This window comes from Dethiosulfatarculus sandiegensis (assembly GCF_000931935.2).
GTDB classification, from domain to species: Bacteria; Desulfobacterota; Desulfarculia; order Desulfarculales; family Desulfarculaceae; genus Dethiosulfatarculus; species Dethiosulfatarculus sandiegensis.
Genome location: NZ_AZAC01000008.1, coordinates 57672 through 248211, shown reverse-complemented (window position 1 = coordinate 248211; position 190540 = coordinate 57672). Strand labels below are relative to the sequence as shown.

Sequence of the window (190540 nt, the reverse complement as noted above, 5' to 3'; positions counted from 1 at the left end):
AAAGATTATTGACACTACCAATGGATGAAATTTGCCGCGCAGTCAGAAAACCGGTGCCCATAGAACTCAAACTTTGAGAAATTATTACTTTTTCTTTTTTGTGTTTCCCTGATGGACCTGGACTGAACTTTTTCGTTTATGTTGTTTTCCAGCAGCTGCCGTATTGCGCAGATACAGTGGTTCCCTCTCGTGCGGCTATAATAATTTTCTGAGAAGCTGTTTGTGAAAGCTTTGAGTTTGGCCTACAGGTCAGAGTAGAAGGCTGTATAAATCACCGGGCAGCCGGAACGCCAATCTTAACCTCAATGAGGCTTAGGAACTGGCGACGCCGACCCCACTCCCCCCTGGGTTTCATCGAGCACTTCCCTGACCTTGTACAGTAAATTGTTCATATTGAAAGGCTTGGCTATATAACCGGACGCACCTGCGGCAAGGGTTTCGGATAGTTCGCTGCCGAGAGAATAGCCGGTGGCGATCAGCACCTTGACTTTGGGGTCGAACTTGATAAGTTCCTTGAGGCATTTATCGCCGCCCATGCCGGGCATGCTCACATCCAGGATAACCAGATCCAATTCGGCCTGGTTTTCACAATAAATTTCCAAAGCTTCTTCACCGTTGCAGGCAGTGACAACCTGGTACCCGCCGATGCTTAACACCTCTTTACCGATTTCCCTTAAGGCCTGTTCATCATCTACAAATAATATGTATTCCTTGCCTCCCCTGGCCTGGCAATCTTCGCTTTTTACAGGCTTAACCGGCTCAACATCGCCTGCCAGGGCGGGAAAATATATTTTAAATACGGAGCCCTCACCCTCTTCACTTTCACAGGTTATATGGCCCTGATGATTCATGACAATGCCGTAAACCGAAGCAAGGCCCAGACCTGTGCCCTTGCCCACATCCTTGCGGGTGAAAAAGGGATCAAAAATGTGTTCAAGGGTTTTTTCATCTATCCCCACGCCTGTATCCGAAACAGACAAGAGAACATAGTCCCCTCTGAGGTCTTCAGAATAAAGATCCTCTCCTCCCTGGTCATAGGTGACATTCTCCACCTTAATGGTCAGCTCGCCGCCCTCCGGCATGGCGTCTTTGGCATTAGAGGCCAAATTGAGCACAATTTGGCCAATCTGGTTGGGATCCGCATTAACAGGCTTAATCTCATTCTCAAAATGTAGTCCTATGGAGATCATCTTAGGAATGGTCCGCTCTATTATGGGCACGGTCTCGGAAACCACCTCCGCCAGATTTGTGGGGCAGAGTTCACTTTCCGTTTTACGGCTAAAGGCAAGTATCTGTTGGACAAGCCCTGTGGCGTGCTTGGCTGCGGCTAATATTCCTTCAAGCATTTTGGGATTGACCCGGTCGTTTTTCAAATGAGAGAGCCCGACTTCGGCATAGCCCATTATCGCGGCGATTATGTTATTAAAATCATGGGCTATGCCCCCTGCAAAGGTGCCAAGCGCCTCCATTTTTTGAGCCTGGCGCAGTTGGGATTCCAATTTCTTGCTTTCGGTAATATCCCGCAAGCTGACCGCAGCACCTGTAATAATGTTGTCTTTGTCTCTCAAAACGGAAGCACTTACCAATACATCGACCAGCTCACCGTTTTTAGTTCGTCTCTGGCTTTCAAAAACTCCAACTTTGGCATCCTTGAGAACCGCTATATAAGATTTCCGGTTCTCCTTCCTGCAAGCATCCGGCACAAATGGAGTATCCTCATCAGACAATTCAGCATGACTCCAGCCGAATAAATCCTGAAAAGCCGGATTGGTATAGTTTGCCCTGCCTTTATCGTCATAAACCACTATGGGATCAACACTATCTTCCAATATGGAGCGAAAGCGTTCTTCACTTTCCTTCAGCGCCGCTTCGGCCTTTTCGCGCTCGGCGTTTTCCTTTAGCAACTGCTTGTTTGCCTTGGCCAAGGCCTCGGTCCGTTTGGCAACCAGCTCTTCAAGATGATTGCGATATATTTGAACCTCCTTTTCAGCCTCTATTCGCTTGGTGTTATCTGTCATAAAACCTTCGAGCCGCAGCATTCGGCCATTTTTATCCCTGATAGCCTGTACGTTCACCAGACAATAAACCTGGCTTCCGTTTTTATGATAAAACCGTGTCTCAAAACCGGTGGCCATATCATCGGTTTCAAGTTTAGTCATCAGTAATTTCCGTCTATCCGAATCCACATATAAAGCGGTGGAAACGTCCTTTACGGTTGTCATCAAGTCTTCGGGGCTGTCATAGCCCAAAATCTTGGCCATGGCCGGATTGGCGCTTATAATATTCCCATCCGGCGATGTCTGAAAAATACCTTCCACAGAATTTTCAAAAATGCCCCGATATTTTAACTCAGCCTGCCTAAGGTCCTTTAACTGACTGTTTATCTTGTTGCCCATCTCGCTTAAGACCTTGACAAACTGTTCCAGTTCCTGAACCCTGAGCCGGGCCGAATTTTCATTGTAATTGCCGGCTGCGAATTCGCTGACCACCTGGCTGAGCTGATCCAAAGGCCTTCTCAGGTACATGCGCAAAAGAAGCCCGGTGAGACTTGTAATCACTGCCAATACAGCAATAATACTTAAAAAACTGGACCACAAAAGGTCATTGAGGCGCATATTAAGCTGTCTGGTGGTAATGCCGATCTCTACTTGTCCTATCAACTCCAAATTGTAGAAGATGGCGCTGCGCCTAAGCATCAACTCCTGCTCACCAGGTTTTCTGGCCTTAAAAAATAATTCGCCGCGGGCGTCTTTAATCTCCAAAAAATCAATCAAATCGTTTTGAATATAAAATTCACCCACATTTTGAATGTGTTCCCGGTCAATCTCCCAAAGGGGATTCTCCAGACTCCCCACTAAAACCGACAGGTATTCATCGGCCTTCTTTTGAAGCAATTCTTTTTCCCTGTTGGATGCACCCCAATAATTAAACAGAACCACGAGTGTTGAGACCGCCATAATGGACAGGACCAAACTGACAGTAAGGCCCTTGGCAATGGAACGACGTTTTGGGATGTAGTTGTTTTTTTGTGAGAACATATCTGAAAGGATCATCTATTTGCTACAAAGGAATCTTTACAACCGCCACGGGCGCGGCAGCGTTTTAAGGCGCTATTGAATTCACGTAATAATATCTTTGCTTCAGGAAATTTCTTGGACACAATCAAACGGAGCGCTTTCTTTGAATAGGGCTTATCAAGGGTTTTGAAATTATGCGCCTTGGCCGGAAAATGGGTTTTTATAAGATGCCGGGCAACCAGCTCATTTAGTGGAACAAAATCTACCCGGCCCAACATAAGTTTCTCCACTGCATTGATCTCTTTGGGGGAGTAATCCACCTTAAGACCGGCTTTTCTCAGGTTTTCCTCGTAAAAATAACCCGTCACCCCACCTAACCGATAGGGCTTCAAATCAGTTAAGGTATCGTATCTGATGTTTTTGGTTTCACCTGTCCGTTCATAATAAAACCATTTGGTAACACTAAATGAAATCTGATCTGAAAAAAAAACTTCGCCCTCCCTCTGTGGGGTTTTGGAATAGGGAAAAGCGGCCCATACCTTTCCGATCAGAACGGAGTTGTAGCACCTCATCCATGGATAAAAGATATACTTTGGGCTATGCCCCATTTCTGCAAAAACTTCTGAAACTACTTTGGTGAAATAACCGTAATTTTCCATTTTAGCCGAGGTATAGGGGTTCCACTCGCCGGTGGCCAGCTTGATGTCCTTTGCCAGGGCCGGCAAGCATCCGAGAAACAGAAACACCGCCACGGTTAAGGCAAACGCTCTTTTCATATTTTTCCTATAGATTGAAAACAAATATTACATCCAAACCATAAAAGTGCCCCCCTGGGTAACAGCACTTGACATAAGACTTATTAAGGTTAGGAAATGCTTTGATTGACAGGGCTCAGGGCAAGGGCTCTTGCAACAAAAACAACCAGACGCGGCGTCTGATTAGTCATAGTCTTAATTTGAAACTACTATTTTGCTTTATGCCTGTCCAAAAATCACGAAACCTGTTGCGCCTTGCGAAGACCTGACCCCTTTTACAGCCCCGTTGTCTCGGGCGTTTTAGCTCCTAAGACAGGAAAATTTAATCTCCTCCTTTATCTATTATATTACTGTAACAGACTTTTTTTGGTAAATAGCATCCCTTGGTAAGTTATTTTCAACCAGATTACGACGACTGAAGTAAAGAAAGTTCCCCATTATTGGAGGATTCTTCAGGGGCTGATTAAGAATAAAACGGCCAGTCATGTTTAGACCGCCTTATTACCACTCAGAAAGAAAGTCCCAACCGGGGTGCGGTTATCCGGTGAGTTGTGGCCCATATGAGAACCATAGAAGTCGATCCAATACCCAAAGTCTTGGAGCAGGTTTGTCCCAGTCTCCAAAAGGAAAGCGGCATTTCATTTTCATTTGAGACGCCGCTTTCCATATTACTTGTAATTTAAATATGTTCCCGGATAGCCATAAACTCACTTTCCTCGGCCCTTGATCAAGCCAAATCAAACCTGTCCAGGTTCATCACCTTATTCCAGGCCGCCACAAAATCGTTAACAAACTTATCTTGGGAATCCTCACAGGCATAGACTTCGGCCAAGGCCCTTAGTTGAGAGTTGGATCCAAAGACAAGATCCACTCTTGTGCCGGTCCATTTGAGTTCGCCGGTTTTGCGGTCACGGCCTTCGAAGATATCCGGGTCGTCGTCGGTCGGTTTCCACTCTGTACCCATATCGAGCAGGTTTACAAAGAAGTCATGGGTCAGGGTTTCCGGTTGACTGGTGAAAACACCATGCCCGGATCCGCCGTAATTAGCGTTCAGAGCGCGCATTCCGCCGATAAGGACAGTCATTTCAGGTGCGGTGAGGGTAAGAAGCTGGGCGCGGTCAAGCAGAAGCTCCTCTGCGGTTACCGAATATTTTGCCTTTTGAAAATTACGGAATCCGTCCGCAGCCGGCTCAAGTACCTTAAAGGCAATCACATCGGTTTGTTCCTGCGAGGAGTCTGTACGCCCCGGTGTAAAGGGGACCTTGACTTTATGCCCGGCCTTTTCTGCGGCCTTTTCCACGGCAGCGCATCCGCCGAGCACAATCAAATCAGCCAGGGATACCTTTTTTCCACCCGATTGAGAGGAGTTAAAGTCATTTTGGATCTTTTCATAAACCTCAAGCACGGGTTGCAGCTCCAAAGGCTGGTTAGCCTCCCAATCCTTTTGCGGGGCAAGCCGGATGCGCGCCCCGTTGGCGCCGCCGCGCTTGTCAGAGCCGCGGAAGGTGGAGGCAGAGGCCCAAGCGGTTTTCACCAATTTGGGCACTGACAGGCCTGAAGCAAGGATCTTGGCCTTAAGTTCAGCTATATCCTGGTCATTGATCAGTTCATGATCCAGCGCAGGCACCGGGTCTTGCCAGATCAATTCCTCTTCCGGAACCTCGGGACCCAGATAGCGGGAGCGAGGCCCCATGTCGCGGTGAGTCAACTTAAACCAGGCCCGGGCAAAGGCATCTGCCAACTCATCGGGATTTTCCATAAAGTGCTTGGCAATCGGACCATAAATTGGGTCCATGCGCAGGGACAAGTCCGCAGTGGTCATCATCGGCGGATGTTTTTTTGTGGGATCATGGGCATCGGGCACAGTATTGTGTGCCGCGGGATCAGCCGGGTGCCACTGCCAGGCCCCGGCCGGGCTTTTCACCAGGTTCCAGTCATAGCCGAACAGGGTCTTGAGATAAGTATTGTCCCACTTTATTGGAGTTGGATTCCAGGCTCCTTCAATGCCGCTGCCTATTGTGTCAACGCCCTTGCCGCCGCCAAAGCTGCTCTTCCATCCCAACCCCTGCTCTTCGATAGGCGCGGCCTCGGGCTCCGGCCCCACATGGGCCGCGTCACCGGCGCCATGGCACTTGCCAAAGGTATGCCCACCGGCCACCAGGGCCACGGTCTCATAGTCGTTCATGGCCATGCGAGCGAAAGTCTCCCTCACGTCGATCCCCGAGGCAACTGCATTGGGCACGCCGTTGGGCCCTTCGGGGTTCACATAGATCAGGCCCATCTGTACGGCAGCCAGGGGGTTCTCCAGGTCTCGTTCACCGGAATACCGCTTATCACCAAGCCACTCGCTTTCAGCACCCCAGTAAATATCTTCTTCCGGCTCCCAAACGTCTTCGCGGCCGCCCCCGAAACCAAAGGTTTTAAAGCCCATGGACTCCAAGGCGCAATTGCCCGCCAGGATCATCAAATCAGCCCAGGAAATCTTTTTGCCGTATTTTTGTTTGATTGGCCAGAGCAGTCGGCGCGCCTTGTCCAGGTTTACATTGTCCGGCCAGCTATTGAGCGGGGCAAATCGCTGGGTGCCGGACCCGGCCCCTCCCCTGCCGTCACCCATGCGGTAGGTGCCTGCGCTGTGCCAAGCCATGCGAATAAAAAAGGGACCATAGTGACCATAATCGGCAGGCCACCAGTCCTGGGAATCGGTCATCAGGGCATAAAGGTCCTCCTTAATCGCCTTCAAATCAAGTTTTTTAAATTCTTCTGCATAGTTAAACCCATCATCCATGGGATTGCCCTTGGCCGGATTTTGATGCAGAACTTTCAAGTTCAATTGGTTGGGCCACCAATCACGGTTGGAGGTGCCGCCACCGGCAATGGGTATATCAACTCCGCCGGGACGCATTTTTTTTCTTTCCTCACTCATAGGGCTCCCTCCTTTTATGGCCTGGGCACTCGCACTGTCAAAGATAGTGCTTAAAATCCATATTTAATTATTCAGGGGACTTATCGATTAAAACTGGTGGTTGGGGAGAACTCCGGGATAGGAAAAAGGGAGATCCACCACTTTTGAGCTTAAAAACCGGAACTGCGACCATCTTTTATCTTGCTCTAATTCCAGGCTACCTCCAAGCTTTGCTTCACATTTTCCTTAAAAATTTTTAACAGACCAAGTACACCTAAAATTTCTATTCAACTTGAACGGCACTTGGGGCAGAGGCCAAAAAAATCCAGGCGGTGGTGGGTAATCTCAAAACCTGTCTCCTGCGTCATCTCCCTTGCCAGTTCTTTCATTTGAGAAAATTGAGAATCAACAATTGAGCCACATTTGGTGCAGATAACGTGGGGATGAGGTGAGGGCCTGTTGCCGTCATATCGGGAGCCCTGATCCGCGAATCCCAATTCCAGCACTTCTTGGAGTTCTCTGAGCAAAGTAACGGTTTTGTAGACCGTGGCCAGACTGGTTGTGGGGAAATCCTTTTTAACCTGCCGGTAAATCATCTCCACGCCGGGATGATCCTTGCTCGCGGCTAATATCTTCAGCACAGCCAGGCGCTGAGGTGTAATCCGCCGCCCAGATCCCCGCAGAGACTTAATCATCTGCCCCAGCCGCCGGTAAGAATCAGGCAAAACAAAAACTTCTCCCAGAAATGAACAAAAAGCTGATTATCAATAGTCTAAATTAATTAATAATGATTATCCATAAAATAATATTAAAATATGAGCCATTAAAATAGTGGGGTTGTTACTGAGGATATCATCCGAGAAAAGCCATCCGCCAGGCAAGACCTCGGCCTAACCTAAGGAAAGTATGAAACACCCATGTGATTGCCCAGACCCCAAAAGAAGATCTCTGCCGCTGGCCAGGGAACAAGCGGTCTATAACCCGCATCCAATTTTCCACCTTTTTGATAAGCCCACGAACTAAGCCCCCAACATCTGTTCATTTCTGTATTTAAGAAATGAATTTTCCACTTGGGCCAGGAGCTGTCCAAGGATGAAGTCTGAATTTAAGGCTTAAAGACAGATATGATTACTTAAGAAAGGGAGATAAATTATTTATAGGAATTTCTCTGATTTTACACCTGGGTAAGCGCCATATTTATCCATGTCAAACAATGAAAATACCTAGTAAAAACTGCCTTTATTTACTGGGCATCTCCAAACCGGGATAAAGTTTGGCTGTGCATCTGGGGCAGATGGTATGGGTGAAGGTTGCCTCTGAATGCTCGGAAATATAGGTTTCAAGGTCATGCCAGACACCGTCTTTATCCCTGATTCTTTTGCACTCGGCGCAGATGGGCAACAGTCCCCTTAGAATCCTGTTTTCCCTTAGCAGTCTCTTTTTCTCCTGCAGAGCCTCTTCCAGTTCGGCTATCAGTTTTTCCTGCTCCTTTTCCAGGAGCTTACGGTCACTGATATCCCTGGAGATACCAAGAACCATAAGCGGCTCATCACCATACCTGAAGAATCGGGCATTAAATTCAACCCACACCGGAGAGCCGCTTTTGTGGACAACTTCAACTTCCATTCTCACCTTGGGGTCTCCCCCTTCTTCATATTCTTTAAACTTTTGCTTGAATACCTTCAAGCCATATGCATATGAATCAGGAGTAAGAACTTCTTCCAGGCTCTTACCGAGAACTTCCTTGGAGTCAAATCCCCTTAATTCGCTAACCGACGGGCTCACATAATAGTAAGTAAGTGTATCCACCTCCAGCACCCAAATGACATCACTGAAATTGTTGGCAATTTCCTGGTACTTCTGGTGGCTTTCGTTAAGCATGTCGCGCAGGTTTTTTTTCATGGAAGCCTTTCAGCTGGTTTGAAATATTTTTAAAAAGTGGCAATAAAAAACCTTTGTCAAATTTTATAATAACCTTTCCGCCACTTCCAGAGTGGAGACCAAACAAAGGTATTATTTTTAGGGGTTGATAATACTATTAAATTATTAGATAAAACAAAGTTGTTTTAGTTATGTCTTATTTTTCCAGATCACTTTCAATAAACCTTCAGCCCGGTCCACGTGGGTGCCCGGCCAAAAAACCCGGCCGCAGCCAGGGCATTGACTAAAGCTCTCAGCAGTGTGCAGAATATATTCCGGCACCAGGCCCTGCACTTCACTGGGTGAAACCGACTGAACCGTAAGATTGCATTCAAGGCAGCGGGTAAATAATTTTTGGGGTTGGTAGTTCAGGCCAAGAGTTTTAGTCACCTGGGCCAATTGATCTTCCAGCCGGTCATGGAGCACGAAAACCACGCCGACCTTATTTTGCCAGGCCTTTCTCCTGGTGAGAAAAACCTGGTCTTTTTTGATTTGCAAGGGGGGTTTTTCAAGCAGAGGCGCGTCATACCCCAACAGCCTTAGCCATCTGGCCAGACGTCCCATCATGCTATCTACCAATATCTGCCTCACGGCAGTCTGGTCACCTCCACCTCGGGGGGAATATCAAAGGAAAAGACATCCTCCCCTAATTTGGGATTCAACAAAACCTCTTGATTGATCAGAATAACCTCTCGGCCGAAAGAATCGGAAACCATAAGACGCTTGGGAACCAGCTTCCCCTGGATCGTGGCGAATTCTTCAAACCGACATTTAATTTTAGCCCCTTTTTCGCCTATTTCTCCACCCAAAACCCGCAAATCCGGAAGTCCCAGAAGAAAGGATGCCATTTTTTTGCCGGAAGGAGTGAAACAATAAAGCCTGGCCCTGTCAGGTTCGGTTGTGTGGGTAAGTGTCTGGTTTGCACAGGCTGAAACAGGCATTGAACCCGCTAAAAAGGTATAAATTTCCCTGGGAGAGAGATAAAGGCCCAAAAACCGGGCCATATTTTCCCTGGTCGCTTTTCCCCTGAAGGCCCGATTGGCCCTGTAATCCAAGACCATGAGCCTGTCGTAATCAACCGAAAGCCTCATCACCGGGCGGCCAAAAGGCCCCATGATCTCCGCCCTTATACGGTCAGGCCCCATGGCCTCTATATGGTGATCGCCATAGAGTTCTTCGGTGGGAGTAAGCACCTCCACTTCGCCCTGCATGGAAAACGAAACCACGGAAGCCTGGCGGGCCTTTATGTGGGCCAAAGCATTTTGCGCATCCGGCATTTCAGTCAAGGGTGCTGGGGTTTTTCCTGCACACCCCACCAGGAAAAGCAAAGCCGCCAAGACAAAGAAACAACCGGAAAAAGCAGCTTTTCTATCAGCAAGCATCAGTTTCCAATGTTCTTTTTCATTAAGTTGCGGGCTTTCTTCAACTTGGGCATCAACTTGCTCTTTTGGGACGCATCTTGTTTCAGGGCATGTTCATAAGCCTGGACAGCCTTTTTGTATTGCTTCAATTTCATGGCTGTATCCCCCAGATGCTCGAAAATGACAGAGTCTTCTTCACCAGACAAAGCAGCCCTCTCCAGGTAGACCAGGGCCTTGTCATATTGCCCGCGCTTGTAATATATCCAGCCCAGGCTATCCAGAATAAACCCGCTGTAAGGCTCCACTGCCAGGGCCCTTCGGATCAAAAGTTCGGCCTCGTCCAGATCCTCGCCTTTTTCCGCCAGGGTATAACCCACATAGTTCAGCGCCCTGGCATGGTGGTCATCAAGTTCAATGGCTTTGCGCAGGCTTTTCATTGCCTCTTCCTTGCGCGAAAGCTTATCCAGCACCACCCCCAGCCGAAAATGGATCTCGGCATTGCCGGACTCCTGCTCACTGGCCCTGAGCAACAGCTTTTCAGCCTGTTTCAAATCGCCGTCAACCTCCAGAAGAGCGGCCAGGCCCACCATGAGGTCTGGCTCATCCGGTTTTAAGCTTAGATTTTTTTCCAATAAGGCCCTTGCCTTGTCCCGGTTATCCGTACGATCCATAATCTCGGCCAGGTGCAGGATTCCATCCACAAAAAATTCGGATTCGGGCTTGATCTCCGCTAAAACCTTGGTTGCCTCTTCAGTATCGCCCGCCTCTTGCAGGCTGACGCCAAGATAATAACGGGCTCTTTGGTTATCCGGCTCCAAACGCAAAATAGAGCTGAATTCCTCGGCCGCCTCGGCAAAGCGTTCCTGTTCAAAATGAACCAGACCGATTTTGATGCGGACGTCCGTATCTGATTTGGAAAGGCCCTTGACCACGGCAAACTGGTTCAGGGCCTGATCTGTGCGTCCTGTTCGTAAATAAAGACGGCCCAAAAGGTCGTGAGCCCTGGCCGACTCGGGATTCTGTTTCAGAATCTCCAGATAGACATTCTCGGCCATTGTGTTTTTATTTTGCAATTCATAGGCTTTGGCCAGATCAAACCGTGCGGTGGCAAAACGCGGAGAAAGCCTTGAGGCCCTTAAAAAGTTCTGCGCGGCCTGGTTGTAGCGCTTTTGGGCCATATAAACCTTGCCCAGATAATAATATGGCAAAGCTGAATCCGGGGATTTGTTTACCAGCACAGTCAGTAAAGAGGCGGCCCTTTCGATCTGCCCGTCTTCCCAGTAAAGCATGCCCAGAAGCAGCTGGGTCTCCTGACTGTCCGGGTCCAGGCTAAGCGCCTTTTCATAGGCTTGCATGGCTCTTGTGACATCTTTTTTCTGGGAATAAAGCCCACCCAAAAGAATCCACCCATGGATTAGGTCGGGACTCTTTTCCACTGCCTTTTTAGTGGCTAAAAGGGCCTTTTCAGATTCTCCGCGGGTAACCAAAATCCTGGCGGCTTCAAGCTGCAACAAGCCTGAATCCGGATCCAGTTGACGGGCCTTTTCCAGATACCTGGCGGCTTCGATATTTTTACCTTGCCGGAACAACCATTCCGCCGTGGCAAAAAGAGCCAGGGAATCTTGTTTAATTAAAGTTTTAGGCTTAGCTGGAGGGGTTGCGGCTTCTTTGCCGATACAGCCCGAGCATAAGGCAAAAGCAAGGCATACTATTGCAGTTAATATTTTTTGGCCTGTTTTTATCATATTGTACCGGGCCAACTCCTTAATCCGTGTTCAACATTTTCTTAAGGGCGTCCAAGGCGCGGGCTGTCAGTCTCCTGCCACCAGTCCGGAGAACTGCCCTTCGAAATCAGGGATTTTTTCGGTCAGAAACGCCCGCAATTTTTTCATCAGCCTGACTTGGATCTGCCTGACCCTCTCCCTGCTGATACCATGCTTTTCGCCCAAGTCGTTCAAGGTTATGGGATTTTCCGCCAGCAACCGCAAATCCAGGATGTCTTTTTCCTTTTCATCCAGGGTTTTGCGAAAGGCCATGAGCTGATCATGGAACAAACGCCTGAGCTCATCACTGGCCAGATCATCTTCCGCGCTTGAGGACTCATCAGGCATAAAACTTTGGTGATCATCTTCTGAATCAGGCCTTACCGGCGCATCCAGGCTAAGCTCCCAGGAGCTGAGCCTCTGATCCATCTCTATGACATCCTTTTCGGCAACTCCCAATTTATCACTTAGAAGCTTGGGACCGGGGGTTATGCCCTTGGCCCTTAATTTTTCTTTTTCGCGTCTGAGGTTATAAAACAGCTTACGCTGGGCCTGGGTTGTACCCAGCCGCACCAGGCGCCAGTTATCCATTATAAATTTCAATATATAGGCTTTAATCCAGAAAGAAGCGTAATAGGAAAATTTAATTCCCCTGAAAGGGTCGAACTTCTGAACTGCCTGCATCAAGCCCACGTTGCCTTCTTGGATTAGATCCAAAAGGTTTTTCATCCAATAACGCTGGTGGTCCATGGCTATTTTAACCACCAGACGAAGATTGGAAGTCACCAGCTTGGCGGCGGCGTCCTTGTCGCCGGATTCGTAAAAAGCCTTGGTGAGCTTTTCCTCCTCCTCCCTGTTTAAAAGAGGATACTGACGCACTTCGGCCAGGTAACGCTGCAGGTTGTCCGCAGGCACAGGCATACCAGCACCAAAGGAGCGGACCGGCAATTGGGGCGAATCGGAAACACCGTCAACAACGTCAGTCTCGATATCGCCAAGGTCTTCCTCTCCCTCCGGAGGGCCTAACACCTCAGGGTCAACCGACTCGATCTTCTCGTCCTTTTGGGATTTGTCTTTTCTGGAATAGTTCTTTTTTTTCATATGCTCCCGGGCCAATCTCACCAGTGGCCTCTTCTTCCGCCCATTTTCGGCAAAACTAAATTCTACCGTTTTTGTCAAAGCCTATAGAGGAAACATATCAGGCAAGGTTTTTTAAAGCGATTTATAAAACAAAATAAAAACCTTTGAATCACCCGGCCTAAGATGGGTTACTATCTCATAAGACAAGCTAAAGACAGATGGTTATTTACCCAGGTGCAAGACAAAAAGCCCCCAATCTCCTGAAGAATAAGGGCCGCACTATTTTTGCCCTTTTGCCCATCCTATGTTATGGGTAAAGCATACTAACCCCAAACCGTTGCGGCAAGGGAAAACCAATGATCTCAAAACAGCCTTCCAAAAGCCTGCAAGCCATGATGGGGCCAGGGAGAGGAAAACGCCGTTTCCTACCTTCCCGGGCAAGTCATTCCTATTAATTGTCTTCTCTCCGGCGTTGACTGCAAAGCCTGTCAACGTTATATGTCTACAGACCAAAAACTCTTATCTGCTTTAACAAACGGCTGCTGCTCGTTAACACCTGATCACATGATCAGCCGGCCGCTTCTCAAATCGCCTCTCCTTGGGGGCATGTGGGTTAATCTATGCAAAATCTCCTGAACACCATCAAAGACCAGCTTGAAACAGGCAAATTGAACGAACTGAGTGCCATGGCGGCTGATATGCACCCTGCCGACCTGGCCCATGCCATGGAGTCTTTGACGGATCAGGAGAAAAGAGACGTTTTTCAGGCCCTGGACCCCAAAACCGCCACCGAGGTTGTGGTGGAATTGAGCGAATACTCCAGGGATCAGGTACTGGAAGGTCTTCATCCCAATAAGCTGGCCGAAATTGTTGATGAGTTGCCGAGTGATGAAGCCACGGACATCATTGCCGAATTACCTACGGATCAGGCCAGGGAGGTTCTTTCCCGGCTGGACGAGGAAGATTCGGATGAAGTCCGGGCGCTTCTGATTTACGACGAGGACAGCGCCGGCGGCATCATGCAGTTGGAGCTGGTATCAATCCTGGAAAGCCAGACCGCCAGCGAAGCCATTGAAGCCATCAGGATAAAGAGGGAAGAAGTTGAAGACATTCACAACCTTTTTGTTCTGGACAATCAGTCCCGGGTGGTGGGAATGTTGCCTTTGAGCAAACTGATTCTGGCCGACCCCTTAACCCGCATTCGAGACATCATGGAGCCCTGCCCCCTCTTTATTCAGGCCGATGAAGACCAGGAGGCGGTGGCCCATAAATTCAGGCGTTACGATGTGGTCAGCGCGCCGGTGGTGGATGCCAAAGGCAGGCTCATGGGCCGGATCACCATTGACGATGTCATGGAAATTATGCAGGACGAGGCTCAGGAAGATATTGCCCGCATGGCAGGCATCAGTGGCGAAGACGAGATGTTTCTGAGCAGGGATTCCTTTAAGATGAGCCGTATGCGTCTGCCCTGGCTTTTAGTGAACCTGGGTGGAGGCCTGGTCAGCGGCTGGCTTTTATGGCACTTTAAAATGCGTTTGGCGGACGCGCTCTTTTTACTGGCCTTTATCCCGGTGATCATGGCCATGGCCGGTAATGTAGGGGTTCAATCAGCCACTATAGTGGTAAGGGGTTTTGCCGTGGGGCAAATCAACATGGATAACATTCGCGCCATCCTCTTTAAAGAGATAAGGGTGGCGCTTATCATGGGGGTTGTCTGCGGCCTGACCGCAGGCACTGTGGCCTTTTTCTGGCACCACAACCCGTATCTGGGCCTTGTGGTTGGCCTGGCCATGACCTCTGCCATTTCGGCGGCTTCGATATTGGGGACCCTGGCTCCTGCCCTTTTCAAACTTTTGAACGTGGACCCTGCCATCAGTTCCGGCCCTGTGGTCGCCACCTTGAACGACATCATGGGGCTTTTGATTTATTTCGGTATTTCGACCATTTTCTACACCCTTCTGGTCCAATGAAGGCAGAGCCCCAAAATGCAGTCGGACTGGTGCTGAGGCTTTCGCAGCTGGCTGAAAGCGACATGCTGGTTGACCTGTTCACCAGTGAAAAGGGAAGGATCACCGCTCTGGCCAAGGGCGGTAAACGATCCCGCAAAAGATTCTTCGGCCTTCTCCTGACCGGCCATCTGCTTGAAATAGAGCTACTACCCAGTAAAAAAGGCGGCAGTCTCTGGTTGCTGGCCGGGGCGCGAATAATGCAAAACCACCTGGGCCTCAGGGAAGATTTCCGCCGGTTCATGGCAAGCGGCCCGGTTCTGGAGATCCTGTTGAGGGGGACTCCGGCCATGGACCCCATGCCCCAGGTCCTGGAGCTGGCCAAGGCAACCCTCGCAAGACTCTCCCTGGCCAAGGGAAAGGCGCAGACCGGCTCCGCCCTGGTGGTCTTTCTCACCCGCCTGCTGGCCCTGTTGGGTTACCGGCTCCACCTATCCTCTTGCCTGGTCTGCGGCAGGCCAATTAAACATAACAGGGAATGCAGGCTTTCCCTGGCCGGCGGCCATGTATGCCCCCATTGCCGGGACAACCGATTTGGAGTGATCGTTCCGGCCGGCCTGGCCAAGGGGCTGGAAACTGCGGCCAACCTGGAAGTAAACGCCTTGAACCGGCTTTCTTTTTCCAAAGCTCACCTGAACCCGGCCATGACCTTTTTAACCAGGTTCTGGCAGGAAACCCTGGGACACGACCTGCCGAGCCTGGGACTGGCCTTAAGGCTCTTGACCAGAGAAACCTGGGATTAATAAAGAGACACGCTTCCTTTTTGTGAAGAACAAAAAGCTTTCTTCGGCTTTGAACAGCTTTCCATAATAATCTTCATCAAAAAAAGATGACTGTCGCCCACCACTTTGATAGCATATTATTTGATTTAATAATTAAAATACAGTTATTTTGAGTTCTATTATAAAAGCTTCAGTGTGCATAATAAACGGCAAAAAATCATTCACCTGCAAAAAAACCGTTCTTCCTTACCCCCGCCGATAATCTCCTTTTAAGCAATCTCACCTTATGCAAAAAATCAGCCTATCAAAAAGAGGGGCGCAAACTGTTTAGCATCGCATCAACATCTAAACCGCAACCTTGCCCTATACTTGGAGTAGGGGGTAAATTATAAACTTAAAAATGTCTGCTCCTTGAAATGATAGGGAACGAGTTAACTGCTCAACTTGGTTATCATGCTAAATAAAGCATTATTTTAACTTACCCATTCGATCAATTTGACTGAAAATATTAAGCTTTTTTGGTAACGAACAATTCTTTCCAAAACTTGATTTGTCGGCTTTATCATTCAAAAATAACGAATTTAAATGGACAATTGCGGAGTTAAGTCAGCACTACAACTTACTGCTTGAGGAGATAAAGATGCACTGAAATCCGACCTATTTTTCACTTTTTACCGCGCTTTTCATGATTTTCCTGTTTCCTTCCTTCAGATGGTACATGCCGCACCTGTTGACTCTGTGAGTGCAAAATTGCCGGGCGGTGTCCCCCATAGGCTGAAAAAAATCATCAAGGATTTGGAGAAAGATGAAGAGGCTTTATTAAAAGGGATTGGCTTCAATCAGGAGAAAGCCAAAAGGTCTGAACGTTATATCAAAACAACCCAACGCTATCGTTCCGAAATTGAGAAAAGCTACAAAGAAAATTTTTTACCGGATCACATTGAGGTAAAGGCCGTCCATGAAAGGCTGCTTGACAGGAAGCCGAAAAAAAGGCAGAGCCGGAAAAAGCCGCCAAGGAAGAACATCCCAATCAGTGGATAGCCAGGCTGCAACCGTTTATCAAGGCAGGCATCCCAAGGTGCCTAAACTTCACTCTTCTGATGACCAGGGCCGGGTCGAAAACTGGAAGAGCCTGTATGAGGAGCTCAAACCTATTTTGGGAAGAATTCCCAAAAGCTGCTTTTCCCCAGGGCAAAACTCCCGACTTGACTACCGTTGAAAACGACGTGATCCTCACGATGGATCAAGGCCTGCTCGAATCCCGATGTGGTATACGGTAAGTCCACCCCCACCGTGCAGCAGGGGCCCATGGAGCTTACCCATCATTTGGCGGAAATGGCCTCCGGCAAGCATTGTGGTTCCTTGCAGAATTATGGAAAGGCCTGGGCCTAGGGCGAGTTCACAATAGAAGGAAGCGGCTTTGGTTATTATGCCGGACTGAACAAAAAAGTCGCTGACGCCATTTTAAAGGCCCGCAGACAAGTAAACAGATAAAATAGCCGGGGCTTTTGCCCCGGCCATCGGCATTTTCACCAAATATAACCGGATAAGGCTTTTGCGGTCCGCCTACCTGTCAGCGATTCATCAAGGGTTTTAAATCGCTCTTGTCATATGGGCAGTAAAGGTATTCCCCGGGAAAGGTCCTGCCGCAGAGCGGGCATTTTTTCAAATCCGTGGCCTTGCGGCCAAAGACCACCGACTCCACCAGCATGGGATCAATCCTGGCATCCAGACTTTCGCCTGTAACAGTATTTATAGTTCTGTATTCCAAATAATCGTCCAGGCAGATCATCATGCTGCCGAGCACATTGTAGGTCATGCCGTTTGTGGTGGTCACGGCCATGCCGCTACCCTGCAATTTGAGCCTTTTTATACGCTTCATGGGGATGGTCAGCGGGGCGCCATCGTATTTACATGTGTAGGTCTCTAAAAGATTGACAAACTCATCCACCACGATCTGTTTACCTTCAGCCGTTATCAGATACCCCCCGACATTTTCAAAGGCCGACGCCTGGCCCAGGGAAAGAAAAACAGCCAGGAGCGCTACAGGCAAAACCAACAAGAAACCCCTTTTCATTAATCAACTCCTTGCCCGGCAAAAACAAAAACCCATAATAGGTCGTTAAAACCAATTCATTCCGGCGGCGGTTCAACGCGAGTACACAAAGCACTTCCCCAAATGATCAGGGGAGCTTCATTTTTACATAGAAACCGGTTTTTAGGTTCAACTCGGACTTTACAGGTGGAATTCTTATGGGCTGAAATAAATAATTAAAGTATCTGATCACAAAAGACCAGACACTATTGATCACCCTTAGCGGTTATTCTATCACACAACTGTCATACAAGGCTTTATAAAAGCCTTGCATGAGTTTTTTGGCGGTTATAGGTTATGCAAATCCTGAAAAAAGCGCTTCAGCATAACACTTGTTCCCCAAAAGCATTTGATTAAGGGAGCCCGATAAAATGAAAGTCCATATACCGTGCGGCAAAAAAAACATTGAACTGAAATTGCCGGCTTCGGCCCAGTTGATAGAGCCTAAACCGCAGAAGCCCCTTCAAGATCCCGAGGGCTCGGTTATAAACGCCCTGAAAAACCCTTTGGGCGCCAAGCCCTTGGCGGAGATTGCCCGAACCAGGAAAAACGCCTGCATCGTGGTGAGCGACATTACCAGGCCCGTGCCCAACCGGATCATTTTGCCCCCTATAATCAAGGCCCTGAATCAGGCGGGCATGCAAAATAAAGACATTACCATACTCATTGCCACAGGCATGCACAGACCCAACTTGGGTGATGAGCTGATAGAACTTTTGGGTCCTGAAACAGCAGGCCTTTGCCGGGTGGTTAATCATGATTGTCATGACCATGGTCAGATGCGGGAAGTGGATCGCCTTGAAGGATATCCCATTGAACTGAATAAAATCTTTTTGGAAGCAGACCTAAAAATCTTAACCGGCCTTATAGAACCTCATTCCTTTGCCGGATACTCAGGGGGAGGCAAATCCGTTCTGCCCGGAGTGGCCAGTTTTGAGAGCATGAAATTCATGCATTCATTTGCCATGATCGCAGACCCGGCCCTGAACAATGGGCGCGTAAAGAAAAACCCTTTTCAAAAACATGTCCGTCATATTGCCGAAAAGGCGGGGGTTGATTTTATTGTCAATGTAATCATCGACAAACAAAAAAATCTGTCCCAGGGAATCTTTGCGGGCGAACTTTGCACGGCGCATGACGCAGGATGCCGGGCCGCGGCCTCCTCAAGCCTGGCTGTAGTGCCGCAGGCTTTTGACCTGGTTGTCTCCTGTGGTGGCGGTTATCCCTTGGACACCACCTTTTACCAGGCCAGCAAAGGGTTGATGAGCGTCTCCGAGATTGTAAAGCCCGGAGGCAAAATGCTCTTTTTGGCGGGCTGCCAAATGGGGATCGGCAGCCCGGAGCTGATAGAGATGTTCAAGGCGCACAAGACCCCCGAAAGCTTTTATAATCACTTTAAGAATCCGAAAAACTTCACCATCGACCAATGGGGCGCCCAGCGTTTTTACCAATGCCGCGAACGCATGGCTGAAATGCATATATATGCTCCCGGCTTCAAGGCCGCGGACTATGAAATACTGGGAGCGCACCAGGTGGAGGATCCTCAACAGGCCCTGGACAAACTGGCTACGAGTTGTAATTCCATTGCGGTTACCCCGGAAGGTCCCTATATGGTGGCCACAACCGAAACCTGTCTTGCCTGAACCGGGCAAAACCGTTTGCTAATTTAAGATTTTGCCTGAAATGATTGACCATGGGGCAAACACCGTTTTATAATGCCGCGTTATTATCAATATAGTAAATTTAATCGGTTTACTTTGCAGGGGAGGTACTAATGCGCAAAGTATTGATCACCATGGTGGCATTGGCCATTGCCCTATGTGGCCTGTCAGCAGCAGCTCAAGCCAAAATGACATTTAAATTTGGTCATATAGCCCCGCCATTCCATGGTCAGAGCAAGGGTGTTGACGCCTTTGCCAAGTATGTGGAAGAAAAAACCGGCGGCAAGATCAAAATAAAAACCTTCCCCTTTGGTCAGTTGGGATCTGAGCGCTCCCTGGCCGAACAGGTCCAGGCCGGAACCCTGGAGATAGCCTCGGTCACCACAGCGGTGCTCTCAAACTATGTGCCCCAGGTGGCGGTTACGGACCTCCCTTTTGTCTTCCCGAATCGTAAAATTGCCTACAAGGTGGTCGACGACCCTGAATTCCAGGAAAAGATCTTTGGCTTTTTGCCTGCCAAGGGTTTTGTGGGTATTGGCTGGACAGAAAACGAATTCCGCGATCTTAATAACACCAAAAGAGACATCAGGACGCCGGAAGACGTTAAAGGCCTTAAAATCAGGGTGATGAACAGCCCGGTCTACATGGACACCTTTAAACAGCTCGGCGCTTCACCGGTGGGCATCCCCTTCCCCGAGCTGTACAACGCGCTGCAGCAGGGTGTTATCGACGCCCAGGAAAACCCCCTTTACACCTCTATACTGATCAAGGCCACGGAAGTGGCCAAGCATGTCACCAATACGGACCACATCCTCACCGAGTGCGTGATCATAGTCAGCCCGGACACCTGGGACATGCTCAGTGAAAAGCAGAAAAAAATCTTCAAGGAAGCAGCCAAGGTCTGCATCAAGACCAACCGCGAAGAGACAGCGAAGCAGGCTAAAAAGATGTTCAAGCTGAACATGTCCATTGAAGAATACTGCAAAAAGAACGGTGTCAAGGTTATTGATCTTTCCCCAGCAGAACGTCAGGCCTTTGCCGACGCCATGAAACCCGTCTGGTCCAAGTACCGTGAAATCGTGGGACCCGAATTCTACGACTATTTCCAGGCCAAAATCAAAGAGCACAGCAAGTAATATATTCTTTTCGCAGGGCGGGCTTTTCCGCCCTGCGAAAACCTGATTTTGCAAACTTAAGCAGACTGATTATCAGTCACGCAACAACTGGGCGCTTTTTATGAAAAAAATACTTTCAGTCCTGAACAGACTGGAAGAAGGGACCCTCGTCGTTGGCCTTTTGGGTCTTGCCTTCATGTCATTTATTGAGGTTATAAGCCGCTACCTGTTCAATCACAGCTTCACCTGGTTTGAAGAATTCGCTCGTTACTTCGGTGTATTTCTCACTTTTTTAGGGGCCAGCCTGGGCGTCAAGTACGGCATGCATTTTTCCATGGATTACGTGGTCACAAGGGTGGGCCCCACCGTGGGAAGAATCATGCGCATTGTGGGCAGCCTGTTGGCAGCAGCGCTGTTTTTTTATGTATCCTATCTGGCGTTTAGGCATTGTTCGAAGATGTTCCGCTATGGTGTAACCTCGGCGGCCATGAAACTGCCCATGTATCTGGCCTATGCGCCGATTACGCTTTTCGGCTTCACCATGAGCGTAAGGCTGGTTGGAGAAGCCTGGCGGCATTTCAAGGCCATTAAAAGTCAAGAAGCCCTGTTTCCCTCTGAGAAGATTGAAGATCAGGGAGAGGAGGCAGGCTCATGATCCCCACACTGGTAATCTGCTTTGTCCTGCTTTTACTTTTGGGCATGCCTATCAGCATGCTCCTGGCTGTGACCACGGCGGTCACTCTTCTTTTGCACACCTCCACGCCGCTCACCATTTTGGTGCAACAGCTCTTTAACGCCCTTGACAACTCGGTGCTTTTGGCCATTCCCTTTTTTATTCTGGCCGGGGGCATAATGACCGAGGGCGCCATAGCCAAAAGGCTGATCGACATCATGAACCTTCTGGTGGGGCGTTTCCGGGGCGGCGCGGCCATGGCATCCGTGGTTGCCTGCGTATTTTTCGCCGCTCTTTCTGGCTCTTCGCCCGCCACAGTGGTGGCGATTGGCTCCATAATGATGCCTGCCTTGATCAAGGCGGGCTATGGCAAAAAATTCACTACAGGCCTCATCACCTCAGCCGGTTCTCTGGGAATCGTCATACCGCCTTCCATTCCCATGATCCTTTACTGTCTGGTGATGAACGTGAGTGTGGCCGAACTTTTCATGGCCGGAATCCTGCCGGGCATACTGATCGGCAGCGTGTTTCTGGGCTACACCTATGTACTGGCCCGCAAGCACAACTGGCGCACAGTGCAGAGCTACAGCATGAAAGACGCCGGGCGCATAATCAAAGACGGCCTTTGGGGGCTGATGCTGCCCGTTATTGTTTTGGGTGGGATATACACGGGCGCTTTCACCCCCACCGAAGCCGCGGCGGTAAGCGTGGTTTATGCGATCTTTGTGGAATTTTTAATCTACAAGGACATGACCCTGAAAGGCCTGTACAAGGTCACCAAGGATTCGGCCGTATTGAGCGCCTGCCTTTTGTTTATCCTGTCCTGCGCCATGACCTTTGTCTGGCTCCTGACAGCCGAGGAGCTGCCGATTCAGGTGGCCGATTTTGTGATCGGCATGGTGGACAGTTGGTGGATGTTCATGCTTTTGGTGGCGGTTCTGTTCCTGCTTATGGGAACGGTTATGGATGACGTCTCGGCCATGATCATCCTTTCGCCTCTGTTTGTGGACACCCTGGATAGGTTCGGCATTGACCTGGTGCACTACGGCATTGTTATGGTCCTGGTAATTGAGTTCGGGTTCCTGACTCCACCCTTTGGCTTGAACCTGTTTGTAACCATGGGGCTCACCAAAGACCCGCTTACGGATATTGCCAAAGCGGTCACCCCGTTTTTACTGCTCTTGGTGGCCTGTGTGCTCCTGGTTACCTTTATTCCCCAAATATCGCTGTTTTTGCCGGAGCTTTTCCTGCGCTGACAAAGGAGACGGATCCATTACCTGAAACATGAATCACCATTCAGCTTGACAGGGGCATGGTAATAATGAAATAGTAGGCATTCGAGCGCGTGCGGAATCAGGCCCATGACAGTAGTCCCGGACGCACGCACGAGGGAAGCCACACACGGAAGGCAGGAACCTGCGCCCTGGCCTTATCCGGCCTTTGAAACGGCGGTTTTGATCTCAATACGCTTTGAGGGGAGGGGATTGAGATCAAAGATTGAACTTTTTGCCGTTTAGGTCATTTGGAAAAGGCCCGGCAGGCGCGGGACTCTGTGGGAGGATATCCCGCCAGGAGGACCGCCTTAGATTCTGTGCGCGCTCGAATTTCTTTCAAAAGTCACCCGTCTATTCCCGCCAACAGCGAGGGTTTAATGCGTAAGTTCTTTCACCCCAAATCTCTGACCATTGTGGGAGTCTCAGCCTCGCCCGGCAACCTCGGTCGCAACATCTACCATAACATGATGACCTTCGGCTACCGGGGTCCTTTATACCTGGTTTCGCCCAAGGGTGGAGAATATAAAGGAAACCACATCTACACCAGCATAGAGGAGCTGCCCGAGACCCCTGAATTGGCCGTTGTCCTGACCCCTGCGGCCACTGTGCCCGGACTGGTCACGGCCTGTGGTGAAAAAGGCATTAAAAACCTGGTTATTGAATCGGGCGGGTTTACCGAACTGGATCGCTCCAAGGCCGATCTGGAGAAACAAATCCTCGAGGCCGCCCAACGCTACGGCATACGGTTCATCGGCCCCAACTGCATTGGCGTAATCTGCACCCAGTCCGGGGTGGCGGCCCCCTTTCCCGTGCTGGCCAGGCCCGCCCCGCCGGGCGGGGTCTCCATTGTGGCCCAAAGCGGCGGAGTTGGGCTCACCTATCTGCACAATTGCGCCCAGGCGGGGATCGGCATCTCCAAATTCGCCAGTGTGGGCAACAAATTGAATATCAATGAGCAGGATCTCCTGGCTTACCTCATAGAAGACCCGGAAACCAAGGTCATTCTGCTCTACCTGGAATCCGTTGTGGCCGGTCGTGAGATAGCGGATCTCATAGCCTCTTCACCCAAACCGGTTGTGGTGCACAAATCAAATATAAGCCCCCAGAGCAACGCCATTGCCCAGAGCCACACCGCCGCACTGGCCAACGATGACTCCGTGGTCGAAGCGGCCCTGAAACAGGCCGGAGCTATCAGAGCCCATACGGTCACTGAATGTCTGGATATTTTAAGAGGACTCACCTTGCCCAGGGCTAAAGGTAAACGCCTGGTGGTGATAAGCCGTTCCGGCGGCCACGCAGTGGTGGCGGCAGACGCGGTCTCCAGAAGAGGCCTGGAGCTGCCTCCCCTGCCCAGGGAATTCTTGGATAAAGTCAAAAAACATGTACGCGCCTCGGTAATCAGGCTGCAAAATCCCTTGGATTTGGGAGATCTTTTTGATTTCAAGGTAAACATCACCATATTGGAAGAGGCCTTGGCCCTGAAGACAACCGATGCAGTGGTTGTGATACATGGCTATCGGGGCAAGGCGGAAGCCGAGGACAGCAGAAATTTTATAAAAAAAGCCGGAGAACTTTGCCAAAAATACAACAAACCGGTGGGGCTTTGCCTTTTGGTGGAGCCTGAGGAACTGGCCAAGGTCAAGGAGATCACCACCCTGCCCTTGTTTGCTGCGGCGGAAGAAGCAGTCAACGCCCTGGCCCGTTGCAGGCTGCCTGATCCCCTGCCCCAACTTGAGCTGCCGCCCCAGGCTGAAACACCTGACTGGGGCCGGATAAGAAGGACCCTGGGGGCCGCCCAGCCGGACGGCAATCTGGAGTTGCCGGAATCCTTGATCCTGGCTGCCTCGGCGGGCATCCCGGTGGCCCCCTTTATGGTGGCCCTTAACCCGGATGAGGCCGGTTTTATTGCCAGGGAGCTGGGTTTCCCGGTGGTGATCAAGGCGGTGGGCATAAGCCATAAAACCGAGCATAAGGGAGTGGCCCTGAACCTGAGAACTCAGGAAGAGGTAGTTGAAGCGGCAAGCCTTATGTTCGACAACCTCGGGCTGAAGCGCATGGTGGTCATGAGCCAGATTCCCGGTGACACCGAGGTTATAGTGGGTTGTAAAAACGACCCCTCTTTTGGCCCCATAGCCCTCCTGGGCCTGGGCGGCGTTACCGCCGAAGCACTGAAAGACGTAAGCCTGGGGCTGGCTCCGGTGAGCCCCGGTCAGGCCGGATATATGATGGACTCACTCAAGGGCTCTGTCCTGCTAAAGGGGTTCAGGGGTAAACCGGCTATAAACAGACCGGCCCTGGCTCACGTGGTCTGCCGGGTCTCGGAATTGGCAGCCAGGCTGCCGGAGGTGGCGGAACTTGACCTGAACCCGGTAATAACCGGCCCCGGAGGCTCCGTGGCCGTGGATGCCAGGGTGGTGGTTAAAAAGTGGAACTGACCTATTTTTAGGATAAAACCAAAACAACAGCCCATGGGCGTTTTCACGTCCATGGGCTGTTTTAGGATTGGACAAGGCAAAATCAGCGGCTGGTGGGCTTTCCCTTGGCCAGCCCCAAAAACTTGGGCCAGTCTTGGGGGCGCATGCTCCAGTCCTGCCAGTTATGCTCCTCGTAGAGCCTGGTCATGGCATTGGCTATCTGATCCAGGGGAAGATCCTCCAGGGCTTTTTCAGCCAGGGACAAGGCCCCTTCCGGCTGCCCGCCTGAAGATCCCCGTAAACTGACCTCTTTGAGCAGGCCGTCATCCTCCCGGTACACAGCCTCCAACCCGCCGGGTGCGGCATCCACCTTGTAATGCAGATAAACCCCCGCCCTGACCTTGACCAGACGTCCGGGCCTGACCTTTCTGGCAAAATGCACCCATTGGTCAGTGAGCATTTCTCCGGCCAGATCGTCCATGGCCGCCTTCAGCTCATCGTCCAGGCGCCCCGGTTCAAGGGGGCCCAAAAGATCACTGAAACGCTTAGTCAAAACAGGGGCCAGGGCCTTGTGATCCCACTTTTCATAAGCCTCGAGCCCCAACTCGCTTAAGATGCTGCCTAGATTTTTCCGCATGCTCAACAAAAAGCGTTCTCTAAAGGCGTCATCGGGCATTTTCAGAACCCTGGCCATGGTTGAGCAGTCAAAATCCCGGATCAGATTACCCACAAAAACCACACAATCGCCTATCTCACCCGCACCGGTGCCGGAAACCTTGCGCTGATTTACGATAATGTCATTTACCGGTTTAAACCGGGCAGGCATGCCCAGATCCTGATAAGCCTTAACCACGGGCTCCAAAAAACGCTGGTAAAACAAATCCCTGCGCAGAGGGACCAGGGGGTGGTTCCTTTTCAGAACCACTTGCCAGAAGAGCTGATCGGAATTGAGGTAAACCGCCCCCCCGCCAACTTCGCGACGAAAAACAGGCAAGGACCTGGACCGGCAAAAGTCCAGGTCCAGCTCCTTTTTCATATCCTGGTGAAAGCCAAGGCAGACATAGGGTTCCGCCGGTGAAACCAGGATCAGAGCCTCCCTGCCCAGATAGGCCATGGCATGGTAAACCAGTTGAGTCTGGGCCCAGGGCAGGCGCCCCAAATCATAAACCTTCATCAATGCACCCTTGATCAGTCGTCGTCTTCGTCGGCCTCAACCAGCGCCATTTCGACCAACTGGGTCAGGTCCATGACCTTTAAGTCTACTTTATTGCGCCTGACAAAGGTGGCCATGGAACGCACGCACTGCTGACAGCCGGTGACCACGGCCTCGGCGCCGGTGGCCAGGGCCTGGTCTATCTTGCGTTTGGCAATGCCTGCGGAGAGGTCCTTGTCTATCATCTCCAGGTTACCGCCGCCGCCGCAGCACAGGCAGTTTTCCCGGTTATCGGCCATCTCCACCAGGTCCACGCCGGGGAGGGCATTGATCACCTGCCTGGGGGCCTCAAACTCCCGAGCGCCGCGGCCCAGGTCGCAGGGGTCGTGGTAGGTGACCTTCATTTTAAGCTCTTCCAAGGGCAGGCGTTTCTCATTGATGAGCTTATTCATATATTGGCTGGCATGATAAAGCCTGAATTCCTTGGGATAATGCTCCAGCCACATCACATAGCAGGAGGGGCAGGCGAAGACCACTTCCTTGGCCCCTTTTTCCTTTACCGCCTCCACGTTGTGCTCAATTATCTCTTTGGCCTTTTCAAAGAGGCCGCCGCCCAGAAGCGGAAAACCACAGCACCACTCTTCTTCCCCCAAAAGGGTGAAATCCACCTGGGCCCGGTCCAAGACCTGGCTAAGGGCAAGAGGCACTTTCTGGGCCAAAGGAAAGAAAGAGGCTACGCAGCCGGTGAAATAAACCGTCTCGGCGTTCTCTTTCTGGTATTCATGATCCGGGGGATCATCCAAGTCATCGACCCATTCGGTGCGTTCTTCGTTATCCTCGCCAAAAACATTGTGCTCATCACCTAAATTTTCAGCGATGGCATCGAGCTTGGCAGGGTAATGATCTGCATGGTAAAGCTCAGAACGCAGTGTGAGCCAAAGTTCTTTCAAATGAATGCCTGAGGGACAGACCTCCTGACAATTACCGCACAAAGTGCAGCGATATACTGTCTCGGAAAACTTTTCCCATTCCTCCTGGCTGGGAGTGCGGCCCAAGAGTCGGCTCAAAAAACCGCCTCTTGATTTAAGCGCCCCGCGCAGCCATTTTAGGCGATGCACACCGGACAATTCCCCGTCCAGCGAAGCCTGAACCGCCGGGCAAATATCTGCACAGGCCCGGCAACTTGTACAGGCGTCCAGTTCCATCAACTGCCTGATTGTGAAGTCCTGGTTAGCCACCTTCACGGCTTTCCTTTGCAGACGCTCGGCGATTACACACCGCTCGCCCGCCTTAGCACACCCTTTTTAAAGATGCGGTTTTCTATTAAATCAGCCTCATGGCCCGGAGCCTTGGCAGCAAGGGCAAAAGCTCCGGGCAACCGGTCCCTATGAAAAAGGCCGGGCGGGCATCGCTACTCTTTGTATTTTTCCACGTCGGCCAGAACCCATTTTTCAATGGCGTCGGCGCCCTTGATCAGGTCTTCCAGCTCGGCAACATCGTTGGCCTTGACCTTGTACATCCAGCCTTCGCCATAGCAATCCTGGTTAATCAGGCCGGGATTGATCTCCAGGTCGTCGTTAACGTCTTCCAACACGCCGTTGACCGGGCTGATGAGTTTCCCCAGCCACTTGCCGCTCTCGACTTTCGCCAGTTTTTTGCCTTTTTTCAACTTTTTGCCAGGATCAGGCAGCTGCACGTAAACAATGTCACCGGCCAGCTTCTGGGCAAAATCATCCATACCGATAGTCAGCATATCGCCGTCCACCTTCACCCAGAAATGGTTTTCGTCATAGTAAAGGTCTTCCGGGACGTTGTATCCTTGAATCTCCATCTTTTAAATCCTTTCCATGGGGGATCTTGCTAATCCTGCCAGGAGCGGCTCCTTGGCATGTATTTAATCCCCGGGATATGGCACAGCTTCCTCTTGCTGTTGTTTTAGCCGGGCCCGTCCCCAAAAGACGGGCCCATTGCCCTATCTAAATACCGTTACTTTTCCTGGTGGTCGTGATGTCCCTTGTCAGCCGCTCCCATGGCCAGAATCACTGGAGCCAAGATGATGTGGAACATGCGACTAAAGGGCAAATATGCCACAAAAGCACCGGTAAGAATCACATGGCCATACCAAAGCCAGCCATAAAAATCATTTAGCCACTGCCCCTGGCCAAAGAGTTTACTCAACAAATAAGCCACAAAGGCATAGGGAGCGCCCTGGGTCAAAGCCGGAGTCATGGCCAAACGCACACCCTCCAGCACAAAGCCCAGAACCACAATCCCCAAGAGAAGCCCCATGGCCCACCAGTCCGGAGCGGGCAGCTTTTCAGGACCAGGAGCGTCTTTTTGTTTAAACCGCCTGATCAGGGCGGCTGCCACGCCTGTCAACACCATCACCCCGGTCAAATCAAAGACAAAGGCGGTAATGGGATGGTCGTTGTGAATCAAAACCCAGCTGAATTCAGCCTCGGGCAACTGAGTGGTTCCGAACAAGGCGAAAAGGCCCCAGATAAAGCGCACCACAAAAGGCAGGAATATCAGGCAATGAATCAAACCACGGGCAGGTGAAACCTTCCAAAGCCTGCGTTGGCAAAGGCCGTCTAAGAAAAATGCCTTGAGAATGCTTCCGAGCCTGGCGCTGAACAAGCCGCCCAAAACAGCTTTGATGCCGCCTGCCAACTTGGCGCCCGCACCTTGAGCCGATGTACCGGGCAGGGAACCGCCGAGCCAGAAGGAAACCGCACCCAAAAGCCCCACACAGAAGATAATCAGGGCCACTATGGTGGTGGCGTCTCCCACGCCCAAGGTGGCGGCGTGACAAGGCATGCACATGATGCTCTTGGCAGGCAAGAGGGCGGCCGAGGCTCCCACCCGGTTGCCCGACTGATGGCAGCGGCGGCAGGATTCAGTACCCTCGCGGCTCACCATCTGGTGAGCGCCGGCCCCTTTATCAGGCCCGGGGGCTATTTCCCAGATAATCACAGCTTTTTCTTTGTCAAAGCCGGGCACAGCCCCCTTTAAATGGCAGGCCTGACAGGGAACCCCCACATGAGCGTCCCTGGCCAAGCCGGGCTCATGCCGGGTGTGACACTCGAGACAATCGGTGACTTCCTGGCCGGAATGGGGATAAGAAGCAGCCTTGGGGTGACAGGTCATACAGCCAAAGTCCGCATGGGGATGGCCGCCAAACAGGGCGGGCTCCATAACGCTCACGCCTTTGGCTGCCTTTTCCTTGGCATGACATGCCTGGCACATATTACTGAACCGCTCATCAGCCAGCTCTTCCCCTTTTTGGGGAGTTGAGTGACAGGCCAAGCACTCCTGGTCCTCTTCCAGAAGAGCAGGCAGCTTATCTTTGGACTCGTGGCACAAAGAACAGTCCCTTGCCTTGGCCGCGTCCGGGCGCTCGCCCAGGCTTTCAGCCACCACCTGCTGGTGATGAGGATCGTGACAGGCCGCGCAGTCCTGATATTCAGCCGGGGTGATCTGCTCACCCGCATGTGAACCTTCGGCAATCTCAGCCAGGACCTCGTCGTGACACTCGGCGCATTTCTGGGCCAAGACCTTGGGATCGTGGGCCTTGTTCACCCGTGCGGGATCAGGGTGTTCCCCCATGTCGGAGTGACAGTCGCTACAACCCATGGAGTTGTGAATAGAGGAATGGTACAGGCCGGGATCAATGAACCAGGACCGTTCTCCAGCCTGGGCCAGACCAGCCGCAAACAGGAGGGCCAAAAGGACAAAAAAACAGCGTTTCAATACCTTAGCTGGCAAGGCCAGTCTCCCTTTTCATCCGGGCCAGGGACCAGGCCCGCCCGGTAGGAACTACGCACAAACAAGGCAGTGAGAAGATTTTTCCCTTTATTTGCCGTTGTTTGCCAGGTCAATGAAAAATCAAAGGCCAGAGACTTTCGACTTATAATTCAAGCTGTTAAAGCCTTGATAAAGCCTCCGGCACCCCCTATTTTTACTTTTCCTCGGGCCGGACGACATTTTGTCCCGGCCTTTTTTCGTTCCAGTATGCCTTTGACTAACCTCGGGCCGGAGGCTTTCCGCCTTTTTCTTCCCTATCTCGAAAGTATAACTTTTAAGGCCAAGCATCCGCACCTTGCGGCTATTTTTTATATGCAATATCAGCCCCGGTTTTTATGGCCTGAGCCCAAAAATTCAAACCGTCACCCTGAACCGGGCTGTTTAACACCAATATCCAGTGCTCAGAGTTCCTCAGTTCCCGCCCAGTCCTCGGCCTGCTCAAGGGTCCAGGGTTCAGTCTCAAGATCAAACAATTTTTCCAGATGACCCTGCATGCACTCCCTTACCTCGGGTCCATTTACAGACTTGCCCAGGATCTGAGCCATGGAGGTCATGCGAATACCCGTGAAGCCGCAAGGATTGATCAGGTCGAAATGAGTCAGGTCGGGCTCGACATTCAGGGCCAGGCCGTGAAAGGAAACCCCCCTGCGCACGGCCACTCCGATAGAGGCGATCTTTTGGTCCTGGCCGATCCATACGCCCGGCCTTCCCTTGATCCGCTCGGAATCTATACCGAAATCTGACAATACCGAGATGATCGCCGATTCAAGGCCATGAACCAGACGGCTGGGTGAAAGTCCCATGCGGTTTACATTGAACACAGGATAGGCCAAAAGCTGGCCCGGGCCGTGATAGGTGATGAGCCCGCCCCGCTCCACTTTACGCACGAGAATCCCTTTTGCCTGCAAAAGGGTCTGGGGGACCAGGATATCTGTTTCTTCGGCCCTGCGGCCCAGGGTGAAAACAGGCTCGCTTTCAGTAAGGATCAAGATGTCGTCTAAGTCATTACCCCTTTTTTTGGGGACCAGCCGCCGCATAAGCGCCCAGGACCGATCATAGTCTATGTGATCGCGGCTTATCACTTTTGTGTGATATTTCTGATTATTGGTTAGGGCGGCCTGGTTTGACTGAGGTTTTGACATGGTTTAAATCGATCCTTTTAATTTGCCCAGATGAAAAAGGAGCCAGAAAGAAAGATACCTTTCTCAAGCTCCTTATGCACCACAAATAGTTGCTTCTGTCAATAATCTACCTTGTTTTTCCCTTTAAGCCCCAGTATTTTTCTGGCTTGATCGGGAGTTGCGATCTCTCTTCCCGCGTCCTGGGCGAGCCTTTTTATCCTCTCCACCAGCTCCTTGTTCGATTTTGCCAAAACACCGTCGGAAATATGGACATTGTCTTCCAGGCCAATGCGAATATGACCGCCAAGTTCAACAGCCATCGGGAACAATCCAAAATAGCCGAATCCCACCATGCCGCTTAACGACCAAGTGTAATTATTGGGGCCAAAGAGTTTATCAGCTTTCCTGATCAAAAAGACCAGGTCTTCGGCTTCGGCCCTGAGTCCTCCCAGCAGGCCCATGACAAACTCCAGGTGCAGGGGAAGTTCTATGTTGCCCTGCTCGACCAAGAGGGCCAGGTTGTAGAGGTGAGTGGCTCCAAACAACTCGACTTCCGGCCTTATGTCATGGCTATTTAACACTCTACAGATATGCTCGCAATCTCCGAATGTATTCTGATAGATGAAATTCTTGGAATCAGCAAGAAACTTGGGTTCCCAGTCGTATTTCCACTCATCAGCCAGCTTCAGGCGATTATGAAAAGCGTAGTTGCTGCTGCCCGACACAAACGCCGCCATTTCCGGGCTGTATTTTTCCACATTGGAGCAACGCTCAGCCACCGGCACCTCGGGCATGCCGGGCATGGTCATGGAGACCACCGCATCTGTGCGTTTACCGACCTTTTTCAATACAGCACCGAAATGCTCGGGATCGTTACTGGGACGGCCGTCCTTGGGATCACGGGCGTGCAGGTGAAGGATAGCGGCTCCGGCTTCGGCCGCCTCCACCGCGGAATCCGCAATTTCGTCGGGAGTGAGGGGTAAATAAGGGCTCATGGTGGGTACATTGCACCCGCCGGTAACACAACAAGTAATGATTAGAGGCTGCATGGCAGGTCTCCTATGCATGGATTGGAGCAGAATATAGAGAGCAAACAATGCCCAATGCCGGGTCTTCAGGCCGGGCGGGAAGGGATGGGCACGTCTGCCCTTGAATTACCGGTACAGGACCCGGACCAGGCCCGGCAAAACCAAGGCCTGGTCCAGGCTGAGCTTGTTATTTAGGTTGATAAATCGCCCAACCCAGGGCATCCCTGGCCGCATCGGCCAGTGATTCCGCTATGGTGGGATGGGCAAAGCACGCCCTGGCCAGATCTTCCAGGGTTGCCTCCATCTGAATGGCAAGCACCGCAGCGCCGATGATCTCAGTAGCCATGGGGGCCAGAATATGAACTCCCAGCACCTCGCCGTATTTTTCCTCGGCCACCACCTTGAAGACACCGTTTGACTGGCCCTGGATCATGGCCATGGGGCTGACGCCCATGGGGGCCTCGCCCGTTATCACATCGTAATCCAGATCTTCGGCCTGTTCTTCGGTAAGTCCCACACTTGCAGCCTGGGGCCTGGTGAAGCACATCCTGGGTATGGCATTGGGGTTAAGCTTCATGGAACCGCCCATGACGTTTTCCCCGGCCACGATTCCCTGGGCTGAAGAAAGATGACTCCAGCCGTCCACCCCGGTCACGTCGCCCACGGCAAAGACGCCGGAGGCTTTGGTTTTCTGGCACTCATCCACTGTGAGATCGCTTAAGCCCACAGTATCCAGGCCCAGGCCCTCAAGGGCCGGTTCCCGGCTCAGATAAACCACTTGATCGCAATCCAGGATCTGGGTCTCGCCCTTTACCTCAAGTTTGGCCTCTAGACCGGCTCCCTTGGCAGCCAGGGAAACCACCTTGGCCTGATTAAGTATCTGCAAGGGACCCTGATTGATTATGGAGCGCAGGCGCTGGCTGATATCGCTGTCCTCGCCGGGAAGTACATTCCTGGCTTCTTCAACAACAAACGCCTCGCCGCCTGTGGCCACGAAAAACTGGGCCAGTTCCAACTGCCAGGGGCCGCCGCCCAAAAAGAGAACCTTTTGGGGAAGCTTGTCCTGGGCCAAAAATTCGGTGGTGTTCAGGACCTTGTCCAGGTCTCCACCTTCGATATCCGGTCTCACCCATTTATTGCCGGATGATATAAGAATGGAGTCGCCCTCCAGGACTTCATTGCCGACCGCGACCCTGCCGGGTCCGGCCAGGCGGCCTTCACCAGCAACCATCGTGATGCCGTTGCTGGCTAAAAGGCCCTGGGTGCCCATGGAGAAATATTCGGTGAGCTCGGACTTCTGAGTCCAGAGTGAAGCCTGGTCAAAACTGCCCTGGCTGTCTGCTTTAAAGCCCTGGTTCGGCGCGGCCTTGAACTCGGCCATGCGCTCCTGGGCAGTGCTCAGGTACTTGGTTGGTATGCAGGCGCGGTTAAGGCACAAGCCGCCCCATTTGTCCGGCTCCACCACAGCCACCTTGCCCCCCAACTGGGAGGCCCTGATAGCCGCGGCCACACCGCCGGGTCCTGCACCGACTACTATAAGATCATACTCCGCCATAGGGTGCTCACTCCAGCATAAGCAGGGGGTTTTGCAAGAATTCCTTGAGGGTTTTCAAGAAAGCAGCCCCTGGTGCGCCGTCTATAACCCTATGATCGATGGTGAGGCTCAAGCCCAGCATGGGCTCGACCACCACTTCACCGTCTTTGACCACCGGTTTTTCGGTGATCCTGCCTATACCCAAGATTGCACTCTCGGGGGGGTTCACAATGGGGGTGAAATGATCGATGTCCCAGGCCCCCAGGTTGGTGATGGTAAAGGTTCCGCCTTGCAGGTCGTCCGGCATAAGCCCGCCTGATTTGGCTTTTTCCACCATCTCGTCAAAGGCAAGGCTGATGGCCTTCACACCCTTGATGTCGGCGCGCCGCACCTTGGGAACCACCAGGCCGTCACCCAGATCCATGGCCACGCCCACATGCACCTGAGCCCATTGTTTGATAACATCCCCCACCACACTTGCATTCACAATGGGATGGGCTTTCAAGGCCTGGGCAACGGCCTTGATGATTATTGCATTGTAGGAAACCTTGATGCCTTCTTTGGCGTAACGATCGTTAAAGAACTTGCGCAGTTCCATAAGGCCGGTGGCCGAAAGTTCGGTATGCAAGGTGAGCTGGGCCTGTTCCTGCAAGCTTGCGTGCATGTTGTTGAAGATAACCTTGCGCACGCCGGAGATGGGAATCTCCTCTTTGCAGGTAAGGGCCATTTCGTCGTCCGGAAGGGCTGCGGCCGCGGCGGGAGCCGGGGCGCTGACGCCTTTTTCCAGGGCGTTCAGAATATCTGCCTTGACGATTCTGCCCCCGGGACCGGTTCCGGGAATCAAGGAAAGATCCAGATCATGCTCCTTGGCCATGGCCTTGGCCAGGGGCGAAGCCTTGATGCGTCCGTCAGCCGGAGCTGCGGCTGCCGCAGCTGCCGGAGCGGCTGCCTTGGCTTCTTCTTTTTTCTCTTCCGCCGGAGCGGCTTCAGCCGCTGCGCCTGCCGCAGCCGGAGCCTCTGATTTAAGTTTTTCCAGCTCGGCTTCGTCTGCGGCCAGATAACCAACCACCTGGCTCACCAGAATCTTGGAGCCGGCCTCCACTATGGGGTGCAAAAGACCTGCCCCCGGAGCAGGCATCTCATAGGTGACCTTGTCGGTCTCAAGCACCAGAACAATATCTTCTTCCGCCACCTTGGCGCCGGCGTCCACGCTCCAGCTCACCAAAACGGCCTCTTCCATGGTAAGCCCCAGTTTAGGGACAGTCAGTTCGATAGCCATGGGCCCTCCTCACTTACCGATAGGTCACGGCGCGGGCCGCTTCAATTACGTCTTCCACCTTGGGCAGCACAAAGTCTTCCAGCACAGGCGAGAAGGGAAGCGGAACATCCTTGGTCCCCACTCGTCCCACAGGGGCGTCCAGGTAGTCGAACAATTCACTTTGAATCCTGGCAGTGAGCTCAGCGCCAAAGCCACCGGTCACGCAGGCCTCATGCACGATAACCGCGCGGTTGGTCTTTTGCACGCTCTTGGCCACGGTATCCATATCCAGTGGTTTCAAGGTGCGCAGATCCACCACCTCGGCCGAGATATCCATCTTGGCCAGCTCGTCGGCCGCCTGTTTGCAAAGGTAGTAGCCGCTGCCATAGCAGAACAGGGTCACGTCGGTGCCCTCGCGCTTTACGCCGGCCTTGCCCAGGGGAATTATGTATTCGGAGTCCTCGGGTACATGACCTTCCTTGGCAAAAAGCCTTTTGTGCTGGAAAAACATCACCGGGTCATCGTCTCGGATGGCGGCCTTGATCAGGCCCTTTACATCTCCGGCCTCTGAAGGCACCACCACCTTGAGGCCCGGGGTGTGCACAAACCAGGATTCCAGGGACTGGGAATGCTGGGCCGCGGCCCTGAGTCCGGCACCGTCCGGGCACCAGCAGACCATGGGTAATTTCACCTGGCCGCCGAACATATAGCGGATCTTGGCGGCCTGGTTGACCAGCTCGTCCATACCGCAGGTCACAAAGTCGGAAAAATGGAAGTCCACAATGGGCCTCATGCCGGTCAAGGCAGCGCCCACACCGCAACCCGCAATGCAGGACTCGCTGATGGGAGTGTCTAAAATCCTGCCCGGAAAAGCCTCGGGCAGACCTTTGAATTGACCAAAAATGCCGGCATGAGCTGTCAAATCCTCACCAAGGATGAAGATGGTCTCATCACGGCTCATCTCTTCGTGCAAAGCCTCGGCCAAGGCGGCCGAGCTGCTCATGATCCTCTCGGACATGGTTATTCTCTCCAGGAAGCTAGGGATTTACGTAAAGGTCTTCCAAGGCCTCTTCAGGCTTGGGATAGGGGCTTTGCTCGGCGAATTCCAAGGCCGCGTCCAGCTTGGATTTAACCTCGTCCCATATCTCGCCGGAGATTTTCTTGGTGAGAATCTTTTTCTTGGTCAGAAGCTTCTCAAAACGATCGATGGGATCGTTTTCGCCAAAGCGCTTTTCCACTTCTTCCTGGGTGCGGTATTTCTGGGGGTCGCCCTCAAAGTGTCCCCTGATGCGATAGGTCTTATTCTCCAGGAAAGTGGGGCCTTCCCCTGCCCTGGCCCGGGCAACCGCCTCGGCAGCGGCCTCGCGCACGGCCAGAACATCGTTGCCATCCACAGTCACGCCGGGCATGCCGTAGCCTTTGGCCCTTACGGCCAGCTCAGGCACACTGCAGGAATAGGTGGAAGGTGTGGTGGAGGCCCAGCAGTTGCTCTCCACGCAGAAAATAATCGGCAGTTTCCAGATGGAAGCCATGTTCATGGCCTCGTGCACCGGGCCCCTGTTGCTGGCTCCGTCACCAAAGAAGCAAACCGCCACTTGGTCGGTTTTGCGGTACTTGATGGAAAGCCCGGCCCCGCAGATAATCGGCGGGCCACCGGCCACAACGCCATTGGCTCCCAAGATGCCCAGGGAGAAATCCGCGATATGCATGGAGCCGCCTTTGCCCTTGCAATAACCGTCTTTCTTGCCGAAAAGCTCGGCCACCATGCGGTTTAAGTCGGCTCCCTTGGCTATCATGTGGCCATGGCCACGGTGGGTTGTAGTAAGATAATCATCCGGCCTCAAGGTGGAGCACACCCCTGTGGATGACCCTTCCTGTCCGATAGAGAGATGGATGAATCCGGGAATTTCACCGGCTGCGAAATGCTCTCCGGCCAGGGTCTCAAACTGCCTTACAGTCACCATGGTCCGGTAGAGGTCCAACAAGGTCTTTTTGTCTTCAGGCATAAATGCCTCCGTCAGCCTTTTTGTTCCTTGATTAGGAGCCGTTTGCGGCCCTTACCGCCCGGCTCGTTATTGCCTCCTAAAGAAAAAGGCCGGATCAACCGGCCTTTTTTTATTGCTAAACCATCAAGGCCCCGCCATTGGAATCAAGGCAGGCGCCAGTCATAAAGGAAGAGGCGTCGCTCACCAAAAAGGCGATAACACTGGCCTGTTCCTCGGGCTTGGCCCAGCGGCGCAAGGGAGTAGCCGCGCTGGCGCGGTCCCTTTCTTCTTTCTGGGCCGAGGTTTCAGTCATGGGGGTGATGGTGGCCCCGGGGCAAAAGGCGTTGACCCTGATGCCGTTCGGACCCAGTTCGCGAGCCGCATGACGGGAAAGTCCCACCACGCCGTGTTTGACGGTTGTGTAATGGGCTCCGCCTAAAATAGAGGTGGAGCGCCCGGCAAGGGAGGAAACATTAACAATAGAGCCGCTTTTCTGCTCAACCATGACCTTGGCGGCCTCCTGGCAGCAGTAAAAAACGCCTGTCAGGTTAACGGCGAGCATAAGATCCCATTCCTCGGCCGGAATCTCGGTGAAGCCGGTTCTCCTTAAGATGCCCGCACTGTTCACCATGAAATCCACAGAACCAAAGGATTCTTTTGCCTTGAGCACCATGTCCCGGACCTGGCCTTGGTCGCTGACATCCACTTTTAAGGTCACGGGTTCTTTGCCGCCCGCCTCTTTTATCTCGGCGGCCAGTTCCTGCAAAGGCTCAAGCGCCATATCCGCCAACAACAGACCTGCTCCGGCCGCGGCAAGATTTAACGCGGTGGCACGACCTATGCCGCTGGCTGCACCGGTGATGATCCCGGCCTTGGCCGCCAGATCTTCTTTTTGTGTATTTGCTGACAATTCTTCCTCCTGCGTAAATAATATATTATTTAATATATTATTTTTAAAAACCAGGCAACAAAAATCCTTTACTTGCCTGAAAAGTTTTTTTCCCACCATAAAAAAGCCGACATTTCTCAATAAGCGATAAAAGATATCGAGATCTGTCTATCTTCTTGATTAAAAGTTTTTGTGAATCTATAAATATAAATATCAACTCATATATTTTTTCGTATATAATACATCCAACCACACTGATTTGAGGTCCAGAAAAAGAGTCTTCTTGGATTCGAGAAAAACCAGGGAGAAAATCAGTTTGATTTGTGCCAGTGTCCCCGTTTGGCTGCCTAGCAATGAATGTCAAGTGCGCCAAATCAACCATACTCAGAGAACGAAGTGAGCGAGCCTTGAAAAAGCCATCCTTAACTGAGCGTGCATACGAAGAGATAAAAAAACGCATAATACATTTCCAATTAAAGCCGGGGACCAGGTTGAAACTGGATGAATTGGCCCAGGCGCTGGGTATGAGCCAAACTCCCATACGGGAAGCGCTTAACAAACTGGAACAGGAGCAACTGGTCGAGCGCCCCGCCAAAAAAGGTTTCACTGTAAAGGCCCTCACGATTCAGGAAATTGAAGATATTTACGACTTTCGCATCGCCCTGGAAGTGCTGGCCGCAGAACAGGCTGCCCGGCGTATAACGTCAAAAGACCTTGATAAACTGGAGACCATCCAAAGGCGAATTCCCCAAAAACAGGCTCAAGGAGAAAAAAACGAGGTGCTTCGCCTTAGCCAGGAATTTCATGCCGTGATCATGAACGCCAGCGGCAACCAACTCCTGGCCGAAACCGGCCAACGCCTTTTGGAACGCATCTGGATGCTGCAAAACATAAATCTGCTCACCAGCGACCATCTCACCGACGCTCATCGCGAGCACTCAACGATTGTGGAGGCCTTGCGCAAAAGAGATCCGGAAAAGGTTTCCACATTGATGAGGCAGCATCTGATTCTGGCCAAAAAATTTATTGTGGCCAGACTTAACAACCAGGACGATTTCCTTTCCACCTTTATCTACGGTTCCGACTTCGGCACAATCTAAGATCCCTAAGCCCAGAACCTTTTTTTAAAAGATCCGGCTTGAGCCGGCCCCGAAACAATTTATCCGGGTCCGGCTCAAGTTTTTGACAACTTAAACTCTCAGGTAAAGATTAAATTCTTCACCCGAAATTCCAGCTTGGTCCGTTTAGGCGCCAAGGGTAACCCTGGGAAGCCAGAGCACCAGCTCCGGAAAAACGATGCACAAAAGCACTGCCAAAGCCTGCAGGAGCACAAAGGGAATAACTCCCCAGTAAATATCCGTGGTCTTCACCTCCGGCGGAGCCGCTCCCTTGACAAAGAAGATGGCATAGGCAAACGGAGGAGTAAGGAAAGACATCTGCAGGTTCAAGCAGACCAAGAGGCCGAACCACAGGGGATCGAATCCCAGGGATATGGCCACCGGCAGGAAGATCGGCACGATGACATACAAAAGGCCCTGCCAGGAAATGAAAAAGCCCAGTATGAACAAGATGCCCATCATCACGGACAGTACAAACCACTTACCAAAAGGCATGGCCATCAATATGCTTTTGATCAAGGCGCCGCCGCCCAGGAACAAAAACACGGAGTTGAAAATACCCGCGCCGATGATGATGAAAAACACCATGGCCGTAACGATCAGGGTGGTATAGGCAGCGTCCCTCACCTTGACGTAGGTAAGCTTTTTGTAAGCTGCGGCAACCAAAAGAGCGCCAAAAGCGCCCACGCCCGAGGCCTCTGTGGGAGAAGCCACACCGCCGATAATGGAACCCAAAACGGCGATGATCAAAAACAGGGCGGGAAGCATCTGCTTGGCCGCTTTTTTGTAAAGCGCAGGGCCTCTTTCAACCGCCTCTTCATCGGGAATTGCCGGCGCTAATTCAGGACGCAGCCAGCAGCCGACGGCAATGTAAACCAGGTACAAAAACGCCAATAAAAGGCCAGGGAAAAGGGCCGCCGCAAAAAGCTGGGCCACGGAAAGGTTGGCCATGGGGCCATACATAACCAGCATCACGCTGGGCGGAATCAGAATTCCCAGGCTTCCCCCGGCGCAGACCACACCGGTGGCCAGCCCCTTGTTGTAATTCCTCTTTAACATGGGAGGAACAGCCAACAAGGTCATGGTGGTGACCGTGGCGGCGATAACGCCTGTGCAGGAGGCAAAGATGGTGCAGGTTACGACTGTGGCTATGGCCAGGCCGCCCCTGATTTTTCCGAACAGCTCATAAAGGCTTTGGAAAACACCTTCGGCAACCTCGCTTTTCTCCAGGATTGTACCCATGAATACGAAGAGCGGAACAGCGATTAGTATCTCGCTTTCCATTACTCCGTTAAACTTCAACATGGCCATGGGGATGATCATATCCCCCTGGAAAATCAGGCCAAAGACCACGGACAAGAATAACAAGGCAAAGGCCAGGTGAACGCCTCCTATAACCATGACAAGGAGGATGCCCATCATGACCACGGCGGCCAGCTGATCGGGGCTCATTGCTGATTGCCTTTCTTCAAGGTATGGATATTTCTGATAATGTCAGCGACGCACTGCAAACCCAAAAGGAAGAAACCAATCGGAATCAGGCTCTTGGAAGGTCCGGCCGGAAACATCCAGTTGGTGGTGGAAAGGTTTTCACCGCTGATCCAGGCTTCAGCCGCATAGATGACTCCGCCATAGGTGAAGAGGATCATCGGCGGCAGTATGATCACCAGCGAAATAATGGTGTCATAAATCAGTTTGCCCCGCTCGCTTAAGGTGTGATAGAAAATGTCGATCCTGATATGCCCATTGCGGTAAAGGGTGTAGGCCCCTCCGATCAAAAACTGGGCGGCAAAAATCATCCAGCAGGTGTCGTAACCCCAGCCGGTGGGGTTATTCATGACATGACGGGCCCAAACCTCATGCATGACAACCAGCATGAGGGGTATCACCAGCCAGGCGGCGATAGCGCCGGTCCATTCGCTGATTTTGTCAATAATACGCACAAGTCCCATTTAGTGTCTCCAAGACCGGACCCTTGCACAAGACAAAGGGTCCGGTCCTAAATTTTAGGTCAAGTTGATAAGCCTTAGTCGAACTTGGTCAGGTCGTAATAGGGCTTGAAGTCCGCGATGAATTTTTTCTGGGATTCCCAGACTTTCTTGAAGAAAGGATCCTGGGCGGATTTTTCTTCCAGAATCTCAAAGGCGAGCTTCCTGGTCTTGGCCTGGTCTTCCTTGGAGAGCTTGGTGGTTATGATGCCGTATTTTTCGATTTTCTTGTTGAATTTGATGGTGTCCTGCCAGAAGTCGGCGTAACCCTGGAAGGTGGCGACCATGGCGGCCTTTTCCACGATAATTTTCAGGTCGTCGGGCAGGGCTTTCCAGGACTTGGGTTTGATAAGAAGCTGGAAGATATTGTTGGACATATGCACCGGAGGACCAAAGCGATATTTGCAGACCTCGTGCAGACCCAGGGTGTAGTCATAGGAAGCTTCCAACATCTCGGTGGCGTCGATCAACCCCCTCTGCAGGGAGGGTAGCACCTCGCCGCCGGGCAGAAGCACCACGGAAGCACCGAGTTTTTCCCACAGGTCCATGGAAAGGCCGGCGGCCCTGATCTTGAGGCCCTTGAAGTCAGCCAGGGTTTTAATGGGCTTTTTGGACCAGATCTCTTCTGGAGGAGTAAGACCGCAGGGGAAGACGATAACCTTGTCGCCGTACATTTCCTGCTCCAGCTCCTTGCCGCCGCCGGCATAGAGCCACAGGATCAAGTCGTCAAACTGCAATACGCCGCCCGGCAGGGTGTAGAAAAGGTCGCCGGCGGGGTATTGACCCTTTTGATAGGCAGGGGTGTTGGCTCCGAAGTCCAGAATTCCGCCGCGCACGGCATCAAAAATCTTGGTTCCGGGCACAACTTCACCGACATCGTGCAGTACGATCTCCATACGGCCGCCGCTCATCTCTTCCACGTACTTCTTCCACAGGACAATGGTGTACTTGCCCAGGGGAGAGGAAATGCCAAAAACGCTTTGACCTTTCCAACGTATCTTGTCAGCGGCGAGAGCCCCACCGGCCAGCATGGTGATAGCAATCATCGCAGCCAGTACTACGACGAGCGGCTTGAAGCTTTTGAACTTCATGGGTCTACTCCTTTTGTGTATTCGTTACCTGACATTTTGTGAGACATCGTCTCGGTTGGTAGCCAATATGCGGCCTGTAGCGCCAACCTGGAACCCAGGCCTATCTAACCGCTTGATTTATTTAATTTTTCTTGTCAAAGATGAGTCGTGTTACAAAAATATTAAAAAATATATTTTTTAATACATGGTAAGACTTTGCCAAACTGAGAAGAAGCATGTCAAGCCCTTTTTCTGCAAAAAGCCAAGATCATAAATGTACAAATGGCTCCCGAATAGAGTCTCGCAGCTTAAATACCCTTTGAAATAGACTTTTCTTGTTTTTAAAAACGATTCTAAATTTCATTGAGAAAAAGCCTGACCAGCCTTAGAAATATTTCGTACATGTTACAGGGTAACAAAAAAAAGGCATCACAGATAAAGAAAAAAGGCAACCTACTGAAAAATCAAAAAAATTTTGAACACACAAAAAGAGAAAGAAAGGCTGGTTTAGGGTCAAATACTTGATATATCAACTCTTACTGAGCAAAAACAGGAGGGAATTTTTTCAAGGGATTAAGTGAAGTGGAAAAATTAAGCGAATGGTTATGTGAATTTTTTCTTTTGTTTAATCGAGGAATAAGGATAAATCCAGGCAACTTTCTGATATTACATATTTTTCAACAGGCCATCGTAAGATTTAGCCGGTCCTTGGCCGGTGCAGGCAAGCAGCTTTTCGGTATAGGAATCAGTCGGATGGGCAAGAACTTGGCCGGTGGGGCCCATCTCCCTAATCCTTCCCTCCTTGAGAACCGCAAGGTCGGAACAAAGCCAGGCCACCTGCCTTAAATCATGGGAAATGAAGAGATAGGAAAATTCCTTTTCCTGCTTGAGCCTTTTCAAGAGATCCAAAATCCGCGCTTGCAGGTCCGCGTCCAGACCGGAAAGCGCCTCATCCAGGATGACCAGGGTGGGCCCGCAGATGATGGCCCTGGCCATTGCCACCCTTTGGCACTGCCCGCCGCTTAATTCATGGGGGCGTTTTTCCAAAAGGCCCTTATCCAGCTCCACCAGGTCCAGGTAGTGAAGCACTTTTTGCCTGCGCTCAGGCTCAGGCCACCCGCCAAAACAGATAAGGGGCTCTTCCATAAGCTGGCTCACCTTTAAGAACGGATTCAGATACATCATCGGGTCTTGCCAGATAACCTGAATCTCCTTGTGTAAAAGATGCCTTTCTACTTTGGAAAACAAATTGACGTCCTGGCCCCTAAACAGTATTTGGCCTTGATCGGGTTTTTCCAGCCCTAAAATAAGATTCGCCAGGGTGGTTTTTCCCGCGCCGGACCCTCCGACCAACCCCCAGGAAGACCCCGCATAGATCTTCAGGCTTATTTGGTCCAATACCTGTTTACCGGTTTCAGCCGATCCAAAACCTTTACATATCCCTTTAAATTCAAGAAGAGGCATTGTCATAAATCTGATCCAGCCTGTCCAGCCCGGCCAGCAAACGCCTGGTCTTGGCATGTTGCGGATTTCCAAAAAGGCTTTTGGTATTATTGAGTTCACACAAAGCGCCCTGATCCATCACCCCGATTTCATCTGCGATTTCACTCACAGCTCTCAAATCATGGGATATGAAAATCAGGGCGGTGCCCACAGTGCGGTTAAGTTCCTTTAAAAGCCCTATCACCTTTTCTCGATTAACGGCATCCAGGCCGGATGTAGGCTCATCGGCGATCAAAAGCCCGGGTTTCAAGGCCAGGGCCAGGGCCAAAAGCACCCTTTGGCGCATGCCCCCGCTGAGCTGCCAAGGGTAATGCTTCAGGCAATCTAAAGGTATATCGACCTGTTTCAGAAGCGCAACAGCCATGAGCCCGGCCTTTTGAGCCGACAGGCCAATCACCTTGATCAAAACCTCCCTTATCTGGCTGCCGATTCTGAGGTTGGGGTTTAAGGCGGAACCGGGGCTCTGAAAAACCAAAAAAATCTCTCTACCCCTTAATCTGCGCCAGGCCTTGGGATTATCAAGCAGAACTTCCCTGCCCCGCCAGAAGACCTCTCCCCGGCTTATTTGGACAGGCCTTGGCAATAAGCCGCTCAAGGCGCAGGATAAGATACTTTTTCCGGCCCCGCTGGCCCCCACCAGGCCCAGGGAGCCGCCGTTTTCAAGGGTAAGGTCGATCCCCCTTAACAGCCGCCTGCCGCGGGGCGGCCGGTCCGAGTCAACCGACAGCCCGCAAACCTTTAGCAAGGGTTCATTACAACTCACCTGCCTGCCTCACTTCCAGGGCATCCCTTAAACCTTCGGCCAAAAAGTTAAAACCCAAAACAGCCAATGTCACCATTGTGCCCGGAGCCAGCATGAGCCAAGGGGCGCGGGTGAGGTAAAGCCGGGATTCCTGCAACATGGCTCCCCATTCCGGAATCGGCGGTTGAGCGCCCAAGCCCAGATAGCTGAGCCCCGAGATTCCCAGAATCATCCATCCGGTTTTAAAGGAAGCAGCCACCAGTGTCGAGGGAAGAACCTGGGGCAACAGGTAATATCTGAGAAGCCTGCCTCCCCTGACTCCGCAGACAATTCCACCTTTTACATAAGGCTTTTCCCTGGCTGTCACGGCAAGGCCCCGCACAAAGCGGCCCCACCAGGCCCAGCCCGCTCCGGCCAGGGCCAGGGCCAGACTGAAAAGGCTTGGCCCCATAACCCCTGTCAGGGCCAGGGCCAGAACCAGGCCGGGAAAGGCCAGAACCACATCCATAAAAATATTCATTACCCCTCTCAGGCCGGGTTTGGCAAGGCCGGCGGTTAGCCCGGCCAGGGCTCCCAGGAACAAGGCCCCCATTGAAGCGAGCAGCCCTGCGCAAAGGGTGTAGCGGGCTCCCAGCAGAAGCCTGGAAAACACGCACCTGCCCAGGTGATCCGTGCCCAAGGGATATGAAAAGCTGGGCGGCTTAAGGCGGTTTAACAGGTTGGCGCCAAGGGGGTCATGGGGCATGATAAAAGGCGCCAACACCGCAGCCAGGCCCAGCATACCCAGGATCAAAAGCCCTGCCGTGATGAGACTGTTCATTTTAGGCCGCATGGTCATGCCCGGCCTTTAACCTGACCCTGGAATCCAATAAGCCGTGTAGCAAATCAACTGTCTGATTGGCCAACACGTAAACCAGGGCCATGACCAGAACCACGCCCTGGACCACAGGCAGGTCCCGGGACAATATGGCCTCCATGGCCAGCTTGCCAAGGCCCGGCCAGGCAAAAACGTTTTCCACGATAACCGCTCCACCCAAAAGGCTGCCCAGGGTTACTCCCCACAGCCCCAGAACCGCAGGTATGGCATTGATCAAAAGGTGTTTAAACACAACAACCCTGCCGGGCAGGCCGGTGGCAAAGGCAAAGCGAATGTAATCCTGCCCCATAACCTCCAGCACAGTAGCGCGCAACACCCTGCCCTGGCCGGCTGCCAGGCCCAGGCCCAGGGTGATAACCGGCAGAACCAAATGAGCCGCCGTGCCTCTTCCCATTACAGGTAAAAGCCCAGCCTTTAAGGAGATAAACCAGATTAAAAGCAACCCCAGCCAATAGTTGGGCAGAGAAACGCTTAACACCGCCCAGATCCGGCTGATCCGGTCCCAGTTGCTTCGGCTGTGCCAGGCGGAAAAAACCCCGCTTACGGTGGAAAGAAAAACCACAAAAATAAAGGTGCAAAGGGCCAGCTCCAGGGTGGCGGGCAAACGGGAAAGGATCTTTTCAAGGACCGGCTCACCGGTGAGCCAGGAATCACCCAGATCCAGAGTCAGAAGTTTTTGCAGCCAGCGCAGGTATCTCACCGGCAAAGGGTCGCCAAGCCCCAGGCTCTTGCGCAACTTTTCTATCTGCTGAATATCCGGGCTTTGATTGCGCTCCTGTAATATGATCTCAGCCGGATCTCCGGGAGCCAGCTCGGCCAGGCTGAAGGTTAAAAGGGAGACACCCAAAAGGACAGCCAAAAGCCGTAAGAAATGCCTGAGCCATGAGGATTTGAACCGGATTTTTTGCAAAGCGCCTGTCTCCCTTACGCGCCGGGCTTCTGCCAAACTAATAGCGCGGCCTCCACCCTGCCCCGTGACTTTATACGGCCATCAGTGGTTTTCGGAGCCGCCCAATCCTGCAAAATCCGGTCAACCTCCAGGCCTGACTTACCAAAAATCTTAAAATAAGAGGAGAAATACTTAAGAACCCTATCCTTGTCCAGATCAAGCTCAACCGGCAGGGAAAAATGCCTTAAATCCGGCATGCGGCCGCTGGTAAGGAGATAATTAAGAGCACAGGTCAAATGCAAATTGGAGAATTCAAGGGGCTTATCCATGATCCGAGACCAAAGCTCCCTGCGCCAGGGAACAGTCTCGCTGCCTGTGCCTATAACCAGGGCCACTGCGCCCTTGCTCAAACTTTCCAAGCTGCCCAATCCGTCAGGCCCCATGGCTGGAGGAAAAAAGCCCGCAATCACCAGACCATACAGGTCCAAAGGTTTATAATCCCGCCAATCCCCCCACCAGGTTTCAAGGTTTGACAAACCGTGTTTCTTTGCGTTCACCTGCGCTGTCCTGAGCATTCCCCGGGAGTTATCCAGAGCGGTTACCTGTTTGGCCAGACCTGCCAGGGGAACAGCCAGGGCTCCGGGACCCGAGCCCACATCCAAGACCCTGGTGTTTTGATCCAAGTCTCCCTTTTGGCAGAGGGCATGGCCCACAGCCCGGCCCAAAACCCAGGGATTGCCCCACATCTCAAGCCATATATCCGACACCCGATCATAAAAATCCAGCCATTTCTCAGGGTTGGCCTTTTGGGTGGTTTTGAGCAGAGAGCTTTGCCGCACCTGTTGCCAGGCGTCACACCAAAAATCCACAGAACCGGGAGACTTATCACCTATCATTGGCGAATCACCGTTTTGTTTCATTTCTCTAAGGCCTTGGCCTGGCCATGGAAAGGCAGGGCCTGAAGTTGTGGTCCATCTCAAACAAAGCCACCTTGGGGCCATGCCCGTAAAGGGAGATCTCATGATACAAGGGCAACAGGGGCAAAAGCTTGTTGAATCTTTCTTCTATCTGTTCATAAAGGCTTTGCCTCTTTTTAAAATCCGTCTCAATTCTGGCCCGGGCCAGGAGCCCGTCGGTCAACGGATCCTTGAGGCCCGTATTTCTGGCTCCATTGGAAGCAAAGTAATAGGTGTAAAAAAAGTCCGGATCACCGGTCATCAGGGTATTGGGTTGCAGGGCCAGGTCAAAGCCGCCTTTGTTCAGGGCGCGATAGTATCCCCCTGCCTCCAGCACCTTTATCTTGCTTTTAACTCCCTCTTGGCTAAGCCGTTGCTGTAGGACCTGGGCCATGGAAAGATAGGGCCACCTTTGCAGGGTTCCTCCGTGCAAAAGGATTACCAAGGGCCTTTTTACAGCAGGCTTAAGCTTTTTGCCTTCCTGGGGATTGATCTTTTTGAAAACCCAATCCGCGGCCAAGGGGGTGAAAGGGCTTTGGGCCACATAACCTGTGCCTTGGGCCAGAATCTCCACCAATTCTTTTCTATTCAGCAATCCCGCCAGCCAGTGACGGCATTCCCCTTTACTGAAAGGCTTTTTACCGCAGTTAAATAATAGATAATGGGTGGTGGCCACCTGCTTTTGCTTTAGGTTTATACCAGGCGCGGCCTTAAGCTCCCCTGCCTGCTCCGGCAAAATCGCCCCCACGTCGGCTACGGCGTCCACTTCGCCCGCCATCAGGGCCATAAGCCTGGTCTGGGCGTCAATTACGGATTTGAAGACAACTCTTTGATAGACCGGTTTTTTACCCCAATAGTCTTCAAATGCCTCCAGCTCAACCCGCTGGCCGGGTTTTATGTTTGCGACTTTAAAGGGCCCTGTGGCGATCAATCGGCTGATCCTGCCTTTCGAATCATAGGTGCCGGTTTTAAGTATAGGGCTGGAGTAATAAGCCAAGAGATTTGGCAAATTGGGGCAGGGTTCTTTGGTGCGCACAATAAGAGTGTGGTCGTCCGGGGCTAAAATATCAGAAACCTGACGATAATTCCCCGTGGGGTCGTATTTGGGATTTTTCCAGATCCGCTCAAGGCTTTTTTTGACATCGGCGGCCGAGAGCGGGGTTTTGTCATGGAAAAACACCTTGGGCCGCAGCTTAAAGATCCAGGTCTTTTGGTTGTCCCTGGCCTGCCACGATTCAGCCAGCCAGGGCACGGCCCTCAAATTCTCATCCAGATAAGTCAATCCCTCCCAGGTATTGGTGGAGCCGTGCAGAAAACTCCTGCTGTCAGGTCCGTCGTAAAAATCCCGCCCCACCCCAATGGTAAGCAGGGGGGCTTCCTTTTGGGCCTTGGCCGGAACAAAAGAACCCGGAACCAGGACCAATGCAATAAACAGGCAGGCAAACCATTTGTGCAATAATAATTTTTTGGGCAAGGCAAAAACCTCAGAATCACCGAACAAGGGCCGTTGTCCCGATAAACGGCAGGACAACGGCCCTTAATCAAATTAGAACAAATACTTGAATCCTACGGTGGCTTCCAGGAAACGACCGGGGTTCACATATACGATCTCAGTGGCATATTCCTTGTCAAATATGTTCACTGCCGAGAACTGGGTGGTGAGGATAAGATCTTCACTCAACTTCCAGTCCCTCCAGATCTTGGCATCCACGGTTTCGTAGGAATCCATGTGGAAATAAGGCAGATCCGTGTTGTCATCGTCATAGTAACGACTGTCCGAGAAACGGACCAAAGCCTCTGCGTTAAAGAGTTCGGGGTTAAGATAGCGCAGTCCCACACTGCCCCAGTAATCAGGGGCGTTTCTGAGCTGGTTGCCATCGTTTTTGGGATCATCCGCTATGCGGGAATGGTTCAGGGTGAAAGCGGCAAAGAGGCTCAACTCATCTGTGATGCGCTGGTCCGCCTTGAGCTCCAGGCCGTAGATCTCGGCCTTGCCCAGGTTTTTGGTGCGGATAATGGAGCCGCCCGGCACATAGGGGTTCTCATCATAGCTGTAGGAGACCATATCCTTGATCTCCCCGTAATAAACCGTGGCTCCCAGATAGGTGCCGGTGCCAGGGAAGTTCACATCCAGGCCCATGTCGCTCATCCAGGTCTTTTCAGGCTCCAGATCCGGATTGGCCTCGCGCCAGGCAGTGCCGGTTTTAACGGTCTGGAAGAACCAAAGGGCGGTGCCGGGCCAGAATGCCGTGCCCACGGATGCCCTCAGGGCGTAGTTGTCGTTGATCTTGTATTTCACGCCGCCCCGGTAGGTGGTGGTGTGTTTCTTCACCTCGTCCGGACGCTGGGGATCACAGGACTGGATAAAGACATCATGGTAACGCCAGTGGTCATAGCGCACACCGGCCATGAGGGTCAGCCTGTCGTCCAGCAACATATGCTGATCCTGCAGGTAGACCGCAGTCTGGTCGGTGGTCCACTCAGAGGTGCTGCTGGTGCCGGAAAGGACGTAATGGTCTGTGCGCTTTTCCTTTTCTCTTGACCAGAATACACCGGTGGTGAGGATATTGTTCTTGCCCAGGTAAAAGTCTGTCTGCACCTCAAAGGGGGTGTGTTCCCTGGTCCAGTCACGACGGCGATTCACTGTCGGGTCCAGCACCACACGACCGTTTTGCATGGAAAGGCCGTTGGTGTATTGCTGGGGATGATCATCGTGCTGATATCCGAAAGTGGCCTTGAACTTTCCAATCGAGGACAAGGGGGTTTCGAACTTAAGAGAAGAAACCAGAATCTGGCCGTCGTCATTAAGAATCAGGTTCTTCTGACCGCCATAAAGATAACGCTGGTTAAAGTTGAGCGAAAGTGTAAGGCTGGTTCCCCTTTCGGATTCCCAGCCGAATTTACCGGCCAGCCAGGAGTTCTGATACTCATTGTCCTCGTAACTGGCTTCCCGTAAATACTGCTTTTTACCCCGCTGATAAAGCTCAATCATGCCGTCCAGGGGCTTCATCTGGTAGCCGTCCGAGTAATCACCGGAATAGGAAAGATAGTAGTTGAAGTTACCGACCTGGTCTCCGACCCTGGCGTGGGGCCTTATGGTGTTGTTTGAGCCATAGGCTATGCGGCCCAGGGCTCCCATGCCCTTTTCACCTCTTCTGGTGATGTAGTTCACCGCGCCGCCGGAGGCATTGGGACCGTAAAGCGCTGAAGATGGACCTAAAAGCACATCCACCTTTTCAACGTCATTGGGATTCACCGCCACAGACAAAAAGGGATTCAGGGGCATGCCGTCGACCAGATAAATGGTGCGGCCGATAAAGTAACCGGTTCCGCGCAGGTGGATCCAGGGAGGTCCCCAGGGGTAGTACTGGGCAACATGCACACCGGGAACATCCCTGATAAATTCACCAAGGTTGTTCATAAAAGGCGTGGGTTGAGAATCAATATCCTCCCTGTCCACAGTATGCATGGTAAAAGGCACGGTGCTCGGGTCCACCTCTGTTTTGGTGGCCGTAACCGTCATTTTATCCATTACCTGTTTGGAATCATCCGCCAAGGCCCAGGCCTGGGAGCTTAAACCTCCCAACAAAAACCCCAGGCAAAGCACCCACCTAAGACACTTCTTTGCAAACACACACTTTCTTTTCACAAAATTCCCCTTAACTCAGGCGTAAAACACAAAAGGCCGACTCCCTTTCGAGGGAGTTGGCCTTCTTGCACCAGTAACGCCCATCACCGCTTGAGATTCCGGTTCTTTGCTTGGAGCCTTGCCGGAAACCGCGGTGAAAATGTTCACCACCGGACGATTCGTTCAAATCCAGCTCAGATAATCAGCTTCCATAAATAGGAGTTTAGAGAAAAAATGAGGCCCCCTAAATGAAAACGCCCCGTTATCAGGTTAAAAAACCTTTTCTCTCACACTCCTTGAGCCGTCTTCTAAACAGCCTTGAATTCTCCACCTTAGCTTCACACTTCTGTGTGTATTTGTTGCCTGTGTTTAAAACAGTGTTTGAGGCATGTCAAGTAAAAAGCAAACATTAATACTGTCAAAGAAAACCCCTATTCTTAACAGTAAAAAAATGACTTTAGGGCTTTCAGGGAAAACCTTGCAAGTGAAAACCACTGGCGGGATATAGGCGCATCCCATCTAAAAGCAATATTCATAAGGTATTGGCGATGATCAGGCGGAATTATCTAAGAAGCCGGGGTTTAAAAAAAACGATGGTAACTTGCTCATATAGCCAAATTTTCTAAAGGCGCACAGTGGGCTTTTGGGAAACGCTCCACCGGGTTGAAAATCTATCCGGCAAGCAAATCCCGGCCTTGTTCCGTTTGGGCCAAAAAATCCCTGGCCACCATTACAAGGGCCTTGCCGGAGAGCATTACCTGATGCATTAAAATACTTAAGGCTGTCTTTTCATCAACCTTCTCCCGGTCCATCAAGACCCCTTGGGCTCTGCTGATTATCTTTCGTTCTTCAAGAGATTTGTAATTACCCTTGATTTTCTTTTCCAGTTTTTGCAGTCTCTGCGCAGTATTAATCGCCTGGTAAATAGTCAAGCCCAACACATTCTTATCCACAGGGCAGACAAGACAAGCCAGGGCGCGAGCCTCATCGGCCAAACATAAAAAGGCTTGATCCGTTCTTCTGGTCAGTACAATCAAGGGGTGGAATATCTTTTTTTGCATCAGAGCCACTCTTTTCAAACCGCCATGTCCTATTTCATCGCTTAAAAAACAAATCACTTGCGGTTTTATGTTCAGCCAGGTTCTTTGAAAAGCACCGGAAAGAAGCATTACCTCTTGGCATTGATGACCGGAGTCCTTGACAATAGCGCTGTATTTTTTGAGCCGAACGGAATTTCCCCCCAAGAGGCAGACAGAAAAGTTCATAACCAGGCTTCCTTATTCAAGGATAAAAATTCTTCTCTAGGCACCAAGAGGATCACAGACAACCCTTTGGCTGAAGATTCATATTCCACCCTGCCCCTAAGGTCGTTTATGCTGATGGCCTTTATAATCCGCATACCCAGTCCAACCGGATTCTGCGGGTCCAGCCCTTTGGGCAAGCCCGGGCCGTTGTCCTGAACCCTTAAGACGAAATTTTCCTCGCTTGATTGGGCCATGACCGCCAGGTGCATTTCAAAAGAACCGTGTGCGGCATGAATGAAGCAGTTTGATATAACCTCATGCAGCCAAAGGCTTAAGGGAGAGCAGATCCTGAGGCTTAACTCCAGATCAAGAGCAGTCAAAGACAGTGAAAGCGGTTTGCTTGAACGCCAGCTTATTCGGTTGACCACCTCCTTTACCAGCCCCTTGACTGTGGGCAAAGCACCACGGTCAGCCAAAAGGGTGTAGGGAGTGCTAAGAGCGCTTATCCTGCTTTCCATACCGCGCACCAGAAGGGAAGATTCTACTTTTTCCGAGGCTGCCAAAGCCAAAAGGTTTGAAATGGTTTGAAAATCGTTTTTAACTCTATGGCAGATCCCGCCAATTGAGTTATGCCTTGTATTGCCGTTTGTATTTTTCAGGCTGTTTATATTTTCTTTTTCCACGGACCAAAGCCTCCATTACTTAAGGGAAACAGGCTTCATCCATATGGTTCAAATAAAAGCCCAAAGTGAATAGCCGCAAAAAACAGCTCAACATGAATAAGTTATTTTCCCGCCTTGGCTATTTGCAACATACCACCCCGGGTCATTACCCGCGGCCGTTATCGGTCTGTCTGCTTGCTAAGTTTCAGATTACTAAAGTTTTAAAGTTATAAGCATTATTTATCAGTAAAAAGCAAGTAATAGGTAAGCCCTTCGGGGATTCTTTACAATAAATTTGTAAAGGTTAAGTGTAAAAACCGACCACCAAGAAGCAGCATCATCTTTCATTTAACTTCACTAATAAAATCAGCATATACCCATATTTCGTTTTTTATGACATTCGGCTCCATTTCAAGGTCAATGTAAGTTAAGACAAGTCAATTTCATAATAAAATGCAATTTCGAATTGAACGAAACACTTATAACACCCGCAACATAGTAGAATTATAATTATTTATTTCCACTAAAAAAGCAAGGTATTTTACACCTTCCGCCCGGCAAAAAAAACGGGCTGCATTTAAGCAGCCCGCTATATCTAAATTTCATCAAGCCTGTAGAAATCACATGAAAAATGTTTACTTTCAGATTAATGAAATTAATTTATTGTCATTATTTAGACCGATTCCACACTTTTTATACCCGGAACCTCTTGCTTGACCACCTTTTCAATGCCCATCTTAAGAGTCATCTGGCTCATGGGGCAGCCTCCGCAGGCTCCTTGCAACTGAACCTTGACCACACCGTCCGGGGTTACGTCCACCAGGCTTACATCCCCGCCGTCACGCTGCAGAGCGGGACGAATTTTAGCCAATGCCGCTTCAACCTGTTCTTTCATGCTTTTTTCTCCTTAAGCAAATGGTTGCGTTCTTTAAAGATAATATCCCGCCTGCGGCAATCAAGGTTGCCCATGGGAAAAAAAATTTTTACCTTCAAATAATTAATCCAGGCCCTTGCCGGAAAGCATCTGCAAGGCTTCCACATAGCGCTTGCGAGTGCCGAGAATCACCTCTTCCGGCAGTCTGGGTGCGGGCGGCTTTTTATCAAAGCCTATCTCAAGCAGGTAGTCACGCACATACTGTTTGTCAAAACTACGCTGCCCGCGGCCGGGCTCATACTCGTCGGCAGGCCAAAAACGACTGGAATCCGGAGTCAGCACCTCATCGATCAAAAACAGTTCATCCCCCAGGGTGCCAAATTCAAATTTGGTGTCGGCAATAATGATCCCCACCTCTTTGGCCATTTCCCTGGCTCGGGAATAAATGGCCAGGGCGCGTCGGGCCACCTCATCGGTAAGCTCCCGCCCCATCAGTTCACCGGCCTTGGCCAGATCGATATTTTCGTCATGCTCTCCGATTTCAGCCTTGGTGCTTGGGGTGAAAATGGGTTCTTCAAGACGGCTGCTCTCCATCATACCCCCGGGCAATTCGTGACCGCAGACCTTGCCGTCCTTTTGGTAATCATTCCAACCTGTTCCAGAGAGGTAACCTCTCACGATGACTTCAATGGGCAGAGGTTTGCATTTTTTGACCAGCATGGAACGGCCGGCGAGCAAATCGCGATGCGGCTTAAGCACCTCGTCAAACTCCTCCACCTGTGCGGTAATCAGATGGTTTTTGGTAATGTCGGCCATCTGGTCGTACCAATAGAGGGAGATCTGGGTCAGGACCTTGCCCTTGTCCGGGATGGGATCGGGCAAGATAACGTCAAAGGCGCTCAATCTGTCGGTGGCTACGATCAAAAGTCTGTCGCCAAGATCGTAGATATCGCGCACCTTGCCCCGGCTGATAAGGGGTATCTCTTTGATATCAGTTTGTATTACCGCGTCTGTGCTCATTTATTCCTCTCTCCCTTTAAAAAACGCGCACCCTGTGATTGACATGGGTTGACGTAGAATAGTAATCTTTTTTCACCTGCTTTACCAGGTGGTTGCTTAAAAAGGATTTGCCAGACTGTTTAAAACAGTCGGCCGGTTTGGCCCCGCAAGCTGCGTCAAATTGAGCTGACCTGAAAAGTTATGTAATTTAAATAACCTGGCAAGGTTGAAATGCATGCCAAGTTTGGACTCCAAAAGGCCGGAACAGCCTCAAAAGACGTCCTGACAACGGCCCCCGACCGGTAAAAAGTGCGTGGCTGCTCTCCGGCTGCTTAAAAGGCATCAATTGCGCTTTAAGTTGGCGGGTCACCCAAATCCCGCCCGGCGGGCAACGGAAGGCAACTTAACGGCGCTTCCGGCAAAAGTAATTGCTTAAGGTTTATTTCAGGTAATAATTCTACTTGGCTTTTTGGGCCAACACAAATAACAGGGGGCTTTTTTTACCCCCTTGTACGGCAGGTAAAAATTTTTTTTCGCCTGCATATCACAAGAACCATAAGGAGATACACTCATGGTCAACAAAATCACGGTGATCGGAGCCGGTAATGTGGGCGCAACCTGCGCTCAGAGGGCTGCGGAAAAAGAATTGGCTGACGTGGTGCTGGTGGATGTGGTTGAAGGCATGCCTCAGGGCAAGTCCCTGGATTTGTGTGAAGCCTCACCCGTTGAAAAGCACGACAGCCGGGTCACCGGATCAAATGATTACGCCCAGACAGCCGATTCCGACATCATCATCGTCACAGCCGGTATTGCCAGAAAGCCGGGAATGAGCCGCGACGACCTGATTAAAACCAACGCCGGTATTGTACAGTCTGTGGTGGGCGAAGCGGCCAAGCTCTCCCCCAATGCGGTCATTATTATCGTATCCAACCCCTTGGATGCCATGTGCCATGTAGCCTTAAAGGCTTCCGGTTTCCCCAAAGAGCGGGTTATAGGCATGGCGGGTGTGCTGGACTCCGCCAGGTTCCGTTATTTCATCGCAGAGGCCCTGGATGTCTCGGTCGAAAACACCCATGCCTTTGTGCTCGGCGGCCATGGCGACACCATGGTGCCCCTGCCCCGCTACTCCACAGTGGCAGGCATTCCCATCACCGAGCTGATGGAAAAGGACAAGATCGAAGAACTATGCAAACGCACCGCCACCGGAGGCGCCGAGATAGTAAGCCTGCTCAAGACCGGCAGCGCCTATTACGCCCCTGCTTCCGCAGCAGTAGAAATGGCCGAGGCCATTTTGAAGAACAAGAAAAAAATCCTGCCCTGCGCCGTGATGCTGGACGGTGAGTACGGCTACAAAGATCTCTACATCGGCGTACCGGTGAAACTGGGAATCGGTGGTGTACAGGAAATAGTGGAGATTTCCCTTACTGACGAGGAAAAAACCGCCCTGGACAATAGCGCCGACGCAGTCCGCGGTCTGGTGGGCACTCTGGCGGAATTGGGCTACTGATAAATATGCCCATCTTGCCCCTTATTGCCCTGGTGCGATTTAAGGAAGGCCGTTAAAACAGCCTTGCAGGCTTTGGCAAATGGTCTACCCTTAAGAGTATGGGCGATGGATGCGGCAAAGCCGGGCTGACAGGAGCCGTTTAAACGCCGCAAGACCAAGCGGTCCCTTTAGCTTGGCAAAACAACCGGATCAAAACCACGGCCCTTGGCAGTTTAATGCTGCCAAGGGCTTCTTAAACCAGGTTAAGGGGTGTTATTGTGCTGCCGGTAATAGTGGGAATAACAGGCGCCAGCGGGGTGATATACGGGGTGGAGGCGCTCAAGGCCCTTAAAGAGCTGTCCATCCCCACCCACCTGATCTTGAGCAGGGCCGGAGCCGAAAATCTGAAGATTGAAACGGATTTCAACGCCGAACAGGTGAAAAGCCTGGCCCGAACAAGCCATGACCCGGAAAACCTGGCCGCTGCCCCGGCCAGCGGCTCCTTTTTAACCAAGGGAATGCTGGTTGCTCCTTGCAGCATTAAAACCCTTTCGGCCATTGCCAATTCTTATACAGACAACCTTCTGACCAGGGCGGCCGATGTCACGCTCAAGGAAAAAAGAACCCTGGTGCTCATGGTGCGGGAAACACCTTTGCACCAGGGTCATCTGGAACTCATGGCCAGGGCGGCCCAAATGGGAGCCGTTATTCTGCCGCCCATGCCCGCCTTTTACCACAATCCCCGCACCATTGAAGACCTTATCAAACAAAGCGTGGGCAAGGCCCTGGACAGCCTGGGCATAGCCAACCAGCTTTTCAAGCGCTGGTCAGGGCCGTCTTGAAAACCGGTTACCGGTTTATTCCCGGACTTAATCGGCCGGTTTCCAAAGGGCCCAGTAACTGTCGGCCGGTGCATTCAGAAAATCCCTCAGGGGTTTGCACTTGACCTTGAACAGGAAAAAGACCGGCACAGACAGGCTGCGCGGAAAAATTGTCTCCCAATTGGCCATGCCCTTGGCCACCACCACATCCGAACTGTTAAGGAGTTCCATAAATTCAGGCGAGACATGCTCCCAGTCCACTCCGGCTCCGTCTGCCCCGGTATCGGCCACATGGGGTATGTATTTTTCCAGGCCGCTTTTTTTGAGCTCCTTTCTGGTGAGATCGTTAAGGGCCGGGCCGCCCTTTACCACCAGGGTCATATTCTCCGCCTTTTGGCTCAGATAGCGGACCAAGGGCAGGTCAAAGAAAATCTCTCCTGAATTATCAGTCAAAAAAATCAGCTGTTTGGGTTTCCTGGCCAGGGCCGCTTCCAGCTTATCCACCTGATCCTGGTAAAAGGAAATCCCTTGCTGCATACGCTCCTTGACATCACCCAGCACCTGACTTGCATCCTGGAAGAAATCCAGGCTGTTGCCCAGGGCGGAAAAGGAAACCAAAGAATGCAGATCCTGGTTTACCCAATCCATGGCGTCACTTGCCATGGACTGGGCATTTTTCATCTCATTTTCCTTGAACTCAAGGTAGGGGTCTTCTATTCCCGAGGTCTGCCTTATGGCCCGCATCACCCGGTTGGCCAATTCAGGGGAGGTGTATCCCCTGCCCTGGGACTCATCCAAGGCGGCCAGGGCCTTGGTGTGATATTTTTCCATCAGGCCCGAGTCTCCCTTGGCGCTCAGTTCCGAGGCTGTTCTGGCCAGATTGGTTATACAGTCCGTACATTCGGGAAAAGACTTGAAGGTCTCCATTTAGTTCTCCCTGATCAGTATGTTAAAGATCAGCATTAAAAGCCGCATCATAGGTTTATACTCCCTGTCTAAGGATATGTTTTCCCAAACCACTGTCAAGCCATGCCGTGTTTTTGAAAGCCGTTTTAAGAAGCCTGTAAAAAACCATGTTCCCCCGGCCAAGACCATGGTAAATAACAGATCATGAAAGACTTCGTATTGGACTTGGGTTGTGGTGGAAACAAAAGGGAATCCGCCATAGGGCTGGACCTCCACCCTAAAAAAGGGGTTGATGTGGTTGCAGACCTTAAGAATCCTTTGCCCTTTAAGCCAAGCACCTTTGATCTGGTTCGCGCCTCCCATGTAGTGGAACACCTGCCGGATATCTGCGGTTTTATGGCGGAGGTGCACCGGGTGCTGAAACCCGGGGGCCGGATATATATCCTGACCCCTCATTATTCAGCGGCAGGGTCTTATCGCGACCCCACCCATATTCACCACCTGGCCCTGAAAAGCTTTGACTACTTTTGCGGGTTGACGGATGAAGATTTTCTGCCGGTGCAGTATCGTTTTGAAATGCTTAAAAGACGCATCCTTTTCGGCCGCAAGGCTCGCCTGGGCATTGAGGCCTGGGCCAACCGACATCCGGACCTATACGAGCAGCACCTTGCCATGCTGCTGCCCGCCCTGGAGATAGAGATCTGGATGAGGGCCTTGAAATAAACCGGACTAACAGACCAAAGGCAACCAGCCCGGGCTTATATTGGTGCAAACCGATTGGCCAAATAATTTTGAACCCAATGGCAAATGAGCGTGAAAAATCATGAGCGCACCACGTATGGTATACGCCGATTCCCAGGGCAACATCCTGGATCATCCTGAACTTAAAATAGCCGGTTCGGCCGCAGGAAGCTGGGAGGCCCTGGACGAAAGAGACTGCATTCCCCTTCCAGAGGGCAGTGAACTCTTTCTTTTACCCAATCGCCTGCCGGTGGGTGTAAATGCAGAGAACAAATTCGAGGTATTGACTGAAGATCCCTTGAAGCCCGGGGACCCGGTTTCGGCCGTGGCCGCTTTCATGGCCCCGGCCTACACCGCCAACCACTCCGCCTGTTACAAAACCCTGCCCGGCGCGGAAAACCTGCCCTTGTTCGCCTACACGGCCGTGGGCTTTTCCAGGGGCCAGTTTGTGGTGTCCGGCCTGCGTACAGACCAGTCTCCGCGACAGGACCCTTCGCGTTTTCCGCCCAGGCAGCGCATTGAAGCCGCCGCCCGCAGACTTCTGCGCACCTACGGTAAAAACCGGCTTTGGCAGCAACTTGGCATCTGTGCATTGAACTACGGCTGCCCCGCCGCCCTCAACCTGGTTTTGGGCCGCTGGGAAGCTCCCTTGCCAACCAGCCCGGTCTGCAACGCCAACTGTATCGGCTGTATTTCCTATCAACCCGACGGCCTTTTTCCCTGCACCCAGGACAGGATAACCTTCACCCCCAGCGCCCAGGAGGTGGCCGAAGTGGCCAACCATCACCTGGCCAAGGGCCGGGATCCCCTGGTCAGCTTTGGTCAGGGCTGCGAGGGTGAACCCCTGATGCAGGCGGACCTTTTAACCGAATCCATTCATTTGATCAGGGCCGAACATCCCACAGCCACGGTTAACTTAAACACCAACGGCTCCCGCCCTGAGGTGGTGACCAGGCTCATGAGGGCCGGACTCAGCTCTATCAGGGTTTCGCTCAACAGTTTGATAAAAGAACGCCACCAGGCCTATTACCGCCCCAAGGGTTGGAGCCTGGACGAAGCGGTGCTCTCTCTCAAGGAAGTCAAGAGGGCAAACGGCCATGCCTCCATCAACCTGCTCACCATGCCCGGATTGACCGACAGCCCTGAAGAGGCGGACGCCCTTTTCAAACTGGTGGAAGAAGTAAACCTGGATCTTATTCAGTGGCGCAATCTGAATATAGACCCGGAGGTTTATCTCAAGATGCTTGATATCAAGCCTCCGAAAGAACGGTTGGGAATCCACGCCCTGATCGAAAAGCTGAAACGGCAATTCCCCAATTTAAAGCACGGTTACTTTAATCCCAAGCTCTTCTAAGTCGATTAGAGCCGGTTTTCAAAAGGCGTACGTCTTTTGGAAACCGGCTCTTAAACCTTGCTTGTCATTTATAATTCTTTTTGATATCATACTAGTTACCAACTTTATCATTCCCATGGAAGGCAAGTCACAGTCCAAGGAGGGCTCCGACAAGGAGGAGCTTTATGGCGGTCACGTTCGGCAACATGGCCAAGATTAGTGCACAGTCGTCCATGGCGATTGGCAATGCCCAGGCCTCGTCCATGGGATTGGGGCAGCAAAGCGCCAATGCCCTGGCTATTACCGACCTTATGGGCGGCAAGGATGATCAGAAAGGCATGATCGGAACTCTGTTGAGCTCCGGCACTGAAAACAGAATGAAAGGTGATGCCTTTAAAAACGACCTTATGGCCATTGGCCAGGCAGCCGTGGTTACCGGTCCCGGCCGGGGCGTTGGCCTGAGCGCTTCTTCAAGCATGCTTGGGAGCAACATCAATAAGGTTGTTTGAGAGCCTGTTCTGCAATTAAAAAAGCCCGGTCCGCTTGTTAGGCGGATCGGGCTTTTTTAATTTATTTTTAAGATCTTATCAGGCCTTGAACCCGGGGGTGATCAGCTTTTGCCGATGCCTGGTGAGGATCATGGCCTCCAGGCCGGGGCGGCTCTTGATAAGGGCCATGGCCTGTTTAGGGGTAAGAACAAAGCAGGCAGTGGAAAAGGCGTCTGCCACCGCAGCGGAGCCGGCCTTGACACTGGTGCTTACGTCGGTTCTGGGTGAGCGGCCGGTGTCCGGGTTGATGATATGGTGGTACAGACGCTCCTGGTCAAAGAAGACCTCGTAGTTGCCGCTGGTGGCAATGGCGCCCTTGGTCATATTCACAACCATCTTGGCTTTTTGAGGCTGATCGGGATCACTGATGGCCACTCTCCAGGGCTGCCCCGGAGATCTCTCGCCCATCACAGCCACGTCGCCGCCGGCATTGATCAGGGCGTGCTTGATCCCGACCTTGTTCAGGGTTTCAATACCCTGGTCGGCAATAAAGCCCTTGGCCACACCGTCCAAGGTCAGGGCCGCGCCCTCTGCGGTAAGGGAAAGCCCCTTGCCCTGACGGCGCAGGGAGCCCATGGAGGCAAGCGCCTCATTGATCTCCTTGGTTGTGGGCAGGCCGCCTTTTTTATAGGCCCTTGTATAGGCGTCCAGCACAGGGGCCACTGTGATGTCAAAGGCTCCGTTGCTCAACTGGTGCACTGCGCCGGAGAGCATGAGCACTTTATTCATCACGGGCGGTATCTCAGACAGGTTTCCCTGTTTATTCAACTGGGCCAGGAGGCCGTTTGCCTGGTGCCGGTCAAACACCGCGGCCAGGGCCTGCATATCCTCAAAACAACGGGCCACGCCCTTTTGGGCCAGGGAAGATGAAGGATCGACCACGGTCACGGAGACCAGGGTTCCCATCATCATTTTAGTCTCCTGGGCCACCTTGAATCTCTTGTTCAGGCTGGCCAGCCCAAGCGCAGGCGAGACCAAAGGCAGGGTGGCTCCGGCAGAGGCCGCACCGGCCAGTTTCAAAAACGACCTTCGGTCAAAGCGGTCTTTGAATTTCATTAGTTACTCTCCCTCACTTTGGCCGAGCAGCCTTGGCAGTCTGAGCTACATTGGCCGGGTTCGTGACGGTAGCAGATCAAACCGCAACTTAAGCAACGTTGGGTCTCCTTGCGCGCCGCCTCCTCGGTAAGGCCAAGCTCCACCTCGGTAAAGCTCATGGCACGCTCAGGCACATCCAGCTCTTTCATCTTGGCCCTGTCGCCGCCTTGGACTGCACCGGGAATCTCTGCCCTGGTGCGGACTTCCTTGACATCCTTGATCCAGTTTTCAGGGGCGTTCACATCTTCTTCGGTTAGATACATGTGAATGGCCCTGGCGGCCCTGCGGCCCGTGCCTATGGCCTCCACCACCGTGGCTGCGCCCAATACCGCGTCACCCGCGGCAAATACGCCCTCCACATTGGTGTTCATGACCTGGTCGTCAGTGTCGATGCTGTTCCACCTGGTAAGTTCCAGCTCGGCCGCGGTGGCGTCGGACTCGCGGAAATTAAGGTCGGGGAACTGGCCGATGGCGGCGATGACGTTGTCCACTTCCATGGTCGTCTCAGAGCCCTCGATGGCTTCCGGACGGCGACGGCCGGAAGCATCCGGTTCGCCCAATTCCATGGTTATATATTCCAGGGCCGTCAACTTGCCGTTTTCACCGATCAGTTTGGTCGGCGCGGCCAAGAATTTAAATTTGATGCCCTCGTGTTCGGCCTCTTCCACCTCAATATCGTTGGCAGGCATTTCAGCCCTGGAGCGGCGGTAGAGTACGGTGACTTCCTTGGCTCCGAGCCTCCAGCTGGTGCGGGCGCAGTCAATGGCTGTGTTGCCGCCGCCCACGATCACCACCTTGTCGCCGACCGGAGTCTCGTGCAAAAGCCCCCGCTCGATCAACATGCTGGTGCCGGGAAGCACGCCTTCCAGGTCCTCGCCCTCAAGCCTCATATTGCGGCTTCCCCAGGCTCCGACACCCACGAAGATGGCCTCGAAGCCCTCTTCCTTAAGCTCTGCCAGGGTGAAATCCTTACCCAAGCGCTGTTCCATGCGGGTCTCGACCCCCAGGTCCAGGATACCCTGAATCTCCCAATCCAGGGTCTTTTTGGGCAGGCGATACTCGGGGATGCCAAAGCGCAACATACCGCCGAGGAATGGCTGGGCCTCGAAAATTGTGGGCGCATAGCCCATGCGGGCCAAATAGTAGCTCACCGTGAGGCCAGCCGGGCCACCGCCGACCACAGCCACCTTGCGCCCGTTTTTAGGCAGGCAGAAGGGATCGATGCGTTTGCCTGAATGATACTCGTAATCCGCGGCAAAACGCTTCAAGTGGTTGATGTTCACCGGCTCTTCGTTCAAGCCCCTTCTGCAGGCGGACTCGCAGACATGAGGGCAGACCCTGCCGCAGACCAGGGGCAGAGGGTTGTGCTCCTTGATGATGCTTACCGCATCCTCATAGCGTCCTTCGCCAATGGCCTTGATATAACCGGGAATATCGATCTGGGCCGGGCAAGTGGCCTGGCAGGGGGCCAGGCAGTTGTCCGAGGCATTGAAACCCAAGATGCGGCGGGTAACGCTGGTTAAGTGCATGATGTGCTTGGGGCACACCCGCACGCAGGTGCCGCATCCGGTGCATTTATCAGGATCAACCTTGGGCAGGTGATCCTCGCCCATGGTTATGGCGTCAAAGGGGCAGGCTGCAGCGCAGCTGCCCAGGCCCAGGCAGCCGATCTCGCATTCCTTGGACCCTTCATACAGGGTCATGGCCGCCCGGCAGTCGTTCACACCAACATATTTAAATTTAAGGTCAGCCTTGTCAGTGCCGTAGGTGCAGTCCACCTTGGCCAGGTCAGGCTCGCGGTAAACCAGTTCCACACCCATAATTTCGGCGATAATCGCGCCGATCTCAGGGCCTCCGGCAACGCAGACCCCGGGGTCCGCCTTGCCGCCGGCAATGGCCACGGCGCAGGAAGCGCATCCCGCAAATCCACAGCCACCGCAGTTCGCGCCGGGCAGGGCCTCTTCCACCGCCTCGACCATGGGGTCCACCTCAACCGCGAATATGCGGGCGGCGACTCCCAGGCCGGCGGCGGCGACTACGCCCAATCCCCCGATCGCTAGGGCTTCAACCAACATTTGTTACAGTCTCCCTAAAAACACGCATTAGGCCGCGTTTTTCAGTCTTTTCTTGCAATCAACACCATTAACCGGTTTTTAAAACCTCTTTTTTTTGCAACCGACTATTTTACACCAACCCGGCGAAACCGCTGAAGGCCAGAGCCAGGAAACCGGCAGTGACCAGGGCAATAGCCGTGCCTTCAAAAATCTTAGGCACATTGGCCAGGGCCATGCGCTCCCTGATGCCCGCAAAGAGGACCAGGGCCAGGGAATAACCCAGGGCAGAGGCAAAGGAGAAGACCAGGGTGTCGAAAAAGTCGTAGCCTTCATTGATGTTGATGATGGCAACACCAAGCACGGCGCAGTTGGTGGTGATCAGGGGCAAAAAGATACCCAGGGCCCGGTAAAGGGCGGGCAGGGTCTTTTGCATGACAATCTCGACCAACTGCACCAAGGAGGCGATAACCAGGATAAAGGAAATGGTCTGCAGGTATTCCAGCTCTAAAGGCACCAGAAGGTAGTACTGCACCATCCAGGTGATGGCGCCTGCCATGGTCATAACAAAGATGACCGCCATGGACATACCGGTGGCGGTATCCATTTTTTTGCTGACACCCAGGAAGGGGCAGTTACCCAAGAACTTGGCCAACAGGATGTTGTTGACCAGGATTGCTCCCACAATGAAGAGCATGTAGTCACCAAAACCCATGGCTAGCTCCTCCGTTTACGCGCATCCAAGCGCATGCTGATCAGGTTGATAAGGGCCAACATCACACCCAGGGTGACAAAGGCTCCGGCGGGCTTGACCATGAACTCAAAGGGTTGGTATCCAATACTTTTGAGAAACGGTTGCCCCCATATAGCGCCCGAGCCGATGATCTCGCGCACCGCTCCCAGGGCTCCCAGGCTCATGGTAAAGCCCAGGCCGATACCCAGACCGTCTGCAATGCTTGCGATGGGTCCGTTCTTGCTGGCAAAAGCCTCGGCCCTGCCCAGGATGATGCAGTTAACCACGATCAAGGGGATGAAGATGCCCAGAACCTGGTAAAGGCCATAGGCGTAGGCCTGCATCATAAGCTCGACGATGACCACAAAGCTGGCGATGATAACAATAAAGGCGGCGATACGCACCTTTTTGGGGATAACATTCCTTAAAAGCGAGACCAACAGGTTGGAACAGACCAGCACAAAGGTGGTGGCCAGGCCCATACCGACTCCGTTTTCAGCCGCTGTGGTCACGGCCAGAACCGGGCAGAGCCCCAGAACCAGCCGGAAAGGCGGCAGAACATCCCATAATCCTTTGGTAAATTCCTTAGCAATCGATGCCATCTGAACCACCTCCCCTATTTGGCCATCTCGGCGCCGTATTTTTCATATAAAACACGGGCCTTGTTCACGGCGGCCACGACGCCGTTGGTGGAAAGCGTGGCTCCACTCAAGGCGTTGATGTCACCTTTAGTGAGTTCCTTATCAACCGGCTTGCCCTTAAAGGAATCGGTAAATTCAGGGTTTAATATGCGAGCGCCCAGACCCGGGGTCTCGGACTGCTCCACAATCTGGATGCCGGTAATATCTTTTTTAGCCAGATCCACGCCCACCATGACCGCGATTTCGCCATGATAGCCTGTGGCCGAGGTCTCATAGGCCACGGCAAAGGTCTTGCCTGCCTTTTTGGCCGGGAAAACCAACAGATCAAGCGGCTTTCCTTTTTTGTCCTTGCCCACGGGAATCTTGATCAGGTCCTTCATGGGGTCGTTATCAAAGCCCTGCAGCACCTTCATGACTGCCGGGGCCTTAACCTTCTGCAGCTTGGTCATATAAATCGGTTCTTTGGTCACGTCATATACAAATGACAGGGCCAGCCCACTGGCAGCGCAGATCAAGCCCAGCACCACGACCAGTTTCAGTATTTCACGCACCTTCAACATCCCTCCCCGGCCTTTAAAGGCCGGACGGCTCCCCGGCAAGGGCTGCCGGGGCCCGGAGATTTAGTACAGAGGTCTGGGTTTGCCCAGCACCTTCGGCCTTAAGCGGTCGAAGAGCGGGGTGGCCGCGCTCATGACCAGAACACCATAATAGGCGCCTGAACCGGCGCTGCCCCAATGCCTTACGATAACGGTCATAACACCGATCAAAAGGCCGTACCAGAGCATGCCCTTGGGTGTGACCGGGCTGGAGACCGGCTCTGTGGCCAGGAAAACAGCCGCCATCATAAGCCCTCCCGCCCCCATATGGAACCAGGCCAGGTTCAGATGCGCGCCAAAGCCCTCCCAACCCAACTCAATGATCCTGGGATCGGTGTAAGAAGCCAGAAGAGACATCAAAAGGGTGCCGACCAGGACCGCAACCGGGATGTGCCAGCGGATTATCTTTCTGACCACCAGGTAGACGCCTCCGGCCAAAAGGGCCCAGGTGCAGGTGGTTCCAATGGCTCCGGGCAAAAGCCCCTTCCATATCTCCCCCATCCCATACATCTCAAGGACTGCCACATCGTCTTTGAACTCCATCAGGAGGGTCATGCTTATTTCAGGATCACCCTCGGCCAAAGGAGTGTAAAAGGCCTTCATGTGTTCGGGCCAGGAAAGGGCCAAAGCCGCCCAGGCGATAAGGGCCGGGTTCATGGGGTAAGCGCCCAGGCCGCCGAAAAGCATTTTGCCGAGTACAATGGCCACAAAGCCGCCCACAATGGGGAGCCAGAAAGGCACGCCCGCAGGCAGAAGCATGCCCAGGACAACACCGGTCAAAAGGGCGTGCAGATCGCCTAGGTTTTGAGTTTTTTTGGCGATTACATTACAAAGGGCCTCCGTGGCCACGCAGCTGGCGGCTGCCAGACAGACCACCATGACGGCCGGTGCGCCAAAGTAATAGAAGCCCACCAAAAGGGCCGGGGCCAGGGCGATGAGGAACTCCAGGTTGAAGGAGCGGACCGAAGCCCCGCCCAGCACATGGGGCGAACTGGATACTGTCAAGAGCTGGTTGTTCATTGTTCCATCCTCTCGGCCTGGATTTCCGCCTTACCGTACTGGAAGAGCTGCACCAGGGGCCTTCTGGCGGGGCAGACATAGGCGCAGGCTCCGCACTCGATACACTGGAACAGGTCCTTATCGGCAGCCTCTTCAAACTGGTTGTACTCACACAGCTTGCCCAATTCACCCGGAATCAGGTTCACGGGGCAGACCTGCACGCAACGGCCACAGTGAATACAGGGATGATCGCTGAACTTGGCCATTTTTTCGGCGGATTGGACGAACAATCCGTCCATATCCTTGGTGACCGGCATATCCAGGTCGAAAAGGGCCTGGCCCTTCATGGGACCGCCCAGAATAACCTTGCCCTGATCTCCGCTCACTCCACCGCAAGCCTCGAGCAGATCCTTGACCGGGGTTCCGCAAGGCGCCTTCAGCACCTTGGGCTGGTTCACGTCTCCGCTCACGGCCAGGGTGCAGGTGGTGGCGGGTTTTCCGGTCATGAGGCAGCGGGCCAGCTCAAGCACCTTGGGCAGCGGCACCACAACCGCGCCCCAATCCCTGGAATCTCCTTCCGGGAAGAAAACCTCCCGGCCGGTGAGCTGATTGATAAGCAGGTTGTCCCAGGCAAAGGGATACTGACCGGCCGCCACAGAAGCCATTTCCCAGTTCAGGTCATAAGCCAGCTTCTCCAGATCTTTGGAGACGCCGCCCTTGGGAATGGCCAGTTTAACTTTTTTAGCTCCGGAGACATGGACCAAGGCACTTATGCCCAAGACCAGTTCTTCCTGCGCGATATCAGCCAAAGAGGCCTGGTTGGGGGCTACCGGCGGATCGTAGTCAACCGCAGATATGATCAGATAATCGATCTTGCGTATCTGCTTCACGCCGTTCATGGAGATATAAGGCTTGGGCCCCACTGTGGCGGAAATATCAAACCCGGCCTGATCCAACCTCCCGGCCAGTTCAAGGGGTTTGTGGGAGACCAGGGTCTCAGGCTCCCTGATGGCCAACGCCGCATCCTCAGCCGGCGCCATGGTGTTTTTGCCATCATTTATAATGGCCACCGCATTCACCGGCTGACCGGCGACACCGGTCACCATCTCCACACCTGCCACTGTCCCGCTCACCGAGGCGTGCACATTCTGAGCCGGCGAGTCTTCAGAAGCCCCCACCAACTGACCGATGGCTACTTCCTGCCCGGCTTCCACCAAGGCCTTTACGCCCGGCTGAAGCGGCAGAAACACCCGCTGCACCGATTCTATTTCAGCGGGAGGTGAGACGTTGGGAGGGCGGCGGCGGACGCCCTTGAACAAATGTTCGATCTTCATGCGCTAACACTCCCAGATCTGGGGCTTTTGGCGAACCTGTCTGCCTGACGCTGTGAATACTTACACAAACGTCTTCTAAAAAAAATCCGGCTGGATTCTCAAATTGCAAACAGTCTGCTTCCTGCCCTTTGCTAAACAATCATTAGTTCTTGGTCTGTATTCCCGGGTCAAGTTCGGGGCACCTTAATACGTCAAACGGACCAACACCCTTACAGTTAAGGATAATCGGCTGAAATCACGTTGCAAAAATGAAAAACACCCTCCGCGCCCTCCCTTTCGGCAAAACTTGGCTAACCATGCCGCCGTCAGGGAACCCGGATTTACGGTTTCCAATATATAAAACCGCAAGAGCCCTCTTGTCAACTTGATGTTCCTGTTTCGCGGCAAAGAGCGGCCCCTTTTATCCCTATCGAGTTTAAAAACCGCGTTTGTCCACTATAGGGATATGCATTTTACTGTTTATCTCAAACAACGGACTTTACAAGTTTTTTTTAATACATACCAACAACATATATTTCCCAGGCTTATTATAGAGCCGCTAATAGTCTGTTTTTGTGAATAAGTGAACGTATATCTCCTAGTAAAATCGAAGGCCTTTTAAAATCCATCCACACGCTTGCCAAAAAAAAGCCGTCTAAAACAATTTTCAATTACATATAAAATTCTTTTCATATTTTATTTTTCGTAGATTATTTGAACCCATTATTCTTATTAAACACTGTATCTTTTTGGGTTTTAAAATCTATTAAAAAAGTCTACACGAAAGAATGGAGCCCACCCCATGGGATAAATGGGATTTTGCTTGACACTGAGGCCGCGATGAATATACAGTCACCATAGTTACTTTATAGCTAACATGTAACTGCAATCCACAAGGCAAAAAGGCAGCCGCGACACGGCCTTGCCTTACCCGGAAAGCATATCTCGCCCCGGTTGGATGCAGTCTGGAAATGATCGGGGAAAAGCCCCGGTTCGTCCAACAGGGGGAGGAGGAAAGCCGCCTTCCGCCTGCTGGGCAGGCTGTCTGAGGGCAGCCGCTTAACCCTGAAATCTAAAGCCCGCATCTAATTTTAGATACGGGCCTTTCACCCCAAGGCTTGATGCCTTTTGGCAGCGCACAGACAAACGGCAGCCGGAATATCGGCCCTGACCGCCCCGGCAGACCGCAATTCGTCATCTTTTTCAGGTGGAGGAATTCCATATGGATAAGCTGTTGACCCAATCAGGCGGCGCAACTCATCTGCTTCTGGGCAACGAGGCAATCGTGCGAGGCGCGCTGGAAGCTGGGATGGCCTTTGCCACCTGTTACCCGGGCACGCCGTCATCGGAGGTGCCGGACACCTTGTACCGCCTCAGAAAGCAAAACCCTGATCAGGTCAAGTATTACTTTGAATACTCGACCAATGAGAAGGTGGCTTTGGAATGCGCCGCCGGTGCGGCCGTTGCCGGTCTGCGCACCCTTTGCACCATGAAGCACGTGGGGTTGAACGTGGCCGCAGACCCGCTTATGACCCTGGCCTACACCGGCGTCAACGCGGGACTGGTGGTTCTGACCGCGGACGACCCCTCCATGTTCTCCAGCCAGAACGAACAGGACAACCGCTACTACGCCCGGTTGAGCGGCCTGCCCATGCTCGAGGCCAAGGGGCCTGCCGAGTTGAAGGAAATGACCAAGTACGCCTTTGACTTGAGCGAAGAATTGAAATCCCCCGTCCTTTTGCGCACCACCACCAGGGTCAACCATGCCAGGGAAGGCGTGACCTATGCTAAACTGCCGAAGGTCAAGCAAACCTCGGTCTTCAAAAAAAGCCCCATGGATTTCGTGACCGTACCGGCGGTGAGCCGCAAAAAGCACTTGCGCCTCTTGGAGATTTACGACAAATCCCAAGCCATCAGTGAGGCCTCCGAATACAACAAGGTAACCGGCCGGGGCTCCTACGGCATCATCACCACCGCGGTCTGTAAAAATTATGTCCGGGACGCGCTGAAGGATTTGGGAGCATTGAACCAGATCAAGGTGTTGAACCTGGGCTTTACCTGGCCCTTGCCCGAAAAGAAAATGGCCCGTTTCCTCAAATCCGTGGAAAAGGTCCTGGTGGTGGAAGAGCTTGAGCCGCTTCTGGAAGACGCGGTCCGCTCCATTTGCCAGAAAAAAGGCATCGCCACCGAGATCGCAGGCAAATCGGCCAAATTCCCGGAGGTCACCGTGGATGTGGCCCCGCCCAAATTCTTCAGCCGCGCCTTTGAATACAATCCCCGCCTGGTGCGCCAGGTCGTAGGCAAGACCTTTGGCCTTAAAGCCAAATTCACAACTCCCCTTAAATTGGACGACCTGCCTGTCCTGCCCGGCCGTCCCCCGAACCTCTGCGCAGGCTGCCCCCACCGGGCCACCTATTATGCGGTTAAGGAAGTTGTGGGCAAGGACGGAATCCACCCAACGGATATCGGCTGTTACACCCTGGGACTTCTGCCTCCCATCCAGATGGCCGATTTCCTGGTCTGCATGGGCTCTTCGGTCTCCAGCGCGGGAGGCTTTGCCAGGGCAACCGACAAAAAGGTGGTTAGCTTTATCGGCGACTCCACCTTTTTCCATTCCGGCATGACAGGCCTGGTCAACGCAGTGCATAACAACCTGAACTTCACCCTGGTGATTTTGGACAACGGCACCACCGCCATGACCGGACACCAGCCCCACCCGGGCGTGGACACCGAGGCCATAGGCGATGCCACCACCCATATTGATATAGAACAGGTGGTCAGGGGTCTGGGGGTGGAGCATGTCACCACCATAAAACCTCTGAAGACCAAAGCCGCGATCAAGGCGATTGAAGAAGCGGTGAACCACGAGGGCGTGAGCGTCGTAATCAGCAAGGAGCTTTGCCCCTTGTTTGCCAAGCGGGTTGTCCCCAGGACCAGAAAGCCCTTTGAAGTCAAGGTTGATAAATGCAAGGGCCATATGGACTGTATCAACAAAATCGCCTGTCCGGCCATGTATGTGGAAAAAGGCCAAGCCAAAATCAATGCCGGACAATGTGTGGGCTGCGCTCTTTGCGCCCAGATCTGTCCCGAAAATGCCATACTGCCGGTGAAGGAGGCCTAAGCTATGGATATCCTGCGCATAGTTAATGTAGGTGTGGGTGGCCAGGGCAACCTCCTGGCAAGCAACCTCTTGGGAATGGCGGCCCTGGACTCCAAGGTGCCGGTGGTGGTCAGTGAGATCCACGGCATGGCCCAACGCGGCGGCGTGGTTGAGAGCGCCGTTATTCTGGGCGGCGCGGAGAGCCCCATTGTGAGCCAGGCGGAGGCCGATATTCTGGTTTCATTTGAGCCAATCGAGGCTTTACGCACCTTGAACAAGGCCAACAAAAACACTTTGGTTATCACCAACACCAGGCCCATGCCTCCATTCACCGTGGCCATTGGCCAGGCCGAATACCCGGACCCCGAGGTGTCGGTGGCGGCGCTTGCCAAAAAGGTGAAGAACCTGATGGCCTTTGACGGTCAGGCCCTGGCTGAAGAAGCCAAGAACCCCCTGGCCCTGAACATGGTGATGTTGGGCGCCTTGTTCGGCAAGGCCACGCTTCCGATCGGGGTTCCTTCCATCAAAAAAATGATCAAACAAAACACCAAGGAACGTTTTGTAGATTCAAACCTTTTGGCTTTTGACCTTGGCTTTAAGGCAGCCAAAGGCTGACACGAATATTAGGCGGCTCCCGCGGTCCAGGCCGCCTTGCTGAAAAAACCAAAGTGACCGTACAGCCCGCCCGGGGATCATTGCGGCAGATCCCCGGGCGGGCATTTTTTTGGTGCGCTTGTTCAAAAAAAACAGGCCGCCCAAAAAAGCTGCCAAATCCCGCAGACGGCCTCAGGCTTAACAGGTCGAAAGCCAATGCCGGCGCCGGTGATCAGGTCTGGTCAGTCAGCCCCGTTTTCAGGAAGCCGGGCAACATCTTTGCACGATAAGGGAAACAATCATGCCGAGTGCGCCAACCAGGCAGCTTCCCTGCAAGACCAGCTTCATTGCCTGATTAAAAGAGGTGAAGGAGTCCGCATCCAGCACTTGATCGCCGACGATAAAGGATATGGCCATGGAGATGGCCACCATGCTGGCGGTCATGCCCACGGTGCGCACTTGGCCGGTCACTGCCGTGGCCACGCCGTATTGCTTGGGAGATATTGCTTGCATGATGGTTTTCATGTTCGGGGAGGCAAAAGAGGCAACCCCAACCCCAAGCACGCTCAACATTCCCACAATGGAAACCAGCGAAGTGGAGCCGTCAAAGGTCGAAGCCCAGCCCACTCCGGCCACACAGAAAAGCATCCCCGCGGCAACCAGCATCTCCGAGTCAATGCGGTCTGCCAGGCGGCCGCAGACCGGTGACAGAATAGTCTGGGTGAGGGGCTGGACAAGCAAAACGGTTCCAGCCTCAGCCGGGGACATGCCGCGGCCCAATTGCAGGTAAAGGCTCATAAGAAAGCCGACCCCAAAGGTTGTGGCAAAATTGATGAACTGCAGCAGGTTGCCGATACTGAATTTTGCATTCCCGGCAAACATATCAAGCTCGAGCATGGGGTTTGAACAGCGTGATTCATGCCATATAAACAAGGCCATGGTTGCCAGAAATCCAAACAAGGCGATAAGCCCGCCTGTGGTGTCCGCATTGGCGCCTCCGAAAAGCAAAAGGCCAATGCTGACCATGCTGATAAACGCGCCCGCATAATCAAAGGCGACATCGGGCCTGAAGTAATCCCATTTCAAGGCCCTTAAGGCCAAGGCAAGCGCCAGTAAACAGGGAATCCCGCCTATGAAAAACAATCCGCGCCAACCAAGGACCTCTGCAATATAGCCCCCCAGAAAAGGACCGGCCGAAACCCCCATGTAGATAAAGGCCATGGCGATGCCCAGCACCTTGCCCCGCTCATTGGATGAAAAGGCTTCCAACAGAATAGCCAGGCCGGTGGAGACCTGCATGGCCCCTCCAAAGGCCTGTATGGCCCTGATGGCGATCAGGGTTTGGATGTCCTGGGCAAGCCCCAGGGCAATGGTGGCCAAGGTGAAGATGCCGAGCCCAAGGGTGAAGATCCAATTGCGCCCCATCAGGTCCGAAGCCCGGCCAAAAGAAAGCAGGCACATGGCGTTGACCCCTAGGAAAACCGATTCCACCAGGCTCAAGGCAACCCCGTCCGCCTGGAACTCCAAACCTATGGAGGGCAAAACAACCCCGACAGAGGAGAGCATAAAGGGGGCGGCGAATTGACTGGAAGCCACAGCGAAAAGCACGCTCCACTTGCGGGCAAACGATGCCTTCATGCCTTATCTCCCAGGGCGGCCTTCTTGAGATTCTCAACCAACCGGTCCAGCATATTTAAGAACTGGTCTTCCTCCGCAGGGGAAAGACCGGTAAACAACACCTCATTATGCCAGGCCAAAATTTCCAGCAACCTGGGATGCAATGCGCGTGATTTGGCGGTTAAGTACACTCTTTTTTTGCGGCGGTCTTCCGGGTCCGGCTTCCTGGTGACCAGCCCGTCCTGCTCCATGTCCAACAGGGCCCTGGCCGTGGCTGCCCGATCAATGCACAGGTGATTGCTCAACTCTTCCTGAACAATTCCGTCAAACCTCAAGAGAACCATCAGAAAACCGACTTTTCCCCGAGATATCCCCAACTCCTTGAGCGGGCCCGCCATGCAGGACATGCTTAAACGGTGTAGCATGCCCAGCCTCCTGCCCGGAGATCTTTGCTCAAACTTATCTATATGATCTGACTTCATCAGCCTCAAACTCCTTGACTTATCAATCATTGACTTGTCAAGTATATTGAAAAAACACTGACCTTCAACCCAAAAATATTGAATTACTGTGTTTTTTCGATTTACAGGATTGTTTCACTCAGAAATGAGAAGTTAAGAGGAATCCAACCCAAAGGCAAGCGACCAAGAGCCTTGCCTTTGGGTTGGATAAACTTATTAATCAGGTTTGCATCTGAAACGGGACCACAAAGAAGGCCCCAGCAGTATGGCCAGGTTTACCAAAATAAGGAAAAGGCTGATGGGCCTGGTGACAAAGGTGGACCAGTCTCCGTTGCTCATGATCAAAGAGCGCCGGAAATTATCCTCTAAAATGGGGCCGAGCACAAAACCCAGGATGATCGGCGCGGGCATTATGCTTATCTTCTGCAGCAGATACCCCAAAAGGCCGCACCCCAAAAGCACCCACACGTCAAACATGGTGTTTCTGATGGCATAGGCCCCCACTATGCAGGCCAGCAATATGGCGGGCAAAAGAAAGTGGCTGGGCACTTTTATCAGGCGGGCGAAATACCTGGCCCCGAAAAGACCCACCAGGGCAAAGGTGACAACACTGAACACATTTCCCAGATATATGGTGGAAATAATATCCGGCCTGGTGGCAAACAAAAGCGGCCCCGGGGCCAACCCGTTTATCATAAGCGCGCCGATAAGGATTGCAGTCTGGGGATCACCGGGAATTCCCAAGGAAAGCATCGGCACAAATGCGCCGCCCACCGCGGCGTTATTGGCAGCCTCGGCAGCAACCACACCCTCGGGAATACCGGTGCCGTATTTTTCACTGTCTTTGGAAAAGCGCTTTTGCAGGCCATAGGCGGCCATGGATGCGATGGCCCCTCCGGCAGCCGGAATAGCGCCGATAAAGGTGCCTATTATTGAAGAAAAGGCCATCTTGGGGCCAAACCTGAAGAGCTCGGAGAACTTCGGCAGCACCTTGCTGATCTTGGCGGTGACCTGTTGCACCCGCGTCTCGGACTCCAGCTTCACCAGCACCTCGGTCACCCCAAAGAACCCCACCATCACCGGTATCATCTGAAGCCCCGCCTGGAGATCTTTGGAGCCAAAGACAAACCTGGGATAGGCGGAGATAACATCCTGGCCCACTGTGGCCAAGAGAAGACCTATCAGCCCTCCGATAAGCCCCTTTATGGTGGAGCCAAAGGAAATATAAGAAACAATGCTGATCCCCAAAAGGGCTATGCCGGTATATTCCTGGGCGCTGAACTCAAGCGCCAGGCTTGCCAAGACCGGTGCGGCAAAAACCAGAATCAAAACCCCGAACAACCCGCCCAGGGCGCTTGCCAGGGTGGCATAGCCAATTGCCTGGCCGGCCTTGCCTTTTTTGGCCATGGTGTGGCCGTCAAAACCAGTGGCAATTGCAGAAGGAGTGCCGGGGATATTAACCAGAATTGAAGACAAGGAGCCTGAATAACAGGCGCCTACGTAAATACCAACCAAAAACACCATGCCGTGCACATCGCTCATGGCAAAGGTCATGGGCATGAATATGGCCATACCCATAGTGGCGGTAAGGCCGGGTATGGCCCCAAAAAAGATTCCCAAAACAGAACCGGCCACCACCAGAAAAAGGGTGAATGGTTCGCTGAAAGACCCGAGACCGGCAGTTAACAATTCAAAGACACCCATTAAAGCGTCCTTTCACGCCCAAACTGAGGAACAGGGAAGCTGAATTCCCACAAACAACTCGAAGACCAGATACACAACCAATAAAAGCCCGGCTGTGTAGACCAGGTAAGCCAAAATTCTTGCCGGGCTTTTGGGCGGAGTGACGGCCCAGGCCATGGCCAGTACCAGAATTGCGGCGGCGGGGAAAAACCCCAGCAAATCCTGGATAAAGATATAGGCCACACTCAGGCCGAGTATCAAGGCCACCAGACCGTATCTGGGCCTGGCCGGTTTTTTTTGAGCCGGGGCGCAATCATCTGCCTGGCCGGGCTTTGCCCTCAGGCTTAAAAGGCCGAGGCCCATGAGCAACCAGGCCAGCACCTCCGGATAAAAGGCCGGGCCCGATCCGAACCCCTGCCCCGAAGTCTCGGGGAATCCGTGGCATTGCTGCAATATAACCCCTCCAATTGCCAGGCAAAAGCCACAGGTGACTATGGAATCACGGGAAAACATGGTCATGATAATTGTCCCACCAGGTGATGAAAGGCAAAAGCCCTTACGAATACGCGCACGCAGACCAGGGCTTACAGAGAAACCGGGCAAAAAATGGATCCCAAACGCCCTGCCCTGTTTTCTTGCCTGCTTAACAAATAAACCGGCATGGCCTGAAAAAAGCCCTGCCGGTTTATAGCGGCTATCTTTTGTTAAGCCCCAGGGCGGTTACCATTTCTTCAACTTTTTTATCCGAGGCCTGGCGGAACTTGACGATCTCAGCGGTGGCCATGTAGCTTACGTCCAACCCGGAATTTTTAATCTTCTTTTTGGTGGACGGATCGTCAAAGGCTGCCTTGAGGGCCTTATCCAGGGCAGCCACCACCTTGGCAGGAGTGCCCTTGGGAACCACGATGGATTCCCAGAACGGCATGGTGATATCCACCCCCATTTCCTTCATGGTGGGCAGATCCGGGTAGGCGGGATAGCGCTTTTCGGCCGCAATGGCCAAAGCCTTTATCTTACCGGCCTTGATCAGGGCCTTGGCCGGGCCCATGGCCACAAACATGGAGTCCACATGTCCTCCGGCCAGGGCGGCCAGAGAAGGGCCCCAGCCCTTATAAGGCACCTGGGTGAATTTGATCCCGGCCACCTTGCCGAACTCGCTGGAATAAAGGTGATCGATAACCCCTGCACCGGCATTGGCGTTTTTAATCTTGCCCGGATTTTTCTTGCCAAAGGCCACAAAGTCTTTGAAGGTCTTGAACTTGGATTTGGTGTTCACCAGGCAGACCAGAGGCGGATTGATAACCCCGCTCACAGCCTGATATTGATCCATCATCACAGGCGAGACGCTTGTGTACTGGGCGATAACCGCGGATATGCCCAGGAAACCCAGGGTGTAGCCGTCCGGTTTGGCATCGGCCAGGGCCTTGGCGCCGACCATGGAGCCTGCGCCGGGCATATTCTTCACCACCACAGGCTTGCCCAGGGTTTTCTTCATATGCGCAGCCAGGATGCGGCAGGTCATGTCACCGGAGCCGCCGGGAGACCAGGGCACGATCAGGGTGATTGATCTCTCGGGAAATTGAGCAAGGGCCGGGCCCGGAAGGGCCAAGGCGAAGACAGTGACCAAAAGTGCGACCAAAGTCAACCATTTCCCGGCTTTTTTGTGCATTGCTGGACCTCCTTGACGAAAAGGAAATAGAAACCAAAGCCTGATGCCTCTAAATCCCATCTTTATTAGGCATCAGCAGGTTGTTTAGAAGCAGCCTGCCAGGCGTTGAACTGCCCCAGCCTACAAAACCAATTTGACTTTGGTCAATACCTATATTGATAGGGATATTATTTTCATCTGATTTACTAGGGGGTTACCTTGTATCACTATAAGACACAAAGTTTCAAACTCTTTTATTTCCACATGGTTACAAACCGAAGATCATCAGCAAGTTAAATTTGGACAGCAAAAAAAGCCGGGGTGATCCATCTGGGACAGATCCACCCGCCGGCCAGATAAGCGTTAAAAGAAAGATGCGAAGATTTTTACTGTGCGATTCACAGAGATCGTTTCAGTTTTGACAATTGAAGATCAAGGAAGTAGTTTGCTTCCCTAAGGCGTTCCTTTGCCGGATCGTACATAGCTTGGACCTCTTCGGTGAAAGGAGTTTTGGAACTTCGTTCGGTTATTCGGTCTATAGGAGCCTTCCCCCTCGAACTCCCGTGACCACGGAGCCAATTGTAGTGAAATACCCATTCATCAAGGCGGTCCTGTAATTATGGGTCATCCAAATCGTACAAAGCGTAAAATTCTTGGATTACAGTCTGTTGAACTCGCTCCACTTTACCGTTTGGGCGAAAAACTCTCCCCCTCGATCGGTTTGGATCCGCCGCACCGGGAATGACATTTATTTCATGACTTTTTCTTAAAAATGCAGATTATTGGCTGCTGTGCGTCTGGGATATAGAGCAGCAACCAGAAAGAGCGAACACCCATCAAGCGCGGTGTATTGATACAGGCCTGGTTTCAACTTCATGTATCCATCTTGCACCCTATCGCCGGGATAGGACGCTCATAGGGTTCGAAATGATATTTTCGTCGCGGTCGGATCAGCAAAGGCGCCTGATTACGTCTTAGGACGGATAGTTGCCAGAGACAATTTCAGTCCATGACGCCATATGAGCCCGCTTTGAATCCTTCCGCCTCCTGGGTGGAACTTGCGGAAGCCAATAATCCACTGCTCATGCTGTGTTGTGAGCTTACGATCCTGATCGTTATCTCAGATGAAGTATATGACCGCATTATTTTCGGCGAAGCCAGCCACGACAGCATCTACACCAGAAAAGGCATGGCAGAGTGGACTTCGGTTCTGGGTTCTTTTTCCAAGGCCTACGCCATGACCGGCTGGCGCCTGGGCTGGCTCTTTGGGTCGGAAGACCTTATCAAGGGTGTGCTCAAGGTGGTGACCTTTAACACCGCCAGCGCCTCCACCATATCCCAGCGAGGCGCTTTGGCCGCGCTTAAGAGCGGCGACGCCGTGGTGGAAAAAATGGCCTCTGAATTTGGCAAACGCTGCGAATATGTGTATGAGAGATTAAAAGGCATGCCTGGTGTGGATGTGCACAAGCCCCAGGGTTCTTTTTACATCTTCCCCAGGATAAAGGGACTTCCCCAAGAAGGTCTTGATTTTGCCTTGGAATTACTGGACAAAAAACAATTGGCCGTGGTGCCGGGAGATGCCTTTGGCCCCTCGGGTGCGGGTTGCCTGCGCCTGGCCTGCACCCTGAAGCGGGAAAAGCTTGCCAAGGCCATGGATCGTTTGGAAGAATTCTTAAATGAAAAGAAAATCCGACCATAACTCAACCAAAAGTTAATTCAAAGCCTCAGTCCCTTAGGGACGGAGGCTTTTTTTAACCTGCACCTGCCCGCCGGAAAGGGACAGGCAAAAAAGGAGACTTGATCATGGAATACGGTTTTGACCACCTTCACCTGCGCTGTCAGGATCTGGAAGGCGCGGTTGACTTTTACGTAAAAATGCTTGGCGGCGAGGTTGTAAAACGGTTTGAGGTCAATGGCATGCCCATTGTCAGGGTGGTGGTGGGCGGCACCAACATCGCCTTTTCCCCCATAACAAAAAATTTGAGCATAACTGTCCCGGCCGATGAACCCCGCTGGGGAGCCTATCAGATCGGCTTTACCGTGGCAGACCTGGAACAGGCCATGGCTGAACTAAAGGCCAAGGGCGGCAAATTCAAAAACGAGCCCTTTGACGCGGCCCCCGGAGTGCGGGCGGTGTTTATGGAAGGCCCCGACGGAATTGAGATCGAACTGATGCAGGTCGGCAACTGAAAACAGCATAAAAAAAGCGGCCTTTTTCAAGAGACTGCCTGATCAGAAAACGGCCCGGGCCTTAAACCTGGCCCGGGCCGGATCATTTGGCAAAAGACGTTACAAGCTTTTAAGCATCCGAAGCATCTGCGCCTGCCGGACAAGAGGCGGCTACGTCCTTGGGGCGAAGCACCTGCACCAGCCTGACCTTGAACTCTTTTTTCCTGCCCAGCGCCTTTGAGACCTTGCGGAGTATCAGCCAGGTAATGGTCAGGGAGGCAAATCCAAGTAAAACCGCTGCGTTCTGCTCATCCCATCCCCACTGGGGGCCATAGATTTTCCCCAGGCTGGAGCCCAATATCAGGGCTAAAACCGGCACCATGTAGACCAGAAAGCCAGCGCCAAGCACCCCGCGTCTGGGCAAGGCCAGAAGCACCCTGTCCCCTTCCTTGGCCTTGGCTTCATTAATGGCCCATATCATGCGTTTTTTCACGCCGCCCATGGTCTGGCAAGAGGTCTTGGCCACGCAATGGGAGCAGGCCTCGGTCTGCACGGTCTCCACCTGGGCCAGGCCGCCTTGTACGGCTAAAACCCTGCCCTCTTCGTGCATGTCGCTTTGTTGTTTAATCTGTTGCATATTATTAATCATACCATTTTAATAAACTTTAAACACGCCACCCTGATCCAATCAAAGTGTTGTGCGGTTCTCTTTCATCCACCAGCCCAGGGGCCTGCCGGAAACCTGCCTACCCAAGACCCTGGTCAAAAGATTTTGCAGCCTTTGTTCATGCCCGGGCATGGCAGGTATGCCGGGCAAATCTTCACAATCAAGCAAAAAGCTTGGCGAGCCTTTGGTCACAAATCCGAAAACATCGGCCATAAGCCCGAACTTGCCTCTAAAATCAAGGTGTTCGACCAACTGAAAAAAGGTTGTATTAACCGTGACCCACCAGGGGTCATCCAGTGCCTGGCCGCCTTTTTGGCACTTACTTTTGGAGGCCATGGTGCGACATGCCATTGGACGATAGTGGTAAACCGAGCAAAGGCCGTTTTCAAGCCAAGGGCAAACTCCCCGGGGTTTGGGAGGATCAGGCTCGGGCGGCGGCTCATTTTTCGTCAGACACATCCTGGCCAGTGCGTTTACTGTGTTTGCCGGTCTGGCCGCCGGGTCCGCACGCCCAGGCAAAGGAACCGAAAGCGCGCCTTCCAACATATAGCGCGCCTCCAAAGTTGTCAGGGCCACCTGATCTGTGCAGCACACAAAACACCCTGGGGCACAAGCCAAATCCGTCCTTTCCGCGGCCTGCTCCCCATAGGCCAGGTAAAGGGCCTCAAGCAGCGTAAAAACCATATCCCGGGCATCGGTTATGCCCCCGTCTGAGGTAAACATAATCCCCCACAACGATTTTAACAGATAAGATTTCCACTCATCTCCAGATTGACACTCACTTGCTACGAATCTATACTTTTTTTAACCCGTAAGCAATACTGCTTGGGCAAAGGATCAGGCAGAGGCCCCTTGCAAAGGCCGGGAGTTTGCATATCTCCCCAGGCAAGGCCTTTTGAGGTCAACTACCTTGACAATAAGATCATCTCTTAACTACAATTTTGAGTGGGCCTGTCACGACCCCAGGGCGGATAAGCTAACTCCGCTTTTTAAGGTAGAAAAATGACGAAACTTAAACAGCCTCGCCAACGCGAGATCACCTGCCAAAAGTGTAAACGCACTTTTATGTCCAGTCTTTTGGGAATTGCCTATTGCCCCTATTGTCGCCATCCCAACAAACTGGAGCCCGGATTCAGCCCCAACAGCTAAAAATTCATTTCCGAAACAAGCCTGTGTCCGCACAGGCTTGTTTCATTGACCAAGACACGGTCGGGAGTCGCTGGAATCACAATCAAACCCATCAAGGAGAAGGTATTAATGAAAAGATGTTTTGGGCAAGTGATCCTCGTATTTGCGTTGTTTGGCCTGCTGGCCGCCACTCCTGCATTTGCAGACGACATAACCGACCAGATCAAGGCCGGCATGGAGCTTTATGAACAGGGCAAGGTGACGGAAGCCATTAATGAGCTTGAATTTGCCCTGGCCCAGATGCGCCAAAAAAAGGCCGATGCCTTGGGTGATGTGTTTCCAGACGCGCCTGACGGTTGGAAGGCGGAAAAGCCCCAGTCAGAGGCAGCCAGCCGGGCCATGCTCGGCGGCGGCATCTCCGCCACCAGGGCCTACACCCAGAAAAACGGCAAGGGCCGGGCTGAAATCCAGATCATGACAGACTCGCCCATGATTCAATCGCTCTCCATGTTGTTCAACAATCCCATGTTCTTACAGGGAAGCGGTAAAGGCAAGTTGATCAAGGTGCAGGGCCAAAAAGCGCTTTTAAAATCCCGCAGTGACAAAAGAGCCGAGCTGCAGGCCATGATCGACAACAAGGTTCTGCTTGAAGTCAAGGTCAACAGATATGAGGGAGCCGCTGATTTTGCCAAACAATTGGCGGAATCCATTGACCTGGACAAAATCCGCAAGCTGAACAAATAGCAGACGCTCGCAGCATGTCGCCCTCTCAAAGGGCGGCATGCTTTTTTAAATTTGCCCGCCCACAAAGCCTTAAATGAAACTCCCGCCCTTGCTTGCCATTGACACGGTCCTTGTTAAAGCCTCATTCTGGAAATAAGGGGGGAGCAAAAAAGGCCTGGCATTTCCCCAGGCAGTAATGGCGTCATTTAAGCCTTTTGCCTGAAGTGACGCGTCTTTTCCTCAAAAAAAGGAGGTGAGGCAATGAAGGCAGGCATCATTTTTACGGGAACCGGGCCTATTTTGGTGCTGACTTCTTACGACTCCTTTGACGACCCCAAATTCGTTGAAAAACTGGCCCGCAAAGGAATCATGAAATTCGTGGCCCATGAACTTGAAGTAGACATGGTTGCCAAGCGCTATGGCCAGCAATACAAAATCATCATGAACGATGTAAAACAAGAGGAAGACCTGCGCGTGCTGGACTATAACGGGCACAATGTTTTTTATAACTTTTCCTTTTCCGAGATGGGCCCCGCTATTCGTCACGAATGAATTAAACCCACCAGGCTTGCCCGTCCGGTAAAAGGCTTTACCGGACGGGCGGCTTTTTTTGCACCCTGCCGGTTTTTATGGCATAAACAGCGCGCATTATTTTCTTAGAGGCAGCCCGGCCGTGGCCAAAGCCCGGCCTTGACCCCTACTCTGCCTGGTGGTATGGTGCGTTATTCAAGAGGAGGTCTGCGAACATGGGTGCAAGGCGATTTACCAGCTATTATTATTGGTATTTGCCCCAAGGGTCTGCCCGCACCCCCTGAACTTCTCTGAAAAATTCAGACAAGCTTCAAAAGCCGCGGACAGCCCAGCAGTTCGCGGCTTCTTTTTGTATGGGTTTTAAATAGGCACCAAAAAAGCCAAAGGAGAAACGACTCATGCCTATCGCAAACAAAATGGCGGAGTTCATCGAGCGTTCCAGTTGGATCAGGGCCATGTTCGAGACCGGGGCCAAGCTAAAGGCGGAAAAAGGCGCGGAAAACGTCTATGACTTTTCCCTGGGCAACCCCATGTTGGAGCCGCCGGAATCTTTTTATCAAGTGCTTGCCCAGACCACGGCCCAGCGGGGACCGGGCACCCATGGCTATATGCCGAACTCGGGCTATCCCCAGGTGCGCCAAAAGGTTGCCGACTATCTCAACCAAAGGGATGGGCTTGGTTTTACACCGGACGATATCTTGATGACCGTGGGCGCGGCCGGAGCGGCCAATGTGGTCTTCAAGGCCCTGGCGAACCCCGGTGAAGAGGTGGTGGTGCCCACCCCTTATTTTGTGGAATATGATTTCTACGCGGACAACCATGGGGCAAGCATCAAAAGGGTCGCCACCAACGACGATTTCAGCCTGAACCTGGAGGCCATGGCCGAGGCGATCACCGAAAAGACCGCGGCTGTGATGATCAACACCCCCAACAACCCCACGGGCCAGGTTTACTCCGCCGAAGAGCTGGCAGCTCTGGCCGATATCCTCACCCAGGCCGGAAAAAGGCTCGGCAGGCCCATATATCTGATCAGTGACGAGCCCTACAAAAAAATCATCTTTGATGGTTGCGAAGTGCCCAGTATATTCAAATCCTATGCGAACAGCATTGTGCTCACCTCCTTTTCCAAGGACTTGAGCCTGGCAGGCGAGCGCATAGGATATATCGCCCTTAATCCCAAGATCGAGGACAAAACCCAGATGATCGCGGCCATGAACCTGGCCAACCGGATCCTGGGCTTTGTGAATGCCCCCGCGCTTATGCAGAAAGTGGTGGCCGAACTTTTGGATGACTCGGCTGATATGAACGAATACGCCCGCAAAAGAGACCTGTTCTGCGATGTGCTGGACCAGGCGGGCTATGAATATGTCAAACCCAAGGGAGCTTTTTACATCTTCCCCAAATGCCCCATCCCAGATGATGTGGCCTTTGTAAAAGCCGCAGTGGAAGAATGCCTCTTACTGGTGCCTGGTTCCGGATTCATGGGACCCGGGCATTTCCGCATTGCCTTCTGCTGCGAAGACGCTGTGATTGAGCGATCTTTAAATGCATTCAAAAAAGTCCGTGAACGATTCTAAATCCTTTGATCAGGCCCGGGCCGGGAGGCTCTTTCACCTCGCCAGCCTGGGCTGCAAAGTAAACCAGGCTGAGCTGGCATATCTCGCCTCCGAACTGGAGAAAAAGGGATGGGCCAGGGCAGAGGACCCGGCCCAGGCCGACCTGGCCATCCTGATGACCTGCTCGGTGACCGCAGGGGCGGCCAGGCAATCCAGGCAAATGACCAGGCGTCTGGCCAAGGCCTGCCCCAAGGCGGTTATTCTGGCCACGGGCTGTGATGTGCAGGCCGAACCCCGGGCCTATACCAAAGAAAATGCGATAATCCTGGGGCGAAGCCGTCTGGTGGAGCTGCCCTTGATGGCTGCCGGGGAAAAACCCTGGCCCGACCAGTCCCAGGCCCCGGATGCCCCGGACCAGGGGCTGTTTTGCCCCGGGGTGAGAGAGCCCGGCAACGGCCGCAGCCGCGCTTTGTTAAAGGTTCAGGACGGATGCAATGCCTTTTGCGCCTATTGCATTGTGCCCTACACCAGAGGCAGGCCAAGGAGCCTTCCCCTGGACCAGGCTCTAGCCGCTTTCAGAAAGCTTGACCAGGCTCGCACCGCAGAAGTTGTCCTGACCGGCGTGCACCTGGGGCGCTATGGCCTGGACCTTGAACCCAAATCCAGCCTCACCGAACTGGTGGAGGCCCTTTTGGGGCAAAATGCCTATACCAGGCTGCGCATCTCCTCCCTGGAGGTGAACGAGATATCGGATCGCCTGGTTGATTTGACCACCAGCCACGCCAAGTTATGCAGGCATCTGCACATCCCCCTGCAATCAGGCTGTGACCTGGTCCTCAAAAAAATGGGCAGGCCCTATAAAACCGCTGAATTTGCCCGTACGGTTCTTGAGTTGCATGAAAAAAGCCCTGACATCTGCCTGGGGGCGGATGTGTTGGTGGGGCTCCCCCATGAGGACGAGGAATCATTCAAACGCACCCATGACCTTTTGGCCGGTCTGCCTTTATCATATTTCCACGTGTTCCCCTATTCTCCCAGGCAGGGCACCAGGGCAAGCGCCATGAAAAACAGGACCCGGGGACCGGAAGTCAAGCAACGGGCCGCTATTTTACGCGAACTGGGTAAAGAAAAGTTCAAGTCCTTTTTACAAACTCAGGAAAACAGAGAATTTGAGGCTGTGGTTGAAGCGGACAACAAGGCCCGCACAGACAACTATTGCCTGGTGAAGCTCGATGAACCGGCCCGGCCCGGAGATTTGGTGAAAATAAAAACCCAAACCCTGCTGGAGCATCAGGGCCAGTATATGCTCGGCGGCAAGATACTTTCCCAACGGCCTTTTATTTGCCTGTAATCATGTCATTCCGATAAATTCCGGCCGGACCCGGTTTATTTGCCGGGTACGGCTTTGACTTCGGGCCCTTGCTTGGGTATTGTCATATTGTTTGGGGTAAGGTTTTCAAAAGGATGCTTTCCCCCGACCTGGGCCAAGCATGATAAAGCCGGACCATGGCCGCTGTTTTTCACCTGAGCCGTTATTATGCACTCAGGCGCCGCATGGTCTTTGGTATTCAACCCCTTTAGCGGAGATCATAGCAAGTTGAGGCACCGCCTGTTTTTGTTGTGCGCAGTGATCTTTTGCCTGGCTCTGACCGGCCTTTGCGGCGCGGCCCAAGGCCGGGATGCATCGCTCATGCTGGCGGCCCAAGACGCCCCCAGACTGAAATGGGTGGAGCTGTCAATCGGCGGCAGACCCGTCAGCATCAAGGCGGGCGGAGTTCTGGCCCTGCACCCGGACGCGCCCTTTATGGTGATTAAAGCGGCGAGTGATTCCTGGCTGAATTTGGGGCTTTCCTACCACTTGGCCGACCGGCCCATGATTGACCTGAACCAATACCACACTCTGGCTGAAATCTATGGGGACAAGATCTTTGATCTTGAATCCATCACTTTAAAAGTTTTCAAGGACGGTCAATCCCTGGGCCAGGTGAGACTGGTTCCCAGGCTTTTGCCGATTGACTGGCTGCGCAGGGCGGAAAACACCACCAGCCTGGCCGACAAAATCCGCTATACCAAAAAGGCCGCCGGGCTCACCCCGGATAACCGGCTTTTGATGATGCGCCTGCTGGATCTTTTGCTGGAGGCCAAACAATTCAAAGAAGCCGCCGAGATCCTGGAACCCCTGACCAGGGCCAATGACGATCGCGAACTGTTGCTGCGCCTGGCCGGTCTCTACCATGACATGGGCCGGGACGTGAAAGAAGCCGACACCCTTACCAGGCTCATGAATGCGGGCCAGGGTTCTCCGGAGATCATCGACAGGCTGACAACCCTTTATGAAAAACTGGGGCGCTGGCAAGAGGCTGCGGCCCTGATGCCGCAGCTTCTAAAAGATAAAAAAGGCAGGGAAAGGGCAAAGTCCTACCGCAGGCTGGCCGAGGCCCTGCAAAGGGCGGGCAGGGAAAAAGAAGCCCTTTCCGCCTGGCAGGAGGCAGCCAAACTGAACCCGGACGATCCTGACCTTTGGCGTCGCCTGGCCAGGATGAAAGCCAAGGAAGGTGATAAAGCAGGCCTTTTGGACGCCCTTAAAAAGGCCTCGGACCTGAACCCCAAGGACAAATCCCTGCACCTGGAACTGGCTGAAGCCCTGTTGCAAAAAGGGGACAAAACCCAGGCCGCCCTGGCCCTGGAAAAGGCCTTGGAGCTGACTCCCCAAGATGTGGGGATTATGCTTCGCCTGGCCGGACTTTATCAGGAGCAGGAAGACAGGGAAGCCTTGGCTTCGGTTTATGAAAGACTTACACAGGTAAAAAAAGACGATCCGGATCTACACTACAACCTAGCCGTTTTGACCATGGAGATGGGCGACTATCAGCAGGCATTGGTCAGCCTGGAGGCAGCCAGCCGCTTAAAACCCAAGGACGGGGAAATAGGCTTTTTGCTTTTGGAGACCCTTTTACAGCTCAAGCGCTGGGACCGGGCGTCCAAGCTGGCCGACCAGATGCTCAAACAAAAGGTGGACCCCATAAAGCTGGTCAACCAGGTGCATGATCCTCTTCTGGAGCACCGTCCGGAAAAGCTGGCGAATATCCTGGACCTGGCCCTGAAGGCCAGCCCCAAGACCAAAAACCTCTACAAGCTGCGCGCCTCCCTGGCCCTGGATCTCAAAGATTCCAAGACTGCCATAAAGGTGCTCGCCAAGGCGTTCAAGGCCCTGCCCAAGGAGTTGGACCTGGCCTGGGACCTGGCCAACCTGTATGAAGCTCAAGACCAGGACTCAGAGGCCCTTGATGTGCTGGGCCACATCTTGGACAAGGACCCTGATTACCAGGGAGCCCAGGAACGGTATCTGCAGATCAAGACCAGGCTCATGGCCCAAAAAAACCATAAGAAGACCAGGTAAACCACCTTGCCCGACAAAACAGATTCCCATATTGAACTTGAGGTGACCTGCGCCTGGATCACGCAAAAGGGCCGGATTCTCCTGGCTCAAAGGCCGGAAAACCGCCTGTGGGAGATGCCCGGCGGCAAACTGGAGCCCGATGAGGAGCTGAGTGACTGCCTTTTGCGGGAACTGAACGAGGAGCTGGGTTTAAAGGCCCGGATAAAGGCCTACCTGGGGCGGATAAGCCACGCCCAAAAAAACCGCACCATTAACCTGCATTGTTTCCACTGCCTGCCGGGGCATATTCCTCCCCGGGCCAGGGAGCACTTGCAGATCGCCTGGTTCGGTCCGGATGAAATAAAAGCCCTTAACCTTTGCCCGGCAGACAGGAAGATGCTCAAGGCCCTGGCCCCGCTGCCGCTGCGGTGAAAGGTATGTCCGGAAGAGATTTTCACTTGCACGATCCCGGGCTCAAAATCTTCCGGACCACCCGGCGCATGCCCTATTCCAAGACTTCATCCAGCCAATCAAAGAGCACCTGTCCCACCAGGTCACGGTTTTCCATTACGCAATGGTTTGTGGCCCCTTCGGCAGTGGGGGTGACAACCATTTTCTTTTTGGGGTTGGGGAAATTATCCAAAGCGTATTTTTGCTGTTCCTGGACTGCCTTGCTCTGGTATTCCCCCTGTCCCACTATGATCAGGGCGGGTGCGTCTATCTTTTCAGGGTCAAAGGTGTTGCCCTGGTTGGCCTTGGCCAGGTCTGCGGGCTTTTCCACGCCATAACGCAGGCAAATGGCCTCTACGATTCCCCTATGAAAAGAAGTCCAGGAATTCATCTCCTTTTCATCGGCAGTTACAGCGGGCATGGTCTTAAAAAGGGTATAGGCGTCTGTCACAGCCGAATTCATGGCTATGGCCTTGATGCGCTTGTCATGCATGGCCGCCTGGGGCACAAACAATCCCCCGCCGCTTATGCCATAGGCAGCGATCCCGTCCGGGTCCGTCTCTGGGCGGCTTAAGGCATAATCCACCACGGATTTCATTGGGATATAGGTGTCTGTACGAAAAACCTTACCCTCAACCGGCATAAGCCCCTGGCCGGGAAGGTCCACGGTCAAAAAGTTGCACCCCCGTTCATAGGCCTGCCGGGCCAGGTAAAAATAAAGATCCTCAATATAGGTTTCCCCGCCGCCGATCATGATCAGGGTTTTAGCTGAAGATCCGTCATGATTTGCTGCGCGGAAATAACCGGGGATCACCGTGTCTTCAAAAGGTATTTCAATATACTCCAGGGGGGGATCGAAAAGCGGTCCCAGTTTTTTCATCAAGCGGCGGCATTTTTGCCCCCTTTCCAAAAACCTGGAATCCATAGGGTTCATGGCCAGGGAGGATATGCGGTAATAATAGGCTGCCCGCAAAAATTGCGAACGGGCGCTTATATCGTGTCCCTTGGCAAGCGCCCTTTCTCCCCGGGCCTGGACAAGTTCGGCCAGGTCGAACCAGGCCTTATGCCAGGTCTTGGCGTCACCGTCTTTTATTTTGGAGGCTGCGTAAAAGGCCTCCCCCACACTGCACCCCCGGTTTACCGAAGCTCCCAAGACCAGATTGCCAAAGTGAAAATCCATATCCTCGTCTTGGAAAAAATAGCGGTAACTCGATGCGTGGGCATCAAACTCCCCGCTTTTTTCCGCGGCCTGTAAAAACGGAGTTCCCCCAAAAGGGCAAAGTAAAAACATTCCAATGACCAGGATAGTAAAAGAGGCTTTCACAGATAACGGCATGAAGCACCTTATGCATTTTGTTCAGGATTAAATTCAAATCATCATGCAAGCCAATTTGGGCAAAAAAGCGGGACGGATCTTGATAAAGCCCCGGCGCATCGCCCTGCTCCTGCCTTGCCTAACTCATTTCCGGGGCTGAAGTCAAAGAAAATACTTCCTGATCATAGCTAATTAACCAAAAGGAGCTTTAAATACACCAGGGCATGCAAAACCTCCCTGCCCGGCCCAGGGAAATCTGGTATATAAACCAATCCAAGGGCAAATATTGATTTTTCCAGGAAAAGCCTGGTGCGCCCCCAAGGCGGATTCTTGACAAATACCCTTCAGAGTGGTATTTATTCCGCTTCAACCTATAACTCCTTTCTCTGCGGCTTCATCTCGGGAGCGCGTGGAGACGACTAGACCGTAAGGAGAGTCAATGAGACACTACGAGACCCTTTTTATCATCAGTCCCGACCTCGCTGAGGAAGAGACCCAAACCATAGCGGAGAAGTACTCCGCCCTTTTGACCGACCATGGTTCAATCATGGCCAAAGTGGAGCACTGGGGCAGGAAACGCCTGGCCTATACCGTCAAAAAGTTCCACAAAGGTTACTATGTGCTGTTTGAGTACGGCGCAGAGCCCAGCGCGGTCATGGAGATGGAACGGCTTTTCAAGATCGACGAGGATGTCATTCGTTTCCTGACAGTGAAAAAAGAAGACGTCTTTGATCCTGAGAGCGTGGTGAAAGAGCAGGAAGAGGCCAAAGAAGAGGAAGCCCAGGAGCCCGAGGCCGCCCCGGCCGAAGAAGCCGCTCCTGAAGCTGCCGAGGACGAGGCCGAAGCCAAAGAAGAGCCTGCCGAAGAAGAAAAACCCGCTGAAAAGCCTGTTGAAGAGTAGGAGGTCCTCATGTCGATCTACAAGAGGAAACGTTTTGGAAGACGCAAAGTCTGCCGCTTCTGCGCCGATTCTTCCATGACCATTGATTACAAAGACCCGCGCACCTTGCGTCTCTTTACCACAGAGAAAGGCAAGATCATTCCCCGCCGCACCAGCGGTTGCTGCGCCCGTCATCAGCGCCAGCTGACGGATGCCATCAAAAAGGCCCGTCATATCGCGTTGTTGCCTTTCGCAGCCAGCAACCAGTAAACCAGCGGAGGATGCGGCGAATATGAGCCGCTTAACCAAGAGCCCAGGAACAGCCCCGGCTTTGGCTGCCAGCGCCTCCCTGGCCCTGTTTCTGGCGTCCTGGTTTTTGCCGGTCATGGGTCTGATGGTGACCATGTTTTCACAGGTTCCCATCATCTTGATCTATCGCATTCACGGCCCCGGCGCCGGCAGAACCACAGCGCTTATGGCCATAGCCGGAGCAGTATTGGTCCTTTCCATGCTGGTTTCGCCGATGTTGGCGATCAGCTTTGCGATCCACCTACTCTTGGGAGTGATCCTGGGAGAGGCCCCTTACTGGCGGATTCCGGAAGACAAGGCCATTGGCCTTGCCACGTTGCTAAGTGTGCTTGCGGTTATTGTTGTTATAGTGATAACCGCACCTAACGGTGGCTCGGGACTTGAAGAAGCCTGGTCCGAATACTGGGATGGGATCACCAAGACATTCTTGGAGGTCGTCAGCGCTTCCGGTGAAGACGCTGCGACCAGGGCTAAAATTACAGAGGGATTCAGGCAAATAGGCCGTTTGTTCTTCAGGCTTTCCCCATGCGTTGTTATCGGAAGCATGCTCTTCATGGTCTGGGGCAACCTGGTTTTGGCCAAGGCACTTTTAAGACGAACCCAAAAAGTACCGCTTGAAGAGATTCCCAGGTTAAACACCTGGAAAGCACCGGAAAGCCTGGTTTGGGTTTTAATTGCCTCTGCAATCCTGGTCTTGATCTCAGACGGTTTTTGGTACTGGGCGTGGCTGAACCTCCTTGTCATCCTTGGATTGATTTACTTTTTCCAAGGTGTTGCGGTGGCAGCCTATTGGTTACAGAAAATAAACGCGCCCCATTTTCTCGGGATTGTGTTCTTCAGCCTTTTGGTGTTGGAGTACCGCCTGGGCTTGTTGGTGGCTGCTGCAGGTCTTTTTGATATGTGGCTCGACTTCAGGAGACCTAAAAAATCTACCTGAATGCGGAAAGGAAAAGCAAATGAAGGTCATCCTCACCAAAGAAGTGTTGGGCCTGGGCGATCCTGGCCAGGTGGTGACCGTGAAAAACGGGTACGGCCGCAACTACCTAGTCCCCCAGGGTTTTGCCCTGGAGGCCAACAAAAAGAACGTGGCCTTGGTGGAGGCTGAAAAAGCCCGCATTGAGGCCAGGCTGGCCCGCGAGGCCGAGCTGGTCCGCGGAGAGGCCAAAAAACTGGCCGGACTTAAAATCAACATCAAGGCCAAAACCGGTGAAGCCGGCAAACTCTATGGCTCGGTCACCAATATGGACCTGGCCAAGGAAATGGCCGCACAGGGTTTTGAGGTCGACCGCCGCAGGATTCTGTTGACCGCCCCCATCAAAGAGGTTGGCGAGTTCACTGTGCAGGTCAAGCTTCATCCCCAGGTGATCGAAGCGATCAGCGTTACAGTGGAATCCGAGAATCCCCCTGAGGAGGTAAAGCCCGCCAAGGAAGCTCCGGCTGAAGAAGCTGTCGAGGCAGCCGAAGAGGCTGAAGCGCCTGAAGCCGCCGAGGAAGTCAAAGAGGACTAAGCTCTCTTTGCCGGTTCTTTGGGCTTTACCAAACCGCCCGCCCTTTGGGGCTTGGGACGGCAAGGTTGCAAAAGCCGACAACATAGCCCTGTTCAAAGCCGTTAAAGACTTTGAACAGGGCTATGTCCTTGTTTCCCTGAATGTGGCATTATAAGATTCTTAAGACGCTCAAAAGAGAGTCTTCTTTTGAATCAGGAGTATTTTCTTGGCAACGCCTGAGTTACCGGTCCATTCGGACAGACTGCCCCCGCACGACCTGGCGGCTGAGCAAGGTGTGCTGGGCGGCATTTTAGTGCACGGCGAAGACGTGCTGGCCGGAATTGCGGCAGCCGTGCAGCCGGAAGATTTCTACGACCGCCGCCATGGGCTTATCTTTGGCGCAGCCGTGGAACTCTACAACAAGGCCCAACCGGTTGACGAGATCACTGTAACCTCCCGTTTGAGTGATCAGCAGAAACTGGATATAGTGGGCGGCCCCGCCTTTTTGGCCCAACTGGCCGACACCATAATCAGCCAGACCCATGTGGAGCATTACGCAAGCCTGATCAAGGAAAAGGCCATGCTCCGCAACTTCATCACCGCGGCCCATGAGGCCATTGACCAGGCCTATGAAAGCCAGGCCGACCCTGAAACCGCCCTGGAAAACGCCGAAGCCGCCATCTTCGCGGCCACCTCCAACAAGTCGAAACAGGGCTACTCCAGCATGGCCGAGGTGGTCAAGTCCTCCATGGAGGTGATTGAAAAGCGCTTCCAGCAAAAGGGCATGGTTCTGGGGGTGTCGACCGGCTTCAAGCGCCTGGATTCCTATACCACCGGCTTGCAGGCGGGAGACCTGATCATTATCGCCGGACGCCCCTCCATGGGTAAGACCGCTTTTGCCTTAAACGTTGCCGCCAATGCGGCCCTGCGCGGCGGAGTGCCCACGGCCATCTTCTCCCTGGAGATGAGCAAGGAACAGCTCGGCATGCGTCTTTTGGCCTCTGAGGCCAGGGTTTCCGGCGGTTCCATCAGAAGTGGTTATCTTAGCCCCCAAAGGGACTGGCCCCAGCTCACCATGGCTGCGGACCGGCTCTTTAACGCACCGATTTTTATTGACGATACACCGGCTTTATCGGTTCTGGACATGCGGGCCAAATGCCGCAGGCTCAAATCCGAGAAAAACCTGGGCTTTATTCTGGTTGACTATCTACAGCTCATGCGCGGCCGCAGGCAAAGCTTTGACAGCCGCGAACAGGAGATCAGTGATATTTCCCGCTCGTTAAAGGCCCTGGCCAAGGAGTTGGACGTGCCGGTGGTGGCCCTAAGCCAGCTTAACCGAAAAGTGGAGGACAGGCCGGGGGACAAGCGCCCTATGCTGAGCGACTTGCGTGAATCCGGCGCCATTGAGCAGGACGCGGATGTTATCGCCTTTATCTACCGCAAAAAGGTCTACAAGAAAAAAGAAGACCCTGAAGAACCGGATGACAACGTAGCCGAAATCATCATCGGAAAGCAGCGTAACGGCCCCACGGGGACCGTGAAACTGGCCTTTTTGGGTGATCTTACCAAGTTTGAGGACCTCTCCACCGAAGAGGAAGACGCCCTGGCCCCCATGGACGAATAAAACACCCGGCGTGATTCTTTGTTTTTTGTTTTTTTTAAACTAGTTGGTTTACCTTACCTATGGTCGGGGCCCAACCGAAAAGGCGAAACACTTCTTGGCAGCAAAAGTACTGGGCAATACAACCGGGATTAAAGCCAGTCATCTTAAAAGGCTTAATAACTTCTACCGCCGCCGCATGTCGCCCGCTGAACTGATTTTGGCCGAGCAGGCCCGCGATTTAAGCAGGCTTTCCTTTGAAATAGGGCGCCAGATAGGTCTTTTGATAAGCAGAAAAGGCGAAGTCATGCAGGTGGTGGTCGGCGAACCGGAACTCCTGCCCCTTCCCTTTATGAGCCGCCTGCGCAGGGGGCGCACCCGCCTGGCCGGTTATCATCTTTTACATACCAGGCTAAATGCCAAGGGCCTGAACAGAGGTGATGTCAACCTGCTGGCCAACCGCAGGCTGGACTTTGTGGCCTCTTTGGAAGTCAACTCCGAAGGCCTGGCCGGCGACATATTCCTGGCCCACATCCTGCCCGAACCTCAGGGAGACTCTGATTATAGGCTCCTGGACCCTTTTAGGGCGGGTTATCCGCCTGAGGATATCTCACGCCTGGTCTGGTCTCTGGAACAGGAGTTGAACCGCCTGTCCGAGACCATGGACGTGGAAAAAAGCGGCAGCGCTGTCCTGGTCAGTGTCACCACCAAACCCAGACGGATAGCCCGGGAAAGTCTGGACGAACTGGAAGAGTTGGCCGGATCGGCCGGTCTTTTGGTTAAGGGTAAGATCATCCAGACCCGGCCAAAACTTAATCCCAGAACCATAATCGGCCCCGGCAAGCTGGATGAAGTGCTTATCTTTTGCCTGCGCCAGGGCGCTGATGTGATCATTTTCGACCAGGAGCTCAACCCCAGCCAGGCCCATTCCCTGGCCAGGCTCACCAACTCGGAGATCAAGTTCCTGGATCGCACCCAGTTGATATTGGATATTTTTGCCCAAAGGGCGCTGACCCGTGAGGGCAAACTCCAGGTGGAGATGGCCCAACTGCGTTATCTGGGCCCCAGGCTGGGTTCCAGGGATGATGGGCTTTCCAGGCTAACCGGCGGCATCGGCGGCAGAGGGCCGGGAGAAACAAAACTGGAGATCGACCGCAGGCGGGTGCGCACCAGGTTGAACCGCCTGGAAAACGAGTTGCAAAAGGTGGCCAAACAAAGAAAAAACCGCAGGTCCCGCCGCAAAAAAATGGGGCTGCCGATAATTTCCATTGTGGGGTACACCAATGCGGGCAAATCCACCTTGTTAAACGCCCTTACCGGCAGCAAGGTGCTTTCCCAGGACAGGCTGTTTGCCACCCTGGACCCGACCACCAGAAGGTTGCGTTTTCCCGAAGAGCAGGAGGTGATAATAACCGATACAGTTGGTTTTATCCGGGACCTGCCCAAAGACCTGAAAAAGGCCTTTGCCGCCACTTTGGAAGAACTTCACCAGGCTGACCTGCTTTTACACCTGGCAGATGCCAGCCACCCCCAGGTTGATCAACAGATCAAAGCGGTTACGGGAATCCTAAACGACCTGGACCTGAACGAGACTCCTGCCCTTTTGGTTTTAAACAAAAAAGACCTCACGCCGCCGGATGTTTTGGAAAGGCTTTCCAATCAATATCCCGAAGCCGCCGTTATCAGCGCCCTGGACGCCGCCACTCTGCCGGTGCTGTTGAAAGCTCTGCAAGGTATGGTCAAGGGGCTCAATTGTTAAGTCCGGGAGTTTTCCACCCCTATCCTTTTTTAATCCGGTCGGCAGCCCGAAAAACTTTCACAGGATCAACCAATCCCTTTTTTGGTTAAGCGGGCAATTCGGGTAGCATGGGCAACTTTTCGAGGTCATGATCCCAATTCGCCTTGCTGGAAACAAAAATATGAGCATTTGGACTGATCGGCACATCACTGTCAAGGCTGCCTGCGGGAACGACCAAAAGGTCACCATCCATTTGAAGATTAGGCAGTGCCGACCCGCAAATTGAACAGAAGGCTTTGGTATGTTGAGTTGAGGGCAAGGTGAAAACCGTGACTTTATCTTCTCCGGCTAGCCATTTCAGTTTGGCTGTGCTTGAAAAGAGATTTGCCGCATGCGCAGATCCCGTATCCTTACGGCAGCGGCTGCAATGGCAAAGGTAAAAGTTTTCAAAGTCCCCTTTTATTTCAAACCTTACTTCACCACAAAGGCACGATCCTGTGAATTTTTGGCTCAATTTCTGAACTCCAACCTTAGCTTGACCTTGAGGTTTTGTTGTTTCCAACCTTGTCAACCGTTTTAACACTTATTCAGGTAAAATTGCTTAAGCTATATAAAACAAAGCCAGGCCCCCCAAAAAACCAACATGAGGGGCGACAGGCCATAACATTCCGAAACCTGGCCGTCTGACCAGGCAGACCAAAAGAATTTTAAATATAGCCCAGATCCTCCAGGCGCTTGCGCACCTTCTCCTCTTCCTCGGCCGTATAAACCCCTCCAGATTCACGCAGATATCCCAGGTTGTCCAAAAGGCCCAGAGCCTGTCTGGCAGCCTCTTCAACCGGGGTGGAAGACATATCCAGAACCATATCCGGATATTTGGGAGGGTTAAAGCCGGGTTCAGCTTTTGAACCTTTAGCAGCCGGAATAAATATTTCTATAAAATCAGGTCGTTTACAACGCATCTCCCCGTGTTGGGGCACATATGGACGATCCGTGAGGACCAGGCAGGTCACCCCGTGTTTGTTCAAAAGCCTGCATGCAGCGATAAGCGGGTCCGCTTCCAGCCCGTCAGTATCCAGGCCTGGCACCTTTTCATTTTGCAGGTCTTTTTCCCGCACAATCTCAACCGCAAACCCCCTTGGCTCAAGCAGATCACGCAAGGCTTTAGCCAAGGCTTCTTTTCCAACTTTGGACTGGCCGGTCAGCCAAACATTGAATCCTTCGTTCATTTCTCTCCCAGCCCTAATAACGCGGGCAACTTTTTGTAATCATTAAAATGGGCCCAGGCCTCCAACTCAAGGTTATCATAGGCTACAAAATTAACCCGGCAGGTCTGGCAAAGGGCCTGATCCAGTTGGGAGTCTCCCACAAATATTACCTCATTAGCTGAAAGTCCCAGCCCCTTTAAAACCAACTCCATCAGAAGCGGGGCGGGCTTGGAAGCGCCCGCATCCAAAGGAGTAACCACCTGGGAAAAATAACCTTCCAGGTCAAAGCGTTTCAGGCTTCTCATGGTTGTCTTGGTGCGGTTGGTGCAAACCGCAAGCTCGAAATGGAGTTTGAGTTGGTTAAGTGTCTCCCTTACATGGGGAAACAACCTTAACTGATCAATGAACTGCCCCGTGTCCATGGTCTTCCAATGTTCCATGGCAGCCTTGAACTCCGCCCCTTCGCCCATGAGAAAGCGCAAAGAACCTTCCATGGATTCTCTGTGTATGACTTCAACCGCCTGCTCGGCAGTGCGGGGAAGACCGACAAAACCCAAAAGATAATTATAAAAGGCTATATTGGATTCCCTGGAATCGAATAAGGTTCCGTCCAGGTCAAAGACCACCCCTTTAATCAGGGAAAGGTCCGGTTCGGGAGTCAACAGCATTATTCACCTCAAAAAAACGCGGGGTCCCTTATGGGGCCCCGCGTGGATTTATTAACTTACCGGCAAATCATCAAATATTAGCCAGATTAAGCCTCCGCCGGTTGAGTGTCCCCATTTTGGTCCGGCTTTTCTTCGGCTTTATCATGATCATCATGACCATGCCCCCCACCTTTGTAAAGCTCCTTTAAATTGGAGACAAAGGCGTATACCAAACCACAGGTTATCACCCCCAGGGCCGAATAAAAGAGGCCAAAGAAAATGATGTGCCCGATATCCCAGTGCCATTCAAACGCAAAGGGCAGCATTTGACACCTCCCTTACTGAGCCTGGTTTAACTTACGCTCCTGCGGGAAAACCGGCAGATAGCGGTAAGTCAAAGAAAAAATAACCATGCCGTAGGCGATCACACCGGCTGTAATGCCCCACTCCTGCCAGGTAGGCATGTAAGTGATGAAACTCTCAAAAGGCAGCACCGGTATGGCCAGGGTCTGAATGGTCTGGACAAAGCGGTTCATAACCGCGCCAAAGCAGTTCAGGGCCATGGCCAGGGCCAGAAGCCCGTAGCTTTTCCGCACCGCCGGAGTCAGGAGCATCAGGGCCGGTATCACGGCGCCCAGGCCCAACTCAGCGAACAACAACCAATAGCCGTAAGACTGTTGGTAGAAATGGCTTAATTGGGTTCCGGTCCCCGGTGTCTGGACAAAGGCCCAATAAAGGGTGTCCGCTCCTTTTAAAACCACGTACACAGCCAACAGGCCGCCTGAAATTTTGCCCATGAGCATCTTCACATCATGAGAGACAAGCTTTTTGCCGGTGGCCTTTTCCGTAATCATCACAATCAAAGTGGTGAAGGAAGGACCACAGGCAATGGCGCTCAAGATGAACAGGAAGAAAGTCCAGGGCCAGATGGCAAAGCCGGTGCGGAAGGCAAAAGGCCTGCCGTAGAGCACACCGTACATGCCTCCCAAAGATCCTTGGTGAAAGAAGCTCAGGAAGGTGCCGGTGGCCGCAAAAACAATCATGATCCGGTGCAGGTGATGGGCAAATCCACCCAGCTCGGGCACCTTTTCGATCTGCCGGTTCTCCAGGATAATCGGCAAGAATTCAATGATCAAAACGATCAGATAGGTTGTGATGCAGAACATCACCTCGGTGAGCATGGAATGCACATTGGCATGCCAAAAACCGAACCAACCCCTGATCGGCTGGCCAATATCTATACCGAGCATGCCGATTGCGCCGGAGTAACAGATAAAGCCGATGATAACAGCGGCATTGATAATATTTTTAAGTTCTTCCTTACGCAACAAGTAGGTAAGGAAGCCGGTGAAAAATGCTCCGGCGCCCAGGGCGATAATGGCCAGGTCCACTACGATCCACACGCCAAAGGCGTAGTAGTCGTTCATATTGGTCTGGTTAAGGCCCTTATACAGGCACAAAAAGGCCGAAACTGCGGCCCAGGCCAACAACCCGAAGCAAAACAGCATCCAGACCCCGAATGTTTGAGGCTTACACCTTGTGCATCCCTCGGGCCAGAATTTGGAATCATCCATTGGTGACCTCACTAATCATTGTTCCGGTCAAAGCCAGCGCTTTGCATCCGATGTTAACCGCCTACCTTAACCCTGTCCGGCTGTTCGCCCGGAAGGTAATTGTCCAACTGACGCCGCACCCATTCCCTGTCGGTCCGGTAATAGACCTTGGGGTTGGTGCCCAAACGCTCCAAAAGTCTGAAGGCGTTGTCTTCCTGGGCCAGTTCATGCACCTTGTGCTCGGGGTTGAGTAAATCCCCAAAGGTGATCGCGCCCGAAGGGCACGCCTCGGTGCAGGCGGTCTGATAGTCCATCTCGCCTATCTCGGTCTCTTCCACAATGGCCTTGTTCTTGGCCTGCTGGTAACGGTGGAAGCAAAAAGTGCATTTTTCCACGGTTCCGCGCATGCGGGGAGAAACAAAGGGGCTCAAGGGCTTATCCAGGCCATTATTCCAAGGCACGTCGTACCAGTTGAAATACCGTGCGTGATACGGACAAGCAGCCACACAGTACCGGCAGCCGATGCAACGGGTGGGAACCTGGCTGACTATGCCTGTTTCTTCATCGTAATCAGTGGCCGTGGCCGGACATACCGAAACGCAAGGTGTGTGATGACCGTGAGAACCCTCGCAATGCTGGCAGGGCCTTGGTATGAATGCCACCTCTGTTTCGGGGTAGGCCTTTCCGTTGTCTATCTGATAGACCCTGAGCCAGGTGATGGAACGGATTTTATCCGTCTCATCGGGCAACACCCCGATATTGTTTTCGGACATGCAAGCCACGCTGCACGCTCCGCAGCCGGTGCACTTGTCCAGGTCAATGACCATTCCGTATTTATGTTTACCTTTACTGCTAGACATGGGCAGCACCCTTCGCCTTCTTCACCCTGACGGGCGAAAGTCCCCATTGCGGCAGACCGCTCATGGCATCGGTGGTTACCATAACCGCCTTTTGGAAATTATCACCCTTGTCCTTCAGATACTCGCCAAAAGCCGTGTGTCCCAGGCCCATGGGCACAAAGACCATCCCCGGCGCGGCTCCCTCAAAGAGATGGACAATCGCCTTGATCTCACCAGAGGCGGACTCGATTGCGATTCCGTCGTCTTCGGCAAGGCCAAGTTCAGCCGCTGTGGCGGGGTTGATTTCCACCACCAGGTTGTTTTTATAGGCCAGGGTCTCGTCGCTCAAGACCTTCATCATATAGGGGCTGGCCGGAAGGCTCGCCTGGGCGGTTCTCAAGGAAGGAATGCCTGCCATGAGAAGGGGATATTTTTTATCCACCTTGGCCAGGGCCTGAGGCTTCTGATAATGAGGCATGGCGGCCAGGTCCGCTTTTTTGGGATCAATGCCAAGACCTGCCAGGAAATCTTTATTTCCCGCCTTTTCAGCCATGCGCATAAGGACTATTTCCAGGCCGGAGCTCTTGAACTCGGGCCTGCCGCTGGAAGTGCTGAAACAAAATTTACCGATAAGCGGTTTTTCCTGCACCCAGTAGCCCTTTTCCGCCAGTTTGCGGAAATCGCCCATGTCGGCGCATTTGGTCTTGAGGACTTTTTCCATGTTGTCAAAATCAAGCGCCTTGGCCACCTCGCCGCCCATTACCTTGGCCAGGGCCAGGAGGCAGTCGCCCGTGGCCTTGGCTTCACCGGGCTCGGCGATCAAGGGCTTGTGAATGCCGTAGGCCGAAACCGGGCTGCCGTAGGCCGTGCCGGAATCGCCCCAGGACTCGAGGAAGGTCTTGGCAGGCAGAACCACGTCTGCAAGCTGGGCCGTCTCATCCATAAAGGGTGTGACGGCAACCACCAAAGGCGCCTTATCCAGCATCTCGCGGATCAGGTTGGCCTGGGGTCCTGTGAATAACGGGTTTGAACCCACGATAATCACAGCACCGGGCTTGTAGGGATCGCCCTTCACCGCGCCTTCGGCCAAGGCGGCCAGGTTGGTGACGGCCAGCGGTTTTTCATGCCCACCGTCCAAGCGGGGCTTGGCCGAAACCTTGAGCTGCTCGCCCAAGGGATTAACCGGAAGCGGCTGCCTGACCAACAGGCCGCCCTCTTTACCCAGGTTTCCCTTGAGCATGTTCAGGGCCAACACGGCCATGAAATCATAGAGGCGTCCGGGGTCGCCCGAGTTGTCCGGTCCGCAGACCGCCAGGGCCTTGGGAGCCTTGGCAAAGGCCTTGGCCACCTTGAGCAGTTTATCCTTGGGCACGCCGGTAATGGCGGCGACCTTTTCGGGAGTATAATCATTCAGCAAAAGCGCTTTAAAGCCGGGGCCGTCGCCGCCGTCTTCAAAGCCAAGGGCCTGGGAGGCCAGGTCCTTGTCGTAGGCGCCTTCCTTGACCAAAGCCGAGGCGATTCCCAAGGCTACGGCCCCTTCGGTGCCGGGTTTGCAGGCCAGCCAGGTGTTGGCCCTGCCCGCGGTTACCGAGGCCCTGGGCTCCACCTGGACAAACTTCACATCGTTGTCTCTCCAGGCGCTCAAGGCCTTTCTGGTTGCCACAGGCGCTCCGAAGCCCTCGAATAAAGGCGTGCCGAAGCTCACCACATATTCTGCGCCTTCCAAATCAAAGCCGATGTCATAGTTGCCCGACATCAGCACACAGGCCAAGTCCCAGGTCTGGGCGGCGCTCGGCGTAAAGGCCAGGTTGGGGGAGCCGTATGAAGCCATAAAGCGCATCATAAGCTCCGACTCTGCGGTCTTGGGATCGTCTCCCAGCATGACCACAGTGTGTTCCTTGCCTTGATCTTTCAGTTTTTTCAGTTCACCGGCCACATAGTTCAAGGCCTTGTCCCAGCTCACCCGGCGGGGTGCGCCGGTGGCGGGCTCTCTCCATTGCGGGGCCCTGACTCTGTAGGCGTCACTATAGTGAAGTTGCAGCGCGGTTGCGTCTGCCGGAGTAACCCCGCCCCTGCTCAAGGGGTGATCGGGGTTGCCTTCAACCCTGATAAAACGCTGACCTTTGGTGCGGTTGGCTACCATACGCACCTTGACCCCGGTCCCTGTGGCCGGGTTCACGCTGTTTGCAAAGGCAACTTCACCGTCCGCGGGTTCGGGCACCCAGCTCCAATTCTGAGTCCAGATAGCGACATCATCGGTCAGTTTGGGGGCCAATGGGCTGGCGCCCAGCCCCAGTGCCGCTCCCACCGCGAATTTAACGAAGGTTCGTCTATCCCATTCCATTCAAACCTCTCCTAGCTCTGATCCGCCTACTTGTGGCAGACGAAGCAGGCGTCGCGCACGCCGTGTTCACGGTGGCAGGCCGCGCAGTCGTCCATCTTCATCCGTTCGGGCGGGCTGCCCAGGCCAAGTATGCTCCACCCCCAGATATCGCGGCTGTAAGTGCTGATACGGTTGTATTCGTACTTACGCAGCTCTTCGCTCTCGCCGTGTGCTCCATGGCATTTGGCGCACTCGAGCTTGCCTTTCTTAAGGTGCGGGGCGTGCGAGAAAAAGACGCAATCGGGCTGTTTGGAGTATTTCTGCCAAGGAATCGGCTTGAAAGAGGCCATGTACTGTGTTGTGAACACCTTTTCCTCAGGTGTCTGACCCATGGGCTCTCCCTCGTGACATTCGGCACAGACATCTACACCGGGAATGCCGGAGAAGGACCCGTCTTCCCTCAGCCAGTGACAGCTGTTACAGCCTTCCGCCACCTGCTTCATGTGAAGCGCGTGGGAAAATTGGAAAGGCTGCGGTTTCTCAGCATACAGAATTTTGGGGGTCACCCAAAAACCTATTCCCAGAAACAGGAAGAAACCCACAGCAAACATTGCCCAATCGGCGTGGGACCTTTCCTTCTTTGATTTTTCTTGCATCGTCATTAGACCCATGCCCTACTTAGTGTATGTGATTACCCTCACAATATGCAGGAGGAACCATAGCAACAAATCCCTGACAGTGTCAACCAGATTTGAAGCTCAAACGGCGGTATCTTCTTATAAACCACCTTTTCAATCGGCTCTTTCAGACAAGGCGAGCGCTTTTTCCAGCACCTCGAGGGTGAGGGGATCAAGCCGCGCCCAGGTCAGGTCTTTCACCGGACTCCAGCGGCAATCGGCGGCGTCATCATACGGCCGAGGCTCCTCATATTGGCCCCAGCAGAGGAAATCAAGAATAACATAGTGATATTCCACTCTATTATCTTCACTTCGATCTATGCGCTCAACTGCCTTGATAAAGGGTCCGGTTTTAACTTTTATGCCGGTTTCCTCCATGACTTCCCGGGCCACGGCCTCGGAAAGCCTCTCTCCCAGTTCCACCACGCCGCCCGGCAGGGACCAGATTCCCTTGGCCGGAGGATTCCCTCTTTTAACCAGAAGGATCTCGTCACCGGCTAAGACTACCGCCCCAACGCCCACGATCGGCGATTCTGGAAACCGCCGCTTCAAGGTCGGTCTTCTTCCCTTAAGCGGCGTTCAAAATCTTCTATGGTCTTTTGCAATCCCTCCTTGAGCTCAACAGTTGGCTGCCACTGGAGCTTCTCCCTGGCCAGGCCTATGTCAGGCCTTCTCTGCACCGGATCATCGGGAGGAAGCGGGTTAAAGACAATCTCGCTTTTTGAGCCGGTAAGCTCCCGGATTATCTCCGCCAGCTCCAAAATGGTGAACTCACCGGGGTTTCCCAGGTTCACCGGACCTATAAACTCATCTTGCTCCATCATGGCCGTCAGTCCGGCCACCATGTCGCTTACATAACAGAATGAACGGCTCTGGTTGCCCTTGCCGTAGATGGTGAGCGGCTGGCCCTTCAAAGCCTGGACCACAAAATTGCTCACCACCCTGCCGTCGTTAAAGGCCATGCGCGGGCCATAGGTGTTGAAGATGCGGACTATGCGAATATCCACTTTATTGCTTCTGTGGTAGTCCATCATCAAGGTCTCGGCCACCCTCTTGCCCTCGTCATAGCAGGAGCGCATGCCCACGGGGTTCACATGTCCCCAATAGTCTTCCTTTTGGGGATGCACCTTGGGGTCTCCATAGACCTCGCTGGTCGATGCCTGCAGAATGCGGGCCTTCACCCTCTTGGCCAGGCCCAGCATATTGATGGCGCCCATTACGTTGGTCTTGACCGTCTTGACCGGGTTGAACTGGTAATGAACCGGGCTGGCCGGGCAGGCCAGGTTGTAAACCTGATCCACCTCCAGGAAAATTGGCTCCACCACATCGTGCCTGATCATCTCAAAGCGGGGATCGCCAAGCAGATGAACAATGTTCCCTTTACGGCCGGTGAAAAAATTGTCAAGGCACAGGACTTCGTAATTCTTGGCTAAAAGCGCTTCAATCAGATGAGAGCCTATAAAGCCTCCGCCTCCGGTGACCAAAACCCTTTTCAAGCTGCATCCTCCTTTAATAAGGCAATGTAACGCCCCAGTGCATCCAGCCAGGAAGGCATGGTCCGGCCGGTTATTCTTTGCAGACGCCTGGTATCCAAAACCGAATACCCGGGCCTTTCGGCCGGGGTGTTTAAATCTTTCTTTTGAGCGCGCCTGACCAAATCCGGGTCAAGGCCGTAAAGGCGCAAGGCCTGTCTGGCCAGTTCATAGCGCGAGGCCTGGCCCTGATTCACCACGTGCAACAGGCCCTGAACCCTTTTCATCGCCAACCAGACAAGGGTTTCGGCCAGATCACGACTAAAGGTGGGGCTGCCGACCTCATCGGTCACCACCCTCACCGGTTCGCCCTTAAGCGCACGCGTGAGCACGTTGTCCACAAATCCCGGCCTGCCCGGCCCGAATATCCAGGCGCTTCTGACTATCAGGGCAGCGGGCATTATCTTGGCTACGAGCTTTTCTCCCTTAAGCTTGCTTTTTCCGTAAGCGCCTTTGGGAAAAGTCTCATCGCCTTCACGATAGGGATTTTTATTTTTGCCGTCAAAGACATAATCCGTTGAAATATGAACCAGATGCGAACCCGCCTCCCGGCACGCCTCGGCCAGTGTGGCCGCCCCCCGGGCATTGACCGCCATGGCCAGCTCCGGTTCAGTCTCAGCTTTATCCACATCCGTATAACCGGCGCAGTTGATCACAACCGCCGGTTTTTCCCGGCATATAAAAAGCCGTAAAAGGTCCAGGCCCTGGTGAACTGTTTCCAGGGCCTTTTCATCTTCGGCAATCTCGCGGGTGAGGGATAAAAGCCTTTTGTCGGCTGATTCCGTATTTTCTAAAGGCCGACCGCTCAAGGCGAACCGGTGACAGAAGCCTTTGGAAGCGGGCTGACTCAGGTCATAGGCCTTTCTTCCGCCTTCGACCACCCAGCACCTGCCCTGGCAGGCCTGCACCACAGCCCTGCCCAAAAGCCCTCCATGACCCAAAACCAGGATGGAGTCAGCGTCCGTCATACATTCTGCGGTAGTAATCTTTGTATTCCCCGGAACGGACCCTTTGGGTCCAGTCCGAGTTGTCAAGGTACCAATCCACCGTGCTGCTTAAACCCTGTTCAAAATCCATGGCAGGCAAAAAGCCCAACTGGTCTTTCAGCTTGTCCGCGTCTATGGCATAGCGCCTGTCATGACCGGGCCGGTCCTTTACAGAACGCATCTTCGCCAATCTATTTTCCGGGTCCAAGCCTGTCTTCCGGCAGACCAGCTTCACCAGCAAGGTGACCAGGTCAATATTTTTGACCTCGTTGCCTCCGCCGATATTATAGGCCTCACCCGGGGTTCCTTTCCTTAAAATAAGGTCGGTCGCCCGGCAATTATCACTTACGTGAATCCAGTCCCTCACGTATTTTCCATCGCCATAGATCGGCAATTCCTTGCCTTCCAGGGCGTTTAGAAGCATAAGCGGGATAAGTTTTTCGGGAAACTGATAAGGCCCGTAGTTGTTGGAGCATCTGGTTATAACCACAGGCAGGCCAAAGGTGTGGTGATAGCTCTGGGTGAGCATGTCGCCTCCGGCCTTGCTGGCGCTGTAAGGGCTCTTGGGGTCCAGGGGCCAATCCTCTTTAAAGCGGCGGCCGTCGTCCAGTTTGAGAGCGCCGTAGACCTCATCGGTGGAGACATATAAAAACCGGCGGTTCTGATCGGTGCCAAAGGATTTCAGGCAGGCTCCCAAAAGGGTCTGGGTGCCGAGCACGTTTGTGCGCACAAAAGCGCCCGCATCTTCAATGGAGCGGTCCACATGGCTTTCCGCGGCAAAGTGAGCCACAAAGTCGGCCTGTTCAACCAGATCGGCAACCACCTTGGCATCGCAGACGTCACCCTCTACGAATTGGTAACGTTCGCGAAAATCTCCCTCTATATCCTTGAGATTTTCCGGATTGCCGGCATAGGTGAGCAGGTCCAGGTTTATAACCTGGTCCGCAGGATAGGTGGCCAGGGTGTGGCGAATGAAGTTCGAACCGATAAAACCGCAGCCACCAGTGACTAATATCCGCAAAGCAGCCCCCTTGAGGCAAAAAAAAGGTATGCAATATCCACACGATCGCTCATTGTGGCAGAGCCTTGAATGCAAGTCAAGGCAAGGGGGTTATACATTGCCCTGAAACCTCCGTCAAGGATTGGACCTTTCTGCCGAGCCAACGCCTTTGCGCCTTTTGATTTTAAACGCATTTAAATATGTTAAAATGATTTCGCCTTTTGTAAAGCCTGAACTACATCCATTGGAGTAACGCCATGAGTAACCAAAACCAATCCCCTTTTGCGTCCTTTATCCAAAACTGGCCCAAGGCCGACATCCCCATGCAGGGATTCACCGCCCACCTTTTAAGCGGCGGCAATGGTCAGGCGGTCTTCTTTGAAATCCCCGGCGGCTCCGAGGTCCCGCCCCACAGCCACGGCGCCCAGTGGGGAATCGTGGTCTCAGGAGAGCTTGAACTCACCATAGGCGGAGAAACCAAAACTTATGGAAAAGGGGACACCTACACCATTGGCGACGGCGAGGAGCACAGCGCCATAACAAAAGACTTTGCCTGTGTCATAGATGTGTTTGCCGATTCGGACAGGTATCAGAAAAAGGCCTGAGCCAGGGACACAAAACACCCCAAAAATCGGAGATTTTCGGGGACCCCGAGTAAGCACCCCCGAATGACGGCCCGCCATAGTGCGGGCCTTTCCTAAGGGGACTAATTCCAGCCGCTTGGCGGAATCACGTTTTTGCCAGGTGGCATCTGACCAAGTCATCGAGTCAGTAATCTGATTTTCGGCCACGGCCAAGCCGTGGCCGAAAATCATTGACCGAAAAAAATCGTATCTTGGCGAAACTGTTCAACGCACCTTCTTTTCCTGGAGTAAACGGTTATCTACTTATAACTGAATCTCATAAAACCAGACGCGGCGAACGCGTTAATTCTACAATAATAACCGGCAATACCCAAAAACTCTCATCAATGCCTCCCAAAAGCCTAATCATTTACATCTAGAATTAATTAAGTTTATTGTAATACTTATCTCTTCCCTTAAACTCTCAAGCGGAATATAATACTATAAAATCAGCGAGTTATAAGAATAAACTCAGACAAAACTTTTCTTGAAATACTATATTTTAAACATTAATCTTTAACTGAAAGTCTCATTTTTTATAACTAAAACTAAAGTATAAGCAATATACAGAGAAAGTATTATTTTTAAAAAATTAACTATTAAATGTTTATTTTTTGTTTGCTTAGATATATATAAAAAAATCAGCAAAAAGATTAGATTTAAAAACTAACAATGATTCCGGTGCCATGTCAAGCAAACCCATCCCGCCCACAACCGTAGACCATTTACTGGGAAACATCAGCCAGGCAGTGATCGATGTTTTGAAAAAAGCTGCTCAGACCGGTTGGGATTTTTTCCCGCCCCACACCTTCAATTACAAACAAGACAACTTAGCTACAGTGAACAACCCTTATTTTTTGCACTATCCCTCCTTTGCCACAGCCTACAGTGCAGGCAAGGCAACAGGCCAAGGGGAGGGAGTAGACATCAAATGGCGGGCTCATGTAGCTTGTTGGGCCGCGCATAACGCAGCCAAGCTGCAAGGCGACTTTGTTGACCTGGGGGTGTTTCACGGCGGGCTTGCCGCTTTGGTTTTCTCATATCTAGGCCCCAAGGCCTTTAAAAACCGGTTCTATCATCTGGTGGATTCATGGAGCGACTATGAAGCCGGTCTATTATGCGAAGCCGAGATCAATTCGGGTATCAAACCACCTGACTATAATTACGAAGACTGCTTTAATGAAGTAAAAAGAAACTTCAAACTTCCCTTCTTTAAGATTCACCGCGGCCAAGTGCCGGAAATTCTACGCCTGATTGATTCCCGGCCCCTGGCTTATATTTCCATCAATATGGCTTGTGCCGCGGTTGAACTAGCCGGAGCCGAACGCCTTTGGCCTTCTTTGGTCAAAGGCGGATCAATACTTCTTGACGACTTCGCCTTTCCCGGCCACCAAACCCAGGCCCAGGCATTTTACGAATTCGCCGCCCAAAGGGGGGTGGAGATCCTGGTTCTGCCCACGGGGCAGGGGCTTATAATAAAAAACTGACATACTCCCCCGATAAACCCGGTCCACTTTTTCTTTGCCTCCCCCGCCCTCACGTTGTAACTTGAAATCAACCCACCATATAATAATTATGGTGTAGGCTTTATTTCTCAAGGCAAAATCAATCGACCTGATCGGACATTCAAGGATTATAAATGACTAAAAAACCATTGTACCTGGTCACTGGCGGAGACGGTTTTATCGGCTCCCATATTGCTGAAAACCTTCTCAATCAGGGGCACAAGGTTCGCGTGTTCGACAATATGAGCGCCAGGGGCGGGCAGAATTGCCAATACCTTGCCAAGCTGGATGCGGGTGAACTGGAAGTGCTCGAAGGCGACCTGCGCAATGAAGAAGACTGCGCAAAAGCCCTGGATCAGGCGGATTTTGTTTTCCATCTGGCCGCGCTCGGCTCCATTCCCCGCTCTGTGGACAATCCTTTGCGCACCCACGCGGTGAACGCCACCGGCACCTTGAACCTTTTAAACGCAGCCCGAAACGCCAAGGTGAAGCGGTTTGTGCATTCATCTTCATCCTCTGTTTATGGCGAGCAGCTCACTCCCGAAGGCCTTTTGAGCGAGACCGCCCCCACCTTTCCCATGTCTCCCTACGGGGTGAGCAAAGTCGCTGCCGAGCACTATGTGCGGGTGTTTCACACCATCTACGGGCTACCGACCGTGGCCTTGCGCTATTTCAATGTCTTTGGCCCCAGGCAAGACCCCAACGGCGCTTACGCCGCGGTGATACCCAAGTTCATCGCCTCGATCCTGAATGGAGAAGCGCCGACCATCTTTGGTGACGGCGGCCAGTCCCGGGATTTCACTTTTGTGGTCAATGTGGTCCAGGCCAACCTAAAGTCCATTACCAGTGAAAGGGCTGTGGGCAGGGTGATCAATGTGGCCACCGGAGCCAACCACACGGTTCTGGAAGTGGCCCAGCGCATAAACCAGATTCTCGGCAAGGATATCCGCCCCATATTCAGCGCCAAAAGACCTGGCGAGATCAGGCACACCCTGGCTGATATTGGCCGGGCCCTGGGGCTTCTGGGTTATGAAGTGGAGATAAATTTCAGCGACGGGCTGGAAAAGACAGTAGACGCCCTGAAAAACAAGTAGGCAATAAATTAAAAGGCAAAGGCCTTTCCCAAGGCCTTTGCCTTTTTTAGCTTTTTACTAAGCACCTCAATTAAGCGGCCGTTAGTCGCCCTTGAGCCCCTCTTCCACCAGATCGGTGATGACTTCCACATATTCCTTGGGCGCTTCAAAATCCATGGCATAGTCTGAATCACGCACCTTGGGGTCGTTCTGCCCCCTGAGGTGCAGGTTAACGCTCAAATTTACCTGATCACTGTCATCTTCCAAGGTTACATCCCAGACCAGGATGGCATTCACCTTGAGCATGTCCATGGCCTTGGCCATGACCTCGACCTGCTTGGGCGTCAGCACCTCCAGGATCTTCATTTTCTTAATATTGTTCATAGTGAGCGATGGCAGGCCCAAACGTTTGCCCAGGCGGTATGAACCGGGCCTGTAGCCTGTGGCCTGCATGACTTGGTTCATCTGGGACTGGCTCGGCACCATGGTTTCAAACAATCCCCTGGCCTGAAGTCCCCGGGCCAGGGCAGTGGCCTTGTAATCACCTTTAAAAAAGTTATCACTACCCCCCATGTCACTTACCAGGGGCTCCATCACAGCCACCCTCAGCCTGCCTATGGGCACGGCCTTGGCAGGTGGTGTCGCTTTTCCCGCACCGGCGATTTTAACGAGCTTGTTGCCGACCTTGACCCGTTTGCCGCCTGCTATCAACTTGCCAAAACTCAGGTCTTTATCAACTTCGTAAACCTGAACCTTGCCCACAGTCCTTCTGCGGGTGATGCTTTTACCGGTAACCGGGTGTTTAAGCACCCTTTCGTCAACCACCTCAAAACGGTCGCCGACCTTCACCCCCTGACCGGTCCCCAAATCCAAAGTAAGCTCGCCGGATTTGGTTATCTCGAGCACATAGCCCCTTTTGGAAGAATGGGTGGTCTTAACCTTTCCATTGGGCTTTTTACCCTTTGCCTTGGCCTTTTTGAACAGTTCCACGGCCTGAGGCTTATAGCGATTCGGGTCCAGTTTATAGGAGGGATCGGCGGTCTTGGCCTGACCAAAGGCATCAAGCGCCTTTTTCTGATCACCTTTGGCCAAATAAACCAGGCCCTGATAGACATGGGCCTTTGCCTTCAGGGCGCCGGAAAGATCGCCTTTGGCCAGTGCTTTGGACAAGGCTTTTTGGGCCTGATCAAACTCGGCGAATTCATAATGCTCTATACCTTTCAGCAAAAGCTCCGGCCCACTGACCGCCCAGGCCGGAAACGCTGCCAGGATAAACAAAAGGATCACGGAACCGAGTAAGCATTTTTTCATGGCAAGTCCCTTCTATTTATCATTCAGGTTGCAGCCTGAATTTAATCCTGACAGTTACACCCTTTTTCAGCACTACATCCTTATGTTGCTCTTTATAACCCTTGCGGCGCACAGAGAGGCGGTGGGGACCTAAAGGCAGGTCTTTTAATTGCACGGGAGTTGCTCCCACCGGCACCCCATCCAGCAGAAGATCAGCCCAGGGCGCCGCATTTACTGCAATCGCTCCTCCCCGCAACTCAAAACGGACCTTAGCCGACTTGTTTTCCTCTATGTTAACCTTTTTAGCGCTCACCGCGCCATAGGCCTTGACCTGAACCTGTCTTTCACCAACCAGGACCTGATCCATTATCAAAGGGGTCTGCCCCATGGGTTTGCCGTCCACAAAAACCTTGGCAGAGGGTTTGCAGCCAACCACCATGCGGCCGTATTTGGCTGCCGCCTGTTGTTTGCGCTTCTCTTCTTCGGCCTTGGCCTCAGCCTCCTTACGCAGGCGCTCCTCTTCAGCCACCTTGGCCTTCAGCTCGGCTTCCTGGCGCAGGCGTTCTTCCTCGGCAGCCTTGGCCTTCAGCTCGGATTCCTTACGCAGACGCTCCTCTTCAGCCACCTTGGCCTTTAGCTCGGCTTCTTGGCGCAGGCGTTCTTCCTCGACCGCCTTGGCCTTCAGTTCGGCTTCCTGGCGCAGGCGTTCTTCCTCGGCCGCCTTGTCCTTCAGCTCGAATTCCTTACGCAGACGCTCCTCTTCAGCCGCCTTGGCCTTTAGCTCGGCTTCCTGGCGCAGGCGTTCTTCCTCGGTCGCCTTGGCCTTGGCATCCCGCAGGCGTTCCTCTTCTGCCGCCTTGGCCTTGGCCTCGGCTTCTTTACGTTGTTTGGCCTCAAAAATCGCCCGGCGCTCGGCACCCACGGATATCAGGCCTTTTTGGGCGATTTCATTTTCCGGGTTCAGCTCCAGGGCAGCGGAAAAAGCCTTTTCAGCGGCGTCCAACTGTCCGGCTCCAAGGCTCTTCTGACCTTGGTCCGCCAGTCCGGCCGCCTTTTCCTTGACTGTATCCTTGGCTTTAATTTCAGTTTTTTGCTTTTTTTCTACTTTCTGCACAGGTGGAGCGGGCGGCTTTATAGGAGGCTTTTCCTCCTCACCGGTGAATAAAAACACCCCCACAACTGCAATTACAATCACCGCAGCCAGGCCGATTCCAATAATCGCCTTGGATTTGCCGGGTTTCTCCGAACCTCCCGGCTGATACTCATCTCCCATGCTTTTGGGGCCTGGCGGGACATAGGCCTCCGGGCTTTTCTCTTCCTCTGCCCGGACCGGCGGCTGCTCTTTTTCCGCGGCCCGATCTTCCGGCGCTGGTTCCCCTGGAGCCGGAGGCGCCACCATGGCGCCCTGTGAAGGGGGTGAGCCCAAAGGCGGAGGCGGCGGGGGAGGAGCATCCCCTGAATCCTTTTGCTCACCTTCCATCTTGGAAGAAGAGGCTTCTTCAAGCGGCATAACCACCGTACCGGCCGGGGGCGATGGAGGTTCCGGTTTTGGTTCTTCCTTATAAGCCGACATCACAACCGTACCCTGGGGGGCAGGTTTTTTATCACTTATCCGGTCAACAGGGGCTTTTTCCTCTTCTTTTGGAACAGACTCAGGCGGTATGACCATAGTGCCGGGTGAAACGGGTTTTTCCTGGGAATCGGTCTCGCTTCCCATGGCAGGCATTACAACCGTGCCGGGCGAAACGGGTTTTTCCGGAGAATCAACCTCGCTTCCCATGGCGGGCATTACAACCGTGCCGGGCGAGGCGGGTTTTTCCTGGGAATCGGCCTCGCTTCCCATGGCGGGCATCACAACCGTGCCGGGCGAGGACTCTTTTTGCCGGGCCAAAAGTTCTTCGGCCCGGGGCAAAAGTTCCTTTGCTTCCGGATGATCAGACTCGAACTGAAAAACCTGGTTTAAAAGGCTCATCGCCAAAGCGCCTTTTTCCTGTTCAAGGGCCTCCTTGGCTTGAGTCAACAGGTTTTCCATCTTCCGTTTTTTCTCAACCTGCTGCTTTAACCTGTCCAGGCTTTTCCGGGCTTTTCTCAGGGCAGGATCTTTTTGCAAGGCCTCTTCAAATAAGGAGATGGCTGTTTCCAGATCATCTTCCTCTTGGGCGGATTTGCCTTTTTCCCAGATTTCCAGGGCGGCGACCCTGTTTTCCACCCTGGCCAGGGCCTTTTCCACCTGTTCCTGATCCGGAAATTTTTCGTTCTGCTCCAGGTAAAGCTCTTTGGCCGCCTGCCATTCCTCGGCCGCTTCCAAGGCCTGCCCTCTTTGCAAAGCGGCCTCCAGAGCGGCAACCTGGCGGCCCCATTCCTGCACCTCTTCCAGCCAGTCCAGGGTCTTTTTCTTATCCCGGCTTATACCCACCAGCTCGCTGATCACCTCACCGGCCTGCTCATAGAGCCCGTCAGCCAGGCAGGCCTCCGCCTCAACCGTGAGTTCTTCTATACGGTCGTCTAGAAGCAGTTCCTTTTTGGCCCTCGCCAGTATATCCTCGGCCTCTTTCAAGCCGGAATTCAGGCTCAAGGCCTTTTCAGCCAGCACCTGGGCGGCGGCCCATTGGCCTTTGTCCATCTGGGCCTGGGACTCATTGGTCAGGGCCTGGGCCTGGGAGCCCTTGCTGGGGGCTTTGGTTTTTTTAAAGGCCCCGGGTATGCGGGTGCCCCGGCCGCTGGTATGCCTTGTTGAAGAGGCCTTAAGCCTGTTCAAGGTCTCCATGAAATCCGCGGCGGAAGAAAACCTGCGGTCCGGGTCCTTGGACAAGGCCTTATCAATAATCCCGGAAAGAGCCGCCGAGATTCGGGTGGTCTCTTCATGGGCGGGCCTGGGCGATTCATGAACATGCTGATATAACACGCTGGTGGTGTCCTGGCCGGAGAACGGGGCCTTGCCCACGGCCATTTCATACATCACCACTCCCCAGGAATACAGATCGCTCCTGGCGTCCACCGGCTTGCCCCTGGCCTGTTCCGGGCTTGCGTAGTGCACTGTGCCCACAAAAGAACCGGCCATGGTGTAGCTGGGTTGCAGTGCGGCCTTGGCAATACCGAAATCCATGACCACGGCATCACCCCGGCTGTCGACCATGACATTGTCGGGCTTTATATCCCGGTGAATTATCCCCTTCTTATGGGCCTCACCCAGAGCGGAGAGCACCTGGCCGCTGAGCCTTATGATCTCTTTTTCCTCCAGCCCTCCGCTGGAGGCGATCATCTCGGTCAAAGACCTTCCGTCCACATAATCCATGGCAAAATAGTTGACGCCCTCTTCCTGGCCCACGTCATGAATCCTAACGATATTCGGATGACGCAGGCCGGCCGCGCTTCTGGCCTCCCTTAAAAAACGCCCCACCATCTCCTGATCACGGGCAAACTCTTCGGGAAGCACCTTCACCGCGGTCTTGCTCTCCAAAAGTTCATGCTCGGCCAGGTAGACCTCTGCCATGCCGCCTTTGCCCAACAGCCTTAGAAGCCGGTATTTCCCCAATTTGCGGCCTGTCAAATCAAGCAAGGTCAAACCTCCCCCTCAAAAAAGACCACCATAACAGTAGCGTCGTCCTGGCCTTCTTGCAGATCCACTTGCGCTATAAGGGCCCGGCCTGCCTTTTCAGGATCATCCGCTTCACCCAATATCGTTTTTATCTGCTGTGCCGAGAGCACCCCGTGCACTCCGTCGCTGGTAAGTAGAAAACGATCTCCCTTTTCCAACTCACCTTCAAAAACATCGGGCTTGACGGTATCCACACCCATGGCCTGCAAAAGCACATGGCGCATGGGATGCACCTCTGCCTCTTCGGCAGTGACCACCCCCTGGCTCTGGTATTTACGCATCAGGGTGTGATCTTCGGTCAACTGCACCAACCTGCCTTGGCGTAATAAATACCCCCGACTGTCGCCCACGGAACCGAGGAGATAGGTCCCGTGATTTAACCAGACACAGACAGCCGTGGCCCCCATGTTTCCGTCTTGCCCCATTTCCACCGCCAGGTCCCGCACCTCGGAATGGGCCCTTTGCATGCGGCGGGAGAGATCAAGCCATTTACGCAGTCCCCTGGTCTGGTCCGGGGGGTCGGGGGCCAACATGCTCTGAACCACTTTTTGGGAAGCAAAGCCGCCTCCGGCGTGGCCGCCCATGCCGTCACTTAAAACAAAGAGACCCTGCTCGGGGTTCTGGCCAAAACTGTCCTGATTCTCATTCCGGTGTAAACCCTGTCTGGTTCCACCCCACCATTGAGTCAAGGCCTTACCTCCTCTTTGAAGACCCTGCCCTTTGCCGGAGCGCCAAAGCCTCCACTTGCCGCCTTTTCGGTTATCTGCAAATTCTGCACTATCAAACGCTGAAAAGGCTCTTTTTTACGGTTCAACCCGAATATGCGGGCCCTGAATTCCGCGCCGCCGCCCTGGTTAAAACCTCTGAATCTGGCGGAAAGAGCACCGGCGCTGCTGGCGCTGGCACTGAAACCGCCCGTTGCCGCGGGCTTGAGGTCCAGAATATGCTCCTTGCCCCGGCTGTCTTTGATTAAAACCTCGGCCTTCACCTTGTCCAGGGGGAGGTCGTCTTCAGTCACGTCCAGGCTGAAAAACCAGGGAGCCTTAGCCACCGGCTCTTTGCCTTTGTCCTCCAGTTTGGCCTTTAAGGAAGTGCGGGCAGTGGCTTGCAGTCTGAAGGGCGTATCTTTTGGGCCTGAAATGGCAAGGGTGTATTCACCGGGAACCGGCATTTTAAGGGTCACGGTGCTGAACTCCCTGCCCTTGGCCTTGGCCGGGTGCAGAGGCCTGCCTTGCGGGTCGCTTATCTTAAGCTCCAAGAGATCCCCCGGCCCCAAAAGGCTCAAGTCCAGCCTCTGTACAGTGGAATCCAGCAATAACTTATAGTTATTTGGTGCTTTATCCTGGGCCAGTAAAAGCAGGCTTGCCTGGTCCATGGCGGCCTGAACCCGGTCAAAGGCAGCGGTAAGCCCTTCCGCGGAAGGGGCGTAAAGGTATACACCCTTACTTAACCGAGCCAGATTAAAAAGAAACTTCTGATCCACATTATCGGTCAAACCAACCGTGTAAAGCACGGCTTTTTGAGCGGCCAATTTTTTCACCTGCTCCAAGGTGGCTTTGTTATGGGTCTCCGGGTCATTTTTCCCGTCACTCATCAAAACCACCACCCTGGCCTTTTTGGGATCAGCCTTTTTAAACATCTCATCAGCCCTGGCCAATCCCACCGCTATATTGGTGTCACCCGTGGCGGGCAATTTCTTGATTCCGGCAGCCAAATTACGGGCCTGTTTGCGCGAGGTGATATTGGTGAGGGGCAGGATGGTCTTGGGAGCCAGGTTGAAACTCACCACCCCCACCTGGTCTCCGGGCATAAGCCTGGAGATCAAAAGCTCCACTGCCTGCCCCCGCATATTCTCCTTGTCCGTGGACCTCACCGAGCCCGAGCCGTCGATCACCAAAACACAGGAAATAGAGCCTGTGCCGGGCTTCAAGCCGATAAAACGCCTGAGCAAATCTCCCACCTCCCTGGTGGAAGGCAGGCTCAGATGATTGCCCGGGGCCTGATACACCCGGTCGTCCCGGCTCCAGCCGGGCAGCTCCTCCGGATGGCCGGGCTCAATCACACCGTCGCCGCCGAGAGACTTAAGCTCCTTTATGCAACCCGCCCTGGTGAGCATGGATTGAACCGCTTTTTCATCCAGGCTGCCTTGGACCACCCCTACCAAAAGATCATGGGGAAGCCCTTTTTCTCTCAAGTCCTTTACCAGGGGTGCGTCAGGAGAAGCCTGTTTGAGAAGGTCCTTTCCATAAAAATTTTCAATTTTCTTATGCCAGGCCAGACGGCAAGGGTCGCCCGAGGGCGGTAATTCAAGGCCGTCTGTGGGCAAGGCTAGAAAAAGGGCCTTGTTCACCTTGGGTTCTTTTTTATGGCGCAGGTATTCAGCCAGGGCCAGGCCCCCTGCCCCATGGGCCACCAGGGTGAGGGATTCAACCTCTGGGGGACGGGCCAGGTCTTTAACCGCCTTGCCCAATGATTTGGCGAGTTTTGCAAGGCTGGTGGGGCCTGTGTCCGGGGCCAGGGTGATAGCCTTGATCCCGGAGACGCCCAAGGATTGAGCCAGGGGGTTTAATTCCTTTTGCCCTCCCGGGCTGGCGGCCACCAATATGACCACCTGGCGCGAAGCCTTTTCAGTCACCAGCCTGGCCTGGGTGTCGCGCCCTGCCCACAGGCTGAGCAACAAGGCGCAGAAACAAATAGCTGTTGCCTTGATTCCAAAGGCCTTTAACACGGTGGCGCGCGGCATGTCTCTCCCTGGCGGATAAAAAAGAATTATAAAAAGGCCGAGGAGTCAGAATTTGAAAAATATTGTCACATCCGTAAGTTAAGCCGGAAAACAGCAATAACGGCCCCTGATGCGACTCCTGTTGCCTAAAGACCCATCAGCTAAACCAATTCCATAATAAAGACTCTATTTATATTCATACATTTTTTTTAGCGGAACGCACAGGGCAAGGACAAGTTCCAAATCAGGTTACAGTGGTCAAAACCGTTTTTTATTCCGGAGGTTCAAGGCAAATTACCCGGAACATAAACCATAATTACCATTCATTCCACCAAGTAACAAAAAAGCCGTCTTGCTCTCGGGCGGCAGGACGGCTTTAAAACTCTTTTTGAAAAAATTAAAGTCTTAACCACCATCTAAAGGCAGTTTTGGCATCTTCCAGAATCAGATAGCAGCAAGGCACCAGGACAAGGGTCACCAAGGTGGCGAAAAGCACACCAAAACCAAGGCTGATGGCCATGGGAACCAAGAACTGGGCTTGCATGCTTTTTTCCAGAATCAAAGGGGTCAATCCGGCAAAGGTGGTGAGGGTGGTCAAAAGGATAGGCCTGAACCTGGCTTCGCCTGCCTTGCGTACAGTCTCGGACAAATCCTCGCCATGCTCCAGATTGCGGTTGATGTAATCCACCAGCACCAGGCTGTCGTTGACCACCACCCCGGCCAGGGCAACCGTACCCAAGGCGGAAAGTATGCTCAAGGTGAGCCCCATGCTGACATGTCCCCAAATCACTCCGATAAAGCTGAAGGGAATGGCGGTCATGACTATCAAGGGTTGCACATAGGATTTAAAAGGTATGGCCATCAACGCAAAAATCACAAACAGGGCCACTGCGAAATAGGAATACAAAGATTCCATGGTCTCGTCCTGCTGCTTTAAGTCGCCTTCCACAGAGGAGGTGAGGCCCACATACTTGGCCAGAAGCTGAGGCATGAAATCCCTTTTCAGGTCGGCCACTATTTCGTTGGCGTTTCCCTTGCCCGGAATGACCTTGGCCGATACGGTAACCACCCTTCTGCGGTCCGCTCTTTCTATGGTGGAAAGCCCCCGGCCCATCTCGATTTTTGCCACGGCCTTTAAAGGGACTTCCTCTCCCTCGGGGGTGCGAATCCGCATATGCTCCAAGGTGGCTAGGGAGCGGCGACGCTCCCTGGGGTAGCGGACCATCACCTTGACCTCGTCCCTGCCCCGGACAATACGCTGCACCTCGGCCCCGTAAAAGCCCTGGCGCACCTGGCGGGCCAGTTCATAAACGTTTATACCCAGGTTGGCCGCAGCTGGTTTCAAGGTAAGCTGGATCTCCTGTTTGCCCTTGCGAAAGGAATCCTCCACTTCCCGCACCCCGGGATAGGTGCTGATTCTTTCCTTTAATTCCTGGGAGGCCTTAACCAGGTAATCCATATTCTGCCCGGCCAGTTGCAGGCTTATGGGGCGGTTGCCCCGGCCCAGGGAAGAACGGATCGTCAAGGAAACCGCTTCCGGAATCTCGCCAATGAGCTCCAGCCATTTATCAGAGACCGTGCTGGCAGAAACGCCTGTCCCAACCCGGTCTTCACTGGGAAGAAGGTCCAGCCAGACCCGGCCCTTGTTTTCATGGCCATAGGCCAAGGCATGAGTGACCAGCCTTTGGCCTGGTTTGAGCTTATCCGCATAAACCGAATTAAGATCCTGGGCCGCCTTTTCAATGCGCCCGATCGCCCGGGCCATCACCTCTTCAGGGGTTCCGGGCAAAAGCTCCACTGCACAGTGGGCAAAATCGGATTCAATCGGCGGGAAAAAAACAAACTTGAGCCTGCCGCCCAGAAGAAAAGCCAGGGAAAAGACCAAAAGCCCGATAAAAACTGCAACCGTCAAGTAACGCCAGGCCAGGCACAGGGAAAGCAAGGGTCGGTACACCCTTTTGATAAACCACCAGAGTCCACTGTTTACGGTGCGGTTAACAGGCTCCCAAAGCCTGGCCAACCCCCTGGGCCCGTGGTTATTTTCCCGGTAGTGGGAAAGGTGGGCGGGCAGGATCCAAAGGCTCTCCACCAGGGAAAAGACAAGGCAGGGGATAACCACCAGTGGAATCATAACCCAGACTTGACCAAAGGTGCCCGGTATGAGCAAGAGAGGCACAAAGGCGGCCACAGTGGTTAAAACGGCAAAGATCACCGGCGTGGCCATCTCCTGGGTTCCCTTGATTGCCCCCAAAAGGCCCTTACCGGTTTTCTGCTGTACGGTATAGACGTTTTCGCCGATTACAATGGCGTCATCCACCACAATACCCAAAACCAGAATAAAGGCGAACATGGTTATCATGTTAAGAGAAACCCCAAAACCGGGCATAAGCCAAATGGCCCCCAAAAAGGAGATGGGGATTCCCAGAGAGACCCAAAAAGCCACCCGAAGTTGCAGGAAAAGGGCCAAAAGAATCACCACCAGAACCAGGCCGGTGGCCCCGTTTTTACTAAGCAGGTTAAGACGGCTTTTGAAATAAAGGGACCGGTCGTGCCAGATCTCGGCGGTTATTCCCGGAGGAAGCTCTTTTTTAAGGTCATCGGTATAGTTGTAAACCTTTTCAGCCACATCCAGGACGTTTTGCTGCCCCACCCGGAAGACCTCGATCATTACCGTGGGCTGGCCGTCAAAACGAATGAACATATCACTTTCCTGAAAACCGTCTTTGATCTTGGCCAGATCCTTTAAGCGCAAAGTGCTGCCGTCCGGAAGGCTCACCACCGGGAGGCGGCCATAGTCGATTGCATCATAGGCCTGCCCCTTGGTGCGGATCAGAATATCACCGGCCCTGGTCTCGATAGAGCCGCCGCTTAAGTCCAAAGACGACCCGGCCACAGCCTTGACCACATCATTGAAAGTAAGCTGATGCCTTCGCAAGGATTCCTCGGATACCTCTATGCTGATCTCAAAGGGCCGCACACCGGTCAGCTCAACTACGGAGATCCCCGGCAGGGCCGCGATCTCATCCCTCACCCGTTCGCCCAAAAACTTAAGCGTCTTGGGGCCGGTTTCTCCGGAAAGGGTCAGGGTGAGCACATCCCTTTTGCGCAGGGCCTTGGCCACATCCGGTTTTTCCGCCTCCTCGGGCAGGGTGGTTATGGCATCGACCTTGGATTTGATGTCATCCAGGACATCGCGCATATCCTTACCCTGTTCCACCTCCACAGTCACTGTGCCGTAGTTTTCCGAGGCCTGACTGGTTATGCGATCCACTCCGTTTACATCATGGATGGCCTCCTCTATGCGCACACAGATCTGCTCTTCGACTTCAGCGGGGGTGGAGCCGGGATAAGAAACGGTTATGTTAATTATGTTGGCCTCTATCTCCGGGAAGACCTCCATCACCAGCCGGGGAATGGTGAGCACGCCACTCACCACGATCACCAGCATCATAAGGTTGGCAGCCACACGGTTTCCGGCAAACCAGGCTATGGCACTTTTCATCTGGCTTGGCCCTCCCCTTTGGCGGCTTTCCTGCCTTTTTTGCCTTTATGAGGAGCCTTGCCCAAAGGCGTCGCCTTTTTTTCTCTGCCAACCACGCTGACCAACATATCCTCAACCACCACCTTGGGCATGGTGGTGCAGACAACGTCTCCGTTGGCAAGCCCGGAGCCGATCACAATGTCATTCTCCTCCACCCGAAGGACTTGCACCTTGCGGCGTTTGAGGCGGTTTTCTTGGCTTACCAGAACCACCTTATCCGGTGGCATCAATACACTTCTGGGCAGAACAAAAACATCCTTGGCCAGCCGCCCCTGGATGCGCGCCCTTACAAACATGCCCGAAGCCAAGGGCGGAGCATCCGGGCCGTCGGCATCGCCATAGGGGTCCTTTACCTGGGCCACCAGGACCACCATGCGGGTTTTTAAGTCTATCTCGCCTTCGGTGCGCACCACAGTGCCCTGCCAGGTAAAGGTTTTACCCGCAAAATCGGCGGTCAATATCACCAGGGGATGAGAACCCTTTTCCAGGCCTCCCCTGTAGCTCAAGGGCAGATCAACAAAGGCCAATTCTTCATCGGACAAGGGCAGCCGCACTTCCGCGTAATCAACCGCGTAAATAGAAGCCAGTTGCGAACCTTTATTTACATACTGCCCCACGTCAACACTTTCCGAACGCACCCGGCCGGCAAAAGGGGCCCTTATTTGGGTGCGCGAAAGGTCCAGCCTGGCCTGTTCCAAGCTGGCCTTGGCCGAAGCCAGGGTTGCCTGGGCATCCGCCAGCTGGGGCTTTTTCAGGACCAAGGCGCTGGGCTTGGTTCCGTTGCCCAGGCTTTTCCACTCTTTTTGGGCCACATTGGCCTCTGCCTCTATTTTGCTCAACTGGGAAGCAGCCGTCGCCACAGTGGCTTCAGATTTGGTCAGGGCCAGACGGTAGTCTGTGGGATCTATCTCCAGAAGAAGATCGCCTTTTTCAAAAAAACCTCCCGCGGCAAGGGACGGGGAAACCTTAACCACCTGGCCTGAAACCTGGGGCACCAGTGCTGTTTCGGTTCTTGGCCTTACAGTCCCCTGAGCTGTGACCCAATAGCGATAATCAGATTGTTTTGCCTTTACCACCCTCACCACCGGCGGTTTCACAGGTTTGGGGCGTCTTTGGGGCATGGGCGTCGTATGGATCAGCCACCAGGCGGCGCTCACGCCCAGGGCCAGGACCAAAAAGGGGAGCAGGATCTTAAGAAATAGTTTCATAGTGCAAACCTTGTAATTTCATATGCTTGGCCGAGAACACGCAGTATCGCCGGTTTTGTGGTTTTTATAAGCTCTTGAAGTGAATTTTCTTCTTACTGTGCCTGACTCCGGGGCGCAAGCTTAATGGACCAGCCAATTAAATACATCATTGGAAAACACCTGAAAATATAACCGGGGCAAGCTGACCGTTTGGTATTATCTAAAATAAAATCCAAAAATTTCAACTAAATATAAAATAAAGTCCCAATCACAATTTTCCTTTGCATAAAAAAAACGCTGCAAAAGGACTTAGGGCTCGGTTTTTGCTTTTATTTTTTTCGATATTTTTACCGACTATCGGCATAAATTTATGCACCCTTTCCTGCACCCCTGTTTTTTCAAGCCATCTGTATCTGTTTTTGCTTATTAAAAAATGGTAAAAAAGTTTCGCAATGTCTCCCGTTTTGAAAAAACCGGTCACCTGTAGCTAATTAAGCTCCGGAGAATCAAAGTCTTTATGAATAATCTAATACTATACGTCAGTACTGTATTCATCTGGGGAAGCACCTGGCTGGGCATCAAGTATCAACTCGGTGTGGTTGATCCCATGGTTTCGGTTGTCTACCGGTTTGGGCTTTCCAGCCTGCTTTTGCTGGCCTATTGCTATGCGGGAAAAAAGAGGTTGAAATTCAGCCGGTCTGAGCATGCCTTCATGGCCCTGATGGGGGTTTTACTTTTTTCCATTAATTACTGGCTGATCTATGTGGCCGAACTCTATATAACCAGTGGATTGGCAGCGGTTGTTTTCTCCACCATATTGGTGATGAATATCTTAAACGGAATCTTGATCTTAAAGACCCCCTTCAGCCTGAAAGTGGCCTTGGGAGGCGGCCTGGGCCTCTTGGGCATTTCCCTGGTTTTTTGGCCGGAGATAATGGCCTTTGACCTGAATGACAACGGCTTTTTGGGGTTGCTTTTTGCCGTGGCCGCCACCTTTTTGGCCTCTTTGGGAAATATAACCAGCGCCCGCAATCAGAAACACGGACTCCCGGTCTTGCAGACCAATGCCTTTGGCATGGCTTACGGAACGGTGTTAATGACAATCTGGGCCGTTTTTGCGGGAAAGGAGTTCACCTTTGTCTGGAGTGCGGCATATGTGGGCTCATTGCTGTATCTGGCCGTTTTTGGCAGTATTGTGGCCTTTGGCTGCTACCTTACCCTGGTGGGGCGCATGGGAGCCGATCGGGCGGCCTATGCCACCTTACTCTTTCCATTGGTAGCCTTGGGGCTCTCCACTATCTTTGAAGATTACAAGTGGACTCCCCAAGCCCTAAGCGGGTTATGTCTCACCCTGGGAGGCAATTTTCTGATCCTTAATAAAAAACCCGCCATTCTTAAGGCACGGAGCCAAAAAGTTGCCGGGAAGATATAGGGCTTGGGCCTCTGGCAAAGGGTCATCGAGTAGTATCTTGACCAGGCTGATGTCGAAATGAAAGAGGTGGGGAATAAACCCTTTTTATTATCCGATCACGGCACCTCAGACCAAAGGCTTGAAATTTTGGCCCTTAGATCATGAGCCCAAAGTAAGGTTCTGCGGGCAAGAGGTGAATAGATGCATTAAACAGTCGGGAAAAACAAATTTTGCTGGCTAACTAAGTCCGTAATTAAGTTTTCAACGCCTATTTTCTGCAATACTTAAGTTTTACCAATCATCACCAAAGACAATCATTTATTTGAGTTTAATACATCTTGCCAAGTTATAGCAAAAATGCCCACCGGCAAGAGCCTTGCCGCGCTTGACCGTCCAGTAAATCAAACGCCATCATATCCAAGCTTGCTACAAGCGAACTAAGTAATAAGGTTTTTTTATATTTGGAGCACTTATAGTTTTATTTTAAATGGAGTGATAATGCCGGTTAGTTACCCACATAACCCTACTAATACAAATAACATTCCAATACGCATACCCCTTATCCAAACTGTCTCCAAAGGGCATTTAAATGCCCCCCTAATCGCTGAACCTTTGCCATGAAGCCAAAGCATCCAGCCCAACCGGAACTGCCAGAGCTTCATCCACATCCTGAAAATAAAGGACCAACTGAAAAAGAACACGCCCAGGAGCCATCCGCAGACGAGCATCTTTCCCATCTAAAAACGGAAAGTAGCTAGCTGAAAAGCCAACTTGAAGAATTCATACACCAATTTAGCAAGTTACCCCGATCCACCAACAACGTCCGCAATTTTGCAACCTATTGCGTAAAAGGGTTCCCTGATGATGAGCCCGCTTACGAGCCTATATTTTTGAGTTCCTCTCTCAAGGAAATCACCGGATTTGAAATTTTCCACAACCATGACCAGTGGTTTGGCTCCCTGCACCCGGATGATCACCAAACAGCATTAAAAGCGCAACAAAAGGCCTTTGAAAATATGGAATTTGAAGCAGTGGTAAGACAGTTCCACCAAACCAAAAAAGAGTGGCGCTGGTTCAACTACCTCAGCAACGTCACTCCGGACCAGCATGGCAAGGCCTATTTTCTGAATGGCATTGTACGGGACGTAACAGAACAAATACGTATTCAGACAGAACTTGTGGACCATAAAAAACGCCTTGAGAAACTGGTGGGATTAAAAACCGCCAATCTGGTCCGCACTAATCAGGATCTCAAACAGGAGATGGAAAACCGCCGAAAAGACGAGATCCGGCTTAAATCCACTTTGCGGGAAAAGGAATTCTTTAGAAAGGAAACCCACCACGGGGTTAAAAATAACCTGCAAAACATAGCCAATCTCCTGGATCTTGAATCCATGCACTGTTCAGATGAAAAGACATTGCAGGCTTTTCAGGACTGCCGCGACCGGGTGAGGGCCATGTGCATGGTGCACAGGCAACTCTATCAAACCGGAGACCTCTCAAGAATACCCCTGGCAGACTATGCGGAAGACCTGGCCAGTCAGCTCTTTAAGGCCTATGGCGCGGACCCTGCCGGGATACATATGACAATCAATGCTCCAGAGGTTTATTTGGTAATGGACCTGGCCATTGCCTGCGGACTTATCCTGAATGAATTTATTTCCAACTCCTTAAAATATGCCTTTTCTGAACAGGAAAGCGGTATGTTGACTTTTGAGGCCCGAAAACTGGAGGATCAAAAAAAGAAATCGTTTTTTCAGACAACGGCAAGGGGCTCCCCGCCGGCCTTAAGCCTGAAAAAGCCGAAACCCTGGGACTCAAGATAGTTTATTACTTGGTGGAAAAACAAATTGCAGACAAACTGGAGCATATCAAAGGACCTGGTTGCACTTACCGTCTTGTTATTGACAACCAGGAGCAGAAAAGGGAAATAAATATTTACGACTGCGGACCCGTGCTTGAAAAAATGTTCTGATACGCCATAGTTGCTTGAGATTTAGCCTGAAATAGATTGGCAAAGCAAGGACCCGGAAGCGGCCTTGAGTGAATTTTTCAAAAAATAATTCTTCGGACCCCGGATAACCCCCCCCCGAAAAAGCCGTGCTTTTTCGGGGGGCCCAAATAGTGATGATCCGGCATACTGCCAATAGTGGGGAAAACAATGCAATCAGCTTCTTTGCTTTATAATCTGATCAGCCTGGGGGGGATCCTGATCATCTGCGGCCTGGCCTTTTTATCCAGCCACGCCAAAAAGAAAATACGCTGGTCCACCGCGGCCTGGGCAGTTGGCTTGCAGCTGGTTATGGGCTGTTTTGTGTTTGTAGTCCCGGCCGGCCGGGAGGCCCTTTTGGGGGCCAATAAGGTATTTCTGGTTATCCTTGATTCCGCCCGGGCCGGAGTTGAATTCCTTTTCGGTCCTTTGTCTATCGGGCCGGGGCATAAGAGTTCTGTCGGGTTCATATTGGCTATCCAGGCCCTTCCCACCATTATATTTTTCATGGCCTTGACTGCGGGCCTTTATCAATTGGGCATCATGCAAAGGGTGGTCAAGCTCTTCAGCCGCCTGTTTGTGCGCACCATGGGAGTCAGCGGGGCTGAATCCTTAAGTGTGGCCAGTAATATTTTTGTGGGGGTGGAATCCGCCGGGATGGTGCGCCCTTTTCTGCCTGATTTCACCAGAAGCGAATTTTTCTGCATCCTCACTGCGGCTATGGCCACAGTGGCCAGTTCCACCATGGGTGTCTATGTAATGACGCTTTCCCACATTATGCCCAACATAGCCGGTCATCTGATGAGCGCGTCAATTATCTCGGCTCCCGCAGCCATCTGTGTGGCCAAAATAATGGAGCCGGAAACAGGCGAACCCCTGACCATGGGCAAGACAGTTGATCCCGAGACAGGCAAATATTCTTCCTTTATGGAAGCCGTTGTCCAAGGTTCCAACGATGGCGTAAAACTGGTTATCGGGGTGATGGCGCTTTTACTGAGCTTTTTGGGCCTGGTGTCCCTGGTTAACCATGTCGTGTCCTGGTTCGGCGGGCTGGGCGGCCTGGCAGGCCTTAACCTTGAGACTATATTGGGTTACCTGGGATGGCCCCTGGCCCTGATTATGGGCGTGCCCGCCCCGGACGCAGCCCAGGTCGGCCAGCTTCTGGGACAAAGGATTCTGGTTACGGAAATCCCCGCATACACCCAACTGGCCCAATTGGCCCAAAACGGCGGCATAAGCTTTGACAGAAGCATCCTGGTGGCCTCCTATGCCTTATGTGGATTCACCCATGTGGGCAGTGTGGCAATTTATGTAGGCGGTTTTGGAGCCCTGGCTCCGGGCAGGATGGGAGAGCTCTCCAGGCTGGGATTCAAGGCCCTGTGGGCTGCCACTCTCACCACCTGCATGACCGGATGCATTGCCGGGCTCTTTGCCTTTGGCGCGGAAACCGTGCTCAAACTGACCCAATAGCGACAGCTGGCGCTATCCTTCGGAGATCAGCTCACCGGCCTTGCAAATGGTGTCCAAACGAAACTCAGCCACCTTATCGGTTGAAACGCCCAATTTCTCCGACAAGGGGAAGGTGTCATCCCAGGCTCCCCTTTGGCAAAGATCAAAAAGTTCTAAAAGAGCGCGCAGGTCGCTCGTCTCCCCGTTAAGGGCCAGGGCAATCGGCTCAGGAAGAGGCAATTCCTTTAGAATTTCTGCAAAAGATATTCCCAGGATCGTATCGAGCAAAGACAAAAGCCCGGCCATGTAGGCATGATCGGGGTTGATTTCAACACGGCAATGGACTGCCATGGCCTCACAGAAAAAGGCCCTTTCCAGGCTGGACACGGCCAGCAAAGAACTTTTCTTGTCTGTGAGATCCGCAATAACCGCCAGGGAGAGCCATCTACGGATATTGTTTTCTCCCAGCAGGGAAAAAGCCCTGGCCACAGAATCCACCTCTGACTGCCAGGAAAAAAAAGAAGAATTAAGGTAGCGCAGCAGCCTGTAGGTCAGGGAAACATCCACCTGAATGATTTGTTGCAACTCATGAAGATTCAGTTCAGGTTTCAGAAGTTCCTTGAAGATTCGCAAACGGGCCAGTTGAACGGAAGGGACCGCCAGGCCGGATTTTATCTCCGGTTTTTGATAGTAAAAGCCCTGGAAAAAATCAAATCCCAAATCCATGCATTCCCGGTGTTGGGATAAATACTCAACTTTCTCGGCCAGCACCTTGAGCTTCAGTTCCCGGCAGTGATTCAAAAGCTCGCGGTCAAGCCTTCCCTCACGCTCCAAAAGATCAATCTTAACTAGATCTGCCAGGGAATAAAGGGGGTCCATCTCCGGGTCATAAGTAAACTGATCATCAATTGCAATGGTATATCCCTTTGCCTTTATCCGTCTAAGAGCAGTAAGAACCTCCCTGTCCGGAGCTACCTCTTCAAGGATTTCAACCACCAGGTTTTCCGGTGGAATCAGCTCAACCAGCCCATTGACAAGTGAATCCTTGGTAAAGTTGATAAAGACTGGTTTGCCGGAGGTAAGTCCTTCCAGGCCAAGGGCCGTACAGGTGTTGGTGATAACCTGGGCAGTGGCTTTTTCAGAATCAGGGAAAGAACAACTGTTCTCAAATCCGTCCCGAAAAAGAAGCTCATAGGCAAAGACCCTGTTTTCCCGGTCAAAGATCGGTTGCCTGGCGACAAAAACATCCATGAACTCACCTTTTTGCTATTAATTCAGAGCAATAAGAAACTTATTCTCTGGCCGGTTTTTCACCTGATCCACTAGTAAAACGATAGCTCAAGAAGAGGAAAGCATCCAAGCAATGAATCGGCTATCAGTAATCGTTACATAATATTTATTTAAAGACCTTTTGACCCCGGGTGAGCCCATGCCCTATGATAATCAAGTATAAGGCATCAAAATGAAACGGTAAACCCAACCTGAGAGCTGAGGTTCCGGGGAAAAACCCATTTCGAGCCACGGTTGACTCAAGCAAATAAAGGGGGTGTCCATGTCCTTCAAATCGGCGCTGAGAGGCTATACCCAAAAAAGATTGGAAGAAATCGAAAAAGCCGATATTTTGCTGGGCGTGCCCTGTTTTAATAATCAATCCACCATAGAACATGTCATTCAAATGCTGACCCACGGGCTGAACAAGCACTACAAAGGTAAAAGGTGCGTGATTCTGGTTGCAGACGGTGGTTCAACAGACGATACCAGAGAGGTTGCCCGGGATTTTGAAATCAAACCCTGGCAGGAAAAAATTATCTCCATCTACCGGGGACCGGCCGGAAAGGGCAGCGCCCTGCGCTCTATTTTCGAGGCGGCTGAAAAACTAAAGGCATCCTCGGTCGCCATGGTGGACTCAGACCTCAGGTCCATAACCTCGGATTGGGTCAAATACCTGCTGGACCCCGTCCTTGAACAGGGTTTTGACTTTGTAGCCCCGGTTTATCTAAGACACAAGTATGACGGCACCATTACCAACAATATCGTATACAATCTAACCAGGACGCTTTATGGTCAACGCATACGCCAACCCATTGGCGGCGACTTTGCCATATCCCAAAAGCTTGCCAAGTTCTATACGGAACAAGATGTCTGGAATACAGAGATAGCCAGGTACGGAATAGATATTTGGATGACCACCACTGCCCTGACCGAAGGATTCAAGGTGTGCCAGTCCAACCTGGGGGTGAAGATCCATGACGCCAAGGATCCGGGGGCTCATCTCGGCCCCATGTTCCGTCAGGTGATATGGACCTTGTTCTATATGATGGAACAAAAACAGGCATACTGGAAAACGGTTAAAGGAAGCGTTTCCGTACCCACTTTTGAGCACCAGATCAAAACGGAGCCCGAAGAGGTAAAGGTCAACCTTGCGGAGCTGATCCGGCAGTTCAAAATAGGCTACCGGCAATTCAGCCCACTTTGGAAAGAAATTTTTTCCGCTAACTGCCTTACAGAGATTCAAAAAAATGTCAAAAAAGGGCAGAAGAGCTTTCATCTGCCGACCGAGGCCTGGGTGCAGATCCTTTACGAACTGGCAGCCACTTTTCATAGCTGGAAGCAAAACCGCATGCAACTGCTGGATGTGGTAACCCCTCTATATCATGCCAGGGTGGCGTCCTTTGTTCGGCAAACTCTTGAAATGAGTTCCGCACAGGCCGAAGAACTGGTGGAAGAACAGGCCCTGATCTTTGAACAGAACAAGGATTATCTGTTAAACCAATGGAGCGCCAAAGAAGGAGGGAAAGTATCTTGATATAGACATTTGGAAAACTTTAGGTCTAAAGCCGACAGAAAATTGAAAAAGATGCCGAGAAGTCCCCTTTATTGGATAAAAAACAAACTTTTTCCAGGCCTTAATCCTAATTCGTCCTTTATTGAATACTTTGTCTTGTCCTCAAGGTATGGGACGCAGTTGAGAACTTATACCCTATCCAGATAATCGCTTAATAACTTATTATCACTATCCGGATTCTCTTTTTTCCGAGAACCGTTGCCTCTTCGATATGGCGCGCAAAGCTAAAGGCCCACAGCCCAATCCCTTTGGTAACCAATCAAAAACTTAATAAAATTATTCTATTAAGCAAAGTAGCCCTAAAAAACCAATCTGAATCATTTTTGCTTATCTATTTACAATCCGAATAATTAAGAAGCTTAAGTTTCTTTTTTTTAAGGATTTGTCGACAGATCTTCATTTTTTAAAAACCATGGTTTTGTTTTTGTTGTCTTTAATCAAAGCTTCGTGGTAAAAATTTCCAATCAGGATTTTACCAGTGCATTAAGGAGTATTGGGCCCTTAATGCCTTTCTGATCAACCTATGGAGGAAAACGAGATGAAAAGACTGTCTGCTATTGTTCTGGCGTTCGCAATGGTGCTGTGCTTTGCCGCCTATGCCCCTGCCTATGAAGCCTACAAAGTGAAAGTCGAGCACAAAGGTGGAAACGTGACCCCCACCCAGGCTATGGATATGTGGCAGAAAGACAAAAAGAATGTGCATATCGTGGATGTGCGCACCGCTCCCGAGTACTGCTTTGTGGGGCACCCCACCATGGCCGACCATGTACCTTATTTTTTGTGGACCGGTGAGCTGAAGAAATCCAAAGGCAAAGCCAAGTACAACCTGGTGACAAACCCGAACTTCAAAAAAGAACTTTTGGCCCGTTACAACCCCAAAACCGACACCTTGATCTTCATGTGCCGCAGCGGCAAGCGTTCCTGCTTGGCCTCCAAAGTGGCCACGGACGCCGGTTTTGATCCCAAAAAGATCTTCAACATGATGGGTGGGTTTGAGGGCGACAAGATTAAATGCAAATTCAGCGCCTATAAAGGCCAGCGCATGCTGGGCGGCTGGAAAAATGAAGGCATGCCCTGGACCTACTCGGTAGATCCGAAAAAAGCCTATGCTGCCAAGTAAGTAAAGGCCTGACCGGAAGTTAAATAAAGCCGCGTCCTTTTTAAAAAGGACGCGGCTTTTTGTTACGAAGATCACCCTTTGGTTTTTCCATATGCGCCCATGGCACGGGAAGAGAAGCTGTGAATAAAGCCTCTAATTTAGCGGCCTCTTTGCCTAAAAATCCCGCTTTCCGGCTCTGGACCGGCTCCAAACCCTTTTCAACAGGCCAAGGCTGTACAAGAAAAGCGCCGGCCCCCAAATCAGGGACCAATCAGAGGTCATAAAAAAGATGGCCGCCAAAATCCCCTGGCCTGCGCCGAAAAAATTGGGCCAATCCTGATAAGGCCCCTTTCCTCTGATAAAACCCCAACCAATATAAAGCCAAATTCCCAGGCAGCTTATGGCAAGACAGCAGGCAAGCCGGAGGAATTCCCTTAGCAACATGCGCATGTTTTTTGTCCTCTGAGGGTGTTGGGCGCGTCTTATTGATTATGAGCACAAAACCATTCGCCGGACAATCGGCTAAGTCAGAGCCTTTGGATTAAATATATGTATGACTGATAATTGCTGATCTTTTTCAGTTCAAAAAACTGTTCAAGTAAAAGAGGTCTGTTCTGGCTGGTGGTTAAGGGAGAAAAATAGATCGTTGTTTTTTTGTCTGCTTTGTTTTTATCTGCGGACAAAAAAGCGGAAAGGCAGGGTAAATGATTTTCTCCCAAATTCTCCCCCAATAAAAAATTAGCCGTAACCGTAATATTTTCGTATTGCCCGTTTATTGCCAGCATCTTTGAAAATCCTTCTCTCACCTGACCTGGAGAAAGAGGTTTTCCCAATAATTTCAAGGTATCCAGGTCCACTGATTCCAGGCCCAGGTTTATATAGGTTTTGGCGGGAAGTTGATCCAGGCTCTGCCAGAAAGAACTTTTTCGGGTCAAAAACGAATCCACGCTGCCAAACATGAAAAAAACCGGATGCGCAGTCTCAAAGGTTTCAAGGGCCAGTTCTGCCGCTTGAAGAATCACTTCCCCATCAGCAGCCAGTCCATCGTGGTCGCCCAGGAAAATGCCTTGATAAGCGCCAAGATCAGGCCCCAAAAAATCCTTTAACCTAAGCGCTTGTTCGTTGATCTCCGCTCTCGGCAGCCTGGCTAAAAAATTATCCGACTTAACCGCGCAAAATTTACAATGGTAAAGGCACCCCTTGGTGAGGTTAAGGGGAATCACCTGATAATCCACATGCCTTGCATCCGGGGGCAGCACAGACAATCTTCCCTTGATCAATTGGTGGAATTTCCGGGTTTTTTCCAACAAAGCGCCTTCATGGTTCTGCAAAACGTTTTCCAAAAATTTTTGAAGATAAGGAGGCAGGTCCGCCGGGTTCAATCCACTTAGATTGGCAAAAAGCTGGGCCCAAGCTCCCAGGGCATTCATAACCCTGGGATCCTGGTAAGGATCACAATCCCAGACCGGGTTGCTGGGGTAGCCCAGGCAGGGCAGATAATATTCTCCCAACCAGGAGCGCACCGGTGCGCCGCCTATTCCCACTGAATAAAAAACCCAGTCATTACCATCTGTTCTTTTTAAAAATGCCGCCGGGTGCGGCCAAGTGGAGGTTATGCCGCGGATGAATTTGATCTCTGCCTTGAGGTTGAAATAAAACTCGTAAAACGGAGTTCGGATCAGGGAGTATTTACCCATGGGTTCCAGGGCGGGTTTTCTAAGGTATTTTAAAGGCCCCTGCTTTTCCAGGATAAATATCAGATCCTTCAGGTGATAGGAATGCATCATCCCCCCAATCGGCATGTTAGCCCGTTTTACAGGAGAAAAACCTTATTTTATCTAAATTAAAACTCTCCCTTATATCTCACCCCCTCAGGCGCTCATGCCTCACCAGGCCCGCATAAACGCCATTTTTTTTCAAAAGTTCCGCATGGGTGCCCTGCTCACAGATGCGCCCTTTTTTCATAACCAGAATATTGTCCGCCCGGCGCACTGTAGAGAGCCGATGGGCCACCACCAGGCTGGTGCGCCCCTGCATAACCTTGGGCAGAGCCCTTTGAATCTGTTTTTCACTCACCGGATCAACTGCGCTGGTGGCCTCGTCCAATACCAAAAGTCCTGGATCACCGGCCAAGGCCCGCGCCAGGGCAATGAGCTGACGCTGACCTGCGCTCAAGCCCTGCCCCCCTGAGCCCACTTTTGTGTGCAGGCCTTTTTCCAGCCTGTTGACAAACTCACCCGCCCCGGTTACCGAAAGGGCCATATCAAGATTTTCCTCTGTCACCCGCTCCCGCCCCAGGGTGATATTATGCTTTATGGTGCCGGACTTAATAAAGACTTCCTGGGGCACCAGGGCCACTTTTGCGGCCAGGTCCAAAGGATCCGCCCGGCGCAGATCAACCCCGTCCAAAAACACCCTGCCCTGCCAAGGGTCGTAGAGCCTGAGAACCAGATTGACCACAGAGGTCTTGCCCGCACCGGTGGGTCCCACCACAGCCCAGGTTTCTCCGGCCGGTATGGCAAAAGAGATGTCCTGCAAAACCGTCTCGGAAGGCAGGTAGCCAAAGGTTACCTTTTCAAAACAGACTGTAAGGTGCTCTTTGTCGGGAAAAGGGCTGGGCTTGGCAACAACAGACAGGGCTGTTTGATTGTCCATGATATTGAATATGCGCTCCGCACTGGCCATGGCGGCCTGAAGCACATTGTATTTTTCCGCCACATCTCTCACCGGCCTGAAAAACATCTGCATATAAAACAAAAACGCAGCCAGGGCGCCCAAGCTCAAGCGATCCTGGATAACCTGGCCCCCGCCGTACCATATGATCAGGGCCACGGCCAGATTGGAGAAAAATCCGGCCAGGGGCATGAAAACCGCGAAAACCTTTATTTGGCGCATGCCCGCCTGGAAATAGGCATTGTTCAACCTGGAAAAAGCGTTGGCCGAATAATCCTCCGCCCTGAAAAGCTTAAGCACGCTGATGCCGCTGATGGTCTCCTGAAACCTGGCGTTTATGCGCCCCAAATGCCCTTGCAGGGCGCGAAAGGCCTCTCTGGCCAAACGGGCGAAAAACCAGGCCGCCACTGCTATCACCGGCACCAGGACCAGACAGACCAGGGTCAAGGTCACATCCAGCAGCAAAAGCACCACCACAATCCCGGTGAGCAAAACCACATCCTTGCACAAGGCAATGATGGAGTTTCTGTACATCTCGTTTAAATTTTGCACATCATTGGTGAGTCGGGTGGTGAGATTGCCCACCGCGTTTTCCGTAAAAAACGAAGGCGCCCTGGAAAGGATATGAGCATAGAGCTTCTGGCGCAGCTCGAACATCATCTCCTGCCCGGCCCTTTCCAGAATCACCTGTTGAAAAAAACCCAATCCCGCGGCCAGGACACAGGCCCCCAGAAAAATAACCGCCAACCATATCAGGCCGGTTATATCGCTATTCCTAAGCTTATACAGATTATCCGGGGAGAGCTTTTTCAAGTCCGATGACTTTATTAAAACCCGATCCCCGTATTCCTTGAAAAGACCGGGACGGGCTTCCATCACCTCGCTCACCCCCGGACCAGAACTCACAATATGCCAAGGTTCCTTGGCTATGGCCCCATCCGCCCTGAGCCTGGCCAGGACCCTTGGGTCAAGGTCCTTAAAGGCCTTTTCCGGCACAAACACCTTACCCGGATCATTGGTGGAGATGATTTTTCGATCAAGCCCCTGTTTCAAGGCCTTGACCTGAGCCGCCCCGGCCTTGGCCAAGTCCACCAGCAGGGCCTGGCGCACAATATAATCGTCTATGGCTGTCTTGGTCAGATAGGGCAACAGAAGATCCAGGCCTGTGCTGAGCAAAATCAGAAAACCGGCCAGGCCGATTAATTTGAGTTTTCCCTTGGCCTGGGCCGCGAGACGGGTGAGCAAACCCAGGTCATAAGGCTTGCCCAGGCGACCGTCTTCCATGTAGCCAAAATCACCCCAGGCCAAGATCAGCTCTCCAATCCGGCCAATTCGGCCTGCTCGGCAAAGAGCTTATGATAAAGCCCCTTTTTAGCCATAAGCCGGTTGTGGTCACCCTTTTCCACAACCGCGCCTTTTTCCAAAACCACAATCTGATCGGCAAAGGCCACGCTGGCCAGGCGATGACTCACCACCAAGGTGGTGCGCCCCTTGCGAAAGGAACTCAAATTTTTCAGAATGCGCCGCTCGGTATCAGTATCCACAGCGGAAAGGGGATCATCCAGGACCAAGAAAGGCGCATCGGTTAAAAGCGCCCTGGCCAGGCTCAAACGTTGGCGCTGACCTCCGCTCAAGGTTTGGGCCCTTTCTCCCAGGCGGGTGTCCAACCCCTGGGGCAATTCTTCCACCTCTGAAGCCAGCTCCGCGTTTTCCAGGGCAGACCACAATTCATCATCCGTGGCGTCCGGTTTTCCCAGGCTCAAATTGGCCCGCACCGTATCTGTGAACAAAAAAGCTCCCTGGGGGGACTGGGCCATGATCCCCCGCAGGGAATCCAGGCTTAGGCGGTCTATTCTTTTTCCCTGCACCAGGATCTCCCCCTCCTGAGGTTCATAAAGCCTGGCCAGCAGCAATAGAAGAGTGGATTTCCCGCAGCCAACCGGTCCAACCAAACCGGTTACCTTTCCGGGTTCAATCGCAAGGCTCACCTGTTTCAAGGCGGGTTCTCCGGCCTCGGGATAGTAAAAAGTAACCTTGCTGAGGCTGAAACCGGGGGGTTCCGGGCCCGTTTTTTGCGGTTCCAACGGCTCTTTTATAGTGGATCTCGCCTTTAAGACCTCGTCTATTCTCCTGCCCGCGCCAAGCGCCCTTTGTATCATGCTCACCACCCAACCCAGGGCCATCATGGGCCAGGAGAGCAGATTGAGATAAGCGGCAAAGGCCACAAAGTCGCCGGGGGTCATATCCCCCAAAATGGCCAGGGGGCCGCCCACAGCCAGGACCAGGGCCAGGCTCAGGTTGGTGTAAAGGGTCATCAAGGGGAAAAAAAATCCCATAACCCTGGCCAAGGACATATTGACCTCAACCAAGCGCCTGCCCGAGGCGTGGAGATTAGACGTCTCCCTTTTTGAAAGCCCGTAAGTCTTTACGCACATGATGCCGCTTAAGGTCTCGCGCACCAGTTCGGTCAAGTCGGCAAAGGCCTCTTGCCCTCGCACGAACTGACGGTGCATGCGCTTGCTCACCAGGCGGCCCGCCACGGCCATCAAGGGCATGGGTAAAAAAGCCCAAAAGGTGAGGGTGGGATTTAAGTAGACCATAAAGCCAATGGTGGCCAGGCCCAAAACCAGGCTGTCCATGGCGGCCACCATGCCAAGACCCACGGCCAAGCGCAGGGCTGTGAGGTCGTTGGTCGCCCTGGCCATGAGTTCACCTGCCGTATTCTTTTGAAAATAGGCGAGATCCAGGGATTGAACCCGTTCAAAAAGCGCGCTGCGCAGGTCCTTTTCCACTTGCCTGGCAAAGCCGAACAAAATGGGGCGCCAGACCAGGCGCAAAAGCGCCATGCCGAGCGCCAACCCCATAATTATCAGCCCCATATTAAACAGGGAGGCAAAGGTGGCCTGTCCAAGGGTGAGTTCATCCACCCCGAATTTTATAACCCGGGGTACATAAAGCTGAAAAATATCTACAATGACAAGGGCGAGCAGGCCCAGGGACAACTGTCTGGCCCGAGATCTGCCCAAGCTCAAAATGAGCCTTAAGGTGGGCCTCTCAGAAACAGACAAAAGAGATCCCCCGAGCCCGGCCCCTTAACAAGGCAAGGCCTGTTTTGTAAAACAGCGATTTTTGACTTGACCAGGACCCGATATACCCGGCGGTTATCTCATTACCGGGCCCTGGCAGTGATACAGTTTGGCTTTTCAAAGATAATATCACCGCTGCGCTCCAAGGTCTTTTGGTTGGGGCCCAAGATGGTAACCCAGGAACGATAGACTCCCTGGCTGGCGGTTGCGGGAAGCTGGTCACAGGAGACAAACAGAATAAAATGCCTGCGCGAGGCATCATCCACCCGTAAAAATAATTTTTTGGGCTTATCAAGAGGGGCCAGGCCACTGCCCGACCTGGCTTCCGGCCTGATGTGCAGGCCGAACCAAAGCCCCTGCTCAGCGGCCAGATCGGCCAGTTCGGCTATGATATGCACAAAGAAACCGCTTTGACCACCGACATATTGCTGATCGGTGAGCCAAATGCGCTGAAAACGGCGCTCCCCTTCATGACGTCTGTCCACCTGGGCCGAGGTGGGTTCCGGCGGGGCCTGGGATTTCAGATGCGGTCGAACCGAAGCCATCAGGGTCTCACGGCTGACCAGCCCGACCAGACGCTTCACCGCCCTGCCTTGAGGGTCAATCACCAGGCTGGTGGGCACCACGTCAAGTCCGCCGAGTTCCCTGGTAAGACGGCGGGCTTCTTCCATGTTTCCCAGGACAACCGGGAAATCAATGCCAAGCTTGGCCACAAAGGGCCTCACCTTTTTGATCCCCGCCTTGTCCAGGGCAAAACCGATGACACTGACCCCGTTTTGGCCTTGGGCCTTGGCCAGTTTATTGAGTTTTTTCATGCCCGCCTTGCAGGGCCTGCACCAGGAGGCAAAAAAATCCAGGATAACCACCCTGCCCCTGAAGTCGGAAAGCCTGAGCCTGCCACCGTCAACTGTCGGCAAATCAAAGTCCAGAACTTGACCTGCCTGTGACGGAACTGTCCAGGCGGCAACGAAAAACAAGGCCGCCAGGGCCACAAGGGTGATTTTTCTAATCATAAATTACCCCTCCTTCAGGTTCTCCCATAATACCATTTTGACGGCCAGGGGCAAGTTGACATGGGTCTGGGGCGACTGTAGACTAAAATCCTCATATCAGGCAGTCCTCTACACGGTAAGGGAGGCCGGGCGTTTAATGCCGGATAATCGGCAAAAAGAAACGCAAAGGCAGCTCTTGCCGTGTATTTGAGTTGGGCGTCTATTTTTTCATACAAGACAAATTACGAATTCTTGGCGGTGCTCATGTCTGGCCCCATTGGTCAACTAGTAGAATATATAGATAAAAGCCGTATGATCCTGGGACTGGTTCAGGATATTAAAAAAAACCGTCTGGCGCTTTTGATAACCACGGACCGTCAGGTTGTTTTACCGCAGAACCGGGTGCTTTTGATGACACAGCCCGAGTTCGGGGTGAACCAGGCCAGGGACGCCCTGGTGCGCAACCTCAGGGAAACCCTGGAAAGCAGAAACCAACTCGCTGAAAAAGTTGATGTGGAAGAACTCTGGGAGTTGGTGTACGAAGAAGACAATCCTTTACCTTTAAAGGATCTGGCAGAGCTCAGCTTTGGCCCCTCCCCCACTTCAGACCAACTTTCAGCCACCTTGCGGGCCTTGTTTGAGCAAAGGGTCCATTTCCGTCTTTCCGGAGGGGATTTTGTGCCCTTGAGCGCCAAACAGCTTGAGCTCAAACTGGACCAGATGGAAAAAGAGGCCCTGCACAAGGCCGAGGTGGACGATGCGGTGGATTACCTGAAATCCCTGCCTAAAACCGGGTCCGCGGAAGGCTGGACGCCTGCTCCCAACGGAATCCTGGAACTGCTGCGCGACTTCATTGTTTTTGAAGAAGAGGCGGGTCAGGCTAAAAAGGCCAAGGAGATTATAGCCCTGGCCGAGATAGGCGGCAGGCGCAAGCTCTTTAACCTTTTGGTCCGGCTGGGCGTTTTCAAAAAGGATGAAGACCTCTTAATCTTAAAAGAAGGATTGCCGGTTGAATTCTCGGAAGATGTTCTGGACAATGGCCGGGATTTAAAACCCCTTGCCGCACCCGACAACCATAGGGAAGACCTAACCGGACTCTTCACCTTCACCATAGACGGGGCTTTCACCACCGACTTTGACGATGCGCTTTCCTTTGAGCCGAATCAGGACGGGTCCGGAGGCACCTTGGGTGTGCATATTACAGATGCCCAGGCACTGATCAAACCCGGTTCTCTTTTAGACCAGGAAGCCAAGGAGAGGGGCAGCACCATATATCTGCCCGAGACCCGCATTCCCATGATGCCGCCAAGCTTAAGCGAAGACCTGCTTTCCCTGCGCCAAGGTGAACTCAGGCCCTGTGTAAGCACCTTTGCAGACTTGGATGCCCAGGGGCGGGTTTTGAGCTACCGCATTTGCCAAAGTTTTATCCAGGTGGACAAGCGCCTGACCTATAACGAGGCGGACCTCTTGCTGGAAACAGACCCCAGGCTAAAGGCCATGGCCCGCACCTGTGATGCCTTGAGGCAGCAAAGGGCCTGGGACGGCGCCTATTTTCTGCCATTGCCCGAGTTGGTGATCAACGTGGACGAGGACGGCCTGGTCGAGGTCCAGCGTTTGGACCGGGACGGACCCAGCCGGGAAATGGTGGCCGAGACCGCTATTTTGGCCAACCAACTGGGGGCCCGTTATCTTTTGGAGAACAAACTGCCGGCGCTTTTCCGCACCCAAGCCCCGCCCAAGGACCCCCTGGAAGAGGGGCCGGTTGAAGACCTGTTTTTGCATTTCAGGCAAAGGCGTCTTTTGAACCGTATGGAGATCTCCACAGAACCGGGCATGCATTCCAGCCTGGGGGTGGAGCCTTACACCCACTCCACTTCTCCCATAAGGCGCTACCTGGACCTGGTAATGCAGAGGCAGATCACCTCCGGACTGCAAGGCCAGGGGCCTGCCTATTCCACTGATGAATTGGAAAACCTGGTTATGCAGGTCATGCCCGCAGTCAGACTGGGCAATAAAATCCGCACAGCCAGGCAGCGCTACTGGCTTTTGCGTTGGCTGGAGCAGAGGCGCGATCAGCCCATCGAGGCTATGGCCATTGAAAACCAGGGCAGACGCTGGCAGATTCTCCTGACCCGGATAATGCTTTTGACCTCTGTGCCGAACACAGGCAACATCCAGCTCAACCCCGGCCAGGAGCTGACCATAAATATCGAAAAGGTGAATGCGTTTGAGGATATCCTACGTATTTCCTTGAACTGACTTTAAAAAACAGCCTTTTTCACTTTTGTGGTAAAGGCCTGCCTTGTAAAAGCCCCCGGGTGAAAATATTCCCCGGGGGCTTTTTAATGCCATTTTAAAAAAATCCCGGTATTTAGGAATTGAAAGAGGTGTTTTAAATCTTGCCGGTGCCTAATTAGCGATCAGATCGCCACGGTCCACCAACAGATTGAAAGAATCCGCCCGGTTGACCAAAAAGCCCTCGGGCTGAGGCATCAATAAAAGTTCCCGGCCCGGCCGCAAGTTGGTGATTACCGCGCGGCCCAGCATGGCCCGGCCCTCATGCCCCAGCAGATTCACCACCCTAAGGCCCCATGTATTGTGAAAGACCATCGGTTCATTACCGTCCCGGCCTAGAAAGAGCATTATGTGACCGGGCAGGTGCACCAGGGTCAGACCCGGCAGCCCTTGCTCCAAGAGCAGGGCTTCTTTCTTGTTGTCCGGCATGCCGTCCAAGCTGAAGACCCGGCCGGTTGCAGCCTGGTCAGTGGAATTTCGCGGCAGCCACAGGCCAAATGTCCTGAACAGGTCCTGCAAGGTGGCCGAACAGTCGCGATTGCCGTAGCGTCCTCCCCAGCCATAGGGTGAGCCCAAAAGGCGGTTGACGATCACGGCCAGATTTTTAGAGGACAGGCCCATGGGATGGTTGGCCGTAAAGTCCCGGTCAAAGACCGCCTCCACCAACACGGCCCGAAGTTCGCTATCCGCCCGCACGGCCAGAACCCGGTCGGGCCCATCGGCAACGGGAAGCAAGCATCCGATTCCCGCCTTGAAGACAAACCGTCCGGCCTTGTCTTTAAGCGTCACATTGTCGTTGGTAAAGGCGGTGAACGGACCGCTTTGCCAACGTGAGGCCTGGGTCCGGTTCAAGCGGGCCACCCTGTTAACCGGCAGCCAACCCCATGCGATGGGGGTCTGGACCATGAGCCAGGCTCCGTCCTTGCTGATGTGATGCACAAAAACCGGCATGCCCGGGTGCAACAACGATTGTTGAAGGCTGTCAAACATCATGGAGCCCGGCCGGTCGGCGTTGTAAAGGGCCGGTTTGGCAGTGGGAAAGACCCGCATCTCCACCCAGCCCAGGGTCAGCCCCCGCCAGGCCCGGTTGGGGTAATCTCCAAAATCCGCCAGATCGGCCAGATCTTGATACCATTTGGAAGAGCGGGGCAACAGATTCTCGGCCAGGCCCGGCGAAAGTTTGGCCTTGTCAAAAGCCTCCAACATGGCTTCCAGGCCCACCCGGGGCTCGGGTTCATTCCAGCAGCTGAAGTATTCATCCATAAATTGCCGGTAAAGGGCCTTTTGCACGGCGGGTTCAACTTGCCACGGCGTTTTCAGATACAGAGTTGCATCCTGCACCGGCAAGGAAATCTCGGCAGGCTTTGCGCCGGGCGAGGCGCAGCCCAGGCAAAAGGCGCACAAAACCGTTATCAGGTAAGCCAATTTTTTACCGACATCCCTTGAAACCATCGTCGCTCCCCTATAATTCCGCTCACAGGTTGTTTTCAATCGGTGTTTAGTTTGACCGGCCAAAAGGCGGGAGTCCAGGGGTATTTTTTGTCTAATCGTGCGCAGAAAGCCGAATCCCCAACTGAGAGCTGGACCTAATTTGGGAAGGCCCTCAGTTCAAATTTTTCTCTGCCAGGAAATCGTACATCAAGTCTGCGATTTCCCGGTTATTCAGATCCGAAAACGGAAAGTGAGTATTGCCGTAAATTCCAATTTCAGGAAGGTGCACCAAAGCAGCATCACCTCCATGGCGGTTTACGGCATCCACCCACAACTTTGCCATGGCAAGATGAATTCGCCACTGATCCTGACTGGGGCTGTCTGATGGTTCAGACGGGATATTGTCACCGTAATAGATGACAATGGGGATTTTAGTGAGCTTTAAAAAATTTGCTAAAGGCACACCGATTGCCTTAAGATTTCCACCGGAACTCGGCATTGGGGCAGGGACTTCGCCTTCCGGAAATATAAAGCCCGATCCCGGTTCATAAGAAACGACGCCTTTTATCTTGTTGCTTTTTAGAACCGCCACCCACCCCATGCCGCCGCTATGTGAATGGGTGACAAGCAGGCCGGGGCCGATCCTGTCAAACAGCGCGGCAACAGCATCAGCATTGACATTGATATCAATTGGCGCGGTATCCGGAGTCAGCTGACGGAAAAATTGATTGAGGCTCTCCGGATTTTTAGAAAATTGCACACCGGGGAAGAATTCCGGCCAGATGCCGAGGCGGAAAATGGTGAACCACTTCTGCTCATCCGGCACGGCATTAATGCTTCCTGGTTTAGTGCTGCGACCGGCGTTGCCGCGACGGGGCTGATCAATCAGGTAGACCCCAAAATTGCGGCGTAGAAAAATGTTCTGAAACCCCTCGCGTCCATCTGGGGTTGTTTCCCATGTCTTGGAGAACTGCCCATAGCCATGCCAGAACACCAGAGGCAGTTTGCGAGCGTTTTCAGGGACCTGGTAAAAAGTATAAAGGTGATCTCCATGGAGGGTTTGCCCTCCTGTTTTAAAAAGGTTTTTCGGGTCAAACTCACCAGGGCTGGCAATGACCGTTCCACCGGCTGCAAAACTTCCCTGTTCCTTGATAACCAGTGGATCGTTTTGGGTTCTCTCACCGGTCACGGCACACGATGAGGCAAATAGACAAACCAGAATCAATACTTGTGCACAAACTATCTTTAATAAATTCGGCCTCACATCCGCCCCCTCTTGATGCAGTCTCCGACTTTTACTACAACCAACCTGGATAATGCAGTTTTTCACCCCACAGAGGCAAGTTTTAAAGCTGACTATGTCAAAATCGTTGGTTGGGGATCAGATAGCGGTAGAGTGACGTTCTTGAATAGTTATCGACAATGTAGGATTTTCTTTTTTGACAGGCGCCGGTGACTGCCGCTTAAGATAAAAAGCGAAAATCAGCGTGTATTGCCCGTTCAAAGGATATCTTCGGATCATACAGTCCACTACACGAAATAGCTGAGACTCCCGATAAAAACCTCGTAACTTCCCAGAATAGGCCTTGCCATGGCCTTGAAAAGCTTTCAAACGCCCCTTCAAGACCATGGCTTACTGACGAAAACCTGGTTCAGTCAAACAGGCTCAAGTAGGTGCGCTCGCCCATTGCCTCAGTGCCGCTTTCTTTGAAACCATGCTCTGCCAACATGTCCCGCAGCTGCTCTGGAGACAGACGCACCCGGTTGGGAGGGCCGGAAGAGTCGTCATCCTTGGGCAAAAACTCAACGATTGCCAGTGCGCCGCCCGGCTTCAGCACGCGTTTTATCTGCTCCAATGCCTTTTGGTCCACTCCTGTGGCCACCAGGTCGTGAAAAACCGTGCCCATGAAGACCACGTCCACTGTGTCATCGGCCAGGGGGATGGTTTGCCCCGCATCGCCGGTCATGGCTTGCAGATTGGACAACCCTGCCTGATCTGCCCGGTCCTTCAGCTGGGCTATGCCTTCCGCCCAGAGGTCCACGCCGTAGACCATGCACCCGGAACCCAGGAACCTGGCCAGGGCCATGGTGTAATTACCCGCACCGCAGCCCAGATCCAGAAGCGCGCCGGGTTTGATCTTGGCAATGGCTCCTAGAACCAACCCCTCATCTATCAAGTCAAAGCTGCTTTTGCCTGCTCCAATAGGAGAATTGCTCATATCTTTCCTATCCTTAATTTTAAAAGCCAGGGGTGATAACCGTATTCTTTTGCCGGAATCTAAACAGACCGCTCAGTTTATGAAGTGTACCTATTTGATACATCAAGGCCACAATTTTGCCTTGTTTGCCGGGATTTGCCCAGAAAATCAGGTTATTGGCCACCGTTAACCGGAAAATAAAGCACCCTGTGATTCTGCTTGGAATCGGTGTTTTGCGCAACCAGCAGAAAATTGAGGCCGCCGGATCATGCCCTGAATCATACGCTCATCCAGGCTTCTGCTCACGGCTGTTCAGTTTCTCTCCCTTGACCCCATGTCCCGCTTTACGAACACACCTGGGGCGGGCTTTTTATCTTCATGCTGTCAGCGCTTTGTTTACAATGATCATGAAAAGGTATTTTAATAGCACATGCTCAGACCGTACAAAATTCCCCATATTCGCTGCGGGAACGGATAAGCTCTCACTTGCCGCGCGGGCCGGTTTTTAGATGGAGCCCGTAGCTTTTACCTGCATGTTTGGCAGGTGTGTTCGTCTTTTGTTTCCCAAAGTTCAGTCAAAGACATATCGTCAAGGTGATGATAACTTGGCCATAATGGAAAACAAGTAAATGATTCCAGCTTAGGAATTTTTTCATGTCAGTATCCAAACTTGGAAACAATCATGGATTACCCGTCCGCCGCGCCCCCGCCTTTCCTGATTTTTCAGGCCGACTCCAATTATTTAATTAATAATCAATCAGTTACTCCTATGACAGTTCTGACAATCACACAATTGAGATAATTTAATAAGCTAATTACTTCTGCCCAACTGAAATGGAAAATTATTTACAGTCAACCATAACTGTTTATTATTTTTCACTATGGAGTCGGGCTTATTAAATTAATATATTTAAGACGCTTCAAAAAAAAAACCACTTTTTGTGTATTTACTTGAAGTTTTTTAGCTAATCATGCTATTGATGCCCGAATGAACCATCGGAAAAATCATATTTCTTTAATTGCCATGCTGTTGCCCAGGAAATATGGCGTCTTGTCTTTGCCTTGGTTAAAGCCTTTCCGCATCAGATTCCAGGCAAGGATCACCCCATACCTATAAAAAGACCTGTTCCTTTAAGGACATGGATATTGCAAATTCCATCTCTCGGCTATTTAAAAATCCCCCTGGGCAGGCTGAAAGCGAAAGTGAGCCTTCATGTTCAAAAAAATGCAATTAGGGAGCAAAATCGCCAGTGGCTATGGTCTGATCATCTTGTTTTTATTGATCGGTTCCAGCTTCGGTTTTTTTGGTTTAAACCGGGTGATCCAGGGAATGGATTCGGTCCAGGCGGTTAATGATCTGGCACAATCCATTCTGAATGCCAGACAATTGGAAAAAAATTATTTACTTAAAGGCGGACAAAAAGACCTGGAGCAGGTGCGGAAACAGGTTCAAGAAGCCGGAGCCCAGGCCCGAAACATTCAAAATTCCCTGACAAACCAGACCGATAGAAAATATATGGTCAAGGTTATGGAGCAGATCAACTTATATAAAAAAGCCTTTGCCGATTATGTAAAGCTCCAGGAAAAAAGAACCGCCTTATCCCAAAAAATGCAACAAAAGGCTTTTCAAGCCATTGGCATGGGGCAAAAAATGGTCGCCGGACAAAAACAGGCCCTGGCCAAGGCCAGAACCATAAGCGGCCTGAAACTCAAGGCCGGCTTTGCCCTGGATGAAGATGCCACCGGCCTTTTGCTAGAGTTGATGGAAGCCAAAGCCCTGGCATCCGCCCTGGAAAACCAAAACAGCATGGAGCTTAAATTCAAGTGGAAGGAAGTTAACAACAACATCCTGAAACAAATCAAACAAATGTCTGCAAAAATAAAGGACACTGCCGATAAGGAACAGATCGTCTCCGCCAAATCCCAATACCGGGTCTATGAAGAAAAGTTCCTGCGTTATCAGCGCACCAGGGAGCTGACGGATAAGGACGCGTATATAAAAGCCTTTGACCAGGCCTCTACCGCAATCAAGGCCCTTAAGTTGAACCAGAGGGCTAAAAGAGTCATGTTGCAGGATCAATCCGAGATGCTTCTTGAAGAAAAGACCAATAAATCGGAACAAGCCAACCAGATGATTTATTGGCTGTTGCAAGCCAGGGAGTTGGAGGCCCAGGCCCACACTCAAGGATTAAACTCCGAATCTGCCCTAAAGGCGGCCCAAAAGATTTCCGACAGCCTGGCCATGGCCTTAAAGTTAAAAGGCACATTCAAGAAAAAAGAAAACCAGGCAAAAGCAGCGGCGTTTATTATTTCTTTAAAAAACTATCAATCTGCCTCGCAAAGCCTTGACGCAGCTCTTTTGGAACAGCTAAAAGCTGAAAAAACCATGGTCAAGGCAGCCGAGGCAGTTCAGCAGGTGTGCCTGGAAGTTCGGCAAAAGGCAACCAGGGAAGCTGCCGAACAGGCTCAAACAGCCGAGATAATAATACCCATAGCTGCGGCGGTCTCTGTTTTGCTCGGCATTTTTCTGGCCGTTTTCCTCACCCGCTCCATAACCAAGCCCCTGAACCGGGTGATCAAGGGGCTTACCCAGGGGGCTCAAGAGGTTACCCAGGCTTCCGAACAAGTCTCATTCGCAAGCCAAACCCTGGCCGGAGGAGCCTCTCAACAGGCGGCCAGCCTGGAAGAAACCTCTGCATCCCTGGAGGAGATGGCCTCCATGACCAAGGCAAATTCGGAAAACGCCCAACAGGCCGACAGTTTGGCCGGGGAAACCAACCAGGCGGCCAAATCCGCCGAAGAATCCATGAACGAACTCATAAGCTCCATGGAGCAGATAAACCAAGCCAGCAAGGAAACCGCAGGCATCATCAAGACCATAGATGAAATAGCCTTTCAGACCAACTTGCTGGCCTTGAACGCAGCGGTGGAGGCGGCCCGGGCCGGTGAGGCGGGCGCGGGTTTTGCCGTGGTTGCGGATGAAGTGCGAAACCTGGCCATGCGCGCAGCAGAAGCCTCGGGCAAGACCTCTGAAATAATAGAGGACACCATTAACAAAGCCGACCAGGGTGCGGGTGCGGTGGGTAAAACCAGGGACGCCTTTACCAAGGTGCTTGGCAACAGTGAAAAACTCTCTGAGCTTATAAATGAAATAGCATCAGCCAGTAGAGAACAGACCCAGGGCATAGACCAGACCAATCGGGCTGTGGGAGAAATGGACCAGGTAACCCAGCAAAATGCGGCCAATGCCGAGGAATCCGCCTCTGCCAGTGAGCAACTTAATTCCCAGGCAGCGGGGATGCTCCGTTTGGTTATTGAGCTTGAAGGATTGGCAGGAAAGAAAAAAGGGGCGTCAAAAGAAAAAAAGCATGGCATTTCTCTAACCGGCCAGCAAGGCGACCAGCCAAGTCAGGCCTTGATTGCCCAAGAAACCCGCCCCAATCAGGAAAGTGATGAATCCGCATTCTTAGGGCAAGGATAAATTTCCTTGCTTCACTTAGCTTGGAATAAGCCGGGTCTGGTTCAGCCGACCCGGTTTATTATTGAAAACCACCTCCGGATAGCATCCCCGGTTTATAATCCGCCATATGCACAGCTTAGCCTAAAGGCTTAATACTCCGAAACCGCATCAATCCATCCTATAAACAGGTAACAAGAGTATTTTATTTACAAAATAAATCCCCAAGCCCGGCTTTTTCCCAGCACCCGGCAGGAGCTTTTTTTTACCAAGCTTACCGAACTGCCCAGTTTCCAAACCGGGACAATTTCAGGAATCTGACCTGAAAAGTCAAAATGATCGTTTAGAGCGGCGAAAAACAAAACAGGATCACTTAAACAGCAAGGCCTGTTTTCCCTTAATCAAGTTAGCTGGGGAAAGTTTAATTTTTATCACTTTTAATAATAAAAAATCCAAAGCCCCGCTTCCCAGGATTGAGATTGCTTTTAAGTTAATTTTTATGTAGCTTGATCCTGCTGATATAGGCTGCTTAAACATTTCACTTAACACCGGGACAACTGTATGTCAGATATAAATCATCCAAGCATTCAGAAAGTAAGCCAAGCTCTTAAAAACCTTGAACTTGAAGTTCAAATTCAGATTATGCCCAGCTCCACCCGAACCAGCCAGGATGCTGCCCAGGCTGTTCATTGTGAGGTTGGACAAATCGCAAAATCTTTAATATTTAAAGCAAAACAATCCCAACAGCCGGTCCTGGTCATTGCCAGCGGAGCCAACATGGTGGATCTGAAAAAGGTATCCGCATTGCTTGGAGAAAAGCTGGGGAAGGCTGATGCTGATTTTGTTAAACAAAAAACGGGGTTTACCATTGGGGGGATTCCGCCTGTGGGGCATCTTGAGCCTGTGACCACCTTTATCGACCAGGATCTTCTGGAATATGACTACATCTGGGCGGCCGCCGGCACGCCAAACGCCGTGTTCAAGCTCAATTCCAGTGAACTGCCCAGAATCACCCAGGGAAAAATCAGTGAGGTGCGTCTGGAAAAATAAACCGCACAATTTACGGCCTTGTTGCCACCAACCCGCGATTTAATTACAAAGCAACGGGGAAAAACCAACCGGGCTAAAAAGATCAGCTGCTTTTTTGTGCTTTTTATAAGGATTAGAAGTGTAGTGCCGGAAAGCGCCTTCAAATTCCGTTTTTAAAATTATGGATGGATCTATTGACCGATTAAACCCACATGATTTTTGAGGTGCTTAACTATGGCGGTCCCAGGTCTTTCTCCAAGCCGGAAAGCAACATTTTCTCAGAATGCGCCTTTGTTCTGTTTAAGGCGCCAACTTTGAGAGGCCTGGGCCAACCAAGAAGAGAGCTAAGTTAACTACAGGTATTTCACTATAAAGCAGGCACTATCCCTGAACAGTCCGGGTAAAATTGCAAGTTACCCAATAATAGGTGCACTATATGCATAAATGATGTATATGTTTGCCCACTTAAACTTAAGATCAACCGAGAATCGCAAAAAACAAGGTTATGACCCGAGTTCAAACACCAGCGAACGATTAGCAGATGATCATTACAGGCAAAGACCGCCAAGCTTGCCGCAAACCAGCGGAAAAGGATTTTGCCGCCTGCGAAAAAGAGAAGTCGTCATTCGGACATAACCAGAGACCCCATATTTATGGCTGAGGAAATTATTTTGACAAAGAACCGCCCGGTTAACGGAAACAGTATTTTCGCACCCCAGGGAGAAAGGCCAAAGTATCGGCTTATTCAGGACACAATATTGGGTAATATTGCCAATGGAACCTGGTCCCCGGGCGATCGCATACCCACTGAAAGGGGCTTGGCCGATTTTTTCCAGGCCAGCATAGGAACTGTACGTCATGCCCTGCAAGGGCTTGTGGAACAGGGGTATCTTTCACGTCAGCAAGGCAGGGGCACCTATGTACGCAATTCATCGGAACACACCGATTCCCTGCGCTATTACCGCTTTGCCGAAAATTTTGCCAGTGATTGCCTGCGCTTGAACATAAAGTGCCTGGAGCCCGTTAACCTGGGGCAGGAACCAAAGGCCGCGGCCAAAATGAACCTCCCCCCGGATACCATGTTTTTTCATCTGCCCAGGGTCTTTAAACATGAAAACAGGCCCATGGTCTATGTCATATCTTATCTGCCGAGAGATATTTTCCCTGACTTCAACCAAATCAGCCTGCGAGAACACGAAGAGACGCCTTTGTATCTTTTGATTGAGCAGCGCTATAAAATGCCGACCTTATCAACCATGGAGGCGATAAGCGCGGTGGCTGCTCATGAAGAAAATGCGGCCATACTTGAGGTTGCCGATGGTTCGCCCCTTTTACGTATTGAAATGCTGGCAACCACCATTCGCGACCTGCCCTATGAATATCGCATAAGCTATCTGCACACCGAAGACCAGAACATAATCCGTAAAAACGCGGCTCACTATTGAGCTGTCAAAGCACCTGGAGAGGCCTTCCGAACCTCGTGAGCCACTTGGCAGAAGCTTGTTCCTTGCCAAGTGGCTTAAACTAATTATCATTAAAGAAACCGCAAGTAGACGGCCCGTCATCAATCCGTATAATTGGGCGGATGCTTTGAGGATTCATTTTTTACCCGCACATGCGCCTCTTGCCTGCAACCCGGTTTATGCCGGCAATTCAACAGATCACTTCCGGCGACCTTTAACAAAAACCAGCCAAAAGGGATCGATCTCTTCCATTTGAGCACCATTCCCGAAAATTAGTATATATCTTCATATGACAGGCTCTTTCCCAGGTAATTTATTCAAAAAAATTTCTCAAAAATATCTACATAAAATCAGCTTGTTAAAAAACAATTATTCTACCAGGCTGATTGGGAGTCATTTTGTTGTTGACCAAATTGCTATATATGTTTATATCAATTTAAGACTGTGCTGCTTCAAATGACCGTCTGAGCGGCAAACTTCCGGCACAGTTCAAGGAGAGATACCCGCAACAGCAGCTAAAAAATTTTTATAGATCCAGGCCTGGGCGAACTGCATATGCGGATTAACTGATGCCCAATTATTTTTTGGCCTTGCATGTGTTTCTTTTCACTAACCCGACAACTACGCCCTGACTATTCCGGAAGGGGGCGTTACCTTCGGACAAGGCCAATAAAAATCAGGAGCTTAACATGACTCATGATTACCCGGTTCTCAAATGCGACATTCTGATTGTCGGAGGCGGCAGTGCCGGCGCCATGGCCGGCATCCGCGCCAAAACGGTTCATCCTGACATGGATGTCATTGTCTTGGAAAAAGGCGATGCCAAGTACTCCGGCTGTATCGCCCGCGGCATGGACGCCTTGAACATCGTGGCCTTGCCCGGAGTGGCCACACCAGAGCTTTACGTGGAGTCCAACTCCATGGCCTGCGACGGCATTATGGATGAACCGGTTAACTATCGCATGGCCGAGAGAAGCTATGACGTAATGAAAAGGCTGTTGGACTGGGGTGTCTGTTTCCCTGTGGATGAAAAAGGGGAATATGAGATCCTCCAGGTCCACCCCAAGGGCCGTTTCTGCGTAACCATGAAGGAGCCGGAGCTCAAAACCATTTTGCACAAACGCATGGTCGACTTGGGCGTCAAGGTGGTCAACCGGACCATGTGCGCCAAGCTTTTGAAAAAAGACGGACGCATCACGGGCGCGGTGGCCATGAACGTCCGCACCGGCGAGCCCATGGTTATTCAGGCCAAAAGCGCGATCTTAAGCGCCGGAGGCACCGCCCGTTTCGGCCTGCCCCCCAATGGAAACCTTTACGGCGTTTACGACTTCCCCGGCAATACGGGCGACGGCTACTGCCTGGCCTACAACGCCGGCGCAGAGCTGAGCGGATTTGAATACACCCTTTACTACTACATCACCAAAGACATCAACGCGCCTTTACTTTACATCACCTTGACCAGGGGCGCGCATCTCTTAAACGCCATGGATCAAAGACGGGATAAAGACCACCCCTCCATCAAAACCATGTGCAACGAAGACTTCTTTGACCATACCGGCCCCATGCGCATTCGCATGGACCACCTCTCCGAAAAGCACATCAAAGAAATTGAAGAAATTCTTTTCACCACCGAAAGACCGGCCTGTGAGCGTTTCCACGCAGGCAGGGACAATGATTTCCGAACCGGCGAGATCGAGCTCTGGCCCACTGAAGTTTATCTCTGCGGAGGCCACGGCATTACAGGCGTGCGCATCGATGAAAACGGCGAAAGTTCGGTCAAGGGCCTTTACGCTGCCGGCGACACCTCCCTCTGCGCACGCGGCCACCTTTCCGGCGCATTTGTCTACGGCGAAATTTCGGCGGAAAACGCCGGTGAATTCGCATCCACAGTAGATTACGAGCCGGTGGACAAGGAGCAGGTGGAAGATTTCATCGAAAAGCTGGAAGCCAGATCCGCCAGGAGCAAAAACCCCGTATCTATTGAAGAGTTTGAATACAAAGTCAGACGTATTATCAGCGACTACTTAAGCCCGCCCAAAAACGCCTACAAGCTCAACCGGCTTTTATGGTGGATGGACCGCTTCCGCACGGAACTTGAGACCATGGTTTTTGTGCGCGACAAGCACGACCTGTTCAAGACCCTTGAAGTGGAAAACATCATCCAATGCGCCACGCTTTCAGCCACAGCCTCCTTGGAGAGGACCGAAAGCCGTTGGCTGCCCTGGCATTACCGTAGCGACTTCCCGGATAAAGACGACCAGAACTGGCTCAAGCATATAGTCCTGACCAAAGGCGACACCCCCGGCGAGGTCCAGATCCAGCACAAAGAGATCATCAGGAGGGCAAAATAATGGAGCGCAACACCATCCTGGAGGCCTTGTCCGACAACATCAAGATTGACCAGGACAAGTGCATTTATTGCGGCACCTGCGTTGACACCTGCATCTTGGACAACCTGCGGCTTAAACTGGCCCCGTGCAGGCAGGCCTGTCCCCTGGGGCTTAACTGCCAGGGTTATGTGCAGCTGATCTTAAGGGGCGAAGACCAGGAAGCCTATGAGGTTATCCAAGAAAAGCTCCCCTTTGCCTCTATTCTGGGCAGAATCTGCTCAGCCCAATGCGAAAAAAGCTGTTCCAGGGGCAAAGACGGAGACCAGCCCGTGGCCATTAAGCAGTTAAAGCGCTATTTGGCAGACAAGTTTGAAACAAGCGGGCAAGTCCTGCCGGAGAAGCAAAGCCCCAGCGGCAAGACCTGCGCCATTATCGGCTCCGGACCCGCCGGTATGTTGGCATCCTATGATCTTCTGCTGAAAGGCCACGCAGTAGTCATGTATGACTCGGCCAAAGAGCCGGGCGGCATGCTGCGCTGGGCGATCCCGGAGTTCAGGCTTTCCGGCGACCTGGTCTCCCGCGAGTTCAAAAAGCTCACGGATCTGGGCCTTTTATTCAAGGGCGGGCAGACCATTGGCAAAGATATCGAGCTTGCGGAGATCACGGAGAAATATGACGCGGTAATCCTGGCCACAGGCTGCCCCCAGGCCATAAACCTGGGACTTCCCGGAGAGGAGGCCGAAGGAGTCCGGCACGCTTTGGAGTTCCTGGGCCAGGTAAGAAGCGGCCAGGCCCCGAAGGTGGGCGAACAGGTGGTGGTGATCGGCGGCGGCGAGGTCGCCCTGGACACCGCCCAGACCGCGGTGCGTTTGGGTGCAAAAAAGGCAACCGTGGTTTGCCTGGAAGACAAATCCGAGATGCCTGCCGAACCCGAAGCCGTGGCATTGGCCCGCTCTGAAGGCATTCTCATAGATAACTGCTGGGGGCCAAGCGCCATAACCCTTAAACAGGGTAAGGTTTCCGGTGTGACCCTGAAAAAATGCATTTCCGTGTTTGACGCCAAGGGCGCCTTTGCCCCCTGCTTTGAGGATTGCCAGACCAAGGAAATTCAGGCCGACGAGGTCATCATCGCCGTTGGTCAGAAAAGGGATCTTTCCCTGTTTAACGGCGCTACTCCTCAGTTCAACCCCCTCACCCTGCAAACCGGTGAAACCAAGGTTTTTCTGGCCGGAGACCTCACCCGGGGCCCAAGCACTGTGGTCCAGGCCATGGCCTCTGGCAGGGAAGCGGCAGAGAGTGTAGACCGTCTGTTTAAAGATGAGCATTTAAGTTATGGACGCGCTTACCAGGGTCCGTTTGAAACCGAATATGAAATAGACAAATCGCGGGGATCAAAAGCCGAAAGGGTTCAACCCGGCGCGCATTCCTGCTCGGGCCAGGGCGATTTCAAGGAGATCGAACTGACCATGAGTGAGGAACAGGCCAGAGAGGAAGCCGGGCGTTGTTATTCCTGCGGAAAGCCTTTTGGCAAGTTCAGGACCTGCTGGTTCTGCCTGCCTTGTGAAGTGGAGTGTCCCAAGGACGCCTTGTGGGTGGATATTCCATATCTGCTGCGCTGACAGCAACTTCTTGGGAGATTGTGATTCGAGCTTTTAAAAGGGAGTCGGAGATGAAAAAGAAATCGATCGCCGTGCTGGCAAGCTGTCTCGTTGCGTTAACCATGATGGCTGGTCTGGCCTTTGCCGATGAGTATCCTACGAAACCCATTAAAGTTTTCATACCCCTGCCCGCCGGCGGCACCACGGACGTTTTTGTGCGCACCATAGCCCCTTATATGGAAAAATACCTGGGGCAGCATATGGTTTTGATCAACAAACCCGGATCAGGCGGGGCTGTGGCCTTGAGCACCCTCAACAAGGCAAAGCCGGACGGCTACACCATGAGCTGGGCCAACCTGCCGACACTGACGACTATTCCGCAGATGCGCAAGCTCACCTACAACCCCAAAGAACTGGTGTATATCGCCTCGCCCATGCACTATGACTATGTCTTGTATGTGCGCGCAGACGCTCCCTGGAGCAACCTGCAGGAGCTTTTGGAATATGCCAGGAAGAACCCCGGCAAAGTCACCTACGGCACCCCCGGGCTGGGCACAACCAACCACTTGGGTGTGGCTTGGCTGGCCAACAAGGAAAACGTCCAGATGCGGCCCATTCCCTTTAAGGGGAACCCCAAATCAGTGGCCGGTCTCTTAGGAGGCCATGTCCAGGCAGTCAACACCTCCACCACTGCCTCTGTTTCCTCCTTTAAGGCAGGCAAAATCAAGCCGCTCGCCATTTTAAGCGAGAAACGCATTCCCCTTACTCCCGACACCAAGACCTTGAAGGAGATGGGTTATGACTTCTTCCAGTTCTCCTGTCTGGGTGCAGTCTTCCCCAAGGGAACCCCTGAGAATATTCGCAAAAAAATGGAACAGGCCATAAAATACGCCGTGGAACAGGCTGACGTGCAGAAAAAGGCTAAAGATGAGCTTTATGTCAGCATTGACTTCTTAGACGGCGCCAAATACCAGAAACTGGCTGACCAGTACTGGACCGTCTGGGGAGATATCCTAAAGACCGTGGGCTTGAAAAAATTCTAAAAATCTCATGCAGGCCGGGGTGGATTGTGCCCCGGCCTGTTTTATCTTAGGAAGCCGAAAACCAAGCATCCTCAGCAACAGACCTTAACAAGGCATCTGCCCGCGGGAAAACCGGCTTCCAAAAGGGAGATTGATTGATGACAACTCGTTCAGAGGTATTCACCGCAACCGGCCTGCTTGCATTTTGCGTATTCAATTACGTCTACCTGATACCGACCCAGGTCGTGGCGGAAGGATCATCAAGCACTTATCCTCTTTTGATTAACACCCTTTTAGCTCTCTTCTCCCTGGCATATTTGCTGGAGGGATTTCTCATCTTCCGTAAACAGGCAAAGACTCAGCCCGAAGAAGCCAAAAAACAAACCGGATTCTGGCAGGACTACTGGCGTCCCCTGGCCATGTTCGGCTTGACCGGTGTCTGGATCTTCACCCTGGAATACATCGGCTTTTTGCCCTCTACGTTTGTATTCCTTTTACTGGGCGCCAAGATCTTCCGCGCCACCAACAGAAGAAACACCCTTATTGTATGCGTGGTTCTTCCGAGCCTTCTCACAGGAATATTCATGGCATTGAATGCACCCTTGCCTGAAGGCCCGCTGGAGGAAATGATCCAGGCGATCATCCACTGACAAAGCCCTTGCCTGTTATGGAGACGGATCATGTTTGAGATATTTGGTCATTTGTGGCAGGGGGCTGTTTATTCCGTTACCCTGCCTAATATTGTCGCAATAATAATCGGTTACGCCATTGGCGTGGTAGCCGGAGCCATCCCCGGCGTCATGGCCGTTACAGCCATGGTTCTTATTCTGCCCTTTACTTTCACCCTGGACCCTTTGTTTGCAATCGCCCTTTTGATGGGATGTTACAAAGGCGGGGCCTACGCAGGCTCCATCACTGCCACTCTCTTCAATATCCCGGGCACCCCGGAAGCCGCGGCCACGGCCCTGGACAGTTACCCCATGGCTCAAAGCGGGCAGCAGAAAAGGGCATTGGAGATAGCCCTATGGGCTTCCGTGATCGGCGGCACCATAAGCAACCTGCTTTTGATCTTCACAGCCCCGCCCCTGTCTGCCGTGGCTTTAAGGCTGGGCCCGGCCGAGATCGCAGCCCTGATTCTGTTTTCACTCACCGCGGTCATCACCCTTTTGGGTGACAGCAGAATTGAAATCTGGAAAGGATTCATATCCATTGTCCTGGGTTTGATGCTGGCCATTGTGGGGCTGGATAACATGAGCGCCTCCAGACGCTATGTATTTGGTTTGGAAGACCTGGATAACGGCATCCCGTTTGTCCTGACCATTATCGCCCTTTTGGCCCTTTCCGAGATACTGGTGCAGGCCGGGCGCATCTCCCAGCTGTCTTCCCAAAACAGCACGGCTAAAGAAATAAAGCTCCTACCCTATTCCTTTAGCCAGCGCCTGGCCGATTTGAAATTCTGCCTCAAGGACCTTATCAGGTCTTCTTTTGTGGGCTCCCTTTTGGGTGCCTTGCCCGGCATCGGAGCTACGACCACAGCCTTTGTATGTTACGGCGAAGCCAGACGATCCGCCGGAAAGACATCTGAATTCGGCAAGGGAGACGCCAGGGGCATCGCCGCTCCGGAGGCGGGCAACAACGCAGTGGCAGCCTCTTCCCTGATCCCATTGGTCACCCTTGGCATACCCGGCAGTGTGGCTGCTGCGGTTATGTACGGGGCCTTTATGATTCAGGGCATGATCCCGGGCCCCATGCTCATGCAAGAGCATCCCGAAATGATCTACGGCCTTTTCGTGCTGCTTTTGATGATCGATTTTATAGGCGCTTTTGTGGTGGCCCTGCCCTTTATCCAGGTAGTTCGCAGCATATTCAAGAATCTGGATTACTCGCTGTTCTTCCCTGCAGTGGTGGTCTGTTGCGTAGTGGGCGTCTATGCCGAGGAATTCAATGTTTTCAACCTCAAGCTGTTCATCGTTTTGGGTGGAGCGGGATATTTGATGAGAAAGGCCGGATTCAGCATCCCGCCTTTTATTCTGGCCTTTATCCTTGGTCCCATTTTGGAGCGAAACACCCGCACCGCACTTTTACTGTCAGATGGGACACCTGCCATTTTCTGGCAAAGCCCGGTGGCCCTGGTGCTGATCATCCTCTCTGTGGCCAGCCTGGTATGGGCCCTGTGGCGTAAGGCCAAGTCCCAGGGATCGGAGCTCGTAGTGCCCCAGGAACTCAAGCACTGAGCACTTTACCCCCCCTCATAGCCTCCCTCGGTTAAAGGCAAAAGGCCCCGGCAGACTCAAATCTGCCGGGGCCTTAACGCAACTTCTGATTGCTGTTTGTCTGGCGAGGCCTACAGGGCCGCGATCTGGGCCATGATCGCCTCTTGGGTAAAGCCTTTAAGCTGAGGCGCTCCGGAACGGCAGGAGGCGGCGCAGGTGCCGCACCCTTTGCAGGTGGCCTCGTTCACCTGGGCTTTCATCTTCTCCAAATCCATGCTGATGGCCTGATAAGGGCAGACATCAACGCAAACTCCGCAGCCCACGCATTTGTTCTCATCTATCTCTGCCACAGAGCCGCCCACAGCCAGACCAGTGGAGCTCAAGAGCACCGCCGCCCTGGCGGCCGCGGCCTGTCCTTGGGCCGTGGTCTCTTCCATGGGTTGGGGAGAGTGAGCCAGACCGCATACAAACACACCGTCCGTGGCAAACTCAACCGGTTTCAGTTTGGCGTGAGCCTCCTGGAAAAATCCGTCCTGATTCTGAGCCACCTTGAACATCTGGGCCAGCTCAGGATCAGATACCGGATCTGTGGCCATGGCCGAGGCCAGGACCAGCATGGCCGCCTTTATCTTCAGTTCACTGCCCAGATCCAGGTCGGTGAGCTTAAGCCTCAGACTGTCTGGTTCCTGGCTCACATCCAGACCCTTGACATGGTCGTAGCGAATGAAATAGACCCCCGCTTCCCTGGCCTTGCGGTAAACTTCCTCCCGCAGGCCATAGGCCCTGATATCACGATAGATGATAAACACCGGCCGCTCGGGCTCAATTTCCTTTATCCTGAGGGCATTTACCAAGGACTGGGTGCAGCACACCTTGGAGCAATAAATCCGCTCCGGAGTCCTGGAGCCCACGCATTGTAAAAAGGCCACCCCATTGGGTCCTTCCAGGCCCAGTTCACCTTCAGCCAGTCTGTCTTCCAGCTCCATGCCGGTCAAAACCCTGGGGTCTTTATTATGCAGATAGTCTTCTGTATTCAGCTCGGTGGCTCCGGTTGCGATAATGCAGGCCCCGTGTTCCACCTCTTTAGCGCCTTCGGGCGTGGCCAGCGCAGTCTTGAAATTGCCCACAAAGCCATCCACATGGCTGATGGTGGTCTTTAAGAAGACTTCAACCAGGGGATCCTCCTCAACCTGTTTGACCAGGGCGGCCAATTTCTCCTGCACGTCCTCACCCCGCCAAGTCCTGCCGAGGCGGCTGGCGTTTCCGCCCAGGGTTTCTTCCCTTTCAACCAGGTAGACCTTGAACCCCTGGTTGGCCAGGGACAGGGCCGCGGTCATTCCGGCCAATCCCCCGCCCACAACCAAACCGGCGTTGTTAAGGGCAAGCTCGCTCTCTTCAAGGGGCTTTAACAGACCGGCCCTGGCCACACTCATGCGCACCAAGTCCTTGGCCTTGGCTGTTGCCTTTTCCGGCTCCTTACTATGGCACCAGGAGCACTGGTTGCGGATATTGGCCATCTCAAATAGATATTTGTTAAGCCCCGCGTTGATCAGGGTCTCCTGGAAAAGGGGTTCGTGGGTCCTGGGCGTGCAAGCCGCCACCACCACCCGGTTCAGGTCCTTTTCCTTGATCGTGGCCGCAATTTTATCCTGGGTGTCCTGGGAGCAGGAGAAAAGATTCTCCTCTACATGGACCACATTGGGCAAACCGGACGCATACTCGGAGACCTGAGGACAATCAACCACACCTGCGATATTGGTCCCGCAATTGCAAATGAAAACGCCAATCCGCGGGGCGTCGCCTTTGACATCTATCTCCTCGGGCAGGATCACCTCTTTGGAAAGGGCGCCCCTCACCTCGGACAAGAGCCCGGATGCCTCGCCCGCGCAGGCAGAGGCGTCTATAACCGAGAAGGGAATATCCTTGGGAGCCTGGAGGCTGCCCGCCATGAATACGCCCGGACGCATGGTGCGCACCGGATTGAAGCTGTCCGTATCCGGATATTCCCCGGGTTTAAGCTCAATACCGAGCTTTTCGGCCTGCAGACGCACCGCCTCGCTGATGGCGTAACCCACCGAAAGGACCACCAGGTCAAATTCCTCGCTTATGTGCCTTCCCGTGGGGTCGGTGTATTCAATCACCGTGCGCTCAGGATCTTCGGAGCCCTTGGGCAGGCTGGGTATGCGGGATTTGACAAACCTCACCCCCAGCTCTTTGGCCCGCTCGTAATAGCGCTCCACATCCTTGCCCTGGGTGCGCATGTCAATGTAGAAGATCGCCGTGTCCAGGTCTTCCCCGCCATGCTCTTTGGCCATGACGGCTTCTTTCACCGCAAAGGAACAGCAGACGCTGGAACAGTGACTGCTGGCGTTTGCATGGGTGTTCCTGGAACCCACGCATTGCAGGAAAGCGATCTTCTTGGGATCGGACTTGTCGCTCACCCTGGTGAGGTGCCCGGCAAAGGGACCGGCCGCGGCCAGCATGCGCTCAAATTCGAGAGAGGTTATGACGTTTTTATTTTTGCCATAGCCGTAGATATCAAGTTTGTTGGGATCATAGCATTCAGACCCCAAAGTCATGACCACCGCGCCCACATCCAGGGTTATGGTCTCTTCCTTGTCTTCGTAGTTTATGGCCCCTGTGGGGCAGACCTTGGAACAGACCCCGCATTTGCCCTTGGTAAGGTAAATGCAGTTCTCCGGATCGATCACGTATTTAAGCGGCACCGCCTGGGCAAACTTGACGTGTATGGCTTTCCTCTTGCCAAGTCCGCCCTGGAAGACGTCGTCCACCTTTTTGGGGCATTTTTCGGTGCAGGCCCCGCAGGCGATACACTTGTCCATATCCACATAGCGCGGGTGTTTTTTCACCTGCACCGTGAAGTTACCGGCTTCGCCATGGACACTCTCCACCTCGGAGAGTGTCAATAGTTCAATATTTCGATGTCGTCCCACCTCGACCAGGCGGGGAGAGATAATTCACATCGCGCAGTCGTTGGTGGGGAAGGTCTTGTCCAACTGGCTCATGATGCCGCCAATTGAAGAAGACCTCTCCACCAAGTAGACATAGTACCCGCTATCTGCCAAATCCAAGGAAGCCTGCATACCGGCTATACCACCGCCAACAACCAAAACCGCTCCGCTTTTGGTACCCGCCATCTAAAATCCTCATCTTTCTGGGTTCCACCCAACTCATTCGAGTCTTTTAGCTCTTGGCCTCACTTTTCGGGGCGCAAGCAACTTGACGCCTGCCGTGAAAGACAAATCTGAAGCTTTACGCAATTCAGTCTTTAAACCCTGTATAGTTGTAATAATTAGTTAATATGCTAGTTATTACAACTCCATTGGCTATATGAACCGGTCCGTATAATAGGTCTTTCACACGGCAGCCTGTAACATACCGATTAGCTTGTGAACAAATTCATTAACTCACGGAACTTACCTATTTTTAGTAGGTTTTATGCACCTAAATATCGTATGGTTTTAGGCTATTAAATTTCAGTTCACGCACTAAGTCAAGGGGAAAAATACCCCATTAACAGAAAGTCGCTATCCCCTCGGCATTAATGGAGTTCTTCTCCAAGCCCAATTTCTGGGGATCAATTCCCATGCTTATACCCAAAAGCTGGGGATAGAGCAGAGAAGGCAACGCCTGGGGCAACTCGCCTTGATCGAGCATTTCCTTTTGCACGGTATCGAATTGGATTTGACAATAGGTGCAGGCAACACAGACAAAATCCGCCCCGATAGCCAGCCCGCTATTAAGCTTTTTAGCTGTCATAGCCTTAGCCAGGGGATTGTTTTTGTCTTTCTGCGGATTACCGCAGCACTGGGTTTTCTGATCCCAATCCAGGCTCTTGGCGCCTGTAACCTCCACCAGACGATCGAAAATGGTGGGGTTAACGGGGTCGTCAAACTCGGTTACCTTGCTGGGGCGAAGGGCATGGCACCCGTAATGGGTGGCCACGTTGAGATTGGTGAACGGCTTTTGAATCTTTTCTTTAAGAGTCTGGACGCCGACCTCGATGTCCAGCACCTGCAACAGATGCCTCACCTTGATCTTGCCGGGCTCGTACTTTAGTTCTTCTGAGAATAGAGCTGTGTTGACCCTTTCCAGGGTTTCTTCGTCATGGGCCAGGGTGTAGGCCGCTTTTTTAAGCGAGCCGAAACAACACTTACAGGGTGTAAGTATGTCCAGGCCCTTATCGGCGGACATAGCCAGGTTTCTGGCCGCTGAGATGAGCCAGGCGTCCTGATCCTGCTGCCTTATGGGGTATCCGCAGCAGCCGAATTCAAGATCAACCAACTTTACATCAAGGCGATTGAACACCGCTTCAGTGGCTGTGCCGTAATGTGGTTGATAATAGGGTATCTTGCAACCTTTGAAAAAGGCATATTCCATTTTTGAAGGCTCCTTAGCCGGTTTCCGCAAAGAATTAATTAAGCGGTTTTCTTGTTCAATTCAGCAAAAGCCTGATTGCGAATCTCATAGAGAATATCAGCGATCGGCACACCTTGGGGGCAATGCTCCTGGCAGTTGTAGCAGGTTGTGCAGTCCCAGACCATGCGGGTGGAAACCGCCATTTCCTGGAGTTCCAGGCCCAGGGCGCTGGAAAGTTTCAGGGTGTGGATGATCTGGTGGGGCAACATGCCCAAGACGCCCTTGGGATCATCATACATACGGACCACAGGGCAGGAGTTGGTGCAGGTCTGGCACTCGAAGCAGTATCTTGCCTCAGGCAGATTATAGCCCGAAGCCGGGTTGCCGGCCTTTTGACTGACCACTTCCATGGCAGCCTTGCCCTCATCGGCGGCGTCTTTTTCGGTCATGGTCTGAGTGGCCTGGATATAGGTGTCCGGGTAGCCCTTCTCAGCCAGCTCCTCCTTAAACGCGGCCCACAGGTCCTGCAGGTTGATGCCCGAAGGACAGAGTTCGGTGCAACGATAGCAACCGGTGCAGATATCGGAACCCTGGCGCAGAAGCGCAAGGGTGTTGTCGGTAATTCCGGATCCGTTCAGCATGCCCTTGGCAGAGGCCAGCTTCTCGGAAGGCAGGATAGTGTTGTTATCAAACCTGGTGAGCGCCGATGCCACGGAACAGTGCTCGCTGCAAACCGCGCAATGGGTGCAGGCATCGAGCTCCATGGCCCGGTGGTTGGCCAGAACCGCGGGAGCGGGCTGGGATTTCTTCACCACTGCTCCGCTAAGCATGCCCAAGGGTGCGGTAAGCACGTGGAAGAACTTGCTGAAGGGCAGATAGGCCAGGCCGATGAAACAGGCCAGCAAGTGGAGATAAAGAAGGATCTCGTCCGCCCTTACGTCGTTTAAACCCACGGCTATGGGGTCAATCATCTTGGCCAGGCCATAGGAAAGGAAGGCGGACTGGGGCTTTGCGTGACAGTCTACACAGCTGTCTGTGTGAACGTCGTAACCCTCGGCAAGCACATCCGGGTCATCGGGCATTTCAAAATTTTTGAAGACCACACCGTAGTCCTTTGCCCAGACGGCCTTAAGGGGCAGGGCCTCTTCCTCGCTGTCATAACCGCCGATATTTTCGTCCACCATTCTGTCAAAAACGGCTTCACTGGGTATTTTCACCGCCTCCAGGGCAAAGCCCGAAACCATGATCACCGCCAGGATGATTATGGTGTAGGCGTCCATGGTGTTTCCGGTTTTACGCATGAGCGGGCTGGTGAGTCTGCGCCAGACAGCCACACAGACGCCGACAATGACCATGACCCCAAAGAAGTTCCGCAGGAACATATAGGGGTTCAAGGTGGATTCGTTATAAGGGTCAAACAGTACGAATACTTCCTTATCCAGGGCGTGCATGATTAAAAGCGCCATGAATCCCACGAAAATGCACATGTGGGCGAACCAGCGTTTGAAGTCAGCCTTAAAGACCCTTCTCAGAAGGAGCACGTCCCAGAAGAAAGCATTGGCCAGGGTCAGGATGTCCTTACTGAAGATAGAGCTGAAAATACTCTTGAAAAGAGCGGACACCCTCTGGGAAACAGTCAGGTCGGAAAAGCCGGCGCCCACGCGGCGGCTGGTCCATACGTACAATTTATATAAAATCCCGGCACAAAAAATGGCCAGAGAGGCATACACGCCAATGGTTAAAAACACGGTCTCACCTTTTTGTTATGGGTTGGCGGCGCAAGCTCCATTTATCTGCAAAGTGCTTGCTTTATTCCCGCGGGCGGATTTTCAAAAACCCGTCCACGGTGTCGCTAACGCTGTTCCAGTCCAACGATTGAAAGTGCCGAAACAGTCCTTGGTGGGCCTAAAGCAGGCCAGCGAAGTGAAGGGGGGAAGAGTCACCGGCAAGAAGTTTTTTCGGTTTTGCCTTCCAACACCGAGCTTCGCTTCCAATGGCTCACAAAATTTACGCCCACCTTTTAGAAAAATCAAGCACCGTTAGCCAGAGTATTCAAGTCTTTCCGTAATATTCTGCCTTAATCAGGAGAGTTGTCCACCCAAAACTCGGATACGTAACCTTGGCCATAAGCAACCTCCATAGATCGAATATTACTAGTTTCACCTCGTCATACTTGCAATTGTCAGGATTTGCAAGGCCAAAATTCCATCATGCGCATGGGTATTAGTTGGATTCAAAACCTCCCTGAAAACGTCAAAGTCCTAAAACCTACTATCATTTATGGAATTATCCCGTTTTTCATTTCTGAAAAACTTGCCTTGGGACTTACCAAAGACGTATTAAAAATCAAGAGGTTGCTACCTTTTTCACACGTAAAAACCAGGCGCATCCCGGATGTCATCCCCAAAAAAGCCAACGGAGATAACTTTAACCACAAGTTTTAACCAGGTTTTTCTCTTTCCACCGTCTTGCATGGGATAAAACCGAAGCCATTGCATCCCCAAGCGTTTTTTCGCTCTGGAATATAAAGGCCGGAAGCAGAAGCGTGTAACTATTTAATAATGGGATTACTTTAAAAAACAGGATTATACTTGGACAAGGGTGTAATCCGTATTTCTCTGACAGGCCTCTAATCCAAGGTCCCGGGCCAGACGGATCATCTGCTCTTGACTGAGACGGAAGGAAGCTCCCGCCGCCTTAACCACATTCTCCTCGATCATGGTGGAGCCCAGATCGTCGGCCCCGAACAAAAGGGCAAGCTGGGCGATTTTATCGCCCTGAGTCACCCAACTGGCTTGGATATGGTCGAAGTTGTCCAGATAAAGCCGGGAAACGGCCAGCACACGAAGATATTCCACTCCCGTGGCCTTGCGCACATGGTCCAGGGCTGTATTGGCCGGCTGGAAGGTCCAGGGGATAAAAGCCGTGAAGCGCCCTTTTTTACGGGGCAGGCTCCTGTCCTGCACCTTTCGCAAACGGTCCAGGTGTTCAATACGTTCAGCCGGTGTCTCCACATGCCCGAACATCATGGTGCCGGTGGTTAAAAGCCCTTTTTGGTGAGCCAGCTCCATTACCTCGAGCCACTCGTCGGTTTTGCATTTATTCGGGGCCACCAGGGAGCGCACCCGATCCACCAGGATCTCGGCCCCTCCCCCGGGTATGGAGTCCAGCCCGGCCTCTATCAAAAGATCCAGGGCGTCTTTAACGGAAAGCCCGTCAACCCGGGCCATGTGGACCACCTCCGGCGGAGAAAGCCCGTGGATTTTTATGGGGTGGTTTTGTTTTATAAAGGTAAAAAGTTCGGCTGTTTTTCGGGCTCCGATCTCGGGATGAAGCCCCCCCTGCATCAAGATCTGGGTGCCGCCCAGGGCTTTGGTTTCTTCTATTTTATCCGCAACCTGGCTATGGGTCAGTACATAGCCGCCGCCTTTTTGGGGCGGAGTGAAAAAAGCGCAGAACTTGCAGCCGCTGGTGCAGATGTTGGTGGTGTTTATGTTTCTGTCCACCACGTAAGTCACCACCGGATCCGGGTTATGGACAAACCGCGCCCGGTTGGCCAGTCGTCCCAGGGTCAGAAAATCGGCCTCCTCCAAAAGGGCCAGGCCCTGTTCCCTGGTGAGACGCATGCCCTTTTCACAGGCCTCGAACGCGGAAGAAAGATTATCAGAGCAGGTCATATCACTCATTCAACATCTTCAAGAGAATTATAACAGCTGTCCCTGCGCACCGGTTCAAAGCCGCCGGCTTCAATCATGCCGCGCAAGGCATTCTCCGTAAGCCCGGGTGCGGTCTGAGCCCCCGCCATATGGGTAATGCGTTCCTCTACTATGGTTCCGTCCAGGTCGTCGGCTCCGAAGTTCAAGGCAACCTGGGCCAATTTGGGGCCAAGCATCACCCAATAGGCCTTGATATGGGGGAAATTGTCCAACAAAAGGCGGCTGGCCGCCATAACCCTCAGATCGTCCATCCCCGTGGTTCCGCAGAACCTGGCCTTGAGCCCGGTGTTGCCGGGATGAAAGGCCAGGGGGATGAAAGCCGTGAAACCGCCTGAAATATCCTGCTGGTCCCTGAGTTTAAGTATATGATCCACCCGCTCTTCAGGGGTTTCAATATGACCGTAAAGCATGGTGGCGTTGGTGGGAATCCCCAGGTTGTGAGCCATGCCCGCTATTTCCAGCCAGGTCTTGGCATCGGCCTTTCTGGGACACAGCTCCCGCCTTACCCGGGGCGCAAAGACCTCCGCCCCTCCTCCGGGCATGCTGCCGAGTCCGGCCTCTTTCAGCTCAACCAGAATCTGTTCGGGCGATTTGCCGGAAATTTCCGCAAAATGGGCTACCTCCACCGAGGTAAAGGCCTTGAGCGTAGCCTTGGGCCGGGCCTTTTTCAGGGCCCTCAGCAATTCCAGATAATAGTCAAAGGGCAAATCCGGATGACAGCCCCCAACTATGTGTAGTTCGGAAAGATCCAGGTCCGGTTCCTCCAGAGCCTGCCGGGCCGCCTCATCCGGGGAAAGGCAAAAGGCGCCTTCTTGTTGGGGAGCGCGCCAATATGCGCAAAACACACAATGATTTACACACACATTGGAGTAATTGACATGGCGGTTGAGCACATAATAGGCCTTTTTCCCCCTTAAGGAACGCCGCACCGCATTTGCCATGGCCCCCAAGCCAAGGAGATCCTTGGTGGTCATAAGGGCCATGCCGTCGGCGGCATCCAACCTTTCCCGGGCCGCCAGCTTGGCAGCCACTTCTAAAAGGCGGGAATCGTTTATCATGGAGCTGTCCATAAATACAGCGGGGCTCTCGTTGATCCGGGGTATATTGTTTTTTTGCTGGATTGGTGTGGTTTTTTCAGGCATTAACATTTTGAAGGCGCTCTTTCGGCCTATCTGACCGAATATAATACAAGTATTCTAAGAGATAGAAATTTCCGCAGGGAAAGCCCTGCGCGTTAACCGGTGTATTCTATGCTTCCGGGCAAAGAATGGCAACCGTTTAAGATAAAAAAACAACCGGTTTTCAGATTGGATTTAAACTTCTGTAAAAATCCCTCAAACAGTCTCAATAAAGGGGGATTCCACGCATCAAATTACGTTTTCAGGCAAACAGGGGCCTTTTTGTAAACCTTATCCTGCTTGTGCAAGGCTGCAATTTGACGTGTAGGCCTTATAATAAAGGCCAATAACCATTTTTACCCCAGGATTCGGGCCAAGCCGGGTTTGACAATCCGGTCGAGAAGCTTCCTGCACTGTTCAAGGAATAAATATATGCCGCTTGCCGAAAAGCTGATCGCCGAATTTGAATTTGAGGACCGCGAAAAACAGGAAGTCGTAGACCTCATGGAGCCACAAACAGCTTCCAAGGGACCGACAATACGTGGATTTAGCCTGGACCACCTGGCTTTGGCCTGCCTTGTTTTGGGAACCGTCCTGGCTGTATGGGATCAGGGTGAAACCAATATAACCAGTTTTGCCCTGTTGTGCCTTTTAGGGACCCTGTTTTACCTGCCCCAAAGAATTTTCAAGCTGATAGCCGTTCCCATGCGCCGTAAAAAACTGCTCAAGGCTGACAACTATTTGAAATTATATATGAATGGCGTCAGAATATTCGGGGAGCCCCGCAATTGGGTTTTTTCCAGGCAATTGATAACAGACGCCCTTGAAAAGGCGAGCGTATCCACAGGTAAGGATCGAACCTGGTTTTTGATATCCTATTCTTATATGGGAGCCAGAGGCCTGGGCCTGACCAAACCCCAAAGAAAACAAGGGGAATACCGCCTGGCCATCCCCAGGGGGCAAGAGGAAAAAGCAACCAGGGCAGCGCAAGAGCTGAACCGGCTCTGCGAACAGGCGCGAGCCAAAAATCCGGATACTGAGAATAAAAAACCGGGTAGGGAAAAAACATGAGTAATCCGGTGGTGGACTGAACCAGGCAACATAAGCGTCTTTCTAATATGGGAGCTAAGCCCACATGTCCCGAAAACTTGTTATAAGCCTCTGCATGATAGCCAGAAACGAGGAAAAATGGCTCAAGATGTCTCTGGGCAGCGCAAGACAATGGGTGGATGAAATCATCCTGGTTGACACAGGCTCCCAAGACCGAACCATGGAATTGGCCCGGGAGTTCGGGGCGCGCATTTTTCAGCACAGGTGGCAAAACAGCTTTGCCCTGCACAGAAACCAGTCCCTTGAATATGCCCGGGGAGACTGGCTTCTGATCTTGGATGCCGATGAAAAACTCGATCAAAAAACAGCTCCCTTTTTAGCCGGGCTGACTCAAATTCCCGAGTGCGACGCTTATTTTGTCGATATTTTGCACCTTTCTTCGGACGGCGGCCACACCCTGCAATCCACTCCAAGGTTTTTTAGAAACAACGCGGGCCTTCAATTCAAGGGCAATATCCATGAGACTCTGATCGGACTTAAAGGCAAATGCCTGCGTTCCCCCTTGCGCCTGATTCACCACGGATTTGCCCAAGGGCCGCAGGTGATGCGCCAAAAAAACCTGCGCAACCTGGCCCTGATCCGGAATTGGGTCGAAAAGGAGCCGAAAAATCCCACTGCCCTCACCTACCTGGCCCAAACCCAGATGATATGGCCCGAAACAGCTCAACAGGCCCTCACCGCCGGGCTAAAGGCCCTTGAACTGGCCAAAGCCCGAAAAACACCGGCCCGCATGCTTGTGCGTATTTACCATCCCATCTGGATAAGCCTCACCCAGCTGGAACGTCACGGCGAAGTGGTTCTCTGGGCAAATGAATGCCGGAATTCGTTGCCGGATTACCCTGATTCCTATTTTTCCCTTACCTGGGCGCATCTTGAGATGGGGCATTGGGAGTTGGTAAGGGAAGCGGCTCAAAAATTCATGAACCTGCAGGATCACTGGCGTAAAAACACGCCTTCCTATCCCTACACCCAAAACCTGACCTTAAACCTGCGGCATGTAGTCATAAAACGCTGGATACTAGCGGATATGAATCTGCCCGGCGCTGAAAAAGAGCTGGAATTTCTTTTTACAAAACTCCTGGAAGAACCCAAAGGGCCCCAGACCGCCCGGGACCTGCTGGCCGATTTAAGCCAAAAAGGAAAACCTGGGCTACTTGAAAGACTTAAACAGATAATCCACAGTTCATCCTGAACTCCCTCACCCCCCCATGACCTGAGATTCAGGCCGCTTGCCCGTAAGGCGCGCAACACCGTATCTATATTAAAAGCCGGACGCTTTCCGAGAATCGGGATTCCATCCATCTGCCGGCAGGTTTAAGAGCCTAAAAAGATTTTTTAAAACCGCATAATTATTAATTCTGTCTTGACAATATGGAATAAAGTGCTAAGTCATACGTACGTATAGATTCACACGTATGACTTAATGGAGTTTATTGATGGGTGACACCAAGGAAAATATCCTGGATGCGGCGGAAAGGCTTTTTGCCGAATCGGGCGTGAGCCAGACATCCTTGCGCGCCATAACCCAAAAGGCCAAGGCCAATTTGGGCGCAATTCACTATTACTTCGGCAACAAGGAAACCCTGATCAACGAAGTGATAGACCGCAGGTTCAACGACTACTATCAAAACCGGGGTAACCAGCTGAAAAGGCTCCTTAAAAAGGCGTCAAAACCCACCCTGGAGGAGGTCCTGCGGGTCTATATCGGCACACTCAGCCATTATCGCAGGTCTTTTCCGGATTTCGTCCGCATAATGGGACACATCATGACCGGCCCCAAGGACAAAATGCGGGAGATGTACCAGAGAATCGCCGAAACAGAGGCTGACTGGCAAATGGCCAACACAATTCTTAGCTTCTTTCCGCCGGAACGGCACAAGGCGGTTTTAAAAAGAATGGTGGTTTTTAGCGCCCTTTTTCTGAGCCTGTCCACCAACATGCCCACCCTTGAGCTGGAAGCCGACCACTTTGGAGTTGAATTAACTGAAGAACAACTGGAAAATTATTCGGTTTCCATGATGGCTGCGGGTTTGCGCACCGCTAACCAGGAATAAAGAGAAAGAAAAAATGTCCACCAAGAATATGACCATTAAAGCCTTTACCGTGGTCTTTTGCCTTTGCCTGCTTAGCTTGCAGGGATGCCAGGATCAAAACGCATCTTCAGATCCCCAGGCCGAGCCCCCAATAAGGCCGGTAAAGACCCTGACCCTTACCACTCCCGAGTCGACTACCGAGGGCAGGCTTGAATACCCGGGCAAGGTGAGAGCCGCCCGCAAGGTTAACCTCTCTTTTCGAGTCTCGGGCCCTTTGGTGAAGCTGCCGGTCATAGCAGGCCAATACGTGCAGAAGGGGCAACTGCTGGCAGAGATCGACCCCAGGGACTACCGTATAAACCTGTCCAAGGCCAAGGCGGCTTTCATAGAGGCTGAAAGGCAGCACAAAAGGCACAAAAAGCTGCTAAAAAGAGGCGCCGTGCCTCAATCCACCTTTGATCAGGTTGAAAGCGGTTTTCAGGTGGCCAAGGCCCGCTACAACGCAGCCCGGGCCGCACTCGCGGACACCCGCCTGGAGGCGTCCTTCTCTGGGCTGGTGGCCCAGCGGTATGTGGACAACTTCCAGGACGTAATGCCCAAGCAGTCCATAATAAGCCTGCAGGATGTCTCCAACATAGAGGTGGTGATCCAGGTTCCGCAAAGGGATCTGGTGCATGCCCACAAAGACAATATAAGAAATATAGTGGTGAGCTTCCCGGCCCTGCCGAACCGGATTTTTTCGGCCGGTTTGAAAGAGATCTCCACCGAGGCGGACCCGGTGACCCAAACCTATCAGCTCACAGTGACCCTGCCCGCGCCCAATGATGTGAATATTCTGCCCGGCATGACCGCACAGGTTAAAGCAGTGCTTTCAAACCTGAACCAGGGCCGGGGCAAATCCTTTTGGGTTCCGGTTGAGTCTGTTTTGGAGGAAAACCAGGGTAAGCGCTTTTGCTGGATATTGAACCAGAAGACAATGCAGGTCCATAAAACCCCTGTCACTATCAGAAGGCTGAGAGGCTCGAGCATTGAGGTGACCAAGGGGCTTGCAAGCGGCCAGACCATAGTCACCGCAGGGGTGCATCACCTGCGGGAAGGCATGAAGGTCTCTGTTCTTTCCTCTATGAAAGGGACCCACTAGCCATGAACATAGCGGAACTGGCCATCAGAAAACGCACTATCACGGTTGTATTGTGCCTGGTGCTTTTGTTTGCCGGGGCCTACACCTTTCTTCATCTGGGCCGTCTGGAAGACCCCGAGTTCACCATCAAGGAGGCCCTGGTAATAACCCCCTACCCCGGAGCCACCTCTGTTGAGGTTGAGCAGGAAGTGACCGACAAGATAGAGATTGCGGTCCAGCAGCTTCCCCAACTGGACAGGGTGGACTCCAAGAGCGAACGCGGGCTTTCCATTGTAACGGTTCATATAAAAGATCAATACGGCAAGGAAACCCTGCCCCAGGTCTGGGATGAGCTCAGGCGCAAGATCCACGACGTGCAACCGGACCTGCCGCCCGGAGCGGGCCCCTCTGAAGTGCAGGATGATTATGGCGATGTATACGGCATTTTTCTGGGCATAACCGGAGACGGTTACACCCTGGCCGAACTGGAAGAATATGCCAAAGAGCTGCGCAAAAAACTGCTTTTGGTCAAGGACGTGGCCAAGGTGGAGCTTTTCGCCCAGAGGCATGAGGTGGTCTATGTGGAGATGAGCACCAACCGCATGTCTCAGCTCGGCATCCCTCCGATGCGGGTGCTCGAGGCGTTGCAGGGCCAGAACTCGGCCGCGGACGCGGGCCGGGTGCGGGTGGGGCCGGAATACCTCCCCTTGGACCCCACGGGCCAGTACACCTCGGTCAAACAAATGGAAAACCAGGTTCTCAGGGGCAGCACTGCCGAAAAGGTTATCCGGGTCAGGGATGTGGCCCAAATCAAACGGGGCTACCTGGAGCCCAGCCGCCTTAACATGCGCTTAAACGGCAAACCCGCGGTTGGTCTTGGCATCTCCATTGTCTCCGGCGGAAATGTGGTTGACATGGGCCGGGCGGTTAAGAAAAAGCTGCAACAAATCACCCGAACCGCGCCTGTGGGCATGGAAGTGGGGATTGTTTCTTATCAGTCAGACGGCGTATCCAGGGCTGTGGACAGCTTCCTGATAAACCTGCTGGAGGCCCTGGCCATTGTCTTTCTGGTGCTTCTCATCTTCATGGGCTGGCGTTCCAGCCTGGTGATCGGCTCCATCTTGCTTTTAACCATTGGCGGCACCTTTGTGGCCATGTGGTTATGGGGCATAGACCTTCAACGCACCTCCCTGGGAGCCCTTATCCTTGCCCTGGGCATGCTGGTGGATAACGCCATTGTGGTGACCGAAGGCATACTGATCAAAACCAGCCAGGGTAAAAACCCCGTACAGGCTGCCGTAGATACAGTGAAACAAACCGCCCTGCCCCTTTTGGGAGCCACGGTGGTGGCGGTCATGGCCTTTGCCTCTATCGGTTTGTCTGACGATGCCACCGGGGAATACTGCCGGTCTTTGTTTCAGGTTATGCTGATCAGCCTGGGGCTGAGCTGGATTCTGGCCGTAACAGCCACGCCGCTTTTTTGCGTGGCTCTTTTAAAACCAAGCAAAAAATCCGAAAAGCCGGAAGGATCAGATCCTTATCGCGGGGTGATCTACCGGGTTTACCGCAAGGTTCTTGGCGGAGCCCTTCGTTTCCGCTGGCTCACGGTCCTTTTGATGGCAGCCCTTTTGGCCGCCTCCATCTATTCCTTCAAGTATGTGCAAAAGAGCTTTTTCCCCGATTCCACCAGGCCTCAGTTTGTGGTCGACTGCTGGATGAATCAAGGCGACCACATCCAGGAAACAGACAAACTGGTTAAGAAGCTTGAGACTTTTCTCTTAAAACAAAAAGACATCACTTCCGTGGCCTCTTTTGTGGGGCAAGGCAGCATGCGCTTTGCCCTGACCCTGCAACCGGAGAAACCAAACCCCAGCTTTGCCCAGCTCATGGTCTCGGTGGACGACTACACCAAGGTCCCCGAACTCCAGAAAAAAGTCCGCGACTATGCCTTGGCCAACTGCCCCCAGGCCCAAATTTTCACAAGAAAATTCCTGTTGGGGCCAGGCGCTCCGGGCAAAATCAGGGCCCGTTTCTCCGGACCGGACCCGGCTGTTTTACGTGAGCTGGCAGGTAAAGCCGAAGCCATCATGGCCCAAAACGAAAATGCCAAGGATATCCGCACTGACTGGCGGCAAAGGACCAAGGTCGTACGTCCTTTGTTCTCGCCGGTGGAGGCCGAGCGCACAGGCATAAACCGCCCCCAGGTGGCGACCGCCTTGAAAGCCGCCTTTGAAGGCAAGATAGCCGGAGTTTACCGGGAAGGCGACAAACTTTTGCCGATTATCGCCCGAAGCCCGCTATCCGAACGCAAGGATATAAAAAATATCAATAATCTCCAGATATTCAGCCCTGTAGCCGGCCGAATGATTCCTCTGCGCCAGGTTATATCCGGGGTTCGAACCACCTTTGAAGACCCCATTGTGCGGCGCAGAAACCGCACACGCACCTTAACGGTTATATGCGACCCGGGAAAAGGCACGGCAGACACCCTTTTGAGCCAGCTGAAGCCTAAAATCGAAAATTTGAAACTGCCGACGGGTTATGAACTTGAATGGGGTGGAGAATATGAGGATTCCAAGGATTCTCAGGATTCACTTTTTAACAATGTACCCATGCCGCTTTTAGTTATGGTCCTTTCGGTGATCATGCTCTTTAATGCCGTCAGACAGCCGATCATCATCTTCCTGTGCGTGCCGCTTTCGGTGATAGGCGTAACCGCCGGTCTTTTGCTGACCAAATTACCCTTTGGCTTTATGGCGCTTTTGGGGCTGATGAGCCTTTCGGGCATGCTTATAAAAAATGCCATTGTACTTATCGACCAGATAGACCTGGAGGCCCAACAGGGTAAAGATCTGTTCAGCGCCATTTCAGACGCCAGTGTAAGCAGGGTCAGGCCGGTGACCATGGCCGCCGTCACCACGGTTCTGGGTATGATTCCCCTGGCTTTCGATGCATTTTTCAATTCCATGGCCGTATCGATTATGTCAGGCTTGGCCTTTGCCACCATCTTGACCTTGTTCGTAGTGCCGGTTCTTTACGCCATTCTATTCAAGGCTCCCAGAAAGCCCTCCCGTTAAAAAAACCATTGACATCCCAAGGCCCTTTCCGCAAGGTAAGGGCCTTGGCCGAGACCGCTCAACCCCGCTGGCAAACCATGCCCGCAGGCGTTTTTGGCCCGTATCGATTTTTATAAGCATTATTTCGCAGCAAGCGGAACAAACTATTTCCCAAGCCTCCGCTACACTTTGCTAGAATTTAAGTTTTAAGGCCAGGCGGCGAACAGAATTCTAACAGACCGTTAAACCTCATGGCATGGCAACAGGCACGCATATGGAACCTCCCCACCACCTAAATAAAAAGTATTCATTGCCATATTTGAACACCCGCCACCTTGTCCGTTTGGGTATGGGCATGTTGTGCATTTTTTTCTTGTGCATGACCTTGAACCATACCGCCCAGGCCAAACCACCCAAAAAAAAATTAAAAAAAGTCACCCTCCATTTGAAGTGGCGGCATCAGTTTCAGTTTGCCGGATATTATGCCGCCAAGGCGCAAGGATATTACAGGGATGCGGGTATTGAAGTTGAAATCCTGGAAGGAGGCTTGAACAGGGAAGCTGTTAAATCGGTTTTAAGTGGTCAATCCCAGTTCGGAGTGGCCAGTTCGGAACTGATCATGCAAAAGGCCCAGGGTAATCCAGTGGTGGTGCTGGCAGCAATTTTTCAACATTCACCACTGGTATTGGTCTCCCGAAAGGAAAACAACTTCTTAACTCCACAGGACCTGCTGGGTAAAAGAATCAAGATGACCAGAAGTTTCAGGGATGTTGAGCTGCACGCCATCTTTATGAATGAAGGCATAAGTCTTGATCAAATAGAAATTCTGGACGGGACCACCCAAAAGAGCCACTATTTCGACCAATCCATTGCCGCTGTAAGCGCCTATCAGACCAATGAACTCTATTGGCTGGAAAGCCGGGGCATAGAGTACAACGTTATCAATCCCATCAGCTATGGCATTAATTTTTATGGTGACTGCCTCTTTACCACCAAAAGCCTGATCAAAGATGATCCGCAGTTGGTCCAAAATTTTCTGGACGCAAGCTTGAAGGGCTGGCGATACGCCCTGCAGCGTCCGGGTGAACTGATCGAATACATCCTGAAAAAATATCCGGGCCGAAAAACCAGGGATCACCTGAGCTATGAGGCCAAGGCCATGCAGGAGCTGATTTTGCCCGAACTGGTGGAATTGGGGCACATGAATCCCGGCCGCTGGCGTTATATAGCCGACACCTTTGCCAAGTTCAAATTAGTGCCGAAAGACATGGACTTAAGCGACTTTATATACAATAAAAGCATGGCTTTTGATGACACCTGGCTTCGCTGGCTGGCCTTGATAACCTTTGTGGGTTTTTGCCTCATAGCACTGGTGAGTATCTTCTTATACAAATTCAATCAACGCCTGCATAAGGAAATCGCCCAAAAAACCGAGGCGGAAAAAGCCAGGCTCAAGCAGGTTAACTACCTGAGCGCCCTGGAAAAGATTGATGACAAATTAAGAGACACCATGGACCTGGAAGAGTCCCAGCGACAGATCCTGAAAACCCTTTTTGAAATGTTCAAGGCAGACCGGGTCTGGCTCTTACATCCCTGCGATCCCAGGTATGGTTTTTGGAGACTTCAGGAAGAATACTGCAACCCGGCCTATCCCATAAGCCCTGAGCATAAAAATGACACACCTCTTTCCTCTGAAGTGAGAAGTGTCTTTAAAAACGCCCTTTCCAGTGAAGGCCCGCTTCTATACGGAAGACACCCATATGGAAAGCTGCCTAAAATGTTGACCGGAATACAGACCAAATCCGAAATGAATATAGCCATTCAACCCAAACTGGGCCTGCCCTGGCTGCTTGGCATGGATCAATGTTCCTATGACCGGATATGGTCCTCAGAAGAGCAGAAGCTTTTTAAGGCTATTTCATTGCGCATCTCAACCGCCCTGAGCAATCTCCTTTTCTTCAGGCACCTGCAGCTGGCTGAAGAGCGTTTCCGCTCCTTAAGCGATAATGTGCCCGACCTGATCTATATCCTGGATCCCAGAGGGGTTTTCACCTATGTTAATCCGGCTTGGCGCAATGTGCTGGGATTTGTGCCGATAGAAATATTGGGCAGAAAATTCGAGGCGTTTATTGATGAAGAATCCCGCGAAACCTGCCGTGAGATATTTGATCTGGTGCTAAACCAAAGGCAGACTGTTGCCGAAAAAATCCTTAGCCTGACTACAAAAGACGGCCAGACCCGCCGTTTCTTAGTCTCATCCGCGCCTAATTTTGATTCACACAAAAAAATCACCGGAATGGTGGGCATCTGCACAGATATGACCGAGCAGGACAGGCTGGAAAACCAGCTCCGTCACTCTCAAAAAATGGAGGCGGTTGGAACCTTGGCCGGGGGTATTGCCCATGACTTTAACAACCTGATCCAGGGCGTAAGCGGTTTTGCCCAGTTAAGTGTAAGGGATCCGAACATAACTCCGGCAATCAAGGAAAACCTTCTTGAAATTGAATCCATCACCCAAAGGGCCTCTGAACTGGTTAAACGTCTTTTGACCTATTCCAGAAAACACAGGCCGGATTTGGAGATGGTCAATCTGAACCAGGTGATCAAAAGCGCGGTAAGAATTCTTGAAAGAACCATCCCCAAGATGGTGCGGATCAAGTTGGATTTGTCGGAAAACCTGCCTCAGACCCAGGGAGACGCCACTCAGCTGGAACAGGTGATTATCAACCTGGGCTCCAATGCCAACGATGCCATGCCGGAAGGCGGCTGCCTGACAATAAAAACCCGTGCCGTCCGATCCACAGACCAAGAGGAAGAAACCTCCCAAACAAAAGGGTCCGACCTTTTGCGGATAACAGTTCAGGACAATGGCTGTGGAATGGATAAGACCACCAGGGAGCAGATATTCAACCCCTTTTTCACCACCAAGTCCGTTGGCAAGGGAACCGGGTTGGGGCTTTCGGTGGTTTACGGAATCATCCAGAATCATAATGGCAATATTTCCTGCCAAAGTATTCCAGGCAAGGGAACAACCTTTAATATTGATCTTCCGGCGGTCGAGTTGGGTAAAGCAACAACCATCACCCGTCAGGAAGCCAAGCTTCAGACATCCACTGGCAATGAAAAAATAATGGTGGTGGATGATGAAAAAAACATTACCAACGTAGCCAGCCAAATACTCAGCCAGTCCGGCTATGAGGTAATCACCGCATCCAGCGGCGAAGAAGCGCTTGTTTGCCACGAAAAAGAAAAAGGCGCCATTGATCTGGTGGTGCTGGACCTGGGGATGCCGGGGATGGGAGGGAAAAAGTGCCTGGAAAAATTAATACAAAAAGATCCTGAGCTAAAAGTGATAATCGCCAGCGGCTATGCGGCTGTGGACCACGCCCAAGATACCAGGCAAAAGGGCGCGGTGGGTTACATTAAAAAGCCCTATCGCTTCACCCATCTTTTGACCCTGATCAGGGAAGTGCTGGATAAAAGGCCTCAAAACCATGGGTAACGGATAAAAGCCGCATGGAAGGGCAATTATCCCGCTTCTCTCGGTGCATAAGGCGCCTCCGCCCAGCTTTTCAACGTTCCTTCATCCCTCTTCCCTTGGCTTTTTTACCGTTTAGAACCATAAAGGTGCCGGTGCTCTTGGCCACCAAATTTTCTTTTTGATCGAAGATCTCCGCTTCGGCCAGGCTGATGGTGCGGCCTCTTTTGATTATCCTGCCCTTGGCTGTAAGATCTGAATCCCAGACAGGTTTAAGGAAATTTATCTTTAACTCCAAGGTGGTGTGAGCCTCATCATTCACAAGGGTGGAGCCCATGGCGCCGCCCATGGCGGCATCGGCCAAAGAGGCGAAAATGCCCCCGTGCATGCTGCCCATGAGGTTTTCATGTTCAGCCGAGGCCTTTAACTTCACAACCGCCCAACCAGGGCCCACGTTAACCCATCTGAACCCCATTAAAAGGGCTGCCGGAGGATGGGAGATCTCGCCTGAAGTTAGTTTTTTCATGTATTCCATGCCGGTGGGGCGGTCTGCGGGATCTGCCATTTAACACTCGCTTTCCGGGCTCAAAACAGGATCAATCCAGTTACGGAAATCACCTTCATGAAGGTGATCATTACTTTTTTGGGGCAGCCTTGACAGGCCTGCCTGTCAGGTCCTTTTCTATGGCCTCCACCAAACCGGCCACAGGACCCTTGCCCAAGGCGGTCAATTCCTCCTGGTAATAACACTCGTCACCAAGAAAATGCACCATTTCAAGGATCAGCCGATGCTGGAACGCCTGACAGGTCACACCCAGATCTCCCAGATTGAGGAAGTAGCGGTTGTGACCGACCCTTTTCCACTTTAACTTGCCTTGCTCTGTCTTAAGCAAAAGATGATCTATGCTTAGGGGAGGGGCAATTGGACTGGCTGTGGGATTCATATGCCCGATTGATGCTCCATGGGGCCCGGCCTTTTCGGCCCTGGCTCTGCGCGGTTTGTAGATAGCAACAGCTCCAACAGGTTTTTTAAGTCGTCTCGACCTTTGGAAGCCAAGTCTGGAAAATCACTTATTTTTTCGAGCCATTGCAATTTGGCGGGCCCGTGAGCCCGCCAAGGAAAGGCTCCTCAAGGCTATTCGCCGAGTTTGAGGCTATTTTTCCTTAATTCCCTTATCGAATCCTTTTTTCAGTTCCGTGGCCTTTTGGGTGGCCTCGGAGACGACTTTTCCGGCCTGCTCGCCCGCCTTTTCCCAGTCTCCGTCAAAAAAGAAATATACTCCCCCCACTGCCAGGACAAGCAATATAATTATAAACCGAACCATGGGTAAATCTACTCCTGTACGGAAAACAACATCCCGGTCAAGCATAAAAATATCGAGGCTATTCTAACTTAATCAAACAGATCACACAAATAAGCTATTTACTTGAATTCCGTTCAATCAAAATCATGGGCCAAGGCCCCGTACAGAGGTTAAGATATTGGAGCGGGTCTTTCAAAGTAAAGGTGAACAGACCGGACAACCAAATTGCAAATTGCCTGCAACAAGCAAATTACCGGATGCTAAATGCGAGGAAACTGGCTTTTCTTCTTAAACTATTTCACACCAACCTATTTAAGGCTCTATTGGGGGCTTTTAAGGGATGGGAGAGTGGGGCTTTGGTCCAAGCTGCCGGTTGGCCTGGCTCTGGCATACCTGATCCTGCCAACGGATTTGATCCCGGACTTTTTCCTGGCCATCGGCTTTGCCGATGACGCCCTGATCCTGGTCTTGTCTTTACTTAACCTTTTGCGCACCAGCCCACCTGAGGTGGTGGAAGAACATTTACGACACATTACGACCAGAAAAAAACATTAAAGCAAGGAAAGGCAACATGACCGGACCCCAATTACCCCCTGGCAACAAAAGTAAACCCCAAAAAACTGAAAGGCGTTTCAAAAACCTGTGGTTGAAACTGTTTTGGCCTTTTTACAAGGATAAAGATAAAAAGGACCCGCCCACTCCCTGCAGCCTGAAATGACAGCCCGATCAGACCGGGGGAACAATTCGGACAGAGATGGAATCATGGGTTGTCAGGAATTGATCATCTCGCCAATTTTTTTCATTAAATCCATCAAACGATAAGGTTTGGCTATAAAACCGCCCGCACCATGGTTCAAAGACTCCCTGACCTGCTTTTGTTGGGAATAACCGCTTGCTATCAAAATTCGGGCCTCGGGGTCCACCGCAAGGATGCGGCTCATGGCCTTGGACCCGCCCATGCCGGGCATACCCAGATCCAATATTACTAATTCGATCCCCTGTTTATCTTCTCTGAAAATCGCTATTCCCTGCTCGCCGTTCTCAGCGGTTAAGACTTTGTAGTTACCCAACTCCAGGAATTCCTTGGCCGCCTTTCGGATGGCAGCCTTACCATCCACCAGCAAAATGGTTTCCCGGTTGCCTGTGGCATTTTCCGTCAGAGGTTTGGGTTCTTCCAATAAAACGGCGTCTTTCGGGGCTGCGGGCAGGTAAATGGAAAAACCGAGCCTTGGGAAGGCTCACTTTGACAAAGAAGCACCCCCTTATGGGCCTTTATAATGCCATAGGCCATGGCAAGCCCCAGGCCGGTTCCCTTTCCCTCTTCCTTGGTGGTAAAAAAAGGCTCAAACATATGACTCATAGTCTCCCTGTCCATGCCGAAGCCGGTGTCACTTACCGTAAGTTTTACATAATCCCCTTTTGCCCCCCTCCAAGCTATGTTTTTCCCGGCCGGAAGAACAAGCGTTTTCCGTGACAGTGGTCAGCCTGCCGCCTTCGGACATGGCGTCCTTGGCATTGTTGGCCAGGTTCACCAAAACCTGCTCCAGTTGAGTGGAATCCGCATTCACCAGCCTCAGATCAGGAGCCGCCCTTGTTTCTATTCTCACCATCTTGGGAATGGTCCGTTCAAGCAGCCTGGGTCTGCTTGCCATCTTGCGCCCAAAGGCCAGAAGCCGGTTAACCAAGTCAGCGGCTCGATCTACTGAACCGGCTATCTCCATGAGGTATTTATGCTCATCCGTTCTATCCTCACATTTGAACAAAAGAAGCTGCACATAGCTTGTCATTGCCTGTAAAAGATTATTGAAACCATGGGCCACGCCGCTGGCAAGAGTGCCTATAACCTCCATTTTCTGGGACTGTCGCAATCTTTCCTCAAGGTCGGCGTTTTCGGTTACCTCCCTTCCCATGGCGATCAAGCCGGAAGACTTGCCTTTCTCATCCATAAGAGGCCTTAAATTCCAGGCAATCACCTTCTTTCCACCCATGCGGGTGCGGATGGGAGTCTCAATATCCTCAAGGGATAAAAGATCATTAAAAACTTCTTTAATTTTGGAGAACGCAAAGGCTCTGGAGACCTGATCAGAAAACAAGTTCCGCCAGATCTTCCTGGAGCCCACCACCCGGTTATAGCCACTGATCGGCTCGGCCGCCCGATTCCAGATTAAAACCTTGTAATCGGCGTCCAAAACAGTCAACCAGACATTGGCGTTTTCAATCACTCCCTCCAGAAACTGGCCGAGCCGCCTGATCTCTTGCTCTGCCCTCTTACGGTCCGTTATTTCCCTGGCGGAAGTCATTACATTTTTAACTTCGCCTTCAGGACCTTTTTCCGGAAAAACCAGCCAATCCATCCAGATGCCGTTGGGTAACTGGAATTCTATTTTTTTGGGTTCCCCAGTACTGAAAACCTCTTCCAACGCGGAATGCCACTGTTTGGTCAAATCCTCGGGAAAGCCCAACTCCTGATGAGTTTTACCTATGAAGTCTGCCATCTTGATGCCGGTGGTAAGCTCCGCCACTCTATTCACATACAGATGCCTGAATTCGCGAGCAAAGCGCATAATGCAGTCTTCGGTGTGCTCGGTGAAATGCCTGAAAAACGCCTCGCGTTCTTTGAGCTCCTGGCGGGATTTTTCCAGGGCCCTTTGCTTTGACCTGATATCAGAAGTGGCTGTCTGGATGCGCCTGGAAAGCTGGCGGTTCCATAAAAACATGATCAAAAGCACCAGCACCCCGCCTGCCAGACCAATTGATATCCAGAACCAGGGCAGTCTTTTCCAAACCTTTATCCCCACCCATTTTTCCGTAATCGCGGAAAGCTCCTCATCTGTAATCTTGGCAAAGCCCCCGGCTACCAAGTTCAGGGTTTGGGTGTTGCCCTTTTTAACCGCCGAATTAACTTTTCCCCTGTAAAGGGCTTTGGCCGGTTGCTTGAACTCATCAATCAATTCATATTTGGCCAAATAAAACCGGATCACCGGCGCATCACCGACCATGACCCTTATCTCACCTTTGTGGGCAGCCTTGATCATCATCTCGGCATTGGAATAAAGCACAAGATTTAAGGCCGGTCGATTATTCAGCAGATAGGTCACCGAATAGTCCTGGGCCACCACCCCCACCCTGAAGCCGTCTAAGTCTTTCAGATTTCTCAAGCCGTAAATGCTGCTATGAAAAAAAATGTTTGCCGGAATCTGGTAGTAATGCGAAGAGAAACTGAATTTTTGGACTCTTTCCGGGCTGAAGAAAATACCGCCCACCACATCGGCCTCGCCGTTTTCCACTGCCTACAGGGCGTTGGACCATTCCATAAGGCGGTATTCAACCTGCGTGCCTGTTTTTTGGGACCAAAAATTCCAGACATCCACAAATATGCTGTGGGATTTACCGTCCAGGGAGAGGAATTCAAAAGGCGGGTACTTAGCATCGCCCACAACCACAAGGGAATCAGGTTGGGCCGGGCTTGGCCCAAAGGCGAAAACAAAGATAATTATTAATAAAGTTCAGAAGATCTTCATTACTTTATCCATAACTTTTTAAGACCCTATTTTAATTCGTAAAACCGCACCAATCCCCTCCCGTTTAAGTATTTGCAGATGCCATTTGGAATTCCGGGGCAACTATTAAAGTATAATTTTAAGCTTTATTACCTAAATCCATCTCTTAATAATTATAGCTTAAGGGGCCGACCTCGATCATATCCCAATCAAACCGGAGATCTCATTTTGGAAAAATAATCCTGAATCAGGCCTCAAGCGGCCTTGCCTGGGAAGAGGGTTTGAAGCGCCCGCCCAACCTGAACCTGGAGCCGGGATGCACAAAGGTGGAACGGGTGGCCACCTTGTCATGGGACCAGGTCCGCCGATAAAGCACCAAGCAGGGTTCAGGGCCGTTAAGGTAGAGGAGATCCTGGGTGTTTTTGTCGGGCAACAGGGCCTCGACTACATGTTCCACCTCGGTGAGGGGAGCGACATCAAGCAGATAGCGGCTGGGGGTGGTCTTTGTAAAATCCTGCTCCATAAACTCCGGGGCCACCAGGGGATTCACATAGCGATCCTCCAACTGCACCGGGTTGCCATTATCCATATGAACCAAAACTACATGACAAACCTTGTCGCCCGGCGTCAGGTTCATGGCCAACGCCAATTCTCCCTGTGAGCGCACCATCTCGAGAATATGCAGGCGAGACGAATGAACCCCGCCCTTCTGGGCGATTTCATCAGCTATGGGTTTTATTTCCAAAAGCGTGGCAACAGGTTTACGCTCCCGGACAAAGGTGCCCTTCCCCTGCATGCGCACCAGCACGCCTTCCGCGGTCAGCTCCCGTACGGCCCGGTTGGCGGTCATGCGGGAAACGCCCAGGGAATCCACCAGCTCATTCTCAGAAGGCACCCTGGCTCCGGCCGGCCACTGCCCGGCCTTGATATTTGAAAGGATATGTTCCTTGACCTGCTGATATAAAGGCAAGGGTGTGGAATCCTTTTTTGCGGTTTCTTTGGAATCGGGATGCATGTAAGGCCTCTTGTATGGTCGGCTGGTAAACAAAATACAGGTTTCACCCTTTTTGGCCTGCACCCGGCCTTTAACAGGGTGTTTTAAAAGGCTGTCCTGGCCATTTTAAACCCGCACTAGGCAAACTATTGTTTTTTATCAAATATTTTAATTTGATCGATCTTCAAACCTGTTAGTCGAAATAATCCGGGTTTCCGGTCTTTTCAAAGCGGGCTGTCGATCCTGATTTGGAAATATCTTATAATAATCCCTCATAACCGGCCAAATGTCCATGCGTGCAAATCATGGGGCCTTTTCTTTTTCCCCAAGGACGCGCCCATTAGTTAACCATGCCAATATCCTGATGATCAAGACGTTTATTCTATTTACTTGACTCCCCCCCATCCCTGGTAGTAGATTGTATATACAACTTATTCTGACTTGGAAATCATTTATTCGCCCCAAAAAAAAAGGCGCACTTTGTTAAAATAAAAACAAATGCTTTCAGGGTGTTGTCATTGGTTTCCCAGTAGGCCCCAATAACCGGCAAGGCTTCTCATTCTTTGGCAAAAGCCGTTACCGGGCTTTTTTGCCTCCCGCCGTTTTAAGTCTGCCTCGCCAAGTTTCGGGAATCTTTTCAGCATGGAGGCGCTAAAGTGACTCAATCCCCGTCAAAAAAACTCATGGAACAGCTGCAAATAGGTTGTGGCCGCAAAAGGCCGGTGAAAGCCCCCACAGGCACGGAACTCCATTGCAAAGGCTGGCTTCAGGAAGCGGCCTTGCGCATGCTGCTGAACAACCTTGATCCGGAAAACGGCGAAAACCCAGATGAACTGATTGTTTACGGCGGCTACGGCAAGGCGGCCCGCAACTGGCCCTGCTTTGACGCCCTGGTGCGCACCCTTCTCGGCCTGGAAAATAACCAAACAATGCTGGTCCAGTCCGGCAAGCCGGTGGGAGTGTTAACCACCCATGAGCACGCCCCCAGGGTCTTGATAGCAAACTCAAATCTGGTGGGCAAATGGGACAATTGGGAGCATTTTTACGAGTTGGATAAAAAAGGGCTCATGATGTACGGCCAGATGACCGCGGGCTCCTGGATATACATCGGGAGCCAGGGCATACTCCAGGGCACTTACGAGACCTTTGCCTCTTTGGCGGACCGGCATTACCAGGGAGACTTGAAGGGAAAAATAGTTGTCACCGCAGGCCTGGGCGGCATGGGCGGGGCCCAGCCCCTTTCGGTCACCATGAACAACGGTGTGGCCATTATTGTGGAGGTGGATGAAAAGCGCATCCAAAGGCGGCTTGAGACCGCCTACCTGGATACAACAGCCCCGGATCTGGACACAGCCATGAAAATGGCCCGCCAGGCGGCGGCAGACAAAAAACCGCTCTCCATAGGGCTTTTGGGCAATGCGGCTGAAGTGCTGCCGGCAATGCTTGAAAAAAACTTTATCCCGGATGTGATAACCGACCAGACCAGCGCCCACGATGAGCTGAACGGTTATGTACCCATGGGCATCCCCTATGAAAAAGCCCTTTTGATGCGCAAACAGGACCCGGAAAAATATAAGGAGCTTTCCCTTAAATCCATGGCCACCCATTGCCGGGCCATCTTGAAGATGCAGGCCAGGGGGGCGGTCGCCTTTGATTACGGAAACAACTTAAGGGGCCAGGCCCTGACCCGGGGCGTGACAAACGCCATGGACTATCCCGGCTTTACCCCGGCCTTTATACGCCCCCTTTTCTGCGAAGGAGAAGGACCCTTCCGCTGGGCCGCCCTTTCCGGGGACCCGGCCGATATCGAGGCCACGGACCAGGCCCTGATCGAGGCCTTTCCCTATAAAACACGCATGGTCCGCTGGCTTGAAATGGCCGCGGAAAAGGTAACCCATATGGGCCTGCCCGCCAGGATCTGCTGGCTGGGTTACGGGGAAAGGGATAAAGCAGGCAAAATATTCAACGACCTGGTGGCCTCGGGCAAGGTCAAGGCGCCTTTGGTTATTGGCAGGGACCATCTGGACTGCGGGTCAGTGGCTTCACCTTATCGGGAGACCGAGGCCATGAAAGACGGTTCGGACGCGGTGGCCGACTGGGCGCTTTTAAACTGCATGACCAGCGTGGCCTCCGGTTCGGCCTGGACCTCTTTTCACGACGGCGGCGGCGTGGGCATTGGCTATGCCATGCACGCGGGCCAGGTGACTGTGGCCGACGGCAGCAAGGAAGCGGAGCTAAGGGTCACCACGGTGCTCAGAAACGACCCGGCCACCGGCATTATCCGCCATGCGGATGCGGGATATGAAAAGGCGGTTGAAACGGCCCGGGCGCGGGGGATCATTATTCCCGGGATCACGGATCAGGATCTGGGCTGAGGCTGACTTGAAAAGCGCCGTCACCCAAATCCGCCAAGGAGAAAAGCCCAAGATGAGCGGAAAAATTATAGAATGCGTACCCAATTTCAGCGAAGGCAGGCGGCCGGAGGTTATAGAGGCCATAGTTGCCCCCTTTAGGGGAAGGCAGGGGGTTAGACTGCTGGATTACCGGGCTGATGCGGATCACAACCGCCTGGTGGTGAGCCTGGCCGGTGAACCGGGCCCCATGACAAAGGCCCTTTTGGAGGCTTGTGAGATTGCCGTAAAGGAAATTGACTTAAACATGCACCAGGGAGGCCACCCTCGTATAGGTGCGGTGGATGTGATTCCCTTTGTGCCGGTAATGGGCATTGACATGAAGGCCTGCGTGGACCTGGCCAGGGAATTCGGCATGCGTTTTTACGATGCCTTTAAGGTGCCGGTTTATTACTACGAAGAAGCCGCCAATAACCCCCAAAGGAAAAACCTGGAGAAAATCCGCAAAGGCCAGTTCGAAGGGCTCAAAACAGCGATCAAGGAAGAAAGCAGGCGGCCTGACCTGGGGCCCGCCGCCCTGCATCCCACAGCCGGGGCCACGGTGATCGGGGCCAGAAAATTTTTAATTGCCTTTAATGTGAACCTGAAGACCGACGATATTGAGGTGGCCCAGAAGATCGCCCAATATGTCAGGGCGTCTTCAGGCGGTTTTTGCCATGTAAAGGGCATTGGCCTTGTCCTAAAGGAAAAAGGCATGGTTCAGGTCTCCATGAACCTGGTGGATTTTCAAAAAAACGCACTCTACCGGGTGGTGGAAATGATCCGCATGGAGGCGGCCCGTTGGGGAGTTTCCGTTGCCGAATGCGAGGTTTACGGCATGATTCCCGCACAGGCCTTGCTTGATAGCGCGGCCTACTATCTGCAACTCAATGACTTCAAGCCCGAACAGGTGGTGGAACTGGCCCTGTTGGGCTCAGGGGGCGAGGCCTAGAAAATGCCGGGCACAGTACATATAAACGCCAATATCCACACCCCCCTGGACCCTGGCCGCGCCCTGGCCGGGTCTGAGCAGGGCCGGGTGATGACCCTTGCCCGAGGCGCTCTTTGGCATCATCGGGGTGTTATCAAGGCAGTGGGGCCCCAAGAAGAAGTATTGAGCCGGGCAGGCGATGATGCCGAGATAATAGACTGCCAAGGCCGGGCCATGATTCCCGGGCTGGTTGATCCACACACCCATATGTGTTTTGCCCAAACCAGGGAAAAGGAGTTTTCAGAACGCATCCAAGGTGTGCCCTATCTGGAAATTTTAAAACGCGGCGGGGGCATCTTGAACAGTGTGGACTCCGTGCGAAAGGCCTCTCGGGAAGACCTGCTCAAGACAACCCTCGAACATCTGGATCTGGCCCTGGCCCACGGTTCCACCACAGTTGAGATTAAAAGCGGCTATGGCCTGGATACGGAAAATGAGCTCAAAATGCTCTCGGTGATAGAGCTGGCGGGTCAAAAGGCTTCTCAGGATATTGTGGCCACTTTTTTAGGGGCCCATGCCATCCCCAGGGAAAAGAAAGACCGGCCGGAGGAATATGTGGATTTACTCATAGATGAAATGATCCCCAAGGTGGCCGAACAGGGCATAGCCAAATTTGCCGATGTTTTTTGTGAAAAAGGCGTATTCACAAAAGAACAGTCTAAACGCATCCTTCTTGCGGGCAAAAAACACGGGCTTTTGCCCAAACTGCATGCCGACGAGGTTCATGACCTGGGCGGCGGCGGCCTGGCCGCGCAGTTAAAGGCAATCAGCGCAGACCATCTGTTGGCGGTTAGCCCGGAAAGCATAGCCGAAATGGCAAAAGCGCAGGTGGTGGCCATACTTTTACCGGCCACGGCCTATAGCCTTAAAAAGCCCTATGCCCCGGCCCGGACCATGCTGGAAGCCGGACTGGCCGTGGCCCTGGCCACAGACTGCAACCCGGGTTCCAGTTATGTGCTTTCCATGGCCTTTGTCTTTGGCCTGGCGGTGATGCAGATGGGTCTAAGCTTGGAAGAGGCCCTTACAGCCGCCACTTTGAACGCAGCCTACGCCTTGAACCTGGGGCACAAGGTGGGTTCCTTGGAGCCGGGCAAGCAGGCTGACTTCTGCCTTTTGGCAGGAGAATCACCGGCAGTAATCGCCTATCGGGCAGGGATCAACCCCATGGCCGCGGTATATAAAAAAGGCCGTCTGGCGGCCTCAACCCAAAGGAGTTTGTGATGAATTTAATGGACCTCACAGCCTCTGAATTTGTGGACCGGCTGGCCTCCGATTCTTCCACGCCCGGCGGGGGCAGCGCCGCCGCCCTGGCCGGCAGCCAGGCTGCGGCCCTTTGCGCCATGGTGGCCCGCTTTACCCTGGGCAGGCCTCAATTTACCAATACTTTTGAAGTCATGGAGCAAATTCGGGATCAAGCGGATGAATTGGCCCAGGAATTCAAATCACTGGTGGATCAGGATACCCAGGCCTACAACCAGGTGTTAAAGGCATTTAGCCTTCCCAAATCCACCGACCAGGAAAAAAAGGCCCGCAGCCAGGCTGTTCAGAACGCCACCAAAGGCGCTTCCTTGGTTCCTTTGGAGACCTTGAACGCGGTAAACCGTCTTTTGGAACTTTTGGTCGCGGTCACTGAAATGGGCAACCCGGTTTGCGCCTCTGATGCAGGCACCGCCCTTCATCTGGCCCAGGCGGCGGCCATGGGGGCCTCCTACAGTGTGCGTATAAACTTAAAAACCATCAAAGATCAGGAGTTCACAGATGAATTCAAAAGCGAAACCGAACAGATAGTAAACCGGGTGCACCAGACAATCGCCAGTTTGGAAAACCTGGTCGACGATATGCTTGGTTGAAAACAAATAATTGATATTATTAATCTTAATTGAGAGCATGTGCTGCTATGTTGGCAGGAGAAAAAAACCTGACCATAGAAGACCTGGTCCAGGTGGCCAGAAAACATAAAAAAGCCGCCCTTTCAGCCAAAGCCCTGGAAAAGGCAAAGGCGGCCCGCAAGCTGATACAGGACTGGATAAAACAAGGCAAGGCCATATACGGCGTCACTACGGGTTTCGGAGCCCTGTGCGACCGCACCATTCCCTCTGAAGAAGCCAAACTTCTGCAGGAAAACATCCTCAAAAGTCATGCCGCCGGTGTGGGCGAGCCCCTGCCTGAAGAAGTGGTAAGGGCGGTGATGGCCATAAGGCTCCAGGACTTAAGCCAGGGGTATTCCGGGGTCAGGCCTGAAACCCTCACTGCGCTCCTGGATCTGCTAAACAGCGATGTGGTGCCGATTGTGCCGGAAAAAGGCTCAGTAGGGGCAAGCGGAGACCTTTGCCCCATGGCGCATCTGGCCCTGGTTCTGATCGGTCACGGCCAGGCCTGGTTCAGGGGGCGAAAAATGTCCGGCGCCCAGGCCCTGGCAGAGGCGGGCTTAAGGCCCCTGTGCCTGGAGGCGGGCGAAGGATTGGCCTTGATCAACGGAACCCAGGTCATGACCGCCATTGCGGCTCTGGCTGTGCACGACGCCCGAATACTGGCCAAAACCGCCGACATTGCCTGCGCCATGAGCCTTGAAGTGCTGATGGGCAGCAACACTGAATTTGACCAGCGCATTCAGGCTGTGCGGCCTCATTTGGGCCAGGCCGAGGCAGCCGCCAATATGGCCCTTTTAACCGATAAAAGCGAGATCATATCCAGCCACAAGGATTGCGGCAGGATTCAAGACGCCTACACCCTGCGCTGCTCCCCCCAGATTCACGGCGCCAGCCGGGGAGCCATGGAACACATCACCAAGGTGGTTGATATAGAGATCAACTCATCCACCACCAATCCCTTGGTTTTTCCGGAGACCGAGGATTTTCTTTTGGGCGGCAATTTCCATGGCCAGCCCGTAGCCCTGGCCGCGGATTATCTGGGTATTGCCCTGGCAGAGTTCGCCAGTGTGTCCGAGAGAAGAATCGAACGCCTCGTCAACCCCCAACTAAGCGGTCTACCTGCATTTTTAGTGGAAGACAGCGGGCTCAACTCCGGATTCATGATCGCCCAGTATACAGCTGCGGCCCTGGTCTCTGAGAACAAAACCTTGGCCCACCCGGCCTGCGTGGACTCCATCCCCACCTCTGCCAACAAGGAAGATCACGTTTCCATGGGCACCATCAGCGCCAGAAAGGCCCGTTCCATTCTGCAAAACGCTGCCCATGTGCTGGCCATTGAGCTGCTCTGTGGGGCCCAGGCCCTGGACCTGCTCACCAATGGCCGCCCCGGACCAGGGACTGAAGCCGCCTACCAGGCAGTGAGGGCCCGCATCTCCAGACTGGAGCGGGACCGCATCCTGGCTCCGGATATTGAACAGGCCACTGAAATGGTATTGAGCGGCGAAATCGTTGCCAAGGTGGAAGAAAAGGTGGGACCGCTTAAGTAAGAACACACCCAAAAACCCGACGCCTCAGGCTGAAAGAGGGCGTCGGGTTGAATTTCCCCTCACACTTCAACCCTCCCCGCCAAAGAACTGAAAATAATTATGATCTTAGACATTTTGATTAGAGAACAAAGTGGCATTGCCTTTTCATCAAAAAACGAATAAGGGCTTTAAGTTATTTTCGGGTCAGAGGATTCAGGCGGCAACTATCGCCTGCTAAGCCGATTCTATTGAAAAATATTTTTTTACAAGAAGAAGCAACGCAGTTTTTCCCATCCAGCGTCTGCCCAAATCCGCTTTAAACTTCCAAGTGCCATATTTTTAAAAATAAAATTCAAAAATCAAACATCCGTCACAAAAAGCATGGATCTTTAACCATTTTTATGCAACTATTCACACTTACACCAGCTAGATATGGAGCTTATCACAACCCAGGGAGCATACATGGCCGAACAAAAAAGCTTATTTGAGATGATTAAAAGCCAGGTAATAAATCATGACATTCCCAATATATTTGAAAATGTTCAGGGCCAGGAACATGACCTATTTGAAAAATATCAAGAAAAAGTGGTAGATATATTTGAACCCTACCTTGGTGATTTAAGCGATTTCGATGTCGGGTGGATTAAAGAAAGATGGGATAAAGGAGAATCTTTTTTAATATTTTCAGATATTGAACAAAATAAAATAAACACCCCTTTAGAAATAAAAGACCAACTTCTGTTAAAATTTAATGAAGATAAAATGCCTGAATATGACTACATAAAATATTTTTTTTCAGCGAAGCAAAATGCTTATACAGGAATAATAAACAACTGGGCTATAACCAGAAGCGGGGACGGCATAAAAAAATTACTAGGCTGTAACAGCGAAGCTAAATCAAAAGATGAAATCAAACAAATAAACCAGAGGCTTACCAACCATTTAGTAAAATTGAAAGATCATATAAAAACCGGAAATCTTGAAAATGAATTAGCCGCCGACTGCAACAACAAAGATCTTTCTGTTTTTCTCCACATGTCCTACCCGCAAATATATCCTATCTTTTATACTGGAACTAAAGATGGATACTCTCAGATAAAGGGCATCAAGTTAATTCTAAGCTCTGTATTGGATAATTTAAAAAACTTCAATTATTTTAATAAACTAAAACTGAAGAATGAAAACTTAAAAAGGAATTATTTTTATTACGCTCAAGCTTATAGATTTATACTTTTTGGCTATAAGGAATATTTAGAAAAACATAAAGACAAAATACCTCTGGATGCATTAAAAAAAGATAATAGATATCATTGGGATTCGCTCACTAAATTCTTGGGAGACCTTGATTTTTTAAAAAACCCAATAGATCTTTTAATACGGAAAAAAGCCATGGTTCTTTTTGGAGTGCCTGGTACAGGAAAAACCCATACAGCAGAGGAAATAGGAAAAAGATTAACCAATCAAAATATTGAAGAAGACTCTGACAGTGCTGAGAATAAGGCTGCGCCTCCAAGCCTTTGCAGGTACAAGGTTATACAGATGCACCCCAATTACTCCTACCAGGACTTCGTGATTGGCATCAAACCGAAAAGCTCGGGAAATAATGTTACTTACCCTGTCCTACCCGGTCCTCTTTACCTGGCATGCAATCAGGCCGCGGGTGATCCTCAAAAAAACAAATATCTTTTGATCATTGATGAAATAAACCGCGCTGATGTGGCCAAGGTATTTGGTGAGTTGATGTATTGCCTGGAATACAGAGGCAAGGAACATCCGGTTACGCTTCCCCAAATTATTGATGACAAAAAAAGCATAACAAGTTTTTTCAAGTTTGACAACGATAAGGAACCAGAAGAAATAGAAGATTGTTTCAAAAAAGGGAAAGAATTTTACATACCAGACAACATTTACTTTATTGGCACCATGAACACTGTGGACCGAAGCCTAACAGCTTTTGATCTAGCCCTTAGGCGTCGATTCGGTTGGTATGAACTAAATTTCAGTCCCATAGCATTACGCAACATAATTGAAAAGAAACTATCGGAGCATAATAAAGACAATCGCATGCAATTGGAGATTGAACCAAACCATTTAACAAATTATATTAAACGTTGTACATATTTTAATGAAACGACTATTAAAGATGATTTAAAATTACCCAAGGAAAAAACCATTGGGCACACATATTTTGCTGAAATCATAGACATCATGCTTAGTGACCGTAAGGGGGGCGAGGAAGCAACCAATGAAGGAACAGAAAGTGGAAACCCTGAGGCCAACCCCACCGCGAATAAGGGAAAATTTAACAAAGAATCAAAACTGAAAATCTCTTATAACCATTTAAACATTCTGTGGCTTTATCACTTACAACCATTACTGGAAGAATATTTGGGCTTTGATTTCGCTAATTCTCGAATCCAAAAAATACTGGAGTCTAATCAAAAAAAGTTCACTAAATCCTTGAATGAATTATAATGAACACCTTAATCAAGAAAATGGGTGGCAGTTATAGTTTCAAAGGTGACCACGAACAGGCAAAAAAAGCAATTACTGATCTGACAGTTGAATGCCCTTTGATAACAGCCGCAAATTTACTTTACAGAGGAAAAAACGCTGAGCAAATCTTTACAAAAGACACTGCAGAGACAAATGGGCTTACAATCAAGAGCACCCGTTGGGTTGGATCCATA

153 protein-coding genes (1 of these 153 running past the window's edge) are annotated in these 190540 nt (G+C 52.3%); 62 read left to right on the top strand and 91 right to left on the bottom strand.

The window, feature by feature from the left end:
* Nucleotides 1-302 precede the first annotated feature (302 nt).
* The 9 genes from X474_RS06530 to X474_RS06490 all read right to left on the bottom strand — a co-directional run bounded on the left by X474_RS06530 (nt 303) and on the right by X474_RS06490 (nt 12819).
* On the bottom strand, nt 303-2894 hold the full coding sequence (locus tag X474_RS06530) for a hybrid sensor histidine kinase/response regulator (protein ID WP_231688297.1): 2592 nt from the start codon (nt 2892-2894) through the stop codon (nt 303-305).
* Between the two features lie 155 nt (nt 2895-3049).
* Nucleotides 3050-3793 (bottom strand): substrate-binding periplasmic protein, encoded by a 744-nt coding sequence (locus X474_RS06525; RefSeq protein ID WP_044347561.1) that lies wholly within the window; start codon nt 3791-3793, stop codon nt 3050-3052.
* A 706-nt stretch (nt 3794-4499) separates the two neighbouring features.
* Nucleotides 4500-6695, bottom strand: a complete 2196-nt coding sequence (gene katG, locus X474_RS06520; protein ID WP_044347560.1) for a catalase/peroxidase HPI — start codon at nt 6693-6695, stop codon at nt 4500-4502.
* A 266-nt stretch (nt 6696-6961) separates the two neighbouring features.
* Complete coding sequence (locus X474_RS06515) at nt 6962-7369, bottom strand: Fur family transcriptional regulator (RefSeq protein ID WP_044347639.1); 408 nt, start codon at nt 7367-7369, stop codon at nt 6962-6964.
* Between the two features lie 544 nt (nt 7370-7913).
* Complete coding sequence (locus X474_RS06510; protein WP_044347559.1) at nt 7914-8576, bottom strand: PAS domain-containing protein; 663 nt, start codon at nt 8574-8576, stop codon at nt 7914-7916.
* Between the two features lie 168 nt (nt 8577-8744).
* Nucleotides 8745-9185, bottom strand: coding sequence for a Mut7-C RNAse domain-containing protein (locus X474_RS06505; RefSeq protein WP_052514940.1), 441 nt, complete (start codon nt 9183-9185; stop codon nt 8745-8747).
* The gene (locus tag X474_RS06500; RefSeq protein ID WP_044347558.1) at nt 9182-9976 is read right to left on the bottom strand and encodes a DUF4292 domain-containing protein; all 795 of its coding nucleotides are present in this window, start codon (nt 9974-9976) and stop codon (nt 9182-9184) included. Before X474_RS06500 ends, X474_RS06505 begins: the two co-directional genes overlap by 4 nt.
* Complete coding sequence (locus tag X474_RS06495) at nt 9976-11544, bottom strand: tetratricopeptide repeat protein (RefSeq protein ID WP_197281999.1); 1569 nt, start codon at nt 11542-11544, stop codon at nt 9976-9978. The genes X474_RS06500 and X474_RS06495 overlap by 1 nt, the downstream gene beginning before the upstream one ends.
* A gap of 222 nt (nt 11545-11766) precedes the next feature.
* Nucleotides 11767-12819: an RNA polymerase factor sigma-32 gene (locus X474_RS06490; RefSeq protein ID WP_052514939.1), complete on the bottom strand. Its 1053-nt coding sequence runs from the start codon at nt 12817-12819 to the stop codon at nt 11767-11769.
* A gap of 599 nt (nt 12820-13418) precedes the next feature.
* Between X474_RS06490 and mgtE the strand changes: the two genes are divergently transcribed.
* The 3 genes from mgtE to X474_RS06475 all read left to right on the top strand — a co-directional run bounded on the left by mgtE (nt 13419) and on the right by X474_RS06475 (nt 16567).
* Nucleotides 13419-14768, top strand: coding sequence for a magnesium transporter (mgtE, locus tag X474_RS06485; RefSeq protein WP_044347556.1), 1350 nt, complete (start codon nt 13419-13421; stop codon nt 14766-14768).
* Between the two features lie 29 nt (nt 14769-14797).
* Complete coding sequence (recO, locus tag X474_RS06480) at nt 14798-15547, top strand: DNA repair protein RecO (protein ID WP_197281998.1); 750 nt, start codon at nt 14798-14800, stop codon at nt 15545-15547.
* 774 nt (nt 15548-16321) lie between these two features.
* On the top strand, nt 16322-16567 hold the full coding sequence (locus X474_RS06475; RefSeq protein ID WP_156360649.1) for a hypothetical protein: 246 nt from the start codon (nt 16322-16324) through the stop codon (nt 16565-16567).
* A 532-nt stretch (nt 16568-17099) separates the two neighbouring features.
* On the opposite strand, the gene X474_RS06465 is transcribed toward X474_RS06475, so the two are convergent.
* On the bottom strand, nt 17100-17603 hold the full coding sequence (locus X474_RS06465; protein ID WP_044347552.1) for a hypothetical protein: 504 nt from the start codon (nt 17601-17603) through the stop codon (nt 17100-17102).
* Nucleotides 17604-17992: 389 nt separating this feature from the next.
* Here X474_RS06465 and X474_RS06460 point away from each other — a divergent pair, with 389 nt between their 5' ends.
* From X474_RS06460 to X474_RS06440, 5 genes are all read left to right on the top strand, one after another.
* Nucleotides 17993-19264, top strand: coding sequence for a nickel-dependent lactate racemase family protein (locus tag X474_RS06460; protein ID WP_052514938.1), 1272 nt, complete (start codon nt 17993-17995; stop codon nt 19262-19264).
* Nucleotides 19265-19395: 131 nt separating this feature from the next.
* The gene (gene dctP, locus X474_RS06455; RefSeq protein WP_044347551.1) at nt 19396-20418 is read left to right on the top strand and encodes a TRAP transporter substrate-binding protein DctP; all 1023 of its coding nucleotides are present in this window, start codon (nt 19396-19398) and stop codon (nt 20416-20418) included.
* A gap of 100 nt (nt 20419-20518) precedes the next feature.
* Complete coding sequence (locus X474_RS06450) at nt 20519-21052, top strand: TRAP transporter small permease (RefSeq protein WP_044347550.1); 534 nt, start codon at nt 20519-20521, stop codon at nt 21050-21052.
* The gene (locus X474_RS06445) at nt 21049-22326 is read left to right on the top strand and encodes a TRAP transporter large permease (RefSeq protein ID WP_044347549.1); all 1278 of its coding nucleotides are present in this window, start codon (nt 21049-21051) and stop codon (nt 22324-22326) included. The genes X474_RS06450 and X474_RS06445 overlap by 4 nt, the downstream gene beginning before the upstream one ends.
* Before the next feature lie 395 nt (nt 22327-22721).
* A complete protein-coding gene (locus X474_RS06440) occupies nt 22722-24779 on the top strand; it encodes an acetate--CoA ligase family protein (protein ID WP_156360648.1) in 2058 nt (685 codons plus the stop codon).
* An 82-nt stretch (nt 24780-24861) separates the two neighbouring features.
* On the opposite strand, the gene X474_RS06435 is transcribed toward X474_RS06440, so the two are convergent.
* The 12 genes from X474_RS06435 to X474_RS26445 form a co-directional block, all read right to left on the bottom strand.
* The gene (locus X474_RS06435) at nt 24862-25932 is read right to left on the bottom strand and encodes a lipoate--protein ligase family protein (RefSeq protein ID WP_052514937.1); all 1071 of its coding nucleotides are present in this window, start codon (nt 25930-25932) and stop codon (nt 24862-24864) included.
* A 14-nt stretch (nt 25933-25946) separates the two neighbouring features.
* Nucleotides 25947-27155, bottom strand: coding sequence for a (Fe-S)-binding protein (locus X474_RS06430; protein ID WP_231688296.1), 1209 nt, complete (start codon nt 27153-27155; stop codon nt 25947-25949).
* Nucleotides 27156-27322: 167 nt separating this feature from the next.
* Nucleotides 27323-27742, bottom strand: a complete 420-nt coding sequence (gene gcvH, locus X474_RS06425) for a glycine cleavage system protein GcvH (RefSeq protein ID WP_044347547.1) — start codon at nt 27740-27742, stop codon at nt 27323-27325.
* Nucleotides 27743-27897: 155 nt separating this feature from the next.
* Nucleotides 27898-29676 (bottom strand): cytochrome c3 family protein, encoded by a 1779-nt coding sequence (locus X474_RS06420; protein WP_156360647.1) that lies wholly within the window; start codon nt 29674-29676, stop codon nt 27898-27900.
* A 440-nt stretch (nt 29677-30116) separates the two neighbouring features.
* Complete coding sequence (gene lipB, locus X474_RS06410; RefSeq protein ID WP_052514936.1) at nt 30117-30857, bottom strand: lipoyl(octanoyl) transferase LipB; 741 nt, start codon at nt 30855-30857, stop codon at nt 30117-30119.
* Between the two features lie 98 nt (nt 30858-30955).
* Nucleotides 30956-31885, bottom strand: coding sequence for a beta-keto acid cleavage family enzyme (locus tag X474_RS06405; RefSeq protein WP_044347544.1), 930 nt, complete (start codon nt 31883-31885; stop codon nt 30956-30958).
* A gap of 166 nt (nt 31886-32051) precedes the next feature.
* Nucleotides 32052-33419, bottom strand: coding sequence for a dihydrolipoyl dehydrogenase family protein (locus X474_RS06400; RefSeq protein ID WP_044347543.1), 1368 nt, complete (start codon nt 33417-33419; stop codon nt 32052-32054).
* A gap of 7 nt (nt 33420-33426) precedes the next feature.
* Nucleotides 33427-34677, bottom strand: a complete 1251-nt coding sequence (locus tag X474_RS06395) for a dihydrolipoamide acetyltransferase family protein (RefSeq protein WP_044347542.1) — start codon at nt 34675-34677, stop codon at nt 33427-33429.
* Between the two features lie 13 nt (nt 34678-34690).
* A complete protein-coding gene (locus X474_RS06390) occupies nt 34691-35674 on the bottom strand; it encodes an alpha-ketoacid dehydrogenase subunit beta (protein WP_044347541.1) in 984 nt (327 codons plus the stop codon).
* Nucleotides 35675-35693: 19 nt separating this feature from the next.
* Nucleotides 35694-36662, bottom strand: coding sequence for a thiamine pyrophosphate-dependent dehydrogenase E1 component subunit alpha (locus tag X474_RS06385; RefSeq protein WP_044347540.1), 969 nt, complete (start codon nt 36660-36662; stop codon nt 35694-35696).
* A 115-nt stretch (nt 36663-36777) separates the two neighbouring features.
* Nucleotides 36778-37551 (bottom strand): SDR family NAD(P)-dependent oxidoreductase, encoded by a 774-nt coding sequence (locus tag X474_RS06380; protein ID WP_044347632.1) that lies wholly within the window; start codon nt 37549-37551, stop codon nt 36778-36780.
* Nucleotides 37552-37594: 43 nt separating this feature from the next.
* Nucleotides 37595-37990 carry a hypothetical protein gene (locus X474_RS26445; protein WP_197282002.1) on the bottom strand — a complete coding sequence of 132 codons (396 nt, stop codon included), beginning with the start codon at nt 37988-37990 and terminating at the stop codon, nt 37595-37597.
* On the opposite strand from X474_RS26445, the gene X474_RS06375 reads away from it, so the two are divergent.
* Entirely contained in the window at nt 37884-38630 is a 747-nt protein-coding gene (locus X474_RS06375) for a GntR family transcriptional regulator (protein ID WP_082464190.1), read from the top strand. The genes X474_RS26445 and X474_RS06375 overlap by 107 nt on opposite strands.
* A gap of 144 nt (nt 38631-38774) precedes the next feature.
* Here the strand turns inward: X474_RS06375 and X474_RS06370 are convergent, their stop codons facing one another.
* The 14 genes from X474_RS06370 to X474_RS06305 all read right to left on the bottom strand — a co-directional run bounded on the left by X474_RS06370 (nt 38775) and on the right by X474_RS06305 (nt 54101).
* On the bottom strand, nt 38775-40100 hold the full coding sequence (locus X474_RS06370; protein WP_044347538.1) for a TRAP transporter large permease: 1326 nt from the start codon (nt 40098-40100) through the stop codon (nt 38775-38777).
* Nucleotides 40097-40600 carry a TRAP transporter small permease subunit gene (locus X474_RS06365; protein ID WP_052514934.1) on the bottom strand — a complete coding sequence of 168 codons (504 nt, stop codon included), beginning with the start codon at nt 40598-40600 and terminating at the stop codon, nt 40097-40099. The genes X474_RS06370 and X474_RS06365 overlap by 4 nt, the downstream gene beginning before the upstream one ends.
* A 74-nt stretch (nt 40601-40674) precedes the next feature.
* Nucleotides 40675-41727 carry a TRAP transporter substrate-binding protein gene (locus tag X474_RS06360; protein ID WP_044347537.1) on the bottom strand — a complete coding sequence of 351 codons (1053 nt, stop codon included), beginning with the start codon at nt 41725-41727 and terminating at the stop codon, nt 40675-40677.
* Nucleotides 41728-42372: 645 nt separating this feature from the next.
* Nucleotides 42373-43104: an ABC transporter ATP-binding protein gene (locus X474_RS06355; protein ID WP_197281997.1), complete on the bottom strand. Its 732-nt coding sequence runs from the start codon at nt 43102-43104 to the stop codon at nt 42373-42375.
* 52 nt (nt 43105-43156) lie between these two features.
* The gene (locus X474_RS06350) at nt 43157-43972 is read right to left on the bottom strand and encodes an ATP-binding cassette domain-containing protein (RefSeq protein WP_082464188.1); all 816 of its coding nucleotides are present in this window, start codon (nt 43970-43972) and stop codon (nt 43157-43159) included.
* Nucleotides 43962-44771 (bottom strand): ABC transporter permease, encoded by an 810-nt coding sequence (locus X474_RS06345; RefSeq protein ID WP_052514942.1) that lies wholly within the window; start codon nt 44769-44771, stop codon nt 43962-43964. Before X474_RS06345 ends, X474_RS06350 begins: the two co-directional genes overlap by 11 nt.
* A 1-nt stretch (nt 44772) precedes the next feature.
* Entirely contained in the window at nt 44773-45738 is a 966-nt protein-coding gene (locus X474_RS06340; protein WP_044347534.1) for an ABC transporter permease, read from the bottom strand.
* 14 nt (nt 45739-45752) lie between these two features.
* Nucleotides 45753-46613 carry a class I SAM-dependent methyltransferase gene (locus tag X474_RS06335; protein WP_044347533.1) on the bottom strand — a complete coding sequence of 287 codons (861 nt, stop codon included), beginning with the start codon at nt 46611-46613 and terminating at the stop codon, nt 45753-45755.
* A gap of 28 nt (nt 46614-46641) precedes the next feature.
* Nucleotides 46642-48174, bottom strand: coding sequence for an ABC transporter substrate-binding protein (locus tag X474_RS06330; protein ID WP_044347532.1), 1533 nt, complete (start codon nt 48172-48174; stop codon nt 46642-46644).
* A 45-nt stretch (nt 48175-48219) separates the two neighbouring features.
* Nucleotides 48220-50322: a TonB-dependent receptor gene (locus tag X474_RS06325; RefSeq protein WP_044347531.1), complete on the bottom strand. Its 2103-nt coding sequence runs from the start codon at nt 50320-50322 to the stop codon at nt 48220-48222.
* 650 nt (nt 50323-50972) lie between these two features.
* Nucleotides 50973-51566 carry an ANTAR domain-containing response regulator gene (locus X474_RS06320; RefSeq protein WP_044347530.1) on the bottom strand — a complete coding sequence of 198 codons (594 nt, stop codon included), beginning with the start codon at nt 51564-51566 and terminating at the stop codon, nt 50973-50975.
* Nucleotides 51563-52228, bottom strand: coding sequence for a sensor histidine kinase (locus X474_RS06315; protein WP_044347529.1), 666 nt, complete (start codon nt 52226-52228; stop codon nt 51563-51565). The genes X474_RS06320 and X474_RS06315 overlap by 4 nt, the downstream gene beginning before the upstream one ends.
* Nucleotides 52229-52880: 652 nt before the next feature.
* A complete protein-coding gene (locus tag X474_RS06310) occupies nt 52881-53102 on the bottom strand; it encodes a NifU family protein (RefSeq protein WP_044347528.1) in 222 nt (73 codons plus the stop codon).
* Nucleotides 53103-53204: 102 nt separating this feature from the next.
* Nucleotides 53205-54101, bottom strand: a complete 897-nt coding sequence (locus X474_RS06305) for a phosphoribosylaminoimidazolesuccinocarboxamide synthase (RefSeq protein ID WP_044347527.1) — start codon at nt 54099-54101, stop codon at nt 53205-53207.
* 550 nt (nt 54102-54651) lie between these two features.
* Between X474_RS06305 and mdh the strand changes: the two genes are divergently transcribed.
* Entirely contained in the window at nt 54652-55587 is a 936-nt protein-coding gene (gene mdh / locus X474_RS06300; RefSeq protein ID WP_044347526.1) for a malate dehydrogenase, read from the top strand.
* Nucleotides 55588-55841: 254 nt separating this feature from the next.
* Nucleotides 55842-56408 carry a UbiX family flavin prenyltransferase gene (locus X474_RS06295; RefSeq protein ID WP_044347525.1) on the top strand — a complete coding sequence of 189 codons (567 nt, stop codon included), beginning with the start codon at nt 55842-55844 and terminating at the stop codon, nt 56406-56408.
* 27 nt (nt 56409-56435) lie between these two features.
* Here X474_RS06295 and X474_RS06290 read toward each other — a convergent pair whose 3' ends face one another.
* Nucleotides 56436-57314 carry a damage-control phosphatase ARMT1 family protein gene (locus tag X474_RS06290; RefSeq protein WP_044347524.1) on the bottom strand — a complete coding sequence of 293 codons (879 nt, stop codon included), beginning with the start codon at nt 57312-57314 and terminating at the stop codon, nt 56436-56438.
* 183 nt (nt 57315-57497) lie between these two features.
* Here X474_RS06290 and X474_RS06280 point away from each other — a divergent pair, with 183 nt between their 5' ends.
* The 3 genes from X474_RS06280 (at nt 57498) to X474_RS06270 (ending at nt 59876) form a co-directional block, all read left to right on the top strand.
* The gene (locus tag X474_RS06280; protein ID WP_082464185.1) at nt 57498-58016 is read left to right on the top strand and encodes a class I SAM-dependent methyltransferase; all 519 of its coding nucleotides are present in this window, start codon (nt 57498-57500) and stop codon (nt 58014-58016) included.
* Between the two features lie 100 nt (nt 58017-58116).
* On the top strand, nt 58117-59388 hold the full coding sequence (locus tag X474_RS06275) for a radical SAM family protein (RefSeq protein ID WP_044347523.1): 1272 nt from the start codon (nt 58117-58119) through the stop codon (nt 59386-59388).
* A gap of 164 nt (nt 59389-59552) precedes the next feature.
* The gene (locus tag X474_RS06270) at nt 59553-59876 is read left to right on the top strand and encodes a hypothetical protein (protein WP_044347522.1); all 324 of its coding nucleotides are present in this window, start codon (nt 59553-59555) and stop codon (nt 59874-59876) included.
* Between the two features lie 78 nt (nt 59877-59954).
* On the opposite strand, the gene X474_RS06265 is transcribed toward X474_RS06270, so the two are convergent.
* The 7 genes from X474_RS06265 to X474_RS06235 form a co-directional block, all read right to left on the bottom strand.
* Nucleotides 59955-60971 (bottom strand): FAD:protein FMN transferase, encoded by a 1017-nt coding sequence (locus X474_RS06265; protein WP_052514930.1) that lies wholly within the window; start codon nt 60969-60971, stop codon nt 59955-59957.
* Entirely contained in the window at nt 60971-63085 is a 2115-nt protein-coding gene (locus X474_RS06260) for an RnfABCDGE type electron transport complex subunit B (protein ID WP_044347521.1), read from the bottom strand. The genes X474_RS06265 and X474_RS06260 overlap by 1 nt, the downstream gene beginning before the upstream one ends.
* A 109-nt stretch (nt 63086-63194) precedes the next feature.
* Nucleotides 63195-63776: an electron transport complex subunit RsxA gene (rsxA, locus tag X474_RS06255; RefSeq protein ID WP_044347520.1), complete on the bottom strand. Its 582-nt coding sequence runs from the start codon at nt 63774-63776 to the stop codon at nt 63195-63197.
* 2 nt (nt 63777-63778) lie between these two features.
* Nucleotides 63779-64396 carry an electron transport complex subunit RsxE gene (gene rsxE, locus X474_RS06250; RefSeq protein WP_044347519.1) on the bottom strand — a complete coding sequence of 206 codons (618 nt, stop codon included), beginning with the start codon at nt 64394-64396 and terminating at the stop codon, nt 63779-63781.
* Between the two features lie 14 nt (nt 64397-64410).
* Nucleotides 64411-64986, bottom strand: coding sequence for an RnfABCDGE type electron transport complex subunit G (locus X474_RS06245; RefSeq protein WP_044347624.1), 576 nt, complete (start codon nt 64984-64986; stop codon nt 64411-64413).
* A 69-nt stretch (nt 64987-65055) separates the two neighbouring features.
* Nucleotides 65056-66051, bottom strand: coding sequence for an RnfABCDGE type electron transport complex subunit D (locus tag X474_RS06240; RefSeq protein WP_044347518.1), 996 nt, complete (start codon nt 66049-66051; stop codon nt 65056-65058).
* Nucleotides 66048-67364 (bottom strand): RnfC family protein, encoded by a 1317-nt coding sequence (locus tag X474_RS06235; protein WP_044347517.1) that lies wholly within the window; start codon nt 67362-67364, stop codon nt 66048-66050. Before X474_RS06235 ends, X474_RS06240 begins: the two co-directional genes overlap by 4 nt.
* 1201 nt (nt 67365-68565) lie before the next feature.
* On the opposite strand from X474_RS06235, the gene iorA reads away from it, so the two are divergent.
* Together iorA and X474_RS06225 are read left to right on the top strand one after the other, a co-directional pair.
* Nucleotides 68566-70464 (top strand): indolepyruvate ferredoxin oxidoreductase subunit alpha, encoded by a 1899-nt coding sequence (iorA, locus tag X474_RS06230; protein ID WP_044347516.1) that lies wholly within the window; start codon nt 68566-68568, stop codon nt 70462-70464.
* A 3-nt stretch (nt 70465-70467) separates the two neighbouring features.
* Nucleotides 70468-71058, top strand: coding sequence for an indolepyruvate oxidoreductase subunit beta (locus X474_RS06225; protein ID WP_044347515.1), 591 nt, complete (start codon nt 70468-70470; stop codon nt 71056-71058).
* Nucleotides 71059-71295: 237 nt separating this feature from the next.
* Here X474_RS06225 and X474_RS06215 read toward each other — a convergent pair whose 3' ends face one another.
* The 5 genes from X474_RS06215 to X474_RS06195 form a co-directional block, all read right to left on the bottom strand.
* The gene (locus X474_RS06215; RefSeq protein ID WP_044347513.1) at nt 71296-72675 is read right to left on the bottom strand and encodes an MFS transporter; all 1380 of its coding nucleotides are present in this window, start codon (nt 72673-72675) and stop codon (nt 71296-71298) included.
* Entirely contained in the window at nt 72672-73136 is a 465-nt protein-coding gene (locus X474_RS06210) for a MarR family winged helix-turn-helix transcriptional regulator (RefSeq protein ID WP_044347512.1), read from the bottom strand. Before X474_RS06210 ends, X474_RS06215 begins: the two co-directional genes overlap by 4 nt.
* A gap of 195 nt (nt 73137-73331) precedes the next feature.
* A complete protein-coding gene (locus tag X474_RS06205; RefSeq protein WP_044347511.1) occupies nt 73332-74819 on the bottom strand; it encodes a tripartite tricarboxylate transporter permease in 1488 nt (495 codons plus the stop codon).
* Between the two features lie 12 nt (nt 74820-74831).
* Nucleotides 74832-75317 carry a tripartite tricarboxylate transporter TctB family protein gene (locus tag X474_RS06200; protein ID WP_044347510.1) on the bottom strand — a complete coding sequence of 162 codons (486 nt, stop codon included), beginning with the start codon at nt 75315-75317 and terminating at the stop codon, nt 74832-74834.
* A gap of 175 nt (nt 75318-75492) precedes the next feature.
* On the bottom strand, nt 75493-76467 hold the full coding sequence (locus tag X474_RS06195) for a Bug family tripartite tricarboxylate transporter substrate binding protein (protein ID WP_052514928.1): 975 nt from the start codon (nt 76465-76467) through the stop codon (nt 75493-75495).
* Nucleotides 76468-77455: 988 nt separating this feature from the next.
* On the opposite strand from X474_RS06195, the gene X474_RS06190 reads away from it, so the two are divergent.
* A complete protein-coding gene (locus X474_RS06190; RefSeq protein ID WP_052514927.1) occupies nt 77456-78145 on the top strand; it encodes a pyridoxal phosphate-dependent aminotransferase in 690 nt (229 codons plus the stop codon).
* A gap of 104 nt (nt 78146-78249) precedes the next feature.
* Entirely contained in the window at nt 78250-78636 is a 387-nt protein-coding gene (locus X474_RS06185; protein ID WP_044347509.1) for a VOC family protein, read from the top strand.
* Between the two features lie 109 nt (nt 78637-78745).
* Here X474_RS06185 and X474_RS06180 read toward each other — a convergent pair whose 3' ends face one another.
* Nucleotides 78746-79252, bottom strand: a complete 507-nt coding sequence (locus tag X474_RS06180; protein WP_197281995.1) for a SoxR reducing system RseC family protein — start codon at nt 79250-79252, stop codon at nt 78746-78748.
* Between the two features lie 51 nt (nt 79253-79303).
* Nucleotides 79304-80005 (bottom strand): hypothetical protein, encoded by a 702-nt coding sequence (locus tag X474_RS06175; protein WP_044347508.1) that lies wholly within the window; start codon nt 80003-80005, stop codon nt 79304-79306.
* Between the two features lie 279 nt (nt 80006-80284).
* On the opposite strand from X474_RS06175, the gene X474_RS26025 reads away from it, so the two are divergent.
* The 7 genes from X474_RS26025 (at nt 80285) to X474_RS06140 (ending at nt 87031) form a co-directional block, all read left to right on the top strand.
* A complete protein-coding gene (locus X474_RS26025; RefSeq protein ID WP_156360644.1) occupies nt 80285-80431 on the top strand; it encodes a hypothetical protein in 147 nt (48 codons plus the stop codon).
* A gap of 108 nt (nt 80432-80539) precedes the next feature.
* Nucleotides 80540-81154 (top strand): hypothetical protein, encoded by a 615-nt coding sequence (locus tag X474_RS06170; RefSeq protein ID WP_044347507.1) that lies wholly within the window; start codon nt 80540-80542, stop codon nt 81152-81154.
* 240 nt (nt 81155-81394) lie between these two features.
* The gene (locus X474_RS06165; protein WP_044347505.1) at nt 81395-81685 is read left to right on the top strand and encodes a hypothetical protein; all 291 of its coding nucleotides are present in this window, start codon (nt 81395-81397) and stop codon (nt 81683-81685) included.
* 377 nt (nt 81686-82062) lie between these two features.
* On the top strand, nt 82063-83241 hold the full coding sequence (locus X474_RS06160) for a pyridoxal phosphate-dependent aminotransferase (protein ID WP_044347503.1): 1179 nt from the start codon (nt 82063-82065) through the stop codon (nt 83239-83241).
* Nucleotides 83210-84571: a MiaB/RimO family radical SAM methylthiotransferase gene (locus X474_RS06155; protein WP_052514925.1), complete on the top strand. Its 1362-nt coding sequence runs from the start codon at nt 83210-83212 to the stop codon at nt 84569-84571. The genes X474_RS06160 and X474_RS06155 overlap by 32 nt, the downstream gene beginning before the upstream one ends.
* 186 nt (nt 84572-84757) lie before the next feature.
* On the top strand, nt 84758-86620 hold the full coding sequence (locus X474_RS06145; protein ID WP_082464183.1) for a tetratricopeptide repeat protein: 1863 nt from the start codon (nt 84758-84760) through the stop codon (nt 86618-86620).
* 6 nt (nt 86621-86626) lie between these two features.
* A complete protein-coding gene (locus tag X474_RS06140; protein WP_052514924.1) occupies nt 86627-87031 on the top strand; it encodes a (deoxy)nucleoside triphosphate pyrophosphohydrolase in 405 nt (134 codons plus the stop codon).
* A gap of 73 nt (nt 87032-87104) precedes the next feature.
* Here X474_RS06140 and X474_RS06135 read toward each other — a convergent pair whose 3' ends face one another.
* The gene (locus X474_RS06135; protein WP_197281994.1) at nt 87105-88385 is read right to left on the bottom strand and encodes an alpha/beta hydrolase family protein; all 1281 of its coding nucleotides are present in this window, start codon (nt 88383-88385) and stop codon (nt 87105-87107) included.
* Between the two features lie 418 nt (nt 88386-88803).
* On the opposite strand from X474_RS06135, the gene rpsF reads away from it, so the two are divergent.
* The 6 genes from rpsF (at nt 88804) to hflX (ending at nt 94399) form a co-directional block, all read left to right on the top strand.
* Nucleotides 88804-89265, top strand: a complete 462-nt coding sequence (gene rpsF, locus X474_RS06130; protein WP_044347498.1) for a 30S ribosomal protein S6 — start codon at nt 88804-88806, stop codon at nt 89263-89265.
* A gap of 9 nt (nt 89266-89274) precedes the next feature.
* The gene (gene rpsR / locus X474_RS06125; RefSeq protein WP_044347497.1) at nt 89275-89514 is read left to right on the top strand and encodes a 30S ribosomal protein S18; all 240 of its coding nucleotides are present in this window, start codon (nt 89275-89277) and stop codon (nt 89512-89514) included.
* 22 nt (nt 89515-89536) lie between these two features.
* On the top strand, nt 89537-90490 hold the full coding sequence (locus X474_RS06120; RefSeq protein WP_044347495.1) for a DUF2232 domain-containing protein: 954 nt from the start codon (nt 89537-89539) through the stop codon (nt 90488-90490).
* A 19-nt stretch (nt 90491-90509) separates the two neighbouring features.
* Entirely contained in the window at nt 90510-91061 is a 552-nt protein-coding gene (gene rplI / locus X474_RS06115; protein ID WP_044347494.1) for a 50S ribosomal protein L9, read from the top strand.
* Between the two features lie 205 nt (nt 91062-91266).
* Nucleotides 91267-92664, top strand: a complete 1398-nt coding sequence (dnaB, locus tag X474_RS06110) for a replicative DNA helicase (protein WP_052514923.1) — start codon at nt 91267-91269, stop codon at nt 92662-92664.
* 94 nt (nt 92665-92758) lie between these two features.
* Nucleotides 92759-94399: a GTPase HflX gene (hflX, locus tag X474_RS06105; RefSeq protein ID WP_044347492.1), complete on the top strand. Its 1641-nt coding sequence runs from the start codon at nt 92759-92761 to the stop codon at nt 94397-94399.
* Nucleotides 94400-94484: 85 nt separating this feature from the next.
* On the opposite strand, the gene X474_RS06100 is transcribed toward hflX, so the two are convergent.
* The 12 genes from X474_RS06100 to rfbB all read right to left on the bottom strand — a co-directional run bounded on the left by X474_RS06100 (nt 94485) and on the right by rfbB (nt 105164).
* On the bottom strand, nt 94485-94892 hold the full coding sequence (locus tag X474_RS06100) for a GFA family protein (RefSeq protein WP_044347490.1): 408 nt from the start codon (nt 94890-94892) through the stop codon (nt 94485-94487).
* A gap of 193 nt (nt 94893-95085) precedes the next feature.
* Entirely contained in the window at nt 95086-95607 is a 522-nt protein-coding gene (locus X474_RS06095) for an adenylyl-sulfate kinase (RefSeq protein WP_044347489.1), read from the bottom strand.
* Nucleotides 95604-96254 (bottom strand): HAD family hydrolase, encoded by a 651-nt coding sequence (locus tag X474_RS06090; RefSeq protein ID WP_044347488.1) that lies wholly within the window; start codon nt 96252-96254, stop codon nt 95604-95606. Before X474_RS06090 ends, X474_RS06095 begins: the two co-directional genes overlap by 4 nt.
* Nucleotides 96255-96340: 86 nt before the next feature.
* Entirely contained in the window at nt 96341-96559 is a 219-nt protein-coding gene (locus tag X474_RS06085; RefSeq protein WP_044347487.1) for a hypothetical protein, read from the bottom strand.
* A gap of 12 nt (nt 96560-96571) precedes the next feature.
* Nucleotides 96572-97807: a menaquinone reductase integral membrane subunit QrcD gene (qrcD, locus tag X474_RS06080; protein WP_044347486.1), complete on the bottom strand. Its 1236-nt coding sequence runs from the start codon at nt 97805-97807 to the stop codon at nt 96572-96574.
* 53 nt (nt 97808-97860) lie between these two features.
* The gene (qrcC, locus tag X474_RS06075; RefSeq protein WP_044347485.1) at nt 97861-98646 is read right to left on the bottom strand and encodes a menaquinone reductase iron-sulfur cluster-binding subunit QrcC; all 786 of its coding nucleotides are present in this window, start codon (nt 98644-98646) and stop codon (nt 97861-97863) included.
* On the bottom strand, nt 98639-100969 hold the full coding sequence (locus tag X474_RS06070; protein ID WP_044347484.1) for a molybdopterin-containing oxidoreductase family protein: 2331 nt from the start codon (nt 100967-100969) through the stop codon (nt 98639-98641). The genes qrcC and X474_RS06070 overlap by 8 nt, the downstream gene beginning before the upstream one ends.
* A 26-nt stretch (nt 100970-100995) precedes the next feature.
* On the bottom strand, nt 100996-101610 hold the full coding sequence (gene qrcA / locus X474_RS06065; RefSeq protein WP_052514922.1) for a menaquinone reductase multiheme cytochrome c subunit QrcA: 615 nt from the start codon (nt 101608-101610) through the stop codon (nt 100996-100998).
* Nucleotides 101611-101739: 129 nt separating this feature from the next.
* A complete protein-coding gene (locus X474_RS06060) occupies nt 101740-102177 on the bottom strand; it encodes an NUDIX hydrolase (RefSeq protein ID WP_044347481.1) in 438 nt (145 codons plus the stop codon).
* Entirely contained in the window at nt 102174-103121 is a 948-nt protein-coding gene (locus X474_RS06055; protein ID WP_044347480.1) for a UDP-glucuronic acid decarboxylase family protein, read from the bottom strand. Before X474_RS06055 ends, X474_RS06060 begins: the two co-directional genes overlap by 4 nt.
* Nucleotides 103118-104125: a dTDP-4-dehydrorhamnose reductase gene (gene rfbD, locus X474_RS06050; protein ID WP_052514921.1), complete on the bottom strand. Its 1008-nt coding sequence runs from the start codon at nt 104123-104125 to the stop codon at nt 103118-103120. Before rfbD ends, X474_RS06055 begins: the two co-directional genes overlap by 4 nt.
* Nucleotides 104112-105164 (bottom strand): dTDP-glucose 4,6-dehydratase, encoded by a 1053-nt coding sequence (gene rfbB / locus X474_RS06045; protein ID WP_044347478.1) that lies wholly within the window; start codon nt 105162-105164, stop codon nt 104112-104114. The genes rfbD and rfbB overlap by 14 nt, the downstream gene beginning before the upstream one ends.
* Nucleotides 105165-105400: 236 nt before the next feature.
* On the opposite strand from rfbB, the gene X474_RS06035 reads away from it, so the two are divergent.
* From X474_RS06035 to X474_RS06025, 3 genes are all read left to right on the top strand, one after another.
* Nucleotides 105401-105748, top strand: coding sequence for a cupin domain-containing protein (locus X474_RS06035; protein WP_044347476.1), 348 nt, complete (start codon nt 105401-105403; stop codon nt 105746-105748).
* Nucleotides 105749-106452: 704 nt separating this feature from the next.
* Nucleotides 106453-107253 carry a TylF/MycF/NovP-related O-methyltransferase gene (locus X474_RS06030; protein WP_052514920.1) on the top strand — a complete coding sequence of 267 codons (801 nt, stop codon included), beginning with the start codon at nt 106453-106455 and terminating at the stop codon, nt 107251-107253.
* A gap of 152 nt (nt 107254-107405) precedes the next feature.
* Nucleotides 107406-108365 (top strand): SDR family oxidoreductase, encoded by a 960-nt coding sequence (locus X474_RS06025; protein WP_044347474.1) that lies wholly within the window; start codon nt 107406-107408, stop codon nt 108363-108365.
* 81 nt (nt 108366-108446) lie between these two features.
* On the opposite strand, the gene X474_RS06020 is transcribed toward X474_RS06025, so the two are convergent.
* The 6 genes from X474_RS06020 to X474_RS05995 all read right to left on the bottom strand — a co-directional run bounded on the left by X474_RS06020 (nt 108447) and on the right by X474_RS05995 (nt 120703).
* Nucleotides 108447-109655, bottom strand: a complete 1209-nt coding sequence (locus X474_RS06020; protein ID WP_044347472.1) for a tetratricopeptide repeat protein — start codon at nt 109653-109655, stop codon at nt 108447-108449.
* Nucleotides 109656-109674: 19 nt separating this feature from the next.
* Nucleotides 109675-113193: a protein kinase domain-containing protein gene (locus tag X474_RS06015; RefSeq protein ID WP_156360643.1), complete on the bottom strand. Its 3519-nt coding sequence runs from the start codon at nt 113191-113193 to the stop codon at nt 109675-109677.
* Nucleotides 113194-113195: 2 nt separating this feature from the next.
* Nucleotides 113196-113921, bottom strand: coding sequence for a PP2C family protein-serine/threonine phosphatase (locus X474_RS06010; RefSeq protein ID WP_052514918.1), 726 nt, complete (start codon nt 113919-113921; stop codon nt 113196-113198).
* Nucleotides 113918-115975, bottom strand: coding sequence for a vWA domain-containing protein (locus tag X474_RS06005; protein WP_044347470.1), 2058 nt, complete (start codon nt 115973-115975; stop codon nt 113918-113920). The genes X474_RS06010 and X474_RS06005 overlap by 4 nt, the downstream gene beginning before the upstream one ends.
* Before the next feature lie 376 nt (nt 115976-116351).
* The gene (locus X474_RS06000) at nt 116352-119456 is read right to left on the bottom strand and encodes an efflux RND transporter permease subunit (RefSeq protein ID WP_044347468.1); all 3105 of its coding nucleotides are present in this window, start codon (nt 119454-119456) and stop codon (nt 116352-116354) included.
* A complete protein-coding gene (locus X474_RS05995) occupies nt 119453-120703 on the bottom strand; it encodes an efflux RND transporter periplasmic adaptor subunit (RefSeq protein WP_052514917.1) in 1251 nt (416 codons plus the stop codon). Before X474_RS05995 ends, X474_RS06000 begins: the two co-directional genes overlap by 4 nt.
* 496 nt (nt 120704-121199) lie before the next feature.
* On the opposite strand from X474_RS05995, the gene X474_RS05985 reads away from it, so the two are divergent.
* The 3 genes from X474_RS05985 (at nt 121200) to X474_RS05975 (ending at nt 125553) form a co-directional block, all read left to right on the top strand.
* Nucleotides 121200-122114 (top strand): DMT family transporter, encoded by a 915-nt coding sequence (locus X474_RS05985; RefSeq protein ID WP_044347465.1) that lies wholly within the window; start codon nt 121200-121202, stop codon nt 122112-122114.
* A gap of 869 nt (nt 122115-122983) precedes the next feature.
* Nucleotides 122984-123919 (top strand): histidine kinase dimerization/phosphoacceptor domain -containing protein, encoded by a 936-nt coding sequence (locus X474_RS05980; protein WP_044347464.1) that lies wholly within the window; start codon nt 122984-122986, stop codon nt 123917-123919.
* A 335-nt stretch (nt 123920-124254) separates the two neighbouring features.
* The gene (locus X474_RS05975; RefSeq protein WP_044347463.1) at nt 124255-125553 is read left to right on the top strand and encodes a NupC/NupG family nucleoside CNT transporter; all 1299 of its coding nucleotides are present in this window, start codon (nt 124255-124257) and stop codon (nt 125551-125553) included.
* Between the two features lie 12 nt (nt 125554-125565).
* On the opposite strand, the gene X474_RS05970 is transcribed toward X474_RS05975, so the two are convergent.
* Nucleotides 125566-126783 carry an EAL and HDOD domain-containing protein gene (locus tag X474_RS05970; protein WP_052514916.1) on the bottom strand — a complete coding sequence of 406 codons (1218 nt, stop codon included), beginning with the start codon at nt 126781-126783 and terminating at the stop codon, nt 125566-125568.
* A gap of 301 nt (nt 126784-127084) precedes the next feature.
* On the opposite strand from X474_RS05970, the gene X474_RS05965 reads away from it, so the two are divergent.
* Together X474_RS05965 and X474_RS05960 are read left to right on the top strand one after the other, a co-directional pair.
* Nucleotides 127085-128338, top strand: coding sequence for a glycosyltransferase (locus X474_RS05965; RefSeq protein ID WP_044347462.1), 1254 nt, complete (start codon nt 127085-127087; stop codon nt 128336-128338).
* A 577-nt stretch (nt 128339-128915) separates the two neighbouring features.
* On the top strand, nt 128916-129497 hold the full coding sequence (locus X474_RS05960) for a rhodanese-like domain-containing protein (protein ID WP_197281993.1): 582 nt from the start codon (nt 128916-128918) through the stop codon (nt 129495-129497).
* A 506-nt stretch (nt 129498-130003) separates the two neighbouring features.
* On the opposite strand, the gene X474_RS05950 is transcribed toward X474_RS05960, so the two are convergent.
* The 4 genes from X474_RS05950 to X474_RS05935 all read right to left on the bottom strand — a co-directional run bounded on the left by X474_RS05950 (nt 130004) and on the right by X474_RS05935 (nt 136248).
* Nucleotides 130004-131260 carry a radical SAM protein gene (locus tag X474_RS05950; protein ID WP_044347459.1) on the bottom strand — a complete coding sequence of 419 codons (1257 nt, stop codon included), beginning with the start codon at nt 131258-131260 and terminating at the stop codon, nt 130004-130006.
* 79 nt (nt 131261-131339) lie between these two features.
* Entirely contained in the window at nt 131340-133457 is a 2118-nt protein-coding gene (locus X474_RS05945; RefSeq protein ID WP_052514914.1) for an ABC transporter ATP-binding protein, read from the bottom strand.
* A gap of 2 nt (nt 133458-133459) precedes the next feature.
* Nucleotides 133460-135217 carry an ABC transporter ATP-binding protein gene (locus X474_RS05940; RefSeq protein WP_052514913.1) on the bottom strand — a complete coding sequence of 586 codons (1758 nt, stop codon included), beginning with the start codon at nt 135215-135217 and terminating at the stop codon, nt 133460-133462.
* Between the two features lie 101 nt (nt 135218-135318).
* A complete protein-coding gene (locus X474_RS05935; protein WP_052514912.1) occupies nt 135319-136248 on the bottom strand; it encodes a TlpA family protein disulfide reductase in 930 nt (309 codons plus the stop codon).
* Between the two features lie 243 nt (nt 136249-136491).
* On the opposite strand from X474_RS05935, the gene X474_RS05930 reads away from it, so the two are divergent.
* The gene (locus X474_RS05930) at nt 136492-138486 is read left to right on the top strand and encodes a ribonuclease catalytic domain-containing protein (RefSeq protein WP_082464181.1); all 1995 of its coding nucleotides are present in this window, start codon (nt 136492-136494) and stop codon (nt 138484-138486) included.
* 150 nt (nt 138487-138636) lie between these two features.
* Here the strand turns inward: X474_RS05930 and X474_RS05925 are convergent, their stop codons facing one another.
* From X474_RS05925 to X474_RS05915, 3 genes are all read right to left on the bottom strand, one after another.
* Nucleotides 138637-139974 (bottom strand): SH3 domain-containing C40 family peptidase, encoded by a 1338-nt coding sequence (locus X474_RS05925; protein WP_052514911.1) that lies wholly within the window; start codon nt 139972-139974, stop codon nt 138637-138639.
* Between the two features lie 151 nt (nt 139975-140125).
* Entirely contained in the window at nt 140126-141217 is a 1092-nt protein-coding gene (locus X474_RS05920) for an alpha/beta hydrolase (protein WP_044347457.1), read from the bottom strand.
* 388 nt (nt 141218-141605) lie between these two features.
* Entirely contained in the window at nt 141606-142172 is a 567-nt protein-coding gene (locus tag X474_RS05915; RefSeq protein ID WP_044347455.1) for a class I SAM-dependent methyltransferase, read from the bottom strand.
* A 1192-nt stretch (nt 142173-143364) separates the two neighbouring features.
* Here X474_RS05915 and X474_RS05910 point away from each other — a divergent pair.
* From X474_RS05910 to X474_RS05875, 8 genes are all read left to right on the top strand, one after another.
* Nucleotides 143365-145632: a methyl-accepting chemotaxis protein gene (locus tag X474_RS05910; RefSeq protein ID WP_052514910.1), complete on the top strand. Its 2268-nt coding sequence runs from the start codon at nt 143365-143367 to the stop codon at nt 145630-145632.
* Between the two features lie 537 nt (nt 145633-146169).
* On the top strand, nt 146170-146658 hold the full coding sequence (locus X474_RS05905; protein WP_044347453.1) for a YbaK/EbsC family protein: 489 nt from the start codon (nt 146170-146172) through the stop codon (nt 146656-146658).
* 650 nt (nt 146659-147308) lie between these two features.
* Nucleotides 147309-148082 carry a GntR family transcriptional regulator gene (locus X474_RS05900; RefSeq protein WP_197281992.1) on the top strand — a complete coding sequence of 258 codons (774 nt, stop codon included), beginning with the start codon at nt 147309-147311 and terminating at the stop codon, nt 148080-148082.
* Between the two features lie 707 nt (nt 148083-148789).
* Nucleotides 148790-150451 carry an FAD-binding protein gene (locus tag X474_RS05895; protein ID WP_044347449.1) on the top strand — a complete coding sequence of 554 codons (1662 nt, stop codon included), beginning with the start codon at nt 148790-148792 and terminating at the stop codon, nt 150449-150451.
* Nucleotides 150451-152049 carry an FAD-dependent oxidoreductase gene (locus X474_RS05890; RefSeq protein ID WP_052514909.1) on the top strand — a complete coding sequence of 533 codons (1599 nt, stop codon included), beginning with the start codon at nt 150451-150453 and terminating at the stop codon, nt 152047-152049. Before X474_RS05895 ends, X474_RS05890 begins: the two co-directional genes overlap by 1 nt.
* Before the next feature lie 50 nt (nt 152050-152099).
* Complete coding sequence (locus X474_RS05885; protein ID WP_052514908.1) at nt 152100-153071, top strand: Bug family tripartite tricarboxylate transporter substrate binding protein; 972 nt, start codon at nt 152100-152102, stop codon at nt 153069-153071.
* Nucleotides 153072-153208: 137 nt separating this feature from the next.
* Nucleotides 153209-153700 (top strand): tripartite tricarboxylate transporter TctB family protein, encoded by a 492-nt coding sequence (locus X474_RS05880; protein ID WP_044347447.1) that lies wholly within the window; start codon nt 153209-153211, stop codon nt 153698-153700.
* A gap of 30 nt (nt 153701-153730) precedes the next feature.
* A complete protein-coding gene (locus X474_RS05875) occupies nt 153731-155284 on the top strand; it encodes a tripartite tricarboxylate transporter permease (RefSeq protein ID WP_044347445.1) in 1554 nt (517 codons plus the stop codon).
* A 110-nt stretch (nt 155285-155394) separates the two neighbouring features.
* Here the strand turns inward: X474_RS05875 and X474_RS05870 are convergent, their stop codons facing one another.
* From X474_RS05870 to mqnE, 5 genes are all read right to left on the bottom strand, one after another.
* Nucleotides 155395-158421 (bottom strand): FAD-dependent oxidoreductase, encoded by a 3027-nt coding sequence (locus tag X474_RS05870; RefSeq protein WP_156360642.1) that lies wholly within the window; start codon nt 158419-158421, stop codon nt 155395-155397.
* Between the two features lie 376 nt (nt 158422-158797).
* Complete coding sequence (locus tag X474_RS05860) at nt 158798-159664, bottom strand: CoB--CoM heterodisulfide reductase iron-sulfur subunit B family protein (RefSeq protein ID WP_044347441.1); 867 nt, start codon at nt 159662-159664, stop codon at nt 158798-158800.
* A gap of 38 nt (nt 159665-159702) precedes the next feature.
* The gene (locus X474_RS05855) at nt 159703-161391 is read right to left on the bottom strand and encodes a 4Fe-4S dicluster domain-containing protein (protein WP_052514907.1); all 1689 of its coding nucleotides are present in this window, start codon (nt 161389-161391) and stop codon (nt 159703-159705) included.
* 837 nt (nt 161392-162228) lie between these two features.
* A complete protein-coding gene (mqnC, locus tag X474_RS05845; RefSeq protein ID WP_197281991.1) occupies nt 162229-163329 on the bottom strand; it encodes a cyclic dehypoxanthinyl futalosine synthase in 1101 nt (366 codons plus the stop codon).
* The gene (gene mqnE / locus X474_RS05840) at nt 163326-164507 is read right to left on the bottom strand and encodes an aminofutalosine synthase MqnE (protein WP_231688294.1); all 1182 of its coding nucleotides are present in this window, start codon (nt 164505-164507) and stop codon (nt 163326-163328) included. Before mqnE ends, mqnC begins: the two co-directional genes overlap by 4 nt.
* Before the next feature lie 402 nt (nt 164508-164909).
* On the opposite strand from mqnE, the gene X474_RS05835 reads away from it, so the two are divergent.
* The 6 genes from X474_RS05835 to X474_RS05810 all read left to right on the top strand — a co-directional run bounded on the left by X474_RS05835 (nt 164910) and on the right by X474_RS05810 (nt 175298).
* On the top strand, nt 164910-165548 hold the full coding sequence (locus X474_RS05835) for a cell division protein ZapA (RefSeq protein WP_044347437.1): 639 nt from the start codon (nt 164910-164912) through the stop codon (nt 165546-165548).
* A 64-nt stretch (nt 165549-165612) separates the two neighbouring features.
* Entirely contained in the window at nt 165613-166779 is a 1167-nt protein-coding gene (locus tag X474_RS05830; protein WP_044347435.1) for a glycosyltransferase family 2 protein, read from the top strand.
* A 244-nt stretch (nt 166780-167023) separates the two neighbouring features.
* Nucleotides 167024-167641: a TetR/AcrR family transcriptional regulator gene (locus tag X474_RS05825; RefSeq protein WP_044347433.1), complete on the top strand. Its 618-nt coding sequence runs from the start codon at nt 167024-167026 to the stop codon at nt 167639-167641.
* A 13-nt stretch (nt 167642-167654) separates the two neighbouring features.
* Nucleotides 167655-168761, top strand: coding sequence for an efflux RND transporter periplasmic adaptor subunit (locus tag X474_RS05820; RefSeq protein WP_044347432.1), 1107 nt, complete (start codon nt 167655-167657; stop codon nt 168759-168761).
* A 2-nt stretch (nt 168762-168763) separates the two neighbouring features.
* Nucleotides 168764-171817, top strand: coding sequence for an efflux RND transporter permease subunit (locus tag X474_RS05815; protein WP_044347430.1), 3054 nt, complete (start codon nt 168764-168766; stop codon nt 171815-171817).
* A gap of 334 nt (nt 171818-172151) precedes the next feature.
* The gene (locus X474_RS05810) at nt 172152-175298 is read left to right on the top strand and encodes an ABC transporter substrate-binding protein (RefSeq protein WP_197281990.1); all 3147 of its coding nucleotides are present in this window, start codon (nt 172152-172154) and stop codon (nt 175296-175298) included.
* A gap of 70 nt (nt 175299-175368) precedes the next feature.
* Here the strand turns inward: X474_RS05810 and X474_RS05805 are convergent, their stop codons facing one another.
* The 3 genes from X474_RS05805 to X474_RS26020 all read right to left on the bottom strand — a co-directional run bounded on the left by X474_RS05805 (nt 175369) and on the right by X474_RS26020 (nt 176599).
* Nucleotides 175369-175839 carry a PaaI family thioesterase gene (locus X474_RS05805; protein WP_044347429.1) on the bottom strand — a complete coding sequence of 157 codons (471 nt, stop codon included), beginning with the start codon at nt 175837-175839 and terminating at the stop codon, nt 175369-175371.
* Nucleotides 175840-175909: 70 nt separating this feature from the next.
* Nucleotides 175910-176218 (bottom strand): hypothetical protein, encoded by a 309-nt coding sequence (locus tag X474_RS05800; RefSeq protein WP_044347428.1) that lies wholly within the window; start codon nt 176216-176218, stop codon nt 175910-175912.
* Nucleotides 176219-176428: 210 nt separating this feature from the next.
* A complete protein-coding gene (locus X474_RS26020) occupies nt 176429-176599 on the bottom strand; it encodes a hypothetical protein (protein ID WP_156360641.1) in 171 nt (56 codons plus the stop codon).
* A gap of 243 nt (nt 176600-176842) precedes the next feature.
* On the opposite strand from X474_RS26020, the gene X474_RS05795 reads away from it, so the two are divergent.
* Complete coding sequence (locus tag X474_RS05795; protein ID WP_052514905.1) at nt 176843-177133, top strand: YkvA family protein; 291 nt, start codon at nt 176843-176845, stop codon at nt 177131-177133.
* A gap of 215 nt (nt 177134-177348) precedes the next feature.
* Here the strand turns inward: X474_RS05795 and X474_RS05790 are convergent, their stop codons facing one another.
* The 5 genes from X474_RS05790 to hutC all read right to left on the bottom strand — a co-directional run bounded on the left by X474_RS05790 (nt 177349) and on the right by hutC (nt 181093).
* Nucleotides 177349-177756: a response regulator gene (locus tag X474_RS05790; protein WP_044347426.1), complete on the bottom strand. Its 408-nt coding sequence runs from the start codon at nt 177754-177756 to the stop codon at nt 177349-177351.
* A complete protein-coding gene (locus X474_RS05785; RefSeq protein WP_231688293.1) occupies nt 177735-177938 on the bottom strand; it encodes an ATP-binding protein in 204 nt (67 codons plus the stop codon). Before X474_RS05785 ends, X474_RS05790 begins: the two co-directional genes overlap by 22 nt.
* Before the next feature lie 28 nt (nt 177939-177966).
* Nucleotides 177967-179865 carry a PAS domain S-box protein gene (locus tag X474_RS05780; protein ID WP_044347422.1) on the bottom strand — a complete coding sequence of 633 codons (1899 nt, stop codon included), beginning with the start codon at nt 179863-179865 and terminating at the stop codon, nt 177967-177969.
* A 3-nt stretch (nt 179866-179868) separates the two neighbouring features.
* Complete coding sequence (locus X474_RS26015) at nt 179869-180021, bottom strand: type 2 periplasmic-binding domain-containing protein (RefSeq protein ID WP_156360640.1); 153 nt, start codon at nt 180019-180021, stop codon at nt 179869-179871.
* Nucleotides 180022-180325: 304 nt separating this feature from the next.
* The gene (hutC, locus tag X474_RS05775; protein WP_044347578.1) at nt 180326-181093 is read right to left on the bottom strand and encodes a histidine utilization transcriptional repressor HutC; all 768 of its coding nucleotides are present in this window, start codon (nt 181091-181093) and stop codon (nt 180326-180328) included.
* Between the two features lie 662 nt (nt 181094-181755).
* Here hutC and hutU point away from each other — a divergent pair.
* The 7 genes from hutU to X474_RS05740 form a co-directional block, all read left to right on the top strand.
* Nucleotides 181756-183447 carry a urocanate hydratase gene (hutU, locus tag X474_RS05770; RefSeq protein ID WP_044347577.1) on the top strand — a complete coding sequence of 564 codons (1692 nt, stop codon included), beginning with the start codon at nt 181756-181758 and terminating at the stop codon, nt 183445-183447.
* A 52-nt stretch (nt 183448-183499) separates the two neighbouring features.
* Complete coding sequence (gene ftcD / locus X474_RS05765; protein ID WP_044347576.1) at nt 183500-184414, top strand: glutamate formimidoyltransferase; 915 nt, start codon at nt 183500-183502, stop codon at nt 184412-184414.
* Nucleotides 184415-184417: 3 nt separating this feature from the next.
* Nucleotides 184418-185674, top strand: a complete 1257-nt coding sequence (gene hutI, locus X474_RS05760; RefSeq protein ID WP_044347420.1) for an imidazolonepropionase — start codon at nt 184418-184420, stop codon at nt 185672-185674.
* The gene (locus tag X474_RS05755) at nt 185674-186303 is read left to right on the top strand and encodes a cyclodeaminase/cyclohydrolase family protein (protein ID WP_044347419.1); all 630 of its coding nucleotides are present in this window, start codon (nt 185674-185676) and stop codon (nt 186301-186303) included. The genes hutI and X474_RS05755 overlap by 1 nt, the downstream gene beginning before the upstream one ends.
* 47 nt (nt 186304-186350) lie before the next feature.
* Nucleotides 186351-187871: a histidine ammonia-lyase gene (hutH, locus tag X474_RS05750; RefSeq protein ID WP_044347418.1), complete on the top strand. Its 1521-nt coding sequence runs from the start codon at nt 186351-186353 to the stop codon at nt 187869-187871.
* Between the two features lie 441 nt (nt 187872-188312).
* On the top strand, nt 188313-190325 hold the full coding sequence (locus tag X474_RS05745; protein ID WP_044347417.1) for an McrB family protein: 2013 nt from the start codon (nt 188313-188315) through the stop codon (nt 190323-190325).
* Nucleotides 190325-190540 carry the 5' end (the start) of a 5-methylcytosine restriction system specificity protein McrC gene (locus tag X474_RS05740; protein ID WP_044347415.1) on the top strand. Its footprint extends 1224 nt past the window's final position, so the window shows 216 of its 1440 coding nt (coding positions 1-216); it begins with the start codon at nt 190325-190327; the stop codon falls past the right edge of the window. Before X474_RS05745 ends, X474_RS05740 begins: the two co-directional genes overlap by 1 nt.

Coding starts and splice junctions, on each gene's coding strand:
- X474_RS06525 (WP_044347561.1), bottom strand. CDS start 3,793: ATGAAAAGAGCGTTTGCCTTAACCGTGGCGGTGTTTCTGTTTCTCGGA.
- katG (WP_044347560.1), bottom strand. CDS start 6,695: ATGAGTGAGGAAAGAAAAAAAATGCGTCCCGGCGGAGTTGATATACCC.
- X474_RS06515 (WP_044347639.1), bottom strand. CDS start 7,369: ATGATTAAGTCTCTGCGGGGATCTGGGCGGCGGATTACACCTCAGCGC.
- X474_RS06510 (WP_044347559.1), bottom strand. CDS start 8,576: ATGAAAAAAAACCTGCGCGACATGCTTAACGAAAGCCACCAGAAGTAC.
- X474_RS06500 (WP_044347558.1), bottom strand. CDS start 9,976: ATGCTTGCTGATAGAAAAGCTGCTTTTTCCGGTTGTTTCTTTGTCTTG.
- X474_RS06490 (WP_052514939.1), bottom strand. CDS start 12,819: ATGAAAAAAAAGAACTATTCCAGAAAAGACAAATCCCAAAAGGACGAG.
- mgtE (WP_044347556.1), top strand. CDS start 13,419: ATGCAAAATCTCCTGAACACCATCAAAGACCAGCTTGAAACAGGCAAA.
- X474_RS06465 (WP_044347552.1), bottom strand. CDS start 17,603: ATGAAAAGGGGTTTCTTGTTGGTTTTGCCTGTAGCGCTCCTGGCTGTT.
- X474_RS06460 (WP_052514938.1), top strand. CDS start 17,993: ATGAAAGTCCATATACCGTGCGGCAAAAAAAACATTGAACTGAAATTG.
- dctP (WP_044347551.1), top strand. CDS start 19,396: ATGCGCAAAGTATTGATCACCATGGTGGCATTGGCCATTGCCCTATGT.
- X474_RS06450 (WP_044347550.1), top strand. CDS start 20,519: ATGAAAAAAATACTTTCAGTCCTGAACAGACTGGAAGAAGGGACCCTC.
- X474_RS06445 (WP_044347549.1), top strand. CDS start 21,049: ATGATCCCCACACTGGTAATCTGCTTTGTCCTGCTTTTACTTTTGGGC.
- X474_RS06440 (WP_156360648.1), top strand. CDS start 22,722: ATGCGTAAGTTCTTTCACCCCAAATCTCTGACCATTGTGGGAGTCTCA.
- X474_RS06435 (WP_052514937.1), bottom strand. CDS start 25,932: ATGAAGGTTTATGATTTGGGGCGCCTGCCCTGGGCCCAGACTCAACTG.
- gcvH (WP_044347547.1), bottom strand. CDS start 27,742: ATGGAGATTCAAGGATACAACGTCCCGGAAGACCTTTACTATGACGAA.
- lipB (WP_052514936.1), bottom strand. CDS start 30,857: ATGTCAAAACCTCAGTCAAACCAGGCCGCCCTAACCAATAATCAGAAA.
- X474_RS06405 (WP_044347544.1), bottom strand. CDS start 31,885: ATGCAGCCTCTAATCATTACTTGTTGTGTTACCGGCGGGTGCAATGTA.
- X474_RS06400 (WP_044347543.1), bottom strand. CDS start 33,419: ATGGCGGAGTATGATCTTATAGTAGTCGGTGCAGGACCCGGCGGTGTG.
- X474_RS06395 (WP_044347542.1), bottom strand. CDS start 34,677: ATGGCTATCGAACTGACTGTCCCTAAACTGGGGCTTACCATGGAAGAG.
- X474_RS06390 (WP_044347541.1), bottom strand. CDS start 35,674: ATGTCCGAGAGGATCATGAGCAGCTCGGCCGCCTTGGCCGAGGCTTTG.
- X474_RS06385 (WP_044347540.1), bottom strand. CDS start 36,662: ATGCCTGAAGACAAAAAGACCTTGTTGGACCTCTACCGGACCATGGTG.
- X474_RS06375 (WP_082464190.1), top strand. CDS start 37,884: ATGAATGTCAAGTGCGCCAAATCAACCATACTCAGAGAACGAAGTGAG.
- X474_RS26445 (WP_197282002.1), bottom strand. CDS start 37,990: ATGCGTTTTTTTATCTCTTCGTATGCACGCTCAGTTAAGGATGGCTTT.
- X474_RS06370 (WP_044347538.1), bottom strand. CDS start 40,100: ATGAGCCCCGATCAGCTGGCCGCCGTGGTCATGATGGGCATCCTCCTT.
- X474_RS06365 (WP_052514934.1), bottom strand. CDS start 40,600: ATGGGACTTGTGCGTATTATTGACAAAATCAGCGAATGGACCGGCGCT.
- X474_RS06360 (WP_044347537.1), bottom strand. CDS start 41,727: ATGAAGTTCAAAAGCTTCAAGCCGCTCGTCGTAGTACTGGCTGCGATG.
- X474_RS06345 (WP_052514942.1), bottom strand. CDS start 44,771: ATGAACAGTCTCATCACGGCAGGGCTTTTGATCCTGGGTATGCTGGGC.
- X474_RS06335 (WP_044347533.1), bottom strand. CDS start 46,613: ATGATAGGTGATAAGTCTCCCGGTTCTGTGGATTTTTGGTGTGACGCC.
- X474_RS06320 (WP_044347530.1), bottom strand. CDS start 51,566: ATGAACTTTTCTGTCTGCCTCTTGGGGGGAAATTCCGTTCGGCTCAAA.
- X474_RS06310 (WP_044347528.1), bottom strand. CDS start 53,102: ATGAAAGAACAGGTTGAAGCGGCATTGGCTAAAATTCGTCCCGCTCTG.
- X474_RS06305 (WP_044347527.1), bottom strand. CDS start 54,101: ATGAGCACAGACGCGGTAATACAAACTGATATCAAAGAGATACCCCTT.
- mdh (WP_044347526.1), top strand. CDS start 54,652: ATGGTCAACAAAATCACGGTGATCGGAGCCGGTAATGTGGGCGCAACC.
- X474_RS06290 (WP_044347524.1), bottom strand. CDS start 57,314: ATGGAGACCTTCAAGTCTTTTCCCGAATGTACGGACTGTATAACCAAT.
- X474_RS06280 (WP_082464185.1), top strand. CDS start 57,498: ATGAAAGACTTCGTATTGGACTTGGGTTGTGGTGGAAACAAAAGGGAA.
- X474_RS06275 (WP_044347523.1), top strand. CDS start 58,117: ATGAGCGCACCACGTATGGTATACGCCGATTCCCAGGGCAACATCCTG.
- X474_RS06270 (WP_044347522.1), top strand. CDS start 59,553: ATGGCGGTCACGTTCGGCAACATGGCCAAGATTAGTGCACAGTCGTCC.
- X474_RS06265 (WP_052514930.1), bottom strand. CDS start 60,971: ATGAAATTCAAAGACCGCTTTGACCGAAGGTCGTTTTTGAAACTGGCC.
- X474_RS06260 (WP_044347521.1), bottom strand. CDS start 63,085: ATGTTGGTTGAAGCCCTAGCGATCGGGGGATTGGGCGTAGTCGCCGCC.
- rsxA (WP_044347520.1), bottom strand. CDS start 63,776: ATGGGTTTTGGTGACTACATGCTCTTCATTGTGGGAGCAATCCTGGTC.
- rsxE (WP_044347519.1), bottom strand. CDS start 64,396: ATGGCATCGATTGCTAAGGAATTTACCAAAGGATTATGGGATGTTCTG.
- X474_RS06240 (WP_044347518.1), bottom strand. CDS start 66,051: ATGAACAACCAGCTCTTGACAGTATCCAGTTCGCCCCATGTGCTGGGC.
- X474_RS06235 (WP_044347517.1), bottom strand. CDS start 67,364: ATGAAGATCGAACATTTGTTCAAGGGCGTCCGCCGCCGCCCTCCCAAC.
- iorA (WP_044347516.1), top strand. CDS start 68,566: ATGGATAAGCTGTTGACCCAATCAGGCGGCGCAACTCATCTGCTTCTG.
- X474_RS06225 (WP_044347515.1), top strand. CDS start 70,468: ATGGATATCCTGCGCATAGTTAATGTAGGTGTGGGTGGCCAGGGCAAC.
- X474_RS06215 (WP_044347513.1), bottom strand. CDS start 72,675: ATGAAGGCATCGTTTGCCCGCAAGTGGAGCGTGCTTTTCGCTGTGGCT.
- X474_RS06210 (WP_044347512.1), bottom strand. CDS start 73,136: ATGAAGTCAGATCATATAGATAAGTTTGAGCAAAGATCTCCGGGCAGG.
- X474_RS06205 (WP_044347511.1), bottom strand. CDS start 74,819: ATGGGTGTCTTTGAATTGTTAACTGCCGGTCTCGGGTCTTTCAGCGAA.
- X474_RS06200 (WP_044347510.1), bottom strand. CDS start 75,317: ATGACCATGTTTTCCCGTGATTCCATAGTCACCTGTGGCTTTTGCCTG.
- X474_RS06195 (WP_052514928.1), bottom strand. CDS start 76,467: ATGCACAAAAAAGCCGGGAAATGGTTGACTTTGGTCGCACTTTTGGTC.
- X474_RS06190 (WP_052514927.1), top strand. CDS start 77,456: ATGACGCCATATGAGCCCGCTTTGAATCCTTCCGCCTCCTGGGTGGAA.
- X474_RS06185 (WP_044347509.1), top strand. CDS start 78,250: ATGGAATACGGTTTTGACCACCTTCACCTGCGCTGTCAGGATCTGGAA.
- X474_RS06180 (WP_197281995.1), bottom strand. CDS start 79,252: ATGCAACAGATTAAACAACAAAGCGACATGCACGAAGAGGGCAGGGTT.
- X474_RS06175 (WP_044347508.1), bottom strand. CDS start 80,005: ATGTTTACCTCAGACGGGGGCATAACCGATGCCCGGGATATGGTTTTT.
- X474_RS26025 (WP_156360644.1), top strand. CDS start 80,285: ATGACGAAACTTAAACAGCCTCGCCAACGCGAGATCACCTGCCAAAAG.
- X474_RS06170 (WP_044347507.1), top strand. CDS start 80,540: ATGAAAAGATGTTTTGGGCAAGTGATCCTCGTATTTGCGTTGTTTGGC.
- X474_RS06165 (WP_044347505.1), top strand. CDS start 81,395: ATGAAGGCAGGCATCATTTTTACGGGAACCGGGCCTATTTTGGTGCTG.
- X474_RS06160 (WP_044347503.1), top strand. CDS start 82,063: ATGCCTATCGCAAACAAAATGGCGGAGTTCATCGAGCGTTCCAGTTGG.
- X474_RS06155 (WP_052514925.1), top strand. CDS start 83,210: ATGCATTCAAAAAAGTCCGTGAACGATTCTAAATCCTTTGATCAGGCC.
- X474_RS06145 (WP_082464183.1), top strand. CDS start 84,758: ATGCACTCAGGCGCCGCATGGTCTTTGGTATTCAACCCCTTTAGCGGA.
- X474_RS06135 (WP_197281994.1), bottom strand. CDS start 88,385: ATGCCGTTATCTGTGAAAGCCTCTTTTACTATCCTGGTCATTGGAATG.
- rpsF (WP_044347498.1), top strand. CDS start 88,804: ATGAGACACTACGAGACCCTTTTTATCATCAGTCCCGACCTCGCTGAG.
- rpsR (WP_044347497.1), top strand. CDS start 89,275: ATGTCGATCTACAAGAGGAAACGTTTTGGAAGACGCAAAGTCTGCCGC.
- X474_RS06120 (WP_044347495.1), top strand. CDS start 89,537: ATGAGCCGCTTAACCAAGAGCCCAGGAACAGCCCCGGCTTTGGCTGCC.
- rplI (WP_044347494.1), top strand. CDS start 90,510: ATGAAGGTCATCCTCACCAAAGAAGTGTTGGGCCTGGGCGATCCTGGC.
- X474_RS06095 (WP_044347489.1), bottom strand. CDS start 95,607: ATGAACGAAGGATTCAATGTTTGGCTGACCGGCCAGTCCAAAGTTGGA.
- X474_RS06090 (WP_044347488.1), bottom strand. CDS start 96,254: ATGCTGTTGACTCCCGAACCGGACCTTTCCCTGATTAAAGGGGTGGTC.
- X474_RS06085 (WP_044347487.1), bottom strand. CDS start 96,559: ATGCTGCCCTTTGCGTTTGAATGGCACTGGGATATCGGGCACATCATT.
- qrcD (WP_044347486.1), bottom strand. CDS start 97,807: ATGGATGATTCCAAATTCTGGCCCGAGGGATGCACAAGGTGTAAGCCT.
- qrcC (WP_044347485.1), bottom strand. CDS start 98,646: ATGTCTAGCAGTAAAGGTAAACATAAATACGGAATGGTCATTGACCTG.
- X474_RS06070 (WP_044347484.1), bottom strand. CDS start 100,969: ATGGAATGGGATAGACGAACCTTCGTTAAATTCGCGGTGGGAGCGGCA.
- qrcA (WP_052514922.1), bottom strand. CDS start 101,610: ATGACGATGCAAGAAAAATCAAAGAAGGAAAGGTCCCACGCCGATTGG.
- rfbD (WP_052514921.1), bottom strand. CDS start 104,125: ATGACGGACGCTGACTCCATCCTGGTTTTGGGTCATGGAGGGCTTTTG.
- X474_RS06035 (WP_044347476.1), top strand. CDS start 105,401: ATGAGTAACCAAAACCAATCCCCTTTTGCGTCCTTTATCCAAAACTGG.
- X474_RS06030 (WP_052514920.1), top strand. CDS start 106,453: ATGTCAAGCAAACCCATCCCGCCCACAACCGTAGACCATTTACTGGGA.
- X474_RS06025 (WP_044347474.1), top strand. CDS start 107,406: ATGACTAAAAAACCATTGTACCTGGTCACTGGCGGAGACGGTTTTATC.
- X474_RS06020 (WP_044347472.1), bottom strand. CDS start 109,655: ATGAAAAAATGCTTACTCGGTTCCGTGATCCTTTTGTTTATCCTGGCA.
- X474_RS06005 (WP_044347470.1), bottom strand. CDS start 115,975: ATGCCGCGCGCCACCGTGTTAAAGGCCTTTGGAATCAAGGCAACAGCT.
- X474_RS06000 (WP_044347468.1), bottom strand. CDS start 119,456: ATGAAAAGTGCCATAGCCTGGTTTGCCGGAAACCGTGTGGCTGCCAAC.
- X474_RS05995 (WP_052514917.1), bottom strand. CDS start 120,703: ATGAAACTATTTCTTAAGATCCTGCTCCCCTTTTTGGTCCTGGCCCTG.
- X474_RS05985 (WP_044347465.1), top strand. CDS start 121,200: ATGAATAATCTAATACTATACGTCAGTACTGTATTCATCTGGGGAAGC.
- X474_RS05975 (WP_044347463.1), top strand. CDS start 124,255: ATGCAATCAGCTTCTTTGCTTTATAATCTGATCAGCCTGGGGGGGATC.
- X474_RS05970 (WP_052514916.1), bottom strand. CDS start 126,783: ATGGATGTTTTTGTCGCCAGGCAACCGATCTTTGACCGGGAAAACAGG.
- X474_RS05965 (WP_044347462.1), top strand. CDS start 127,085: ATGTCCTTCAAATCGGCGCTGAGAGGCTATACCCAAAAAAGATTGGAA.
- X474_RS05960 (WP_197281993.1), top strand. CDS start 128,916: ATGAAAAGACTGTCTGCTATTGTTCTGGCGTTCGCAATGGTGCTGTGC.
- X474_RS05950 (WP_044347459.1), bottom strand. CDS start 131,260: ATGCATTCCTATCACCTGAAGGATCTGATATTTATCCTGGAAAAGCAG.
- X474_RS05935 (WP_052514912.1), bottom strand. CDS start 136,248: ATGATTAGAAAAATCACCCTTGTGGCCCTGGCGGCCTTGTTTTTCGTT.
- X474_RS05930 (WP_082464181.1), top strand. CDS start 136,492: ATGTCTGGCCCCATTGGTCAACTAGTAGAATATATAGATAAAAGCCGT.
- X474_RS05925 (WP_052514911.1), bottom strand. CDS start 139,974: ATGGTTTCAAGGGATGTCGGTAAAAAATTGGCTTACCTGATAACGGTT.
- X474_RS05915 (WP_044347455.1), bottom strand. CDS start 142,172: ATGAGCAATTCTCCTATTGGAGCAGGCAAAAGCAGCTTTGACTTGATA.
- X474_RS05910 (WP_052514910.1), top strand. CDS start 143,365: ATGTTCAAAAAAATGCAATTAGGGAGCAAAATCGCCAGTGGCTATGGT.
- X474_RS05905 (WP_044347453.1), top strand. CDS start 146,170: ATGTCAGATATAAATCATCCAAGCATTCAGAAAGTAAGCCAAGCTCTT.
- X474_RS05895 (WP_044347449.1), top strand. CDS start 148,790: ATGACTCATGATTACCCGGTTCTCAAATGCGACATTCTGATTGTCGGA.
- X474_RS05890 (WP_052514909.1), top strand. CDS start 150,451: ATGGAGCGCAACACCATCCTGGAGGCCTTGTCCGACAACATCAAGATT.
- X474_RS05885 (WP_052514908.1), top strand. CDS start 152,100: ATGAAAAAGAAATCGATCGCCGTGCTGGCAAGCTGTCTCGTTGCGTTA.
- X474_RS05880 (WP_044347447.1), top strand. CDS start 153,209: ATGACAACTCGTTCAGAGGTATTCACCGCAACCGGCCTGCTTGCATTT.
- X474_RS05875 (WP_044347445.1), top strand. CDS start 153,731: ATGTTTGAGATATTTGGTCATTTGTGGCAGGGGGCTGTTTATTCCGTT.
- X474_RS05860 (WP_044347441.1), bottom strand. CDS start 159,664: ATGGAATATGCCTTTTTCAAAGGTTGCAAGATACCCTATTATCAACCA.
- mqnC (WP_197281991.1), bottom strand. CDS start 163,329: ATGAGTGATATGACCTGCTCTGATAATCTTTCTTCCGCGTTCGAGGCC.
- mqnE (WP_231688294.1), bottom strand. CDS start 164,507: ATGTTAATGCCTGAAAAAACCACACCAATCCAGCAAAAAAACAATATA.
- X474_RS05835 (WP_044347437.1), top strand. CDS start 164,910: ATGCCGCTTGCCGAAAAGCTGATCGCCGAATTTGAATTTGAGGACCGC.
- X474_RS05830 (WP_044347435.1), top strand. CDS start 165,613: ATGTCCCGAAAACTTGTTATAAGCCTCTGCATGATAGCCAGAAACGAG.
- X474_RS05825 (WP_044347433.1), top strand. CDS start 167,024: ATGGGTGACACCAAGGAAAATATCCTGGATGCGGCGGAAAGGCTTTTT.
- X474_RS05820 (WP_044347432.1), top strand. CDS start 167,655: ATGTCCACCAAGAATATGACCATTAAAGCCTTTACCGTGGTCTTTTGC.
- X474_RS05815 (WP_044347430.1), top strand. CDS start 168,764: ATGAACATAGCGGAACTGGCCATCAGAAAACGCACTATCACGGTTGTA.
- X474_RS05810 (WP_197281990.1), top strand. CDS start 172,152: ATGTTGTGCATTTTTTTCTTGTGCATGACCTTGAACCATACCGCCCAG.
- X474_RS05805 (WP_044347429.1), bottom strand. CDS start 175,839: ATGGCAGATCCCGCAGACCGCCCCACCGGCATGGAATACATGAAAAAA.
- X474_RS05800 (WP_044347428.1), bottom strand. CDS start 176,218: ATGAATCCCACAGCCAGTCCAATTGCCCCTCCCCTAAGCATAGATCAT.
- X474_RS26020 (WP_156360641.1), bottom strand. CDS start 176,599: ATGGTTCGGTTTATAATTATATTGCTTGTCCTGGCAGTGGGGGGAGTA.
- X474_RS05795 (WP_052514905.1), top strand. CDS start 176,843: ATGCGAGGAAACTGGCTTTTCTTCTTAAACTATTTCACACCAACCTAT.
- X474_RS05785 (WP_231688293.1), bottom strand. CDS start 177,938: ATGAGTCATATGTTTGAGCCTTTTTTTACCACCAAGGAAGAGGGAAAG.
- hutC (WP_044347578.1), bottom strand. CDS start 181,093: ATGCATCCCGATTCCAAAGAAACCGCAAAAAAGGATTCCACACCCTTG.
- hutU (WP_044347577.1), top strand. CDS start 181,756: ATGGAACAGCTGCAAATAGGTTGTGGCCGCAAAAGGCCGGTGAAAGCC.
- ftcD (WP_044347576.1), top strand. CDS start 183,500: ATGAGCGGAAAAATTATAGAATGCGTACCCAATTTCAGCGAAGGCAGG.
- hutI (WP_044347420.1), top strand. CDS start 184,418: ATGCCGGGCACAGTACATATAAACGCCAATATCCACACCCCCCTGGAC.
- X474_RS05755 (WP_044347419.1), top strand. CDS start 185,674: ATGAATTTAATGGACCTCACAGCCTCTGAATTTGTGGACCGGCTGGCC.
- hutH (WP_044347418.1), top strand. CDS start 186,351: ATGTTGGCAGGAGAAAAAAACCTGACCATAGAAGACCTGGTCCAGGTG.
- X474_RS05745 (WP_044347417.1), top strand. CDS start 188,313: ATGGCCGAACAAAAAAGCTTATTTGAGATGATTAAAAGCCAGGTAATA.